Genomic DNA, 230,686 nt, shown 5'->3' with positions numbered 1-230,686 from the left:
GACACCTTTACATGAACAAACTGGCCAGGCGACATGTCCTGAACCAGTTGTCCTTGTAGTGTCAATTCGAAAATGTTTGTCGCAATTTGCTTTTGTGCTACAACTGTCATTTTCTCTTGACGAATCATTTTAGTGTACAACCTCCGCTTTCGGCATTTCTTCTGCTGTAAATGTCATTGACTCAATTACACGCAGCATTGCTTCTGCTGTATCCAGTGAAGTTAGGCATGGTACGCCGTTTTCAACTGATTCACGACGAATACGGAAGCCGTCGCGTGCAGGCTGTTTCCCTTTTGTTAATGTATTGACAACTAATTGGGCTTCACCGTTTTGAATCATGTCAATCAATGTTTTGCCTTTACCGCCGATTTTTTCAACAACGTCTGTCTTAATACCATTTGCTTCAAATGTTTTTGCTGTACCTTCTGTTGCAACGATACGGTAGCCGACCGTTGAGAAGCGTTTCGCCAGGCTGATCGCTTCCTGCTTATCTTTATCCGATACAGTGAACAGGATGGTACCATGTGTTTTAATTTCCATACCCGCTGCTACGAAGCCTTTATATAATGCTTTTTCGTATGTTGCATCTTTCCCCATTACTTCCCCTGTTGATTTCATTTCAGGTCCTAATGTGATGTCGACACGGCGTAATTTCGCGAATGAGAATACCGGTACTTTTACGAATACACCTTGCTGTTCTTTTGCAAGTCCAGTTGGGTAGCCTTGTTCAATGATCGATTGACCAAGAATCGCTTTTGTTGCGATATTTGCCATTGGAATGTTTGTAATTTTACTTAAAAACGGTACTGTACGGCTTGAGCGCGGATTTACTTCGATAACGTAAATTTCACCTTCGCTCATTACATATTGGATATTCATTAAACCGACAATGCCAAGACCTTTTGCAAGGCGAGTCGTATAGTCTACTAATGTTTCTTTCTGAGCATACGTTAACTTTTGTGGTGGATATACACTGATCGAGTCACCTGAGTGTACCCCAGCGCGTTCAATATGCTCCATGATTCCCGGAATCAACACATTCTCCCCGTCACAGATGGCATCGACTTCAATTTCCTGTCCTGTTAAATAACGGTCCACCAATACAGGGTGATCCGGTGATGCTTCTACCGCATTTTCCATATAGTGAGCAAGCTCTTCCATGTTATAAACAATTTCCATTGCACGTCCGCCTAGTACATATGATGGGCGAACTAATACAGGGAATCCTAAACCTTCTGCAATTTTCATCGCACCTTCAGCAGATGTGGCTGTATCGCCAGGAGGCTGCGGAATTTTCAGTTCTTGTAATGCCGCTTCAAATTTATTACGGTTTTCCGCACGGTCAATGTCTTCAAGAGTTGTTCCTAAAATTTTCACGCCGTTCGCTTCCAGCTTATCCGCTAGATTGATCGCTGTTTGCCCGCCGAACTGTACAACTACACCGATCGGCTGTTCCAGATCGATAATGTGCATTACATCTTCAATTGTTAATGGCTCGAAGTATAATTTATCCGAAATCGAGAAGTCAGTCGAAACCGTTTCTGGATTCGAGTTAATGATGATCGCTTCATAGCCCGCTTCTTGAATCGCCCATACAGAGTGAACTGTTGCGTAGTCGAACTCTACCCCTTGACCGATACGGATCGGACCTGAGCCAAGTACGACAACAGATGGTTTGTCAGTGCGGATGGACTCGTTTTCCTCCTCGTATGTTCCGTAGAAGTATGGTGTATTCGATTCGAATTCTGCAGCACATGTATCAACCATTTTATATACTGGAATAATACCATGCTCTTTACGGAATTCATAAACCGCCTGCTCTTTCATTTCCCAAAGCTGTGCAATTTTTTTATCCGCAAAGCCTAGACGTTTCGCTGTACGTAAAATCTCTTTATTGCCTTTGTTTTCTGCCAATGTCGTTTCCATATCCACAATCTTTTTCAGCTTTGTTAAGAAGAACAGATCAATTGCAGACCATTCATGGATTTTTTCTACTGTTACGCCTCGGCGCAATGCTTCACCGATAAAGAACAGACGCTCATCCCCTGCTTTTTTAATACGCTTTTCAATCCATGAATCGGTTAGATCTTCCGCATGTTTCATTTCAATATGCACATGGCCCGTTTCCAATGAACGAACTGCCTTTAAGATCGCTTCTTCAAATGTACGACCAAGTGCCATTACTTCCCCAGTCGCTTTCATTTGTGTACCTAGGTTACGTTTTGCCGATTCGAACTTATCAAATGGCCAGCGTGGAATTTTAGCGACAATGTAGTCCAGTGCCGGCTCGAAGCATGCGAATGTTGAACCTGTAACAGGGTTTTTAATTTCATCCAGTGTAAGACCTACTGCAATTTTTGCTGCTAGCTTCGCGATTGGATAGCCTGTCGCTTTTGATGCTAATGCAGATGAACGTGATACACGCGGGTTTACTTCAATTACATAGTACTGGAATGAGTAAGGATCTAATGCCAGCTGAACGTTACAGCCACCTTCGATTTTCAGTGCGCGAATAATATCGAGTGAAATGTTACGCAGCATTTGGTTTTCACGATCCGATAATGTTTGTGTTGGTGCTACAACGATCGAGTCACCTGTGTGAATTCCTACCGGGTCAAAGTTTTCCATATTACATACAACGATTGCATTATCCGCCGCATCACGCATTACTTCGTATTCAATCTCTTTAAAGCCTGCGATTGATTTTTCCAGTAAACATTGTGTTACAGGCGAGTATTTTAAACCAGATGTTACAATTTCCTGTAAGTCCTGATCGTTATAGCAAATTCCGCCGCCAGTTCCGCCAAGCGTAAATGCCGGACGGACGATTACCGGATAACCGATTTTTGCAACGAACGCTTTTGCTTCTTCCATATTATGAATAATATCTGATTCCGGAACCGGTGCTCCTAGTTCATACATTAAGTTACGGAACAAGTCACGGTCCTCGGCTTTATGAATCGCATCCAGTTTCGTACCTAAGATTTCGATTCCCAGTTCATCTAATATGCCGGATTCATCTAGTTCGATTGCCATATTTAATCCTGTTTGACCACCTAATGTAGAAAGAATGGCATCCGGACGCTCTTTACGTAAAATACGTGATACAAATTCAAGGCTGATTGGCTCGATGTATACTTTATCTGCGATTTCAGTATCCGTCATAATTGTTGCCGGGTTCGAGTTGATTAAAATAACTTTATAACCCTCTTCTTTTAATGATAGACAAGCTTGTGTCCCTGCATAGTCAAATTCCGCTGCTTGACCGATTACAATCGGACCTGAGCCGATTACTAAAATTGTATTTATATCTGTACGTTTAGGCATATTGGTTCTCCTTTGCTGCTTCGATTTCCATCATTTCGATAAATTCATCAAATAGGTAGTTTGAATCTTCAGGACCTGGTGATGCTTCCGGGTGATACTGCACAGTGAAGATCGGATATTTCTTATGACGTACCCCTTCACATGTTCCATCATTTAAAGCGACATGCGTTAACTCCAGATCCGTGTCTTTTAATGACTCGATATCAATTGCATAGCCATGGTTTTGGCTCGTTAAATCCGTACGACCCGTACGCAGATTTTTTACCGGGTGATTTCCGCCTCGGTGACCGAATGGCAATTTGAACGATTTCGCGCCACAAGCTAGTGAAAACAGCTGATGCCCTAGACAAATACCGAAGATTGGCACTTTTCCGATTAGTCCTTTAATCGTTTCAATTCCTTCTGTTACATCTTCCGGGTTCCCTGGACCATTTGAAAGCATGATACCATCCGGATGCATTGCTAAAATTTGTTCGGCAGTTGTATTGTAAGGTACGACAAGTACATCACAGTCACGTTTGTTCAGTTCGCGTAAAATGCCGTGTTTCATTCCAAAATCAATCAGCACAACACGTTTTCCGCGTCCTGGTGAAGGGTATGCCGCTTTTGGCGATACTTCGCGGACATGATGTGTAATATAAGGTGTTTCCTGTAATTGAGCGACGATTTGTGTGATATCCACTTCAGCGTCTGCTTCCGTTAAGATTGCGCGTACAGCCCCTTTTGTACGAATAATGCGCGTTAACTTTCTTGTATCGATTCCCTCAATGCCAGGGATATTTTGTGATGCCAAGTAATCCCCTAAAGACATATCCGAGCGCCAGTTTGATGGCTGCTCTGCCAATTCGCGTACGACAAAACCGCGGATTGCAGGAGTAATCGCTTCAAAGTCATCACGGTTGATGCCGTAATTTCCAACTAACGGGTATGTTAATGTAACAATTTGCCCGTAAAATGACGGATCTGAAATTGTTTCCTGATAGCCTGTCATCCCTGTTGTAAATACAACTTCTCCTTGACTTGCTTTGTCGCTTCCAAATGCAGTGCCTGTAAATACAGTGCCATCTTCTAAAATTAATAAACGCTTTTTCATTATTCTGCCTCCTGATATACAATATTGCCTTCAAACATCGTTACTACCGGCCATCCTTTTGCTGTCCATCCGTTAAATGGTGTATTGCGTCCTTTAGAAACAAAACCATCTGCATCGATTGCCTGTTCTTTATCCAAATCAATTAGTACAAGATCTGCTGATGCGCCTACTTCCAATGTTCCGTATGGAAGATCGAAAATTTGGGCTGCTTTTACACTCATCCAGTCGACTAATTGTTTTAATGTCCATTTTCCTGTCGCTACAAAATTTGTATACAACAATGGGAATGCTGTTTCAAAACCGACGATTCCAAATGGTGCCCCAACCATACCGCAGCATTTTTCCTCTTCTGTATGCGGTGCATGGTCTGTCGCGATACAGTCGATCGTACCGTCCAAAAGTGCTGCATGCAGTGAATCTTTATCGTCTGCAGCTCGTAATGGAGGATTCATCTTCCAGTTCGCATCATCTGATGGAATGTCCATTTCTTCTAATAATAAGTGGTGAGGACAAACTTCCGCAGTCACTTTAATACCTGCCGCTTTCGCATCTCTTACAGCACGTACGGATTCTTTCGTCGATACGTGGCAAACATGGTAGCGTGCACCGGCCGCTTCTGCGAGCAGTACATCACGAGCGATCTGTACTGATTCGCAAATTGAAGGAATTCCTGGTAATCCAAGTTCTTTATTTCGTTTACCTTCATGCATAACCCCATCGTAAATAAGTGAATTATCTTCACAGTGTGCAACAACTACCGCATCGATTTTTGCTGCCTGCTGCATTTGCTCATACATAGTCGACGCTAACTGAATTCCGATCCCGTCATCCGAGAAAGCGACTGCACCTTGTTCTTTTAACTCTTGCATATTTGTGCGAACTTCACCTGAAATGTCTTTCGTTAATGAACCGTATGGTAAAACCCGAATTACTGCGCTTTCTTTAATCAAACCGTTAATGAGCTGCATATTTTCCACCGAATCCGGTACCGGCTTCGTATTTGGCATCGCACATATTGTTGTAAAACCGCCTTTTGCTGCAGATGCTGAACCTGTTGCAATCGTTTCTTTATGTTCAAAGCCAGGCTCACGTAAATGTGTATGTACATCGACAAAACCTGGTGATGCGAAATAGCCTTTACCGTCAATCAGTTTAGCGCCAGTTGGAATGTCTCCATTAATCGAAGCGATTTTGCCGTTTTCTATTACAATAGTAGATACTACTAATTCGCCTTCCTTATTGAGTAGTTTCACATTTTGTATAACTGTTGTCATATTGATCTCTTCCTTTCAAAATCGTTTCTAAAATGGCCATTCGAGTAAATACACCGTTTCGCACTTGTTCAAAAATGCGGGAACGACTGCATTCAACAAGGGCATCCGCAATTTCCACATCACGGTTCACCGGTGCCGGGTGCATAATGATAGCTCGCTCTTTCATCCGCTGTTCACGTTCAATTGTTAAGCCGTATTCTGCATGGTAGCTTTCTTTTGAAAAGTTCTTGCTTACGGAATGACGTTCATGCTGGATGCGCAGCAGCATGATGACATCGCTGTCTTCAAGTACTTCATCCCAGCTATGTGCCGCTTCAAAATTTCCTGCCCATGCCGGCGGACAAAGGAATCGGACATTCGCCCCTAAACGAGTAAGTGCTGTCGCATTTGATTTTGCGACACGGCTATGTGAAATATCTCCGACGATTGTAATATTCAAATCTTCAAATCGCCCGAACTCTTTCTGGATCGTATATAAATCCAGCAATGACTGTGAAGGATGCTGGCCAGCGCCGTCTCCTGCATTGATGACTGCACACCCGATTCCTTCTAAAAGCTCGTTATAATATTCATCTTCCTTATCCCGAATTACGACCGCATCAATGCCGATCATTTCCAATGTTTTGACTGTGTCGTACAGTGTTTCTCCTTTTGTTGTGCTGGAGAATTCAGCATCAAACGGAATTACTGTACACCCTAGTCGACGCTCCGCCATTTCAAAGCTCGTTTTTGTACGTGTACTTGGCTCAAAGAAAAGGTTTGCTACATGAAAGTCACGTGGTAACACAGGTTTTTCTCCATCTTCGAAATGCTGTGCTCGATTTAAAATCATCATTATTTCTTCATTTGACAAATGTTCCATCGATAATAAGTTTTTCATGTGAGTACCTCCGCTTATGTCAATTACGCCCCGGCGCAAATGCTAGCTTGATATTATTTTATTACATTATGAATATTTAATCTACTTTTTGTTTAAATATACAATATCTCGTCATAAATAAGCCTCGCTATGATCATTAGCGAGGCTTGGAGGGTGTGACAAGGTAAGGCATCATCCTTTTCGGTGATCCTTTTATGCATGTCATACCCTTCCTTGCCTCTCTGGACAATCTTTAAAAGGTATTATTTTATTCTTCTGTTTCGTAAATATCTTTTTCTGTTACTTCACGGCCCGGCAATACAAGGTTCAAGATGACACCGATAATCGATGCTAATGCCATGCCTTCAATCGCAAAGCTTTCTGTAAAGCGCATTGCTGCTCCGCCGATTCCGACTACCAGTATGACAGATGCAATAACCATGTTCCGGTTATTTCCGAAGTCCACTTTACTTTCCACTAACATACGTAAACCGCTTGCTGCGATAATCCCGAATAACAGGATTGAAATACCGCCAAGTACCGCTGTCGGAATCGTTTCAATCAGTGCCATCAGCTGACCTGAAAACGATACGATGATGGCAACGACTGCTGCTCCCATGATTACATACACTGAATATACACGTGTGATTGCTAGAACCCCGATGTTTTCGCCATATGTAGTTTTTGGCGGACCACCGATCAGTGCTGAAGCAAATGTTCCAAGACCATCACCTAACAGCGAACGATGTAAGCCCGGATCTTTAATATAGTTGCGGTTTACAACTTTTCCTAACACTAGCTGGTGACCGATATGTTCTGAAATCGTCACAATGACGATCGGCACCATCCCGATAAAGATAGCTCCAGTAAGTTGGAACTCATAATCTACACCAGGGATTAAGAAGTCCGGCAAAGCGAAGAACTTCGCATTTTTTACTGCCGTGAAGTCAACGATTCCGACGATGACTGAATATATATAGCCGACTACAATTCCCATAAGAATCGGCATTGCACTTAAAATGTTTTTAAAGAATACAGTGAAAATAATCGCCGTCGCTAATGTTACTAATGCTGCCGAGAAATGAAGGCCGCTATATTCCCCGTTCACATTCATCGCCATATCTACTGCCGTGCCTGACAAGCCTAATCCGATTACGATGATTACCGGTGCAACAACGATTGGCGGTAAAATATTCATCAGCCATTTGTAGCCTGTTTTCCAAATTAATAATGCTACGATTGCGTATACAACCCCGACCATCATTGCCCCGATCATTGCATTTCCCGGGTTGATGGAAACTCCTGCTTCCGTCATTCCTGCTACTAAGATAATAGGAGAGATGAAGGCGAACGATGAACCTAAGTAAGCCGGTACTTTAAACTGTGTAATGAACAAAAAGATGATTGTGGCGATTCCGCTTGTTAAAAGTGCTATCGCTGGGCTCAGCCCGACTAATTTTGGTACTAAAATTGTTGATCCGAACATGGCAAACATATGCTGGAAACTAAATGTAATCAGCTGCCCTGCTGTAGGTTTTTCATGAATATCCAATACTGCTTTCGTCATGATGTTCTCTCCCTGTGTTCACTTATTCCTCAAATTTATGAATTGTTACGATATCTTCTTTGTCTGTTTCTACAAGATTGACGACAATACGTTCAGCACTTGATGTCGGAATATTTTTCCCTACATAATCTGCACGGATCGGCAATTCGCGGTGGCCCCGGTCAACGAGAACCCCAAGCTGAATTTGTGCCGGTCTGCCTAAGTCCATAATGGCATCGAGTGCTGCACGAACTGTTCTTCCTGTATAAAGAACGTCATCGATCAGCACGACTTTCTGATCCTTTACTTGGTGCTCAATATCGACTTGCTTTACTTGTGCCTGATCGTGCTTAGGAGATAAATCATCACGGTACAATGTAATGTCAAGCTCTCCTGTCCGAATCGCTTTCCCTTCAATCGTTTCGATTCTTTCTGCTAGGCGTCTTGCCAAATAGGCGCCGCGTGTTTTAATCCCGACTAAAATCACTTCGTCAATGCCTTTGTTGCGTTCAATAATTTCGTGTGCGATTCTTGTAATCGCGCGGTTCATCGATGGTCCATCAAGTAATACTGTAAAATTTTCCATGTTTTTTGCTCCTTTCGTTTTTTCCGTGTTCACAGGGTATGATCAATGTAAGTTTCAAACAAAAAACCCTCTAGAAAGTTCTAGAGGGTTTGAAAAGTCATGTTGAAAAACTGCACACGGGTATTTTTGCGCACAAAAATTCCGTTGCTTCACATTATCCCTTCTCAGCCTCTCTGGACTGCCATTAAAGGTGAACAATATTCAGATTGATTTGTTTTGCTGTGACTACCTGCTTGCTCTCGTCAAGTTCTGTAGCTCACTGTTGTCAGTATAGGCTTGATTATTTTATAAGTCAACTGACTTAGTGAAGGTCAGACAACTGAAAATTGATGTTTGAATAGTTTGAATTTTATTTCGATTGTGAGCATGGTGGGAATTTTCTAATAAGTGTGCTGAATGTTCTAATATATTCCGAAATCTTCTAACAAAAGTTTGATCTTCTAATATAATGGCCGATTGTTCAAATAAGTATTCGTGATCTTCTAATAAAGCTTCCCAATGTGCTAATATCCCCGCAACTTTTTCTAATATCCCACTCAAATGTTCTAATAAAATTATTGTCAAGCTGTCAGAACACCTCTCCAGTCAGAAAATTCATCACTAACCGAAACCATTTCCACCCGTTTTCTAATAAAAGCTCCAAAACTTCTAATATCCCCGCAACTTCTTCTAATATCCCCTTCAAATGTTCTAATAAAATCACTCCAAGTAACCTGAATGCCCTAAACTCCTGAAACAAAAAACCGCCCCCAAAAAGGTGACGGCCATTCGCGATTACCCGCGTAATTCTTCTAATAACTGTTTGAAATCTTCCGGTAGTGGTGATTCAAACTCTAAATATTTTTTCGTTACAGGGTGGATAAAGCCTAAAACACCTGCATGTAAAACTTGTCCGCCGAAATCGATTGTTTTTCTTGGACCATATTTCGGATCGCCTGCCAATGGGAAACCAATATAGTTCATGTGCACACGAATTTGGTGGGTACGGCCTGTTTCAAGACGGCACTCCACTAAAGTAAAGTCACCAAAACGCTCGATTACTTGGAAATGTGTAACCGCATGCTTGCCTTTATCGACAACGGCCTGCTTTTGACGGTCTTTCTGGTCACGGCCGATCGGTGCATCAATTGTGCCTTTTTCATGCGCAATATGACCATGTACTAAAGCCGTATACTTACGTGTTACCGACTTCTCAACAAGCTGATTAACAAGACTTTCATGGGCAACATCATTTTTTGCTACCATTAATAAACCGGACGTATCTTTATCAATACGGTGTACAATCCCTGGACGTGCTACACCGTTAATGCCTGATAAGTCTTTGCAGTGATGCATTAAACCATTTACTAATGTGCCTGAAGTATGGCCTGGAGCCGGGTGAACGACCATTCCACGCGGTTTATTCACGACTAATACGTCGGCATCTTCATAAACGATTTCCAAATTTAAATCTTCTGGAACGATTTCCAAATCTTCCACTTCAGGAACCGTTACTTCAATAACGTCCCCTTGTTTTACTTTATATTTTGCTTTTACGGCTGCACCGTTCACTAAAATACGCTCTTCATCCAGCCAGTTACCAATTTGCGAACGTGACCAAGATTCTTCCATTTGTGAAAGTGCCTTATCGATACGTTCTCCTGCAAATTCTTCTATTGTTAATGTGACTACTGTCATTATTTCACCTTTTTCTTATCCTTTTTTTCTTCTAGTATGATCGTAATGAAAAGCATTACAACAGCAATTGTTAAAGCTGCGTCTGCAATATTAAAGATCGGGAAATGATAGTTGATTACCGGTATAAAAACATCGACAAAATCAACTACTTCTCCTCGGAATAAACGGTCAATAAAGTTACCGACCGCACCACCTAATAACAACATTAAACTTACATGAAATAGTGGCTTACCCTTTGCTTCTGTATGATTAAAATAAATAATTGCGATAATGACAGCAACTGTTACGAGTGAGAACAACCACATTTGTCCTTCCAGCATGCCCCATGCCGCACCACGATTACGATGCGATAAGATGCCAAACCAAGGATCCCAAACACTGATGCGTTCCCCTAATTCCATATTTTTAACAATGAGCCACTTTGTCCATTGATCCAAAATGACTGCAATTATTGCGATTCCGTAATATTTATACACAGCAGATCCTCCGTTTACGATATATCTTACCTATTTTAACATAAATATCAGACCATCTGATATTTTTAATACGCGAAAAGTGACAAGAAAGGAAAATAAAACACTCTTCATTACTCGAAAAGTTCTACAAAAAAAGCTTGTTTAGTCACATTCAACTAAACAAGCCTTAAACCTTCAACCGAATAATAACCGCAGTCCCGCCATTGTCACGACACCGGCAACTACGGTTTTTGATAAACTTTTTGTAAGTAAAGCAATAAATAGTGTTGGAATAAACGCAATTACATTCAGCCACTGAACCGTAACGAATGCTTCTTCTTTCTCGAAGAAACCTTCAATTACGAGAGCGGACAATATACAAACCGGTATGTAGGCAAGCCATCGCAGGACGATTTTCGGCATTTTCATATTCTTCACTAATATAAACGGCATTACTCTAGGTATCCATGTCACTAAGGCACATCCTAAAATTAATAATACCATCGCTAACGAGGTTGTCATTTTTCCAATACCACCCCAATCGTCGCAACGACCATTGTTGATAACAGAACAGCTAAATGCCCCGGCATGAAGTAAAGCATCCCGTACATGCTGATCACCATAATGGCAATCAGTTTTATGTAATGCATTAATTTTTCTTTTGGAATGCTCGCAAGCGTCAGGACAAGCAGCGCAACAAACATTGCCACTAAAGCATAATCCAGGCCCCATTTTTCCGGATCCGGCAGCCATTGCCCGATAATGCCCCCAACTGTACACGCGGCAATCCAGCTTGTATAGGCCGTTATGTTTAAACCATCCATCCACCTTCCGCCAAGACGCCCTTCTTTTCCGGCAGCAACGACAGAGACACCGAATGTTTCATCTGTCAGCAATGTCCCGAACCCGATATTACGCAGTGTCGAATACTTGGTGAAGTACGGTGCAATTGTCAAAGACATGAGCAAGTGCCGTAAATTGACGATAAAGATTGTGACAATGACCGCTGTTACAGGAGCTCCTGCTAAATACAATCCACAAAAGATAAACTGGGCGGACCCGGCATATACAAGCACCGACAGTAAAAATACTTCCAATACCGATATGCCTGATGCAATTCCGACCACACCAAATGCAAGACCGATGCTAATATACCCGAGTAATGTTGGTACGCAATCTTTTATCCCCTGCATAAACGTATCAGGAGTCAATGGCTTTTGTTCGATTTGTTCCAAAATGTACAACTCCTAAATATTTTATTTTTTCGGAAAAATAAAAAAGGTATAAAGGAACGCCATTGCCAAATTGGCAACAGCGTTCAAAGTTTTTATACGTAATAGTTTTCTACAACATCCGCACAACGTTTACATAGTGTTGGGTGGTTTTCGCTTGCGCCGACTGTTTCTGAAATTGTCCAGCAACGCTCACATTTTTCACCATCTGCTTTTTCAACAACTAACGCTGTTTTATCAAGTGCTAATGCTTCTACAGGTGCATTTTCCTTACTTCCTGCGATGAAGAATTGAGATACGATTGAAAGCTGTGCAAAATCGATGTTTGCATCATTTAAAAGCTCAATTGTTTCACTGTCTGCATAAACCGAGATTTTCGCTTCCAGTGATTTACCGATTGTTTTAGCATTACGCGCTTCTTCCAATGCTTTTAACACTTCGTTGCGTACTGCAATTACTTTTACCCATTTCGCACGTAGATCCGCAAAGTTTGCTTGTTCCACTACTTCTGGGAAATCTGTTAATTGTACAGATTGTGGCTTGCCATCAAATTCGATGTAGCTCCATAACTCTTCTGTCGTATGTGGAATAATTGGCGTTAATAATTTCACTAATGCCATTAATGTATCATACATAACCGTTTGCATTGCACGGCGGTTTTTGTTGTCCGTTCCTTCGATATACACAACATCTTTTGCAATATCCAAGTAGAATGAAGAAAGCTCGATTGCTACGAAGTTATTTACAGTTGTGTAAACTGTTGAGAAGTCATAACGGTCATATGCTTCACGGATTGTTTTTACAACATCCTGTAAGCGCATGTACATATACTGATCCATTTCGCGTAACTCTTCATAAGCGACACGATCAGTCGTTTCGTTAAAGTCTGTCACATTTCCGTGCAGGAAGCGTAATGTGTTACGCACTTTACGGTATGTTTCAGAAACTTGCTTCAACATATCCATTGAAATACGAACATCCCCTGTATAGTCAACAGATGCTACCCACATACGGATAATGTCGGCACCGTATTGGTTCATCACTTTGATCGGATCAATCGTGTTACCAAGAGATTTGGACATTTTGCGTCCTTCGCCGTCCAATACGAAACCATGTGTTAATAAACCTTTGTATGGTGCATGCCCATTAATTGCTACAGATGTAATTAATGATGAGTTGAACCAGCCACGGTGTTGGTCAGAACCTTCAAGATAAAGGTCAGCAGGGTATTTCAGTCCGCGTTCTGCCAATACACCTTGGTGAGATGATCCAGAGTCGAACCATACGTCCATAATATCGTTTTCTTTTGTAAACTTGCCGTTCGGGCTGCCTTCATGAGTGAAGCCTTCCGGAAGCAAGTCTTTTGCTTCACGCTGGAACCAAATATTCGAACCGTGTTCACGGAATAATTTTGAAATATGCGCGATTGTTTCTGATGTGATGATCGGTGTTTCATCTTCCGCATAGAAAATCGGAATTGGTACACCCCATGCACGCTGACGGGAAATTACCCAGTCACCACGGTCACGAATCATATTGTAAAGACGTGTTTCGCCCCAGCTTGGTGTAAATTCTGTCGCTGTTACTGCATCTAATAATTCACTACGGAACATTTCAACAGATGCGAACCATTGCGGTGTTGCACGGTAAATTACCGGTTTTTTCGTACGCCAGTCATGCGGGTATGAGTGTGTAAATTTAGAAACATTCAATAAAGCATTTTCTTCTTTTAATTTTTCAATGACAACCGGATTTGCTTTTTCATAGAATAATCCTTCAAAACCAGGTGCTTCATTTGTGTAGCAGCCACCGTTATCAACAGGTGATAAAATGTCCAGACCATAGCGTTTACCGATCTGATAGTCGTCCTCACCGTGACCAGGTGCTGTGTGTACACAACCAGTACCGGCATCAGCAGTTACATGGTCACCAACCATCACTAATGAATCACGTTTGTAGATTGGGTGTTCTGCAACGATCATATCAAGCTGTTCGCCTTGTACTTCCTGAACGATCTGAACATCTTCCCAGCCGAATGTCGCTGATAGTTTTTCCAGTAAATCTTTTGCAACAATATATTTGCTGCCGTTTGTTTCTACGACAACATATGTGAATTCAGGGTTAACCGAAATCCCTAAGTTTGCCGGAATTGTCCATGGCGTTGTTGTCCAGATGACAAATTTAGCATCGGCAGGTACTACGCCTTTGCTGTCTTTAATGCCGAATGCTACATAAATTGAATACGATTCAACATCTTTATATTCGATTTCCGCTTCTGCCAATGCAGATTCAGAAGATGGAGACCAATAAACCGGTTTTAAGCCTTTATAAATATAGCCTTTTTCCGCCATTTTCCCGAACACTTCAATTTGGCGTGCTTCGAATTCAGGTTTTAATGTGATATACGGATTTTCCCAGTCACCGCGTACACCTAGACGACGGAATTGGCTTTTTTGGTTTTCGATTTGTTCATAAGCGTATTTTTCGCAAAGCTCACGGAATTCTGCAACCGACATTTCTTTACGTTTAACACCTTTATTTGTTAATGCCTGCTCGATTGGTAAACCGTGTGTATCCCAGCCTGGAATATATGGCACGTGGAAACCTGACATCGATTTTTGGCGGTTAATCATGTCTTTGATAACTTTGTTCAATGCGTGACCGATATGGATGTCTCCGTTCGCATATGGAGGGCCATCATGCAGTAAATAGTGAGGACGGTCTTTCGTACGCTCCAGCACTAATTTGTTAATATCAATTTCATCCCATTGTGCCTGCACTTGTGGTTCTTTAGTTGGCAAACCGCCGCGCATAGGGAAGTCGGTTTTCGGCATTAATAATGTGTCTTTATACTCTACCATTGTAAATTCCTCCTAGTGTTCTTATCGATTGCTGATTATTGATTTCCATTCTGGGGGCAGGGCCAACACGATGTTGGTAACGAATGCATTGTCACAGGACGTGACGATTTTTGCATTCGTTCCATCCCCCCGTTTCTAATCAACAGCTTCAACAAATAATGCAGCTTCTAAAATAATCATGTTTTTAATGCTCTTAAGGATTTGGTAGCTTTTTAAACAACAAAAAAGCCCCTCCATCCCTATAAAAAAGGGACGAGGAGCATTAGTCTCGTGGTACCACCCTAAATTCGCTAAATACAATTAGCCTCATTAGACACTGTAACGTCGTGTGCTACGAAATAACTTACTCGAATTTCAGTTATTTAGCTCAGGAGTGATTTTCGATTTAACTTGCTTCGTTCGAGCTCTCACCGTCCTCGAATCGCTAAACCACAATGTTAAATTTACTGTCTCCGTCAAAGCCTGATGCAAATGCATCCTATTCATTATTTTTCAGTATATGAAAAGGCTGTATAAAATGTCAAGTACCGTTGACTAATACACGGCATTTTCGTCATTTTGGTTCTCTTCTTTGATTTCTTTACGATTGTTTTCCTGAATTTCCGTTAAATCTACATCATATTCCAGTAATTGATCCCAATCGCCTGTATTCAGTAAATCAAGCTGTGCTTCCACTAACATTTTGAATCTGTTGCGGAATACTTTCGACTGTTTTTTCAATTCGTCAATCTCAATCGTCACTTTTCTCGCTTTTGCCAATGCGTCATTGACAATACGATCCGCATTTTTTTCAGCTTCTTTAACGATGAGCTTTGCTTCTTTTTCGGAATTGCGACGAACTTCGCCAGCTGCCTCTTGAGCAACAACAATTGATTTTTGTAATGTGTCTTCCAATGAATTGTAATGATTCATTTGTTCCGACATCATTTTAATCTTTTCCTCGAGCTCTTTTTTCTCGCGTAAAACAATCTCATAATCTTTAATAATCTGATCTAAAAATTCATTTACTTCGTCTTCTGCATAACCACGGAAACCACGTGTAAACTCCTTATTATGTATATCAAGAGGTGATAATGGCATATCGTTCTACTCTCCTTTTTTACGTGCATTCTTACAAGTATTATAAACGTTTCTTTTCGGAATAACATCATGTTTTCCTAAAAAACAGTTGAAAATTATACTTTTTGCTCTAAACGACCTACTTGTAATCGAATCTTATCTTTTTTTGTCCGTCCTTCTGTCATGATGACTTTTAACCGTCCATATCCCCGTGCAGAAATAATGTCCCCTTCCTGCAATTCAAAGGCAACAGCTTCTCTGACAGTCCAGTTAACCTTTACTTTTCCTGCATTGATCAGGCTTTGCGATTTTTGACGGGAAATATTTACGATTGTCGCCAAAACCACATCAAGACGCATGGAAGAAACCGTGTGCGAGCTTTCGACCCATTGCTCCTCGTTTTGAATATACGGTGTTGTCGCATCCATTTCCTCAGCGCTTACTTTCACCTTGCCGATACCTGTTAAATGCAAACGCACATAATCCGCGATTTCCGAAGCAATAGCAAATTGGACCGTATTATCGGCAAGCCGGATATCGCCAAACTTACTGCGGTCAAGTCCGATCGATAATAAGGCACCTAATACATCAGGATGGCGCAGCTGGACAAATTTTGTCGGGTAATTCAGTGAGTATACAGCAATCTGAAAATCGGTTTCAGCCGGCTCGTAATAGGAAGGAGCGATCAGCATACGTTTCCGTTCCGCTTCTTCAAATACCCCTTCCGTGAAAACACGGAGATCATCGGATTGCTGAACAATGGACTCAACGATAAAACGCTGTCTAGGGTCTAAAAAATCCGTCAATTTTGGAGCATAGCGGTCTTCTACTTCACGCTGCCATCCAATAACTTGCTCAATGAAAGGTTGTTCATCTTTACGAAAATGCTGGATTAAATGCTCCATCATAATTCCTACTTTCTTTTAAACTGTGTTACTAATTTTTCCACTTTCCAATTAAATTAAACTTCTATTTTATGTATAGGTGTTCGGCTCATTCCGGAATCTTTCCCGATTGAAGGCTGGCCAGCTACAATCCGATAACACCGAAAACAGCCGGAAATAAAGAAAACTCCTACAATGGCAGGAGTTCAATTAGATTATAGGAAAAATGCTAGGACGCTATAGACGCCTCGCTCAATAAATACTAACGCGAATAAACCGACAATTGGTGAAATATCAATCATGCCAATCGGTGGAATAAATTTGCGGAAGAATCCTAAATACGGTTCACATACTGTTTCAAGGAAACGACCAACAGCCGATTCTTGCAGTGCCGGAACCCAAGACATTAATATGTATCCAATCAGCATAAAACGGTAAACAAGAAATGCTGTTGATACAATCGAAAATATGATCATGTTTTTACCTCACAAAATTTAATTACTCGAACGTTAAATTAGAAATTTCTCCAGTTACTTCAACATTTTCTGGTGTACATAGGAAAATATCATTTCCAATACGTTGAATATCTCCACCTAAAGCATACACTGTTCCACTAAGAAAATCGATTATTCGCTTCCCTTGATCTCGGTCGATGCGCTGTAAATTGACAACGGTAGCACGTTTATTTTTTAAATGTTCCGCTATGTCCTGCGCCTCTGCATATACACGTGGTTCTAATAATACTAACTTTGAATTCTTCGATGAAGACGCAGCTTGAAGGCTCACAACATTGTTATGATTTTGCATCACGACTTCATTGCGCGGTGGTTGCTGTTGCATTTTACGCTCCTTCTTCATTCGGTTTTGAATGAGTTGTGGTTGCTGCTTTTGTCCATAATCCTGATAAAATTGCTGTGGTTCATTTTGAACTGCTTTTGGTGCTTGTTTTTGCACTGTTTGATTCTTGGCAGGAGCATAATCTTCTTCTATTTCTTCTAAATAAAAGAACTTGTCAAAAATATTTTTAATGCTCATATTAATCCTCCTTAGCCAACAAGAGCTGTTCCAATTCTAACAAATGTTGCCCCTTCTTCAACTGCAATTTCGTAGTCATTTGACATGCCCATCGATAATTCAGTACAAGGTACATTTGGAATGTTCAATTGTGACACTTCTTGTTGCAATTGTTTTAACTGTTTAAACACTTGTCTAATCATCGTTTCATCTTCAGTAAAAGGAGCCATTGTCATTAAACCTACTACTTCAATTTTTGAAAATTGCTCAAGCTGCTTTACAAAATCCAGCGCTTGTTCTTTCGTTAAGCCATGTTTCGATTCTTCACCGGAAACATTGACTTGCAAGAAACATTTCACTCGTTTTGTTGCTCTTTTTTCAATCTCTTCTGCCAGGCTTAATCGATCAAGAGAATGTAGATAGTCAATTTGATCAATTACCTGCTTTACTTTTCTCGTCTGTAATGAACCAATATAATGCCATGAAACATCTGATTTAATCGAATCCAGCTTATTTAATAAGCCTTCAGGACGATTTTCTCCCATATGGACAAGACCTGCTTCGATTGCCTCTTCTGTCCGATTGACATCTACTTCTTTCGTCACAGCAATAATCTGGACTGCCTGTTTGGCATTGACACGTTGTTTTGCAATTTCTATTTGATGTTCAATCTGTTTTAAGTTTTCTATGATTTCCGTCACTTTTTTCCCAACTTTACAACAATAGTTTCTCTTATTGTATCAATTGATAGTTTAATTTTCAATGAATAGCGTGAACTATTCATCCGGTGATTTCACTAAAATGACATCTTTACCGACTGTGAGTATATTACTGAAAAGGATTTTCTTAACTAACTCTTCCCCTTGAAATAAATGGTAAAACTTTTTTGGCGGGGAAATTATAAATGCAATAATGGCGCCTTCTTTTTCGTCCACTTCCGCATCTACAATATAACCGATAAATTTCCCGCTGGATGCCTCAATGATTTCCTTCTCCTGAACGGATGAAAATCGCATTCCTCCATCCTCTCTGTATCATTAATTTATTTTTACCCCAATATAAGTATTCAAACATTGTGTAACTATGATGAAAGGGACAGCCCTACGTGTTGGACAGTCCCTCAGAATTTCTATCTATTTAACGGAAATCCCGCTTCATCAATTCTACCGCACTCTTTTCCAATCTCGATATTTGCGCTTGTGAAATACCTAAAGATTGTGCGATTTCCGTTTGAGTTTCTCCTAGGAAAAATCGCTTTTCTATAATCATTTTTTGTCTGCTATTCAGCTTTTTCATACTCTCTTGCAATGAAATCGAACCGACCCAATGCTCTTCTGTAACTTTATCTTTAATTTGGTCAATCATGAAGATTGCATCGCCACCATCGGAATAGATCGGTTCCTGCAGTGACATCGGGTCTTGAATTGCATCAAGAGCAAATAAAACATCTTCTTTTTTCATCTCGATTGCCTGTGCCAACTGTTCGATAGTGGGTTCTGTTAAATGTTCCGCAATAAACTGTTCTTTTGCTTTCATCGCTTTATATGCAATATCGCGCAATGAACGAGATACACGCAGTGCATGATGATCGCGCAGATGTCTGCGGATTTCTCCCATTATCATCGGTACAGCATATGTTGAAAATCGAACATTATGCTTCAAATCAAAATTATCAATCGCTTTTAATAAACCAATACATCCTACTTGGAATAAATCATCTGCCTGTTCGCCACGATAGGCATAACGGCCGACAATACTGAGCACTAACCGTAAATTACAGAAAACTAGCTGCTCACGAACAATCCATTCTCCTTGCTGTAATCGTATAAATAAATCTTTCATTTCATCTGGCTTCAGTACTGGTAATGTAGATGTATCCACACCACATAATTCCACTTTTGTACGCATCCAACTTCACCTTCCGAACTAGATTGTCTTTTGTCTTTTCAATCATTTTGTCCGAATTGGTCGTCGCTATGCGCGCCAAATTTAACCATCTTATGCAATTGGTTCGTTCAGGAATTCACGTAAATCCATAATAATTTTTTTCTCCAACCTTGAAATATAAGATTGTGAAATACCTAAATGATCCGCTACTTCTTTTTGCGTCATTTCTTCTTTTCCGTTTAGGCCAAAACGGCATTCCATAATATATTTTTCACGAGGTGTCAGCTGATTAATGGCATTAAACATATGCTGACGCTCAATTTTACGTTCTACATCAAGTGTTATGATATGTTCTTCTGTCCCTAATATGTCTGAAAGCAATAGCTCATTTCCGTCTGCATCCGCATTTAACGGTTCATCAAAGGATACTTCGCCCTTCATGCGGCTCGTCTTTCGTAAATGCATCAAGATTTCATTTTCGATGCAGCGCGATGCATACGTCGCTAATTTAATATTTTTATCCAAATTAAATGTTTCAATCGCTTTAATAAGGCCAATGGAACCGATGCTGATTAAATCCTCAATCGGCGTGCTCGTATTATCAAAACGTCTTGCAATATAAACAACTAAACGTAAATTTCTCTCAATTAACATATCTCTGGCATGCAAGTCACCATTCATAAATGCTTCGACTACGACAACTTCTTCTTCTCTAGTTAATGGAATAGGCAATGAATCATGTCCCCCTATATAGTATGTCCCTTTTTTTCTTCTAAAGTAGCTTAGTATGTTTAAAATTATCGATTGAATTTTTTTAAGCAATATCGATCCTCCCTTATGAATTCGTTAGGACAAACACATGTGCAATCATTTGTGCATTTTGCGGAAAGCGCGCATCATTTTTCGTAAATACAACATAGTGATTTGGATACGTCTTGTTCTGAATGACAATTGTGGCACGAAAGGCCGGTACGAGTAATGTGCCTTTTTGAACCGTTGTAATAGGAACAATACGTATTCTTTTCTGTATTTCCTTTGAAAACATTGTCAGTGAGTAAGGCTCCTGTTCATCCCATTTGAGCAGGCATTCACTAAATTCATCCGGTAACATCGATTGAACTGCTTTAAATGAAATAAAATGGACCGGCGCCTGACTTAAAGGTTCCGTGCATTCATTTCCGGTATCAATATATGTTACAAGCTCCATTTGTTGTTCGAACAGTTCCACTTTGCTTGTCGTGACATACCGACTTTGTGCAACATTCTGCAGTTTTTGAAACCAGCCTTGTTTCATCACTGTCAAACTAATACATACTATGCCGAAACATAAAAAAATATAAACGAAAAACGGAGATGCAAGCAAAAATGGTTGTAATGCTGTTATTAATCCACCTGCGAGCAAAGTAGCGACAACAATCCACTTCCCTTGCTCGTAAAATATTTTCCATTTAAATGAAAAGGCTATGCCCAATAGTACGATGAAACTTACAAGCAACATGAATATGTTTCCCATAAATAACACAGCGATCAGCGCACTACAAAAGGCTCCTAATAGTAATCTCCAAATTGGAATGATGGTATATGTTATGGTTGCGGTAAATTTTAGTAGTACGAGATTCATTAAAAAATTCATTAAAAGAATCCACTCTGCATACATGTATTGTCCTCCTGTAAATAAGATTATCAAACCCCCTCAGTGTATTTTGTCTAACTGTTGCATAAATCTGGAAGAATCGTATGACATATTGTTACGCTATTCAAATTCAATCGACAAAAAGTTGGCAGAGGGAAAGTTATAGAAACATAGGTAGAGAGGGGGACCTTTTTTGTAACGGGGAATCTGTTTTTCTACTTTTTCTTTGGAGCACATTGTATAGCAAGCTACTTTCCACAGCCTCTCTTAAACTAAAAAAAAACGATTATTCACATGTACATGTAAATAATCGTTTTTCATATTATGAAAATCTATAAGACTAGCGATTGCGACGATTGCGTAAAAATGTCGGAATATCCAATGCATCGTCCTGCTGATAGTTTGTTTGTTGTGTTTGACGCGGCGATTCTTGCTGCACCTGTTCTTGCTGGCGTACAGGCTGCTGCTGTTGCGGCTGAGTTGTACTAGTTGCAGCTTGTTGACGAGCACCGATTGATGGACGTACAGGCTGTGGCTTTTGAATAATAAAGTCATCAGAGAAACCTGTTGCAATTACCGTTACGATAATTTCATCATTTAAGTTATCGTTAATTACAGAACCGAAGATCATATTTACTTCTTCGTCCGAAGCAAGCTGTACAATATCGGCAGCTTCCTGAACTTCGAATAAACTTAAGTTCGTTCCGCCTGTAATATTCATAATAACACCTTTTGCTCCATCGATTGATGTTTCAAGTAATGGAGAAGAAATTGCTTTTTTAGCGGCTTCTACTGCACGGTTTTCACCAGCAGCGATCCCGATACCCATTAATGCAGAACCTTTATCGGACATGATTGTTTTTACATCGGCAAAGTCCAGGTTAATTAAACCAGGTGTTGCGATCAAGTCTGAAATACCTTGTACACCTTGACGTAATACATTGTCCGCTTCACGGAACGCTTCCAGCATTGGTGTTGATTTATCAACAATTTGCAGTAGCTTATCGTTTGGAATTACGATTAATGTATCAACTGCTTCCTTCATTGAAGTAATACCGCCGATTGCCTGTGTTTGGCGTTTACGGCCTTCAAATGTAAATGGACGTGTTACAACACCTACTGTCAATGCACCTAAATCACGTGCGATTGATGCGATTACTGGTGCTGCACCAGTACCAGTACCACCGCCCATACCGGCAGTTACGAATACCATATCGGCACCGCGTAATACTTCTTCCAACTGTTCGCGACTTTCTTCAGCAGCTTTTTTACCTACTTCTGGGTTTGCCCCTGCTCCAAGTCCACGTGTTAATTTACCGCCAATTTGTAGTTTATATTCAGCTTTTGACAGATTTAAAGCTTGCGCATCTGTATTTACAGCGATAAAGTCTACACCTTGTACACCATGTTCAATCATGCGGTTTACGGCATTGTTACCGCCTCCGCCAACGCCGATTACTTTAATAACGGCTAATTGTTCAACATCCGTTTCAAATTCTAACATACTCTTCTCCTCCTAATTGTTCACGTCATTCATTTTCGTATTAATCGAAAAATTTGTTTAATAAGTTTTTCGCGCGATCAATCACACTTACTTTACTTGCGCTTTCTACTCTCTCCGGCACATTTGATTGTTTTTTAGAAGGAGTTGGTTGAGTAGGATAAGGTGCTGCATATGAAGAAGCTGGTACCGGCTCGCTTCTTCCGTAAAATTCGTCTTCTGCATGTGCATATCGAATTAAACCTACTGACGTCGTAAAGGCCGGTTCACGTACACCGATGTAATCCGGTGTATAAATACGAACTCGAGTTAACATTACTTGTCGCGCCAGCTGAGCAATTCCTTCCAGCTGAGCTACCCCGCCGGAAATCACAACACCACCCGGTAAATCCTGTACCCCCATACGTGCTAATTCATCCAATACTAATTCAAATAACTCTTCTAAACGCACTCCGATAATTTCTGATATAAAGCGTTGACTGTATTGATCTGTTGTATCTGTACCAACAACAGGAACGTCAAACGTCTGTTCATCTGAAGCATCATCGTAAAAGGCATGTCCATACTGCTTTTTGATTTTTTCGGCTTGTTCAGTAGGAGTTTTCAATACAATCGATAAATCTTTCGTAATATGATCCCCGCCTACCGGGATAACAGCTGTATTTGTCAGCAGTCCATCCTGGAATACCGCAACAGTTGTTGAGCCGCCGCCTAAATCAATATAGGCAGTTCCTTGGTTTTTCTCATCTTCCGTCAGCGCAAAATACCCTGCTGCTAATGGCTGTAGATAGATTTCGCGAATTTGCAAGCCTGCACGTTCTACACATCTTAAAACATTATGTACAAGCGTCTTGGATGTCGTAATCATTGTCGCATCCATCTCTAAACGAATGCCAATCATACCACGCGGGTCTTTAATCTCATCTAGGTTGTCCACGATAAATTGTTTAGGAATCAAATTTACTAACTCTCGCTCTGGTGGAATCGACATTACCTGTGCAGAGTCTATTACTCTAGCTAAATCATCGTCCGTGATTTCCCGGTCTTCACCGTTTACCGCTACAACCCCTTTTACAGGCTGTAGAACTGTCTGGTTTGCAGGAACTCCAAGCACCACTTCCTCTATATTAATACCAGTCATTCGCTCTGCTTGGTCTACAGCTTTTTTAATGGACTGTACAGTTGCATCTATATCAACTATTGCACCTTTTCTTATTCCTGTTGATTTCACATGACCTACACCAATTACGTGCAATTGATCACCGTTCATCTCACCGATTAGGACCTTTATTGAAGATGATCCAATATCGAGTGAGACATAAATTTCTTGATGATTCAACTTTCTGCACCTCCTTCGATTACTCCTATAGTTCATTCTATTGTAATTTTCGTTGATTGTCTAAGTAAAACGATAATTTGTAATGATATTTTAACGTGATTGTTAAGAGTTTTCCTCCTTTTTCAACCTTCTGTTTTCATATTTTGTCAATAATAACCGACGAATGACTGCGATGTTCTGAAATAGTCGAACACCGAATGCAAAAATTGCGGCTAAATAAAGATCGACACCTATATGAACTCCGAGAAAAGCCAATCCTGCTGCTAAAATTATATTAAAGAAAAACCCGGAAATAAATACTTTGTCGTCGTATACTTGCTGCAATAATGCACGGATACCGCCGACCATAGTATCGAGAGCCGCCAGTACAGCAATGGATAAATAGTTTTCATAAACAGATGGAATTTGAATATCTGTTAAAATCCCTAATACCACACCTAATACAAGACCTAAAAGTGGTAACCACATATTCGCATCCCCTTCTACTTTTCTGATAAATACTTACTTTTTTGTACAGGCACAACTGAGTCGATTTGTAGATTCTGCTCTGCTTCATGAATCGTCAATACTAGATTATCAATATAAAACTCATCCTGGAACGTAGATGCAAGCAAATGGTTTTTCATTTTTTCGGCCTGCTCATACGTAAATGTAATAATGTTTATTTCAATATCCGTATTTTGAATCGGCTCACTATTGATCGTCGTTTTTCCATTAATATCGCGAATGGCCGAGTTGTAGCTTAAACGTTTGTCATCCACTTCAATGGCCCGGGCATTATAGCGGTTTAAATCATTGATAAGGCGGATTAACAGTTCAGGGGATACAGGCTTTATTTCATAGCCTAAAGCCATTAATTCCGGTGAGGCGCCAACCGTTAATGTTAACCCCGGTCCTTCAACCGGCAGGATCCCTGCACGTTCTTTAAGCTGATCAACCGTTTGCTGCAAGAGTACTTCCGGATTATCAAACTCTGCATCCTCATATTTATTTACCGTTTCGGTCAATTCGCTTATTCCGGTCAGCAATTCTGAATGCCGCTCCTGCTCCGCAAATAATTGCTGACGAATTTCCCAAATATCGACCGTAGTTCTTTCTGCCGGTTTTTGAACAGTGTTGTATTGCACTGCAAGCATAAAGCCGATGATGAACGAGATGATTGTAATATTACGGTACATTTTTTTCGTCATCATCTTCCCTCCGATCTTATGCTTTACTCATCGCTGACTGTTTTCATCTCGATTAGGTCGTCTGTTTCCAAAGTAACGACAATTTGTTCATTTAATAATTGGTCAAATACTCCTCCTGCCAGTTCCAACGAAGAAATAAGTACATCCTGATTACCTACCGCCTCGATTACAAATGGTGCAGGGTATTGTTGTCCATCAATTGTAATGACAGGACCATTGCAGGCAATGTAGGAATTGGGTTTTAAACGTTGTCCGTTTATGGATATCGCTTCGGCACCTGCAATTTTTAATTCATTTAATACTTTAAATATGTGACTTTCGTGCACAATATACTCGTTCGGGTTGGTAGTATTCGGATTATAATCACCATCTTGCAATGTAATTCTAATCCCTTGTCCCATCCCATCAGTTAGGCCTAATAACAGCCGCAATTGCTCAGCATCCTGGCGATTCTGTTCATATTGCGATTCATTTGAAGAAAACTGCTTTTCATAAGTACGAATTTTTTCCTCTAATTGGGCCAACTCATCTGCAAGCTCTTTGTTTCTTTCCTGCTTTTCAATCAAATCTTCCAAGTACTGATTTTCCTGCTCAAACTGGGGAGAGGCAGAACTTAATGTACGCTTGTCCTTTGATAAATTATAGGAAAAACCGATAATAAATCCTGTAATCACGCATACAATTAGTATGGCGCCATACTTTCCTGAAAATATGGTAGGTTTTTTCTTCGGCTGGCTGCTGCTATTATTCCGGCTCTTCTTCATTTTGTTCTTCCAGTTGCCCCCCTTCATCAGTTTCCGCATTTTCTGTTTCATCGGCTGTTTCTTCTGCTGATTCTTCAGTTTTTTCAGTGTCTTCTTTTATCAATGAATATTCACCTGAAAAAGGTCGGTAATATGACCCGACTTCAATATCTACAATCCCTTTTTCAGAAACGTCCTCGCTTTCAATTTGCGCGATGATCGATGGATAGTAATTTAACTTTTCTGCTAAAGTATTCGCATCAGCGCGTACTTCATAGCCATCATTCATAAAAAGCGTAATTGAATACGGGTCCGCTTCTGTAGGATTTGCATTAATTTGGGAAATGAGCGACAATACTTCCGGCTTTAAATTTGCAAGTTCCTTCAACAGCTTTTTTCGAAGATTCTCATTTTCAAAGTCCCGGAAAATCGGGGCATCGATTGGAACAATTTCATTGGATTCTTCAAAAACAATGCCGTTATCAAGCATAGGGTAAAATTCCCCGTTTTGTGTGATGTAAGCTACTTTTTGCCATTCCTCAATCGTAATTTGAACTTCATTCAGGAATTTTCTTTCGACATTAACGGATTTTACCCATTCATGCTGAGTAATTGCCTGCTCCACTTCTGAAATTTTAAACCCCCATAACGAATCATCAATTTTTAGGTTTGACTGTTCGATATAGTACGTATCTTCCTTAAGGGATGCCCCTTTAATATCAATTTTTTTTATATCACTATAAGGTAATTGAAAATAAAGAAGGATGATAATGATAAAAAGAAAAATCGTCACGAGTGCTAAAAATTTTAGATTTGTGCGACGTCTTCTGCGTTTTTTCATAGCGGGTACCCGCTCTGTAATATCGATTACTTTTTCCATTATCTCTACTCCTTCCTTCTTTCATAAGAGAAATTTAAGATAAGCGCTACTGTTACCCATACAACAACGAGCGATGTTCCGCCATAACTTATAAATGGCAATGTTACACCTGTTACAGGAAGTAAATTAATAACTACCCCTATGTTCAGCGCTGCCTGTACAGCAATCATCGTTGTCAGTCCGCAAATAGCATAAAAATGAAATACATGTTTACATTGTAATGCCAAGCGATATCCTAAAATTAAAAAGCACGCAAAAATAAGCAGCAGTCCCATTCCACCGACAAGTCCAATTTCCTCTAAAATGATTGCAAATATAAAATCGTTCTGCGGTTCCGGTAAGTATAAATACTTTTGTCTACTTTTTAATAATCCATGTCCAAACAAGCCAGCAGGACCTATCGCAAATAATGACTGAACCGCCTGGAAGCCGCTTCCTAACGGGTCTGCCCAAGGGTTGATAAATGCTTCAATCCGTTTAAGTCGATACGGGGCCGCGATAATTAACCCTGCAAGGCCACCTATACCTAATGTGATAAGAACAACATATAAACGCAACGGATATTGGGCAATAAAAAATATAATTAAAACAACCACTACTAAAATAAAGACAGCACCGAAATCAGGCTGAAGCATAATTAAGGCTGCGGGAAGAATCAGTATGAGAAAATGCTTCAGTTGTACAATTCGCTCATACGATTTCCGCTGTGTCAATAATGCACTAATATAAATAATTGTCGTTACTTTCGCAATCTCAGCCGGCTGTATCGTTAAAGGACCGATCCCAATCCAGCTTTGCGAACCATTTCGGACGATCCCGATACCCGGGATAAGAACAGCAACTAGTAAGCCAAGTGAGATGATATAAAAAGTCTTCCACACTTTCGGTTGCTGCAAAAACTCCCAGTTCATAATCGCTGCACAAATGATAAGTGCAACGATGAAATAAATTGCCTGTTTCAGGTAAAACGGGGTTTGTCCATTATAGTGAACATTCCCCCAATATGTACCTGCAGAAAAAATAAAGAGAATGCCAATAAGCGACAATGCAATCGCACTGATCATAAAATACTGTTGATTTTTTTGCGACAGTGTAACTATCCTTTCTTATGAAAGTTTCATAACACGATCAATAAATAAGTCGCCTCGAATTTCAAAGCTCGCATGTTGATCCCAGCTTGCACATGCAGGCGACAGTAAAATGATGTCACCTTGTTCAGACATTTTTGCTCCATAACCGACTGCATCTTCTACATCTATTGCACGCACAATATTCGTAATGCCACATGATTTTGCAAATTCGATAAAGCGAAGTGCAGTCTCGCCAAACGTGACTACTGCTTTTACACGTGTCATTTCTTTACGAAGCTCTTCAAATGAATGCCCGCGATCTAATCCGCCGGCCAATAATACAATCGGTTGCTCAAATGCAGCCAAGGCACTTTTCGTTGCCAGTACATTTGTTGCTTTTGAATCATTGTAAATTTTGCGTCCTTGCCATTCTCTGACAAACTGCGTACGGTGACGTACCCCTGCAAATGTTGATAAAACTTCTTCAATTGCTTCAATAGGACATTGCTGCAGTAGTGCTGCTGCTACAGCACATAAGATGTTTTCTAAATTATGCTCACCCGGCAATACAATAGTATCACGTTTTAAGACCGCATCGCCTTGCCAATAAATGTTTTCTTTATCGGCACTGATCCCTTGTTTTGCATGGCCTTTTGTCGTAAATGGAACGAGTTGGGCATTTGATTTTTGAGCATATTTCGCCACAACTTCCTGATCTGCATTATAAATAAAATAATCTTCGGCTGTCTGGTTGCGTGTGACCCCAAATTTAGCCTCTGCATATTCTTCAAACGTCCCATGGTAATCTAAATGGGCTTCATACAGATTTGTCAAAATTGCAATATGTGGTCTGAATTCACGTGTCCCCATTAACTGGAACGATGATAACTCGGTAACGATGACCTCATCTGCTTTTGCTTCTGCTGCAACACCACAAGCAACGGTTCCAATATTCCCGGCGATCAATGGTTTTAAACGGCCTGCTTTTAGCATTTCGTAAAGTAAAGTTGTCGTAGTTGTTTTACCATTCGAACCAGTAATACCGATAAATGGCGCTTCACTTACTAAATAAGCAAGTTCCATTTCTGTAATGACAGGAAGACCTTTGGCAATCGCATCGGCAACAATCGGATTTGTGTATGGAATCCCAGGGTTTTTTACGACTATCTCAAAACCTTCATCAAGCAAATCTTCCGGATGTCGGCCACAAATTACGGTAATTCCTTTAGATAAAAGCTCCTGCGCTTCAGGATTTGCATCAAATGGCTTTGCATCATTGACTGTTACAAATGCACCTAACTGATGCAAAAGCTCTGCAGCCGCAACACCACTTTTAGCCAATCCTAAAACGAGTACTTTTTTAGCTTGTAATCCTTCATATTCCATCATAATAACGCCTCCGCTAATACTGCTATAAGTGCTACGATACAACCTGTTGACCAAAATACTAGTACGACTTTCCATTCTGACCACCCAGATAATTCAAAATGGTGGTGAATCGGACTCATTTTGAATATACGCTTTTTACGCAGTTTATAGCTTCCTACTTGTAAAATAACGGATAATGTTTCAATAACAAATACGAGACCGATCAATAGTAACAGCAATTCTTGTTTTACGAGGACCGAAATCATCGCCAATGCACCGCCTAGTGCAAGGGAACCTGTATCTCCCATAAACACTTTAGCCGGGTTTGCATTAAAGATAAGGAAACCAAGTAATGCACCAGTTACAGCAAATGCAAATAATGCGATATCGGCCTGCTCATTGAATAATGCGATGACACCGAATGCAGCAAATGCGATTGAAGCCGTTCCGGATACGAGTCCATCCAAACCATCTGTTAAATTGACCGCATTTGAAAAACCTACGAGCCAGAAAATTAAAAACCCAACATACAGAATTCCTAAATCAATCGATAAATCCGTATACGGAATTCCTACAGATGTATCAAATGAACCTAAACGTAATAGTAAAAATGCGGCAATTGCAATTGCGATTTGCCCAATCAATTTTTGTAGGGAAGTCAATCCTAAGTTACGTTTGAAAATAACTTTAAGCCCATCATCTAAAAAGCCAATTACGCCAAATCCAACTAAAACAAGTAATAATACAATCGTTTGTGTTGTAAACAAGTCGAAAATCATTGCGACGATAATTGTCGAAATAATAATGGCTAACAAGAAAATTAAACCACCCATTGTAGGTGTGCCCGCTTTTTTCATATGAGATTGAGGGCCTTCTTCACGTATGCTTTGCCCGAATTTCAATCGGCGTAAAAGAGGGATTCCTACTGGTGCTAAAATGACCGTTACTAAAAATGATGAAAAGAGTATGGTCAATGTTGTTGATAATGTCATAATATATCTCCTTTAAAACTTCTGTCTGAATATGGTGGAACGTTTGATTTTCAACGGTTACAACGCCTAGTTATTATTGTGAAAAACGTCCTTCACTATAATAGTTGTTTTAGTTGCATTTTGAAAGATGGAAATTCAAATTAATCTCCTAAATATAAATGAACACTACCACTTTGGAGAATAAGGCTGTCAGCTGACGGTACTTGCTGAATTACCTTTTCGCCTTCTCCGTGCCATTCAATCTTATAAGGATATAAATGTGGAATTACTTCGTCTTTAGTCATTCCAATAAAGTTTGGTGTACGCTCAGTCAATTCATCGCCCCACACGTAATCCCGTTCTATCTGATCTTTTTGCTTTTCGATATTGTACAGCGGTGCTGCATCTTCAATAATACGTCCTACAATCGGTGCTGCAATAACACTTCCGAATTGCAGAGAGCTTTTCGGATTATCAATCGCAACATAAACGATAATTTCCGGGTCATTGGCCGGCGCAAACCCGATGAACGATACAATATAGTCGCCGTCTTTATAGCGGCCATTTTCTACCTTTTGCGCAGTCCCTGTTTTACCCCCGATGCGTAAGCCATCACGAAATGCCTGACGACCGGAACCTTTTGCAACGACAAGCTCCAATGCATGACGCACTTTTTCAGATGTTTCCTCACTGACGACCTGCGCTTTCGCTTCCGGATTTTGCTCCATGATGACTTCGTTTGTTTTAGAGTCCAATATTTTTGAAACTGTATACGGTGTATATAATGTACCGCCATTAATAGCTGCTGAGACCGCCTGCATCTGCTGGATCGGTGTTACAGAAACACCTTGACCGAAAGAGGTCGTTGCATGCTCTACAGGACCAAATGCTTCTTTAGAAAACAATATCCCTGTCGATTCTCCGGCAATGTTCGAGCCTGTTTTTTTCCCGAATCCGAATTTGTGAATATACTCAAGCAGCTTTGTTGAACCAACTCGTTGCCCCAGCTCTACAAATCCAGGGTTACAGGAATTTTGTACAACTTCGTAAAACGTCTGGTCTTTATGTCCTTCCCGTTTCCAGCAGCGCAATCGTGCTCCCTCGACCATTGTATAGCCATGGTCATGAAAGTGTTCTTCCTCCATGTTGACTACACCTTCTTCAATTGCGGCACTGAGCGTAATGATTTTGAATGTGGAACCCGGCTCATACGACATAAATACAGGAAGGTTCCGGTTGTAGATACTTGGCTCTACTTCCGAAAATTTCGTCGGATCATATGTCGGGAATGATGCAAGCGCCAATATTTCACCACTGTTTGGATTCATGGCAATGGCCAATGCCTGATCTGCATCATACTCCAGCATAGCCTGTGATAATTCTCGTTCAACGATTTTCTGAAGCTTTAAATCAATTGTTAACTGAATGGTCGCTCCGTCTTTTCCGTCTTTCCATTCATCATCTACATGTTCCAATGCATTCCCTTTCGCATCCGTAAATAGCCGAATGGCTGCGTCCGAACTTTTTAATAATTCATCATACTCGTATTCGATTCCTGCCAAGCCTTGGTTATCTGCACCTGTAAACCCTAAAAAGCGTGCGAGCAAATTACCGTGCGGATAAGACCTTACATAATCGACACCACTGTACAATCCCGGAATTTGGAGCTGCTGAATTTTTTCCGCTTGCTCATACGTAATATTTTTCGCTTCAGGAGCAATTTTTACTAGGGATACGCGCTGCTGCAGTCTTTCCAATATTTTGGCACGATCTTTATTGAGTACATTTGCAATGGCGTCTGCTGCTTGTTCTTTATCTTCGTTTTGTGAAGGCATGAAGTACAAAGTCGGGGCTAGTTTATTCGTTACAATTACTTCATTGTTCCGGTCAGTAATTTCGCCTCGCTGTGTATGGAACGGAATTTCCCTGTCCCAGTTTTCTTTTGCCTTTGTCGAAAGCTCATCATACTGAATAATCTGAACGGATACTAATTTAACAAAAATCGCCACGCCGTATAGTCCAAGTGCGATGGCGATCCATGTTAAACGTTTTTTCGATTTTGTAGTTACCCATTTCATAATATGACACCTCACCTAAAACAACGTATGTTAAAGATGAAGTTTGTATTCAAATCTCTCTAATCTTGTGGAAGTTCTTCAAGAAATTCTTCGTCTTCCTCTTCTTCAAGCTCCATATCCTCTGCCGGAGGGGTCAAATGCTTTTCCTCAGGAGTTTTGAGCTTGACGACGATCGGTGAAGCATCTGTTATCGGCGTCCCTTCGGAAACACTCTGGCTTTCAACATAGCCTTCCCCAACAATTTCAATCGGGAGTTTGGATAAGGACTTATAAACAAGTAAATTACGTAATGACCAATCACTAAACGAAGGTAATGTAATTTCTCCATCTGTTTTTAAGAAAACGATGCTCCCGCTTGTTAATGATGCATCTGCTGCAGGGAACTGTTCTGTAATCTCTCCGCCTTGACCAATTATTACCGGTACCAGTCCCTCTGCTTCCAGTTGAGTCATAACTGTATCTGTCTGGTTCCCTACATAATCCTCAACTTTTGTCGTTTCGACTTCCGCTACGTCCGACGGATTGATATTCATATACTTTAAACTGTTCAGTACAACTGAATTGAAAACTTGTGAAACCGGGTCAGAACCTATTTCGGTTGCCCCTAGTTTTGGTTTTGCAACGCCAATAAATACAGCGAGCTGCGGATCTTCTGCTGGAGCCATTCCTAAAAATGAATAAAGGAACTCATTTTTCCCCCAGTCATAACCAACCCCATTTGCTTTCGGCATTTGGGCAGTTCCCGTTTTACCGGCCACTTTATAGCCGTCAATTTGGAATCGTTTCGCATTCCCAGCTTCCCCGTAAATAGTTGAAGCTAGCACTTCACGTGTTTTCTCGGCTGTCTCTGCCGAAATCGGCTCACCTTTTATAGTAGGTTTTGAATCTACTAAAACCTCACCTGTATTCGGATTGACAATTTTATCAATTACGTACGGCTGCATCATTTTCCCGTCATTTGCAACTGCCGTCACACCTTGAATTAACTGAATCGGTGTAACAGTCGATCCTTGGCCGAATGTTGTCGTATATTTTTCTAAAGGATAGCGCGAGTTAATAATGCCGCTCGCTTCATTTGGTAAGTCAATGCCTGTTTTTTGGCCGAACCCAAAATCCTTTACATAGCTTTCAAACGTTTCCCATCCCATCACATCAAGCAAATTTGTCATTGCTGTATTGGAAGAGCGCTGGACACCTTCTAAATAGGAAATTGTACCCCATCCGTATCTATTGTGGTCCCGTATTGTATCGTTATAAACTTTATACTGCCCCGACTGGTACATGGCATTCGGATACCAATTCCCCGAATCGATCGCAGCTGCAACCGTAAATGTTTTAAATGTGGAACCCGGTTCAATCGTATTTTCAACAACATCATTTAGCCAGTTACCATCTAATCCTGCACGCGTGTCAGGATTGAATGTCGGTCGTTGTGACATCGCCAAAATTTCTCCCGTTTTCGGATTTGCCACGACAGCAACCATAGACTGTGGATTATATTGATCATTGACCCGTGACATTGCTTCTTCCAGGAAGTTTTGGATTGTTTTATCGATTGTCAAATAAATATCGTTCCCGTCCTGCGCTTCCTGAACCACTTTATCGCTGCTAGGCAATAAATAGTTACGGGCGTCGCGCTGGTAGGTTAACTTTCCGTCAGTTCCGGTCAATTGCTTATCATAAATGTATTCAAGCCCCATTTTACCGACAACCGACGAATTCCCGTCATCATCGGTTTCACGCAGTGCAAAACCTATAAGATGAGAGGCAAAAGCGCCGTTCGGATAATATCGTTTTTTGTCGCTATATAATAGAATGCCAGGCAATTTCAGCTCTTCAATCTTCTTTTTCACTTCATGACTGATGCCGCGCCCTGCCAATCCAAACTCGACTTGATACAAATCTTTCGAAGGGTTTAGCCGTTCATAAATTTTTTCTTCTTCCATCGGAATGTATTGCGCCAATAATTTAGCTGTTTCTGCTTTATCGACGACATGCCTTGGGTTTTTTTTGCTTTCTGTTGCCGACTCTTTAATTACCGCTACAAGACGGTAGCTTAATGTATCTTCGGCAATTACATTTTCATTGCGGTCCAGAATCTTCCCACGGTCTGCTGATAACACATATCCAGTTTCGTACCTTGATAATGCTTCTTCTTCCAATTCATGCCCTTTTACCATTCCTGTCGCCTGAATCGATGCAAAACGCCAATATAATAGTAAAAAGAGCCCTCCAAAGAAAATAAACATTAGAAAGGCTCCTATCTGGTAACGAAATCTTCTCTTTTTCATTCTCCCGGCACTACTTTCACATTTTTCTCATTTAGTGTTAATCCGAGTTCTTTCGCTTTTTCCCAAATACGTTGGTGAGTGGAGCGTTCACTTACTTGTACTTTTAAATCTGTATTATTGTTATTGACTTCAGTTATGTCGCGTTCGATTTTTTGGATTTCCATACTGAGCGTTTGGATTTCTCCTTGAGTATGTAATATGGAAATAGCGAAAGATGCTACTACGATTGCAAATACTAGGAACAAAAACTTTTCCTGTGCCGAAAAATACTTTGCTTTGCGTTTTTTAGGCTGGACCGGCAGTCTTTGTTCCTGCTGCTGATGTTGAGGTAGTTCTGGCTGCTGTTGTATATAAGTTTGTCTTGCTCTTACTGCCATTTTTTACCCACGTCCTTTATCGTTAATTTTTTCAGCGATGCGCAATTTTGCTGAACGTGAACGATTATTCGCAGCTAACTCCTCGTCTGATGGTAAAATCGGTTTTCTTGACACTAACTTAAGGATTGGTTTCATATGCTCTGGAATTACCGGTAAACCTGGAGGTAAATCAGGCAATGATGAAGCCTCTTTAAATAGTGTTTTCGTCAAGCGGTCTTCTAATGAGTGGAATGTAATCACACTTATACGACCACCAATTTTCAATAAATCGATTGCATCTACTAAAGAATCTTCCGCTGCGCCTAATTCATCATTTACAGCAATCCGAATAGCCTGGAAAATTCGTTTGGCAGGATGTCCACCTTTGCGACGTGCTGGGGCTGGAATACCATCTTTTATAAGCTCTACTAATTGACCTGTCGTTTCAACAGGAGCAATTTCACGGGCTTGTTCAATTTTGCGCGCAACTTGTTTTGAAAATTTTTCTTCGCCATAACGGAAGAAAATACGTACTAGATTTTCGTATGACCATTCATTCACAACATGATAGGCGCTAAGTTCTGCAGTCTGATCCATCCGCATATCGAGCGGTGCATCGTGATGATAACTAAATCCTCGTTCAGGTGTATCAAGTTGTGGTGATGAAACACCTAAATCGTATAAAATTCCATCTATTTGATGAATGTTCAGTTTGTATAATTCTTCTTTTAAATAGCGGAAATTTGAGTGTACGAAAATAACGCGATCCAAATAATCGGCTAATCGTACTTTTGCGTTTTCAATAGCCGTTGTATCCTGGTCAAAGCAAATTAAACGGCCTTTTTCTGACAATTGTTTTACAAGGTATTCACTGTGGCCTGCACCACCTAATGTACAGTCTACATAAATACCATCCGGATTGATGTTCAACCCATCAACAGTTTCTTTCAATAATACGGTTGTATGATCGAACATAGTTTAAAGCACCTCTTAAATATTAATTCAATTTCATTTCGGTACTATTACACCCGGATTAAAAGTTCGTGTCGGCTCTGTAATAGTGACCATTGCTTTAAATTTCCCCAACTTCTACTGAAAAAATTTAAAAATCAAAGCCAATCAGATTTTCTGCGATTTCATCAAATGATTCTGCCGATTGCTCGAAGTATTGCTGCCAAGATTCTTTCGCCCAAATTTCAATTTTACTCGATACACCTAATATCACACATTCTTTTTCAAGATTAGCGTATCCAATCAGTGTAGATGGAATATTGATTCGGCCTTGCTTGTCCACTTCTACTTCTGTAGCCCCAGAAAAGAAAAATCGCGCAAATGCACGTGCATCTTTTTTGGTCATCGGTAAATCCTTTAATTTATCTTCGAGTTTTCGCCATTCATCCATAGGATATCCAAAAATGCATTGATCTAGCCCGCGAGTTATTACAAAGTGTTCTCCAAGTGATTCTCGAAACTTTGCAGGGACAATCATACGGCCTTTTGCATCGATAGAATGTTGATATTCTCCCATGAACATGCTACTCACCCCACTTTAATAAATAATGTACCACATCCCCCCACTTTCTACCACCAAATTCATTGCTTCTCATAACAATAAATTGAAATTACGTAAATGAGCATATTCTCACACATACGTTCGGTGCCAAAAGACACAAAAAAGAGCTATCTCTATACGAGATAACTCTTATTTTTTATAAGGTAACAAGTTGGTGTTTCATGGAAATACTCATAGGTAACGCCAATAAATCATCAATCAGCTTTTCCCCATAGGTATTTAGAAATAGATAAGGGTTATACAGGCGCTCCTGATAACTATTATTCGGATATAATAGTGACTGGATCGTTTTGTATTGGCGAATTGCAACTTCATGCTTTTCTATATTTTGCTGTTCCAATTTTGAGCGTAAATAATGGAATTGGCGTTCATGGTAATTTTTATTCTTCTCCAATAAATCTTCCACATGATAGTTACCATGCTGAAGATAGCTCGTCAGCTGTTCGTATTGTTCTTCCATCTGTTTTTGCATCTGCTCAATTGCGCGGGTTACTTGCTCGTCTCTCACACTTTCTACAAATTGTGCTAAATGCTCATCGATCTTGCCTGTGAGCACATCAGTTACAGATAGTTCTTTTTGTTCCAATAACGCATCTACTTGACGGGTAACAAGCGTAATGCTGAGTCTTGGCGCAAATATCGGCATTTGCAGCTGCAGTGTATCAAAAGCAGGCTTTAACGTAGCCCAATAAGCAAGCTCACCAGGACCGCCGACAAAAGCGAGTACCGGCAGTGCCATTTCCTGCATTAATGGTCGGGTTACAACATTATTGCTTAAACTTTCAGGAGACTCATTCGCTATAGCCAATAGTTCCTCTTTTGAAAAATTCGCATGTGCCGTTCCATTTTTAAAATGGCCGCCACTTCGTTCCAGCAGAAAACGCTCGCCTTCTTTAATGTAAAATAAATTCGCATTTTGCTCCGTAGCTTCGATTGGCATTGCATAGCCATTCTCCTCAAGCTTTCTTTCCTGCGCTACAACACCCGTTGCAATTGATTCGTTCTTTTCAATCAATTGGACAAAATAGTTTTTTTCATATTGTCTGAACGGTCCATATGTTGCATCCAACATTAATAAACCATGTTTTTTAAATAAATCATTCATCAGTAGCGTAAAGAAATCCGTAAATGTTTCACTATTTTCTGCATGGCTCAAAACATTTTTCAGCAAGTCTGCTGTATGTTCTGTTTCTCCGAAATCTTTAAATACATTTAAAATAAACTGTTGTAGTGCTTCTTTATTCAATTCTGTAGTTGAAGCCATTTTCTTCAGCTTAGAACGTTCACTGTAACCACGTTTTTTCACTTCGCCGTTCGCCATTGTATACGTATGATTGATCTCTTCAATATCGTGATCTTCACCCGCAATCCAAAACATTGGTACGACTGGTGCATTTAGTTTTTCTCTTTGTTGTTCCGCCAGCAGAATAACCGTAATCGCTTTATGAACAGAATAGAGAGGACCTGTCAGCAATCCAGCCTGCTGACCACCCACTACCACTACCGCACCTTGTTCAAGCTCATCTAAGTGATGCGCCGTTTTTTCCGAGATGCCGTACTGCTCCATATAACTGCGAATAATTTGAGCCAGCTCTTTCGAACGATATGCACGATTTTTCAAATATGCAAATCGTTGATCAAAAGCTCCCTCATTATATTTATATTCAAAAAACGAATGGATATCGGCATTCTCCGACCAATAGTCTCCTAATAGCTTATTCGTTACTGGTGAATTTATTTGTTCTAGCTCCATGAAAAATTCTCCTCTACTTCTCTTTACTCAATTTTAAAATTACCTTTATCATTGTTTTGCCTCTTGTTTTCCGGATACTAGTTTATAGTAAAAGAAAAGTCCAGCCACCTAATCAACCATCATAAACATCATAACTGAATGGGTAATTCCAACAATCCAAATTATAAAATAAGTGATGCTGAACAATAAAAAGTAAAAACGCCATATTTTTTTCATTAATGGCTTTACTTCAAGTTCTTTTTTCGTTCGCCAATCAACATATGTAAAAACAATCGCAATTACAAGTACAACAATTAGCATCGGCATTAATATACCAATATTCCATACTGCTTGTAACGCAATTGGTATCGAAAATAACAAAAGAAATGTTGTAATATCCGCTGCCAAGCCAATCGCTTTATATTTATTCATCCGAAGCTTACGGCATATGAGCAGCATAGTGATAAAAACAATAATCGGGCACACAATAATTGTCGCCACTAAATATTGAAAAAATAATATCACAGTTGTTCACCGCTCTCTTCAAATGCTTTCACTAGTTGATAAAGTGTTTGTAACACAGGTAATTCTTTCCCGTTTTGCTCCGCTTTTTTCAAAATTGCTCCCGCTATCGTATCAATTTCGGTTTTGCGATTTGCGAGACGATCTGCCAGCATAGACGATGTATTTTCTGCCGTCTTTTCACAAAGCGCAACCACTTGTTCAAATTGGAACGTTTCTTTAAAATGCGGAAATGCCGTCATGAGTTCGTTATATAATTCGTTTAATAATTGTAATGTATAGCTCTGTGAAATCAGCTGTCCATTTTTCACTTGCAATATCGCGGTTAATGGATTGATAAAACAATTCAGCAGTGCTTTCTCCATCAGCATCATTTCGGCATCCTGTTCAAATACGATCGGCAAATTTGACGATGAAAGTTCAAGCAGGAAATCAAACTTGCTGTGATCCCCTTTTGCAACAGCAATCTTCATCACGCCTTCCCCTTTATGGGCGACATGATACTGCGACAGTTTTAGAGCCCCGAATTGGATCGAGCTAAATGCAATATGGGCTTTACTTAATGCAAGTGCTTCCTCATAATGCGCTAAACCATTTTGCAAAAATAATAACGGAATAGATTCTTTTACCTGCTCCATACTTGCATACACTTCATGAAGTTGTCCATATTTTACTGCTATGATGATTAAATCCGCTTCATTTGAAAGTGCCGAAATATATTTAACATTGACGGTCACGACAGATTGATTCAAATTCGTCCTAGCAATCTGAATATCCCTACATTCAGTTTTTTCAACAGGTTTTCCGACAATATATATGTCCATATTCTTTTCAGCAAAATAGCTTGCTACTAATAAACCAACTGCACCTGCCCCAATGATTTCAATTCGCATTATATTATACCTCAAATTTATTTCGAATTAAAAAGGTCTGCCTTCAAGACAGACCTTTAGGTAAATTTATTATACTGGATATACCGGATGTTTTCGATAAGGTAAGACAATTTGTTTTGAATTATAGTAATTAAAGCGTTGAATTAATGTATGTCGAAGTTGATTTGGTGCGACAATATCATCAATCACCATTTCGGAAGCCAATTTGTATAAATCAATTTCTTCCTTGTATTCTTCGATTTTTTGTTTCACAAACTGTATCCGCTCTTTCGGATCTTCAATCGCCTCGATTTTATTTGAATAAACAGCATTCACAGCCGCTTCAGGACCCATAACCGCGATTTGGGCTGTCGGCAATGCAATGACTGCATCCGGCTCAAATGCCGGTCCGCACATTGCATATAGGCCAGCTCCATAAGCTTTACGAACGATAACCGAAATTTTCGGTACTGTTGCGGAACTCATTGCTGATATAAATTTCGCCCCATGTCGAATAATGCCTGCCTTTTCTACTTTTGTACCGATCATAAAGCCCGGTACATCCGCTAAAAATAGCAGCGGAATGGAGAAGGCATCACATAGCGTTATAAACTTCGCCGCTTTGTCAGCAGAATCGATAAACAATACGCCGCCTTTTACTTTTGGCTGATTGGCGATAATCCCTACAACTTGCCCATCGATGCGGGCTAGCCCTGTGATTAGTTCAGAAGCGAAAAGCTTTTTAATTTCAAAGAAGCTGTCTTCATCAATGAGCTGTTCAATGCATTCATACATATCAAACGGTGCATTCTGATTTTCCGGAATAATCTCTTCCAGTGTTCTCCCGCTTTTCGGTGCCTTTGTTTCATCAATCGGCGGGAATTCTGCGAAGTTCTCAGGGAAATAACTGATATAACGTCTCGCTTCACGGATTGCCTCTTCTTCGTTTGCAGCCAATACATCCCCACAGCCGCTAACGGTACAGTGCATACGCGCTCCACCCATTTCTTCCAGCGAAACTTTTTCACCGATAACTTTTTCAGCCATTCTCGGTGACCCTAAGTACATTGAAGCATTTCCGTCCACCATTATTACAATGTCACAAAAGGCCGGAATATAGGCTCCTCCTGCAGCAGATGGACCGAATAAAATACATATTTGAGGAATCATTCCGCTCATACGTACTTGATTATGGAAAATACGACCTGCTCCGCGTCGACCAGGGAACATTTCCAGCTGATCTGTAATGCGCGCTCCTGCAGAATCGACTAGGTAAAGCATTGGCACTTGCAACTTTTCCGCAGTTTCTTGAATACGGATTATTTTTTCAACTGTTCGCGATCCCCATGATCCAGCTTTGACAGTAGAGTCATTCGCCATAACGCATACCGTTTGCCCGTCAATTTGCCCAACAGCTGTTACAACACCATCTGCAGGCAAATCACCGGCCTCAACGTTAGCGAAACGGGCATCTTCCTCATAAATTCCATCATCAAATAGTTGTTTCAAGCGATCCCGGACAAAAAGTTTATTTGTTTCTTTTAACTTTTCATGATATTTTGGTTGCCCGCCTGCATATATTTCTTCTATTTTTTGCTGTAAGTGTTCGTTATAAGTAGGCTGTGTCATTATCTTTCCTCCATCACTTAAGCTAATTCTACTAAAATATCATTCTCTTCAACGAAATCTCCTTCAGCAACAGTAATTTTTGCTACTGTCCCATCCGCTTCTGCTTCATGCGGGATTTCCATTTTCATTGATTCCAAAATGATGAGTGTTTGCCCTTTTGTCACACTGTCCCCTTCTTTAACACTTACTTCGAATACTGTTCCTGCCATCTGTGCTTTTACTTCTGCCATGCAAAAGGCCCCCTTGTTAGAAGATATTTGCGCTACTTGCGCTATGTTTCTACTTCTATTGTAAGTAGCCTTAAAATTAATTACAATTATTTTCTCGAAAAATTATTTTATTTCTATTTATAACTCATTTTTCTTCAACTAGGTTTCCCCTTAGTTAAGGCTACACCTTGCTGTAACCACTTCGTAATTTTGTCGTACTCTGATTGCAGTTCCGAATATTTCATTTCTAGTTCGTTATATGCTTCTGTCAATTCTTCAAAACTAGATAACGCCAGCTTTAAGTGACTGCGCATCAACTGCTTCGGGCGCTTTCTGACACTGTTCAACACCTGTCCATACTGCGCTCGCAATGTTTTATTCCAGCGAAAGCCGCAAGCTTGCTTTGTCCGGTTTAATTCCTGTGCTGCCTGTTCAAAAGCTTCTAGTTGTGTACGTCCATTTTGAACTGTCTGAATCACAATTTCCGCTAACTTTTCATCGTCTGCAATTGTCCATTGATCTTTCCTTCTTTTTTGCTCCACAGTTGCACCACCTCATATTTTTTACTACTATATGCCATGATGAACAAAATAGACTTAAAAACAAAAAAAGTTACGAGAAAAATAGTTTTCATCGTAACTAGGGATCGTTAAGCAATTTGTTAACGGATTATTTTTTCTTTTCAAGGAAGTTCTGCACTGCTTTATGATGAGCTTCAGACTCCCACAGCTTTGCACATAGTCGGATTTCTTCCATCACCCGCTCATACATATTGCGTTCGCGCCATTTTCTTAATTCAATTTCTTTATATGCCTGGTGCACGGAAGGGTGAACCTTCACCATATGCTCAATGAAATCGGCAAGCGCCTGCTCTTTTGTTCCTTCGATATAGACGCGCATTGCCCAGCCAATCTCATATAATGTTTGCGCGTCATACGGTTTTGCATCTACGAGCATTTTTAATGCACGATCATGGCGAAGGCCACGCTCAAATAAATAAGTTCCTCCACCCCATCCGGACGTAATCGCCAATGTCCCTTGAATAAAACCGGCTTTGGCATGTGAGGAAATCAGGCGGAAATCACAAGCTGTCGCAATTTCACATCCGCCGCCGACAGCCGTCCCATTAATCAAAGCAATGGTCGGTACAGGCAATGTCGCTAAGTCATATAAAATATGGCCCATTTTACTCAGCATGCCAAATGCTTCTTCTTCTGTTTCCAAACTATGAAACTCCGACAGGTCCCCGCCTGAGCAAAACGACTTCTCACCAGCACCTGTAATAACTAAAAAGCGCACATCATTATGTTCTTTTATGTAAGCAATAACTTCTTTTAAACCATCCATCACCGCATAGTTTATCGCATTTCTTTTTTCTTCTCGGTTAATCGTAAATGTTAAAATCCCATCTTCATTCTGAATTAAATAATCCACTTTCCCATCCCCTTTAGTAATTATTTCGATATATCAAACTATTCTAATAATAGTAGAGCGCTATTGTTTTGACAATGCTTCTATCGAAAAACAGAAAAAAGACTAGTTAAGAGCCATGGTCTCTTAACTAGTCTTTATATAGCGTAAATACTGAATTATTTCGCTACTACTTCTTTACCTTTGTATTGTCCGCAAGCTTTGCAAACGCGGTGAGATAGTTTAGCTTCTCCACAGTTTGGGCAAGCTACCATACCAGGTACAGATAGTTTGAAATGCGTACGACGCTTTCTTTTTGCAGTTTTAGAAGTTCTTCTAAATGGTACAGCCATTGATGGCACCTCCTTACAGATATTTATTCATCTGTTTGATCAAAATACTTAGCTAAAGCAGCCAGTCTTGGATCCAATTTTGGTTCGTCAACTTCCTTAGCTTTTTCTACATCTTCATCCGTTGAATAGTCCCAGCCTTTACCGCCATGCACTTGTCCTTCGGTATTCTCTTTGAATACTTGCATCGGTACTTCCAGAAGAATTAATTCCTCCAGGACTGGTTTCATATCAACAACGTCACCATCAACATAATGGATATCGTCCTCAACATCCCCGCGATTTCTCTCATCGGTCCAGCTGAAAACCTCTACCGTTTCAATGTTCACAGGATATTCAACATCTTCCCACGTGCGTGCACATGGAAGCGTCAACGTAGTGCTAATCGTTAATTGACAAGTCATTTGCGATGCACCAAAAGTACAAAGCCCTTTTACATGAACGGGTGAAACGTTTCGAATATCGGGGTTACGAGTTTTTACTTCATCCAACTGAACAACTGTATCAATCGGCATTCCGTCTTTTCGAAACTTTGATAATTGATGAATTGACCATTTCATTCGTTAATCACCTCGAGACAACACTGTTTATTATATAGCCCATAAAAAAAGATGTCAAGATAATTTCTTGTCACTATTACAAAACGTGCTTATAATCAAATTAATTCTAACATATTGCATACATACATTCATTTCGAATGTATTGATGCGAACAAAAAACTATTTTAGCGTAAGGGGGAAGTTTATGCAAGCCGTCGGTATAGTTGTTGAATATAATCCGTTTCACAATGGCCATCTGCATCACGTAAACGAAGCAAAACGTACAACGAACAGTGATATTGCGGTTGCTGTTATGAGCGGTCAGTTTTTACAGCGAGGAGAGCCAGCACTCGTCGACAAATGGCATCGGACAAAAATGGCACTCGCAAGCGGGGTCGACGTCGTAATCGAGCTTCCCTATATTTTCAGTACCGCTCAGGCAACTGATTTTGCTTCAGGTGCCGTACAGCTACTGGAAGCAATGCAATGTACAACATTAGCATTTGGGAGCGAACAAGGAAGCATCACGCCCTTTCTGAACACCTATCACTTAATCGAAAGCAATCGTACACTTTATAATTCCATCATTAAAGAAACAATCCAGCAAGGCAAAAGCTACCCGCAAGCTCTTTTTACGGCATATGAACAGCTTAAACAACTTTCCCCGGATGCATACATTGATTTAGGGCAACCAAATAATATATTAGGCTTCCATTACGTCGAAGCAATCGAGAAGAATCAGACTGTTATGCGGCCCGCTACTATTCAGCGAATTGCTGCAGGTTATCATGATGCGATTGATACAGACAGTGAAATTGCCAGTGCAACCGGGATTCGACAGGCATTGTTCAGCGGTAAGTCTCTAAAACAGGTTACACAATATTTACCTGAGTCAAGTATCGATCAACTTGTTCACTGGCAGGAAAATCATGGTCTCTTTGCCAGCTGGCATGGTTTCTGGCCACTTTTACAATATGCTATTTTAAGACATACCCCTCAGCAGTTAAAACAGTATGCAGACGTATCAGAAGGGCTTGAAAACTCACTTATTAAATATGCAAGAACAAGTTCGGATTTTGAGGAGTTTATGAATGCGTTGAAATCGAAGCGTTATACATGGACAAGACTGCAGCGAATGCTGACACATATTTATACAGGAATCACAAAAGAACAGTTACATGCCTATTCAAGCCCTACTTATATTCGGATATTGGGCATGACAGCAGCAGGACAGCAATATATTTCAAAAATTAAAAAGTCCCTTTCACTGCCGCTCATCAGCCGGGTTGCAGCTGTCAACGATCCAATCCTGGCAATCGATCTGCACGCGACCCAGATGTATCAATTAGGCATTCAGCAGTTTTCAAATAAAAAAATAGACGAAGATTATAAAACTCCGCCTATTCGCTATTAATTTTTCGGTTTTAGTTGTTTTAAATAATTCAGGGCATCATCGATTGTTTTTACAGGAACGACTTTCATATCGGAATCAATGTCCTTAGCTGTTTCGGCTGCCACCTCATAATTTGAAGTAATGCTTGGGTTATACTCAAGCATTTCTTTTGTTATTTCATCATCAGGCGCAAAGAAAATATCGACGCCTTCTTTATCCGCAGAAACAACTTTTTTCTCAATACCGCCGATTCGGCCTACTGTTCCATCCTCCAGCATTTCACCGGTACCTGCAATTTCATAGCCTCTTGTTAAATCTTCATCGATCAGCTGATTTAACAGCTCTAAAGTAAACATTAAACCGGCAGACGGTCCGCCGATATCCTCTGTTTTGACGGTCACTTTCGGGTCTGTTTTGATTGACTTACTTTCTGAATAGGTAATACCGATCCCGATACGCCCTTCAGTACCTGGAATTTCTTTAATCTCCAATGTTTCATCAATCAGTTTTCCATCACGTTTTACAACTAGGTTAATCTTATCCCCTTTTACTTTCGGTGTAATCAGCGTCAAAAACGTATCCAAACTGTCAATACGCTCATTATCCACTTCAACAATTTCGTCTCCCGGTTTTAAATGCCCGTCTGCAGCACCATCTGCAAGGACATTCAACACATAAAGCCCTTTGTATGTCACCTGATAATCAAGCCCTGCGCGATTGAACGCTACATACGTGGCATTAAATTGGGAGTCCGTCATATATTTCAACTGACGAACATTATACTCTTCGTCATCTTCTTCCTCTTGTCGCACATCTGATAATTTTACAATATCATAATAATCCGCGACGGCTGCCAGTGCATACGTTAGCGGAGTTGCCTGCCCCATTGCAACGGTCGTCATATAAAATGAACCTTCATCGTCCTGGTCCCCATTTTGAATAGCCAAAAATTCGCTTACATTATATGTACCACCCGGTTTTGTAATATAGTAATCCAACCGATAAAATGACAAACCCATTAATATAATTAAAAACAGGCCAAATGCTATTTTCCCTTTATTCCCCATTTATTTGAACTCCTCTATAATTAATCACTTTCACATCATCGTAATTGTATCCGGACCAATATTTGTAAGCTGTTAACAAATAGTAAGACGATTCCTCAACAAAAATCGTTCCTTGAAAATTACGTTCTGACTACTTGAAATACTAATTTAATCTTCAATTGCATACAATTAGTGTAGCATTTGAACGAGCGAATGACAAAATATTGAAAAGGATGAAAAATATTTGGACAATCCTTTTATGTATTACATTAATTAGTTTATTATTGTTCTTCCCGGAAATGACACATGTTGGCGCAGACATTGGTGTTTCACTTTTTATGGAAGCTTTATTTCCATACTTACTGCCGTATTTAGTGTTAACAACTTGGCTTTTAAAATTGACCCATTCCTATAATAACTCACCGTTTTTCGTTTTTTTGCAAACCTACGGAATTAGTGCAATCGGGGGGTACCCTACAGGTGCTGCTACAATTACGCAACTCGTGAAACGTAATTCGATCACAAAGCAGCAAGCTGCCTATTTACTAGGTATTTGCCATTGTCCAAGCCCGCTATTTTTATTCGGCTTTGTCGGAAGTGATTTATTAAATTCCACATCATTCAGCTGGCAATATTTAATTTTATTACATAGCTTCTCACTCATTTTACTCATTGCCGTATATAAATTATCTCCTCCGCTTTCGAAGGAAGTGCATAGAGCACCAAAAGACCCGACACCGTTTACGTCAAGTATCAAGGAAAGTGCCCCGACGATATTAATTGTGGCAACAACGATCATCTTCTTTACGACGATTTATCAAGTGTTTCTACATAGTGTCGAAATGGTTTTCAAATCAATTCCTACCTATTTAGAAATTGGAATTGCCAGCTTTCTCGAAGTTACGAACGGGTTACATTTACTGCACCAGCAACTATATGGCGACATGCTCATATTTTTCACTGTTGTATTTTTGACAACTCAAAGTCTAAGTATTCATCTTCAGGTAATCGTAATTGCCCGATCGGCAAACATTGCGATTCGACCATATATTTTCACACGTCTGATTTACAGCATTGTCATTCCGATCTTATTTTTCCTGCTGTTTTTATAAGAAGTTTTTTTTATGGAGTCTATTGATTACCGTTGCGGCGGACGCTTTTTTGCGGGTACAGCCAGCTCCATTGTGAAAACAAAAGAACTTCTGTGTAAGGGATTATCCTTCACAGAAGTTCTTTTTTATTTGGAGAATTTTTCGTTTAATGCGTGTTCAACATGTGCTGGAACAAGTTCACTTACATTCCCGCCATATTTGGCTACTTCTTTTACAATGCTTGAACTTAAAAATGAATACTGATTTTTTGACATGATGAAAAATGTTTCAATATTTTCATCAAGCACTCGGTTCATCGAAGTAATCTGCATTTCATATTCAAAGTCGGAAACTGCACGTAAACCACGGACAATGGCTTTCGCTTTCTTTTCACGGGCATAATCGATCAGTAATCCCGAAGAGGTTTCGATTCGAATATTCGGCAAATCTTTTGTCACTTCTTTAATTAAGGCTGTACGTTCTTCTATTGAGAACAATGGTTTTTTTGCTGAGTTATTTAATACTGCGACATATACTGTGTCAAAAACATCGGCTGCCCGACGAATGATATCTATATGACCATTCGTAATCGGATCAAAACTTCCAGGTACTACTGCGATTTTTTCTGTCAAACGATTTCTCCCTCTTCCTCTTCATGACGATAAATAGAAATGATCGTACTGCCGTATTCTTCTTGTCTTACAAGGTTAAAGCTGCCGTAGTTTTCCGGCAGCGTGACTTCTGTTGAATGCTCGCACATAATGATTGCATCATGCGCCAATTTCCCGCCCTCAACAAGTGTTTCGACTAAATCATAATATTCCTTTTTGTGATATGGCGGATCCAAAAATAAGTAGTCAATGACAATATCTCTTTTTAATAAAGCCTTCACCGCACGCGTCGCATCTGTCCGGAAAAGTTCAGATACATTCTCATAACGGCATGTTTTTATATTTTCCTGGAGTACTTGGAAAGCACGTGCATCTTTCTCAATAAACAGCGCATGGTCTGCCCCCCGACTAAGTGTCTCGATACCAAGTCCGCCACTTCCGGCAAATAGGTCTACTGCCAAACCACCATTAAAGAATGGTCCAATCATATTAAAAATGGATTCCTTTACTTTATCTGTTGTCGGTCGTGTTGTATTTCCTGTAATCGCCTTTAAAGGCATTCCTTTTCTGTCTCCTGCAACAACGCGCATGTTTTCCACCAAACTTTCTTACTAAATCGTTTTTAAGGAGCCGTAATATCAATCCGGTCTTCCGTTTTTTTAATGTCAACTAAAAACAGGCGCTGCAACCACGATTCCTCAATGAAATATTGACCCGCAACCTGTTTTACAGGTAACGATGCCGTATTATAGCGTCGCTGATTAAATACATAAAAACCCGGTTCGTGCGGGAATCGGAATTCACGTGTTTCACTTACGGCATAATAACCGTGTTCACCTATACTTACATCATACCCGATTGATTCAAGCAGTAAATCCGCTCCGTACAATACTTCGCCATCTTTTAGTACGACTTGTACGGCAGGTTGCTTTTCCGAATTGACATATAGATGCCGTGGGTCATTATATAAAAACGGATAGGACTTTTCTGATTGGGCGTTCATCGAAATATATTTCGTAGAAGCTCCCAATATTTCAGACAGTTCCTTGTCGAGTAGTTCTCCACTGACTTTTTTGCCTTCCAATGCGCGTAAACGTTCCCGCCAATCTGTCAATTGCCCGTCCGTTAATTGGCCGGTAATTGTTGCAGCGACTTCTTTTGTTTTTTCAGTACCAAATACTGTACCCGTTAAAAAGGAGGCCATTAATTCTTTCAGCCAATACGGACTGTCACCAAACTCATAAGTTGCTTCAAGTTGGGTAATCAGTATATTTCGCTGCACCTTCGCAACGGTTGCATCTGGTACAAAAAGCATACGGAATCCGTCTATACCATCAACATTCGTGCCATTAATGACTGCAAGATACTCGTCGTTTATAAAATTGACTTTTTCCAGCTTTTCATAAAATGCAGCTTTTAATGGGGTTCTTGAATAAATGGAAACAGCACCGACTTCATTTTGCAGCGCAAAGTCCCCATCTTGCCAAAACAGATCTTTTACAGGACCTTCCCCGCTAAACATCGAATAGTTGACTAGTGACAAGTTTTGTTCACCGATTAGCGGCAAACCTGTTACCCATTGTCCTTTCACTTCTTTTCCAGTGGAAATATGGACAGTAGTGAATTGGACGTCACCTTTTTTTAATGTAGCAAAAACATTTTTCATCAGCTTACGGGACTGTAAGCCGTCTGTTAATGGAATGACATAGGAAATCGATTGTGCCCGTGTTTCTCCTGCATTAAACTTTGTGGAGTCTTCACTTAAACGTGCACAGCTATGTTCATTTTCTATAAAACAATCCGGATTAATGGAAGTTTTCGGCCATTCAATCATAAGTTCTTCGTTCGGCAAATTTTTAAAGTGCTGACGAATATCCAGGCTTTCGCCACGGTACACTATTTCAATTTCCTGAGAATAACGATAGCCTTTCTCTGTCGAATCCAAATTATCCGAATAAACTTGGAACTGCATAAAAAGTATAGTTCCGATTAGTATCGTTAAAAATGAAAAAATACTAACGGCAATTTTCAAGTGCCTGACCTCCTGCGTCATGTTACTATTATAAAGAAAGGATGTGCTAAAAATGATTCAACAATTTATCGAACTCGGTCAAGGCTATGGCGATATATACGAGCTTTGCGAACTGGTCAAAACAAATGAGCATCGATTCCATAACGCATTTATTTTCACCGCAACTCATGATGGCAATTCAGTCGCTTCGTTAGCCGTGGCTTTTAAACCATCAGGTGAAAGCAAATTCATGCCAATATATATTTGCCGCGAAGGGATTCCATATAGCGAGGAAAAACTGTCAAAGCGAATTGAGATATTTAAACAAACGATTCAAGATGCTAAGCAGCAAGAAAACATTCTTGAAATTAAACACTCATCTGTTTTTTCGGAAAAAAATCAGTTTTATCAATACTTAATTGGTATTTTAAGATTAAATCGTTACATACCACCGATGCAGTAAGTAAAAATTATAAGCCAATTTTATAATCGTACTCTTTTGCCTTATCCGGCTTTGCATTTTCAAATTCATTTTTAACAAATGGACGGTATGATTCAACAACGTCTTTCACAAATGGAAGGCGTTGTATTTTATTTTTCAATGTTTCGATTTCGTCTCGATTACAATAAATCACAACATATTTTAATCTTCTGGAGATGAAATTTACGTGACCATACTTCCTTAACGACTTCGCATGTTTTAATTGATGAACGTATATAATTAAACCTTGTCTTTCATTCATGGAAAACTCCTCGTTTCTTCATAAAAAAATTTATATTCAGCTTAATCACGCAACAAATTCCTGTAAATTTCTTCAGTTTCAAGCCGTCTTTTTCACTAAAAGCATACCAAATGTGCAAATTGTTAGCAACAGAGTTTAGACAGTTCCACTTCTTTTCCGTTATAATGGAAAATAGTAGAGTGAGATATACACTTCATACTATTTTAAGCTTTAAAAACACATTTATTGCACATAGCTTTCAACGAAACAATGTACGGTTAGAGGAGGACGAATTTAATGGGTAAGAAAACTAAAGTTGCTTTAGCAATCGCGGCGGCTAGTGCGGCGGTATGGGCAGGAACAAAAGCGATTTCAAAGCCGCAAAAACGTGAATCAAAAGAAGCATTACAATTTGAACGTCCAATTATTATCGCACAACATGGAGGCGCTGGTCTGGCACCTGAACATTCGTTACTTGCTTTTGAACGAGCAGCGGAAATCGGTGTGGATGGCTTTACAGTAAGTGTACGCCTTTCAAAAGATGAAGAAATTGTCGCTTTTCATGATGCAACGGTAGACCGCACAACAAATGGCTCTGGCTTTATTAAAGATTTTACACTTGAACAATTAAAAGAACTCAATATCGGCTACAACTTTGAAGATTTAGAAGGTGCTTTCCCATACAGAGAACAGCATGTACTTGCCGTGACATTACGCCAATTAATCGAAACTTATCCAGATAAACTATTTATCGTAAACATTCAAGATAGTCCAGACACATATGAAGGTAGTTTAATGCCTTCTAAACTATGGCGCTTAATTGAAGAATTGAATATTCAATACCAGGTAATCGTGACAAGTCCGTATAGCGAACAAATCGACCGCTTCAACTTATATGCGCAAAACCGTATCGCTCTTGGTGCCGGTGAAGGCGATATTAAGAAGGCAATGACGTCATTTACAAGCCAATTCGGTCATCTGTATCACCCAAAAGTGGACTTGTTCATCGTTCCACTGAAACAGGGTGTTTTCAATTATGACTCACCGCGCTTTATTAAGTTTTTATCGGAACTTAATGTACCGACAATTTACAGTGATATCGATGATCTTGTAACAATGAACCGTGTCATCCGACAAGGGGCAATGGGGATTGTGACAAACCGTCCGGATATCGCAGAAGTACTCATCCAAAAAGTATCGCAATAACAAACAAAAGCTCCCGAAAATTTTCGGGAGCTTTTTTATTACATTAAGCTGAACACGAACAACCGCCGCCTGTGCCGCATCCGCTGCCGCAGGAAGAACTGCTCGCAAAAAACGGATTGCTTACCGGAACTTTGACAGCTTCCGAAACGGAATGGCCGACAAGAAGGCTGATTTCATCAAGTAAATCCTGAAAATCATTTTCCGCCACTTTGAGTGCCGCAATTTGTTCATTCATATCGATCAGACGCTTTTCTGTTCGAATTTTTTTCATAATTATATTGTAATCAGGATGGTATTTGCCAAAGCGTTGTACATCCTCATATTGGTCTTTTAATCGTTGAAAGGCCATAATTTGTGCGCTTAATTCCGCATCCTCGTAAACTGCCTTTTTCGCAAGACGAAGGTTTTCGGCTTGCTCAGAGGAAAGGATCATCGCATTTAATTCATCGACCTCATCTAAAATAAAAACCCAATCAGAAGTCATGAGCATTGTTTATTCCTCCAATCTCACTTTATCATAACAGAATTGAAGGGAAAATCAATGATTGTTCAACCGACGCTTTTCCAATTGTCTTACCATTTCCCGAACAAATACTAAATCGGAAAAGTATTTTTGTTTGTCACCGATTTGCTGTGTTTTTTCATGACCTTTTCCTAACAGTACGATTGTATCGCCTTCTTCCGCATAATTAAGTGCGTGCTCAATCGCTTCTTTCCGGTTAAGGCATTCAATATACTCCTGGGTAGAAGAAAAGCCTTCACGGATTTGCTTATTGATCTGCTGCGGACTTTCATTGCGTGCATTATCTGTTGTTAAAATAATATAATCCGCATAAATGGAAGCAATCATTCCCATTTTCGGGCGTTTTGCCTTATCTCGGTTACCACCACAGCTAAACATGACAATTAACCGGCGCTTTGTATGTTTTTTCAAAGTTTGCAGAATCATTTTCATCGCATCCGGTGTATGGGCATAATCGACGACGATCGATAAGCCTAACTGGTTTTTCACATGCTCAAACCGACCTTCAGGCAATACTAGATTTCCGATAGTATTGCATATATCACTTAACGGAAAACCGAGCTGTGCAACACAGCTTACTGCCGCAAGTACGTTACTGCACTGATAGTCACCTACTAACGGGATGTTCACTATATGCTTCTCTTTCTTATGCTGAATACAACAAGTCGTTGATGCTGGTCCGTCAACTAGCGTTTGGAAAAAGTAGTCGACATGGCTTCCCTTGCCGAAAAAAATACGTTTGCCTTTTGTCGCTAAACCAATGGAACGACAAACACTGTCATCACTGTTGATAATATTTTTTTTCGCCAAGGTCGATAAAATCTGCTTGGATAGTTTGTAGCGTTCAAAACTACCATGGTCCTCAATGTGATCTTCTGTCACATTCAAGAAAATACCGATATCAATATCACAATGATCCAGACGATGTTTTTCCAGACCAACGGATGAAGCTTCCAGAACAACGTAAGGTACATCGAGACGAATCGCCTCTTTAAACAAAAACTGAATATTTTTCGCCTGCAATGTTGTCAGTGCTTCCATTTCCGGATAACATTTTTCCTGGTCGATAAAAACACCGTTCGTACCGATTACCATAGCCCGCTTATCCAACTGATTTAAAATTTGTCCGATAAAATGTGTAACAGTTGTTTTACCGTTTGTGCCTGTTACCCCAATCACGGTTAGTGCTTCTGCGGGGAAATTATAAATTTTTGCACTCGCATAGGCGATAAAACTCAAACAATTCGGTACCCAAATAATCGGTACAGGTAAATCGGCTTCATTAAAGTAATTTTCATCATCTACTACAATTGCTGCAGCACCCTTTTCCAAAGCGCTGTCAATATACGAAATACCACTCGACTTATTTCCCTTCCTTGCAATAAAAGCATCTCCGGGCGCAATAAGATTCGCATCGTCTTCCACTCGTTTTATTTCCACTCTAATGGAGCCCTTCATAGTGCACGGCCAATCTTTAATCAATTCTCCAATTTGCACGGTTTCACTCCTTACCATACTTTATGAAGACAAAAAAAAAACGCTACATATCGCAGCGTTTAATTTTTAATTTTTATTTTTGTTTCACATACAGCTGTGTATAGTAATTCATAAAAGCCCCGGATCCGATATGCGTAAACTCCTCATCCGTAAGCAATGTCCGGTGTTCCTTCGAGTTCATCCAGCCATGTATCACCTCAATGGCATCTTTATAATTTGATGCCACATTAACACCGTGGCGTTCATAATTCTGGTGTACTTCATTCAACTGGTCTTCAATCTTATATTCATCATTTGTTACTTGGGAATCCATCATTCCTAAAAGCATATGTTCACTATGATAATCCGCCACTGAAGCGAGCGAGTCTGAAGGGAGTAATGCTGGCAATTCGTATTGCAACCGCAAGGAATTTGCCAATTCCGTCAATTGTCTTCTGTGGGCCAAATTAATATCGATTTGCTGATAGCTTGACGGTGTGCTTGCTTCAAAAAGCTCTCCTATAAACTGCATCTCATACGGCTTATGTAATACGAGTGTTTCCCCATCTAGAAAACGGACACTGTATAATTGATTCGTTTCTTGATCTATGTATAATTGAGCGTAAAGATCCTCATATTTTACTAAAATACGATTATGTAAATCTTGTTCATTCATTGCAAACATATAAATATTATCATCGAGCTCAACGGTTATTTCCTGTCCCAATACTGTCGTACGATAAATATCGTCCAATAGCTCTCCGACTTGGAACGGTGCAATATCGAATTGACTATTATTTGTATAAATCTGATTTACACGGTCTTCCTTTATACTGACCATTAACAGTCCATTATCCGTATCATAAATCCACCATTCATACCCATATTCCGACGGATCGATTCGCTTCGGGATACTATAGGCTTCCAATACATCCTTCGAAGTTTTACCTATTAATGTAGAAATACCTGTAACCGGCCGCGGAAGAAACTGTTCAGTAGGCATGGAAGGTTCCAGTTCGACTACCGGTTTCGTAATGCTCGGCGGGCCTTCCAATAATTCGGTTTGCGAGGACTCCCCATTTGTATAATAAACGATAATCCCGATACAAGTTGCAATAATTAATATGCGAAATAAAACTTTCATTAAAATCCTCCACCATTATTTTAGGTAGTATAATTATACCAATTTTGGACACTATGACACAATGTTGTCATTGCATCAATTACCATTTTGTTCTATTATTAGAATTGACCGTAAACTTATGTACGATAGGCAAAGGGAGGATATAGAAATGTATTTTGAAAACACACAACTCGAACATGTTAAAGTTGACCAAGAAGTTTTAACGACAGTAATGGGCAAATTCGGCTTAGAATGCCACGGTGCATGGGACTATGACCGAATGACATTTGACCGCTGCTATGATGTACGTGAAGGTCGTTTTTATTTACGTGTTTTTTGTAATGCAGTATCAGGTGATGTAGGCGCACATAATGCAACTTTAAATATCAACAAACCTGCAATTGGAAAATACTATTATCCACACGGTGTTGAATACACAGATGAAGTATTCCCGGGACATCTTGTAAAAGAATGTGAAAAAGTACTGGCAGATGTTCGCAGAGAGCTATCAGCATACGGTATTTAATCCCTTTAAAAGCTGGCAATCCAACCCAGCTTTTTTTATTTGCAAAAAAGGCTCCCTATATCAAGAATAGGAAGCCTTCAATTTAAAATCCTAAAATTGCTTTAAAGACTGACGTCGTTTCGCCGCCTTCATAAATTACATAAAGCAGTGAATATACAATAACCCCGGTAATCGCTACGAAAAACCAAATAATACTTGTAATCGCACCAATTTTGCGGTGTAATTTCAGATTGGATTTAAGGCCTGAAATTATGCTTGTCAGACCGAATACTGCCCCAACTGTCGCTAATGTAATATGGAAAACTAAAAAGATTGTGTAATATATTTTCAGTTCATCCGGTCCACCGAAGGCCGTATTCCCAATAAATAGCGTACGTGATACATAAATGATAAAGAATGCCAAAGCTGAAACACCAGCTGCCAACATTACTTTTCTATGTGCTTCTACATTCCGCTTTGCGATCAATACCCATCCAATCGCTACAAGCACTGCACTAATAACAATAAATGACGTGCTTATTGTGGGTAATATAGGTAAATTCATTTGCAAATCTCCATTCTTTCTTAATAATCAATATGAACAACATCCTTATGTTGATTGCTCCAATTGTAACCAGTCTATCATTTCATTAGTACTGTGTTCTATTTTGAAACTCTTTTAAAGCATTATCTGTAATTTCCTGCTGATTCGAGCGCTCGGTATTCCACCACTTACGGAAAATTTTAAACAAAATAACCCCAAATATGATTTCCTGAATAATTTTCATCAATACGCCGCCGACTTGCTGATCACTTAATAAATCCATACTCGAGAACAGCTCAGGACCTGATAATGTAAGTCCTGATAATGTAGAGGAAGGAACACATAATTCCATTGCCTTCAGCCACATGTCACTATCACTGTATGTACCGTACATCGGGCTCGAAGCAAATATAATAAGCGCACAGGCTGGTGTGATTAATACTGCATTCGAAGCAATATACGCCAATTTATTCATATTCTTCATTTCATGCTGTCCATCAACATTATTCAATAATGGCCAGTACATAAAAATAGCTGAAATAAACAGAATCGCTGTGTAAGCAAGATGGTATACTTCATTTAATTTAATCGTGTCAAATACAGATGGTAAATGATAGACCGAAAATAAGCCAATAAAAACGATGATAGATACGAGCGGTTTAGTGAAAATTTTAAAAATCGTTCGCATTACCGGGGCTTCCACAACCACTTTCCAAACCCACCAAGGAATTCCTTTTATAAAGAAGATCGGCACCAATAATAGTAAAAAGGCCATTTGCGTCATATGCATTGTAAACATAATATGACCAAGCAAATCAATTGGAGATCCTTTAATTATATAAAAAGAAATGATTCCTGCTATAAAATAAGCTGCTTCACTTTTCTTTAATGGTTCACTTACTTTAAATTTTTCTCGCCATGTAACAGTCAGTAAAAAATAGAACGCCGTTACAATTAGTAAACACCCGAATAAATATGGGCTCCATAATGCTTGAAAACCGAATATACTTATTGGCATATGACCATGCTCCTTTAAATATCAGTAATTTAATCCCGCATTAACGGGTAGTAAAAGCCAGACTGGTTCGGGTCAACACGATGTTGGTCGCACAAGCTTTGTCACAGGACAAGACGTTTTCAGCTTATGTCCCTACTAAATAGTGGAAAATAAAGAAAACCCCACTAATAATACTTTCACTTTATTATAGATGGCAATTTCACCAACATCAATGAAAGAACTATGACAATTACTTGAATCAAACATGTATTTTCTATATAGGTTAGACATTACTATAAATAAAAGCAGTTTTACGTTATTTCCCTCTTACATATTGTCCTTTGGGTTCCGCTGTGGAAGTTCGCTTTCCAAAGAAGTCTGGCATCCCTGTTACAAACAGCTCCTGTTTGGCTACCAACATACCTGCTAAACAAAAAACGCCCCTAGCATTTGCTAAGGACGTCAATTGTTATGCGATTAGTTCCCCCACCAAATAATAGTTGTAAACGCCACGAAGAACGTAAACGCGATGAAGGCAGCACTCCAGATGAAGAATTCAATGACACCAACCATATGGGTAGTGCGGTCTTCCAAGTGCATAAAAGCATAAAGTTGCAGTACTACTTGTACTCCAGCCAATAATAAAATAATCGGAATGATAAATGTTGGAGCAAAATCAGCCAGTACAGCGGCAAATGCGATAAAAGTCAGGAAAATCATGATCGCAAAGTTTACTACTTGTTTACGCATATGCGCTTTGGCATGTTCTCTGTCATATTCGAATTGTGCCTGAGTACGTACTTCTACATGAGTTTCGTGTCCCATTTTATCCAACCACTCCCATCAGATAGACTACTGTGAAAATGAATACCCATACAACGTCAATGAAGTGCCAGTAAAGTGAAGCTGCAAAGAACTTCGGTGCGTTGTATAAGTTCAATCCACGGCTACTATTGCGGATGATTAATCCCGTAATCCAAACTAAACCGATAATAACGTGCAAACCGTGCATTCCTACGAGCGTAAAGAACGCAGAAGAGAACGCCGATTGTGTATAACCAAACCCAATGTGTATATAGTGCTGGAATTCATAGATTTCCAGTGCAAGGAAGCCTAAGCCTAATAATACTGTAATCCCCATCCAAGTACGGACACCGGAGTAGTTAAAGTTTCTCATATGGTACATCGCATATACAGATGTTAATGAAGATGTTAATAATAACATTGTCATCACAAACGCCAACGGTAACTCATAAAGTTCTTTTGCCGAGAATTCCATCCCTGCCGGACCGCTATCTTTAAGCGCGATATATGTAGCAAATACACTCGCGAATAGTACTGTATCCGATGCCAGGAAAATCCAAAGTCCAACTAACTTGTTTTTCCCTTCCATAGTAGCTTGTTCAGGGTGTTTCGGCCAAGTTTGTGGAGTAAATTTTTGATTAATATCCATTACTTGATGCCCCCTTTATTACCTGTTGCACGGTAGTGAGCTAAATCCGCTTCCACTTGTTCAATTTCAGCAACTGTTACATGGAATCCTAAATCGTCTTTGAACGAACGAATAATCATACATGCGATTGTTAATCCAAGACCACCAATCATCAATGCTAAAGAAACGGCAGGTGTTGTACCTGTAGCTGTACCAGCCTGTACTTGATCTCCCCATGGGCTGTAAAGAGCACCAAATGCGGCAATCATCATTCCGATTGACATAATAAATGGCAGAATTGAATTGTTTGGCATATGAATTTCACCTAATGGCTCAGCATAAACCATACCTTCTTTATTACCTTCTTCTTTTTCAATCCAATAAGGATCATAACCACGAATAAGTGGTGTTTGTTTAAAGTTATAGAATGGCAGCGGTGTTTCAAGCGCCCACTCAAGTGAACGACCATCGCCCCAGTAATCACGACGGTTAACCGGTTCAGATTTGATCGATAATATTGCGTCGATTACTAATAATATTACCCCGATTCCCATCATAATAGCACCGATTGACGAGATAAAGTTGAATAAATCCCAACCTTGCCCTTCCATGTAAGTGAATACACGACGCGGCATACCCATTAATCCTAAGAAATGCTGGATGAAGAACGTTAAGTGGAACCCGATGAAGAACATCCAGAAAGTAATCATTCCCAGTTTAGGATTTAATGCACGGTTAAACATAATTGGCCAGTAGAAATGTGCTGAACCGAATAAACCTGTTACGATACCACCTACGATTACGTAGTGGAAATGCGCAACGATAAAGTAAGAGTCATGCAGCTGATAGTCAAGTGGTGCAGTTGCCTGCATTACCCCTGTAACCCCACCAGCAACGAATGATGGAATAAATCCAAGTGCATAAAGCATTGGCACTGTTACTTTAATCGAACCGCCCCAAATTGTAAGGATCCAGTTGAATACTTTCATCCCAGTCGGAACAGCGATCGCCATTGTAGCAACAGCGAAAATTGCGTTCGCAGTAGCACCTAAACCAACTGTGAACATGTGGTGGGCCCATACCATGAACCCTAAGAAACCGATTAGAATTGTAGCGAATACCATTGATGAGTATCCGAATAAACGTTTACGAGCGAAAACCGGAATAATTTCCGAGAATAAACCGAATGCCGGCAATACTAAGATGTATACTTCAGGGTGACCGAAAATCCAGAATAAGTGCTCCCAAATAATTGTATTACCACCCATTGTATGATCGAAGAAGTTTGCCCCAAACATACGGTCAACTAACATTAAGAACAATCCACCAGTAAGTGGAGGGAATGCGAATAAAATTAAAGAACTTGCTACTAAAGTCGTCCAAGTAAATAAAGGCATACGCATGAACGTCATACCTGGTGCACGCATCGTAATGATTGTTACGATGAAGTTAATACCTGAAATTAACGTACCTGCACCCGAGATTTGCAGACCAAGAATATAGAAGTCGATACCATGGCCCGGTGAATATAAAGATAATGATGCATAAGAAGTCCAACCTGCATCAGGTGCTCCACCTAAAAAGAATGATAGGTGAAGGAATACTGCACCAATAAAGAACAGCCAAAATCCTAATGAGTTCAGGAATGGGAATGCAACGTCACGTGCTCCAATTTGAAGTGGCACGACCGCATTCATAAAGGCAAATATTATTGGTGTTGCTGCTAAGAATAGCATCGTTGTGCCGTGCATTGTTAATAGTTCGTTAAACAGGCCTGCAGAAATGAACGTACTTTCAGGGAACATTAATTGAATACGCATCAGTAACGCTTCAAATCCTGCAATTGCGAAGAACAATGTACCGGCTGCTAAATACATGATTGCGATCTTTTTATGATCGACCGTTGTTAAATAGTCCCATACATGTGCTCCAAAGCCCTTTTTCTGTGTAACAGAGCTCACACCTTTAACCTCCTTCAATGTTTCTCTCTAATGTAGAATTACTTTTCAACTGATAATGTCATTAAATATTCAGCAATTGCTTGCGCTTCTTCCCTAGTAACATCGTATTTACCAGTCATTGTGTTACCTGGTTTAAACGGTTCAGGATCAACAATCCATTCAGTCGTATTTTCAACTGTATGCTCCAAGTAACCAGCCACACGGTTACGGTCACCGAAAGTTGTTAAGTTAGGACCTAATCCATTGCCTGCAACACCGGATACTGCGTGACATCCTAAGCAAGAGTTAGCAAATGTCGCTTCACCTAAATTAGAAGACTCTTTATCTGCTGTAGCTCCTTCAGTTGCCTGCATTGCTGCAACCCATGCGTCAAACGCTTCGGGTTCAAGTGCTTTTACTTTGAAGTCCATTAAAGCGTGTGAAGGACCACATAACTCCGCACATTTACCGTAGAATACGCCTTCACCATCGTTTAATCCGGCTGATTCTTTATCAAACTTTAAATAGAATTTGTTAATACCATCAACGTTCGTATCCATTTTTCCGCCAATTGCCGGAATCCAGAATGAGTGCTTTACATCAGATGCGATTAAGTTGAAGTATACTTTTTCATCAGTAGGAACAACCAGTTCCTGTGCTGTAATAATTCCTTGGTTTGGATATTCAAACTCCCACCAGTATAACTTTGCCGTAACATTTACAGTAAGTGCAGTATTGTTACCGCTTTCGTCTACTTCGTCCATTGCCGCAACGTTCGAGAATTTATACGTATAGTGCAGCGTTGGAACAGCTAAGACTAATAATAAAATAATTGGAATAACTGTCCATATTACCTCTAAAGTATGGCTGCCTTCCACTTGCTTCGGCATATGGTCTTCGCCAACTTTTGAACGGCGGAATTTAAAGAAAGCAACTAAATAAATTGTCGATACAACAATAACGACTAACGCCATAATAGCTATGGATAGATATAAGATGTTTAATTGCTCTTTACCGACTTCACCAGATGGACGAAGCGTCGAGATATACTCTTCACCACATGCTGAAAGGAATACTGTCATTACTGTTAATAACGAGAATAAACGCCATTTTTTAAGCCCTTTCATCATAGCTTAATAAACCCCTCTTTCTTTGTTGTATTTTCATGTGTAACCATGACTGCGGTTATGTCTATGTGAATTCTTGTACAGTGTAATACTGTACTGGAAAGAATCCCGATTTTTTAGCCGCCCATTACTTGCTGCTTCCCTTTATTTTCAAATATTGATTAGTCTCCTATTCTTCTAACCGACTTGATTCAAAAGCAGACGATTAGCAAAATTCTAATATATTTGAGTAAAGTTTCACTGAAATGATTTGGCTCAGAAAATGATAAGCCCTCACATGCTGACAGCAGTCACTGCTATCGGTTACAAAAGTCCGCTTACGCATAAGTAGGATTTTGAAATTACTGAGACATTTTTACTTACATCCCATTTCACTGCCAACTTCTAGTTTATACTATTTCGCTAGAAAAATAAGCAAAAAATCTAGAAAACTTCAATTCTTCTTTAAGTCTTCATTAAAGTGATGACCAATTTCTATCTTATAAGTGCAAGAAAACTTAAAGAATAATTGTGATAAAATAATCTATAGTTCGACGGGATTTTGGTAAAAGGGTCCAATAACTTACTTCTCCTTTCAAATTTGTAAGCATATTCCGTTACCATAACTATATCTAAATTTGGATAGGATTTCTAGACGTTTCATGAAATTTCAAACTACTTCGCGACAAACTTGACGAAACGTGAAGAAATCTATATCAACATCTATATAGTAATGTATTTTTTGCCAATATTTGTGAATGCAAGGAGACGAATTTATGAACAATTTGTGAAAAAATGGTTGCGTTTACAATCCAATCCTTAATACGGTTGTATTTTTCAAATATTTTCGCTATTATCTACAATTAGAGACGCTCTTTGTAGCGAAGCGAAAATTAAAGTAGGTGAGCTCATTTTATGCATCAAAAATATTACAAATTTCTAAAATGGTTTGCTGTTTTGTCTACCCTCGGCATGTTGCTCATCCTTCAAGGTGGAGCACTAGTTACAAAGACTGATAGCGGTTTGGGCTGTGGAAGAAACTGGCCGGACTGCAACGGTTCATTAATACCGAAAGAAATTACGACAGAAGTATTAATTGAATTTTCTCACCGCCTTGTAACGGGTTCAGTATCCATTTTTATTCTTATTCTCGTTATTTGGACATGGCGTGCGCTGGGCCATATACGGGAAGTTAAACTATTAGGGTTTTTGGCGCTATTCTTCCTTGCTCTTCAGGCACTCATTGGGGCTGCCCAAGTATTATGGGGACAAGGTGACTTTATTTTAGCGTTACATTTCGGGATTTCATTGATCTCATTTGCGGCTGTACTGCTGCTTACCTTGATTGTATTTGAAGTCGACAAAAAGTTTGATGCCGATCGATTGTACATGAGCAGGAAATTAAAAATACATACTATTTGCGTTACTTTATATTCATATATAGTTGTTTATACAGGGGCTCTTGTACGTCATACCGATGCTAGTCTTGTTTGTCCGGACTGGCCGTTCTGCCGTAATGATCAGCCGATGACGATACCATACAATATGTATGAGTGGGTTCAGATGGGGCACCGTTTTGCAGTGTTAATTTTCGTAATTTGGATTGCCTATATTGCCATCCATGTTATCAGAAATTACAAGAGTCAGCGAATCATTTTCTGGGGCTGGACAATTGCTCTATCACTTGTCATCTTCCAAGTGATTGCCGGCATGCTCGTAGTCTTGTTGAAACTTCACTTATTCGTTTCATTAATGCACTCGTTACTAATTACACTTCTATTCGGTTTATTATGTTATTTGATTATGCTCGTTTCAAGGTCTAAATAAATTGAATAGATTTGATAGTTACTAGAAAAGGGAGATTGCTAAGTGCCGTCTTCCTTTTCTTTTGTTGATTTTAGCGAAATAACCAAATTGGAAGGGCGCCAATATTTATATTCAAAGCCTCATGTCCCATGGGAAGCGTCCGCAGCAGAGAACAATGGTTTTCAACAATAAACAAAATAAAGCGCCGCAAATTTTTAATCCAAATTTGCGGCGCTTTACATTTTAATCCAGCCTGATGAGTTCTATTCTAATTCAATCAGCAGATCGCCTGTAGAAATGGCGTCTCCTGCTTTTGCATAGATTTCTTTTACAATGCCGTCTTTTGGCGCTTGAACGGTTGTTTCCATTTTCATCGCTTCAGTAATTAATAAATGTTCGCCACGTTTGACTGTGCTTCCTTTATTAACTACAACTTTTAACACAGTACCTGGCATTGTTGCACCAATCTGGTTCGGATTTGAAGGATCGGCTTTCAATGCGATGCTGCCATCTACTTCAACTGTTAAGTCTTGAATTACCAGTTCACGTGATTGACCATTCAGTTCAAAGTAAATTATACGTGTGCCGTCATGCTGCGGTTCACCAATCGATACAAGCTTCACAATCAGTGTCTTTCCTTTTTCGATTTCCACTTCAATTTCTTCGCCAAGTTTCAAACCATAGAAGAATGTTGGTGTATCGAGTACAGAAACATCACCGAATGCATTTACTGCATCAATATATTGCTCAAATACTTTCGGGTAAAGCGCATAGGCCAATACGTCTTGTTTAGACGGAGCCCGTCCACATTTTTCGGTTAATTCTGCTGTCAGCTGATCAAAATCAACCGGCGGCAATAATTCTCCCGGACGAACTGTAATCGGTGTACGATCCTTCAATACAACTTTCTGGATTTCTACCGGGAATCCGCCATGCGGCTGTCCTAAATAGCCTTGGAAGAATTCAATCACGGATTCAGGGAAATCAATCGTTTGTCCTCGCTCAACAATATTGTCTTCCGTTAAATCATTTTGCACCATAAATAATGCCATATCCCCTACTACCTTTGATGACGGTGTTACTTTTACAATATCACCGAACATTAGATTTACACGGGAATACATCTTCTTCACTTCATCCCAACGGTCGCCTAAACCGACTGCTTTTGCTTGTTGCTGCAGGTTACTGTATTGACCGCCAGGCATTTCATGTACATAAATTTCAGAATGTGGTGCATTCATGCCACTTTCGAAATCTGTATAATATTTACGAACATCTTCCCAGTAGTACGATAATTTTTCCAGGCTTTCAATATCTCCACGTACATTACGTTCAGAACCCTTCATTGCATAGTACAATGAGTTGGCGCTTGGCTGAGATGTTAAACCAGCCATTGAACCTAATGCTGTATCAATAATATCAACACCCGCTTCAATTGCTTTCGCATATAAGTAAATACCATTTCCGCTCGTATCATGTGTATGCAAGTGGATTGGCAGACTAGTCGCATCTTTCAGCTCGGAAATAAGTCGGTATGCTGCCTGTGGTTTCAGTAATCCCGCCATATCTTTAATTGCCAGAATATGCGCACCTGTTGCCTCTAGCTCACGTGCCATATCTTTGTAGTATTGAACCGTATATTTCGCACGGCTGTCATCTAAAATATCGCCTGTGTAACAGATGGCCGCTTCCGCTACTTTTCCGCTATTACGTACTTCATCAATCGCTACTTCCATTCCTTTAATCCAGTTCAGCGAGTCGAAAATACGGAAAACATCCACACCTGAAGAAGCGGATTCCTGAATAAACTCACGAATCAGATTATCAGGATAGTTCGTATAACCTACCGCATTCGCTCCGCGTAACAGCATTTGAAACAGAACATTCGGAATTTTCTTTCTAAGTTTTTCCAATCGGTCCCATGGATTTTCACTTAGGAATCGGTATGCAACATCAAACGTTGCCCCACCCCACATTTCAAGTGAGAAATAATCATGCATCAGACGAGATGTTTCGTCTGCAATTTCAAGCATATCCTGTGTACGCACACGCGTTGCAAGCAACGACTGATGGGCATCACGGAATGTCGTGTCTGTCAGTAAAACATCTTCTTGCTCTTTAATCCATTTCACAAGCCCGTCTGCACCCTGCGCATCAAGAATTTGCTTTGTGCCTGCTGGAGTAGGAATAAGAATGTCTACTTTTGGCTTATCAGGCTGTACAAAAATCGGCTTTGTACGTTTTTCAACACCTGGGAATCCATTTAATGTGACATTTCCGATATAGTTTAATAGTTTCGTACCACGGTCTTTACGTTCAGGGAATTCAAATAATTCCGGTGTCGTATCGATAAAGCTCGTGTCAAACTCGCCTTTTATGAATTTTTCATGTACTACAACATTCCCTAAAAATGGAATATTTGTTTTCACACCTCGAATACGGAATTCGCGTAAGTTACGGTCCATTTTCGCTGCTGCTTCTTCAAACGTCATTCCCCAAGTCGAAATTTTTACAAGCAAGGAATCATAGTATGGTGTGACAACAGCACCCTGGAAGCCATTTCCTGCGTCCAGACGAACACCAAAACCGCCACTAGAACGGTATACCATCAGTTTCCCTGTATCCGGCATAAAGTCATTTGCAGGGTCTTCCGTTGTTACTCGAGACTGAATCGCATAACCGAACAGCGGAATTTTGTCCTGTGCAGGAATTCCTACTTCTTTCGAATGAAGGTCAAGCCCTTCTGCAACTTTAATTTGTGCATGCACAATATCAAGACCGGTAATCATTTCTGTAATCGTATGTTCAACTTGAATACGCGGATTTACTTCAATGAAATAAAATTGATTGTCTGCAACTAAAAACTCGACAGTCCCTGCATTAATATAGCCGACTTTTTTCATTAACTTAACAGCCGCATCACAAATATCATTGCGGAGCTGTTCGGAAATGGAATTTGATGGTGCAATTTCCACAACCTTTTGATGACGTCGTTGAATCGAACAGTCACGTTCATATAGATGCACAATATTGCCGTGTGTATCCCCGATGATTTGTACTTCAATATGCTTCGGCTTAATTATCGCCTTCTCCACATATACTTCGTCCGATCCAAATGCTGCTTTTGCTTCAGATTTTGCACGCTCATAAGCTGATTGCAGTTCTTCTTTGGAATTGACTAAACGCATCCCACGTCCACCGCCGCCAAGAGCCGCCTTAATCATGATCGGGAAGCCATATGCTTCACTAAACTGTTCTACTTCCTCTAAGTTTGCTACAGGACCGTCTGTACCAGGTATAACCGGGATTTCCGCAGAAACTGCCTGTTCACGTGCTTTTACTTTGTCACCAAACATATCAAGATGCTTTGAAGTCGGTCCAATAAACTGAATACCTTCCTCTTCACAACGTCGTGCGAAATCAACATTCTCCGATAAAAAGCCGTAACCAGGATGAATCGCATCCACATTGGCCTCTTTTGCAATTTTGATGATGCCTTCAATATCCAAATAAGCATCTATCGGTTTTTTACCTACGCCGATGATATATGCTTCGTCTGCTTTATAGCGGTGATATGATCCGCTATCTTCACGGGAATAAATTGCCACTGTTTTAATATGTAACTCATTACAGGCGCGTAAAATACGGATTGCGATTTCGCCTCGGTTTGCAACTAAAATCTTTTGAATCGACTTCATTTCTCCTTAACCCCCAATTACTTTCTTTTTTCCAATTTGTGATGTGTGGATACATTAATAAGTATCCCCATTGCTACTGAGAGCAATAATATAGAAGTACCGCCATAGCTAATAAAAGGTAACGTTACTCCGGTTAACGGGATAAGTCCCGATAATCCACCTAAATTAATAAAAGTCTGTAATCCAATCCATGTAGAAATGCCCGCCGCTAACATTCGTGCAAGCGGATCTTTTGTTGACATCGCGATATAATAACCGCGCATCACAATAAAGCCTAAACCAAGAATAACAATTGATACACCAAAAATCCCTAACTCTTCGGCAATAATCGCCATAATGAAATCGGTTTGCGGTTCAGGTACATATCCAAGCTTTTGAATCGACTGCCCGAGCCCGCGCCCTTCCAAGCCCCCCGCTCCGATTGCATAATAGCCGTTGACAACATGATACCCGGAATTAAGCGGATCGCTGAAAGGGTCCAAAAAGGAAGTAATACGGCCTCTTCGACTCGCATTAAAAACCGTATCCCATTTAAAGATTAAAATCCCGATCATTCCGACAACACCCAAAGCCGAAAGCAGGCCAAAAATTCGCCCGAGCGTTTTACCTCTAAGTCCGCTCGTAATAACAACAACAAGTGCAATGGCTACAATGATGACAAGTGCACCGAGATCGGTCTCAAAACCGACAACAAGTACGATAAACAGCCACATGCCCAGCGGATACGACACATCATCAAATGTTAACAGCTGCATCGAACCACGGTTCACACTTTTACGGTAAAAAGTTCCCGCAAAGAAAATAATAATAAAGAGTTTGGCAAATTCGGATGGCTGGAAATTCATGAGGCCAAATAGGCTAATCCAACTTCTTGAACCGTTAACACTATTGCCGGCTATTAAAAGCCATAACTCTAGTATAAACATAATTGCCAGTAAAAGACCTAATATAGATTTACTGGATAATCTTTTATAGGGTGTGATAACAGCGACCGTAAACAAAATCAGTGCCAAAATGATATTGACGAGCTGACGATTGTAATAAAAATTAGGATTTGCATCATATTGCATAATAGAAACCCAAATACTCGAGCTGTAAATCATGACAAGTCCAAATAACATCAATAAAATATAAACGAATAACAAACCATAATCAAAATTGCGGAAATAATTTTTAAAATATTGTTTCATGTAATAAACCTCATCTTTGAAAAAAAAACTCAAACCGCAATGTAGCGTTTGAGTTTTCTTTTATTTGTCTGTATACGCATCATGTAATAAAGAAAGCTCTTTCTCCAAGGAATCGAGAATTTGCTTACCTTGTTCACGTTCGATCAGCCCTAGTTTCGCGGCAAATTCAATTTCACGCGATAAACCAAACATTTGTGTATCTAAAACTTCTTCATATAACGGACAAGATGGCATTGTCAGATTATCCATTTGTACGCGAATTAATCGAGCAATTTTATCTGCATCCGCAGTTAACAGCTCTAACGCTTTTTCCTGAAAGGAAGCTTGTGCTTTCGTATCCATGAGGACGCCCCCATCTATGATATTTCTTCGATTCTATCTTAGTAAAGTGTATCTTTTTACATTCAAAAATGCAAGTGTCTTTGTATGTTTTGCGTTCAATTCAATTATATTTCTTTCTATGAAGAATCGCGTTATAATTATGAAGGAACTTAGTGAAGGGGGACTTACAAATGACCGAAACAATCATTCCAATTAAAGGTGCGGTTAAATTTGAACTAACATTAGATCCTACTGTATGGATTTTTGATGATCGTAAACTGGATCTGAATACATATTTTGTATCAGAAAAAGTTGAAGAAAATAACGAAAAATATTTACGTGATATGGGCGCACACTGGTCGCGTGAAATTATGGAAGGTGCAGTATTTCCGCCTACATTAAAAACTGAACGTAAATTTGACCGTAAAGGCATGATGACAGGCACATTCGGTATGGAAATCAAACCATTCCTGAAAAATGCAGAACTTGCTGATGGTGCAAATGAAGTTGTTTTTGAATGTACGACAGGCGAGGAATTTGCATTTCCGTTAGAGCAGGCTGAAAGTTTCATTTTCAAGTTCAGCCAAGATGGCAAACCGCTATTAGAAGATGGACCAGTACATGTATTATTTGCTGATGGTTCTAATGTTGAAAATCCAATAAAAAATGTGCGTGCGATTCGTATTCAATAGGAGGATTTCGTCATGCGTGTAAAATGTGTCATTTGCGATACACTACATGAACTACCAAACGATTTACCTTTAGCGAAAAAATTACGCAATCGTCCCATCCATACGTTTATGTGTCCAGAATGTTCGAATCGTATTTCCGAAAACACACATAAACGAATCGCCACAGGAAAATTCCGCTTTTTCCGAACATCTTCAAAATTTGATGAAGAGTTTTAAACTACGATTTGGAAAACTAAAAACCCATTTTTCTCATTGAGAAAAATGGGTTTTTGCGTATAAAATTTCCGAATCTTTATAAGGATTTTACTTATTAATATTTAAAAGACTGTTCGTGGAATTTGAAATCGACGAAGCTTTCTCCGTTAATTTTGCTAAGCTGGAAAAAGTTCAAAACCTCTGTTTTTACCCCTTCTAAAACACGTTCTTCATCAACAACATACGCTTCTATCGCAACTGGAATTTCACCGAACTGTGATTTTAAAGTATCTGCAATTTGCTGTGCTGTCGCTTCCGAAACCTCGTCATCCACTAATAAATGGACAGTCGCTTTTTCCGCTTTCACATTATCAAGTGCTGTCTCTTCTTCCAAACCTTCCTGGAATACATTCGACATCACTAAAATCTCTTCTCCAACAATTGGTTGAATCAGTTCATTTACTTGCATGTTTACATTTTCACCATAATATTCGCCAAAATATTGACCGTCTTTTACTTCAAAATCATACACTATTTTTGATGTTTCCGATTGGACAGTTATTTCAAAATCATCACCGAATGCAGGTGCCGTAGATTTTGTGACAACAAATTGTTCGTTATAAATTTCACTTAGTTCCGCAGCTGCATTATCTTCATTTTTCGCAGACAATACTGCAGGTATAAAAATAACGCAAGATATAATAATTATCGCTAAACCAACAATGATAAAGACTTGTTTTTTTGTAAGATTCATTTTACTCTACTCCATTTTTGTTATTATCCCCAGTTATGAATTATAACGCTCCGAATAAAGCGTTTTCAAACAAACCGCCTTAAAAAAAGAAGGGAATGTGTCCAAATTAACACATCCCCCCTCTTTATTAACTTAGTTGTTTCGCTTCTTCACGTTTCTCACGCCACAAACGTGATTTATAAATGATCAGAATTAGCGCAGCTACAATTAAACCTTCAATCATCGGTAAAAATAACGCTAAAAATGTTAACACGATACATCCTATAAACAGGAATGCATAGATGATGACATTTCTGCCGAATGAAAGTTTTTTTGCAAAACCAAGTTTGTATACAATTGCCGACATAAGGAATACAAGAACGAATGTTGCATAGCCAGCTATTTCGTAGCTCGGTAAATTTTCGTATAAATATCTTGTAATTCCGGACATACGATTAAATACGTATTCACTTTCATTTGTAGATACAGTTGCCAGTAATACTAAATTAAAATAGCTACCAAACACAGCCATAATATTCAACATCATTCAACCTTTCCTTAATGACGCCAATTAAGCTTCTAACTCAGCGTTCTTTTTCTTTTTAGCAACACGCTCACGTTCACCTTTATCAAGGATCTGTTTACGTAAACGGATTGATTCTGGAGTTACTTCCAGGTACTCATCATCGCCTAAATATTCCAATGCTTCTTCAAGCGTTAAAATACGAGGCTTTTTAATAACATTCGTTTGGTCTTTATTCGCTGAACGGATGTTTGTTTTTTGTTTTTGTTTCGTAATGTTTACAGTAATATCGCCATCACGGTTGTTTTCACCAACAACCATTCCTTCGTATACTTCCGTACCCGGCTCAATGAATAATGTACCACGGTCTTCAATACCCATCATACCATAAGTTGTTGATTTACCATTTTCCATAGAAACAAGTACGCCTTGGTGACGTCCGCCTACTTTACCAGGTACTACTGGTGCATAGTGATCAAATGTATGGTTGATGATACCGAAACCTTTAGTAATCGACATGAATTCAGTTGTATAACCGATTAAACCACGTGCTGGAACGTTAAAGATTAAACGTACTTGTCCAGAACCGTTGTTTACCATATCAAGCATTTCACCTTTACGAGTACCGATTGATTCAATGATAGATCCTACTGAATCTTCAGGAACGTCGATTTGAACGCGCTCGATCGGCTCAGATTTTACGCCGTCGATATCACGGATGATAACTTGTGGTTTAGAAACTTGTAGCTCATAACCTTCACGACGCATGTTTTCGATTAAGATCGATAAGTGAAGCTCACCACGACCAGAAACTGTCCAAGCATCCGGAGAATCTGTATCTTCTACACGTAGAGATACGTCAGTTTGTAATTGTGCACGTAAACGCTCTTCAATTTTACGAGAAGTTACCCATTTCCCTTCGCGTCCTGCGAATGGTGAGTTGTTTACTAAGAATGTCATTTGTAATGTTGGCTCATCAATGCGTAATGGTGTCAATGCTTCTTGATGCTCGGTTGGACAAACTGTTTCACCAACGTTAATATCTTCCATTCCCGAAACTGCGATTAAATCACCAGCAATTGCTGTTTCAATTTCTTCACGTTTTAAACCGAAGAAACCGAAGATTTTTGTTACACGGAAGTTTTTCACTGTGCCATCTAATTTCATAAGAGAAACTTGTTGACCTACAGAAATTTTACCGCGGAATACACGACCGATACCGATACGACCAACGAAGTCATTATAATCAAGTAATGCTACTTGGAATTGTAATGGCTCGTCCGAGTTATCTACTGGAGCTGGGATCGCTTCAATGATTTTCTCGAATAGGCATTTCATGTCTTCTTCTTGGTTAGCTGGGTCTGGATCTAATGATGCAGTCCCGTTTACACCTGAAGCATAAACAACCGGGAAGTCTAATTGATCATCATCTGCACCTAGTTCGATTAATAATTCCAATACTTCATCTACTACTTCTAGTGGACGAGCTGAATCTTTATCTACTTTGTTAACTACAACGATTGGTGTTAAACGTTGCTCCAACGCTTTCTTTAGAACGAAGCGCGTTTGCGGCATACAACCCTCATACGCATCGACAACTAAACAAACGCCATCTACCATTTTTAAGATACGTTCTACTTCTCCACCGAAGTCTGCGTGTCCAGGCGTATCAAGGATGTTGATACGAGTTCCATTGTAATTTACTGCAGTATTTTTAGCTAAAATCGTAATTCCACGTTCACGCTCTATATCACCAGAGTCCATTGCACGTTCTTCAACACGTTCGTTTGAACGGAAAGTCCCTGATTGTTTTAATAATTGGTCTACTAACGTTGTTTTACCATGGTCAACGTGAGCAATAATTGCGATATTACGAATATCTTGACGTAAATTTGTCATTATTCCACTCCATATTCTTTTTTCAATTGTTTAACTGTGATATTATAGCACATGAAAGATTAAATGTCTTTTCACAATAATTAATTACATTTATTGTCACATATAAAAAGTATATGGAGGTATAAACGATGAATAAAGCAAAATTTGTGATGTTTATCTACGCATTAGCTGCGATTCTTTCAATGATTAGCATTGGATTTGCATTTTCTCTTGTTTTCATGACAGGACCAAAATATGAAACAACTGGCTGGATCGGTGTTATTTTAGGTGTTATCGTAATGTGCGGAATTTTCGGTATGGCATTTAAGACAAAACGTAAATTCAGAGATCAAGGTTTACTATAGAAATAAAAACTTCGGTGTTGTAATCCAAAACCCCTATTTTTCTCTACGAGAAAAATAGGGGTTTTTTGTTTGAAAATTGTTTTCCATTCCGGGTCGGACGCTTTCCGCGGGCGTGGCCTGAGCCTGTAGTCTCAGGCGTCACGCTATTCCCGCAGGAGTCGCCTCCCCTCCATTCCAATCAATTTTATAAAATATCCGTTTCATATAGTGAGTTTTTATATTCTCTAATTAATTTCTACATCTGCCATACTTTATTTTTATTTTTTCACTTCAATATATTTCTCCAAAATTAACTGATGAATTGAAGGGTTGGCGATTAGGAATGTATCTTTCGATAAATAATCGAAATCTTTGCCTTTTAGGTTAGTAGCAATTGCCCCTACTTCTTTCGCTATAATGACGCCACCGCCAATATCCCACGGTGCCAGACGCATGGACATATAGGCATCCAGCTTGCCGCTTACAACAAAGGCGATTTCCATTGCAGCAGATCCGTAAGAACGGGTTCCGCGTACCGTACGGACTAGTTCAATAATTTTTTCATGATTGATGCGATTATTCGGCGTAACCCAGTTCGCATTGATACCGATTACCGCCTCTTCGATTTTCACCGGCTGCAGCTTGCGCAACGGTGAATCATTATACCATGCACCTACACCTGCAATTGCATTAAATAGATCTTCTCGCATTACATCAAATATGTAGCCCAATACTCCGACACCATCTACATATATACCGATTGTAATCATGAAATGACGGTGCTGCTTAACAAAATTCATCGTGCCGTCAATCGGATCGATAATCCATACAACCCCTTCAAGGCTATCGACCTTTTCACCCATTCCTTCTTCACCTAAAATACGATGGTCCGGATTAAATGCTTTTATTTTTTCAATAAAAAATAATTCCGTTTCCCGATCTATATTCGTTACTAAATCATTGGGATTCGACTTTGTTTCGATTTCAATATTATAGGAAAATGCTGCTCGAATATTTTTTCCCGCTTCAAAAATAATTTCTTTTGCAAATTCATCCAGTTTTTTTATATCCATCGTTCATCCACCTTCCGACAACAATCGCTAGTTTATATATGTAAAAATGTTGAGCGTTTTTGAAGTATTCTCATTATAACAAAAAATCACTTGCTTTCTTACGTCGGCAAGTGATTTTTTATTTTGGAAAGGTTTTTTTGTTACGCATATGCATGTAGACCTTTTAATTCCTCTTGAATTTCTGTTAATCGTTTTTTAGATTTATCAATTTCAGATTGATTTTTATCATTCATCGCCGCATAGAGTGTAGCTAGTTCATAATCCATTTCCAACATTAAAATCTCTTCATATTGCTTTTCAATATCAACTTTGCGTATAATCTTAATCATCTGTTTCATAATAAATCACTTCCTTATCATAATTTTTCAGACTTTATCCACACTGGATAATATAAGTAATTCCTTAAGACATATAGCCTCACCTTTGATATTTTCCGTTGGTATAAAGTTTCTATTACAAGATTTTTTCCCAAAAAATTAATAAAATAAACATAAAACGAAAGGAATTATAAAAATATGAGTATTGTTAAATGGACTAAAGAAGACTTCCAAGTATTTGATATCGACGGTCTGGATGAGCGTATGGAAGCTTTAACTACAATTATCCGCCCGAAGTTCAATGAACTATCCGATACGTTTACAGGGTATTTCAGTGCACAAACAGGAGAAGAGTTTTTCGGTCATGTAGCCAAACATGCCCGCCGTACTGTAAACCCGCCAAAAGATTCATGGGTTGCTTTTGCTCCTTATAAACGAGGTTATAAAGCTTTGCCGCATTTCCAGATTGGGTTATGGGGTACGCACCTTTTCATCGTTGTTGCAGTGATTTATGAAGCGCCGCAAAAAGAGGAAATGGCACAGCGCCTACTGAAAAATATGCAAGTCATCAAAAATTTATCCGATGATTACGTACTTTCAGGCGATCATATGCAGCCAGATACGATCTCTTTAAAAGAAGCGCGCACCGAAAAGCTTGAACAGCTCCTTATACGCCTGCGTGATGTAAAAAAAGGAGAATTTCTTGTTGGGCGTCGTATACCTGCAGATGAGGCAATTAAAATGTCTGCAGAACAGTTTTTACAATTGGCTGAACAAACTTTCGATGAGCTTCTCCCTGTTTATGAAGTCATCAAAGGTTAATTGCAACCATTTATTATTAATATGTACAAAAGACTGCTAAACATTCCAACAATTTAAAAATAATTTTAAAAATTCTTAATATTAAAATTAAAAGCAGCATTTTCCCCGAATGAGAAAATGCTGCTTTTTGCTGTAATGAAAATCCGTAGCTTTCATCCGATTCTCGCCTTACTTAACCGATGAACTTCACTCCAACAGCGTTTTCATTACATTCTTACAATTTGCCCGTCCGCTAATTCTTTTGCAAGCTTTACAACACGGTACGGTACATAAGAGCTCGCCTGTTCAAATTCACGGCAAATTGTTTTTTCTTCCGCCTGGGAAGGGACAATCTCTTTAAAGCGTTTATAGCGTGCCATGACTAGTTCACGCTTTGCACCTTTTTCGTAAGCCATTTCCACAACTTCAAAAAAGCGTACGACATCCACCATTTCATCTGTCGTCCAGTCCGTTGATAATGGGTATGAATATTCCATAGTTATAACCTGCCTTTAATCATTACTGTCCCCATTTTAAACGGATTTTTTCCGCTTGTACAACCATACGCTGAATTAATTCTTCCACTGACGGTACATCTTGAATTAATCCTGTTACTTGGCCAGCCCAGCCATATCCCTTTGTCGCATCGCCGCCATAAATGAAATTTTTGTTAGCTTCACCGCTTATATATGATTTCAGCGCTTCATATGTAGGCGTTTTATCTTCTACTTCTAAAATTTCATCCGTAAATGCATTGCGGATCACTCGGGCAGGTGCACCGATCGAGCGTTTAATAACCGTCGTATCTGTTTCTTCACTTTCAATCAGGGCGTTTTTATATGCCATAGAAGCATGGACGCATTCTTTCGTCGCAATGAAGCGTGTACCCATTTCAATTCCCTCTGCCCCTAATGCGTGCGCTGCCATCCAACCACGTCCGTCTCCGATTCCACCTGAAGCGATAACCGGGATCGAAACACTGTCGACAACTTGCGGCACAAGCACCATTGTTCCGACATCGTCTCGCCCTAAATGACCGCCGCCTTCTTGCCCGACAACCATTACTGCATCCGCGCCAAGCTGTTCTGCTTTTTGAGCCTGTCGTTTCGCAGCGACGAGTACAAGTTTTTTACATGATGCATCTTTTAATATGTCGAATATCGGTGCAGGATTTCCTCCAGTAATCGTCACTACAGGTACATCCATTTCACCGGCTACTTCGATCATCTTTTCGTAACCTTTTCCATGCATTCCTATTGCAAAGTTTACTCCAAACGGTTGATCTGTCATTTCTCTCACTTTTTTTATTTCTTCTTTTAACGCTTCCGGTGATGGTAAGCTCATAGCGGTAATCTGTCCTAATGCTCCTGCATTGGAAACTGCCGCAGCAAGCTCTGAATAGGCCAAGTATGCCAATCCGCCTTGAATAATAGGATATTGAATTTGCAATAAATCAGTAATTTTTGTTTGCCATTTCATTGTTATTCCTCCTAAAATAATAGCTGTTAATTCATTTGATTGAAATATTTATATAGTCAGCAACTTTAATAGGTGCTATAATTCACTTGTTTTTAAAAAATACTAAATAGTGAGGTGGTACCTGCGTTGTCACAGTTAGAGACTCCTTTGTTTGATGCATTACTTAAGCATCGCAACAGACACCCTATCCAGTTCCATATCCCAGGCCATAAAAAAGGGCAAGGCATGGATCCAGCTTACAGAGAATTTGTAGGCGACAACGTTTTATCAATTGATTTAATTAATATTGCTCCACTAGATGATTTACACGCTCCTAAAGGTGTGATTATGCAAGCACAAAACCTTGCTGCTGAAGCCTTTGGTGCTGACCATACATTTTTTTCCGTTCAAGGTACTAGTGGCGCCATTATGACGATGATTATGACTGTCGTCGGTCCAGGCGATAAAATTATAGTACCTCGGAATGTACATAAATCGATTATGTCAGCGATTGTTTTTGCAGGTGCTATCCCTATTTTTATTCATCCGGAAGTTGACAGTGAGCTCGGCATTTCTCATGGTATTTCACCTGAGTCTGTGGAGCGTGCATTGACGACGTATCCAGATGCGAAAGCCGTACTTGTCATCAACCCGACATATTTCGGTTTTGTTGCAGATTTAAAACGCATTGTCGAAATAGTACATGCACGTAATATTCCAGTAATTGTGGATGAGGCTCATGGTGTTCATATTAAATTCCATGATGAGCTGCCGTTATCAGCAATGCAAGCAGGTGCAGATATGGCTGCTACAAGCACACATAAACTTGGTGGCTCCATGACGGGCAGTTCTGTCTTAAATGTGAGAGAAGGCCTTGTAACAGCTAAAAAAGTACAGGCAGTATTCTCTATGCTGACAACGACATCGACTTCCTATCCATTACTGGCGTCTTTAGACACGGCACGTCGCCAGCTTGCTGTCCATGGACATGACTTGTTGGATGAAGCAATCCGTTTGGCTAAAGATGCCCGCAAACGCATTAATGCAATACCGCATTTACATTGCGTAGGGCGTGAAAAACTCGGGACTTCCGCTACTTTTGATATGGATCCGTTAAAGCTGTTAATTTGCGTTAAAGATTTAGGCATTACCGGACATGTGGCAGAAGAATGGTTGCGTCAGAACGCTAACTTGGAAGTAGAGTTGTCCGATTTATATAATATACTATGCTTAGTAACTATCGGAGATTCGAAAAAAGAGATTAATTTACTTGTGAATGCTTTGACACGTATGTCGAAAAACTTCGAATCGGAAGCATCGATTACTGAAACAAATGTTCAAATCCCTGAAATTCCTGCTCTTGCCATGACACCGCGCGATGCATTTTATGCTCAAACAGAAAGTATCCCCCTTGCACAGGCAGAAGGGTATATTTGCGCGGAGTTTATAATGGTGTACCCACCGGGCATTCCAATATTTATTCCCGGGGAAATAATTACGCAGAGCAATATTGATTTTATTAAAATGAATATTGAAGCTGGTCTCCCTGTACAGGGACCTGAGGACAGCACATTACAAAATATCCGTGTAATTAAAGAGCGAAAAGCGATTTATTAATATTTCGACAGACAGCTAAATGCTGTCTGTCTTTTTTTAAAATAAATAAATCGAAATAAGCGGAATAATGAAAGCCCCTACAACCGCACTAAGCCCCATTGACAGCGACCCGATCGATAGATCTTCTTCACTATACTCCTTTAATTTTGTCAATCCGACACCATGTGAAGCACTTCCCATAGCTACCCCCCGACTGATAGCCGTATCAATTTTAAATAATTTAAATATAACTTGGCCCAAAATGGCACCAGTAAACCCTGCCACCATAACCATTACAGCAGTCAGAGGCGGTATCCCGCCAACAATATCACTTACTTGCATTGCTACAGGTGTTGTTAACGATTTTGGTAATGAAGTAAGGATAAATTCCTTGCTTGATCCGAAAAGTAAAAGCAATGCTACAACACTGATGAGACCTGCAATCATTGCGACAATGATGCTCGTAATAATGGAGTATTTATATTTAAATATAAGCTCACGCTGGTTGTACAAAGGAAATGCCAATGCTACAACTGCCGGACCGAGCATTTTCGATATCCACTGTCCCCCTTCCATGTATGTTTCGTAAGGAATATTAAAAACTAGTAAAATAACAACTGTAATACAAGTCGCCGTTAAAATAGGCAATAAAAGTGGATGACCCACTTTCAAGTACAGTCTGTTCAGCAAAACAAAAAGAAAAACAGTGCTACTTATGATGAACAGAATTAGCAGTAGATGCAGCAATCTTCTCTTCCTCCTTCATTTTACGTTCCTTTCTTTCTATTAATTTACTGACCTTACCGGTAATCACCAGTGCAAAAATTGTACTGATAATAACAGCCAAAACAAAAAGCCCTCCCGAGATCGTTAGCAATTCAGGATAATTGATGACACCCACTGTTGAAGGAATAAAAAATAATGTTAAAAATGCCAGCATAAAACTTGCACCGTTTTGTATGTATTTCACATTTAATATTTTAAAGTAGAGAGCTAGCCACAATATAAGCAACCCGATAATACTCCCAGGTATAATAATACCGGTAATTGAAACGATAAATTCACCTGCCAGGTAAAATAAAATGATAATGCCAATTTGAGCAATAGTACGAATAATCTCCACCTGTTAATCCCCTTTCCATAAAATTTCCTCATTATTCATTGGGAGCCCCTACTTATAGAAGTTTCACTTTATTGTACGTCTATTAAAAATATCTGTCTATTTTATTTTCCTGCTATAATTTGAACCATTCCTTGATGTTTAAAGTAACAGGAAAAGCTACCTTGTTTAACTAATACAAGGTAGCCTCCGTAAATATTTACTAGTTAAAGTTATTTAATTTTCACCTGTTTTGAATCATTGAAAGGCCGTTATCATTAATTTTTCACTTCACTTGTTGTCTTTAGCTGGACATTTATCAGTGATCCTAAAACACGTCTTAAAACCAAAGTCAGTTCAGGTACCGTTGTATTCTCAGAAATTACTTCTTTAGCAAATTGGATTGTCTTACTTATTTGATCGACAGATTGCTCTGTCAGTTCATTGTACGGAATTTGATTGATGTTGAATAGAATCGCCTTCATTGTATTGCGTAAAACGAATTCTGCATTTTGGGTCGAAATTTTTCCATTGCTATAATTATAATGTGATTCCATTATTAAAGGGCATGTTTGAAGGTTCCCTGCGGCCGTAATTAGCCCGTCATAAGCTTGCGCTATATCAGTATACTTTTTGTTAATAGCATTGACTATGGCGTGCTGTAACAGCTCATAAGAATCTATTGTAAAATCATCTTTTTGCACTTCAAGCAGCTTTCTTACTAATACATCAAGTGCAATTGTGGCAAATCGATCTGTTTCACCGACGAACTTTTCTTCTTTTGGCTCCATTAATAGTACAACTGCCGATGATGCCCAATCACTTTGCAGTTTCTTTTTTTCACCTGAATTATTCATACCGCGACAACTCCCTTAATCAATGAAATCCTGCAAGCAGTTTGACTCTTGTAATTAGCGCTTCTTTCCCAATTCATTCGATTGCCATTAGATTGTTTGTTCTATCTTTTCGACTTTTCAAATGTATGTTTCAGTTATATATAACCATATTTCACAATTTAGAAACCTTTTTATTATATAGGAAAATTATTTTTTCGTTGTGTGCTTATTTCCGATTCATAGCCATAAAAAAACACTGCCCATTTAAAATGGACAGTGTAAATTTCATAAATTATTTAGTTACAATGTGGATTGGGTTGCCTAGTAAAACTTCAGCAGCTTCCATTGTAATCTCACCTAAAGTTGGGTGTGCATGGATTGTTAATGCGATATCTTCTGCAGTCATACCGCCTTCAATAGCAGTTGCCATTTCAGCGATCATATCAGAAGCACCAACACCAACGATTTGAGCACCAACTAATAAGCCGTCTTCTTTACGTGCTACTAGTTTCACGAAACCTTCTGTTTCGTTTAATGCTAATGCACGGCCGTTTGCAGCGAATGGGAATTTAGCAGCTTTCACTTCTAAACCTTCCGCTTTTGCTTGCTCTTCAGAGTAGCCTACAGTTGCCATTTCTGGATCTGTGAAGCATACTGCTGGAATTGCTAAGTAGTCAACTACTGATGGTTCACCAGCGATTGCTTCTGCAGCAACTTTACCTTCATAAGAAGCTTTATGAGCAAGTTGTGGACCTGCAACGATATCACCGATTGCATAGATGTTCGATACTGAAGTACGACCTTGTTTGTCTACTTCCAATAATCCGCGTTCTGCGAATTTAATACCTACTTCTTCTAAGCCCATTTCATCCGTATTCGGACGACGACCAACAGTTACTAATACGTAATCTGCTTCAACAGTTTTTTCTTCGCCGCCTACTTCATAAGTAACGACTACGCCGTTTTCGCTTTCTTCTACGCCTTTAGCAGATGCGTTTACTACAACTTCAACGCCTTTTTTCTTAAGACCTTTTTTAACGATTTGCGTCATTTGTTTTTCGAAACCAGCTAAAATATCTTTACCGCCTTCGATAATTGTTACTTGAGAACCTAAGTTAGCATAAGCTGAACCTAACTCTGTACCGATGTAACCGCCACCGATAACTACTAATTTACCTGGTACTTCAGGGAATGATAACGCACCAGTTGAGCTTACTACACGCTTTGTAAATTTAAATGTCGGGATTTCGATAGGACGAGATCCTGTTGCTAAAATAGCGTTTTTGAAAGTATAAGTTTGAGCATTATCACCGTCTATAACACGTACAGTGTTTGCATCCACGAAGTAAGCTTCACCTTTTACGATATCTACTTTATTACCTTTTAATAAGCCTTCAACGCCGCCAACTAATTTTTTAACAACGCTGTCTTTAAATGCTTGTGCTTTAGACCAGTCTAATTTCACTTCAGATGCTGTAACACCCATATCATCTGAATGTTGAGCATTTTCAAAGCGGTGACCTACTGAAATTAAAGCTTTTGAAGGGATACAACCTACGTTTAAACATACCCCGCCTAATGCTCCACGTTCAACGATTGTTACCTTTTGACCTGTTTGTGCTGCACGGATTGCTGCTACATAGCCACCAGGGCCAGAACCTACTACAAGAGTATCTAGTTCGATTGGAAAATCTCCTACTACCATTTTTTTACGCCTCCATTAATAATAGTTGCGGCTCACTTAATAAACGTTTTAAATGATTTAAAGCGTTTTGTGCAGTCGCACCATCGATCATTCGATGATCAAAGCTCAATGATAATGCTAACACATGTGCTGCTACAATTTCACCATTTTTTATTACTGGTTTCTCTGAAATACGACCAATTCCTAAGATCGCCACTTCAGGGTGGTTAATTACCGGTGTGAACCATTGCCCACCAGCTGAACCGATGTTTGTAATTGACATTGACGCGCCTTTCATTTCGTGCGTCGCTAGCTTACCATCACGTGCTTTTACAGCCAATTCATTAATCTCTTGAGATAAGCTGAACACTGACTTACGATCAGCATGCTTAATTACAGGAACTAATAAACCTTTTTCTGTATCAGCCGCAATACCAATATTATAGTAATGTTTTTGAATAATTTCTTGTGTCGCATCATCAAGCGAACGGTTGAAATCAGGATATTTACGTAAAGTCGAGATTAAAGCTTTCACAACGTACGGTAAATACGTTAATTTAATACCTTGCTCTGCTGCAATATCCTTGAATTGCTTACGGTGTGCAACAAGTTCTGTTACATCCACTTCATCCATTAACGTTACGTGCGGAGCCGTATGTTTTGAATGTACCATTGCTTTGGCAATCGCTTTGCGGATACCGCTCATTTTTTCGCGTGTTTCCGGGAACTCGCCTTCAAGCACAACAGGAGCAGCTTGTTTTGTATCTGTTTGTTTCTCTTCTGCTTGCGACTGTTGTGTCTCATTTACTTCTTCTGTTTCAGAAGCTGACTGTTGACCTCCGTTTAAGAAGCTCTCAATATCTTCTTTTAACACACGGCCATTTTTGCCTGTACCTGAAACTTGCTGAATGTCGACACCTTTTTCACGTGCATACTTACGAACAGAAGGCATTGCGATAATGCGTTTACCTGAAGATTCTGTTTCAGATGTTGATGCAGCTTTTTCTGTTTCAGCAGGAGCTTCCGGCTGAGCAGTATCTGCACTCTTATCCGCTTTCGTTTCTTCTTTTTTCACATCTTGGCCAGCCTCAGCAGTAGACTGTACTTGTGCTTCTGTTTTGTTTGATTCATTTGATTCGTGGTGGTCATCACCTTTTAGTTTTAAATCTTCATAGCCTGGTGCATCAAAGCGGATTAAGGCATCCCCGACAATCGCAACCGTTCCTTCTTCTACAAAGATTTCTTCTACTGTACCATCAACTGGTGACGGAATTTCAACGACTGCTTTATCATTTTGAACTTCTGCTAAAATATCGTCTTCTTTTACTTGATCGCCAGGTTTAACGAACCATTTGACGATTTCACCTTCATGAATACCTTCTCCGATATCTGGTAAACGAAACGTAAATGCCATTTATCTCACCCTCAATTCTTAGAATGTTAAGACTTTCTTTGCAGTTTCCATTACATCTTTATACGTAGGTAACCATACACCTTCCGCTTGTGGGAATGAATAGATTGTATCCGGTGCTGCTACACGTAATACTGGTGCTTCTAATGATAGAATCGCACGCTCTGTAATTTCTGCGACTACATTTGCCGCAATACCTGCTTGCTTTTGCGCTTCCTGAACAACAATTGCGCGACCTGTTTTTTCAACAGATGCAATAATCGTTTCGATATCTAACGGCTGAATTGTACGCAAATCGATTACTTCTACTGAGTAGCCTTCTTTTTCCAATTCTTCTGCCGCTTTTAGACTTTCGTGAACCATTAAGCCGTAAGCAATGATCGAAAGGTCCTTCCCTTCACGTTTCACATCTGCTTTACCCAATTCTATTGTATATGACTCTTCCGGAACTTCTTCACGGAATGAACGGTATAGTTTTAAATGCTCTAGGAAAATAACCGGATTATCATCACGGATCGAAGCAATTAGTAAACCTTTTGCATCATATGGTGTTGATGGAATAACTACTTTCAATCCTGGTGATTGAGCCATCAATCCTTCTAATGAATCCGAGTGCATTTCAGGCGTATGAACACCACCGCCGAATGGAGAACGGATTGTTACAGGTGCATTATACGTACCGCCTGAACGGTATCTCATACGAGCCAATTGTCCGCTGATCGAATCCATTACCTCGAATACGAAGCCGAAAAATTGAATTTCAGGTACTGGACGGTATCCAGTTAACCCTAAACCAACTGCTAAACCACCGATTCCTGATTCTGCAAGAGGCGTATCAAATACACGGTCAACGCCGAATTCTTTTTGAAGACCTTCTGTTGCACGGAATACCCCGCCGTTTACACCAACGTCTTCACCGAATACTAAAACGTTCTCGTCATTTTTTAATTCGCAGCGTAATGCATCTGTAATTGCTTGAATCATTGTCATTTGTGCCATGGCTTATTTCGACTCCTTCTCTTTATAAATCGCATACTGTTCTTTTAAGTTCGCCGGCATTTCTCCAGCGTACATATTTTCGATTAATTCCGTAACTTTTTGTTTTGGTGCTTGGTCTGCTTGTTTAATAGCATCTTTAATCTCTTCTTTAGCACGTTCAATTACTGCTTCCTCTTTTTGCTCATCCCATAAACCTTTAGCTTCAAGGAATGTACGGAAGCGTACTAATGGATCTTTTGCAGCCCATTCATTGTCGATATCCGTTGTACGGTAACGTGTCGGGTCATCCCCTGCCATCGTATGTGGTCCGTAACGGTAACACATAGTTTCGATTAATGTTGGTCCTTCACCACGAACAGCACGGTCACGCGCATCCTTTGTCGCTGCATATACTGCTAATGGATCCATTCCGTCTACTAAAATACATGGAATACCTGCCGCTACACCTTTTTGTGCAATCGTTTTAGCAGATGTCTGTAATTCACGTGGTGTCGAAATTGCATATTGGTTGTTTTGTACGATGAAAATCGCCGGTGATTTGAATGCACCCGCAAAGTTAATTCCTTCGTAGAAATCACCTTGTGATGAACCGCCGTCACCTGTATAAGTAATCGCAACTGTTTTTGAACCACGTTTTTGTAAACCAAGTGCTACACCCGCAGTTTGGATATATTGTGCACCGATAATAATTTGTGGTGCCAATACGTTTACGCCTTCAGGTACTTGGTTACCAACGAAGTGACCGCGGCTGAATAAAAATGCTTTCCATAATGGTAAACCGTGCATAACGATTTGCGGAACATCACGGTAACCTGGCAAAATCCAGTCTTCTTTTTCCAAAGCATAATGTGATGCAAGTTGCGAAGCTTCCTGACCCGCAGTCGGTGCATAGAAACCAAGACGTCCTTGACGGTTTAACGAAATCGAACGTTGATCTAATATACGTACGTAAACCATACGTTCCATCAATTCAACTAATTGCTCGTCCGTTAAGTCCGGCATAGCCGCTTCATTTACTATTTCACCCTGCTCGTTTAAAATCTGGAACATTTCAAACTTACTTTCAATTTCCTGTAACGTTCCAGCTGGGTCCAATTGATTCTTCATTTTTTCTGCCATTGTTTACATCCCCTTTGAACTGTATTAAAAAAATTTCGTTTTTTACTAGTACAACGTTTCTATAACCCGAGTATAAAGAATAAAATTCTATCGGTCAATCATTGTTTATCATCTTAATTAAAGATTTTTCCTCGCATTTACCGAAACTGATACAGTTACATTACCTGTATCATATATTAATCACCTCTGTACTATAATAGAAAAAACACCCAATAAATTTTATTATTTAATTAATAACACCACACCATTTATTCATTCCCTTATATTGAATTGTTAAATCTGAAATTATGATATTTTTCTTTTGGAGAATGTTTTTTCTTACTTCGATTCCGGAGAGTCGTGTATACTTACACATATAAGTTTGAACTGAAAGGAAGTTTCACATGATTTTAATGGAACATATTATCCGTGAAGGACACCCTACATTACGCACCCGCGCGGAGGAAGTTACTTTTCCGTTATCTGCAGAAGATCGACAACTCGCAGATGATATGCTGCAATATTTAATTAATAGCCAAGATCCTGAAATTGCTGAAAAATATAATTTACGTGGCGGTATCGGCTTAGCTGCAAACCAGGTAAACAGTTTAAAACGTATGTTTGCACTGCATTTGGAAGACGAAAACGGCGAACTGCTCAGCTTTGTCGCAGTTAACCCTAAAATTGTCAGCCATTCTGTCGAACAGACTTATATAACAAGTGGTGAAGGCTGCCTGTCAGTAGACCGTGCCGTTCCCGGTTATGTCTATCGTTATGCACGCATCACTGTGAAGTTTATGGCAGTGGACGGCGAAGAAAAGAAGATGCGTTTATCAGGACTTCCTGCAATCGCGTTCCAACATGAACTTGATCATTTAAACGGCGTTATGTTCTATGATCGCATCGATGAAAAAGACCCGTTCATCCAGTTAGAAAACAGCATTCCATTCGGAAGAGACTAAATCTATAGAACCCATTTTCGTTAGAAGCGAGAATGGGTTCTTTTTTGATAAGTTACTATAGAAGAAAGTCGTTTTAATTTTGAAACTTCTAATAAAATTGAAAATGTTCCAATATCCGTGTAAATGTTCTAATAAAAATGAGATCTTCTAATATAATTTTCAATTGTTCTAAAATGTCAGTCCGATGTTCTAAAATCCTTTCCATTCTTTCTAATATCGTTAACCGATTATCAAATAACCGCTTACATTGTTCTAATAAAACCTTGCGCCCTACTCCCACAACAAAAAAACGCTGTGTAAAATTTTCCACAACGTTTCTTCTATTGTTCTACTATATTAACTTTAATTTCTTCATCGCGTCAGCCAAGCCGCCATTGTCCACATGTCCTGTAATCATTGAAGCTGCTTCCTTTGCCCTCTCATGACCATTTTCCATCGCGACACTATACCCAAACTCTGACAGCATTTCAATGTCATTCAATCCATCGCCAAATGTAATAACATCTTCAACCGGGAAATTAATTTTTTCCAGCAGTTTTCGGATGCCGTTTGCTTTTGAACCACCGGCTGGCAGTACATCACATGAGAAAGGATGCCAACGGATAAATTGAACTTGCGGGAACTGCTGTTCATAAATTGGCTGTTCCTCTTCTTCTATAAATACAAGTGTTTGATACACCGGTGTGTGCAAATAGTATTGCGGATCGATTTGCGGATATGGATATTGAAGTGTTGCTAAACTGCTTTCCACACTTTCATAATCGCTTTCAGTCGCGATCATTTCCTTTTCATTCAGGAATACTAACGGATGATTGCGCTGTGCACCAAATTCCAGGATTTCCGTTAAAGTTTCATTGTCAATCTGATCGGTATACACGACTTTCCCCTGATAGACAACATATTGCCCGTTAAATGTCACATATGTATCGATTTCAAGCTCTTCCAGTATATCTTTTATCATAAATGGTGCACGTCCTGTTGCAATCGCAATTTCATGACCGTTTTCACGTGCCTTGAATATCGCTTCCTTTGCAGAAGCAGGCAATTTTTTATCTGAATTGTATAAAGTGCCGTCTACATCAAAAAATAATATTTTCTTCAATTTATAACGCTCCTTTAATTTTAATAGACCCTTTACAAAAGTCTGAATATTTAGTATAATGAGTGTGAGGAGTGATGACCTATGTTAAAACGTCTCAAAAAGAAATGGCGAAAACGATTAAATGGCATCCTCGGAAAAAAATTAATTGCCTAACACTTCATTTAGAGTGGCACGCCCGATTACAGGACGTGCCATTTTTTTCATTCGTGACCACTTTGATGTTCACGAAATTTGAAGGGCTTTTCTTTATTTTAAAGGAGTCCCGTGATAATATAAAGGAAATGCATTTTTCTACAAATTAGAAGTGCAGTAATAATGTTCGTACTTAAAGGAGAGTAACTATGATTTACAAAGTCTATTATCAAGAAAACATTTCTGAGATTCCAGTTCGCGAAAACACAAAAACACTTTATTTAGAGGCGTCATCTGAACGTGAAGTACGTCACTATTTAAAAGACCGTAACTACAATATCGAACTTGTTCAACTTCTAGAAGGCAACTATTTAGAATATGAACAAAACAGCCCGAATTTCCGTCTGGAGAACGCTTAATTGTTATGAAATTCGTTAAGAATGATCAAGCGGCTGTATTCGCACTCGGCGGACTGGGCGAAATCGGCAAAAACACATATGCAGTACAATTCCAAGATGAAATCATCCTAATAGATGCAGGTATTAAATTCCCTGAAGACGATTTGCTTGGCATTGACTATGTAATTCCAGACTATACGTATTTAGTTCGAAACGTAGACAAAATTAAAGGCTTATTTATAACACATGGTCACGAAGATCATATCGGTGGTATTCCTTATTTATTACGTCAAGTTAATATTCCTGTATATGGCGGAAAACTTGCACTAGGTCTACTTCGCAACAAATTAGAAGAGCACGGTTTATTACGTACAACAAAACTGATTGAATTTAAAGAGAATGATGTCATTAAATTCCGTAAAACAGCTGTTAGCTTCTTCCGTACAACACATAGTATTCCAGATGCATATGGTATTGTCATCAAGACACCACCGGGTAATATTGTGCATACTGGTGACTTTAAGTTTGACTTTACTCCAGTAGGCGAGCCTGCTAACTTGACGAAAATGGCGGAAATCGGCCGTGATGGCGTTCTTTGTTTACTATCAGATAGTACAAACGCTGAAAAGCCTGATTTTACAATGTCTGAGCGTACAGTCGGGAAAAGCATTGACGAAATTTTCCGTAAAGTTGACGGACGTATTATTTTCGCAACATTCGCTTCAAATATCCACCGTTTACAACAGGCAACAGATGCAGCTGTGAAATACGGCCGTAAAGTGGCTGTGTTCGGTCGATCAATGGATAATGCGATTACAATCGGCCGTGAATTAGGCTATATTACAGCACCTAAAGAAACATTTGTCGATATACAAAGTTTAAACCGTTTACCTGCAAATGAAGTGATGATTTTATGTACCGGTTCTCAAGGGGAACCGATGGCTGCATTATCACGAATTGCAAACGGCACACACCGTCAAATTCAAATCCAGCCTGGTGATACAGTTGTATTCTCATCTTCTCCGGTTCCTGGTAACACGATGAGTGTAAACAAAATTATCAACTTATTATTCCGTGCCGGTGCAGAAGTTATCCATGGCGCATTAAATAATATCCATACTTCAGGTCACGGTTCTCAGCAAGAACAAAAGCTGATGCTGCGTTTAATGAAACCGAAATTCTTTATGCCGATTCATGGTGAATACCGCATGTTGAAAATTCATACTGAATTAGCTGAAGCTTGTGAAGTTCCATTGGAAAACTCGTTCGTTATGGAAAATGGTGATGTACTTGCATTAAGTGCAAATGAAGCACATGTTGCAGGACGTATTCCTTCAGGCGATGTGTATATCGATGGGAATGGAATCGGGGATATCGGCAATATCGTATTACGCGACCGCCGAATTCTTTCAGAAGAAGGTTTGGTCATCGTTGTCGTAAGTGTCGATATGGCCAAAAACAAAATTGTTTCCGGTCCGGATATTATTTCTCGCGGATTTGTATATATGCGTGAATCTGGCATGATGATTAATGAAGCACAAAAAATGCTGAACCATCATTTAAACAGCACGATTCAGGAAAAAGATACACAATGGAATGATTTGAAAAATGAAATTACTGATGTATTAGGTCCATATTTATATGAAAAGACAAAACGTCGCCCAATGATTTTACCGATCATTATGGAAGTATAAAAGGGACTAGTTCCCAATATAAAAAATCCATCATTTTGCTTTCGCGAAATGATGGATTTTTATTTATGTCCGAAGTTTAGTCAAAACAGCGCTAACCTACCGCTGAATAACCTTCTTTACAAATCGGTTAATATCGACATCCGCACCGATAATGAGTAACACGTCCCCCACTTGAATACGCTCTGTTGCATTCGGGGAAATCATGATCTCATCACCGCGAGTAATGCCGACGATGTTCAATCCGTATTTAGCACGTACATCCAGCTCGATTAATGACTGACCGGCAATACTTTCGTTCGCTTTAACTTCCATAATGGAATGCTCATTGGAAATTTCCAAATAATCAAGAACACTGTTTGACATCATATTATTGGCAATCCGGATCCCCATATCACGTTCAGGATGCACAACAAAATCCGCACCGATTTTCAGCAATACTTTTTCGTGGTAGTCATTCTGCGCTTTCACTGTAATTTGCGGAACACCAAGCTCTTTCAAAATAAGCGTCGTTAAAATACTCGACTGGATATCTTCACCAATCGCTACAATGACATGTTCGAAATTCCACAATCCGAGTGATTTGATTGTTTCCTCTTCTGTCGTATCCGCTACTACAGCCTGTGTTGCAATACGGGCAAATTCATCGACACGTTCACTGTCTGTATCGATTGCCATTACATTGGCCCCTTGTTTAACGAGTTCACGTACGATACTTCCTCCAAAACGTCCCAGCCCTATTACTACGAATTCTTTTTTCATTCTTTTCTCCTCCGAACATCCAGTTGCCACTAGTTTACCGTATCAAAACAGCTATTGTCATTAAATTATGCGTTCTATTTTCTGCTGCAGTAATTTCAATGCAAAATAGCCCGCTTTAAAAAAGCGCAATTGCTGCTGTTGATCAAATATATAGTAAGCAGGTACGAACTTGTTTCCAAACCTGTCGCTTATTTTTAGTTCGTTATCAAGGTAAACAGGGTATATTAAACCGAGTTGCTTTATTTTCTCTTTCACAAGTTCTTCTGAATAATCCGATTCTTCTCTTGGCATATGAATCGCATGAACCGTTAACCGATCCCCAAATATACGTTCCAGTTCCTTCAGATTTTTGATGGAATGGGCACATTCCGAACAGCTCATTGACCAGAAATAAACCAATGTTGCTTTCGCATTTTCTTCGTAAGTATTCTCCCGATTCAATATTTTCGTCGCGCCACTCAACGATGGCATCATTGTTCGAATCCTCATTTATATTCACCTCGTTGTAACATATGTAATGACGGTTTTTTCGGTACCATTCAAATGCCCCAAGACATATATCAATATATATTTGGACAAGACCCTTGAAAATACATATGAATTATGTATAATTATTAGTGCTTTCGTAAACTTAAAGTAATGTAAAAGTAAACTTCCTTACTCAAGGTTTATAAACAGTAAACTATTGAGCGAAAAATATAAGGGGTGTGACTATATGCAAATTGGTTCAAAAATTAAAGCCCTTCGCATAAAAAAAGGGCTTACCCAGGAAGAGCTCGGGGAACGTACCGATTTAACGAAAGGCTATATTTCCCAATTAGAACGCGACTTAAATTCCCCTTCCATAGAAACATTGTTTAACTTGCTGGAAGTTCTCGGGTGTACGCCACGAGATTTTTTTGATGACACGCAACAGAACGAAAAAATTGTCTTCACGAAAAATGAACAAACATGTTTTATTGATCAGGATAAAAAATATGAAATCGAATGGCTTATTCCTACCTCAAATGAAAAGGAAATGGAGCCGGTTTTCATTACATTGCAAAAAGATGCAGAATTTAAAGCATTTGAGCCATCCCTGGCAGAAACGTTCATCTATGTTCAAAACGGACGAATCCGTGTCGTTCTTGGCAATGAAGAATATATCGCCAGTGAAGGTGATGCCGTATATTACGAAGCATCTTCCAACCATCAAATTTTCAATGCGCACAGTGGCATAACAAAATTGCTCCTTGTCGCGACACAATCATATTTATAAATTAGGAGGATGCATAATGGATAACACGATTATTCGCTTTGAGAATGTCACAAAATCATATGATGACGGAACAGTAGTTTTAAAAAATATTAACTTTGAATTGGAACGAGGGAAATTCTACACATTACTCGGACCATCCGGATGCGGGAAAACAACGATTTTACGTATAATCGCCGGGTTTACCGACGCCTCTACAGGAGATGTTTTCTTCAACGGAAAACGAATTAACGATGTTCCTGCAAATGAACGTCAAGTAAATACAGTATTCCAGGATTATGCACTCTTCCCTCACTTGAATGTTTTTGAAAACGTGGCATTCGGCTTACGAATCAAAAAAGTAAAAGAAGCAGAAGTAAAAGAACGTGTACAGGAAGCATTGAAGTTCGTTAACTTGGCAGGCTACGGCAGCCGGGAAATTTCGGAAATGTCTGGTGGTCAGCGTCAGCGTGTTGCGATTGCCCGTGCCATAGTCAATGATCCGGACGTGATTTTACTTGATGAGCCTTTATCTGCGCTTGATTTAAAATTACGTACAGAAATGCAGTACGAACTTCGGGAACTGCAGCAGCGTCTTGGTAAAACATTTATATTTGTTACTCATGACCAGGAAGAAGCACTTGCAATGAGTGATGAAATCTTTGTCCTTTCCCAAGGTGAAATTAAGCAATCGGGTACACCTGTTGATATTTACGATGAGCCGATTAACCGTTTTGTTGCAGACTTTATCGGTGAATCGAATATTGTGGACGGTATTATGATTGAAGACTACCGTGTAAAATTTGCAGGAAAAGAGTTTGAATGTGTCGATGCCGGAATGAAGCGAAACGAAAAAATTGATATTGTCATTCGTCCGGAAGACCTGGAAATTACAACACCTGAAAAAGGCAAACTGATCGTAACAGTCGATACACAGCTGTTCCGCGGTGTGCACTACGAACTATCGACATATGATAAAGACGGCAATGAATGGCTTGTCCACTCATTGAAGAAAGCGGAAGTTGGCGCTGAAATCGGATTGGACTTTGATCCGGAAGCAATTCACGTAATGCGTTTAAACGAAACGGAAGAAGATTTCGATAAACGTTTAGAAGCGTATGGGGATGAAGAGCATGAATAAAACAGCTAAAGGACCGTTAATCCCCTACGTTTTTTGGATAATCTTATTCGTTATCGCACCAATTGCGTTAATCGTCTATTATTCAGTTCTTGATCTAAACGGGAACTTTACATTGGCCAACTATGCGAAGTTCTTTACACCGGTTTATTTGAAAATGACGTTGAGCAGTTTCTGGTATGCATTTTTAATTACATTATTTACTTTAATATTTGCCTACCCTACTGCTTACTTACTGACTAAAACGAAGCATAAACAGTTATGGCTTATGCTGATCATTATTCCTTCTTGGATTAACCTGCTGCTAAAAACATATGCATTCATTGGTATTTTCGGTTTGTACGGCCCGATCAATGCAATGATTGAAGTATTCGGTTTTGATCCAAAACAAATTTTATTTACAGACTTTAGTTTCGTATTTGTATCGGTTTATATTTTCATTCCGTTTATGATTATTCCGATTTTCAACTCATTGGACAAAATGAATCCTTCACTTATTTACGCATCTCGCGATTTAGGGGCAAATGCATGGACAACTTTCCGCCGTGTTATTTTCCCGCTGACAATCGACGGCGTAAAAGCAGGTATTCAAGTAACGTTCATTCCGGCATTATCATTGTTTATGATCACACGTTTAATCGCCGGAAACCAGGTCATTACTTTAGGTACGGCGATCGAGCAGCAATTCCTTGTTTCGCAAAACTGGGGTATGGGTTCGACAATTGCCGTGTTCTTAATTTTATTCATGGTGCTCACAATGCTGTTCACGAGACAAAAATCTAAAGGAGGACGTGTCTGATGAAAAAGTTGTCCGCTATGTCGAAAGTATATTTACTTTTCGTATTCGCGATCCTTTACGCACCAATATTTTATTTAATTTTCTACTCCTTTAACAGTGGCGGCAGCATGAATAATTTCGAGTCATTCACACTTGAGCACTATGCGGCTGTATTTGAAGATTCAAGATTAATTATCATTTTGCTGAATACCGTACTCGTTGCCCTATTATCAGGTTTAATCGCAACGATTATCGGAACGCTTGGGGCTATCGGTATTGTTTCATTGAAAGATAAAAAGATGCGCAATACATTGCTTTCGTTAAATAATGTTTTGATTGTTTCTCCAGATGTCGTAATCGGTGCAAGCTTTTTGATTTTATTCACAATGATTGGTGTAAAGCTGGGATTTGCTTCAGTACTTGTATCGCATGTTGCGTTCAGTGTACCGATCGTTGTGCTTATGGTTTTACCAAAATTGCTTGAAATGAATACTTCTCTGATCGATGCTGCACGAGACTTAGGTGCAACGAAACGCGATGTTTTGACACGTGTTATTTTACCGTACATTTCACCAGGGATTTTCGCCGGTTTCTTTATGGCATTGACGTATTCACTGGATGACTTTGCAGTTACATTTTTCGTAACCGGAAATGGTTTCAGTACACTATCCGTAGAAATTTACTCAATGGCCCGTGCCGGTATTTCATTAACAATCAATGCTATTTCAGGATTAGTATTTGCTGTAACGGTATTAATCGTTATCGGATACTACTTTATTAACAAACGTTCAAAATCAGTAGCAACGGGGGGACAACGATGAGAGAATTAGTTCAAGCAACGGCTGCCATTGTCATTGTATGTGCCCTGTTGTTTTTTACAGTTGACCGTATGCAATCAGCCGGCTCTGCAGGAAGTAAAGATACATTAACGGTTTATAACTGGGGTGAATATATCGACCCGGAATTAATCGATAAGTTCGAAGAAGAAACAGGAATTAAAGTAACGTATGAAACATTCGATTCAAATGAAGCGATGTTGACGAAAGTACAGCAAGGTGGCTCTGCCTATGATATTGCGGTCCCTTCCGAATACACGATTGAATCAATGAAAGATGATAATCTGCTTATTCCGATCGATCATAACTTAGTGCCAAATCTGCAAAATATTAATGAAGACTTTTTGGATTTACCGTTCGATCCTGACAATGAATACTCAATCCCTTATTTCTGGGGAACAGTTGGCATTGTCTATAATCCGAATTTAATCGATGACCATCTAACGTTTGAATCTTGGGATGACTTATGGGATCCTTCATTGAAACGAAAAGTATTTCTAGTCGATGGCTCCCGTGAAGTAGTAGGAATGGGGCTGAACTCTATCGGCGAGTCACTTAATGTGAAAAATGAGGACTTATTGCGTAAAGCGACAGATCACTTAATTGAACTTTCACCAAATATTAAAGCGATTATCGGTGATGAAATTACACCGCTTATGATTAATAATGAAGCATCAGTAGCATTAACGTTCTCCGGTCAGGCCGCAGATATGATGTGGGAAAATGAAGAACTGGAATTTGCCGTACCGCAAGAAGGCTCTAACTTATGGTTCGATAATATGGTTATTCCAAAAACTTCACAAAATATCGAAGGTGCCCATAAATTTATCAACTTCATGCTTGATCCTGAAAATGCTGCGCAAAATGCTGACTATGTCGGCTATTCAACACCAAATGAAGCGGCTTGGGAACTGATGGACGAGGAAGTTATTAACGATGAGCGTTTCTACCCGCCACATGACCAGCGTGAAAAATTGGAAGTTTACGAAAACCTTGGCCTTGAATGGCTGGGCAAATACAACGAATACTTCCTTGAATTTAAAATGAGCTTGAAATAAGAACAAAAGTGCTAAAGCGCCCGTTCAGCCCCGACAGGCATTGGAAAGCCCGACTAGAAAGTAAACGTTTCACCACTTTCGACGGCGGGATTGAAATGACCGAGGGGCTGGCGCTTTAGCCTGGACGCAAATAACATTTTATTTAAAAGCTATCCATAATGCCAGAATCTATAATTTCCTTAACTTTACGAAAGCGTGGCCAACAAATTTGGTCACGCTTTTTTTATAGCTTATGTATAATACGCTTGTCGATTTTATTATTTTGTTCATCCCACATTGTATGGATTTCAAATGTCCCCGGCTCGAAGAATAAATCAAAACGTACTTGAATGTCCTCCTGCATCGGGTAATATTTGGTCTCGCTTATTTTCACCCATTCCAGCTCCCCTTCTGTACAGGAGTCTAAAACTTCCCCCGTAAAATCATCCGTCCAATAATTATAAATAATAAAGTGATCGAGCCGTTCCGGGTTCGTGTAATGGGAAATTCCCTTAAACACTAAAGACTGTATTTCCAGCCCTGTCTCTTCTTTTACTTCCCTTATTGCACCTTCAGCAAAGCCTTCGGGAAAATCCACTTTGCCACCCGGCGGAATATATCCTTTGAAATGATCATGCTGCCGGTTGAGCAATAATACTTTATCCTCTTTTTGTATCATGACGACAGTCCAAAACTTATAATTCATCCTTATCTCCCCTTTCACCAAAAGCTACAGTTTACTGGATTCTCTATATAAGCATATTTAACAATTCAATTATCGCATAGAAATGCTCCGGACTAATAAATTCTTTACTAAGATTTGACATGAATAAATGCAATTTTAAAATTTTTAGAGTATGATATTTAATATAAATTTATATTTCTATTGTCGAAATATCTAAACAGGAAGGCTGGCATTGTATGACAGAAAAATCCAATAAGTTAGCGCTTTATTTATTAATGTTTAACATGTTCATTACAATGGGCGGTATCGGGATTATTGTTCCTGTTATGCCTGCCTATTTGCAAGTATTTGGTGTCGGTGGACAAGTCCTCGGTTTTTTAATTGCCGGCTTCGCACTCGCACAGTTTCTGTTCTCTCCGGTTGCCGGTGATTTGTCGGACCGCCATGGCCGGAAAATGTTCATTATCGGCGGGCTGATCGTGTATGGATCTTCCCAAATTTTATTCGGTCTCGCTACGGAAGTATGGGTATTATTTTTAGCACGTTTTTTAAGCGGAACAGGCGCTGCATTTATTATGGCACCAATTATGGCTTTTGTAGCCGATATTACAACGTATGAAGAGCGCGGCAAAGGAATGGGCATGATCGGTGCAGCAATGTCATTAGGCTTTATGATTGGACCGGGTGTTGGCGGATTCTTATCTGAAGTAAATTTGACATTCCCTTTCTTTTTAGCTGGAGCTGTAGCATATATGGCCGCAATTCTGTCCGCTATTTATTTACCTAATATTAAAAACATTCGGGAAACAATTGCACCGCGTGAAAAACTGTTCAGGCAAATGGTCAAATCTGTGAAGACCTCCTATTTTATCTTTTTAATCATCGTCTTCACATTCAGTTTTGGTATTGCCAATTTCCAGGCAACTTTAACACTTTATTTGGATCATAAATTTGGCTATACCCCATCAGAAATTGCCATTATTTTAACAGTCGGCGGGTTTGCGGGGGTAGTGCTGCAAATGTTTGTCGTGAATAAATTGTTTAAACGTTTCGGGGAAATGAAGGTTATTTTAGTGAACTTATTATTGGCGGCTGCTATGATGCTGCTCGTTATTTACATTAGTGGCTTCTTCATCATTTTAGTTGTCGCTACACTGTTCTCGATTGCCACAACATTTATTCGTCCAGCGGTAAATACACTTATTTCAAAGCTTGCTGGCAATGAACAAGGGTTCGCTGCCGGTATGAACAATGCTTATATGAGTCTTGGTAATATGTTCGGTCCTGCACTTGCGGGTGTCCTATTCGACTGGAATCCGAACTCTCCTTATATTTTAGGTACATGTGTCCTCGTCAGCTGTTTCACGCTTGCGTATTTATGGACAGTCAAAAAAGCACCTCATTTAATGAAAGCCACTTCATAAATCAAAAAAGCTATCCAAAATTAAAATTGGATAGCTTTTTGTATGTTTAGACAAGCTGACGGATAAATTGTTCGACGAAGCGGCAATTTAGAGGAATGAGCGACTCGTCCGGTGCCATTTTAGCATGGTGGAGTCCGTAATCTGAATTGGCTCCCGTCCAGAACATCGCCCCTGGCAAATCCTTGATGAAATAACCGAAGTCTTCACCTGTCATTGCAGCAGGACATTCATAAGCGGTTGTCCCTTCGAACTGTTCGGCATACTCCAGAAGCGCATTCGCACAATCCGCATCATTATTAACCTCATAATACATTGAGCCGTAATCAATAGCGATGGCGCATTCGAATGAGGCTTCAATTCCTTTGCATATTGCTTCGATACGACGTTTTACTTCAGCCATCGCCTCTGCATTCAACGTACGAATCGTTCCTTCAAGTCGCGCATTTTCCGCGATGACATTTTGAACTGTACCAGAAGTCATTTTCCCGATTGTAATAACAGCACTATCCATTGGATCGACATTACGGCTAATAATAGTTTGCAGCTGCATCACTAGATTGGCCGCAGCAACTGTCATATCCCTTGTTTTGTGCGGATAGGCTGCATGACCGCCAATTCCTTTCAAATCAATAAACAGCTCGGAAGTATTGGCAAACAGAAGCCCTGGTCTTGTTGCAATCGTACCAACCGGATATTCCGGCGCGATGTGTAATGCATAGAGTTCATCTGCAACAAGATGTGGCTGCTCTGCTTTTAACCATTCGAGCATTGGCTCTGCCCCGCCTGGACCTTCCTCAGCAGGCTGGAAATAAACAACGACATTTTGAACTGGCGGCTGGATGGAAAATGCCTCGACAAGTCCAAGTGCAATCGACATATGGCAATCATGACCGCAAGCATGCATAAAACCGGCATACTCCGATTCGAACGGCAATCCCGTCTCTTCTTGTACAGGAAGTGCATCTATATCAGCACGCCAGCCAATCAGCTTGGACGGGTTCGTACCTTTTATAAATACAACAATTCCTGTTTTCCAAGTTGTTATTTGCAAATGCTGCTGATCGAGATTTGAAATAAATTGGAGTAAATAGCTCTGTGTTTTAAATTCATTAAAGCCTACTTCAGGAATCTTATGTAGGTCTCGTCTTACTTCAATAAGATGCCTCATGTCGTTCCCGCCTTTTTATAAATTACGCAGTGAATCGATAATTTCTGTTTTCGATTTTGTTTTTTCATCCAATACTTTGATTTGACGAGCTGGTACACCTGCAACGACTGTGTATGGCTCAACGTCTTTAATAACGATCGCTCCGGCTGCTACTACTGCACCTTTACCGATGCGAACACCTTCCAGTACAACCGCATTTGCACCAATAACTACATCATCTTCTACTACAACCGGTAATGCACTCGGTGGTTCTACTACCCCTGCAAGAACAGTTCCTGCACCAATATGGCAGTTATCCCCTACTGTTGCACGACCACCTAATACCGCGCCCATATCAATCATTGTTTTTGCGCCGATTTCTGCACCAATATTAATAATGGCACCCATCATAATGACTGCATTGTCGCCGATTGTAACTTGATCACGGATAATTGCGCCCGGCTCAATTCGTGCATTGATTTTTTTCATATCTAAAAGCGGTACGCCTGAATTACGACGATCACTTTCTACTACATAGTCTTCAATAAGATCTTCGTATTTTTTTAATGATGCTTCAATTTCAGTCCATTCACCAAATACTACAGCATGATTACCTTCACCAAACACTTTGCTTTCGGCACCAAATGATAAATCCGCAACACCAATTCCTTTTACATAAACTTTTACTGGTGTTACCTTTTTTGCTTCTGAAATAAAATCAATGATTTGTTGTGCATTTAATTTTTCCATATGACACCTCGCTGCGTGTTAGATTTTTTAACAGGAATAATTGTACTAAATTTTCAGTAATATTAAAACTATTTTTTTAGTTGGTTTCACTTGAATAATCATACAGACAGCGTGCATGATCTTGCACTAAATCGACAAAAGCCTCCACTTGGCGTAATTCGAATGTCGATTCATAGCCGATCAGCCAAGTATCCCGTGTTAACCCGTCATCATTTTCATTGTTGGCCAAAGGAATTTTATGAACATTTTCTTCGCCGTTCAACGTAATTGAAGGTAAAATAGCATAGCCGATTCCATTTACAGCCATTTGCTTGCATGTTTCAATCTGATCTACGATGATCTGATGTTTCGGATTGTAGTTGAAATGACGTTGCCACCATTGCTGAATCTCCTGATAATAATTCGAATCGCTTTTAAATTGGATAAACGGGCGGTCGGATGTCAAGATATCTTCCATATCCTGGATTTCTTTATCTACTAAATACATCGTATCTCGGAACAAATGAATTTTTTTCCCTTTCCATTCTGCCTGTCCACGAACAATGCCGATGTGTGCTTCCCCGTCATAAAGCGCTTTTATGATTTCTGAGCTCCATCCAGTAATTAACGAAATTTTCGTATCCGGATATTTCGTTACATAGTCTTTTAACACTTTCGGCAGCCAATTTTGTCCGACAATCGATGCACAGGCAATTTTTAAAGTACCGTGCACTTTTGTATTCAACGAGTGAATCGTTTCAAAAATTTCTTCCCGCTTAACGATCAGATCATTCGAGTATTGAATAACCAGCTCTCCCGCGGGCGTTGGTGTTAACCCTTTTTGGGAACGAATAAATAATTGTACGCCCCATTCTTTTTCAATTGATTGAAGTCGCTGTGACAGTGCTGGCTGTGTTAAAAAAAGGCGCTCTGCCGCTTTTCGCATATTTCTCTCTTCTGCCAACACTTTAATAATCTCTGCTTCTGTTGCTGTCACTGACAACCCTTCCTTTCCGAACAAACGGTTAAAAAAACGACAAAATCCCATTAGGACTTTGTCGATATATTTTAAGCGTTGTGCTGGTAAATATATTTCTTTAATTGTTTTAAAATAATTCTTCGCGTCATAATACCGACAAATGTACCTTCTTCATCGACTACACATAAAAAGGCGTGGTTAATTACTAGATCGAGTGCACGTTGGAATGTATCCGTAATTTTTAAATACACAACTTCCTGATTCATGACCTCATCCACACGAATGTCTGCTAATCTATCATATTCAATTCGCTCTAAGCCTAAAATAGACTCCGTTATCATTTTGGTACTTAACAAACCTTTTAACCGATACTTTACATCCAGAACCGGAATAGAAGAATACCCCGTTTTTGTTAAAACTAATAATGCATGTTCAGCGTTATTGCCACTTTGTACATGGGCAACCTTCTCAGATGAAATAATAAAATCCTTTATCGGCATATCTAGTAAAGCTCTGTTGTTCGTTGAAATCATGACATTCTACTCCTTTATCCCGCTAATAACGGGCAGCACCATACTAGGATAAACTGAAAACTTACTGCCGTTATTCTTTGCCCTGTCTTTCGACAAAACAGTTTCTCTAATCTCTATCATACCATATCGTTCATTTTTATGACTATGAAAGGCGCCTATGATTGCAAAAGAAAAAGCATAATAAGACGAGAAGATTCGTCCCATTATGCATTAATTTCAGTAACCCCTTGCCCAGTAATAGAAAATAATGATACCTGTAAATGTGCCAAAAACCACATACGATAAAATAATCGGGTTGAGCAGGAATGGATGCTCCTGAATTTCTTCAGGCACTTCCGAATCACGTTCCTGACCGCTGCCTTCAATATTATGTCCGACACGTACCGTCAAATAATAGCCTATAAAACTTAATAGGATGACAACGAAAATTGTTGGATATAGCCATATTCCGATTGTGATCGCCTCCTTTTTACAGTTAGCGATAGTATGCAGCAATCATCTGGAATTTATTCTTTTATGATATCATTTAAAAAAGTTAAAACGGGTGCTGATTCAGCCATTGTCCGCCATCTAAAGTAATGCATTCCCCGTTTAAATAATTTGCTTTATCCGATAACATAAATACCGCTAGATCTGCTATTTCCTCAGGTGTGCCAAGACGTTTTAACGGTACAGAATCCAATGTACGCTTCGCTTGCTCTTCAGATTCCCACAGTTTGTCTGCCCCGCCTGTGCGCTCAATCGGACCCGGTGCTATGGCATTTACACGGATTCCATATTGGCCTCCCCATTCAACCGCAAGCGAACGTGTCAGCGAGAGCACCCCGGCTTTTGCGGCAGCTGAATGAATCACGCCAGCTCCTGCACCCCAGGCATATGTAGCAACCATGTTAATAATCGAACCTTTCATACCATTTTCAATCCAATAACGACCAATGGCAGAAGTACAATAAAATGTACCGTTCAACACAATATCAATAACAGCTTTCCATCCATTCGGCGAAAGCTTTTCTGCATGCACTAAAAAATTCCCTGCAGCATTGTTCACTAAGCCGTCTACTTGACCAAACTTTTCTGCCGCAAATGCCACCATTGCTTCTGCATGTTCCGGTTCCCGAACATCCATCTGAAATGTTTCAATTGATGAGCCGAACACCTCTATTTCCTTCTTTGCACCAGCTAAACGTTCCAAATCACGTCCTGTGATTACAACATTTGCCCCTTCTTTCACGAACTGCTTAGCCATACCGAGCCCCATCCCGCTAGAGCCACCTGTAATGATAATCGTTTTGCCTTGTAACATTTTATTCATCCCCTTTGTCTATAAAATGAACAGTCATTCATAAATAGAGTTTACTATAATAGAGGTGAAATAAATACTAATATATTATTTTTTCTGTTTTATACGGATATTTCTTTTATTAATATCGCATTTCCTTACTTTCAGTGGAGCGGTCAGTTCAGATTTTCTAATAAAACGAAAAATTATCTAATATAAATTTATTTGTTCTAATAAAATTGCGATGTTCTAATATATCTTTAACATGTGCTAAAATGTTGGTACTTTGTTCTAATATCAGCTTCATATTTTCTAAAAACCCTCTCCTTTGTTCTAATATCCTGCTGAATTGTTCTAATAAATCTCCTCCCCCGCCACACCACTAAAAAAAGCTACGAACATTTTGTCCATAGCTTTCTAAATCACTATTCTTCGATAATCGGGCCGAGTGATTCGGCCAAAAAAATCTCCTGGCTGTTAATCCGTTCATCATGGTGGGAGCCTTCTTTATAGTGGTATTTCCCATTGGAGTCCTGGATACGTACTTTTTGATTATCTTTAATTTGAAGCAGCATAATACGCTGGATCCGGTATTTTATTTCCGGGGAATAAATCGGAAACAGTATTTCCACACGTTTAATCATATTTCGTGTCATCATATCTGCAGAAGATAAGTAGAGATTATCCTCACCGTTATGATGGAACCAGAAAATCCGCGAGTGTTCCAGGAAACGGCCCACAATGCTCAAAACGGTTATATTTTCGGAGATTCCCGGGATGCCGGGACGCAGACAGCAAATCCCACGAATAATCAGCTCGATTTTTACGCCGGCAATCGACGCCTCATAAAGTTTCATCATCAAATCCTTGTCGGTTAAGGAATTCATTTTTGCCCGGATAAACCCGTTTCCATATTTTTTATGTAGCGCTATTTCCTTATCGATTAACTCGAGGAATTCATCCCGAATATCAAAAGGCGCGACGACAATATGATGGAATTCAGGTTTGTCAGTATAACCGCTTAAATAATTAAAGAAGTTTGTCGCATCTATACCAAACTCCTTATGCGATGTAATAATCCCCATATCCGTATAGATTTTTGCGGTAGCATCATTGTAGTTGCCGGTCCCTAAATGTACAAAGCGTTCAATTTTTCCATTCCGTCGACGGACAACAAGTGTAATCTTTGAGTGCGTTTTTAAATTATTCATGCCATAAATGACAAGGCACCCTGCTTGTTCAAGCTCTTTTGCCCAATGCACATTATTTTCCTCGTCAAAACGCGCTTTCAACTCCACTAAAACCGTCACCTGTTTACCGTTTTCTGCCGCCTGCTTCAACGCCTGGATAATCGGCGAATTTCCGCTTACCCGGTATAGCGTTTGCTTAATCGCCAATACACTTGGATCTTCTGCTGCTTCTGCGATAAAATCGACAATCGGTCCGAATGATTCGTACGGATGATGGAAAAATATATCCTGGATTAATGCTTTTTCAAAAATATTTTCGTTCGATTGTAAATCTTGGGGAGGCTGCGGTATAAAACTTTCATACTCCAGATGTTCCCGTCCTACTGAAATCTCTTTTACAAAACTGAACATTGCCGTTAAGTCGAGCGGGCCGTCAATTTTGAAAACATCGGACTCCCCAAGTTCAAATTCGTCCAGTAAATAATCCAGTACATCATCATTCATCTCGCCGTCACGTACTTCCAGGCGTGAACCCGCACCCCATTTACGTTTTTTCAGTTCTTTTTCGATTTCCACTAACAGGTCTTGTGCGCCTTCCTCATGGATGGTCAAATCCGCATTTCGCGTTAACCGGAATGCTTGTGTCGATTTTACTTTATAGCCTAAAAATAAACGGTCAATATTACTTGAAATGACATCCTCCAGCAATACAAATAACGTCTTTTTGTCTTTTGACGGTATTTTAATAAAGCGGTTCAATACGGACGGTACTTGAACAATCGCTACTTTATCCATACAATTTTCCGTGTCCTCACAGTTGTTTTCCAGCATGACAAACAAGTTGAGTGTACGTCCCAATAATGTAGGAAACGGACGGTAGGCATCTACCGCAACTGGTGTAAGTACAGGAAAGATTGTTTCTTCAAACAATTCATTGATATAACTTTTTTCTTGCTCATTCAGCATTTTCAAATCAACGATATGCACATGTTCTTTCGGTAGCAGTTCATGCACTAAATGGCGGTAAACTTCTGTTTGGCGTCTGACCAATGCCTGTGTACGCTCGGCGATTTTCGCCAGCTGTTCTTTTGGAGTTAAACCTGATTTATTTTCCGGCTTATGATAGCCTGCACGAATTTGGTCCTGTAAACCCGCAACCCGTACCATGAAAAATTCATCCAGATTGGAACTGAATATTGCCAAAAACTTCATCCGTTCCAACAACGGGTTGTTTGTATCTTCCGCTTCTTCCAATACTCGTTCATTAAATGCGAGCCAGCTTAGTTCACGGTTATTGTAATACTGGGGTTTCGCAATTTCCACAAGCAGCTCGTTGCAAAAATCAGGATTATTTTCAATGTCCACATGCTCCGGATCAAAAATCGGATCCTTTTCCATATTCATTGTCATATCAACCCTGCCTTTCTTCCTTGAACTTAAGTTTTACCTCACCTTTGAAAACACGCTCGATATGCTTTTTCTGTTTTTCTGCCTGGGCCATTTCAGCTATTGCCCGTTCAGAAGCGTGTACTTCTATGTGAAATTGGTTGTTTACTTTTTCGATTGCAATATTTTTGACGACATTGCGCTTCGTCATATTCAAGGCATAAACAAATTTTAATATCGCCCCAAAGTCGCGCAGCTTTTTAAATTCCTCTTTTGAAATCCAGGAATCGAACGGACGTGCAAAACGCAAAAAGTAATCACGGTTTTTATATGATGCCAGCAATGCCAGTTTAATCCGGTTGAGATGGGACAAGCCTGGTATGGACTGGTTGGAAATCAAATAAAAAGTGTGCTGACTGGAGGAATCCAGCTCGATATATTCTCCGATTCCATACACTTTTGCTGCTTTCTTTAATAGTTCTAGATCTACTTCACTATATTCAAATAGCTTTAAATTAATACAGCCCTTATATAATTGCTCTGTCAGCGATTCCAGTGTACGTACTTCCTCTTCCGTACGTCCATAGGCTAATGCAAGCTGCCGACCGCTTTCTTCAAAAACATTGTACTTATCATAGGCATGTGGATTATCTTGTAAAACACGGCTAATAATGAGCCCTTCCCGCAATCCCTTTTTACTGATAAGGAAAGAATTCGATTTTACAGTAGACAGGAGCGCCATAAAGACTTCCATTGCCGGAACGATAATATCTGCCCGGTCTGATGAAAGACCATCCAGTTGCCTCAAATTATCGTACGAAAATTCTGTCAAATAGTCGCGCAGTTGTTGTAAATCACTCAACGTCATTTCATATTGATGAACACCAGATAGTGGGTAGCCAATTTTTTGCTGGTGAACTTGGGCGATATTTCGTGCACTTCCCCCAATCGCAATCACCGGTAATCCTACATCGACGATCCATTTCAACGAAGCAAATTGTTCTTTCACAAATGAACGCAGCTTCTCACGCTCGCTTTTATTTATAACCGTTCCGCTTACAAATTTTTGTTTTAAGGAAACAGTACCGAATGGAAAACTGATCGTTTTTTGGAGCTTTTTATTGATGAATAATGTAATCTCAGTTGAACCGCCCCCGATATCGATTGTCACTGCAGACGGGGTATCCATCGAATGGGCTACTGCAATAAATCCGTAATATGCTTCTTCTTCCTCGGTTAATATATCAATCAGAATGCCTGTTTCGTCTTTCATACGGGTAATTATCTGATCGTTATTGATCGCTTGACGTACTGCGGCAGTTGCAGCCGCTTTTACGTCCGTTACATCGTAATCCGCCAATATTAAGCGGAATGATTTTAACGTCTCAGCCAATAGCTGAATACCTTCTTCGGACATTTCACCATTTGGCAATAAATATGTGCGCAGTCGGGCAACGGTTTTAATATTACCGAATTCTTTTAACCCTTCGTTTTTATTATAGGAGTATAGTACAAGTCGAATCGTGTTAGAACCAATATCAATGATGGCTGTCTTATTTTTTTTCATCATCCGCTTCACTTCCTTCTAAATACCTTTGTATTCTTTTGCCCTCTTTATTGCCCTTCAAGAAAAGTTGCTGCATTAGTTCAATATTCTTTAAGTCTCTTCTTTTTTTGTACAAAAAAGCCGGAATAACTTTTTCAAGGTATCCGGCTTTCTCATTATTTTATACATTTTAAAACAATGCTTCAATTATTAGGCTAGTCTTTTATAGAATTAACTTATCCATACGTAAAATCAGTTCTGCAATTTCAGGTTTTGAAATTTGTTCTTCCGCTCCTACCTGTTCACCTTTATGACGCAAATCATCGGTAATCAGACTTGAGAAAATAATGACTGGAAGCTTTTTAAGATCCGGATGTGACTTAATTTTCTTTGTTAAATGATGTCCATCCATTTGAGGCATTTCAATATCTGTAACAACTAGCTGTACATGCTTTTCGATTTGTTTATCTGCTTTCGCCATCGCTTCCAGATATTCATATGCATCACGACCGTTTTCAAAAAACTCCGTGTTCACATAACCTGCTTCATTCATCGTATCAAACAGCAGTTTACGCAGTAACGGTGAATCTTCCGCGATAATAACTTTCTTTTCAGTACGTTCACGCTTGCCGAGCTTTTTCACAGCATCTACACTTATGCTAGATTCAGGATTAATGTCAACCATGATTCGTTCAAAGTCCAGTAGCAAAATCATTTCTTCTTGAGACTTGATAACGCCAATCACTTGAGATGCCCCACCTTGGTACATGTCCGAAGGTTTTTCAATCTGATCCCAAGAAATACGGTGAATTTGTGTAACATTGTCCACATGGAATACAACACGCTGCTTATTAAATTCCGCCACAATATATTTTTGCTGTGGGTTTCGGTTTTCTGTCGGTATGCCTAATACTTTCAACATATCTACAACCGGCAATACTTCCCCACGCAATTGAATAATGCCTTCAACATGTGGATGCACATGCGGAATAAATGTCACTGGTATAGGCTGAATAATCTCTTTTACTTTAATGACATTTATACCGAACTTATTGTTCGCCACCTCAAATTCAACGATCTCAAGCTCATTTGTTCCACTTTCTAGTAAAATCCCTTTCTGATTTTCCACTACATGTCTCTCCTTCCAAACTGCCACGCTTACAATAATCCTATTGTATCATAAGAACTATTTAACTACTATATATTATTATGCCCTTTGTACTCACTCATAATACTTGATTAATGCTTGTGTCCCATTGTCACCATAACCTTCTGCAAGTAACTGATCGTACATAAATTTCGCTAAAGTTAAGCCTGGTAATTGGAGATTCATGCGTTCCGCTTCATCAAGCGCTATCTTCATATCTTTAATGATATGTTTAATATAAAAGCCTGGTTCCATATTCCCCTTCAACATACGTGGGGCAAGATTGGAAAGCGACCATGACCCTGCTGCCCCTGCTGTAATCGAACGAAGAACTTCTTCCATTGTGAGTCCCGCTTTTAAACCGTAAGCCATCGATTCACAAACACCAATCATGCCGGAAGCAATCGCAATCTGATTGCACATTTTCGTATGCTGCCCGCTGCCTGCAACACCTTGGTAAATAATATTTTGTCCAAACAGTTCGAAAATCGGCTGCATTTTTTCGAATATATCTTTGTCGCCGCCAACCATAAGCGATAACGTTCCATTTTTGGCACCGATATCTCCACCTGATACGGGTGCGTCAAGGCTATGTAATCCGCGTTCACTTGCCTCTTGATAAAGTTTTTTCGCAAGAGTCGGTTCGGATGTCGTCATATCAACAATAATCGCTCCTTGTTTCGCTGCAGAGAAAATACCGTTCTCTCCAGTATAAACTTCCTCGACATCTTTTGGATAACCGACCATCGTAAAGACAATATCCTGTTCTTTACTTGCTTGTGCCGGTGTTTCTGCCCATTTTGCGCCTGCTGTAATAAGATCTTCCGCTTTGCTTTTTGTTCTTGTATAAATTGTTACATCATGCCCGGCATTCAGCAAATGCACAACAATGCTTGCCCCCATAACGCCTGTGCCGATAAAACCTATTTTTTTGGATTCCATATGTATGCCCCTTTAGTATTTTCTTTTATTTTAACAAAACCAGCCAGAACTTCAATGTCAGTGTATTTTAATAATTCAAAATAAAATAGCACCGCTTCACTATAAGATAAATTTCTATACCATATTACTTTTAAATCGGAAAATTTTGTTAGGGTTCTTTAGAGGAATTGGATGAATAAATTGAAATTTCGAGCATATATAAAAAAAGAGAGCAGTAGCGTTGGTCCGCTTCTACTCTAAAGGGGGAAATGAGAATGTTGCTGTGTTCAAAATTACTCTTCCCTTCTCAGTACTGTTTTAAACATAAAATTTATAATTTTTTTTATTATTTAATGTTTAAAAACAGATGTGCACTTCTTGATTGATTAAAAGCATTCATCAGATTGTCTACTTGGATACTTAGCTCAAGTGTTTTGTGACTACGTAAACCATTTTCCAGACCCGATTGAATCATTTGTTCGCGCTTTTTTTCAATTTCCAGTAGTAGTGCCTCATTCGAGATAGGTCTACCCAATTTATTTCCTCCTTTTTTAGTCAATTACCATTATTATACCCATTTTGTAATCTTCTTACAAAAGAATCATTATTCAAAATTCGACAATTATTATGCCCTTGAGTTTTCCGAAAATGTATAAACAACATCCCCGCCTTGTTTTGCTTCACCACGGAAGTTTTTAAATTGTTCATCTTTCACAAGGTATTCCCGGAACTGTAAAAATTCTTCTTTTTTTATAATCACAGATTGCAATTCACCGTTACGCAACTGATCGAGAATATTTTTATAGTCTGTCATCTGGATCTCTCTTTCCATTTTTTATGTGCATAAATCCAATATATCAAACTCTTAATCGAAAATATATTTCAAATAAACCCTAGTAAATTAATAAAATTATTCAAACTAATTGAATTTTGTAGTATAATTTCAAGCAAACTGTTAATTAGTAGTCGATGAAGGGACTGACTGTGTATGAAAATTGCGGAAGTTGGAAATATAATCGAGTTTAAAGACGGCTTAAAAGGAGTCGTTGAAAAAGTGAATGAGAATTCCGTTATCGTTGATATAACGATTATGGATAATTTCCATGATTTAGAAATGGAAGAGAAAACAGTTGTTAATCATAAACGGTATAAAATATTAGCTAATAACGAATAATTTAATGCAAATTACCCTTTTTAACATTGATATGATGATAAAAAGGGTAATTTTTGTTACGATACGTAAGGGGAGGTTAAGCTATTGAAAAACAGAAAACAAATCATTACACTCCTTCTGGCATTAGTTTTTATTTTCAGCATGATGTTTTTTACATTTTATGAAAAAACGATTTTCTGGTATTTATATGCCTTTACATTACTAGTTGGAATTGCAATCAGCTTAATGGCAGGTAAATTTGAAGATCGCATTCCAACTTGGCAGTATTTGATTTACGGTATTGGATACGGGACAATTACGTATGGTATTGTAAAACTCGGTTACAAGATAATGCCTTATCTCGATAAAAATGCAGCAAAAGATATTACGAAATTTTTGGATGTATATGGTCCTCAAAATATTTTCCATTACTTAATGCTCATTTTTATTGTAGCAGTGGGAGAAGAAATATTTTGGCGGGGCTATGTTCAGCAGCAGTTAAAACAATTCACAACGCCTTTCTGGGCTGTCTTGATCACATCTTTACTATTTTCGCTGTCTCTAGCCATTAGCGGGTTCCTGCCGGGTGCTCTTGCAGCAATTATCGCCGGTATACTTTGGGGAGCTTTATATGAATGGAAAAAAAGTTTACCATTAATAATCGTTACCCATATTGTCTTTGTTTTACTATTATTTTTAGTTTTACCATTATTCTGATACAATTAAAGCAGAAACTTATCTTTCTAATTTCCGTCTATACAAGTAAAAGGGGGATCCATATGAAGAAATCAATTTATCAAGTCGGTGCCGTAGTAATTTTATCTGCATTTTTGGCAGCATGTAATACGGATACAGACGAGCCTACAACATCAAATGCAGCAAATGAAGAACCTGCCGAAACAGAAGAAGTGCAAAATGAAGAACAGCCGGAAACTACCGAGACGAACGAGACAGACGAATCGGATGACGCTTCTTCAGACCAGCAAGAAGAAGCTACTGAGACATCATCAGAAGAAACAAAAGCTGAACAAGAAGATAAAGCCGATAATACTACATTGACATACATTTCAAATGGTCAGCCGTTTGAAGAAAAAGTAGTAACTTCTACAAGTGATGAAATGAATTACACGATTCAGCATTTTGAAAACTATACACTTACTTCAGAAGAACCAGGTGTTGACAGTTTATTAAATAATGCTGATGAAGCTACTTCAATGCAGATTGAAGTTGTACAAAAAGAAGATGTAACTTTTGATCAGTTAAAAGAATCTGCAAAAGAAACTATTTCTGCCATTGCACCTGATAGCACAAAAGATCTGGATTTGGCATCTACTTTGGAAGAACGTAAGGAAATTTCAAATATTGTTGGATATGAAGCTTTATTAGAGGATGAAAAGGTTGTAAAAGTTGTAATTGAACGTGAAAACCTATTTGTTACACTAACAATTTACGATAATGTCCAAGCTGACTTAACAGACGCCTTTTTACAAATGGGCTTAACAATTCAATAACCACTAAAAAGGACACCCGTAAATTCCGGGTGTCCTTTTATTGCTTAATAGGATAAATCTTTAATAGATAATCCTAATTTTTTTAATAACTCTATTGCTGTCTGTTTTTCTTCAGCTGTTAATACCCCTAAAAGTTCATGAATATTCTGTTCATGTTCAGGAAACAGTTTGTCCATAAACTCGGAACCAAGATCGGTAATTTCCGCGTATGTGACACGACGATCGGTTGGACACGAAACACGCGCTAAAAAATTGCGTTTTTCCAGCTTGTCCACTACGTAAGTAATCGACCCGCTCGCCAATAAAATTTTATTCCCGATCTGCTGCAGGGGCTGGCGACCTTTATGATATAAAAGTTCTAAAACTGCGAATTCTGTAGGATTCAAACCATTTGCTTGTATAAATTGATTCGTAGCTTCACTTATCGCTTTATGAGCTCTTGATAATACGATAAATAATTTTAACGATTGCTTTACTTCCTCTGAAGCCATAAAAACCATCCTCTATTTTAAATAATCAATTACACTGTATGCAATTGCGCAGGATTTAAGGAGACCCTCATTGCCGGGACCGTCAGCTGTTGCCGGTAATATGACGTTCAGGCTAACTTACTCTTTAAATTCCCTTCAATAACCTGTGATTCCTGCAAGAAGCTTGTCCACCACGAAATTGATACGCTTTCATTTCCGAGTGGAAGCAATGTTCTTACACTGAATTCTCCAGATTCCAGCTAGTATTTACTAAAACTGCTTAATGAAGATGTACATATTATAGCGATGGATTGGAAGTTTTGTCAAAATCACTTCGAAATTGCCGCCATTCTAGCCACTTTCATTGAAAAAGAAGGAGAAGAATTTAAATATTCAATTTCATTTCGTAAATCAAAATCAATTAAAAACTTAGATCCTGCACCTTGCTCACTCTCAATGTGAAGAGCCCCATTATGTTCTTTAACGACAGATTGTACAAGCATTAATCCCAGCCCGGATCCTGTTTCCTTTGTTGTATAAAAAGGATTTAATGCATTTTCTATATCAACCGCATTCATCCCTTTACCACTATCCTCAACTGAAAGCTGCAGCGTATTTTTACCTCGGTAAACTAAACGTACGACAATGTAATTATTCGTATCCATAGCTTCGATCGCATTTTTCAGCAAGTTAATAATCATTTGCATCAGGCGATTAAAGTCACCATTAATTTTGTATTCTACTTTTTCGTCAAATTCAAATAAAATCATAGCATTTGTTTTCATTGCAAGAGGTTGCATACGCTGAATTGCCTCGTCTACAACTTCCTTCATATCAAGCATTTGGAATGCTTGTTTCTTTGGTTTTGAAATGTTGAGAAGATCCCCAAGTAAATCATCCATGCGCTTCAATTCCGATTCAAGAATTTTGAAGTAAGGATATTCCTGCTCATTTAAACTGCTCTTAATCATTTGGATAAAACCTTGAATCGATGTCATTGGATTTCGTATCTCATGGGCAATCGAAGCAATATTTTGACCAATAAATGATAACGATTGCTGATGCTCGATTCTTTTCAACAGCATCATCTCTTCTGTTTGATCAATAATTGTTGTGACCAAGATCCCTAAATTTTCATCTACTTTACTAATAAAATTTAAATAGACCGTATTTCCATCTTCTGTTTTTCTCATAACAAAAATACTGGCCATTTCCCTGTTGGAAATCTTTTTATAATATTGAGTGATGACCTGGGAATCATATTGGCAGTCTTCAAATAGATAATCATAGCTTCTATTTTCTATTTGAGATGCTTTGCGATCAAGTAAATGTAATGCCATAGCATTGCCGGATATAATCTTTCCATTCAGCATTGTTAATATTACACCTTGCGCCATTCCATCTATTAAATTCTGAAACATCACGGTTTTACTTTTTTCTTCAAATGAGATGACATTGGAAGGGTTTACCTGAATCCTAGTAAAGATTAGTTGTTTATGTTCCAGATAATGACCCCAAACTTGAACCGGTATTTTTTGGTGATATTTATTTATTAATATAAACGTTGCAGTAGATGTTGAATTTTCAATTACAGAACCGGTAAATCTCTCCCACTCACCACTAATTTTATCCGCACTTTCCCAAAAGCACTTCGGTAAGTGGACTGATTGCAATATTTCTTCTGCCTTACTATTCATAAATTCAATTTTACCTTGGCGGTTCAATATAATGATTTGTTCATTGGATTGCTGAAAAAGCTCTTCTAACATATAATTCAATTGGCCTTCCACTACACCTATTACCCCCAATTTCAAATATTATAGAATTTTCAGAATTGTATACTTACCGTATATTATTTCATATTACTATTTGGAATAAAATGGGTATATTCTCCCATGTTGTTTGTATCTGTTTACACTGCTACAATAGACTTTATGAAGAGGAGAATAAAATTATGAAAATTATATTAAGTACACTCAACGCAAAATATATTCATACTAATTTAGCGATTCGCTATTTAAAAGCAGCAGCACAGCCTGAATTCGACTGTGAGCTTGCTGAATATACAATTAAAGACCCCGCTTTCAACATCGTATCCGACCTTTTCCAAAAGAAACCGGATGTTGTCGGATTCAGCTGTTATATTTGGAATATTAATGAGACGATTGCGGTAATTCGCATGCTAAAAACAGTATTGCCGAAAGTTAAAATTATATTAGGTGGTCCGGAAGTTTCCTATGATGTCCATGAATGGATTCGCAAACATGAAGAAATCGACTTCATTATAATGGGCGAAGGGGAAGTTTCATTTAAAGAAATGCTTCGTCATTTCAATGGTGAGATTCCTCTCGAAAAAGTACCGGGTATCTGCTATTTAGAAGAAGGAAAATTAAAAATCCATGCACAGCCACCTAAAATCGATTTACGGGAAATTGCTACCCCTTTCCGATTTGAGGAAGATTTACCTCACCTGGGTAAACGAATTCAATATATTGAAACAAGCCGTGGCTGTCCGTTCAGCTGTCAATTCTGCTTATCTTCCATTGAAGTAGGTGTTCGTTATTTCAACCGTGAGAAGATTAAAGAGGATATTCGCTACTTAATGAATAACGGGGCAAGAACGATTAAATTCGTTGACCGTACCTTTAATATTAGTCGTAGTTATGCGATGGAAATGTTCCAGTTTTTAATTGATGAACATCAGCCAGGTGTCGTATTCCAGTTCGAGATTACGGCAGACATTATGCGTCCTGAAGTCATCCAATTTTTAAATGACAATGCTCCGAAAGGGCTGTTCCGTTTTGAAATTGGTGTACAGTCAACGAATGACTTAACGAACGATCTTGTAAAACGTCGACAAAACTTCGAAAAGCTTACACGTACTGTTACGATGGTAAAAGAAGGCGGCAAAATCGACCAGCATCTTGATTTAATTGCCGGATTGCCGGAAGAGGATTATTCGTCATTCCGTAAAACATTCAATGATGTCTTTGCGATGCGCCCGGAAGAGCTTCAGCTTGGCTTTTTGAAACTGCTGCGCGGGACAGGATTACGCCTGGAAGCCGAAAAGTACGGCTACACATATGTTGATATTTCGCCATATGAAATTTTCTCAAATAATGTATTAACATTTGATGATATTGTCCGTATTAAACATGCGGAAGATGTACTGGAAAAGTATTGGAACGCACACCGTATGGACAATACAATTGAATATTTAGTAACAGAAGTATTTGAAACGCCTTTCGACTTCTTCCAAAGCTTCGGCACATATTGGGAAACAAAAGGCTGGTCACGTATCGGACATCAGCTAGAAGATTTATTCCGCCGTTTACTTGAGTTCCTTCAAACGGTCGAGCATGCCGACTTAGAAGTCATTACAAGCCTAATGAAATATGACTTCCTTCAAGGTCAGCAATTCCAGCCGCGTAAACTTTGGTGGGATGACCGTCTTTCTGAAATTGAGATGAAAGATGCCTATGCACGTATTAAAGAAAATCCTGCTCTTGTAGGTGAGGAATTTGAAGCAATGCAAATTACGGAACGCGAATTATTCAAGCATTCCTTAATTATTCCGTTCCACATCGATTTACAAAATTATGAAGTCGGTGCACCACAAAAGAAAACGGGCTATTTATTCACATACTTCCGCAATGGACAACAGCCTTACTTCAGCACATTCAATTAATCAAAAGTGGCTGGAATCTAACCCCAAAAAGCTATTTTTCTCTCAGAGAAAAATAGCTTTTTTACTGAACGTTATAATGGACCCGCAGGAAGCTTGCTTGTTGTCCCTACATCTTTTTATGAACTATAAACTTACTTTTTATTCGAGTGAGAATCCGTTTGCTTTTTTTGTGGGCTATTTTTCGATTGTTCTTCCGTTAAATCATTGTCTTCGCGAAGATCCAAATCATCAGGGTTTAATTCTGGTCCAACTTCCTCTTTCATGTTTTGTCGGTCATTCCCTTTCTTTTTCTCCATATATATCACCTCCATTTAATAAATTAACCATTCGGCTATTATCTATTCCGCCGATATGATTAAACAGAGCTGCAATCAGCCTACTCGTTTTATACCCCAAAAAAGAGGGCATAATTCAAATAAGAAGAAAGGAGTGCTATTTTTGAAAATATTTTTAGTTATTTCTAGCATTGTTGTTCCGCTTATTATGGTTCTTATACGAAAGAAAATCAGCAAGTCCGCACTTGTCTTCAATATACTCGCTGTTATTTTTGTCATCATTTTCGGCAGTATTGCATCCACTTCGATTTATCAAATCATTATTGATGACGCAGTATTTATGACAAAAATTCACGGCTTATTTTTAAATGAGCTCTTTTTGATTTCCGGTGCATATATTGGAGTCTTTACTATTTACAGGCTGATGATTCTCACATTGCAGGAAAAATAACTGTCCTTAAAAAAGAACGCCCATTCCCTTAAAGGAAATGGACGTTTTTACGCATTCTATCATACTATTTACCCAATAATAATTCTTTCCTTCGGGTAATGATACTTCTTCTTCTGGGCAGACCCGCCGATTGAATAAAGGAAAGAAATGAGCCCTACACGCCCGACAAACATGAGCACCATAATGACCATTTTTCCGAATGCCGTCAAGTTCTCTGTTATACCGAGCGACATCCCGCACGTTCCGAATGCTGAAGTAATTTCAAATATGACTTCCATCATCGTTGCACGTGATTCTGTAATAAACAAAACCATCGCAGCACCGAGCACCATAATAATCGCAAAAATCAGCACCGCAAATGAACGGAATACATCGATTACATGAATTTCCCGGTTAAAGATTTGAATTTCCGACTGCCCGCGGGAAAATGCGATTAAAAATAATAAAACAATGGCAAATGTCGTTGTGCGAATCCCGCCTCCTACAGAACTTGGTGACGCCCCGATAAACATGAGCGCACTCATAAAGAGCTGTGTCGCCTCATTAAAAGATGTTACGTCAAAGGTCGTCAAACCGGCCGACCTGGTGGAAACCGATTGGAACATGGCCGTAAACACCGCCTCATGCCATCGCATCCCTTTAAATGACTGGAAAGATTCAATAATAAAAATAACAACTGAACCGAAAATAAATAAGCCGACATACGTGAAGGTCGTAACCTTTGTAAATAAGCTAAAGCGAAAAGCCGGATCCTTTTTCGTTAAATAAGCCTTCACTTCAATTAATACCGGAAAACCGATTGCACCTAGAAAAATTAAAATCATACAGACAAATTGGATGAAATAATCATGGTGGAATGGTTCCAGACTCATTCCCGTAATATCAAAGCCTCCGTTTGTTGTCGATGAAATGGCAGCAAACAACCCATTAATCGCCGACTCTTCCCATGTCGCAAAATAACGCTTAAAGTGAACCGTTAATATAAAGGCACCGGTAAATTCAATCATAAACAGCAGTTTGGCAATTTGACGAATTAATGCTACAACACCTGATAAATTATACTGATTATGGTCAATCATAATCAGCTGCCGTTCCCGCATACCGATTTTCTTTCCAAACAACAGCCATAAAAACGTACCGATGGACATAATCCCGATCGCGCCAAATTGCAGAATGAGCAAAATCATTGCAAGCCCAAAGCTACTGTAGGTCTCTGCAACAGTCACAGTCGTTAAACCCGTTACACTAACGGCACTAACCGCCGTAAATAAACTGTCCAGAAACGATACGTGGACGCCTTCCAGATGTACTCCCGGGAGACGCAGCAAAAAAAATGAAATTAAAATAGCTACTGAATAATAAGTGATTAAAATTTGGAAAGGCGTAACTTTCCGTTTTTCGAATTTTTTAAAAGGCATATGGTGGCCTCCGATATTTTATTACATTTTTTCTAGTATAATGAATAACGTGAAAAATGAAAAGAAGACACTTCTAATAGTAGAAGTATCTCCTAAATTATTTATTATTCTGCTTTTGCTTTTTTGTTTTTGTACACACTTACTAAATAGCCGCCCACAGCAAGTCCAAGCAGCACGACCCAGAAGATCGCTTTCCATGTTGTAGAATGTGGGAAATGCGGATCAATAATAGCCAAGTTCTCATGTCCTAAAGCAAGTACAGCCAATTTGACACCTACCCAGCCTACAATTAAAAAGGCTGCAGTTTCCAATGTCGGATAATCGTTCAACAGCTTAACAAACATTTGTGCCGCGAAACGCATAATGACAAGCCCGATAAAACCACCAAGGAACATAACAGCAAATGGACCTGCATTAATTCCGCCAATATGGTAGTCACTAATATGCGGTAACGTCATAGCAATCGCTACTGCTGCAAGCATTGAGTCAATTGCAAACGCAATATCCGCAAGCTCTACTTTTAATACAGTCATCCAGAAACCAGAACCTTTACCTTCTTTAATTTCCGACTCTTCATCCTGCTTTTTAAAGTGATTATCGTATAGATGTTTTATGGATATGAATAATAGATAAGCCGCACCAAGCGCTTGAATTTCCCAGTATTTCGCTAAGAACGTAATAAGGAACAGTGCGATGAAACGAAACACGAACGCACCGAATAATCCATAAAATAATGCCTTTTTCTGTTGTTCTTTTGGTAAATGTTTAACCATTACTGCCATTACAACTGCATTATCTGCAGCTAATAGCCCTTCAAGGAATACTAATACAAGTAAGACCCATGCATATTCTAATAAAATTGCTTCCATGAAATTTCTCCTCCTTATTATTTACTTGTACCCAATAAATTAGGCGTTAATAATATAAACTTGAAAAAATATCCTTTTTGGCCAAAAAAGAAAAGACCTCTGCCTATGTAATATAGGCAAAGGTCTTGCTAAGCACATAATGCTATCACACCCGATGGCTCCTAACCATGTAATGACGAATGTGAAGTAAGTACATTTAAATATAGCGCTTATCTATAAAGACAAGCTGCTATTTAAATTTCTTATAGCTACTCCCCTTTGACAAATGTCAATGGATATTCAATTCAATTATTATATTGTTATTTTACCGATAACATCTGAAAAAATCAAACGATTCTTTCATATTTCATCAACATTTTACAATAACCGTCTACACATACTTTTTCTGAGCTAATGTTTTGCTTCCTTTTCAATCAAGCTGTAGATGATCGGTACGATAAATAAAGTTAGAATTGTTGAACTGATGAGTCCTCCAATAACAACAACCGCCATTGGCTGATTGATTTCAGTTCCTTCACCAATACCCAATGCTAAAGGAACCAACCCTAAAATCGTCGTTAGAGCCGTCATTAATATCGGTCTCATCCGATCCTGCGCCCCGGTAATAATCGCATCGGTTTTATTTAATCCGAGCTGCCGTTTTTGATTGATATAGTCAATAAGCACAATACCATTGTTCACTACAATCCCTACTAATATAAGGATTCCGATAATGGCTGTGACACCAAGCAATGTATTTGTTACAAACAATGAAATCGCGACACCGATGATCATTAGCGGTACACTGAATATCATGACAAACGGCAGCTTAAATGATTCAAATTGAGCGCCCATTACTAAATAAATAAGAATGACCGCAAGTAGAATAGCCAAAATCATATCTTGTTTTGCACTGTCAAATAATTCACGGTCCCCGCCAAAGACAATTCTCGATGTTGCGGGAATTCCACCTTCTTCAATCGCATCATCCACTTTTCGGGAAATGCCGCTAAGCGATTCGGACGTATCGTATTTTACAAATACAGCAACGGCCGATGCCTGATCCGATCTCCGGATAGCCGTTTGGGTTTCTTTTATTTCAACCGATGCAAGCTCCTGCAGCTCCACAAACACCCCGGCATTTGTTCGAAGCTTCATCGCTTTAAGTGCTTCCACATCCTCACGGTACGCTTTTCCGAAACCAGTGTATACTCCCAGTACTTCCCCATCTTCGGCAATAATCTGCGTTGTAAATGCACCTCGTGTCATCATATTGACGGTTTGTGCGATTTGTGCAGGCATTAGCCCATATTGAAGTGCATCTTCACGGTTTACTTCAATTTGAATTTCCTCTTGCACTTCATCCAAATCAGTCGTTACTTCTATGACCGAATCGATATTTGCTACACGTTCCTGGATGGAAGCGACCGTTTTTTGCAGCTGAGGCTCATTGCTGTCCGTCACACGGAATGTTAAGGAGTTCGGTGTTGATCCGGAAGAAGACGACAATGAAAACGTCACTTCAGCACGCTCTCCGATTTCCTGCTGTACTTGTTTTTCAAACTGTTCTACAAACTCGAAAATGGAACGATCTCGTTCCCCTAATTCAACGAGCTTGACTGAAATCTCTCCTTCATTTTGTTCACTAGTACCTCGAGATAAAGATTGCTGATTACCTCCAATTAGACTGACCACTACATCCACTTCATCATAATCCTTCGCCATTTCTTCAATTTCCGATACAATTTGTTCTGTTTTCTCAACCGTTGCACTGTTCGGAAGCTCGACTGACAGCGATACAAATCCTTCATCTGTAGGCGGTAAAAACTCTGTACCTGTTTTATATATTGTAAAACCGGAGATACCCACCAAGACAATTGTGATAATTAAAATGAGGGCACGTCTCTTTAATCCCCATTTCAGCGCTTTCGTATAATTCCGGTACAGCCAAGATTCCTCCCGTTTCTTTATTATCGTCGCAGGTTTTGTACGTAAGAGACGGCTGGCCAACATTGGAACAACTGTTAATGCCACAAAAAGTGAAGCGATTAAACTGAAAGAAATCGTTAATGCAAACTCGACAAATATTTGTCCAATTAACCCACTTATAAAAATAACTGGTACAAATACCGCAATCGTCGTGACAGTAGACGCGGTAATTGCTAAAGCCACTTCCTTTGTACCATTCACTGCTGCTTCTTTCGGATTCTCTCCAAGCTCTAAATGACGCTCAATATTTTCTATTACAACAATGGCATTATCCACAAGCATCCCGATACCAAGTGCAAGTGCACCGAGTGTCATAATATTTAAAGAGAAGTCCGCAAAAAACATAAGTACAAACGTTACGATGACCGAATAAGGAATCGCAATCCCGATAATAAGCGGACTTTTTATTCCGGACAAAAAGAAGAAAAGGACAAGCATCGCAAACAGTCCGCCAAAAATAAGCGAAGAGCTGATATTGCTGATTGCCAATCGTACATAGTCCCCCTGATCAAATAAAATAGTCGCCTCAATGCCATCATATTGGGGCTCATCTAATAATTGGCCAAGCTCCTTTTGAAAAGTTTCGGATACATTTGCGGTATTTGCTCCAGACTCCTGCAAAACCGAGATAAGTACAGCCTGCTGGTCATTGGCCCTTGTAATCGTGTTCGTTTCCTGTTCTTTTCGTTCTACGTTTGCTATATCCTGAACTTTAATTGACTCACCTGTTAACGGATTGACCGAAAGCACAACATTCGCTATTTCTTCCGGACTTGTAAACAAGCTGACCACCCTTGTAGTTAACAGCTGATTATCTTTTGTACTTAGCTCTGCACCCGGCATGGAAATATTGCTCGCCTGGATAATTTGCATTACATCATCTTGCGTTAAATTATTTTGCTCAAGCTTTTCGGCATCCAGCTCAATCTGAACTTCTTCAACAATTTCACCGGAAACGGTTACACTGGCCACCCCTTCAGTCCGCTGTAATTCCTGCTCAAGCGATTCGGCGATTTGCCGGATATCGACTTCTTCCCTATCTGCTGACAGTGCCAATTGAATAATCGGAAACTGTGATGGATCAAACTTTAAAAAGTTTGGTGTTCCCGCATCTTCAGGAAGCGGAACAAGGTCAATACGCTGCAAGATGTCCATTTGAACATCATCCATATTCGTTGACCAATCAAACTCCAAAATTATGAGATTCGAGCTTTCCAGCGATGTCGACTGCACTCGTTTTATCCCCGGCAATGTGGCCAGAGATGCTTCAAGCGGCTTTGTCACTTTTTCATTTACTTCTATCGGACTTGCACCCGGATAGTTTGTTACAACAACCCCTATCGGCGGATTTAAATCGGGTATTAACGTAACAGGTATTTTAAATAATGAAACGGCACCGAGTATTAGCACGAAAATCATTGAAACAATTGTAAATACCGGGCGTTTTATAGAAAACTTGCTTATATTCATCGGTGGAAAGTCCTTTCAATTTGTCTTTATATTCATTAAAATTCGGGTAGAGCTATCTTTTTCCCTTTTATCATCCGACAAAACTTACATTTTTACAGCAAAATGTTACAAAAAATCATACAAAGTAGGCATGGTTTTATTAGTCTGGATTTTCAGCTCCAGTGAATTCCTTGCTGGAATGCATTGCCTACACTACAAGCTACGGGGGTCCATTTATGTGTTTAATTGCATTTTCCTATAAAGTTCATCCATCTTATCCGCTCATCGTCGTTGCGAACCGTGACGAATTTTACGACCGGCCGACAGCAGCTGCCCATTTTTGGGAAGATGAACCTGAAATATTAGCCGGACGAGATTTACGTCAGCAGGGCAGCTGGATGGGGCTGTCAAAAAATGGCCGTTTTGCTGCCATTACAAATTACCGTGATCCGCGCCTTCCTGAAACCGGCCAATTGTCACGTGGAGAAATTGTACGGTTGTTTCTAACTGCTACAGAATCGACAGACGCTTTTATCCAGTCACTGCGTTCAAAAAGAGATTTGTACGGAGGTTTCAATGTTTTGCTTTATGACGGTGAAGACATGCATCATTACAATAATATTTACGATGAACACAGTATGATAGAAAGCGGAATTCACGGTGTGAGTAACGCTACTTTCAATACACCATGGCCAAAAGTAACTGCTGCTAAAACTGTATTGGAAAATACAGTCGAAGAAGATGCAGTCGAAATGAATACACTCATCTCGCTTTTGGCAAATGCTGAAATCGCACAAGATGAAGTATTGCCAAATACTGGTGTAGGTATCCATCTGGAAAGATCCTTATCCGCCCAATTTGTAAAACTTCCTAATTACGGTACGCGCTGCTCCACAGCTATTGTTTTCAAAAATAATAGAGAGATTGATTTTCTAGAACGGACATATGAAAACGGGAAATTTAAATTTGACCGTTCTTACCGTATTAATGCAGGAGAATAAGTGATTGGCAAATAACGGAGACCGGGAAGGAGTTCTGCTTTCTATCGTAACTATTCTAATATCCGGACCCGGTTCTCTTTTTTCACACTTTTGTTCTACTTTCCGGATGAATAGTTCCAATTTCCCCTAAAAACATTCTACTTTTCTCTCTTTACTTTCTACATTTAATTCGTAAACTTATAATAAATTTTCGGGTTCCACTTCTCTCTATTTCGTTCCACATTTCGGTCAAAACATTCTACTTTGACACCGGGGAGTTCTACTTTTCGCTTTTTCTTTTCTATATTTCAGTCTAAAACTTCTAATAAATGCCCTGCTCACGACACCCTCATTCCCTCAAAATGCAAAAAACCCCGGCAATTCTCTTACAAAGAAAATTGCCGGGGCTTATTAATTATTCAATTATAGTAAGCTGTATAATTGAATGTTTTCGTTTTTCTCAGAGAACCAGCGCATCGCAAATTCGTTTTCAAATAAAAATACTTTATTATCGAAACGGTCTTTCACAAGCATTGAACGCTGAGAATGCATTGAATCTTTCACATCTTCTTCGTTTTCAATCCAACGTGCAATTTTGCTGCCAATCGGCTGCATAATTACTTCTACATTGTATTCATTAATCATTCGGTGCTGGAATACTTCAAACTGTAATTGACCAACCGCACCAAGAATTACTTCTTCAGTATGCATTGTTTTGAAATACTGAATTGCGCCTTCTTGTACTAATTGCAGCACACCTTTTTGGAATTGCTTCCCTTTCATTACGTTTTTCGCCGAAACTTTCATGAAAATTTCAGGTGTGAATTGAGGTAATTTTTCAAAGTTGAATGTTTTCTTGCCGCCGACTACCGTATCTCCAATTTGATACGTACCTGTATCATAAAGACCGATAATGTCACCAGCAACAGCTTCATTTACTGTTTCACGATCATCTGCAAGGAACTGTGTTGACTGTGTCACTTTGAACGATTTACCTGTACGTGAAAGTGTCATGTTCATACCGCGCTCAAATTTACCTGATACGATACGCACGAATGCAATACGGTCACGGTGTGCCGGGTTCATATTCGCTTGAATTTTGAAAATGAATCCAGAAAATTCGCCATGATCAACAGGATCGATAAATTGCTCATCTTCCGTAATACGAGGCTGAGGAATCGGTGCAAATTTTAAATACGTATCAAGGAATGTCTGTACACCGAAATTCGTTAATGCCGATCCGAAAAATACCGGTGTCAATTCACCACGAGCAATTTTATCTTCTGAATATTCATTTCCAGCTTCATTCAGAAGTTCGATATCGTCGATTGCCTGTGAATAATACGATGTTTTTTTCATATCGTTATCAACAGCTAAATGTCCTTCTTCATCAAGTGGCAAGTAGCGGTCACCTTCTTCTACTCGGAACTGCTCGATACGCTTGTTGTAACGGTCGTAAATGCCCAGGAACTCTTTCCCCATACCAATCGGCCAGTTCATCGGGTATGCGTTAATACCAAGAACCTCTTCCAATTCTTCAATAAGTTCCAACGGCTCTTTCCCTTGACGGTCCAATTTATTGATAAATGTAAAAATCGGAATACCGCGCATTTTACAAACTTTGAATAGCTTTAATGTTTGGGCCTCGATCCCTTTAGCCGCATCGACTACCATGACAGCCGAGTCTACAGCCATTAACGTACGGTACGTATCTTCCGAGAAGTCTTGGTGTCCAGGTGTATCCAGAATGTTTACACGGCAGCCTGAGTAATCGAACTGCATAACAGAAGAAGTAACCGAGATCCCACGTTGTTTCTCGATCTCCATCCAGTCAGATGTCGCAAACTTACCTGACTTCTTTCCTTTTACTGTTCCTGCGTCACGAATCGCACCACCGAATAATAGTAGTTTTTCTGTAATCGTCGTTTTACCAGCATCCGGGTGACTGATGATGGCGAATGTACGACGCGCTAATATATCTTGTTCTAAAGTCATTAATTTCGTCTCCTTTTTTCATACTTTCTTATTTTAAAAGACAACAGTCATTTGTTACAACCTTTTTTACTTTGCTAGGCTCATTTTCCGTAATCTCCGCAAAACTTTGAAAAGCATAAAACCGATTACAATGGCGATTGCATTTAATAATACATCATCGACATCTATACTACGACCAATAAAATATTGAGTCCCTTCAATAAATAACGGAATCGTAAACGCGACGACATGCATAATACGCCATCCTCTGAATTTTCCCCATAATAGCGGAATAAAGAAACCAAAAGGTATAAACAGGACAATATTGCCTGCCAAATTATAAAATGCAATATTAGCCAATGGTCCATTCAATTGGTCATAATACAGCATAATTGTTTGTAATGGGGTAAAATTGCTGCGCACATATGCGGTGGAAGTATCAAAAATGATCTGTCCATTCGACATTTGGAAATCTGGAATAATCGTTTGGGAAAAGATACTGACACTGTAAAAGAAAAATAAAAGCATTGTCAATTCGCGCCACGCGTATCTAGTTTTATTTTTCATATAAAACACGCGCAATATGCAATAAATCGGGAAGCTTACAGTGCAGTACGCAATCATACTAAGTAAAAATGAATAGATCATTTTTGTCACCTCCAAAAAAATCCACCGCTAACGCTATTACGTTAACACGGTGGATTTGAAAAAATTATAGCATAATCTATACAAATTTTAACTTTCCAGCTTCAATCGCAATTTTCGCATCACTATGCGGATATTTTGTATTTTCGATAATTTGGTAATCCTCATGACCTTTACCAGCGAAAATAATGATATCACCAGGATTTGCAACACTTACCGCATGTCTAACGGCTTCGGCACGGTCACCGATACAGGCATAATTTTTATGTTTCATACCTTTTGCCAAATCACCTGTAATACTGTCAAATTCCTCATAGCGTGGATCATCCGTTGTCAAGACTACATAATCTGCAACCGATGCTTTTTCTGCCATTGTCGGACGTTTTGTTTTATCCCGTCCGCCACCAGTGCCAACAAGGAAAATTAATTTATTTTCCGGTTTTTTATATGGCATTGCCGCATTGATCGCTTTTTCAATCGCATCCGGTGTATGAGCATAGTCGATGAACATTTGAATCGGTAAATCCGATTCTACTTTCTCCATACGCCCTTTGACTGGCGGCAGCATTTCAATTTGTTCAATAATAACATCAATCGGGAAACCGCGGGCATAGAACACGGCTGTTGCTGCAAGGACATTGTAAATATTAAACTCGCCCAGTAAATGCATTGATACCGGGAATGTACCCTCCGGTGTTTCCATATCGAATCGCGTCATTCCATTTTCATAATTGCAGTTTACTGCACGGAAAATCGCATTATTATGCAATCCGTACGTCCAAATTGGGAACGGTGTCATTTCCGCATAGCGCTCAGACCAAGGATCATCAGCATTTAATACGACATGCTTGTTCTTCTCCAAGTCTTGTCCTAGCTGAGAAAACAGCAAACCTTTTGTGTTCCCGTAGTTTTCCATCGTACCGTGGAAATCTAAATGATCATGCGTTAAATTCGTAAATACCGCCACATCGTAGTCAACACCGGCTAAACGGCCCAATGCTAAACCGTGTGATGAAACTTCCATCACCATTGCACGGCAGCCTTCACTTTTTGCACGAAAAATCATCTGTTGTGTATTTAATGAATCACTTGTCGTGTTTGCCGATTCGTACAGTACACCATTTAAATTAAAACCGATTGTTCCTGACAATGCCGATTTTTCGCCAAGTCCGATTAATATATTGTGGATAATTCCAGATACGCTAGTTTTCCCATTTGTACCTGTAACTCCGATCATCATAATATCCTTCGATGGATAATCAAAAAACTTTGCCGCTAAAATGCCAAGTGTACGTGTCGTATTTTTTACGATTACTTGTGCAATTTCTCCATCCAACTGTAATAGACGTTCTGTAACAATTACAGTTGCACCTGCATCAACTGCCTTTTGAGCATAATCATGCCCGTCCACTGTAAAACCTTTTATACATATAAATAAACTGTTTGGCTGTACACTGCGCGAGTCAATTGCAATATCTTTAATCAGTTTCGGTAGTTGACCTACAACTTTCTTTTGCATCAGTGTACTTAAAAGTTCTTCTGCATACATAATTCTTTCCCCCACAATTGCAATATAATTGCGAATGATAATTTTCTTCTATGTACTAATCATCATACTGTGCATAGATTGAAATTTCCACGCTTTTCAACATCTGTAATGTTTCCGTATAAAATAAACATGTTTGCAATATAAGGACTATGGACATATAATACATAAGTTCATTTTCGTATTATTGACTCAAAATACTGAAATTAGGACCTAAAATTATATTTAAAATTAAAAACTCCAATTCGTTCTTATTTAATTTATTTATACGATATATCTATCATATCAAAATTCGTCATTTATCGACATCATGAATTACTGTATCATTATAGTTAATATTACTTATCCGAGGTGTTTTATGCAGCAACAAGAGATTTTAAATAAGCGAAATCTGCTTATGGTAATTACTTATTTTTTCTCGACGCTTATTTTTATTACTGTCATTGCTACACAGCTGTTCAAGCATCCTTATTCGTTTTTAGGTATTAGTATCGGTAGTTGCATTATGCTCATCGCTTTATATTATTTAAAAACGCCCCCCAAAGTGCTGCAAATTATTTTGATATGTACATGGCATATCACTGTTTTCCTATTTAACTATCAAAATGTGAGTATACTTTCGTTTTATACTTTTATCTGGGTAATCGCGACTTTAACCATTTACCGTTCTTATATAATTTCTTTCATCAACATTATTTTAGTATTCATCGAAATCTATATTTTAAATACGTTATCGATGATTCCCTACCATAGTTTTAACTCAGATGATCAACTTTTACTTTTCAGCTTTTTGATGGCGATTTGCATTATGAGTATTGGACAAAGTTTTTTAATAAAACAGATTTGGTTAAAGCTAGAAAAAAATGCAATTGACCGTGAATATTATTTAAATTCCAAACATGCCTATTTGCATTTGTTTTTCGAACAGGCTAATGATGCAATTGCTGTATTTGATTTGGAAGACCGTGTTATTGCGGTCAATCCTGCATTCGAGAAATTGTATGGCTGGTCTAAGGAGGAGGCATTAGGGCGTGTTTTACCGCTGATTCCCCCGGAAAATGAGGAAGAATCGAAGCAAAGGAAAGATGATTTGATGCTCGGAAAAAAGTATCGGCTCCACGAAACGACCGATATGAGAAAAGACGGCACTTTTTTTGATGCACAAATTTCATTGTCACCTATTTTGAGTCCGCATGGTGAGATTATCGGATCATCTGTCATTTCACGGGACATTTCCTACATTAAAGAAAATGAAAATCTGATTTTGCAGTCGGAAAAATTACGGCTTGTCGGAGAGCTTGCCGCGGGTGTTGCTCATGAAATCCGCAATCCAATGACGGTAATTTCCGGCTATGTTCAAATGATGAACGAAGATCCGGATTCGCCTTACTATGAGTATACAAAGCTCATTCAAAATGAAACCGAGCGAATTGAATTAATTTTATCGGAGTTCCTTGTATTATCAAAACCTCAGGCTAATCAGTATGCGCCGATTAATTTGGCGGAAGCTTTATCCGAGGTCGTCCAGTTTCTTCAATACGAGTTCCAGTCAAAAGCGATTTCTTTAAAAATTATTAATGAATTTTTGAACATTACAATTTTAGGAAATAAAAATCAACTCAAGCAAGTGTTTATAAATTTATTCAAAAATGCGATCGAAGCGATCAATGAAGATGGTTCCATTACATTGCAAGTATGCAAAAGTAAAGACGAAAAAGAGATCCGTATTCAAATTATTGATACGGGATGTGGTATTCCACAACATGTGCTGGACCGGATGTTCGAACCTTTCTATACGACGAAAACTAATGGAACAGGGCTTGGCATGATGATTATCAATAAAATTGTACAAGATCATCAAGGGTCCATCCAAATTAAAAGCAAGCAGCATGTCGGTACTGAAATATTATTAACGTTTCCGATTATGACAGAATAATAGATGAAGGCTTTCCTGGAATTAACGGGAAAGCCTTCTTTTCATTATTTCATAATTGTACGGACAAGCTTTACTTTTTGCTTGTATGGTGGATATAGCAGACTATTTGCCAGTTTATTAGAACGGTGCAAAATGGATTTCGGATGTGTGAAGTTTTCAAAACTTGCTTTTCCGTGGTATGCTTTCACACCTGAAGGCCCTACTCCGCCAAACGGTAAATACGTATTGCCGACATGCGTAATGACATCATTTATACAGCCTCCGCCAAACGGAAGCTCTTCTAAAAAGTAATCGATCGCTTTTTCATTTTCCGAGAACAAATAAGCACTTAACGGTTTCGGCAATTGACGAATTTCATGAATCGCTTTTGGTAAATTTTCATACGTCATCACCGGTAAAATTGGTCCAAACAATTCATCTTCCATCGAAGGTCGATCCCACGTAATATTTTCGAGCACGGTCGGTTCCATATATAAATCTTCTCGGTCTGTACGGCCACCATATACGACCGTATCTCGTTCCCTATCTAAAATAGTCTGCAGACGGTCGAATTGGCGTTCATTAATAATACGCCCGTAGTCCTTACTTTGCTGTGGATCATCACCGTAAAATTCTTTGATCGCTTTTTTTACGAGACGCGAAAACTTTTTCGCAACGCTTGTATGGACAAGAACATAATCAGGCGCTACACATGTTTGTCCTGTATTATTGAATTTCCCCCATACAATCCGTTTAGCCGCTACATCCAGATTTGCCGTCTGATCGACAATTGCCGGACTCTTTCCGCCCAATTCCAATGCAATCGGCGTAAGGCGTTCTGCAGCTGCTTTTGCCACAACCTTCCCTACCGCTACACTTCCCGTAAAGAAAATATAATCAAAAGATGCGTGGATCAATGCCGTTACTTCATCCTTTTCCCCTTCTACAACACGTACATATTCGGAAGGGAATACTTCTTCCAGAATTTTTTTCACAATAAAGGCTGTATTTTCGGCAGATTCCGATGGTTTAACAATCGCCGTATTTCCTCCGATAATCGCTCCGATCAACGGCTCCATAATCAATTGGAATGGATAGTTGAATGGCCCGATGATTAATGTCACTCCATATGGTTCACGTACAACATAGCTTTTTGCAGGCTGGAAGTGAAGCGGTGTTTTGACAGGCTGCGGTTCCATCCAGCTATTTATATTTTTTAAAAAATAGGAAATACTATCATAAACAATACCGATTTCAGTTGTGAATGCTTCAAACTCGCTTTTTCTTAAATCGAGAGCTAAAGCTTCAATTACTTGATCTTCATATTTTTTTATTGTTTCCTTTAATTTTACGAGCTGTTCTTTACGAAATTCTACATCTTTTGTAGCGCCCGTAAAATAAAAAGCACGTTGATTTTCGATCATTTGTTCAACATCATTTGCAGTAAAATTCATTTTTTTCATCCTTCCCAAAATTAATATCCGTGACTTATACAGAGATCCGGCTTCATTCATCAACTGTTAATAGAAAATAATCATTTTTTTGAATGAAGATAAATGTATGCATAAATTATAGCTGTTCACACATATTAACTATAGTAATAACTACTACAAAGTTTTAAAAATATCCTGCAAAAAAAAGGAGGCTTCATGATTAAATTGTCTTAATTTTTAAAGAAATGTTTATAAATAAAGACATATGGGAATTTCATAACTAAATTAATAATCGAACATAATAAGCAATGTAAAACAATCGTACAAGGAGGCTATATAAAATGATTATTACTGAAACTTGGTGGGGCGAGATTTTTTCCGGGCCATTATCTATTGGATTAAACGAACAGAAAGTTAAACAACTTGAGGATGAATCATTTTTATACTTTGACGAATTTGTTGCTACTATTCCTAATGAAGAACAAAATACTTAACTTTTAAAAGGACTGTCACAATTGACAGTCCTTTTTAGTATTTTTTTGTGGCATAATAACTATATAATAGTGATTATTACGCTAAGTTCATAGGAGGTTATCCTTATTTTAAATAAATTACTGAAATCTATGTTAATCGCCTTACTTATTTTTGTTTGCGCCGTTTCAGTTCAATATATTATAAAAATGAAGAATTCCGATCAGGAAGAAACCATCATAGAAGCAAAGGCATCGATGACACAGGAGCAACTAAAGACTCACACGATGCTGATGTTGAGTGAAATCGTGCTGAAACAGTTTATTGAAAATATAATGCTGAATATCGAAATTACACAGGTTGACGATAAACAAAATGTCATCGTCTCCCTAAGGGCATCAGAATTTCTTAGTGAAATTACATTGCTGAAAGACAGCTATAACTTACTAAATGAAATCCAGCACGTGGAAGCAATCAATAATATTACGTTAAAATGGTTCATGCCTGTAAAAAACAAAAATACAGAAATACTAACGATTACATTTGATGAAGAGACATTAGTTGCTTTTGATGAAATTTCGTATAAAGACATTCCCCAGGCATCCACTCACTATATAAAGCATGCACATCTGGATTAATATATCTTTCCAATATAAAAAGCAGTTCAAAAATTACGGATCGTAAAATTTGAACTGCTTTATTTTTATGCCTGTTTATTCCGTTATTTAATCGAATCATTCATTTGCTGTAGTGCCTTTTGGACATTTGTCACCGCTGTAATGAGTTCCTGTTCTTGTTTTGCCGTAAAGAGATTATAGTTTACGTAATCCTCTTTACCCACTTCGTAGTACGCTACAATTTCGTTTAATGCTGTAATTTCTTTTGTTGCAGTATCCGCACTTTCAGTAGAAACACGTGGTACAAACACTTCCATTAAATCTTCGGCTGCTTCTGTTTGTGCTTTCACTGCATATACTTCATTTCCAGATACGCTCGGTTCAGTAAGTCGGGGATTTGCCATTTCCTTAAACATTGTCACAGCTGAAGCAAGCACATTATTTTCTGTCACATCAATTGTCGCAAAATTGGCTTGAAGTTTCTTCACATCGGCAACAAGTTCCTCGGCAATTTCTTCGTACCCTGCTGTCTTCTTCTCATCGAACAATCCGTAGGCTATACGTTGAAAACCAGTCGTTTCCGTTTCTTCCCCTTTCACAAGGTTACCGTTTATCTTTTCGTCAAGCTCCGGGAAACTCGGTGTCAGCGGCTGTAGTCTTTCATAATACATTGTTACTAGCGGATACAGCTTCTGTGCGTCCTCCAGCTTCCCTTTTTTAATAGCAGTCGCTAAAAGCTCGGTATCAATTACAAAGCTATCCATTTGCCCAGCTAAAAGCGATTTAAACTGCTCTGCTTCTGCACTGATATCTATCGATGTTTCCTGCTGTTCCACAGGCTCTGCTACTTTTTCTTCTTCTTTTTGCCCACATGCTGCCAATACAGAAACAGCAAGTAAAGCAGTCATTAACTTTTTACTTTTTTTCATCATAGTTCACCTCTTATTTTCTAGTTCGACTACTTTTGCATGAACGACGAAACGCTCTTTGTCATTTTGTGATGTCGTGCAAGTCGACAATGTCACAATTTTATCGTTAGGCGTTACTTGAACCGGCAGTTTTATATCGGAACGTCGATGAATTTCCGCTAAATACTGCGTATAGGTATAGTCTGTAAATTGTGTTTCGATATAATAAAAGTCGGTCGTTGTTTCATAGGCGGCAAACACATGCAGTGCATACCGTTTGTCATTAGTTTCATAGTAGAAAACGGGATGGGCTTCTGCATATGCCTGATCGCTAAATTTAGGCAAATCTCCGAACATCGTACCATTGCGCAAAACATGCCCGTAAAAAATCGTATGACGGTCTTCCATTACTTCATTGCGAAAATCGGCAAATATGCTTCCTCCGCGACTTTTCTCATCCAAATAATTATGCGTTAAGTAATACTCGTTATCATCCCTTTGTAAAACCGGATTATTAAGACGGGTATTCTCCAGTGTGAGCCAGCCGATTATATGATCGTTTTGCTGTTGAAGTGAGGCAAGCTCACTTTGATCGACAATTTGCCGGGCATTCTCAAGCTCTTTTTCCACTTTCTCATAGCTGAAAAAATAACGGATAATAATCCCGGCGCAAATTATCATGACGATGCCGCTGACGATTCGAAAGATCCTACGCATATTAAATACTTAACGGCATCATATATAATCCGAGCTGCTCATCTTCATGAAACACGGAATTGACCCCGTATACTTCCTTAATTACTTCTTTTGTAATCACATCGCGCGGTTCACCTTCAGCGATAATTTTACCGGCTTTCATTAAAATAATATGGTCACTGTAACGGATCGCCTGATTAATGTCGTGCAGCACCATTACAATCGTCAAACCGTACTGTTCATTTAACTGCTTTACGAGTTCCAGCAGCTCAAGCTGATAGTATATATCCAAATATGTTGTCGGCTCGTCCAGGCACAGTATTTCCGACTTTTGTGCAAGCGCCATGGCGATCCAAACTCGCTGCCGTTCCCCGCCGGATAGTGCCGATAGTTCATTATGCCGTTTTTCAAGCAGATTCGTACAAGTAAGCGCCCATGTAACAGCCTCTTCATCCTCTTCCGCTCTCTTTTTGAACAATGAAGTATGCGGCATCCGACCATACATCACAAGCTTCTCCACCGTCAAATCTGCCGGAATGTCGTTTTGCTGATAAACAATCGCCAGTTTCTTGGCAAATTCTTTCGGCTTATATTCCACCAAGTCCCGGTTTTCGAGCGTTGCATGGCCTTCAAGCGGTTTATTATTTCGTGACATGACACTTAGCAATGTGGATTTCCCGCAGCCATTCGGTCCTATAATTGTCGTCACTTTCCCTTTTGGAATAGCGGTCGATACTGCATTTAAATGACGGGTCGTTCCGTCATGGGAAACGACTACTTGTTTAATTTCCATATTGGTTGTCACTCTTTTCTAAGTAGGAATATGAGGAATGGTCCTCCGATTATCGCCATAATCGTCGATGCCGGTACTTCCATCGGGCTGAACAGTGTACGTCCAAGTGTATCGGCCAATAATATAATAAATGCGCCCAGCAGTGCCGTAAACGGAATTAACACTTTATGATCATAACCGACAAGCCGGCGTGCAATATGCGGCACTAAAATTCCGACAAATGAAATGACCCCTGCCACCACTACAGATGAAGCAGCTAGCAGCACGGCAACCGTCGCTATGAATATACGTGCACCTGTCACATTAAAACCGACACTTTTTGCCGTTTTATCGGATAATACGAGCACATTGCACGAAGCATATAAAATAAATGCAAGAAGTAAACCAATCGAGCCATATGTAACAATTAACGACACATCCTCCCAAGTTTTCAAAGAAAGGTTTGACGTAATCGAACCGGTTGCCGATGCACCGAAACTGATCATCGCTTCTGTAAGTCCAGAGAACATAGCATTAATCGCAATCCCGACTAAAATCAACTTTAAAGGATTCAGCCCTGATTTCCAGGAAAGCAGGAAAACGAAGAAACATGCAAGTGCCCCTCCGATAAATGCTGCTAGTGGGGTGAAGAAAAATAATGTCGGTACGAAGCTTACGATAAATAATTTTGTAAATGCTGCTCCCGCGGATATCCCGATGAATCCGGCATCTGCTAATGGATTTCGCATTATTGCCTGCAATAATACACCGGCAACCGATAAAGCTGCTCCGGCGAATATCGCTACAATGATTCTTGGAAAACGCAAATCTTTAATCGCTGCCATATCCGCATTATCACTATTAAAGAAATTCATTATAAAATCGGTAAATGACATCTGTATACTGCCAGTAGTCGCTGCGTAAATGCTCGTTAGTACAAGTAATACCGTGACAGCGATAAAGCTGAAAATTTTTTTGGTCACAGAAAACATCCTTTATATGATGAAAAGCAAAACCTCGCTCAAGACTTTGCTTTTTCAACATTGTTATTAATAAGGTGAACGGGGAACCCCGCATATCCTCCCCCCTGCGTAAACCTGGGAGGCAGGGGTTTTATGGATAAAATATTTCTACTAACTCATTGAGTGCTTCCGGTACATTCAATGCTGCTGTTGTACCAAATAGCTCTTCTTCCAAATCATATACTTGTCCGTTTTTCACAGCATTAAAATGTTTCCATACATCATTTTTGGTAAATTCCTCGTCAAACATTTTAATCACTTCATCCGGCATACCGTGCGATAATCGTAAAATAATGTCAGGATTTGATGAATATAAATACTCTGTATTCGATGGCAAGTATTCTGCATCCTGGCCAGCCATGACGTTTTCACCGCCAGCAAGACGGACAAGATCTCCCGCATAGGAATTTTCCGTTGCTACTAAGTAACTGCCAGGCACTCCAAGTAAAATGAGTACACGCGGCTTCTCTTCATTACTTGCTGCCACCTCTACCGCATCAATTTCCGCCTGTAGTTCATCATTCAAAGCTTTCGCTTCGTCCACGCGGTTGTAGCGTTCTCCAAGTGCTGTAATTTCGTCCATCATTGATTCAATACTTGTTAAATCAACAAAATCTACCGGAATTTTCAACTGCTCAAATTTATCCTTTAAGTCGTATTCCAATGTGGAAACGGAAAGTACCTCCGTAGGATTAAGCGATTTAATGATTTCCGCATCCGGATCCATCGCATTTCCGATATTCGGCAGATCATCGAATCGTGCCGGCAAACCCTTTACCGTATCCGGAATAGCAACCGCATCAAGATTCAACCGGTCCAATATTTGTGCGATGACAACTGTTCCGGCGATAATTCTGTGCTCATCTTCAACTGCCGCTGCCTGTTCAGATGCAGTATTATCTTCACCGGTGTTGGTTGACGCTGCTTGCTGTTCACTATTTCCGCATCCCGCAAGTACCGCCATGCTCAGTGCGAGACCGATTAACCACTTTTTCATTTGCTTTTCCTCCTAGCTGTTTAAACTGAAGTAAAATTTCATCCCGTATTAGATGGAAGTTTAGTTCAATTTAAGCGTAGCGTCTTAACTATCCTTACCTTAAAAATAGGATTGGGGCTGTATTAAAAGCCTCAGCTTTTAACACAACCCTACCTAAACTAGTATTAGCAATGGCTGTTTGTAATACGCCATTTACGATTCATTGAATTATTTCTTTAAACCGTCAACAACTGTTAATGTGTTGTTTAAGATTTTTGCCATTTGAGAGCGTGTTAATTTATTTTCCGGATTGAATTTCCCTTCAAAACCAGAAATAATGCCTAATTTATTTAATTCAGAAATTGCTTTCGAAGCTTCCACTTCTTTCGGCATATCAGAGAATTTTGCTACTTCGCCAGATGCTTTATAGCCATTTTTCTCTAATAGACGGTAAATCATTAAAGCAGCTTGTTTACGCGTTACATCTTGTCCAGGTGCAAATGTAGTAGCAGTTTTACCGTTAATAATACCGTAACCGTTTAATGCATTGATTGCTGCTTTTGTTTCAGCATCGTATTTTACGATGTCAGTGAAGTTCGCTTTTGCCGGTACATCCAGTTTTAATGCACGGTTTAACATTAATGCAAATTGAGAACGCTTTAAGTTGTTGCCTGGATTGAATTTTTCTGCCGCAATGAAAATCCCTTTATTGTATAGGTTAATGATTGCATCTTTATTTCCGTTGTTTGCGATATCTTTAAATGGAACAGTTGTTGTGTTCTTTTCAGTAAACTTCATTTGGAAGTCATGTGCAGTTTCATATAATACAGTGCCGTTAAGAACTACTTTTAAATCTGCTGTAGCAGTATAGATTTTTTCTAAATCTTTGACTGATAACGTATAGATTTTTACTGTGTTATTGCCAACTTTTTCTTCTGATTTTAATGCAACTGTTGCGCCTTCAACATCGAAGCCTAATAAATGTTGACCTTCAGGGAATGTTAACTCTACATCATAGCCCCCTTCAGTTGCTGTCACTGTTACTTCATCGTCCAAATATTTATTGTGCATAATAGACAATTCCTGAGTTCCGTTCTTTAATGCTGTAACATCCATTTTTACAGACTCAACCGGTGCAGGTTTTGTTTCAGCATTTGGTAGTTCCAGGTCAGCTGTTTCGATAGCGAAATTAAAGTCATATTGTTTGTCCATATTCATAGCAGGTACTACTACATGTACTGATGCTTCATGCAGATCACTGATTGATGGAATATCGATTGTTACCTTACCGTCTTTTGCCTCTACTTTATTGCCAGCAATCGTTACATCCGGAACCATTGCTTTTGAAGCTTCTGTAACTGTTAACTCTACAGAATATTTACCATCTTTCACGATTAATTTTGCATCAGGAGAAAAATGATTCGTAATTGCTGTGTAGTTTCCTACTTTTTCTTTATAAGCATCCCATTTGATAGCGTATGTACCATCTGCCACAGACTCAAACGTTTTACCAGGTGTATAAATCTTCTCTTCTTTCACTTCTTCAACTGGCTTTGTCGTTTCCGTTACTTCTTTGATTGATTTTGCATCAGGTGTTAACGTCACTTTATAATCAACCGGATCTTTTCCGACGAATGTAATTGTCATATTTAAAGTAGCTTCAACTGGAGCATAATCTGCAGTTACTGGAATGTTGATATGTTTTTTACCGTTATATTCAGCCATTGCAGGTTGTCCTGCCACTGTTACGCTGTTTACCATTGCTAATACCGCATCTGATAATTCAATATTGATAAATTGCTGACCATTACGCTCAACTAATGTACCTGTAGTTGGAATAAAACGTTTTAGTGCATCATCCGCTTCAACTTTGAAGTCAATTGTTTTTGAAGCTGTTGGTGTTGCCGCTTCTGTTGCTTTCGTTTCTGTAGTTGTGTCAGCAGATACTGCCATTGCAGGTACGATTGCTGATGTAGCTAATAATGAGGCTAAAACCGCTTTAGTTGCTTTTGATTTGTTTATCATTTTTTTATTTCCCCTATCTGTCTATGTAGTTTTTGTTTTCTTAGTGCGAATGAATACAACGGCTGCTATCAAAAATAAAACAATCGCCATTAATGGTAATTCATCGCTCGTCTCCGGATTTTCTACGACTTCAGAATCCTCAGCCTGCTTTGTTTCAGACACAACTTCTTCTTCGGATTTTGTTGAATCATCTGTCTTTGTTGTTTCTGTTGTCACTTGCTGTTCGGATGATTCTTGTTTCTGCTTTTCAGTTGTTGATGATGCTGGTGTATTTGAAGAAGTATTACTTCCTGACGACTTTTTCGGTGTTTCCTTTTCCTTAGGTGCCGGAGCTGTTTTAGCAGGTTCCTGCTTTACCGTTTCTTTAGGTTCCTCGGCTTTTGCTTCAGGTAACCCCCCGCTGTTAAATACAAAATCAACACTATAGCTATGATGGTAATCAATATCATCAATGTCGATTTTCATCGGGATTGTCACTAAATTTGCATTGGAAACAGTAAACTGCACTGTACGCTGGTCTGCTGATTCATTTGAGCTGATTACTTTCGCTCCGCCTGGAGGATTAAACTGTGTAACCCAGCTGCTGTTTTTAATCGTAAGCTGCATTGTCATTTTTCCATTGTTGACAATTAATTTGGCGGGCTTTAAAAAATAGTCATTCGCCATGGATGCGGAATTGCTCCCGGGTTTATTAACTTGATAACTGACATCATATGTACCATCAGCAATCGCTGCAGAGGAATTATTCGGTAAAGTAAACGCTACCAAAAAAAGAGCAGCAAAAAATATGAAGAAACCTCTTCTCACACTATTTCTCCTCCTTATCTATATAATTATAATTTCCTAACAGAGAATATTTCTCAATACCACTATATAGCATGCCATAAATCGGCTATTTTCTCAATTGATGATATTCTCATTTAACACTTATTCTTCACTTCCTTTGTAAACTTCACATATTTGTCGCAAATCAATATGAATCTTACCCTACTCAAAATGAGACTGGGATATAACCCCAAAAACGCTATTTTTCTCTGAGAAAAATAGCGTTTTTTTGCTGAGCGTTAAAATTGATTTCCATTCCGGGACGCTTTCCGCGGGCGTGAGGCCAACAGGATGTTGGTCAAAAAAGCGTTGCCTCAGGACGTGGCGTTCTTAGCTTTTGTTCCTAGTCTCAGGCGTCACGCTTTTCCCGCAGGAAGCTTTGCTTGTAGCGAAAGGCGTAAGCCGTCAGCTACACTCGCCCTCCATTCCAATCAATTTTGCAATATATCCTTTTCTTAATAAAAGCTTTCCTCTTATTTAACAATAATTCTACTTATGTCCCTGCCTCAATAAATTATTCTATTTAACCATCTAGCATTTACAAACAAATTTTGATGTATGTGTAAATCATTATTTTCCAATCGCTTGGACTGCAGCTCGGATTCCGAGTAAGTAACTTTCTTCCCCAAAACCGGAAATTTGTCCTGTTACAATATCAGCGAATACCGATTTTTCACGGAAACTTTCACGTGCATGAATATTGGACATATGCATTTCAACAATTGGTCCTGTGAAAATAGCCAATGCGTCCCGAATTGCATAGCTATAATGAGTCCACGCACCTGCATTTAGAACAATTGCGTCTACCCCTGATAGGAACGCTTCATGAATTTTTTCTACGAATTCACCTTCGTGGTTCGTCTGGAAAGTTTCTACTTCAACATTTAATTCTTTGGCTAATTCTTGAATATTGCTGTTAATCTGATCCAAAGTAATCGTACCGTAATGTTCCGGATCACGTTTTCCGAACATATTGTGATTAACACCATGTAACATTAAAATTTTTGTCATCCGTCTTACCCCTTAATTAGTATTTAGCTAATGATTACATATTCCATTATTTTTGCTTACCGGTGAATATTTTAAAGATTAAATCTCTTTGCCATTACATCATACCAAGACTGTTGAATACAGGACAACCTCGTTATTCAGCTTGTACGAAATATCAGTCTTTACGAGCGAAAATTGAAAATTCATGAATTTACGAAAGACCGTTACGTCCCGGCTTTTTCCTTTTCTATTGATCGGCGAGGTTTTTTAAACTATCGGAAAAACGTTGTAGCATATATTTTAAAACAATGCTATGTTATTGAAAGAAATACCATATTTATCATCCATATGAGCGGGTTATTCGAAAGCATTTACTAAAAGGGGAATAAAAATGAATAAAATATATTCAAAAACAGCCATTCATCCGGTCTTACAAAACTATTTAGAAGTCTTACCTTTATTCCACTTGATGTTACCTGACATCGCTTTTGGGGTAACAGATACAGAAGAATGGCTCACTTACCGTCCGGGCCGAAAAATAGATATTGGTGCAAGAGCGGGCACTAAAATAAATCCACTGGAACCTCTGGCAGAGGTTATTAAAAACAATGTAATAATAAATGATGAAGTTCCATCTGAGTTCTTTGGACTTCCTTTCACCGGCATAGCTGCACCAATTTTAGATAATGGTCAGGTAATTGGAGCACTAGCCATCCAACTACAAAAACAAAATGAAAAACAACTTAGAGCTATTTCAGATCAGATTTTACAATCACTTGAAAAAGCTAATAACAATGTTATATCGATCACAGATAGCTCGGAAGGTCTTTCAAAAATAAGTGATAAATTATTAGAACAGTCCAATCATGCTATGGAAGAAGTAAAAAATACCGATGAAGTATTAAATTTCATTAAGAGAGTGGCTGATCAAACAAACCTTTTAGGGTTAAATGCCGCGATTGAAGCAGCTAGGGCCGGAGATAAAGGTCTTGGCTTCACAGTAGTTGCTAATGAAATCAGAAAGCTTTCTTTTGAAACAGTTTCTTCCACAGAAAAAATAAGACAGACATTAACGAATATCCAAAAATCAGTGAATGATATTACAGCCACGATCCAAGAGGTTGTAGTTGTAGGACGTGAACAAGCATCTTCTACTGAAGAAATTTCTGAGATCATTACGAAAATTGAAGCGATGAGTAAAGAGTTAAACAAGTATGCTTCCGAATTATAAAATTAAAGAACGCATATAAAAAGGACCTCCAGACATGAATCATTTAGATTTAGTCTGGAGGTCCTTTGCTTTACTTGACCTTACATAGGTAACGGTCCACTTTATCTGGATGCCGGAATAAATCCTGCCTCTTCAGCCTCTTTCACTGAACAGAACATCTCTTCGGCTACTGTATTTTCATAGTCAAGTTGGCCGGGCATATGATAAATTTTATTACCTTTTCTATTAATATTGCCTTTAATATCGCAACTATTATCGTCCGCTGTCGTTTTATCTTCTTGTTGTTCCGCATTGCGCATTCCTGCTGCAGCATTAAATGCTTCTTTATCATAACCGCGGTTTGTTACATAATCCTCAACAGACCATATTCCGATCGCTGACTGCTGTGCTGTTTCTTGTATCGATTTGAACCGGTCCACATATTTCGTATTCGGATCATATATATAGGCAACTCTTGCCAAACCGTTTTCCAGTAACTGCTCTTGTACACTAATCCCATCCTGGGTATATATATACGCTAGCAGTCTTTGATATTTGTCGCGATAAGAAACATCGAATTCCAAATACACTTTGTCTTGTCCAGCCAATAGCTGCTTCGTAAATTCTTTTGCTTCAGGCCCATATGGTTGCTCTCCCAAAGTCTCATGGTTTGTTTCTGGAGTGTCGATCAGCAAAAACCGTACTTTCTCAGAATTTCCGTTATAAATAATTCTTATCGTATCGCCGTCTATTACACTGTCCAGCTTATATTCTTCAAACTTGCTTATATCATATTTATCCGCATTTTCCTTCACGCTGGAAACGAGACTATTTATATTCTCGATGTCATTAACATCCGTATTGAAATCTGTTTGTTCCGTACAAGCACTTAATATTAATACCGGCAAGAACAACCATAAAATTCTTTTCATTTAAAAAACCGCCTTTAATTACCCAACTTTTTACGTTCATAACAATAGCTATAAATTCAAAAATCCTCAGTTAAACTGCCTAACTGAAGATTCAAGTCTTAACTGAATATTAAATATAGAACAACTGCTAAAATAATTGTTCCGCTAGTGATTAATGTTTTTATATCCTTGTCACTCATTGTATACTCCTCTTTTCCAGCTTACTTTAACATATTTTATTTAAGTCTATTATCTATCCTCGGATAGCACAATAATTTTGATTTTTTGGTATTATTTTTTCAACTGGATCAATAATATCTTCACAAAAAAAATCTTCAGTATTGAAACCGAAGATAATACTTTAAGGTTCTTTTCAGGTCCATCTTGATAGCTCATTTTAAAATTTTCTAAATATCCGTATTTGGCTTAGGATTTGGTCCTAAGTCTACCGGTGGAATATCTGCAAATGTACCGCCCTCTTCTTCTAAATCTCGCATACGGTGTGCCAGACGTGAAGCTGCACAGGCTGCGATGCTTCCTACTAAATCATCTAAAAATGTATTTACCGATTCGCCAGCTTTTGTATCAAGCTTTTCGATAATCCCGATTTTTTGCTTATCCAAATGACCGAAAGTTGTAACGGCAATACTACCATACGTAAATACTGAGCCTAATGCCAGTGTTTCGTCAACGCCAAACAGCCCTTCATCTGCCTCGATAATTGCTTGAAGCGGTGCTGACAGCAATCTTTTTTCCGCCAGTTCATCAAGTTCAATTCCGACTAGTACAGCATGCTGCACTTCACGTTTATTTAATACACGAACAACCGATTGAATACAGTGTTCAATAGTTAAACCTTCATTATATGGTGATTGCATCGTAAACACGATTTCCGCAATATCCTCAATTTTCACATGACGGCGTTCCAACGCGTCATATGTAGCTTTTGTTACTTCGTCTGAGTGTACACGAATATTTTTATTATGCATAAGAAATCCTCACTTCTGTTTATTTTAGGCACTCATTTTTTCCGCATTAACGGATAGTCATTATTCCGCCTCGAAAGTTCAGCTTCAGAGGCAAGATTTATAGCTTTTTTTATATATTACACCTTTATTTTACTATATGATACAATTTTAGATACATCAAAAAACAGGGGTGACAACATTGGAGAGAGGCACAGTAAAAGATGTTACTTTTTTTAGCAATGCATTAAACGAAGAGTTAGAATTACTAATTTATATTCCAGCAAATTATTCTCCACTATACGAATATAACATTTTAATCGCATCCGATGGTAAAGATTACTTTCAATTAGGGGGAATTCCACGTCTCGCTGATGAACTGATCGATGGCTATGAAATTGAAAATACCATCATTGTTGGTGTGCCATACAAAAATTATGAAGATCGAAAGAGAAAATATATACCGGCAGGAGATCAATTTGAAGCGTATATGCGGTTTTTGGCACATGAGCTCGTGCCTTATTTAGATGATGAATTTTCAACTACACAAGTTGGCGGTGGGCGTGCATTAATAGGTGATTCTATGGCTGCAACCATTTCATTAATGACTGCCATCCATTACCCTAATATTTTCGGTAAAGCAGTATTACAATCACCTTATGTAGATGAGCTTGTATTGCAGGCTGTTAAAGATGCGAAAAATATCAATATTCTTTCGTTGTACCATATCATCGGTCTTCAGGAAGATCAAGTGGCCTTAAAGGATGGCACTGTCAAAGATCTGCTAACACCGAACCGTGAGCTGCACCAATTGTTCGTCCAACATGGTATTGATACATTCTATGAAGAATTCAATGGAAATCATACATGGACTTACTGGAAACCTGATTTAAAACGTGCACTAATTGAAATTTTCGGATAATACAGTGAGTTGTAAATGTTTATTCACAAATTTTTCTGTTATAATGAAAACAATTACGCCTTGGTGTGGCTGTATCTAGATTATCAATCATGAATAGTTGTATAAATCTATGCCATTTACAGGACGTCTCACATTCATATAGAACAGTGCTATATGAAATTATTCATAAAATTTTTAGGGGGTAATGAATTTGAAATACGGTATTGTTGCTTTTCCATCTAAAAAATTACAAGATTTAGCGAACACTTATCGCAAACGCTATGACCCGCATTATGCATTAATCACACCTCACGTTACATTAAAAGATGCGTTTGACGCGGATGAAGCTGAAATCGGAGAAATCTCCAAGCACTTACAGGAAGTGGCTTCAAGGTTTGCACCTTTACAAATTCACGCCTCTCGAATCAGTTCATTTTATCCGACGACGAATGCCATATACTTCCGAATCGAACCGACACCACAATTAGAAAATATTCATAATTCTATTCAGGAAAAAATCACTTTTGGTGCGCCAAAGCATGTGTTTGCGCCACATATTACTATCGCGCAAAAAATGAGCGCTTCCGAGCATGATGATATTTACGGTCAGTTGCGTATGGTTGGAGTAGATGAAAAAGATTCAATCGATCGTTTCCACTTGCTTTACCAATTGGAAGACGGCTCATGGACAACTTACGAAACCTACAAATTGACTGGAGCTGAGTAATACGTGTTTGATGTAAAATTAGTTACAACCGACGAAGACCGCGAACGTGCATTTGCACTACGCAAAGAAGTGTTCGTCAAAGAGCAAGGGGTTCCATTAAGTTTGGAATTAGATGAATACGATGAGACAGCCATTCATTTTTTAGTAAATGAAGGTGAAAATTCCATTGCTACAGCACGGCTTCGCGAAGTCGAACCGAAAGTCGGAAAAGTTGAACGCGTTTGCGTTTTGAACAACTACCGCGGTAAACGACTTGGTGCATTAATTATGGAAGCTGTTGAACAATATGCAAAAGATGAATCATTTGAAAAGCTTAAGTTGAATGCACAAAGCTATGCGATTCCTTTCTATGAGAAACTGGACTATACTGTCACTTCTCCGGAATTTATGGATGCCGGCATTCCGCACCGTGCTATGGAAAAGAAAATTTAATCTTTTCAATCACATAAAAGTTAAAAAACATCCATTTCTCTTCGGAGAAAATGGATGTTTTTCGTTTTGTTACGCCACTTTTTAAGTTCCGAATTATCTCATCATTTTCTCGATTTTCGAAAAATCCAAAGACTTACCGTCTTGAATGATTGATTGGACAATTTTATCTTCAAGCTCACTTGTAATCGGTTTATTTGCAAGACGGCTAACCTTTTTCACGATTTTTCGAACTTGCTTTTCATCCGAGAAATCTGCATACGTCAATGCATTTGCAAGCGTCATAATTTCATCGAAATCAACGCCGGTTTTGCGCTCCACTTTTTTAAAAAACGAACGATCCATACTGTTTACTTCCCTCCCTTAAATAAATACGCTACCAACGATAATAAGTAAAATAAATAGTACAACGATCAATACGAATGTCATACTGTTATTACCGCCATAGCCTGGGGAACAGCCATAATCACAACCACCATGTTGCCAACCTTGTTGCTGCCAACCATATCCAGACATACTTATACCCCCCTTTCTATTTTGTAGTGTATGCAAACACTCAAAAAAAAGGAGGGTATTCGTCTAATCTACTTTTCCTTTAGGCTTAAATATTAATGCCGCGATAAAACCAAACAATATTGCAGCACTAATTCCAGAACTTGTTACCTCAAACATACCTGTCAAAAGACCAATCCAGCCGTGCTTTTCAGCTTCAGCCATCGCCCCATGTGTCAATGAGTTGCCAAATGAAGTGATTGGAATCGTTGCACCTGCACCGGCGAAGTTTATTAAGGCTTCATATAAATTAAGTCCATCCAAAATTGCTCCTACTACTACTAAAATGGATAAAGTATGACCAGGTGTCAGCTTTCCTACATCCATTAATAACTGACCAATCACACAAATTAATCCACCAACGACAAATGCCACTAAAAATGTAAAGCCGATTGTACTCACCCCATCCCGATTTCAATTGCATGTGCTGTACACGGAATTGATTCGCCTTGTTGAAATGATAGCGGTGATAAAAGCGCTCCTGTTGCCACTAGTAATACACGCTTGTAACGCCCGCTTTTAAATTGTTCCATCATATAGCCACTGTAGACGGCAGCAGAACAACCTGCACCACTCGCCCCGGCCAAAAATGCAGTATCTTCACCGTAAAATTCTGCACCGGCATCACGGAATCTTGATAAATCTTCTTTTTTCACACCGCTTTGTGCAAACATCGCAATTAAAATTTTCAAACCGATTTTTCCTAAATCACCGGTCATAATGACGTCGTAATCCTTTATTGTTTGTGAACGCTTTTTCAAATGGGCCTGAATCGTATCAAATGCTGCCGGTGCCATTGCCCCCCCCATATGAAATGGATCTGTTGCTCCGTAATCAATTACCTTTCCAATTGTTGCGGCTTCTACATACGGAAGCTTCGGCTGATGCTTACCAACTAATACAAAGCCTGCTGCCGTTACAGTCCACTGAGCAGTTGCAGGCTTTTGACCTCCATAATCAACCGGGTAGCGGAATTGGCGTTCTACCGAGTTATGCTGGCTTGATGCACCTGCAATAGAAAAGTCACTGGCACCCAGCTCTGTCAATAATGAAGCAATAACTATAGAAGAGACAGATGTTGCACAGGCAGAAAAAAGACCGATAAACGAAACCGCCAGTTCCCGCGCTGCAAAGTTTGTAGGTGTCATTTGATTGACCAAATCGCCACCTAGCAAATAATCAATATCCAAATTTTTTAAGTTCGATTTTTTTAAAATGATCTGACATGCTTCAGAAATCAGCACGGCATTCCCTTTCTCATTCGAATCTTTTTGCAACCGTTCATCGGTTGATATTTTGTCAAAATATGTTTGAAAGACACTCCGCTTCTCCAAAGGCCCTACTACAACACCTGAGGAAAGAATGGATGGCTTTGACTGAAAGACAATTACCACGCCGCGACACCTACCGATACTAGTATTAATTTAATCAAGGTTACAAAAAAGGCCGATACGACCCCAAATAAAATAACAGAGCCGGCAAGCTTGAACATGTTACTCCCTACACCTAATACAAGTCCTTCCGTTTTTCCTTCAATTGCGGAAGACACAACAGCATTACCAAAACCCGTTACCGGAACTGCACTTCCAGCTCCTGCAAATTGACCTAGTTTACGATATTGTCCAAAGCCTGTAAGAAGCATGGCGATAAACACCATTGTTGCCACTGTTGGGTTACCTACCGTTTTTTCCGTAAAATCAAAAAACATCATATAAAAAAAGGAAATTGCTTGTCCCACACAACAAATTACACCGCCAACTGCAAAAGCTTTTAAACAATTGATGGCAATAGGCGATTTCGGTGTAATCTGATCTTTTAATGTATTGTATTGTTGTTCTTTCAAGTTACGTTTCCTCCTTAGCAAGCTTTTTTAATGCATGCAGTTCTTTCAGCATTTTTTTCTGGTCTTTTTCTTCCATCAATTTAGTCGATTCCCAAAACATTTTAAAATCCGCGGAAACATTGACTTTGCTATCGGAAAATTTATCTTCCAACTTCTTTTTCCAATCCTCTTCAATTTTTTTGCGGTTCCATTTTTCAAACGGTTTTAATTGCATTGCCACAAATAATTCATCTTCAATTACTAAAAGATTCGCTTGTTCAATTGCATCATCTTCCTTTAAAAGCTTTTCTATTTCCTGCTGATTCTGTTCATTGTCTGTCAGCGCATACGTCACAACTTTCTCCCGGTCATTGCAGCCTGCAAGAATTAAAAGCAAACTCAATGTCAAAATTGCCCTCCACATAGCAGTCCCCCCTTTTGTCCATTTTTCTCCAAGTATAACCGGTCGTATTTTGAATTATTCATCGCCCAAAGAAGTTTGGGAAAACCTGTTCATTCGCCCGATTCTTTTAGAAACCGGGTCATATTATTAGTAAGAGTTAAGTATACCGGAGGTGAAAAATTTATGGGTTGTGGAAGAGGTAATAATGATGTAGGTGGAACTGGTGGACATCACCAATCACGTGGCTGTGTTTGTGAGGTTGTCCGTGCGATTTTAGAAATTCAAAATGCGGCAGTACAGGATGAATGCAGTCGCTGTACAACAAACTGTTTCTTAGAGCCACTTGGTGGAATTGTTAACCCATCACGTTCAAATGTCGACACACGTGTATTTACTTTATTAAACAAGGATGGCTCTCCATTCTTTGCTACATTCACTACAGCAGAAGGCAATGCTTGTCCTTGTGTATCAATGTATTTCCGTGTTGAAGACGTATTCGATGGCTGCTGTGCAACATTACGTGTTCTTGTACCACAAGATGACAAAGAACATGCAGTTGATTTACTAAACGATCACGGAACAGCTATTGATTTCCGTCAAGTATGTAAAGTGACACAATTTGAGGCTTCAGATAGCTGTATCACAGTTGATTTAGATTGCTTCTGTGCTGTTCAATGTATCGATGATGTGTACCTTGGTATTTGTGAATAATTCATATTAATAACACATCTCGCGCTCTATGTGCGAGATGCTGTATTTTCTTTTTTGAAGGAACTAAAAAAGAGGAGCCATTAACTTGGCTCCTCCTTTTTATAAAGTATTGTGAATTAACACGATCTCATTAGCTTTTATCCAGCGTTTTGTATCATTGCAATTCAGCAAAACTTGACTACCACTTATTTTATCGATGGATCCGTGAATTTTTTCACCTGATTGCATAATAAATACCAATACCCTCGGCTCTTTCGTCGGTTTCGAAAAATAATGGAGCTGTCTGGCAATAAGGGCATTTTCAATTTTTTCAGTGGCAGGTCGTACATAAATTGATGTACTTTCTTCCTCTATTTCGACTCGTTTTTCTTGTATATAAATCGGACTTGCAATAAAAAGTAATGGGTGAATTTCCACATTCCACATCCTTTTTCATACAATATGCAAAGTCTTTTCAAATCGTTCCTTACAGAATCCGGCTAATAAACGACGTTGCAAGCCCAAGATAAATAATAATACTTGTGACGTCATTCAACGTTGTAATAAAAGGTCCTGATGCAACGGCAGGGTCAACACCCATCTTATGCATTAAAATGGGAATAAACGAGCCGGCAAGTGTCGCAACGATAATCGAGCAGCAAATCGCTGCTCCGACAAGCAGACCGATCATTAATGTTCCCTTCCAAAAGAAAATGATGCCGACAACTATTGCACCACTCACTACCCCCATAATAAGTCCTGTACTTAATTCCCGCATGATCAGTTTTAATTTACTTTTTCCGCCAATGTCCCCGGTTGCAATCCCTCTTATCGCAACAGCCAATGCCTGGGTTCCACTATTACCGGATGTACCGGAAATAAGCGGGATAAATGTTGCAAGCAAAGCGACTTTATCGAGTGTGGCTTCAAATATTCCCATAAGTCCCGATGTCAGCATTCCTAAAAACAGTAAAATAATAAGCCATGGCAAGCGCTTGCCTGCCGCGCGCAAAGGACCTGCATCATTATCATCCATGTCCGCAATACCTGCCAGCTTGGAATAGTCGTCCTCTGCTTCTTCTTCAATGACATCGATAATATCATCGACCGTAATAATCCCTTGAAGCTCTCGGTTTTCGTTGACAACCGGAATGGCCAGTAAGTCATAGTCCTTAATCAGATTCGCGACATTTTCCTGGTCATCCGTTACTTTTACGGATAGGACACGTTCGCTCATGATATCCCGGACATATAAATCACCTTCCGCGACAATTAGTTGCCTTAACGACATGACACCAAGTAATCGATGTTCCTGATCCACTACAAAAATATAGTAAATCGTTTCGGCCGTTTGGGCTTCCTGCCGCAGCACGCGCATTGCCTCGCGAACTGTTGCACTTTCAACGACCGATACATATTCTGTCGTCATAATAGCTCCGGCTGTATATTCTTCATAGCCTAAAAGCTCATTAATTTCATCGACGGTTTCTTCATCCATCATGTCCAAATAATTTTCACGTTGCTCGGTATCCAATTCATTGAGAATATCTACCGCATTATCGGTATACATGAAGCCAAACATGGCCGCACCGTATGATGGATCCATCTCGTCTAAATATGTTTTATATTCATCGTCCTCGATTTCAGTTGTTTCAAAAATGGTTGCCATTTCTTGAGGAGACAAGTAACGATAAATAATTTGCCGTATGTCAGGGCCCACCTCTTCGTAAAACTGTGCCTGATCATATGGATGAAGTACAAGGAAATGTTCGCGGAATGCTTCAATATTTTCTTCATCAAGCAGCATTCGCAAAAACGCTTCATCGTACTGGATTTCATCATTTTTTTCCTCTATCATGCTTGCCCCCTCCTTTCAACTATTCATAACGAGTTATTTTATGATGCATTACTGTCCCTCGTCAAGCTAATTACGTATTATCATTACTTTTTTCGTATGTTCCCATAATCGACTGACGACTTACGTAATTTTCTTCTCAACAGTATATTCCCAATTTCACCAAAAATAAAAGATGCCAATTAAATCTTGGCATCTTGCATTAGTTAATCAATGTAGCAATCTCGTCCGGGAGCTTGCTTTCAAAGTGTACTCTTTCTTTCGTTAACGGGTGTTCAAATTCAATGTAGCGGCAATGGAGTGCCTGACGGTCAATGAATGTATGATTGCCCCCGTATAATTCATCCCCCACTAATGGATGGCCAATATAAGCCATGTGAACACGTATTTGATGGGTTCTTCCTGTATGAAGCTTCAGGCGAATATAGGTCATATTATTTTTACGAGCCAGCACCGTTACATCCGTATGGGCAAATTGTCCATCCGGCCGTACTTCACGTTCAATAATACTCGTATCCTTCCGCCCGATCGGTGCGATAATGGATTGCTGAGTTTGTTCTATGATTCCTTCTGCTACTGCTTCATATTCACGGTGAATTTGTCCCTTTTTTTGCTGTTCACTCATTAAATGATGGATATGACGATGCTTCGCTATAAGCATCAGCCCGGATGTATCACGGTCAAGTCTTGTCACGATATGAACAGTCGACGCTAGCTGCTGCTGTTCAAAATAGCCGTATACAAGGTTGGCAAGCGAATTATTCGGGTGTTCCCTAGAAGGAATCGAGCTCATAAAGGCCGGTTTGTTGACAAGGAGCACTGCCTCGTCCTCATACACTACAGACAATTTTCCTTGTACCGGTATCAGCCCTTCGCTTGCTTCTTCTACCGGGAAAATAATTGTCACAACATCGCCTTCTGCCAGACGATGCCGCACATTTCTTTCTTCTCCGTTAACTAAAAGTGCCCCACCATCAAATTTAATGGCAGTCAATGCACGCTTTGAAATGCCCCAGTGAGCAATTGCATCACGCAAAAGCTCCTGATTGACCTTATTGGTAAATTGTAATTGAAATCGTTTATCCATAGTTCCTCATTCTATTCATTCGAGATAAATGAATCATGCACACGTTCCCAAAACGGGAATGGTCTGAAACGTGCAAAACGCACTTTTTCATTTGCCACATTAAATGTAATGGACTTTACATCTGTTTCCGTCATGCTAATATGATCGACCGTCATATTAAATTGCTGTTCATGTACGGGTTTAAGTACACAGTTATGATGTGCCGGCAATACTAGGGAAGACCCTACTGTCCGGAACACACGGTTGTTGATCGATGCCATTTCCGTTATTTGCAAAGCCTGCAATGTCGGGTGAATAATCGCTCCGCCCAGCGCTTTGTTGTAAGCTGTACTGCCCGAAGGTGTCGAAATACATAAACCGTCCCCACGGAAGCGTTCAAAATGCTCGCCGTTCAGTTCCACATCCATCACAAGCGTTACGTCCGGCGATTTAATCGTCGCTTCATTCAACGCCAGAAACGTACTGGATTCGGAATGCAGGCGGTGTACCTGTACTTCCAGCAACGGGTATTCCACGACATTGTATTCCTTTTTGGCAATCGACAATACTAACTTTTCCAGCTCTGAAGGTTTCCAATCGGCATAAAAACCTAAATGTCCTGTATGGATTCCGACAAAAGCTGTTTTATCCAGACGGTGCAAATAGCGGTGGAAAGCATGGAGTAATGTTCCATCGCCGCCAATCGAAAGAACAATTTCAGGCTCTTGTTCATCAAATTGTAAACCGAAATCAATTAAATAAGATTTTGCGAGCTCCATCAATTCATTTGATTGGTCATCTCTGCGTGATTGTATTGAAAACTTCATTAATTGTCACGCTCCTCTTTGTCAGTCGACTTATGGATAGCTGTATTCGTTGCTTCTTTTATTTCACTGAAATATGCCTGTGCCTCTTGAATTTCACTTCTAATGGAGGACATTTCTTCATCTAACCGGAATGCTGCCTCGGCTGCGCTTTGCAGTCGATTTTTTATTTCTTCAGGGAAAATCCCTTTATACTTATAGTTCATAGAATGCTCAATGGATGCCCAGAAGTTCATTGCCAATGTTCGAATTTGAATTTCCGCCACGACAACGATGCACCCTTGAATCGTTTCAACCGGATACTCAATAATCATATGGTGTGAACGATAGCCACTCGGTTTACTATGTGTAATATAATCCTTTTCCTCGATAACTCTCATATCATTACGCTGGCGTATTAGCTCCGTTACAGTAGCAATATCATCAACGAACTGACACATAATCCGTAATCCAGCAATATCTTGCAATTCATTTCCTAAACGCGCAGTCGGTTCGAATGGTATCCCTTTATCAAGCGATTTGTCATATATACTGGCAAGTGGTTTTACACGGCCTGTAACAAATTCGATTGGCGAATTGGCACTCATAATACCAAATTGCGAACGCATCCCTTTTAATTTAATTTTAAGTTCATCCACAGCTTGTCGATATGGACTCAAAAATACTTCCCACTGCCCCAATTAAAAAACCCCCCAACTAGAAATAGTTCATACCTGTCACACTATTTCATCAACACGTTGTTTCAAACAATTATACTTCTTGTAGACGAGAAATACACATTTCACACTTAAATCACGTAAAATGGCTATTTTTCTTGTGATAATTAAGTTTAATGCTATTTATTAAAGAATTCGGCAAATGCCTTTTCAATATTTTCAACAAATTGATCTCCATAGTTGCTGTTGCCTTCAATATTATAAAGCAATCCTTGTAATTCATCAGCAAATTGTTGAAGCGGCAGCAGACCGTCCTCCACTTTCAAGTATGCTTTTTGTTCTGCCACTAACATTTGTAATAGCTGCGACCATACATTTTTCCCAAAGCTTAAATAACTGTATGCCTCATTTTCTTCTATGATATAAAGAAACGCCTCATTATCCGAATCGACAATCACTTGTCCTGTCGATTGCAATTGGCTAAGTTGTTTCTTTTCATTTAAAATAAAATAGATTTCATTATGTACTACTTCAACATGATCGATTATGTATACGTTTCGCAATAAATTAATCTCCTTTTTCTTTTCATCACCGAAAATTTTCCGATAATAAAATTGATGATTCATCTACCCTTCACATTTTACCATAGGACACTCGGTTGGTGCAGAAACGTTTGACTTCTTTCAATCATCGGAATTTAATTCAATACTATTAATAAAAAGGACGTTGACAATGACACAGCAAATTGAAATAGAATTTAAAAATATGCTAACAAAATCGCAGTATGAACAGCTTCTTGAAACGTTCTCCATAAAGAACGAGCAAATTATCCGCCAAGCTAATCATTACTTTGATACAAAGGAAAGCCATTTACAACAACTTCACAGTGCTCTTCGAATTCGTGTTACAGAAGATTCGATTGAATTAACGTTAAAAGAAAAAACTTCCAAGCATCAGCATTTAGAAACGACTGACTATTTAACACGTGAGGAAGCAGACCGTATGCTGGCCGGTAAAGGAGTACCCGCGTATTCTGTAAACGAAAGGCTTGCGCTATTTAAAATTCCCGTTGCCGATTTACATTGTTACGGAACATTGACGACCGACCGGGTGGAAATCCCATACAAAGGCGGTTTGCTCGTATTTGACCATTCTTTCTATTTGCACTGCGACGATTATGAGGTAGAATATGAGACACATGATGAAGCAGTCGGAAAACAAATTTTCTCCGAATTTTTGGCACATCATGAAATTGAGCCACAGCCTGCGCAAAAGAAAATCGTGCGCTTTATGACGGCTTTAAACAATCAGAAAGGCTAGGTGCTGTGATGGATATTTCATCAATGAAAACATTGCTCGAACTTCAGGCAATTCAAAATTTAAATACATCCAATCAGTCAAGCTCAAGTGTATTATCATCATCATCTACGTCGACTTTATTTTCCGACTTAATGAGCGACATTTTAGACGGACAATCTTTATCAAGTTCACTGAATGGACTCGGTGATGTGAGCACTTTCCAGCAGTTAACGGATTCATCACAAACTTCTAATTCGCAGCAAAACTCGGCTGCTCAAAACTATATCGCATCATTTTTGTTGAATAATTCATCGAACTTGACGAATTTACCAGGGACATTCAGCAGTCTCTCAGCAAGTAATGATACATCAACAATTGAACAGTATATGACGGATTTCACAAGAAAGACCGATGTTGCAAATTTCTTTGCCGGTGCTGAGACTTATCAAGCTGAAATAACTGCAGCTGCCAAGAAATATAATATACCTGAAAAACTGATCACTTCCGTTATTAAACAGGAGTCTAATTTTAATGCTTCTGCGACAAGTGCTGCAGGAGCATCCGGTTTAATGCAGCTTATGCCTGCAACAGCACGCTATTTAGGTGTGTCTGACCGTTTTGACCCTGCACAAAATATTATGGGCGGCGCAAAATATTTACGCCAAATGCTTGATCAGTTCGATAATAATGTGGAAACAGCGCTTGCTGCCTACAATGCGGGTCCCGGAAATGTAAAAAAATATGGGGGGATTCCTCCATTCCAAGAAACTCAAAATTATGTCAAAAAAATAATGAACTATATGAATGTGTGATGTTATTAAAAATGCAGTGAAAATTTGAAGACGAAAGCCAAAAGGGATGTTTGGGATTTAATTGTAAGTACTCCTGATATGTTCTAATTTGGATTAAATGGAAAATTGGTGTGAACACCTATTAAATCAACTATTCCACCGTGGTGTTAATAGATGTGAAATGCCCTTCAAATTTTTTGGCAGGGCACTTTATTTGTTAAAACGGCCTTACGTTGCTAGAATGATTGTATCGCCTAAATGAAATTTACATTACTTACATGACATTCATATTTCATATACTGGCAAAGAAAGACACAAAGGAGTATAACTAATGAATCGAAAATATACGATTCCTTATGAGGAACTCGGTGCTGAAAAGCTTTCTGAATTAATTAACGCGTTCTACTCTCGAGTGGCGAAGCATCCTTTATTAATTCCTATTTTTCCTGAAGATCTGACGGAAACAATTCGTAAACAAATACAATTCCAAACGCAGTATCTCGGGGGCCCTAACCTTTTCTCAGAAGAACACGGCCATCCGATGATGCGTGCTCGACATATGCATTTTAAAATTACACCCGATCGTGCCCAGGCATGGCTTGAATGTATGGCAGAGGCGATGGACGAAGTGGGCTTGGACGGAAAATTCCGTGAAGTTTACTATAAGCGTCTCGTTATGACTGCTCACCATATGGTCAACGCCCCAAATGATGAGGAGGGATTTGAGTGAATAATATCCAACTTTTACAGCAACCTGTAGCACCCTCTACATGTAATAAACCGATTGAGCTTTATATTTTTATTGACCCTCTTTGCGAGAAAGCATTATCCCTACAAACAACAATGCGAAAACTGCAAGTAGAATACGGTCATTACTTTACATGTCGATATGTCCTTAGTACGGAACTCGCTGCCCTTAACAGCATGACGAGCCGGATGAAAGGCTGTGTTTCCGGAGCGGAATTGGATATTACACATCCAGCATTACCTTCAATCGCTATTAAAGCGGCCGAACTTCAAGGAAAGCGGGCAGGTTTCCGCTATTTAAACAAAGTCCAGGAAGTTGCAACACTTAATACACGCAATATCAATTCCCATGCGACATTAATTGAAATTGCACAGCAAGTCAGCCTGGATATGGATGAGTTCGTGTCCGACTTTGGTTCAAAAGAAGCAGCTCGTGCCTTCCAATGCGATTTATACTTAACTCGCGAAATGGAAGTTGAAGAAATACCAAGCATCGTATTTTTCAATGAGTGCATTGAGGATGAAGGCCTGAAAGTAAGCGGTTCTTATAATTATGAAGTTTACGAGCATATTTTAGCAGAGTTGCTTGGGGAAGAATTAATTCGCCAACCGGTTCCTGCATTAGACGAGTTATTCGATCGATTCAGCACCCTTACAACAGCTGAAGTTGCCGAAATCTACTCGATCAATGAGCAGCTGGCAGAACGCGAATTAAAGAAACGTATGCTTCAGCAAAAAGTAGAACGTATTATGACCGACGAAATTACACTTTGGCGTGCAAAAGAACGCACGACCTATTAAATTATTTTTAAAACGAACTTATATGATATTTTCACCAGCTGTGCATTTGTGCAGGCTGGTTTTTTTAATTTCCGGGGTTATTTGAAGTTCCGAAAAAGAGCTATGAATCGTTTTATAGTCGTGAGGATAGACATAGGTATATTTGCTCCTCTATACAGTCGTAAAGGCCTTAATCGGGCACTCACTGGCATTTATCCTAGTGAAATTTTAAAAGCTGTTTTAAGGGGTTTAGGACTGTTTAAAATAACATACCCTTTATTCGACAATTAAACCGGAAAAATAGAAGTTAATGGGATGGAAGTAGAACATTTGCCAGGGAATAGAGAACGTTCTTCTTCTTTATTCCAGGCATCAAAACGTAAACAAAACAAAAGAGGCGTCTTATTCTCGAGAAATAAGACGCCTCTTTTTCACAAAGGGGATGGGAGAAATGTTCACGTTCAAACAAAGGGGTGTATGTTTGTTATGTGATTTATTTCACGAGTATTACTCTATCATGGAATAATATTTCTTGCAATGTATCTTTCACAATTTCACAAATTCGTCATATAGTAAGCGTTTCCATATGAATAAATGAGGTTTAAAAAAAATTGTCATAAATTCGTATTTAATTCTCCCCCTCGAACACCGATATATCAACATTCTTTAACCTTTTCCCATTCATTGTTTCCCAGAATGAAATTTTACCATTCTCTATATTCCCTAAGTAAAATTCCATTTTTTCAAGCAAAAAACGCACCTGAAACAGATGCGTTTTCACAAACTATTAATTATTCAATAATAATTTTTCAAGCTCTTCTAACTTCTCTTCAAATACTTGGCATGCCAATGCGATCGGTTCCGGAGACTCCATATCTACACCTGCAGCTTTTAATACTTCGATCGGGAAGTCCGAGCAGCCAGCTTTTAGGAAGTTGTTAATATAGCGCTCAACTGCCGGTTCGCCTTCTTCTAAAATTTGTTTTGATAATGCCGTTGCCGCAGATTGACCTGTTGCGTATTGATATACGTAATAATTGTAGTAGAAGTGCGGAATTCTTGCCCATTCCAGACCGATTTCCTCATCTACAGTCATTGCATCACCAAAGTATTGTTTGTTTAAATCATAATAAATGGATGTTAATTTTTCTGATGTAATCGATTCGCCTTTTGCATCTAATTCATGAATCATATGCTCAAACTCAGCGAACATCGTTTGACGGAATACTGTACCGCGGAAACCGTCCAACCATTGATTTAGTAAGTAGATTTTTTGCTTATCATCATCCAATGTTTTCATTAAATGATCGAATAATAGTTCTTCGTTACATGTTGAAGCAACTTCCGCAACGAAAATCGAGTAATCCGCATATTGATAAGGCTGGTTAGCACGTGAATAATAACTGTGCATTGAGTGGCCGAATTCATGTGCCAATGTATAAAGGTTATTCACGTTATTTTGCCAGTTCATTAATACATACGGATTTGTGCCGAACGTTCCTGAAGAATATGCACCGCTGCGTTTTCCTTTGTTTTCAAGCACGTCTACCCAACGGCTATCCAGACCTTTTTGAACGATTTCCTGATATTCTTTACCAAGTGGCGCAAAGCTTTCTACCATCGTCTTCTTCGCTTCGTCATATGTTACTTCCATTTTCACTTCTTTAACAAGTGGTGTAAACAGATCGTACATATGCAGTTCATCTAAACCAAGCACTTTTTTACGAAGCTCTACATAACGGTGTAATGCCGGTAAATAGTCATGGATTGTCGAAACAAGCTGATCATACACTTTTTCAGGAATGAAGTTATTGCTTAATGCCGCATGGCGAGCCGAATTGTAATTACGAACTTTTGCATTGGCATTATGTGCTTTTACATTCCCTGCTAAAGTTGTCGCAAATGTATTTTTGTATTGACCATACGTTTTGTAAACAGCTTTAAATGCTGCCTCACGCACTTCACGGTTATCGCTCTCAAGCATTGTAATATAGTTACCGTGCGTAATTTGTACTTCTTCCCCATCTTCCCCTTTAATTTTCGGGAATTCTAGATCTGCATTGTTTAAAGCACTGAATGTTTTGCCGGATGTTGATGTCACTTCAGAAAATTGTGCCAGCAATTCTTCTTTTTCCGCAGATAAAATATGAGGGCGGCCCAAATTCAGTTCTTTTAGGCTTTGTTCATATAGTGAAAGTGGTTCATAGCTTTCCACATAGCTGTTCAATGTTGCTTCATCCAATGCTAAAATTTCAGGCGTAATAAATGACCACGCTGCTCCTGCATTTGTTAGTACAGAGCGAATACGACCATCAAGATCCTGGTATTTACTATTCGTCGTATCCTGATCATGCTTTAAATGAGAATACACATATAGCTTGCTCAGACGCTCGTATAATGCATCGCTGAACTGCAATGTATTGTATAAGCTTTCCGCACTTTCCGCTACTTTCCCTTTATATTCCGGAGCTTTTTTTGATAATTGTTCTACTTCTTTCAGCTCAGCTTCCCAAGCTTCATCGGATTCAAAAATTGTTGTTAAATCCCAAGTTAATTGCTCAGGTACTTCTTCACGCGTTAAAATTTGCTTTGCCATTTATTTGCCTCCTACTATTCCGATATTCGAAATTATAAATCTATTTAAACAATTTCAACATCCAAATGCAACCAATTCGTCGTACAGAACATTAAAAAGTTGTTCTTCGGGTATATTTTCATCCAGTTGCTCTACTTTGAGATGTTTTAAAATTGTTAAATAATGTTCCACCGCTGCTTTCCGCTCATCCGTCAGCTCCATTTGATACCATTTGAAAAAATAAGGAATTGCCTGTACATTCATCGTTTCAGGTGTGAGCGCATGGCAGTTCATAAAATGAAAAAGCCCTACTTGCCATTCTATACAAAATCGATTAAAAGCATTCGTATTATAGACAGGAATTCCTAAAATAGACGGCAAATCCGACATCAATAGCCTTAACTCATAAATAGAACGGAAAAATCGGTCATTCACTCCTTTTTTGCTTAGTAATAGACGAGGACGGATATATCGCTCCCGGTACTTCCTGTAGTTATTTAGCAACAGATGGAATTGTGATTTCGTTATTTTTTCAGGGACTAAGAACGGGAAACGTTGTTGACTGAGGGGGAGTGGTTTAACAACAGCAAAATACTGCAATTTATGAAGATGGATCAAATTACTAATATAGTAGAAAGTTTTGCTTTTTACATCATAGGTGATGAGAAAATTCTGCTTTTTATACTGTTGCATAAATTGAACGTTCGTATGATTGATGGAAACTTTTACAATACCGGGACTTTTAAACTTCTCAGGAGTGTGCAAAATCCATATCGGTGTTATACCAGCATTCAAATAGCCGCTTGTACGCTGTTGAAAAGATGGATGTGCGATTGGACTGCACTGAAATTCAATGGCATATTGATGGTCTTTAAATATAATAAGAAGATCGGGTCGCTGTTGAAGCTGTGGTAAATATGGTTCAAGGACAGGACTTAGCTGAAGGCCCGTAAAAAGTTGAAAAAGCTGTTGTTTCCCGAGCAGATGGACAGCAGACTCCCCTTCCGAAAATAAAGAATCGCAATCGCTATTTTTTTGATGGGCAAAATGGGGAATTTTTATTTGACCGGCCTTTAATAAAAGGCGTTCTCTGCATAAAGGACAAAAAAAGGATTGCTGTTCTTTTAATTTTTGCAGTTCATCCGGCGGAAGTTTTGACGTTAAATGAAATAATTGCTGTTGTTCGTTCATGGCGACGAGCATTTGCCTCGACTCCTTTTTATCCATCTTATTGAAATGCATAGTCTTTTTCAACTTATGAATAGTAACTATTGGAAACTTGCTTTTTCAAAGTATTCCTTCTCAAAGACCAATACAAAAAAGCCACCTAAACTCAGGTGGCTTTCGTAAACTGCTCTTCCTACTCAAAATACGTAATGATTGTTTCGAAGCAGTCTTCAGCAATGATTGTTTCCCCATACTCTTCAAGGCGATGCGCTGTAATTTTGGAAGCCTGTAAATATTCAGTACATAAAGCGATGATATTTCTCGCTTCCTGGCTTTCCAAATCTTTTAAATCTACATATAAATAGTAGTAGTCCTCCCATTTATACAACACAGACTCTATTCCTAAAGGTGCTGCGCGTTTTGCAAGAGGTATTAGTTCGTCAATATCTTTAAATCGGAATCGTGCGTTTTCAAGCGATTGTTCTTCCTCTTTTGCCGCTTTGCCAATCGCATTGAAGATCGATTCTTCCATTTCATTTAATTGATCTGATATATGAAGGTCATCTTCAAAGCTGCCGGGCATTGAAGAAGTTTCGGAGTCATTACCTACAGACGCGCGTGTAACAACGACTTCCAATCCACTTTCTGAAGCGTTAATATGAATCCAAATTGGACCATCTAAATCGAAATAATCATCTGTATTTATTTCACCAATGATATCCCAGAAAAGCTCTTCACCTTTTGCGCGATTGTACCAGATTTCTTCGCGTGTATAACCGCGGTCCTCGATATCACTATACGTAATAAATAATTTTAGCGTATTTTCATTAATGCGTTCGATGTCCATTAGACCTCAACTCCCTTCACAGTCATTGTATAGAACGTCGCTTTATTTCCAAGTGGCATACAATATGGCGTTCTATTGCATCGGAACCCAGATACTTTTAATATTAGAAGTATCTATAACTCTATTGTATGATGGATTGGATTAAAATGAAAAGGAAAAACATTATTCATCGTAAATTATTTGAATAATTGAAATTGTATTGCACGAAACACTTTAAATCAAGTCCTTAAGGTCTCTTTCTAATATGTTCTAAAATAAAAAAAAGATGCTACAATTGCACAATATGCATCCGTAACATCATGAGCGATCTATTTAATTAACCATGCGTTGGGCTTCTTGCAACTGGTACGCTCGTACTTTACGAGGCAGGAATCGACGAATTTCGTCTTCGTTATAACCGACTTGCAGACGTTTTTCATCTAAAATAATCGGACGACGTAATAGTCCCGGATATTCCTGAATAAGCTCATATAATCGTTGTAATGGCAATGTTTCAACATCGACATTCAACTTCTGGAAAATTTTCGAACGTGTTGAGATAATTTCATCGGTACCATCTTCTGTCATTCGTAAAATCTCTTTGATTTCACTAATTGTAAGTGGCTCGGAAAAAATGTTGCGTTCTGTATATGGGATATCATGTTCCTCTAACCATGCTTTTGCTTTTCGACATGAAGTACAACTTGGTGAAGTAAATAATGTTACTAACATTGGCTCACTCCCTCTCTAATTGATTTCAATTCAATTGCTAGATGCTGCTTCTGTTAATATAGAAGCATAAATGTATAAGTAAAACTTAATTTAGAATTAATTTAATTTAAGATTCTGTACCCATTATACATGAATAACCCATGTTTGAATATACATTGTCAATAAATAATTCAAGTTACGTAATAAATTTTATTACGTATTTCTCTCTAATAAGCACCTTTTTTATAATTTTGTGCCATAACAAATTTTACCCATAAAATAGTAAAATAAAACGTATAGATTTCCGAAGTTTTTTCTCAATTATCAAATCTTAATTGAGAAAAAAATCAGATAATATGGCGCGATAATTAACTATTTACTACTATTTCCATTTCCAATTCATTTTATTCCTTTTTCTTTAAATAAAACAATTGCTTTCTTTTCATGAGTTACGTTATAATCCTTTCAAGATTATGAAAAACGATGACGAAGAGTAGTACATTTAATAAGAATGCCTAGAGAGTCTGTGGTTGGTGCAAACAGATCATTCGTTAAATGGAATGGACTTCCGAGTTAGCTTGATGAACGTTTCTATTAGTAGTCCAGCTCGTCGCCTTCACGTTACGAAGCAAAGTGGCCAATTAAGGCAAGCTGGGTGGTACCGCGGATTTTAACATCATTCGTCCCTTCTATTTTCGAATAGAGGACGCATGATGTTTTTTTATTTTCATTTGATTTGAAGGAGGAACACCCAATGAAAACAATCTTTTCAGGTGTACAACCAACAGGAACTATTACATTAGGGAACTATATCGGAGCCATCAAACAATTCCCAGCGCTACAGGAAGACAATAACGCCATTTATTGCATCGTGGATCAGCATGCCATTACTGTGCCACAGGATCGCCTGGAGCTTCGTAAAAACATTCGCTCATTGGCTGCAATGTATATTGCATGTGGCATTGACCCGAAAAAATCGGTCTTATTTATACAGTCAGAAGTCCCTGCCCACGCACAAGCCGGCTGGATGCTGCAATGTGTCGCATCAATCGGCGAATTGGAACGTATGACACAATTCAAAGACAAATCAACAGGTAAAGAATCCGTTTCTGCCGCACTTTTAACATACCCGCCGTTAATGGCTGCCGATATTCTTCTGTACAATACAGATATCGTACCGGTTGGCGAAGACCAAAAGCAGCATATTGAATTAACGCGCGATTTGGCTGAGCGATTTAATAAGCGCTACAATGATGTTTTAACGATTCCTGATATTCAATTGCCGAAAGAAGGCGCCCGGATCAAATCATTGCAGGAACCAACGAAAAAAATGTCAAAATCGGATACAAACTCTAAAGCGACGATCCGCCTGCTTGATACAGCTAAAGAAATCGAAAAGAAAATCAAATCGGCTGTAACGGATTCTGAGGGAATCGTTAAATTCGATATTGAAAACAAACCGGGTGTATCAAACTTGCTTATCATTGAATCTGCCTTATCCGGAACAGCAATTGCAGATTTGGAAGCGAAGTATGAAGGCAAAGGCTATGGTGATTTTAAAGCTGGAGTAGCACAGGCTGTTATCGACCACTTAACACCAATTCAGGAACGCTATTATGCACTGATTGACTCACCGGAACTTGATAAAATTTTGGATGAGGGTGCAGTAAAAGCGAATGCCATTGCCTCTAAAACTCTCAAGAAAATGGAGAACGCGATGGGCTTAGGCCGTAAACGACGCTAATCATACCACCTATCGCAACAAGCAGCATATACAACTCTGCTCCATGTACAATGTACATTAATACAGCATGCCATGAATAACCGAGCGTGCGGTAATTCAAGTACAAAATCATATTACTGATCGACATGACACTGAGCCCATAAAAAAATAAAAAAAGTACGAAACGTGTCAAAACACCATCCTTCGTACAACTATACGAAAAACGAACGTGCGATAGAAGAAGCACGTTCGTTTTTTATTATTATTAATCTGTAAATTTTTTGAATAGTAAACAAGCATTATGTCCGCCGAAACCAAGTGAGTTGCTTAACGCATATTCTACTTCTGCTTTTCTTGCGGCATTTGGTACATAGTCCAGATCACATTCCGGATCCGGTTCATGTAAATTCATAGTTGGCGGCAAAATACCTTCCTTCAATGCTAGTACCGTGAAGATCGCTTCAATACCACCCGCTGCCCCTAATAAATGGCCAGTCATACTTTTCGTTGAGCTCATCGCCAACTTATAGGCATGGTCACCAAACACAGTTTTAACTGCCTGTGTTTCAAATAAGTCATTATATGGTGTACTCGTACCGTGTGCATTAATATAACCCACTCGGTCAGGTGATACTTGTGCATCATCGATTGCCATTTGCATTGCACGTGCTGCACCTTCACCGTTTGGAGCCGGTGCTGTAATATGGTGGGCATCCCCTGTCGAACCATACCCAACAACCTCGCCGTAAATTTTTGCACCGCGCGCTTTTGCATGTTCATACTCTTCCAGAATTAAAATCCCAGCACCTTCGCCAATAACGAAGCCGTCACGGTTTTTATCGAATGGACGTGATGCAGTTGCAGTATCCGAATTCAGCGATAACGCTGTGTTTGCACAAAAGCCTGCTACCGCCATTGTGACGATTGGTGCCTCTGCTCCACCTGTAATCATGACATCCGCGTCGCCACGCTCAATTACTTTAAATGCGTCACCAATAGAGTTTGTTCCCGATGCACATGCTGTTACGGAACAAGAGTTTACCCCTTTTGCACCAAGATAAATCGAAACTTGTCCAGAAGCCATATCCGGAATCATCATCGGTACGAAAAATGGACTTACACGGCGTACACCGCGTTCCTGGAAAGTTAAAAACTGCTGTTCATGTGTTTCCATTCCGCCGATACCTGAACCGATCCATACACCTACACGCGGCGCCATTTCTTCAGTAATCGTCAAGTTGGCATCTTTTGCGGCCATCATAGAAGCAGCGATCGCATAATGTGTAAAGCGGTCCATTTTGCGTGCTTCTTTCTTCTCGATATAATCTTCTATATTAAAATCTCTTACTTCTGCAGCTACAGAAACTGGAAATTTACTCACATCCACACGTGTTAATGGTCCAATACCAGACTTGCCTGCAATTACATTTTCCCATGCTTGCTCTGCACTGTTTCCTACTGGCGATACTGCACCGATTCCTGTAACAACAACTCTTCTTTTCTCCATTATTTAACACCCTTTTCTAAGTTAAGTTCTTTCCTATTTAAAGGTTTATTTTCAATTCCGGTCGGGGGGCAGGACACGAATTCATTGCCACAGGACGTGACGATTTTAGTATTCGTTCTTTCCCCCACATTCACGTTCTTATTTACCCCACTTTAACGCAAGTGCGCCCCATGTAAGGCCTCCGCCGAAACCTACCAAAACAACGATATCATCATCTTTGATTTTCCCTGATTCCAAATCTTCTACGATTGAAATACCGATTGAAGCGGCAGATGTATTCCCGTATTTCTGGATTGTTTTCGACATTTTTTCCTCTGGTAATTCTAGACGTTCTCTTGCGGCTTCCATAATGCGGATGTTCGCCTGATGCGGTACTAAATAATCGACATCTTCCTTCGTCAGGCCAGCCTTTTCGAGTACATTTACGGCAGATTCGCCCATTTGACGAACAGCAAATTTAAATACTTCACGACCGTTCATTGTAATATGATTTTCAGGATTTAAATAAAGATGCTTTCCACCTGTTCCGTCAGCTCCAAGTTCGAACGATAAAATTCCGCGCCCTTCCGAAACTTTGCCGAGAATCGCCGCACTTGCGCCATCTCCAAATAGAACAGCTGTGTTGCGGTCATCCCAATCCACAATTTTCGACAGTTTTTCAACACCTACTACTAATATATATTCATAGCTATTACTCTCAATAAATTGTTTTGCAATGGCCGTTCCATAAATAAATCCTGAGCACGCAGCGGACACGTCCATCGCACCACATCCCGAAATTCCAAGTCGCTCTTGAATTTGGCACGCCACACCCGGGAAATTCTGATCCTGTGTAACTGTTGCAACGATGATAAGGCCGATTTGATCCGGTGTAATCCCTGCATTTTCGATCGCTTGCACTGCTGCTTTATATGCTAAATCCGATGTTTCTTCATTCTCGGCGATAAAACGGTTTTCAATTCCTGTACGAGAACGAATCCACTCATCTGATGTATCCAATACTTTTTCAAAATCTTTATTTGCTATAGCTTTTTCCGGAACATATTTCCCCATCCCTATAATACCGGCATTCATATAATAGCCCCCTTGTTTTTCATCACTCAAAAAATATAACTAATTATTAGTAGTTGGTACTAATTATAGAGCATAATTATTTTGAACACAATTAAAATTTCTGGAAAACGAGGGATTAGGGATTTATACATGTTTTTTGTTCGAATAAAATGGCTATACTATTTGTTAACACATCTTCATGAAATTAAATGGCTGATGAAGTTTTTTCGGTTCGTTTCTTACATTTAATGTTAAAGAACAAATGGACAAAATCGTTCAAATATTAGACATACAGCTTCCAGCTAATTTTCCCATTTCCCTTGTTAATTCCTACTTAAAAAAGCAATAAAAACAAGCATTTATGACAACTTCAAGAATAATTTGATTCGCCCTTTTAATTTGATGAATGCTTGTGGTATGATATTGAAGATGTAATTTCACAATAACGTTATAAATAAGTTCAATGAGGTGAATTTGATGCAATATATCATTACGTTCTTTTGGTCATTCTTATTAGTTTCAATGCTAAACTATGTAGTAAGTTCTGTATTAAGTGTAGATTTTAACTTCATGAATGGCGTAATCGTATCATTAGTATTCAGCGTATTAGTTATTATTATCGCTGCAATCATTCCAAACGAATCAACTCCAGAAACAGAAGCAGAGCATCACTAATAGATAACAAGGGGCTGTCCGGTAAAACTAATGGACAGCCCCTTGTTATTTTCGCCTATTTTGAAGGTGCGCGAATTTTAATAGAAGACTTTTAACTTATTTTAGAAGGTTTGTATATCTTTTTAGACAAATCGACCCGTTTATTTGAACAGTTGCACTGCTTATTAGAATAAAGGGCATTTATATTAGAACTTCCGTCTTTTATTGGAACTTTTTCATTTTTATTAGAACATCATTCAGCTTTATTAGAACATCCCACGCAAAAAAGCTTGTACGCATTCACGTACAAGCTTTCATCACACTTAATTTGTTTTTATGACTAACTCTTCATTTTCCAGTTTAATCGATAAGCTTCCGCCCGCTGTAACTTCACCTTTTAACAGCTCACGGGCAACAATTGTTTCCAAATGGCGTTGGACGAAGCGTTTAAGCGGACGTGCACCAAACTGCGGATCAATTCCGTGCTTCACAATCCAGTCTACCACTTCCCCATCAACAGACAATGTAATTTCCTGTTCTGCGACCCGATCTTGAAGCTGTTTTACATATTTCCAGGCAATTTTATGGAAGTGCTCATTCGATAATGCATGGAACATAATAATATCATCCATCCGGTTTAACAACTCCGGCTTAAAGTGCTGGCGCAATGCCGCTTGGACAAGCTGTTCCACTTCTTCTGACGCTTCCAGTAAAAACTGTGAGCCGATATTGGATGTCAAGATGATAACGGTATTCGTAAAGTTGACGATCCGTCCTTGGCTATCGGTAATACGGCCATCATCAAGTACTTGCAGTAAAATATTCGCAACATCCGGATGCGCCTTTTCGATTTCATCCAGCAGAACAACAGAATATGGATTACGGCGAACCGCTTCTGTCAGCTGACCGCCTTCTTCATAGCCAATATAGCCTGGAGGAGCTCCGACTAGCCGTGATACAGAATGTTTCTCCATATACTCGCTCATATCAATGCGGATAAAATGGTCTTCTGAATCGAACAGTTGTGCCGCCAATGCTTTTGCCAGTTCCGTTTTCCCGACACCTGTTGGACCGAGGAACAGGAAGCTTCCGATCGGCTTATTCGGGTCTTTAATACCGGAACGCGCACGCCAAACGGCTTCCGTCACATAAGTTACCGCATCGTCCTGACCAACTACCCGTTCATGCAGCGTATCTTTTAAACGGAGCAGTTTTTCACGTTCACCTTCAACAAGTTTCGTTACCGGAATACCTGTCCAGCGTGAAATTATTTTAGCGATTTCTTCTTCGGTTACCTCTTCACGCAGCATCCGGTTCCCTTCCGACTGTTTCAGCTGCAGTTCCAGTTCGGCGATTTCCTTTTCAAGCTGTGGTATTTTACTGTATTGAAGCTCACTTGCCCGCGCTAAATTACTGCCGGAAATAAATAAGTCATCGCGCTCGGCTTCCATTTTTTTCAGTTCATCTTTTTTGTCACGAACGATTTGCAGGCCGTTTTTCTCGAGTTCCCACTGTTCCTTCATTGACTTAATCGATACTTCCAATGTATCTATTTCATCTGTAATCATTTCCAGACGTTTTTTACTCGCATCGTCTTTTTCTTTTTTCAGTGCCTGCTGCTCAATTTTAAGCTGTGTCAGGCGGCGTGTTAACTGATCCAGTTCCTGCGGCATTGAATCGATTTCAATGCGGATCATTGCACATGCTTCATCGACAAGATCAATTGCTTTATCCGGTAAAAAGCGGTCGGTAATGTAACGGTTTGCCAGTTGAGCCGCTGCAATAATCGCACGGTCATGTATGCGAACACCACGGTGATGTTCTTCAAAACGGTCTTTTATTCCGCGTAAAATAGAAACCGTATCTTCAATAGAAGGTTCTCGCACCATTACTTGCTGGAAGCGGCGTTCCAATGCAGGATCTTTCTCAATATACATACGGTATTCATCCAATGTTGTTGCTCCAATACAATGCAGTTCACCACGTGCAAGCATTGGTTTCAGCATATTTCCCGCATCCATTGCTCCGTCCGTTTTCCCTGCACCGACAATTGTATGGATTTCATCGATGAATAAAATGATTCGCCCATCGGATTCCTTCACTTGCTTCAAAACAGATTTCAGCCGCTCTTCAAACTGCCCGCGATACGATGCCCCTGCAATCAGTGCGCTCATATCCAGTTCATAAAGCTCCGCATCCTTCAATCCTTCCGGAACGTCCTGTCTAACAATTCGTTGTGCCAGCCCTTCGACGATTGCTGTTTTACCAACACCCGGCTCACCGATGAGGACAGGGTTGTTTTTTGTTTTACGTGACAGAATACGAATGACGTTCCGGATTTCCTCATCTCGTCCAATAACCGGATCCATCTTACCGTTTTTTACTTGTTCAATTAAGTTGCGTCCAAATTGTTCTAATGGCGGACGATTATCTTGTGTTTGGTTAAATTGCATTGAGTGCACCCTTTCCTTTAGTTTGACCTTTTTTGATTAATTTAATTATAAGTCAAAGATGGTCAAACAACAAATAATTACGCCCTGTTTTCTTCGTAAAAGTTCTAAAAAAAATCGATCACTTTGCCTATATGCAAAATGACCGAATTTCAATTTATTTATTCACTTCTTATTAACGAATGCCTAATGCCATTTTTGCATAACGGGACATATTGTCTTTAGACCATGCCGGTTGCCATACGATATCAACTTTTACTTCTTTAATTTCCGGTAATTCGCTAAGTGCCGTTGTTACTTGGTCAACGATAACCGGTGCAAGCGGACAGCCCATTGATGTTAATGTCATTGTAACAGTTGCTAAGCCCTCGTCTGTTAAATCCACTTCATATACTAAACCTAAGTTGACGATATCAATGCCTAACTCAGGGTCAATTACGTTTTCCAATGCACCTAACATACTTTCTTTCATATCGTGATCAATTGCCATTTTTAAATTTCCCCTTTCGCCTTGGTGTTATTGTTTATCATAGCAGAACGTATGCTTTATGCCAAACAATGCGCCATAAAATGCGTGACTTGCAAAATCCCGTTTCTTGATACCGCATGCCCAGCTTTTCGTTCTGCCAAATAAGTAATATGTTCTGCTTTTTTTTCTTTTTCCAGTTGTTCAATATAATCTCGGCTCATATGATAAGGAACGACCGTATCACGCTCCCCATGCCAGAAAATAATCGGTTTGTTCGCCCATAATTCCTCATGCTGCTCCATATCGAATTTTTGCAGCATTTGAATCAGGCCAGATTGCTGTTCTTCGGATAGCGGGAATGTTACGCCTTTTTGCTTTAAATCCTCTACTTGATGGAGTGCCAGTTTCGTGTAGCTTGTCGTTCCCATGCAAATACCTGCTGTTTCAATCCATGGATAGATTGCTAAACAACCCGATGTTACGATGCCGCCCATTGAAGTTCCGGCAATGCCAACCTTATTTCCTGCCAAGTTTTTCAGCTTCAATTCTTCATAAATAGTATGTACTTCTTCCACTGACTTTAATACAATTTTCCAGAAGTTAAAGTTCATCTGGTCTTCCGTCAATTCATTTGAACGCTCACCATGCATTAATGCATCCGGCAGTATAACACGTACACCTCGTTGCACAAACTGATAAGCGTAATGTAAATTATGTTCCTTTGCGCTCATAAAACCATGAAGAAAAATAACGACCGGTGTTTGCTCATCCATCGTTTCATCATATACATGCAGTAATGGAATGGACTTCCATTGTTCTTGATCTACTATCAAATTTCTCACCTCTTTGTTTACATTAGCAAAAATTGGTCGATGTTTCAAAACTTTGACGAATGCTATTTTTGCACGTTACAATTATACCCAGGCTAAAGGAGGCTTACTCTTATGAACGAACATTTAATTGTATTAGATTTAGACGGCACTTTATTGACGGACGAGAAAAAGATTTCTGCGCTGACAAAGGAAACTTTGTTTAAAGCAAAAGAAGCTGGTCATCAGGTGATGATTGCGACAGGACGTCCGTATCGTGCGAGTCAGCTTTATTATCAGGAGCTGAGTTTAACAACTCCGATTGTCAATTTCAACGGAGCCCTCATTCACCATCCTAAAAATCCCATGTGGAAACCCATTCATACAACAGTGGATTTGAGTGTAGTCCACGATGTTGTAGAATCCGTTCATAAATATGAATATGACAACTTAATCGCCGAAGTGATGGATGACGTATATCTCCATCGTGAAGATGAAGGTGTGCTTCAGTTGCTGCATATGGGCAACCCGAATATTTTAACCGGCGATCTAAAAGATATATTAAAGGAAGACCCGACAAGTTTGCTTATTCAAGCCGATGATGTAAATACACCGATCATCCGCCAACATTTACAGGATGTTCATGCTGAACTGATTGAGCATCGCCGTTGGGGAGCGCCATTCCCGATTATTGAAATTGTTCATAAAGGGTTAAGTAAAGCAGTAGGCATCGACTATATTGCAAAAGAAATGGGCATTCCGCGCGATCGTATCATTGCATTTGGCGATGAGGACAACGACATGGAAATGATTGAATATGCCGGCGTTGGCGTTGCGATGAGTAACGGTATCGACGATTTGAAATCTATCGCCAATGAAATTACGCTATCGAACAATGAAGACGGCATCGGGAAATTCCTGCAGGACCGCTTAAAACTATAATAAACTAGAAAAAGCCTGGAAAAGCATAGTGTCTGCTTCTCCAGGCTTTTTTACTATTGTGCTGAACTTTCGGCACGGCGTTTTTTTCCGCGCTTCATAATCGCTATCATAAATGCTGTGTACAGCACAACGACTAATCCAAGTGCCACAATGTAAGATGTGTTAATACCACGCGCTTCAATCACCTGGTACACTTCCACCATCTCACGGTCTAAAATAATGGTATAATTGCCATCCTTATTTTCACGGATGATTTCACTGTTGAACATGCCGCGAACTTCTTTTCCTTCACCTAGCTCAGCGACCGGAATATGCACACGTTTTGTTTTACTACTATTATTAATGACAACAATCCATGTTTCCTTATCGGATTTGCGTTCAAATACAACATAGCCGTCTTCATTTTCAAGCCATTTAAATTCCCCGTTACGCAAAGTATCGGAATCATTTCGCAATGACTGAAGCTTTCCGACATAATCGGCTAATTCCGAATCCGTTTTAAAATTGTAGTACTGGTGCGCTTCAACACCGGCTTTCCCGTTCATTGCAATTTCAGATCCATATTGTACGACGGGCACACCAGGAAGTAATAGCGTGCTCGCAATGGAAATTTTGCTGCGTGTCGGAGGATACATGCCTTCCTCTGTTGCCGCTAATGTAAAGCGGTCCGACCAGATTGTATCGGTCATCGATAAAACCGGCGTTCCCGATAGCATTTCCTCGATATGAGGCTCCAGTACCGTTGTATTTAAATCAACATTTTTAAATGCATTCGTGAAGTTAGCAGCTGTATCACTATAAAATTTCGCGTCAAAATCAGCGTCACTTTCTGCATTCGCAATTACATAGGCACCTGCTGCTTTTAACTGCTCGATAAAGCGATTTAAAAAAGCAGTATCTGCTTGTTCAATATTCGTCAATCGAACCCCGTCTAGTTTATATGTATCTACAAATTGTACAGCACTGTTGATCAGCTCATTCTGTACTTCTTCATTCGTTAAGTCCCATTGGATTTTCCCATCGTTTTCAGATGCCACAAATCCTTGTTTTTCTGCAAGTTCATGGTTTGGACTCACATTGGAAATCGGGAAATCCACCATCATTTTAACATTGCGTTTTTGATAAGCCTCGACCATTTTTTTAAATTCATCGGCTGTACCAAAACGGTGGTCAAACATTGTATAGCTCGTCGGCATCGAGCCATCATATTTTTCAGTCTCAAATACAGAGCCAATTGACAGCATTGTATAGCCCATATTTGCTACATAATCGATTTTCTTCAGCAATCCATTGAAATCCCCGCCCGCAAACATCGTCGGGTCTTGCGCATTTACTGTATCATCATCATTTTTACCGGTACCGTTAAAGAAACGGTCCACTAAAACATCATATATACTTTCATCTGCAATCGTACGCTCTTCCGCATTTGCAACAGCAGCAACTGACAATGAAGTCGAAAGCAGCACACCCGCAGCTAATGTACGAAACCATTTATTAAATCCCATTCATTTCCCTCTCTTTCATATACAGTCCATCGTCATTTTACCAAAAAAGATATAAACGTAGCTACCTTAAATAGTTATTTATAGGAAATTCGACAAATACGTGTCAGAAATGTGTATGGAGGGATTGCTCTAGCTAAAAATTGAAGGCGCGTTGTTTTTGAATAGAGGGTTGTATGTAAAACGTGGAGCCGAAAAAGTGGAACTTCCTTGAAATAATGTGGAACGATTCTCCTCATAGGTAGAACAAATCGCGGGGAATGTAGAACTTTATAGGTGAAATGTGGAACGTTGGGCCAGCAAAGTAGAATACTCACGACCTAATGTAGAACGAATACATCTGAATGTAGAACACCCGGAGCTATTAGAACTTTCAGGATAAAATGTGGAAAGAGGAAACGGAAAGGTAGAACCTTTCCTCTATAAAGTAGAACGTCTCTCCCCTAAAGTAGAACAAAACACTACATAAGTAGAACGTTTCCCCGTAAAAGTAGAATCCACCCTTCTCCATACAAAAAAGCGTGTAAAAAGCCACTTCAACTTTTAACACGCTTCAATCTTTATTAGAAGTTTACACCGATACCCATGCTTAAGCCTAAGTATAATGTAATTAATAGAACGATACCGAATAGTACCCAGAACATATTGACAGATTTGCCTTTGCTTTTGCGTACTAATACCATTTCCATAAAGCCGATTACTAAGATACCAAATAATACTTTCATATCATAGTTCATGCCGCTTTCAGGAATTTTATCGCGCCACTCAAGGAATAAAGACAATCCTGTAACGATTACTAAAATATACATTAAACGTAAGATCATGTGTACTGCTTTCAACTTTTTACCGGATAATGCAGCAATAAAGAATAATATTAATGCGATTGCCCAAGTCGTAATGTGCAAATGTGTCGTACTAGTTAAAAAATCCACGAATTTTCCACCTCTTCTATTTTTCTCTACAGGCATATCCTACCATGTAAAGCCCTCTAAATTCAATTGAATCTTCCAAGTTCAATGAGTTGTCATAAAAAAGCTAAATTTCTATGCAAAAAAGGCAGCAGATTTTCTTAACAATGAAAATCTACTGCCTATTAATATCGGAAACTAGTAATCCGTCATTATAAAACTATTAAGCAAATCGGTTTGCTAAAGTCCCGATTCCTTCAATTGCAATTTTCACTTCATCGCCTGCTTTTAAGAATTGAGGCGGGTTCATCCCTTTTCCAACCCCAGCCGGCGTACCTGTTAAAATAACATCGCCCGGCTCAAGCGTTACATATTTTGAAACGATCTCGATAATTTCCGAAACTGAGAACAGCATATCTTTCGTCGATCCATTTTGGCGTACTTCACCATTAACTTTCGTCACAATGGATAATGCATGCGGATCAGGAATTTCATCTTTCGTTACTAAATACGGCCCCATCGGACAGCTGCCTTCCAAACTTTTACCTAAGAAGAATTGTTTATGTTTCTCCTGTGCATCACGCGCTGTAATGTCATTGGCAATTGTATAACCGAACACATAGTCAAATGCCATTGCTTTCGGAACATTTTTTCCGCGCTTGCCGATTACGACAGCTAACTCCCCTTCATAATCCAGGGAATCCGTCACATCTGCATGCACAGGTAACGTCGATTCATCCGGCGCAATTGCAGTTGGCGACTTCGTAAAGACAACGATATGTTCTGGTGCCTTTTCTGCACCCATTTCACGGGCATGATCACTGTAATTTTTACCAACACATAAAATATTTTTCGGTGTACGAGGAACTGGCGACAGCCATTCAATATCAGAATAAGCCAGTTTAAATTGAGCGCCATCTTCATGATTTTGAGCTGCCTCTACTAATTTACGAACTTGCTCAACAAATTCGTAGCCATGTGCAATCCCGTCAATAATTGTTTTCGGAAAGTCTTTTAGTACATTAAGTTGGTTTTGGATTTCGATTACATCCCAAACTGCCTCTTCTTTTTTCACTTTTGGGCCAAACTTTACTTGTTCGTTTACTTTAAATGATAACAATTTCATAACGTGGAGCACTCCTTCTGTTTTTTTACATCATACATTAAAACATAAACAATTACCTTACTTTTCTGACAAAAAGGGACTTAATTCGTAAAACTAAGTGTTCGGTGCATAAAATTTTGTACAGTACCGCATTCTTTGTTCACGATTCACGTTTCGCAGGTTTACCGTAAGTAAATCTTTTCAGCAATGCTTCAATCGGCCCTTGTTTATATTTCGAGAAGTAGATTTCCGCAATTAATACTTGGATGACGAAAATTCCAACCGCCATATAAATGCCCATTTGCACATCCACTTTCCCGTATAAACCAAAGCCCCAATTGTAGAAAAGCACCGTACAAATAACGGACTGCATCAGATAGAGCGTAAGAGACATACGGCCAGCCTTTGCAATCGGCGACAGCAGTTTTACAATGAACGGCAATTGTGTCAGCAATGTAATCACCGCCATATAACCAATCGCCAATAACGGACCGCCAATATAAACTTGCAAGTATTCATTGCCTAGTGTTTGATCACCGGCTATCGGCAAGCTCTTCATATAAATTCCGCCGCCAATACCAGCAACAGCTAAAATCACCCATATGATGATTTTTTCTTTTGCCCGCTCGATCAGACGCCATTTGGCAAGTGCCGCACCAAACAGCATATAGGGTAATATCGTAAATAGAGACGACATCCACATCATGACACTCATCTGAATCGATAAGTCATCAAGACGCTGCATGAATGCATCCGTCCAGTTTCCGATACCGTATGCTGTTAAAGCACTTTGAATTGCTTCAATATCGACAGAGAAGCTATCTGTTGATGCGTTAAAAAAACCTGCCGCGACATATAAACTTAGGTTAAAACCATGATACAAAGCATTCACCGCAACTGCCACAAGCAGGAGCCATTTTGCCTTCATACGAATTAGTGCAATTAAAAACACTCCACAAAATGCGTATGTTGCCAAAATATCGCCCCACCAAATAACAATCGCATGGAACATCCCGATGCAAAATAACAAAATTAAACGTTTCGGCGCAAACCGGTAAAAATCTGCCCCCGTATTATTTGCTTTTATATATTGCATCGCTAATCCATACCCGAACAGCATAGAAAATAACGGATAGAAGCTGCTTTGCACATAAATATCCAAAAGCTGCTGGAGTACTATATCCTGAACTTCATTAAACCAGCTGCTCAAATCCGCAATATGCGGCATCGGTAAATAAAATCCGAACATATTCACTAATAAGATGCCGAGTAAACTTACCCCGCGCAATATATCAAGTGTTGCAACACGTTCGTTCGTACCTACTGGGCGAAAATCCACCGTCAATCCCCCTAATCTATTTTCACTTCTTGTCCAATACTGTATAAATATAAAATGCGTTCATTTATTTCAATGCGCTTAATTGATTGGACAGCATGCTGATAATAGTTTAATTGAATTTGGTACGACTTTGTCATTTTTTGTTTAATTTTCTCAAAATCGCCTAATAAATACTGTTCGATATAATCCGTCTTATAATCAAGAAGCACCCAGTTACCGTGTTCATCTTCAAAAATGCAGTCGATGACACCCTGTACAATTTGGGCATCTCCTTCCTCATCTTTCAAACTAAGTGTAAACGGCTCTTCTCTTAATACTTGCTTCGCTTTTTTAAAACGCTCACCGACCTCTGTTTGGAAAAAGGCAAATACTTTTTCCGCTGAAACGGCATCTGCTTCAATTTGCTGCAACAGCTTACGTTCTACAAGCGACTGGATATAACTTTCCGTCTCTTCAATTGATGCAAACCCTTGCTGCGGGATATGCTGCATAGCGGCATGTACAGCTGTACCGACTTCGGTTGCCGAAAGCTTCCGTTCTTTTTTCCCTTTCAGCATAAAGCTTGGTACATCGGTTTTTACATAACGCTTCGCTTCCATATTGTAAAGTTGCTCTTCTTCCATACGCTGCAAACTTTCAAGACGTTTTTGCTCCGATACCGATGTCTTTGATTTCTTCGTTACTGCATTTGCATAGGGATACGGTGTTGTGAAGCGTTTCGCCAAGAGCTGAACCAGATCTTCATTCACGGTCTGTTCAACCACTTCGTGTTCCACCGTTTCCGCTTCATTGGCAAGCAAGTAATCATAGTTCGGAATGATACGTACTGTCCATTTTTCTGTTGTTGCCGCTTCATTCGAATAACCGTAATTGGCAAACAGGAAATCGTTATGGCGTGCAACAGCCGGACCGACCCAGCTTAAATAGCTGTTCGCTTTTGAACGAATATAAGCCGGGAGCACTGTCTCCTCCAATTCCTGATAAAATGCCCATTCTTCCTTCTGCTTTTCCCAGTCTTTAATCGAGCCGACTAAAATGAGGCGCTCTTTCGCACGGGTCATCGCTACGTATAAGACGCGCATTTCCTCTGCCTTCATTTTCGCGAGCTTTTTTTCCTTCACATATAAGTGCGGTAACGATGTCGAAATGATATTTAAATCCGGATTCACCGATTTTATCGCCAAACCGAAATCCTGATCGAAAATATAACGGCTGCCTAAATCTTTTGTATTGAATGTACGGCTCATCCCCGCTACAAATACGACTGGATATTCCAATCCTTTTGATTTGTGGATTGTAAGTAATGTGACGACATCATCGGCTTCACTTGTTGATTTGGCAATTCCTAAATCATCTCCGCGTGAACTCATGCGGTCGATAAATCGCAGGAAGCGGAATAATCCGCGGAATGAGGATTTTTCATAGCTTAATGCACGATCATGCAATGCCCGCAAGTTCGCCTGACGCTGCTTGCCGTTCGCCATCGCCCCAACCATTTCGTAATAATTCGTATCTAAATATACTTGCCATACTAAATCGGCCAATGCCCCATGACGGGAGAACTGGCGCCATTTCTGATGCATCATAAAGAACTTATCAAGCTTTGCCTCTGTTTCGATCGGCATGTCACCTGCTGCTTCTTCTTTATACTGCTTTAATGCCTCATAAAAAGGGACTTTCCCGTTAATTAGGCGGATTTTCGCCAGTTCATTTTCCGTTAACCCGATAAACGGTGCACGCAGTACGGAAGCGAGCGGAATATCCTGATACGGATTGTCGATAACTTTTAATGTGTTGATCATAATCATTACTTCAAGCGATTCAAAATAACCGCCATCCGTTTCAGCATAGAGCGGCAGGCCCGCCAGTTTAAATTCCTCTGCGAATGTCGTATACCAAGTACGGGAACGCATCAATACGACGATATCGCGGTAGCTGACCGGACGCATTGATTTCGTTTTCGGATTGTATACTTGTCCGCCATGATCGACTAAATCACGGATGCGCTGAATAATGTAGCGTGCTTCCTGTTGTGCCGCGCTGATGCTTTCTTCCTCAGAACCGTCTTCACTTCCCGGAATAATTTGCGCTTTTGAATCACCTTCCAGTAAAACTAATTCAATCGGCACTTGCTGCTCATCATAGCTCGCTCCGAACTTAAGTTTTGCCTGTTCATCGTATGCAATCTCGCCGACTTCTTCATCCATGATTTGCTCAAATACATAGTTCGTACCTTCCAGCACTTCCGAACGACTGCGGAAATTGGCATTTAAGTCAATTTTCATTCCTGTGCCGGACGGGTCCTCTTCAAATCGCTTATATTTATCAAGGAAAAGGCGCGGTTCTGCAAGACGGAATGCGTATATACTTTGTTTCACATCGCCGACCATGAACATATTCCCATCCTGTTCGCCGCCGTTTTTCACAAGCTGCAAAATTGTTTCCTGTAAGAAATTGACATCCTGATATTCATCGACAAGCACTTCTTTGAAACGCTTCTGGAAATTCAATGCCACATCGGACGGCTGGGGTGGATTTGACGTGCTTTCTTCATCTGTCAAAATCTCCAGCGCATAATGCTCCAAATCCGAAAAATCAAGCAGGCCGCGCTCTTGCTTCGCTTTTTTAAACGCTTCACTGTATTCAATCGTCAGTTTCACGAGTGTTTCCAAAATCGGCTTTGTCGCCGCCATTTCCTGAACATACAACTTAGGATGACGCGCAAAAAATGTTTCCTTTAAATCCGTAAGCATTTCTTTTGCCGTATCACGATGATTTTTCGCTACCGCATAAGTTTGCTTATCTTCCTCTGTATCCTTTTTCGTCAAAGGCTTGATCCGACCGAACTCAACTGCAGGGATCAGCTCATATGCCTGTTCCCATGAACCTTCCTCCATCGCTTCAAGTACATGCTTAACCCCTGTATATTCCGCTTCAAACAATGGCTTGTTTTTCTCTAAAGCAGGTGTAACGGTCACGATTTGCAATCCTTTTTCAAGCCGTGTGGCAATTTCTTTCAGACTCCCGATTATAAACGGACGCACTTCCTTCGCAATACCCAACTCATCAATCGGACTTTCCGGATCGATATCGTATTTCTCCGGCAATGCGCGCAGCCATTCATACGGGTTTGGCTGAACACGCGACACTTTATACATTTCCTGCAGCAACAGTTCAATTGCCTGGTCACTGCGGTCAGAGGCAAAGCTGTCGACTAATGTGTAAAGCTCCTCTTTCGTGAACAATGTTCCCATATCACCCCGGTATGCCTTTTCAAGCACATCCATCAGTACGTCATCTTGCAATAACGAAGCTTCTTCTGTACTTGCCAAACGGAAACCCGGGTCCAGATCAATCGTGTATGCATATTCACGGCAAATTGATAAGCAGAAAGAATGCAGTGTTGAGATTTGCGCTTTGTTCAATAAACTTAACTGACGGCGCAGAAAATGGTTGCTCGGATTTTGGGCAAGTTCCTTTTCAAGCGCTTCCGCCATCCGGTTGCGCATTTCCGCAGCCGATGCATTTGTAAACGTTACAACGAGCAGCTCATCCACATCAATCCGCTTATCTTCAGGCGCCAATATCTTTTGGATCAGTCGCTCGATCAATACCGCTGTTTTCCCTGAACCGGCCGCTGCCGATACTAATATGTCATGGCCGGATGCGTAGATGGCTTTCCACTGCACATCTGTCCATTGAACATCACTCGGCTTCGCTGGAATTGTCATCTGCACATACCACCTTTTTAATGTTTTCAAATACTTCCTGTTCCGGCTGTTTCTTAATTTCATTGAAACTGTTGCCTGTTTCCGACTGGTCGAACTGGCAAACTGATTTAAAACTGCAATACGTACAAGCCTTTTGATTACCTAAGCTGTATGGCTTAATTTCCGTATTTCCTCGGTAAATTTCATTGCCCGCCTGACGGAATTTATAGTGTACAAATTCCTGCAAGTTTTCCATCTGTTCCTGTTCAATCACTTTTGAGGAACGGCTGTTGAATTCCGGATTCTCTCCGCTTTTAAACGCCGCTGGTACGATAATGGATGTTTTACTCGGCTCAAGTGACTTGTCCATCAGTTGCGCCACTTCCACATCTTTCACCATATAGCCGCTTAACTTGAACTTCTCCTGACGCATACTTTCCACACGATCATACTGCTCATAGTCCTCTGTCGGAATTAGCGGATTGTGCACATGCAGATAGAACATCCCGGCAGCCTGGACAATAATATTCTCCAGTTCCGATAAATCCTGAATGAACTTCCCTTCACGTGCGATTATCGGGATATTTTTCATTGCTACATCTAAATACGTCAGCAGCTGCAGCGAGATCCCGTTATATACTTCGGTAAAATCAAGTTTGCGGCCGCTTGATTTATAATCAATAACACGCAAATACAGATTTTCCGCATCTTTATATGCATCGATCCGGTCAATCTGCCCGCGCACATACATTTTCCTGTTATGTTCCAGATCGATTTTCAGTGCTTCCAGCGGATTGCGGTCATCCTGTTCCGTATTTTTGTCGTCGCGTTTCCCAAACGGCTTTTCATGGGCAATCGCTTTGAACTTCGACAGCTCACTTTGATTAATAAGCGCATAAATTGTACGTGCCACGATTTTCACAAGTTTCGTTTTAATATATTCAAAGCGGTGACTGCTTTTTAAAATACTGTACGAGAAGTAATCCGCCAGTTTAGAAATCGTTTCATCCGCCTTTTTATAGCATGCTACATATGTCGTAAGCGGAATCGAGGACTCTTTCTCGGATAAAATCGTCCGGATTGCCTCATGGAACAGATCCCCCATCGCAAATGTTTCCAGCTTGAATTCCGTCCGTTCCTGCAGTTTCAGCCCATAGGACACAAAATGTGAATACGGACAGCTGTAAAAGCGTTCAATACGCGATACACTTGCCAAAAAGTCTTCCCCATACAATGCTGTCGCTATGTCTTCCGTTAGCGGTTCTGCTTCATTCGTCGTGTATAAAGGTTTTTCCACGACATTCAGCACATCTTTCCAGCGCTGTTCCCGTTCGTAAAATGCTTTTAACGCCGCCCATTCTTCCGTAAGCGGACGTCGCTCGTGCTGCGCCTGCTTCAGCTGGGTCATTAAGAAGCCGATTGCCGGTGACGGATGCTGTAAATAATTGAGCACATGATCTTTTTGGAGTTCATCAAGCGGGTCCATCGCAATTTGACGATGCGGCAGTGTGCGAACTGTTTTTTCCTCGGGTGTGCCCCGGTTTTCGGTAATCTCGAACATGCCGTGCAGGCGGTTAATATAAAGCGATGGAAGCTTACTTTTACTTTCCTCGTCTGCATTTGCATACGTAATATATAAATATTGTGTCGATGAAGAAATTGCACGGTAAAACAGGAAACTTTCCTGAAGAAGTCTGCTTTTTATACCTGGTGCCAATTCCACATCGATTTTCTCAAATGTTTCACGCTCGTCATCAGACAGCAATCCTCCCGCTTCCATACGCATCGGGTATACCCCATCATTAACACCGATGACGAAAATCGCCTTTTTATTGTCAAAACGGGCAAACTCGACAGTCGAAACGGTCACTTCATCCAATGTCGGCGGCACACTTGCAAACTCAAGCGTTTCAAAGCCTTCATCCAAAATTTGTGCTGCTTCTTCCAACGGCATAATTTTATCGCCGAACATCAGGTCAAACTGCTCCAAAATATGAATCCAGCCATTCCAAGCCTGTTCATGCTCCAATGACTGATGGAGTGAATCGGCCTGCTCTTCCTGCTCCTGCATTTTCAGCAGTTTCTTATAAATATCAAGCTGCTCCATAAACTCATACAGTGCCACTACAATTTCACGGCCTGTTTTTTTACCTTTCAACCGGTTCTGCAATGCCATTACCGGCTCCCGGATTAGGTCACGCACCGATTTTAAAAGTTGCTCATGCTCCAGCTCGTCTTCTGTCTGAACCGCATTTACTTTTTCCAGTGATTTAAAACGGCGATAATGCCATACTTCATCTTTCATCCAGCGGTCATGGACAATTCCTTTTGCGATGACGAAGTTTTCCAAAATATCCGCTCTGTCGCGCATTGCAACTAAATTGGCTCCGTAAGGGAAAAACAGATCGGTCTTAATGCTTCTGAAAACCGGCTCGTATTTCCAGTTTGTCGTAATAATCTCCAGTACGGATCGACTGAATTCGATCAGCGGATGATAAAGCATCGCCCGCTTCTCGTTTGAGAAAAACGGGATTTCGTATTGGGTAAAGGTCGTGCCGATAATCGCATCATATACATCCGCCTGGCGGTACATTATCCCGATATCTTTATAGCGCAGCCCCTTCTCCAAAACGAGCTGTTTAATTTCCTGGGCAATACCTTGCACTTCTGCGCGCGGGTTTACACCTTCCAATATTTTCGCATGTCCCGATGATTCGACTGGTGTATCCGTAATTTTGTCGAAGCAATGTTCAATATGCAGCAAGTCCCGATTTGTCGCACGGTAGTTTACTTCTAAATGAACGCGCGGCTCCTCTTCAATATCAATTCCTCGTTCGAATCGTAATTTTTGCAGCTCATTCTTTAGTTTATCGTACGTCATCGCAGCTCTGTAAAATACCGAGCCTTCCAGTAAATCCATTTGCGGTTCTTCCATCGGGAGAACCATTGTGACACGTTTTGCATAAATAAGAAGCTCTTTTAAAATGGCAAATTCCTGTCCATTAAATGAAACAAACCCATCCAAATAGATGTGGGTATCGCGCAAGCTTTCCATTTTCGGAATACGCTCAATTAACAGCGGGAAATAGCCGTCGCCATCAATATATTCCGTCCCGATGCGCTCATGCAGCTGCTTTAAAATAATGTTCAGATCATGCAATTTATGAAGCAGTACTTCACTTGCACCGTTTAATTTTAATGATTCAATCAGCGGGTCGATTGTTTCCACATCGATATGATATTGACTGAATTCCTTTAAAATCTGCTCGACTTCTTTCGTAAAACCGGGTTTACCTGCCGCTCGTTTAAATAGTAGGAACTCTTCCTGATGTTCTTCCAAAATACGTCGTAACAGCATGCGGTACCCTGTGCCGTCAATGCGTTCGTGGGCGATACCGCCTTCATTTTGCAGCACAAACCAGGCCAGCCGTTTGAATGTCATAACCTGCGCACGCATCATTCCTTCAATGTCATAATTCGTTGTCAGCTCATATTCCGTTGTAAACGACATTTGGTCAGGAACTAATATAAAAATCGGATGTCCAAATATATTTGTTTTTAAATCATCGACAATTTCACGGTGAATCAAAGTTGTTTTTCCCGTACCTGCCCGTCCTGTTATAACTCGTAACGTCACAATTCCCACCTCACTTCTATTTCTTTCTTCTATTATAATATAAGAATACATGTTCGCGCATTAATTGCAATCATACAAAAAAGCCCTGCCTTTTCACTATTTGTAAAAAGCCAAGACTTATAGTTTTCCATTAATGTTTACGAGACTTACCTATCTCTCGCAAATCTCTTTCCACACGCTTATTTAAAATATTTTCAATCAATTTGCCGATTCCCCAAATGATTAAAATAATGACAGCTGAAATAACAAGTTTTACAGGAGAGGTTAAAATATCACGCAGATCACTGCCTAAATAACTAATTAAAAAGATTAAAATGGGTTTTGAAATAAGAAGTGTCAAAAAATAATATTTCTTTTTTATATGAGATAGACCCGCAACCGTATTGACAACGACTACAGGTGTAAACGGCAGGCACAGCAGAACAAACAGTGGTGTAAATCCTCTAATATCCACCCAGTTAATCAATTTTTTTACTTGTTTCTGTTCTTTAATCCGACGGAAGAGCCGGTACTTTCCGAACATGCGAATCATAAGAAAGAACATATAGGAACCTGCTACTGTTCCAAGCCAGGACAGTAAAAATCCCCAAAATAACCCGTATGCGGCTGCATTGGCAATGATGATTACGAACAGCGGCAATATCGGTATAAATGATTCCAAAAACGTTAATAAAACTCCGAAAAACGGGCCTAGTAACTTATATTTTTCTACAACTGTTTCTATATTATCGATTGTCAGCCAATCTAACATAACCACTCACCCCTACCAAAAACGATAAAAATTCCTGAAGTTACACAATGCTGTCTAGTACAATTTAATCTTAACATAATTTGTTTATACCCGTTTTAGCCAAAAAAAAGAACCTCGTATTATCGAGATTCTTTTGAAATTAACTGACAACTAATAATCCAATTTTATGATTATCATCACGATGGACAACATGCTGGGCAAGGCGCAACTCACCAGAATGATCCAGCACTTCCAAACGGCAATGGGCAGCATTGATCTGCAATGCTTTATACAAATCTTCTTCTGTAAAAACATCTTGTCCATTTACACGCTTGATAATTTCACCTGCGACAAGCCCCATTTTCTCAGCAGGGGAATCCGGTAAAATACCGGCAATCATCACACCTTTATCACTGCGTACAACGGCATAGCTGTTACGGTCCTCTGAACGACTATAATGAATACCGATAATTGTACGAGAAATTGCTCCTAACGCTAATGCTGCTGCCCCAAGTATCGGCAGGAGATAAGCGGCCAATCCGACAACGAGCACAAATTGGCCTATCATTATAATTGAACGTCCCATTTGAGGATAAACATTCATCGGCAGCTTCTGACGCACCATCTGCTGGAAGCCGATAATAAATGGGAAAACAATGATTGAAAACTGTTCTGCTCCGATCGTAAACTGTGGCCAATAAGGCGCAAAATTTTGAATCCCTTCACCCGGAATAACAGTAAAGACCGGCAAAATCCAAAGCTGTTTACTAAAATAACCGATCCCGTTTAATCCACGCTTTGTTTTCTCAACAATCGGTGAAGCAAACCGGGCACCATAACGGCGGATTAAAATTCCTTCTGCCATCAGCAAAAGCCCTGTCATTATCGGAACGGTCATAACAAGCTCGTCTGTAACATTTCTTCCTGCTAACTCAATAGTTCCGATTGTATATGACCAATCTTGCCATTGCATCCAAACGATTCCGCAAAAAGCAACTGCCATCACAATCGCTGGCGATAATAATTGATACAGATAAATAATCATACCTGCGAGACTTACAATAAATACAATTGTCAATAATTCGAGTGATACTGTTAAGCCTATTACAAGACTAAATAAGGAAATAATAACGGACAGCATAAAGCCCATCGCAAGCATATTTTTCAGCTCGGACCAGCCACCTAGTATCCGTCGGTTAAAATACCTTCGTTCGCGCTTCACTCGGCGATATCCTAAATAAACTGCGGAAATGATGGCGACATAAAACAAAGGATTTATAAAAAATCGGCCAATCCCTTTTAAAATTTCAATCAAAACTGTTCCATCCATATTCTCACCTACCGTACGAATAATTGTACCAAATCCTTTACGGAATGCGTAGTCCCATTTGTACCGTAAATAAAATAAAGGCGCTGTCGAACTTTGATAATTCGACAACGCCTACTATTTATTAATATTGCTTTATAATGGATTTAATATTCCATCACTCAAACTGATGCATAATATAACTAATCGCCATCTGCAGCTGCATGTCGTTTACTTTTGACTGTTTGAATGTTTGCAGTTCCTTTGTTAATTCATGGAAAAACACTTCATCCATATAGTCTCCTTCTGCAATATCATGCTTGTGTCTGAAGTTTTCTACTTCCTGTGCTGTATCCTTATCAAAGAATCCGTCTGTCCGGCTGATAGCGTAGCCCAGTTCACTTAAAATACGTTGGCTATAGGCAACTTCTTCACTGTATTCGCCCTCTTCATAACGCCCTTTCAGTATTTTGGTTTCCATACTGTAAAGAGGATGCTGTGTCACTTCGACATCCGGCTCGATTCCGACATCATGGATCCATTTTTTAGAAGGTGTGAGCCATTTATTCGTCGATAACTTTACTTCTCCCCCATTTTGAAGATCCCATGTTTGTTGGACCGTTCCTTTACCGAAGCTCGTCACCCCAATAATGACCGATCGTTTCCAATCCTGCAGGGCACCTGCAAACACTTCACTCGCTGATGCACTTCCTTCATTTTGGATAAGTGTTAAAGGTGTTTCACGCAACCAATTTACGTAAGGCTGGAATTGTTCCACTTTCTGCGTTTTCAGTGGCTCTGTTACACCATCATGATTTTGCATATACGCAAAGATTTTTTCTTTTTGCTCGAACATGCTCATCATTTGGGCAACACTATGTAAATAGCCACCTGGATTGTCCCTCACATCAATGATTAACCCTTCCACTTCCTCCTTAATGACCCCATCAAGGGCCTCTTTCCATTCTTCTGCTGTTTTTTCACCGAAAAGGTTGATCGTTATATAGCCTAGTTTTTTCCCTTCTACTTCGAGAACTTCAGCTTCCACCGTGTCATTTTTCAAACGTTCCCTTTTCATGACCAACTTCAAATGCTGGTCCATTTCCGGGCGATAAACGACTAGCTCAACCGCTTCTCCTTCCTTACCATACATCAGCTTACGAACTTCTCCCATTGATTTCCCGTCAAGTCGTACTTCATTAATTTGTATAAGCTCATCCAATGGGCGAATACCCGCTTTTTCTGCTGGTGATGCTTTAATAGGGGCCACGACAATAATTTTGCCATTTGCTTCTGCCAACTCAACACCAATGCCGATTCGTTCACTTGCGAGCGTCTGTTTATGTAATGCTGCTTCTTGCTCCGAATAATAAGTACTGTAGGGGTCATTGATTGCATTTGCCATCCCTCGCAGTGCACCTTCCACCAATTTCTCCGATTCGATATCATAAACTGATTCGTTCGTGATTAACTCATGCAGTTCATTGACTACCGCAAAATCTGCCTGTTCCTCCTGTGGCTGTGGCTTGATTTTCAACACACCATAAACAATTACGCCAATACTAACCATTACAACAATTAATAAAAAAATCCGACTTTTCCGCACGAATTCTCCTCCGTTCCATAAAATTTATGAAGCGAATGAAAGATTCATACTTACAAAGTCGAATTTAGCGTCACAAAATGAAGTTAATTTAAGTGCTAATCTATAAATTACCCGTATTTAATCTAGTTGGAGTACATTTTCACGCAATGCATCCAAATCCAGCGGGCCAATGATTTGCTTTTGTATTTTCCCTGCTGAATCAATCATGTACGTTGTCGGCATTGTCAAAATTTCATATTGAAAGGCGACTGCTTCCGTTTGTTCCAGTACGATTGGGAAGGTAATATCATAGCTTTTCAAAAACTGCTCGACACGCTCCAGCTTTTCGTTTGCATATGTCATATTGACACCGACAATTTCCACATTGTCTTCTTCACGGTATTTTTCGTAGTACTTTTGCATATGCGGCATTTCAGCTTCACATGGCGGACACCATGTTGCCCAGAAATTCAGTACGACCCGCTTCCCTCTCAGCTCCGAAAGCGTCAGTGGCTCGCCTTGCAAATTATATAATGTAAAATCCGGTGCAAACTGACCTTTTTCAAGGCCCACTTCTTCGTCCGGTTCCACTTCTTTTCCTAAAGCATATTCGTTGATTGCAGTACTCTGATCGATTTCAGCTTTTATGTAAGTGCCAAGCATTGTGATTACAAGCACTAAAATAATACCGATTCCAATATTTTTCTTCATCAACATCACCCCACCATTTCTTCCTACTAGTACATTATCATAACTTTCAGGTAATTATTCAAACGGGAAAAACTTTTTTTGAATCGTCGTTGATTTAATGAACCAGTGAATCATTAAGAAATTCTCAAATTTCATTTAATAAAAAACGATATAAATAAATACAAATTTAATTTTATAAAATGTGATTATTTATTTTAAAAAACGGGTATTTAAAATATGCATACTTTGTTCTAAATACATAGTCTCAATACAATAGTCCTATTACATTTAAAGAAAAACATATTAAACAATTGAATTTTGAATCTTTTATATGCTTATACTTAACAAATAAAAGGCATATTAACACTGAATTTATCTATGAAGATGCCCATACTTACTTCAGAAGAAATAAATTTTAGTCCAGTTAAAATAAGGGGAACTTTTATGGAGAAATTTTATAAAGAAGTTTTAATGAACGGTATTAAAGATATGGTCTTTATTCTTGAAGTTGTAAACGATGATTTTCGATTTCAGTTTATTAATACCGCTGCGATGGATCGTTTAAATTTGACTGACCGGTTTATCGGTTCAAGCCTTATGGAGATTAAGCCAAAGGAAAAAGCAAAATTTTTATATAAGCAATACAGCAAAGTTGTTGAAAGTCAAAAAAGCTATACTTACGAAGATGTTTACGAAGAGAATGGCACAAAGTATTATGCTGAAACCGTTTTAAGCCCATTTTTTGATGAAAAAGGCGCTGTTGATCGAATCATAGCGGTTGTACGAGATATTACACAGGAAAAAAATGCGCTTTCAAATGCTATGGAAATGATAAGTGGTCTGGCTGAAAGTAATGAGCGTTATCATTCTTTATTTTTCCATAATACAGACGGCATTTTTGTATTGAATAAAATGGGTTATATTACCGATGGAAACGAAGCAAGTGAACATATTACCGGGTATAAAATAAAAGAGTTATTCGGAAAATCACTTAAAGAGCTGGTAGACAAAGAAGATACAGGCAACTTTGATCATCTGATAAACGAAGCGGTTAAAGGAACTAATCAAAGTGGAGATTTAATCTTTAAAAATAAAAATGGCGAGCAAGTTAACATCATTTTTAAAATCATTCCACTTCTCATTGATGAGAAAATCATTGGTTTATACGGAATTTTGAAAGATGTCACTGAACAGTTACAAAGCATGAACAAGCTGGAAGAAAGTGAAAAAAGTTTTCGAATTATCGCAGAGAACGCCCATGACCTAATTACTCTTATTAATAAAGACGGAGAAATCACCTATGTTTCCCCATCTTATAAAAATATATTAGGTTACTACCATCAGGAATATCTTAAGAAAAGTTTCCTTCATAATATCCATGCAGAGGATCAAGAGCGTTTAGTGGAAATTGTCCGCAATTCGATTCATACAGGTGAACCTTTTACTATTCAATTTAGACAAAAAAATGCTGAAGGAGATATGATTTGGTGTGAATCCATCGGAAATCCGGTGTTCAATCATAATAATAGCTTTCAGCATCTGGTTGTACTTACTAGAGACATAACCTTGAGAAGAGAATATGAATCCAAATTGAAATATTTTGCTTATCACGATAGTTTAACCGATCTTCCGAATCGACTTTATTTTAAAGAACAATTTGCCTTTGCAAAAGAGCAGTTTCTAACAAATAATACACCTCTTGCTCTAATACTTTTAGATATTGACCATTTTAAACTGATCAACGATACTTATGGCCATGATACAGGCGATGCGGTTATTAAAGAATTTGGTTCCCGTATTAAAGCGACTATCCGTGAACAGGACATGGTGGCAAGATTAGGCGGAGATGAATTTGTTATTCTACTCTCAAATATTCAAAGCTCTAACAATGCGACAGAAATTGCAGAAAGAATTAACCACACTATCCGGCAGCCATGGAAACTGAACGGTCATACATTATCGGTTACAACAAGCATGGGAATTGCAACGGCATCCAGTCAACTGAATTTTACTGAATCCAGTTTAATGAAAAAAGCGGATATTGCCCTATACGAGGCTAAAGAAAGCGGGAAAAATTGCTATAAATTATATAACGTTAACTCTCCCAGCCTTTCTTCATACACACATAAAAAGACCAAACTTTAAATTAAAGTTTGGTCTTTTCTCTATGTTACAGTGAAATATAATTTAACGGGTTTACGGCGTTTGAACGACTGCCGTTCCATTCACCGACATGGATTTCAAAGTGTAAATGAGGTCCTGTTGAGTTCCCTGTATTCCCAAGTCGTGCAATTTGCTGACCTTTTGAAACAGATGCCCCAACACTCGTATTAAATCCGCTTAAATGTGCATACGTTGTTGTGAATAACTTGCCTTCAATCGAGTGCGTAACCATGACAACGTTACCGTAGCCATTCATCGAACCAACATACGAAACAACACCATCCGCTGCTGCAACAACCGGTGTTCCGATCGAGTTGGCAATGTCAATTCCTAAGTGATTTTTACTTCCGATTGGTCCAATATCACGTCGGCCGAACCCTGATGTAAAACGGCCCGCTGCAGGTCTTGTCCAATTTCCTGCCGAAACAACCGGCAAGTTTCCGGAACTTACAGCACTATTGCTGCTGCTTTGTTTTTTCTTTTTAGCAGCCGCAGCTTCCAATGCCTTTTGACGGGCTACTTCCGCTAATCGGCGCTGTTCTTTAAGAAACTTCTCTTCCAGCTCTTTACTTAATTCTACTTTATCATCGTATTCAGCTTTAAGTTCTGTTTTCTCAGATCGCAGTTTCGCTTCTTCTTTTTCAAGCTCTGCTACTAACTGTTTCTTTTCTTTCTTTTGCTGATTTAATGAAGCCATCAAGCTTTTCAATTTTGCTTTATTCGCTTCAAGGTCTTCTTTTTTCTTCAACAGCTCCAGCTTTTGAACTTCAAGCTTTTCCTGATCTTCCTTTTGCTCACGCATAATTTGACGGTCAGCGTCCATAAGTGTGCTTACAGCAGAAAAACGGTCGATAAAGTCTACGAAACTATTTGCTCCAAGCAGGACGTCAAGGTAGCTTACTGTACCCGATGACTGGATTGCGCGAGCACGTTCACGCAATAGTTCATTACGCTGTTCGATCTTCTCTTTTAATTCTGCAATTTCATCTTCTAAAATCGAAATTTCTTCGTTTGCAATTTCAATATCCAATTCGACAACCGCAATATTATGATTCGTTTCATTAATTTTTGCACCAAGTTGCTCTAATTGTGAAATGATTTTTTGCTGTCTGTTTTGATTTGTTTGAATCTCATTTGTTTTTTGTTCAAGCGATTTATTTATTGATTTCTTTTCTGCTTCGAGTTGACTGCGCTCTTTTTTCAGTTCACTTAATGATGCTGCAGATGCTGCCGGTATTTGAACAAATAGCACTAGCGCAAGTATTGCTGCAATGGTTTTAAATGAACGCGTCGTTAGCTTCTTCAAAAACTTTTCCCCCTAAATGCATGGGTAATAGTGGCTCTTTTTGTCTCAAAAAACGAGCCACTTCCCACTATTTTCGTCATTGTCAATTTTGCCTTGGCAATGTGTGACAGTCGCTGAAAGAAGTTATACTTTTAAAAACTTACGAACTGACATGAAACTTCCCCATATACCGATGAACATCCCGATGAAAATGATTAATGCGTTCACCTGGTACATAAGTGGTGTTACCTCTAACAATTGGAACAATTCCCCTTTTAATCGAGGTGCCAATAAGTCATAAATATTGTAATAAGCAATTGTAACGGCTGCGACTGGAATAATTGAACCAATCAAACCAAGCCACATTCCTTCCAATACAAATGGAATGCGGACGAACGAATTTGTAGCCCCTACAAGCTTCATAATTTCAATTTCATCTTTACGTGCAATAATCGTAATGCGAATTGTATTAGAGATTAAGAACATCGCTGTAAACAGCAGTCCTAAAATTAATACGAGTCCAACATTACGAGCGATTTCCAAGAAGTTAAATAGTTTTTCTACTTTACCCTCGCCATATTTTACTTCAAAAGTATTGTCCAAGCTATCAATCTGCTTTGCGACTTCAGCTGTTTTCAAAGGATCGACTGCTTTGACGTACAGCACATTGTATAACGGATTGTTCTGTTCGAATAAACTTAATTCATCACCAAAATCTTTGATTAACTTACTCAATTCCTGTTCTTTTGAAGAATATGTAACTTCCTCGACATCCGGCATATTATGAATCTCGTCAAGAAGCTGTTCTTCTGCCAGTTTTGCTTCTTCCGCTTCCGGAATAATATCGATCATGACACGAATTTCAACATCGTTTTCCAAATCGGAAGCGACCTTGTTTAAATTCATCATGATCGCAGCAAATACACCGACCAATAATAAAGTGACCGTTACAGCACTGATAGAAGCGAGCGTCATCCAGCTGTTACGGCCCAATGATTTAAAACTCTCACGGAAATGACGGGCAAGTGTTCTAGTTTTCATAGCCGTAGTCACCTCCGTACTCGTCACGGACGATCATTCCGCCTTCAATGGCAATAACTCTTTTACGCACAGTATTTACGATTTCACGGTTATGTGTTGCCATCAAAATCGTTGTACCTTGGCGATTGATTTCCTCGAAAATATTCATAATTTCCCACGAAGTTTCCGGGTCTAAATTTCCTGTAGGCTCGTCCGCAATCATCACTTTCGGACGGTTCACAATCGAGCGGGCAATTGCAACGCGTTGCTGTTCTCCACCTGACAGCTCATTCGGCAGCATCCGCACTTTATGCTTTAAGCCCACCAGTTCGAGTACTTCCATTACCCGTTTACGGATGACACTTGGCTGTTCTTCAATTACTTCCATCGCGAACGCTACATTCTCATACACTGTTAAGCGCGGCAATAATTTAAAGTCCTGGAAGACAACACCAAGATGACGGCGTAAATGAGGTACGCGATTATTTTTTAGCGTTCTCAAATTAATGCCATTAATGATGACATCACCGGAAGTCGGTTTTTCTTCACGGTACATCAACTTAATGAATGTCGATTTACCTGCTCCACTCGGGCCAACTATATACACAAATTCACCCTTTTTTATATGAACCGTAATCCCGTTTGCGGCGACGACCCCATTAGGATACTTCTTCACAACATTATTCATTTCAATCATTCACGAAACCACCTAAGCTCAATATCTAGTATTTTAAATTTTAGTCTTACCCATTATAGCATTTTCAGGCTCAAATTTTATTACATTTTCTTTTCAATGTAAGCCCCGCCTCGTTTTCGAGCTCTCTGGACCGTCATGACAACATTACAAAAATTCAATTGTTGCTAAATTTTCATGGAAATACACTTATTTTTTGGTTTTCGTAATGTATTTGTTAAAGTATGAAATGTTCTTAATATAATAAAATACTCTACACTATTTTTAATTATTCGACGTTTTCAGTGAAAACCCTTCTCAGTATTTGGATTATTATGGTATTTTTAGGGAGTTTTTTAGAAAGAGCATTTTTCCTTGTAGGAATGCGGCAGTTTGTGACTTTTGATTGGAGATTTGACGGAAAACAAAATAAAAGGCATCCAAATTCTTTGCGGGAAGATGGATGCCTGATTTTATAAATGTGCTGTTACTTTGTATAAATCGAACCCCTGGTAACTGTAACTAAAACACTACGCCTATTGCAGTGTATAACGTACGAGCACTGTACCTGTACGAGATTCTCCTACTAATTTCAGAAGTTTCGCACCTTCCAGTTCTTTTGAGAAGCGAACCGATTTTGACAGGAATTGCTCCTCTTCTTCTGTAATAAGCGCATCACTTAAACCGATATCTGCTTTACCGAAGTTTGAGAAAACCTGGCCGTCCAGCGCAACGGTTTTCGGAACATAAATTTCAACTGAACCTGCCAATGCGCGTGCCTTGATTTTGTGCGCTTCTGCACTCGTTGTTGTAATGACAACATGTCCATTCATTGATTCTGCTTCGATTTCGTTTAATTCGCCGTCCACATAAATACGTCCATTCGCTGTGCCGATTTCCAAATCATCACCTTTAATTTGACGGGCTTCTACTGCACCATTGCTCGTTTGCAGTTCCGCATGATCGAATGTTGCATTTTCCAGACGGATGACACCGTTATGTGTACGCGCTTTTACTAGCTTTGCATCAACCTTTTCGATTGAAACACTACCTGTTAATAATTTTGCAATGACGACATCATAATGTTTTTCTGGAATAGCTACTTGTACTTTCACTTGCGCAAATTTATTTGTTGACTGAATAAATAATTTGTCATTTGTCAGCTTCGACATGTTTTCCGTTGCCTGAGTAATCGTTTCTTCCTCAGTACCTTTTAACGGTGTTTTCCCTGTCACATTGACAGTAACTAAATCATCCGTAGCACGTACGATATCAACTTTACCGTTAGCTATTTCCAGCTCTACCCCTTTCACATCAGCTACTGGGTATGCGTACGTTTTCGTGAATTCCACTTTTTCTCCAAATGGTGTATCAATATCAAGCTCTTTGAACTTCGATAATGCCGCACCGACCAATCCTGTCATACGTGTGCTGAATTGCGATAAATCCTGCTTAATATCGCCCATAAACTCGTCCATTTTTTTATTGAATTCTTTATCGTTAAATGACTTGCCGAAAATATCTTCAAATCCTGTTGTTTTACGTTTTTCTTTTTGCTCTTCAAAAACCGGTTCTGCCTTATGCGGCTCTTCCTCAAACGTTTCTTCAAAAACCGGTTGCTCGATTGGTGCTGCTTGTGCTGGAGTGGATTCCTTTTCCGACGACAATTTTTCCAGTAATACAATTGCCTCTTCTGCCGTAATTGTACCGCTTTCAACTAATTTTAAAATGCGTTTACGTTCTTCTTGCATAAAAAAATTCCTCCCTCTGCTTCGTATATAGTTATTATACGAGGAGGGAGGACGAAAAGTTTCGTTTGCGCTCTCAGTTTTTGAATCTATTTATTTTTCGCTTCTTTAATTCTTGATTCCATACGCTCACGGTCACGTTCGAGAATCGGTTTTAGATAACGTCCTGTATAGCTTTCCTCTACTTCAGCAATTTTCTCCGGCGTACCTGTCGCTAAAATGGTACCCCCACCTTCGCCGCCTTCAGGACCTAAATCGATAATATGGTCGGCTGTTTTGATGACATCGAGATTATGCTCAATAACAAGGACCGTCTCACCGTTTTCAACTAAGCGCTGCAGTACAAGCAGTAGACGGGAAATATCATCCGCATGCAAACCGGTCGTCGGCTCATCCAAAATATAAAATGATTTGCCGGTTGAACGGCGATGCAACTCAGACGCCAATTTTACACGTTGTGCTTCCCCGCCGGATAATGTTGTCGCAGGCTGGCCAAGCTTCACATAACCAAGCCCGACATCGACAATCGTTTGCAGTTTACGCTGGATTTTCGGCAAGTTTCCGAAAAACTCCAACGCATCCTCTACTGTCATTTCTAAAATATCGGAAATATTTTTATCCTTATATTTTACTTCCAGCGTTTCGCGGTTATAACGCTTGCCGTGACAAACTTCACATGGGACATATACATCCGGCAAGAAGTGCATTTCGATTTTAATAATGCCGTCCCCACGGCATGCTTCACAGCGTCCGCCTTTTACGTTGAACGAAAAACGCCCTTTTTTATAGCCGCGCACTTTCGCTTCATTCGTCATCGCAAAAACATCACGAATATCATCGAATACACCGATATAAGTAGCAGGATTTGAACGTGGTGTACGGCCGATTGGCGATTGGTCCACGTCGATTACTTTCTCCAGCTGTTCCAAACCTTCTATTGTTTTGTGTTTGCCAGGCTTCACTTTTGCCCGGTTCAGCTTGGATGCGAGTGACTTATATAAAATTTCATTTATCAATGTTGATTTACCGGAACCTGACACACCCGTAACGGCGATGAACTGCCCTAATGGGATATCGACGCTGACATTTTTCAAGTTATTTTCGGAAGCGCCTTTGATCTTTATTTTTCGGCCATCTGATTTACGGCGTTCAAGCGGAAGCGGAATAAATTTCTTCCCGCTTAAATATTGGCCGGTAATCGATTCTTTGTTTTTCATTACTTGCTTTGGTGTCCCTTGTGCAATGACTTGCCCACCATGCACACCGGCACCAGGACCAATATCGATTAAGTGGTCTGCTGCCATCATCGTATCTTCGTCATGTTCGACGATAATTAATGTATTGCCAAGATCACGCATATTTACAAGTGTATTGATTAACCGGTCATTATCACGCTGATGGAGCCCGATTGACGGCTCGTCCAAAATATAAAGAACACCTGTTAGGCGGGAACCGATCTGTGTCGCCAGTCGAATACGCTGCGCTTCCCCACCGGATAAAGTTCCGGCAGATCGTGCAAGTGTTAAATAATTTAAACCGACATCCAATAAGAATTTCAGTCGTTCAATTACTTCACGAATAATTAAATTTGCAATTTGGCGTTCTTTATCCGTTAATTCTAGTGAACTAAAGAACTCATACATTTCCTGAATGGAGTGGCGTGTCGCTTCCGAAATGTTCTGGTCTTTAATTTTTACTGCCAGTGTTTCCTTTTTCAGACGGTGCCCTTTACAAGTAGCACAAGGCTGTTCCGTCATGTACTTTTGCATTGATTCGCGTACATAGTCCGAAGAGGAATCTTTAAATCGGCGCTCGATATTCGCGATGACGCCTTCAAATTCAATATTTTTCTTATGCATGCTGCCGTAATCATTCGTATATTCGAATAGAATCTTTTCTTTTCCTGAACCGTATAAAATTTTATCCATTTTCTCTTTAGGAATATCTTTTACCGGTACATCCATCGGAATATTATAATGCTTACATACGGAAGCCAACAGCTGCGGGTAATAGTTGGACGATACGGATTCCCATGGTGCAATCGCATTTTCAAGGAGTGTTAAATCCCAGTTGTGGATGACCAGATCGATATCTGCCTTTGCCTTACTTCCAAGGCCGTCACACGTAGGACAAGCCCCGAATGGACTGTTGAATGAGAACATGCGCGGCTCAAGTTCACCGATCGAAAAACCGCAAAGCGGGCATGCATGATGCTCACTGAATAACAGCTCCTCATGATCGATAACATCGACAAGAACACGGCCATCCGCAATTCTGAGCGCTGCTTCAAGCGAATCACTTAATCGTGTTTCATTGCCCTCTTTTATGACAACGCGGTCCACGACTACTTCAATTGTATGTTTTTTATTTTTATCCAGCTCGATATTGTCATCGAGATCACGCAGTTCCCCGTTTACTCGGATACGTACAAAGCCTTGTTTTTTCAAGTCTTCTATCAGCTTTACATGTGTCCCTTTTTTCCCTTCGATAACAGGAGCAAGGAGCTGCATTTTCGTGCGCTCCGGATATTCCATCAGGCGGTCGACCATTTGTTCAACCGTCTGTGACGTAATTTCAATCCCATGGTTCGGGCAGTACGGTTTTCCGATACGTGCAAAAAGCAACCGCAAATAATCGTAAATTTCCGTTACTGTACCGACAGTCGAGCGCGGATTACGGCTCGTTGTCTTCTGGTCAATCGAAATGGCCGGTGATAGCCCTTCAATTGTATCGACATCCGGCTTGTCCATCTGTCCTAAAAATTGTCGTGCATATGCAGACAATGATTCGACATAGCGTCGCTGCCCCTCCGCATAAATCGTATCGAATGCCAGTGACGATTTACCCGAACCTGAAAGCCCTGTCACAACAACAATTTTATCGCGAGGAATTGTGACATCAATATTTTTTAAATTATGCGCTCGTGCACCTTGTACGACAATTTCTGTATTTTTCACATTGTTCACCCTTCTGCTTTCAATTCAAATATCATGTCACGCAATTCAGCCGCGCGTTCAAAGTCCAGCGCTTTTGCGGCTTCTTTCATTTCACCTTGCAATGTCTCAACAAGCTTCTCCAGCTCTTTTTTCGTCAGCTTTTTGCCGCCTGTTACTTTTGTAATATATGTTTCTTCCCCTTCCGCAGCTTGTGTAGCACGGATAATCTCAGGAATCTTTTTAATAATAGTTTTCGGTGTAATCCCATGTTTTTCATTGTAGGCCATTTGAGTTTCACGACGGCGTTTCGTTTCACCGATCGCCTTTGTCATTGAATCCGTCATATTGTTGGCATACATAATGACATGACCGTTCGAGTTACGTGCAGCCCGTCCAATCGTTTGAATAAGTGAACGTTCCGAACGCAGGAACCCTTCCTTGTCCGCATCCAAAATCGCGACAAGGGAGACTTCGGGAATATCAAGACCTTCCCTTAATAAGTTAATGCCGATCAGCACATCATAAGTTCCTTTACGAAGCTCACGGATAATTTCGATCCGCTCCAAAGTTTTAATTTCGGAATGCAGGTATTCTACTTTCAAGCCCATTTCTTTTAAATAGCTTGATAAATCTTCAGACATTTTCTTCGTCAATGTCGTAACGAGTGTCCGTTCATTACGACGGATACGCTCATGGATTTCATCGATAAGATCATCAATCTGCCCTTCAATCGGACGGATATCAATTGTCGGATCAAGCAGCCCTGTCGGACGAATAATCTGCTCCACCATTTCCGGTGTATGCTCCAATTCGTATGGACCTGGTGTTGCTGACACATAGATTGCCTGGCTTACCTTTGACTGGAACTCATCAAACATTAGCGGGCGGTTATCGAGTGCGGACGGCAAACGGAAACCATGTTCCACCAGTACCCCTTTCCGAGCCTGGTCTCCATTATACATACCACGTACTTGCGGTAATGTAACATGGCTTTCATCAACGACTAGCAAAAAGTCTTCCGGGAAGTAATCGAGTAATGTATAAGGTGTCGCACCTGCTTCACGCAATGTTAAATGGCGCGAATAGTTTTCGATACCTGAGCAAAAGCCCATCTCTTTCATCATTTCCAGATCATAGTTTGTCCGTTGCTCCAGACGCTGTGCTTCCAGTAATCGGTCTTCCGAACGCAATACTGCCAGACGCTCTTCCAGTTCTTTTTCGATATTTGCAATGGCCACTTTCATCTTTTCTTCACGGGTAACGAAGTGGGATGCCGGGAAAATCGCTACGTGCTGACGGTCCCCTAAAATTTCGCCCGTCAATGCATCCACTTCACGGATCCGGTCTACTTCATCTCCGAAAAATTCGATACGGATACAGTGTTCATCGCGTGATGCCGGGAAAATTTCGACAACATCCCCGCGTACTCGGAACGTACCGCGTGTAAAGTTAATATCATTCCGTTCATATTGAATGTCTACCAGTTTTCTTAATAACTGGTTGCGCTCGATTTCCATTCCTGTACGAATGGAAACGACCATTTCACGATATTCTTCCGGATTACCGAGACCGTAAATACACGAAACGGACGCGATAATAATAACGTCTTTCCGTTCAAATAGAGCAGTCGTTGCCGAGTGGCGCAATTTATCGATTTCTTCATTAATACTTGAATCCTTTTCAATGTACGTATCGGTTTGCGGCACATACGCTTCCGGCTGGAAGTAGTCATAATAGCTGACAAAATACTCAACCGCATTGTCCGGGAAAAATTCTTTAAACTCACTATATAATTGGCCGGCCAGTGTTTTATTGTGTGCCATCACGAGCGTCGGCTTATTCACTTCTTTAATTACATTGGAAATCGTAAATGTTTTACCTGTCCCTGTCGCCCCAAGCAATGTCTGGTGACGCTTGCCTTCTTTAACCCCTTGTACGAGCTGTTTAATCGCTTCCGGCTGATCCCCGGCAGGCTGATAGGCGGACTTTATTGTAAAAGTTTCTGTCATATTCAGATTGTCCTTTCTGTCGCTTATGTTATGTTCTATTTTAACATACCCGTTTTTAATTTACGATAAAATTGCGAACGTACATTCGAATTTTGTGCGGTTGGGTCTTTTTAGGTAGGCTGGATTTATTAGAACTTTGGTGACGGATATTAGAAAATTTCGGTGACTTATTTGAAGATTGGGAACGGTTATTCGAAAATCTCGTGCACTTATTAGAAGAATTATCCTTTTTATTAGAAAATAACCAATTTATTAGAACTATTTTAATTTTATTAGAAACTTTCAACAACTTATTAGAAAATAACCAGAACCTGCTGCTTGCCCATAAAAAAAAGCCACCTGAATAGGGCGGCTCTTAAGAAACGGTTTCCAATAACTCTTTTAACTCTGTAGTATAGCTGTGAAATGCTTGTTCGTTCTTTTGATCTAACGATGTATCGATAAGTAGCTTTAATTGTTCAATACGTTGCATCCGCTGCAACCGACTAATAAATAAATCTAAATAAATCTCATTCAATAGCTTCTCTGCATGATGTTCAGTGGACTGCTGACTAACCGCTTTTAAAAAGTCTGTATACGAATAATATTTATCCATCGATATCACCTCGACCTCTTTTAATCATTATAAGTTAAAAGTCATTTAATTTGCAATATATTCTGAAAAATTATCATATGACAGAATTTTCTAAATATAATGTTGATTTTTAGCAAATTATGCAGTAGTTTAGATGTATAGTGAAAATTTAAGCGATTAAAAAAGTAGGAAAGATAGGGGATACAAAATGATTAGTAATTTAACACAAAAAACCAATTACATTATTTCTAACTCTACCTTCTGTTTACAGTCCTATCAGCAACGAGATAAAATTCACACTGCCATTTTGGACAAGTACGGCCAATCCACATCTCCGTATAAACCTTTAAAAATCATTCGGGATACGTGTCGTCTGCATGGAAGTTCCTATGACGCCAGCAAATATCAGGCACGACGATTTTTCGGAGAGAATAAACATAAATTGCCGATCATGGTGGCCTATGATTTCGGTGATCCGTGCATTTTATTTCCACTATTTTCGCCGTTTTCACCTCAAAATATATGGTTATCCTTGAATCCTATTATTAATATTTGTGAAGACGGAGATAAAACGCTCGTAACTTTTGTGGATAATACTGAGATTAGTCTGGATATCAATATGAAATCATTCAACCAGCAATATGTACGCGCTGCGATGTACTATAAATATCTGCTTTTACAGCGCAATGCCATCTTATAAGAGCATCAACTTTTTTTAAAATATTCAGCAAGAAGTAACTCACTTTGATTACGAAGGCGAATATTCGAATATCTTCTGCACTCCATGATTCCCCCAAAGTAAAAATGATACTCGGTAAACAAATCATCCGTTTTGCCTCTCACTAAGCGCATCTGATGAAGTTTAAAATAGTCCTTCGTTTCTTTTAAGTCATGCTCTATTTTGATACGTACAGCATCGATTAATTGCAAATAGGGATTTTTAAATTTGAACGGACTTTGCTCCACTATTGTGTAATCTTTCCCAAGAATAATTAACAGCAACGGCAAATAAATCCCAGCCTCATAATACGGAATCGTTTTAGAAGGAATTTGCAGCATACGAATACCTCCAATTAATAAGAACATTTGTTCGCATATGTATTTTCACATATTTTTTTAAATCTGACAAGTGGAAAATTATTACTTAGCTTAAATTTCACTAAAAAAACCGTGCCTTAGCTTTTTACTAAGGCACGGTTTTCACTTTCTTGAGCGGATAACCGCTGAAGATGTTAGTATGAGATTTTTGATCGTAAATAGGCAGTAATGAAAATATCGAGGTCGCCGTCCATTACAGCGCCTACATTTCCTGTTTCGGCACTTGTACGGTGATCTTTTACCATTGAATACGGATGGAATACATATGAACGAATTTGTGAGCCCCAGCCGATTTCCTTCTGCTCTCCTCGAATTTCATCCAGCTGTGCCTGCTGCTTTTCGATTTCCAGCTGATACAGCTTCGATTTCAGCATTTTCATTGCTGCATCACGGTTTTTAATTTGTGAACGTTCTGACTGACATTGTACAACGACACCTGTTGGAAGATGGGTAATACGTACAGCCGAGTCGGTCGTGTTAATATGCTGACCACCGGCACCAGTTGCGCGGTACGTATCGACCTTCAAATCTTCTGTTCGAACGTCGATTTCGATTTCGTCATTGAACTCCGGCATAACATCACATGAAACGAACGATGTATGACGGCGGCCTGAAGAATCGAACGGTGAAATACGTACTAGACGGTGTACGCCTTTTTCCGCTTTTAAATAGCCGTATGCATTATGGCCTGAAATTTGAAGTGTAACCGATTTAATGCCGGCTTCATCGCCAGGCAAATAGTCGATTGTCGTTACTTTAAAGCCGCGCTTCTCTGCCCAGCGTGTGTACATACGTAATAGCATCGAGCCCCAGTCCTGCGACTCGGTACCACCTGCACCTGGATGCAGTTCTAAAATGGCATTGTTTTTATCGTATGGTTCTGATAACAGCATTTGCAGTTCGAACTCTTCCATTTTTGTCTGGAATTCAGTAAGTTCTTTGCCTAGTTCTTCCTGCAGTTCTGCGTCTGGTTCTTCGCGTAATAGCTCGAGCGTCATTTCGAGATTTTCCTGTGTGTCGACTAAGTCATTGAATTCGTTGACAACTGCTTTAATGCCGTTGCTTTCGTTAATGATTGCCTGTGCACCGTTCTGGTCGTTCCAGAATTCGGGTTCAAGCATCAATTCATCTAGTTCCTGGATGCGTGCCTCTTTGTTTTCTAAGTCAAAGAGACCCCCTGAAGTCCGCTAGTTTTGTAGCTGTATTTTCGAGTGCATTCCGCACATCTGCTAATTCCATCATATATTTTCCTCCGTAGTTGAGTGTTAAAGTTTTCGTTTTCTATCATCGTTGATTTCCGCTGCGGCGGACGCTTTCCGGGGGCGTGAGGCCAACACGATGTTGGTCACAAAAGCGTTGCCACAGGACGTGGCGTTGTTAGCTTTTGTTCCTTGTCTCAGGCGTCACGCTATTCCCCCAGGAGTCGCCGCCTTCGCTCCAATCAACTTAGTGCCATTTATTTTTAAATTTAAGCACCTTATATTATTGAGGCACTTAAGTTTTACCAAAGCTAGAGGGTGAGTGAGTAATCAATCGGAAAAGTCCCATATTCCCCACCAAATGTTAGCACTTCCTCATTTCAACCTTTATGAAAAAACAAACCGGGTCATTGAGCATAGTTTCAATGACCTCGGTTTACTTGCTTTTATTGGCCTACGCCGTGGCATGATTTGTATTTCTTGCCGCTGCCGCATGGGCATGGGTCGTTGCGTCCGATGTTTTCGGCTTTACGTGTCGGTAGTTTTTTGGGTTTTGCTGCGCCTTCTTCTTTCGGGTTGACAGCTTGTCCTTTTGCTACTTCTTCACGTTGCAGATTACTGCGGATTTCCGCTTTTAATGCGTACTTCGCTACATCTTCACGTACCGCTGCGACCATGTCTTCGAACATTGCGAAACCTTCTTGCTGGTATTCGCGTAATGGATCGTTTTGACCGTAAGCTCGCAGGTGAATCCCTTGACGTAACTGATCCATAGCATCGATATGGTCAATCCATTTCGAGTCGATTGAACGCAATAAAATAACCTTTTCGAATTCGCGCATACGCTCTGGTGTCATCGCTTCTTCTTTTTCATCATAGCGCGCTGTCACTTTTTCAGAGATGAACGCGATCATTTCTTCTGGTGATTTATTTTCAAGCTGCTCTTTCGTAATATCGCCTTCATCTAAAAGATTCGCTGCGATATAGTCTTCCAGTGCATCCAGTGTCCAGTTTTCCTTCTCGCCTTGTGTATGAAGGGCTACTTGATTTTCGATTGCCTGAGATATCATAGACTCTACTAATGCACGCATATTTTCCGAATCCAATACTTCTTCACGCTCTTTATAAATCACTTCACGTTGCTGACGAAGTACATCATCGTATTGTAATAGACGTTTACGGGCATCGAAGTTATTCCCTTCAACACGTTTTTGTGCTGATTCTACCGCTTTTGAAACCATGCCTGATTGGATCGGCTGTGTATCGTCCATACCAAGTCTTGTCATCATCGTCTTCATTTTATCTGAACCGAAGCGTCGCATTAATTCATCTTCCAAAGAAAGATAGAATTGCGTTACCCCCGGGTTCCCTTGACGACCAGAACGACCACGAAGCTGATTATCGATACGGCGTGATTCATGACGCTCTGTACCGATTACCGCTAGACCGCCAATTTCAAGCACACCTTCACCCGGTTTAATGTCGGTACCACGACCTGCCATGTTTGTTGCAATTGTAACTGCACCTTTTTGGCCGGCATTTAAAATGATTTCCGCTTCACGCTCATGGTTTTTCGCGTTTAACACGTTATGCGGAATTTTAAATTTCGTTAAATATTTTGAAATGATTTCCGATGTTTCGATCGCAACCGTACCAACCAGTACCGGCTGACCATTACGGTGACGCTCTGCGATATCTTCCGCAACTGCTTTGAACTTGCCTTCCATCGTTGCAAAGATAAGGTCAGGACGGTCATCACGCGCAATCGGTTTGTTCGTAGGAATCGCTACAACCTGCATATTGTAGATGTTGCGGAATTCCTCTTCCTCTGTTTTCGCTGTACCTGTCATACCAGACAGTTTCTCGTACATACGGAAATAGTTTTGGAATGTAACGGTCGCCATTGTCATCGATTCATTTTGAATCTCAAGACCTTCTTTCGCTTCAATCGCCTGGTGTAAACCATCTGAATAGCGTCGGCCTTTCATTAAACGACCAGTAAAGCCGTCAACGATTACAACTTCCCCGTCCTGTACAACATAGTCGACATCCTTATGCATCGATGCATGTGCTTTTAAGCTTTGGTTGATCGCATGGTTTAAACGAACATGTGTTAAATCGAATAAGTTATCGATGCCAAACGCACGCTCCGCCTTTTCGATCCCTTGCTCTGTCAACGTTACGCCTTTTGTTGATTCTTCATAGTTGTAGTCTTCATCCTGTTTTAACATACGGGCAAATGCATTTGACTGTACGTATAGCTGTGCAGATTTCCCTGCTTGTCCGGAAATGATTAACGGTGTACGCGCTTCATCGATTAAAATCGAGTCAACTTCATCGATTACCGCATAATAAAGCGGACGCTGTACACGGTCTTCTTTGTAAAGCACCATGTTGTCACGTAAATAGTCGAAACCAAGCTCATTGTTCGTCGAATATGTAATATCCGCCGCATATGCTTCACGCTTTTCGTCTTTTGAAAGACTGTTCAGGTTCAGACCGACCGTTAAGCCTAACCAATTATATAACTCTCCCATTTCAGTCGCGTCACGGCTTGCTAAATATTCATTGACCGTTACGACATGAACACCTTTTCCAGTAAGCGCATTTAAATAAACGGACATTGTCGACGTTAAAGTTTTACCTTCACCGGTTTTCATCTCCGCGATATTACCTTCATTTAATGCAGCCGCCCCCATAATCTGCACACGGAAAGGGAACATGCCAAGAACACGGCGAGACGCTTCACGAATTGTTGCAAATGCTTCAGGCAACAAAGCATCCACTGTTTCGCCATTTTGATAACGATTTTTAAATTCTTCTGTTTTCGCTTTTAATGCATCGTCAGATAGGTTTTCAAACTGCCCTGCCAATGCTTCAACTTTATCTGCAATCTTTTCTAAACGCTTTACTTCTTTTTTATTGAAATCAAATAATTTATTTAATATGTTTGCCATCGAATTGGTCACTTCCCAATAAATAGTCTCAAAGTATATTTTAGCATTATATATGCCGGTGGTGCAAATGGGCGGTAAGAATTGTAATTTAAAGCAACGCGATTTTTTGCTAAGGAGAAACTCAGAGGAGTAGGATGTTTTAGACACTTTTTTCAGATATTAGCCACTTAAAGCCACTTTGAGAGAGAATGCAAAGACGTGTATGAGAGAATGGATATTTTATTGGCCATTTTTTACGGATTTTAGCCAACTCAAAGTATTTAATAGCCAGTTCACTTACGATTATCGCCATTTGACCATACTTAATAGCCACTTTGTACTGGATAATAGTCAATTCAGTTTATAATATCCAATTTATATTTTTATTAGACACTACAAGAACCTTAATTAGATACTTTACAACAAAGCAAAAAACGGATTGCCTATTTCAGGCAATCCGCTTGGAAGTCAATCATTTAGTTCGTTTCAATTAAACCGTATTTTCCGTCTTTACGTTTGTAAACGATGTTCGTGCCGTCTGTTTCTGCATCCGTGAAGATATAGAAATCATGGCCTAACATGTTCATTTGTAAAACGGCTTCTTCCTGATCCATCGGTTTCAGATCAAATTGCTTCGTACGAACGATTGTATATTCATCCTCTGAAGATTCAGCGTTCGCTTCCATTTGGGATGTCACATTGGCGAAGTAGACACCTGTCCCTTCACGATCACGGAATTTACGGTTTACTTTTGTTTTATGTTTTCGGATTTGGCGCTCAAGCTTGTCGACAATTAAGTCAACTGCAGCATACATGTCGTTATGACGCTCTTCGGCACGCAGCGTTAAATTTTTCATCGGAATCGTCACTTCTACTTTTGTTTGTTTATCATTATAAACCTTCAAATTGACGTTAGCGTTCGCGTTAAGATCTTCATTGAAATAGCGTTCTACCTTTTCAATTTTGTTCTCAACGTAATCTCGAATCGCTGGAGTTACCTCAATATTTTCACCACGAATGTTAAACTTTAGCATGTGAACTCCTCCTTCATTACTGCTCTTAATTATCTATTCTACATTCATCAATAAAATCCTGTTACGACTTGAAACTTTTTTCATTTTTCGACAAGTTGTCCTACAGATTGATAAGAAAGACACCGTATCGTTATATGGAATCAATGGTAACCAACCAAATTACTTACGTCCGACTTCTTTTTTCCGCCGAACTTTTAATTCACTGACGATTAATTCTTCAATACCTGGCTGATTTTCGAAGATTAAACCATATTGAAACTTATCGCCGTACTTCTTCTTCCATACGATGTCTCCAATGGCCTTAATCAATACTTCGTCTAAAATGAATTCCAGTTCCAACTGCACCAGGTTATTATTATTTTCACCAATTTCCCGAGAAGAAAACATTTTCATTCCGTGCGGGCTCACATCGATGATTTCACAAGGGTATTTTATCACCTCTAATTGTTCCTGTTTTCCATTGATTAATTCGGTAAAATTTGCTTCGATTGGGACACCAAAAGTAAAGCGAAATCCTTCTGTGCGTTTAAACGCCATAACCGTTCCCCCTAGCCATTCATTACTACAATTTATATACCCACATTATGATGTAATATACGATTAAATGTCTATGTGCTTAATTGCTATTTTAAGGAGAATTTGTGACTTCAAACTCATGACCAACGAACCAGAATTTTTCTCGTTTTCATTAAAGGATTGTGCTATTGATAAAAAATTGAGAAACAAAAAGAGTTTCACACATTGGGATGCTCCGTTGCGTAAAACTCTATGCTTATTAATTGATTACATATGGTTCATTTAGTTCTGCACATTTTAACATTATTTGTTGCTCGGCTTTGGAATATAAAGGATCCTTGTAAAATTGTTTTAATAAGGCAGTCGATAAGTAATCTTTCGCCTTACTCCATTGTTTTTTCAGTTTACTATGCGGTACAGGAACTATTATTTCTTCGTAATTCATTAAAACGGCAATAGAATGATTTTCCGTATACGGTTTAACATCTTCGACATGATGCAATGCAAAGTACATACAATTCTCACTATTGCGCATCGCCTCTGTCGGAAACCAAATATGAACAAGCGGAGTCCTCGGAATCATAATCGGGTTGACCGAATTGGACTTAAGGACCGCTTTTGCCGCTTCCTTCGCCCCTTTTAAGCTTGAACCATATTGTTTCAGCTCCATATCCAGGAATTGCATCGGAGTGAACGGGACTTTTTTATAACTATTCGGAGTAATCATTAGCGTATAAAGATTATTAAGCTGATCAAATTCAGGCTTTAATACACAGGCATCATACAAGGAATTTCTATACATTTTCCATACTCCTTCCAATTTATAGTTATCATTTTCAGTAAAAAGGAGTATACTTATAATATGTCGGTATACTCCGGCGTCCAAACCTCAGGTGATGTCTATGCAGGATCTTCACTTGGGGTTTTTTATTTTGCCATTTCACATACTCACTCACCCCCTTTACGGTTAGCTTAATTTGGTAACCGCTTTCTTCGATGAATAAAAGTAATAGAATTTTCCAGCCAAAAACAATACCGCAACGGAACAAAGTTGAATAGATGACTAAACGAATTATTATGTATTAGGAAAACGGATGAAAGTTTTGGAATCTTGGAGTATAGTGGCATCTAGGGGTTTAATATTACCGTTTTCTATTTAGCAAAAGGCGAATATTAATTTATTGATGCTGAAGTTCGTAGGATGTTTTTAGATTTATGTAGGTCCATTGGTTATGTATGGTTAAACTAAACCAAATGGTATCAAGCAAAATTTGCTAATTATTTACATTATACAAAATAGTACAATATAATCAATACTATTTTGACTATTTTAAATTTTATAAATTAAGAAGTGGAAATTTGAGAGAAAAGTTATAATTAAAAAAGCCGATGTAGGAAGATTAAAAACTCCTCACATCGGCTTCTGTATTTATATTTTATACTTGTCCAGCTGTACCGTATTGCTGCTGGCGAGTAATTTTGATAACTTCTTTCCATGTGTCACGGAATTCTGTTACTAGGCCTTCGACTTCTGTGATGATTGAAGGGTCGTTTTTGATGTTTGCTTCCGTAAGACGACGATTCATATATCCATATAGCGGTAACATTTGTTTTGAAATTTCGATGTCCATATTAAGTGTAGACATTAATTCTCCAATAATTGCTTGTGATCTCTGGATATAATGGTTGCGCTCTTCTATATTTTTATCGGTAATAGACTGCTTCGCTTTATTCAAAAACTTTAAGCACCCGTTATATAACATTAGCGTTAGTTCCCCAGGGGAAGCAGTTGTCACACTGTTTTGTTTGTATGCGTTGAAAGCATTTGTTTGTGTTGTCAATGTTGACACTCCTTTTATTGCTGTTAGTATTACTTCTTTTTATCATAATAGCGACCGTCCATGACTTGAACATTTGCATACGGATTCATATATTGTTGCTCATTTTTTTTCGAATATTGCAGATCTTTTAAATCGTTCTTAATTACTTTCATATTACTATTTAAACGCTCGCGAATTCCTTTATCTAACTCAACTAGCATGGCATGGGATTTCTGTTGCATATCAACTTGAAAACCATCACGTTGCATCTTTTCAATGATAATACCCCGCTCATCTAATAAGTCATTCGTTTTATCGATATAAGCATCTCTCTGTTCCCCCTCCGGAAGGACTACCAAATGTTGGTAAAGTTTTGCTGAGATTTGCAGTAACTGCTGTATATTTTCCATAAACTCATCTCCAACTATTATCCTTGCATGAACATAGAAGACTGTTGATTCGCTTTATTGATTGCTGTCTCCATAGCTGTAAATTGTTTCCAGTATCTGGCTTCAATATTTTTCAATTTACTTTGCCATGTATCAATTCGCTTTTCGTTATCAATCAAGCTTTTACCAATTGCATATTGTGCATCTGTCATTGTAGAACGACCAGCTTTTTTATCTATATTAACTTCTAATGATTTCATAGATTCACGTAGTTTTTCAAGATAGCCACGAGTATCTGAACCACCATAAGCAGGATCCGACTTTTGCCCACCACTATTTTTAAATAATCGCTCTACTGCATCTGGATCTTCCTCTATTGCTTTTCTTAACTTCGCTTCATCAATTTCTAGTGTTCCGCCATCATTATAGCTTTTAGATGTCGTAATCCCCACATTAAATAGAGTGTTATATTTAGAACCCTCTAATCCAGGATTCGATTGATAAATTAGCGAGCGCATATTCGATAAGCCATTACGCACTAACGAATCATTTCGAAGTAAACCACTTTTCGCTTTTTCTTCCCAAAGCTTAATTTCACTTTCTTCCATATCGTTTTTCTGCTCAGCAGTTAGTGGTGCATAATCACGATATTTAGTTTCTTTTGTTTGATCATTTAAATCTTTAATAAGACCGTTATATGTCGTTACAAATTCTTTAATTTTATTCATCATTTCGTCTACGTTTGTAGTGGATGACAAGGATACCGACTGAGCTGATGGCGCTGCATTCACTAAATCATCTTTAACCGTACCGTCCCCATTAAGTACTCCTTCGTTTTGAGCATCTGCCTTTGCCGTGTTTAAAGAATTTTCTGCATTTGCCAATCGTTCATCCGCCGCAACATCTTCAGCTTTGGCAGTATTATAAGCAGAACGTAATTGGTTTTGGTCTGCAAGATTTTTAAATGCTGTTTGCTCAGTTCCAGATAAGCCATTCCAAATTGCTTGTTGTTCATCTGTTAATGAAGAAACTTTTGAAGGATCTGCAAACACTTCTAAAATTTTTGCATCCCCTAATTTACTGTAGTTAGACTTTAATTCATCAGACTGCGCTTTTTCAGCATATTCATTCAAAGTTGTCGCATCTAAGTTTTGTAAGGACGTTAGCGTTTCTTTATCCAATGACTTTAAAGCTGACTTTAGTTCATCAGAGAAATATCCATTTTCATCTATAGATGTACGAATTGCACTTAATTCGGTTGTTTCATCTATTGTTAAACCTTTTAAAGCAGTAATAGCATCACCCGATAAATCCTTTAATTTTGAGCCGCCATATGAAACATAATCTGCCTGTACTTTAAAATGACTAAATTCATTTTCTGAAGTATTGTAGACTGTTGACATTTTTTCTGCAGATAACGCTTTTAATTTTGTTTTCGATTCATCTGATAAGCTACTTGCATCTATTACTGCTATTACATCTTCTTTACTATTGGAGCTTGCCAATTTGATTGTTTCAAATTCTTCAGCCGTAAGGTTTTTCCAGTCTGAAGTAGTTAGTTTACGATATTCTGCTTGTTCTGTTAATGATAAAGTATTTCCAAATGCTGCATTGTATATATTGTTATGCGTGCTCGTATAGTTTGGTGTATCACTTGTACCATTTCCATAATAGGCAGAAAGCGCATTTGCGAGAGCTACAGCTTTGTTTGCTTCATTTTCTGTCGCCAATTGCATTTCCTTTTGTGCCGATTTATATTTGTCAGCAATTGTTTGAGTGGTATTGAACGTCTCTTTTAATGTAACGTTATATCCTGAAAGACTGAATGTATTTGAAGAGCGTTCTGTCGCAATACCGTTTACTTGGAAAATCGCATTTTTTCCAGCTGTTGTTTGAAATTTATCGATTACATTACCTAATTCATCCTTTTGCTGGAAAAAACCTAAACTCGTGAAAATATCTTTCCCACTCATAACTTCAATTTCTTCTCCGGCTTTGTTATCCCCGGAATTTTTGGCTGTAAATGAGAAACGACCATTTTCAAATACAGCCGATACTCCCGCATTACTCGCATTTACCTTACTTACAAATTGATTAACCGTCATTCCATCAGTGATTTCAATTTTCGTTGCTTCAGAAGGCATTGTCCCATCAGCTTTAATTGCTTTCAATTCGATTGTTTTAGTTCCACCACCAATTAAGTCGCTCATTTTTGTAGACCCAGCTGCACTTACTTGATTTCCTACAGCCCGTGCTGAAGTTGCTAATTGTGAAACCCCTTCAATCGAAAGTGAACCTGTTGCTGAACCTGTTGCTGTCGCACTAACAAGATTAGAATTTGAAGTCGAAGCCGTTTTGGAATTTAAGGATTTTAATACTAAATTATCTGCAATATACGTATCAAAAGTTTTTAATTTTGTATTTACACCACGATAAGCATCGCGTTGCCATTCATATGTTTGTTTCTTTTGTGTCAATTTATTTAAAGGTGCCCGTTCGGCATTCATTAATTTTTCTACCAAAGCATCGATATCCATACCTGATGCTAATCCACCAACTCGCATTACCATATATATTTCCTCCCTGGTTACTACTTAAATTTTTTCGTCTACAACCATACCTAACATTTTTTGCATTTCATAAAAAGCATCTAGTAATTTTTTAGGAGGTATTTCTTTAACTACTTCCTCCGTATCACGATTTACCACTGTAACATAGTAGCGTTCAAGACCTTCGTGGAACATAAATTTAGATGTACTGTTATTTACATCGAGCATCTCGTTCATCTTATTAACAGCCTCTTGGACTTTTGCCTTCGTTTCATCGCCATTTTTTAGTTGAAACATCGGCTCAATCGTTGCCGTTTCTTTTCTGGTAGTAGTGTCGCTTCCTGACTTTTCTACTGATTCCTTTGTTGTAATATTTGATAAGGTTATCTGATTCGTCACTTCTAAATTTGAACTTCCTGAAATACGCATGTTGTTCATCCTCCTTCAATTCAATGCAACCGTTATTATTGTTATTTATATCGGACAATAATAAGGGAATTTCAGTTTTTTATAGATTGGTATGGATTTTAATAAGGAACGTTTAGTTTTACCTCACCAGCCAATACGCATTTATTATTTTTCACCTTTGAGTAATGGCTAATTACGTACAACTTTCTCTGCTAATTATATTGTTCATGAATATGTAAATGCCGATTGTTAAAATTACTTTGAAAGGATAGACTCTTCATAATATCGAAAAAACTTATGGGTTTTATGCACATCATAAAATAATAAATATTCTTTCGATATATTGCCAATTTTCATTTGGGTTTATTTGTATATTTAATATCGTCAAAAAAGAGAGGACTTCAGTATTTTATACTGAAGTCCCCCTGATTATTTCTTTAAAATACTTTTTAATGTATCTACAATATAATTGATTTGCTCGTCCGTTAAACTAGGGTGAATAGGAAGCGTTAACGCTTTTTCATACCAAGCTTCTGCAACTGGACATAAACCTTTTTCATAACCGATGTTTCGATAATAGGGATGCCAGTAAACAGGAATATAATGGACATGTACCCCTATATTTGCCGCACGCATTAAATCAAAAACTTCTTTTCTATTTAAATCGTTTAATTGAAGTATATATAGATGCCAGCCAGAGTTTGTTTCAACTAATAGCTTTGGTGTAGTTACACGTGAATGTTTTTGAAATTCTAAATTATATTTTTTTGCAATTTCTTGACGGCGTTCTATGAATGAATCCAGCTTCTTAATTTGTGATAAGCCTAAAGCAGCTTGCATGTCTGTCATGCGATAGTTATAACCTAAATCTGTCATTTCATAATACCAAGCTCCTTGTTCTGAGGCATACTGTGTCGCTTCAATACCATGGCTTCTAAATTGCATTAATTTTTTGTAGAACTCCTCATTATTTGTAACAATTATTCCCCCCTCAGCAGTTGTTACTGGCTTTACAGGATGAAAACTAAACATTGTCATGTCAGCTGTTTGACCAACTTTTCGCTCTTTATATGTAGCTCCTAAAGAGTGAGCACCGTCTTCAATTACTACTAAATTATGTTCTTTAGCAATTTGCATAATTTCATCGATATCAACTGGTTGACCTGTGAAATCTACAGGAATAATTGCTTTCGTTTCAGAAGTTATTTTTTTTCGTATTTCTTTCGGATTAATGTTATACGTATATTTATCGATATCAGCAAAAACAACCGATCCTCCTACGTATCGTACACAGTTTGCACTCGCTGCAAAAGTTATAGGGGAAGTAATTACTTCATCACCTACTCCAATTCCTGCTGCATAGCACGCCCCATGCAGTGCTGCCGTGCCGTTTGTAAAAGCAACCGCATATTTTGTACCAACATATTCTGCAATAGCACTTTCAAATTCTGCGATTTTAGGCCCCTGTGTTAAATAAGGTGAACGAAGGGTTTCAATTACTGCTTGGATGTCTTCCTCATCTATATTCTGTTTACCATACGAGATGAAATTTTGGATAGTCATTTAATTCGCTCCAAACTATGATGTAAATATAATCTATTCTCAGATATCCAATCCAAAATAATTTGTTTTTCTTTTTCAATTTTGCTTGATTGAATTATTGTTTCTAAAGAATATTCAGTAGATATGCTTTATTTAGGATATTAAGTTCAATTATTGTATAAGATCTGCCTTCACCCCAAAGTCTTTTAAAGTATTTTCCTTCTACTTGACTTTTTCAAGGTTAGAGTAAATCTAAATATGTCGATATAGACTTCATTACCCATTAATTCATTAATTTCTGTAGAATTTAATTCGCCGCCACAATTAGCTTAAATACATTTATATTAAAAGGTCCCAACTGAGGGGAGTCCCTTTTTTCACATTATGTTTAATCTCCTTACCTAACACTAGATCATAATATTTTGTGGGTAAACCTAATCCAGGCCGAACATTTCGTAAATTATCCTTTGTTAAAATGTCACCTGCTTTTAAATCTTCCCCAATATATAATGAACGACGGAACTTAGTAGAATCTTTTTCTGCATCTGTCGGTCCATATTGAATATGTCCTAAACTTTGCCAAGCTCGCTCTGTTTCCTCTACAAGCATTTTTAGTTCATGTGGTTCCATTGAGAATGCTGAGTCTACCCCACCATCCGCACGTGCTGTAGTAAAGTGCTTTTCTATTACTGTAGCGCCTAGTGTAACAGCTGCGACAGAAACACCAACGCCCATTGTATGATCTGATAAACCAATTTCCGTACCAAATAATTCACGCATATGTGGGATAGTTGCTAAGTTAGAGTTTAAAGGTGTAGCTGGATAAGTACTTGTACATTTTAAAAGAATGAGCTGGTTATTACCTTCTTTCCGGAAAGTTTTAACTGCTTCATCAAGTTCGGCTGCAGTTGCCATTCCAGTTGAAATAATTGTAGGTTTACCAGTTCGTGCCACTTTCCGAATAAGTGGTAAATCAACATTTTCAAAAGAGGCAATTTTATATGCAGGAACATTTAATGTTTCTAAAAAATCTACAGCTGTTTCATCAAAAGGAGAACTAAATGCTAGTAATCCTAGTTCTGCAGCTTTATCAAAAATAGCTTTATGCCATTCCCATGGAGTGTGAGCTTCTTTATATAAATTATAAAGAGAATTACCTTTCCAAAGATTTTGATCATCTTCGATATAAAATTCACCTGAGTGAACATCTAATGTAATTGTATCTGGTGTATAAGTTTGTAATTTTAAAGCATCGACGCCTGCTTCGGCAGCTAACTCTACTAATCGTAGTGCACGATCAAGCGATTGATTGTGATTTCCTGACATTTCCGCAATAATAAACGGCTTAGTATGACTACCTATTTCTTTATGTCCAATTTTAATCATGTTTTCAACTCCAATATTTCATATATCCATGCATTCGACCTTTTAGTAGCGGTTAATTCAATCCCTCTTTTACTCATATTATCAATGAGTAAATTTCCTAATAATTGTTTATATGTATCTACCGTTACTTGCTCATGCCATCCTATATTTTTTACAACACCTAGGCTCGCAGCATAAGCGGTCGTCTCTCTTTGATTATCGGCTACAATTGTCGCACTTGAAGGGAGACCTACATAACAACGTTCCCAAGTTGTTCCTCCACCGGCACCGACAGCAAAATCTGCCAATTGCATAAGTTTTGCCATATAATCTATTTGACAATGATACGAATATCCACGTTCCCAGCAAATTTTACGTATAGTATCTTTCATAGGATTACTGTTTCCTACTATTACATCAATTCTTTCGAATTGAATTGTTCGCAATGCTTCTAATACTTTTAATGTTTCATTTGTCGGATCAGATCCTCCCATAAATATAAGTAATCGTCTTACATCACTTGAACGTGTTCGTAATTTTGCCCGGGCCTCAATAAATTCATCTCTCATAATTAAATATTTTGGACCTAATAGCTTTACACAATGGGAAGGAACTTTACCGTCGTAACGTGTTTCGTAATTAGGCACGATATTTTGATCAAGTAATAAATCGCAATCATGTGTTCTGGCTAAATCGTCAATAACAATTATTTTTTTTGTAAATGGTCGTATATTTTGCTCCCATTCTATCCCTAACTCATAATGGTCTATAATATACATATCAGCTAACGTTGCTTCCTCCAAGTTCTCAAAACCTTCTTGCATAACATAATCAATTAAGTTACCTACTAATGGTTTCATCCAGAACTTTACACGACATCCTTTTTCACGTAATTTTTTTGCGATTGTCAAACAACGCATTACATGTCCACTACCAATTTCAATTGAAGCATCTGTTCGAATAATAATATTCATCATTATACCACCGGCTTTTGCTCTATATGGGCATTGATACTAGCCACTTTTGGTGTATTTTTTAAAAAATAGATTACTTCAGCACTTGAAATGAGTGGGTCATTAAAATGGTTCGCTACTTCAACTAGCAAGTCATAATCTTCTTCTGTATCAAGCGTTATACGAAGCTCCGGAGAACGGCGATTTAAAGGTGTTTTATAAATTGCTGTTTCAAATTGCTCTTTAAATTCATATGCATAATAAGTAACATGTTCTCTATGCCTCGATTCTTTACCTTGCTCGTTTATTCGAAGTAGCGCTTCATATGAAATAAGTTCAACCGCCAATCCTCGAGGTAATTCACCTTCAAGAATTACTACATCTTTACGTTCACGTTCCATCAATTCAACAATTTCACTAGCCACCTCGTAATCAACAAATGGACAGTCAGATGTAACTCGCATAATATAATCCGGGTTATATACTTGTGCACACTGCACATAGCGTTCTAAAACGTCATCTTCCGAACCTCTAAAGTATTTTACTCCGTTTTTTTCACACCACCCTGCTATCTCATCATCTTGTAATAGACAACTTGTAGCAACTATAACTTCACTCACTCCTTTAATCGCTCGACAACGTGCAACGTTATAGCTTAGTACATCGACATCACCAAGAGGTTTTAAAATTTTTCCAGGCAAACGTGTCGAGCCCATTCTCGCCTGGATAATCGTAATAGTTTCCATTAAGACCCCTCCTTAATTAAAATATTTCTCTAGCTGAGCTTTTGATTTATTCCAGTCTTTTTTAAAGTAACTAAATAAATGTATATTACAGTAGCAATTGTTTAGATATATATGTTCTCTTAATATGCCCTCTTTTTGAAAACCAACTTTTTCATGGAATCTTATACTTTTCTCATTAAATTCAAGTACTTCAGCACATAATTTCCGAATATTTAAATCTTCAAAAATATATTCTAACATTTTGTAAGCTAAAGCTGTTCCCATTCCCTTAGGGGCATTTTGTTCTCCAATATAAAAGCCCCACTCACCGATCTCGTTTTTTTTATTTTTAAGGCTGAAATTGCCCACTCCATACGGTACTTGATCATAGATAAATATTTTTACATATTTCATATCATTTTTTAAAATGGAGTTAAACCAAGCTACATGCTTATCCCAATTTATAGGTTCGCTATCGTACATAACCGAACGGATGTTAGGTTGGTTTCTCCAATTATAAATTAACTCTATATGTTCTTCAGTTACATCTATAAGCTTCATTAGATTTTTTTTCATATGTATGCCTTCTTTCATTTAAAAAAAATGTAGTCAAAAGACTACATTTCACCAACTAATTCCTTTAATTCATCAACTTTTAGCCATTCCGTATTATTATCACTAGTATATGCAAAGCCTTCTGGTAATGATTTACCTTCACCATTATTTTCTTCTTCCCACCAAGACAACTCAGGTAAAATTGCATAATACGTATCATATTCAACCGTATGACGCGCATCATCTTCCATAATCATTGCCTCATGTAATTTTTCACCCGGACGAATACCAATAAAGTCAATATCACATTCAGGCGCAATAGCTTTTGCTAAATCCATAATATTCATACTTGGAATTTTAGGGACGAAAATTTCGCCGCCCTTCATACGTTCTAAATTATCGAACACAAACTGAACTCCTTGATCTAGCGTAATCCAGAAGCGAGTCATACGCTCATCAGTTATTGGCACTCGACCAGTATGCTTAATTTTTTGGAAGAATGGTACTACACTACCTCTACTCCCCACCACGTTACCATACCTAACTACCGAGAACTGTGTTTTCTTTTCCCCAACATACGCGTTGGCAGCTACGAATAACTTATCCGATGCTAATTTTGTTGCACCATACAAGTTTACAGGCGAACATGCTTTATCAGTAGATAATGCAATTACCTTCTCTACTCCACGATCAATTGCTGCTTCTACAATATTTTGTGCACCATGTATATTAGTTTTAATTGCTTCAAATGGATTATATTCACATGCATCTACGTGCTTCATTGCAGCAGCATGGATAACAATATCTACTCCATCAAATGCACGGTATAAACGCTCTTTATCACGAACGTCACCAATGAAGAATCGAATTCTATCATCTTGGAACTCCTGTTTCATTTCATATTGTTTTAACTCATCTCGACTAAAAATAATTAATTTCTTTACACCTAGCTCCAAAGCTTTTTTAGTAAACTTTTTCCCGAAAGAACCTGTGCCACCTGTAACTAATACAACTTTATCTTTCATGTCTATACCTCTTTTAATTTTTTACTGTTACAACTGGTATGTCTGCAAAATACTGCGCTATTTCATATTCAAATAAATCCGCAACTAAAAAGTAATCTTGCATAGTTAAACCTTCATTAATTTCTTCAAAAAAGCCTACAATTTTTTGTTCATTAAACATTGAAATCACATTTTGTGTTTTGAAATAATTATTTGCCGTAATTAACCAATTCATTCCTTCAACAAAATTTGTTACTTCTTTCAATGCAATTTCAACTTGTTTATTTCTAAAGCTCTCAGCTATCGTTATAGAGCCTGTTGCAACCAGTTTAATATATTGATTAAAATCTTCAATTAGTTCATCGATTTCAATGTTTTCCGTCATATTGTTTTATTCTCCTTTGACATGAGCTGTTCTATAAAATACTCAATTTGTTGATAACAAGATGTATATAAATCTAGTGCATAGTTTTTGGCTCTAAGATTTGACTCTACGCTCGTTTCATTGACTTTTGGTAAATATTCATGACTACAACGATCAAAAATTGGTTCAAGTAACGTCTCTAAACTATATTTCTTATATAGGTTATTTAGTTCTTTTTCTATTTTACCAATTTTATTTACCTCATTACTTGTTAGCTTTAATCCTATAGAATTATTGATTACTTGACTACCTTCTTTTAATAATTTTAATATTTTATTATAATTATTAATTTCTGTATTAAAAAACTCTTCTTCTATATGTGTAGATTGATCTAGAACTTCTCCAACAATTTTAGGAGCCTCTTCATTCGTAAATTTCTCTAAAAATTCTTCAAAAGTTAATTGATCAATGCTATGAATTTTTGCTCCACCTTCAGTACAATTCCAAACATTTTTTCTTTCAGTATCTAATAGAGGGGGCTCATTGAATGAGTTCATCATGATTTTCAAAGTTTGGGTAGTAGTTACCATTTCTCCATAATACCCTTCTACTAGAACCTTTTTACTTGTAGGCAAATCCTTCGCACTTTTATTGCATTTCACTCCTGTTGCATGGGATTGATCATTCGTTAATGCTAAATCTTGCCCAATTAAAGCAATAGGGCCTGTAGTTATATATTTTGCAATTGACAAAGCATAATGAGCAACAGAACCACCACCGTGTATTAAAGGTAACTTTTTAGAAAAACGATTTTCGAAATAATCCTTATACTTCGGTTTTACGGAAGGAATGAAAGCATAACCCTTTCCTTCAAAAGATTCTCTTACTTTATAATGATTTGTTGGACCATATATTAAACTTACTTCTTTTTTAAATGATAAGCTTTCAAAATGTCTTGCATTCGGTTCACCACCATCAACGGAAACGATATAATCAGGCATAATATTATTGGCTATTAACGCATTAATTGTCGAGCCCGCACAAATTAAGATTATTTTATTTCGATATTCTTTTAATAAACTTAACTGCTTTGTTAAAGAAGGGCCTCCTGCAGCAATTACTACTGGAGCTGTATATACTTTTTCTAACTTTCCTAAAGTATAATCGCTTAAAATATTATTAGTATTAAGCAACAAGTTTTTTTGCCATGCTACTGCGAAATGTTTAGCTGTGGCAATATTTGAACCTTGTTTATAATGGTTATTTTTCACAATTTCTAGCACATTTTTTAATTCTAGAGGAAATAATTTATCGTAATTTATCGAAGTAATGATATGGACATTTGTCGAATAAGAAGATAATTTATCTACCATATCAACGATTTTTGCTATATCATTCGCTTTTGCTGAATAAAATCTATTATAAGTAGGATTAAAAACATCTATATAATTATGCTCCATTAAGGGATCGATTAATAAAATCGGTTCATTAAAATGAAATTCTTTTATTAGTGCATCCACTATATAACCTAAGCCATAACCAAAAACAATATGTAAATGATGTGGTTTATATTCTTGTTTTGCTATTTGTTCTGCTTCTCTTAAAGGGTTATATTTGCTATGTAAGTAAAATCCATTCACTTTTACAGTTTCAGTTCCAACTTTCGAAACTTCTTTCTCAATTGCCAAAGTCATGTTGCCACCTCTTTCATATATAGTATCGACAAAATGAATAGTAAATTAACTGTTATTAAAAGGATATCAAACTATACTGGTTTTAGTTTTAAAATATGGAGGATGTGTGAATACCATATGGTTCTTTTTGTATATCCATTGCTTATTATAAGCAAAAGAAAAACGGCCTCCAAAAAGGAGGCCGTTTCAGATTGTCGACAAAAGGCATCGAGAGCTCGTCTCTCGATGCCTTTTGTCATTTCTTTTATCAAATTAGGTCCCGAAGTTTTGTAAAAGTTCTCCTCTTCGAGGGAATATACCCTCTATTAAGCCCCTTGCCAAGTCCATGTGGCAAGTTTCTTTAAATTCATGGCAGCAAAAGTAAGCATCGCCTGCATGGACAATTTTTTAATGCCTCTTAGCGTTGTCCATCGCATACCATGCTTCTCTTTCGCATCCGCAAAGACACGTTCAACCGTCTCTTTTCGTTTTGCATAAATGGATTTAATTTCATGATGATGACGAAGATGTTCGGCTTTTTCTAGATAATCTGCCCAAATATGTCGCTGAATCATTTTCGTATGATTTTTACTTTCCGTACATTGTGCTAGAAATGGGCAATCCGCACAAACCGCTGGATTCGATTTGTATTGGCGATAGCCTTCTTTCGTCGTCGTTGTATAGCGCAACATCTCGTCATTCGGGCAAATATAGCAATCATAATGTTCATCATAGACATACTCATGTTTACGGAAGAAGCCATCTTTCGTTTTCGGTCTTGTATAAGGAAGAACAGGCAACATTTGATTTTCTAGTAAAAAGTTCGTAATCGCAGGTGTTTTATAAGCCGCATCCGCAGCAACAGCCAGAGGCTTTTTCACACGATGAATGACCTTTTCAACAAGCGGTTGCAGCATATGACTATCATGGATATTGCCCGGTGTCACAATCGTTCCTAATACAAAGCCACGTTCATCTGTCGCTGCATGAAATGAATAGGCAAATTGTTTTGTCCGTTCGTCCTTCACATAGTAACCACTTTCAGGGTCCGTTGTGCTCTCTTTGATTTCTTTCCATTCTTCCTTTTCAAACTTCTCCGGTGGAAACGGCTTTTTCCCGTTCTTTTCACGGTCTATGTTTAACTCTTCTTGTAGCTTTTCTTCATAAGCACGTGTCTCTTTTCGAACCATCTTCTTATCAAATTTTCGTTTATTCGCACTTGCCTTCACATGCGTGGAATCAATAAAGATATGGTCAGCTGATAATAAACCCGCATCCACAATTTCTTTCAAGATGCGATAGAAAATCTGTTCAAATACATCTGTATCCTCAAAACGCCGTGTATAATTTTTGCCAAACGTTGAGAAGTGAGGCACTTCTGTATGAAACCCGAAGCCTAAAAACCAGCGGTACGCTACATTCGTTTCAATTTCCTTAATCGTTTGACGCATCGAACGAATACCAAAAACGTATTGAATCATTGTCATTTTAAATAAGACAACAGGATCAATACTTGGTCTACCGAAAGGTGAATATAAGTTTTCAACTAATGGATATACAAACGAAAAGTCAATGGCTGCCTCTAATTTACGTACGAGATGATTTTCTGGGACAAGTTGTTCAATCGTCAACATTTCTAATTGATTACGTTCATTCATTTGGTTTTTAGTCATCATATCGGGACACCTCTTTGATTTAGATAAACTATATTAGAAAGAATAGATCAAGTTGATTGGAATGGAAGGGGCGACTTCTGCGGGAAAAGCGGGACTGCCGATACACCGCAGGAGCATAGCGACGAGGAGGATTGGCACCCGCCCGCGAAACGCGTCCCCTGGAATGGAAATCAACGGTTTTCATCAGTTAACTTTATTTTAAAACAAAAAAGACTGTAGGCAAACTCGAATTTCTTCGAGTTTGTCTACAGTCTGAAACGGCCTCCAAAAAGGAGGCCGTTTAACGGTATTAAAATTAACCTAATAATTGTAATACGCCTTGTGGTTGTTGGTTAGCTTGAGCTAACATAGATTGAGCTGCTTGCATTAAGATGTTGTTTTTAGTGAAGCCCATCATTTCTTTAGCCATATCTGTGTCACGGATACGAGACTCAGCAGCTGTTAAGTTTTCAGATGTAGCACCTAAGTTGTTGATAGTGTGCTCTAAACGGTTTTGAACAGCACCTAGTGCAGAACGTTGAGTTGAAACTGTAGATAATGCATTATTAACCGTTGTAATCGCAGTGTTAGCACCAGCTTGAGTTGCAATATCAACACCATCAATGCCTAAGTCAGCAGCTTTCATGCTCTCAATGCTTAATTCAATCGATTGATCAGCATTAGCACCGATGTGGAATACTTTATCCGTGAATGCACCTGCTAATAATGTTTGAGTATTGAACTCTGTATCTTCTGCGATACGAGTAACTTCACTTAAAAGTGCTGTTACTTCTTTTTGTAATGCGCCACGGTCAGCATCAACGTTTGTATCGTTTGCAGATTGTACCGCTAATTCACGCATACGTTGTAAGATTGAGTGAGTTTCGTTTAACGCACCCTCAGCAGTTTGGATTAAAGAGATTGAATCTTGAGCGTTTTTAGTCGCCATATCAAGACCGCGAATTTGTCCACGCATTTTTTCAGAGATTGAAAGACCTGCAGCGTCATCGCCAGCACGGTTGATTTTGTAACCTGAAGATAACTTCTCTAAGTTTTTAGAAGCCTCTGTGTTGTTGAAAGAAAGGTTACGGTGTGTGTTTAAAGCTGAAATGTTATGTTGAATTCTCATTTGGAATTCCTCCTTGAATTGTTTTTATATGACCCACATCCTTGTGGGAAAGCTTGGCATTGGCTAGTACCTCTGCCTTACATTATATATATCGTAACTAGTTTGAAATGTTTAATAGTTTTTAAATAAATTATTTAATATTTTTTTAAAATGACCATTCGGACAAAACTATAAATGGAAAAAATATAAATTAAAAAAGCCTCATCGTAGAAAAATATCATTTTCCACCATAAGACTTCTACATTTATTTTTTTATTTTAAATTGCTTCAACATATCAATTGAACTAGCCATAGCCTCTTTATTTTGCTGCTGAATCGCTTCAAATACTTCAGAACGATGAACCTTAACAGACTTTGGAGCCACAATCCCCAACTTTACTTGGTCTCCATCAACAGAAATAACTTTCACTTCAATTTGGTCGCCAATCATAATTGTTTCGCCTTTTTTTCGTGTTAAGACTAGCATTTATTTTTCACTTCCTTCAGAAATGGCGATTTGATAACGTAATGGGTATTTCTCGCTATCCTGTAGGACAATTTGTTTGCCTAGCTTTTGTTTCGTATTGATGATAATTGGCGCAAGTAAGTTAATTGTAGAATCCGTGAAATTTTCTTTTAATGTGATGACCGTATATGTTGCGACTTCACTTTCTTCCATTAGCTGTAACTGTTCTTTGTCTTCCTCGCTTAAATCAAAGGTATAATCGGATTTAAAGGCAAATGGATACCCTACAACAAAACCAATTTGCTCATCTTCAGTCGATTGTAATAAGGCAATAGGTAAATCAGCATCTAACCCTAAAAGGATGTATTTCGTATATTGTTGAAACCCAGGTAAGCCTTGTTCGAATGTAAGTATTTCTGATTGCTCTATTTCTACTTCGCCTAAAAATTTTGTTTGAATGTTCATTGGTTCCGCTCCTTTTAGCCGATAACGTCAATTTCGACATCCGGCCTTACCATCATTTTTCCATTAACTTTACCATAAGTGAAGTCCAGCTTCGGCTTGTTCACTTGTACGTCAATTTCCGGTGCATTTTTAGTAATATTTATATCCGTTGTCCCCGGTATAATATTCACTTTAACAGCCCCAAAGGAAGGTATAAATTTAATATTATACGGACCTGGACGTTGCGGGCCATGATTTTGCTTGGCTATATTCTGAATCGTTGCGCGCCCTTGATTTTTACCGGCACTCTGCATCAGTTGTTCCCCTTCGCGAACCCGTTTTGAAATGCCTTTCAACATTTCCTGATTTCCTTTTTGTGCATACTCTTTAATCAGCTCATGATTAGGCTTTAACCCTAAATCACGCCACAATTGATCCATATTAATATCCAGCTTCGCATTTGTCGTATTAATTTCGACTGTAGCCGCAGGTTGTGAAATCTGTAAATTGGCTTTGGGTTGCTTAATTTGTTGGAACGGCTTTGTAATTGTATAATCCATCTGTATATCTGTTGTCGAGATTTGAATTTGTGGGATTCGCATTTTAAATATCTCCCTTCTGTTCAATAAAAGCGCTTGGAACATGTCCAAACGCTTTATAGTATATTCACTAACGGATGAAATCTTTTTAAAATCGTTTGCACCTGTCGCTTCGCTTTCGGTGCAGAACACTAGTAGATTTCATCTAACGGATGAAATCTTTTTTAATCCGTTTGCACCTGTCGCTTCGCTTTCGGTGCAGAACACTAGTAGATTTCATCTAACGGATGAAATCTTTTTAAAATCGTTTGCACCTGTCGCTTCGCTTTCGGTGCAGAACACTAGTAGATTTCATCTAACGGATGAAATCTTTTTAAAATCGTTTGCACCTGTCGCTTCGCTTTCGGTGCAGAACACTAGTAGATTTCATCTAACGGATGAAATCTTTTTAAAATCGTTTGCACCTGTCGCTTCGCTTTCGGTGCAGAACACTAGTAGATTTCATCTAACGGATGAAATCTTTTTAAAATCGTTTGCACCTGTCGCTTCGCTTTCGGTGCAGAACACTAGTAGATTTCATCTAACGGATGAAATCTTTTTAAAATCGTTTGCACCTGTCGCTTCGCTTTCGGTGCAGAACACTAGTAGATTTCATCTAACGGATGAAGTCTTTTTAAAATCGTTTGCACCTGTCGCTTCGCTTTCGGTGCAGAACACTAGTAGATTTCATCTAACGGATGAAATCTTTTTAAAATCGTTTGCACCTGTCGCTTCGCTTTCGGTGCAGAACACTAGTAGATTTCATCTAACGGATGAAATCTACTAGTGTTTGCTGAATAATCTTTGCCCCTACTGATAGTGATGCTTGGTGAATTGATTCGGCAGTTGTCATTTCTGTAATAGCTTTTGCATAATCTGTATCTTCATTTTGGGATAATTGTTTTGTGATATTTACTTCACTTATTGACAATCGATTTTCCATCAGTTCCGCTCGGTTTTGTCTTGCACCGATGATAGCCCGTTGTTCAAGAACGACATTTGTTTGTCCTTGAATATCCCCCAATAAATCGCCAATTTCTTGACCTGTTGAGGCTGGGTTATTTAATGCATCTGATACACTTTGCATCATATCATCTATACCTTTGAATAAACCTACTCCCGGTGTATTGACTTGCATTGTAATTCCATCGAATACATTGATTTCTACTGATTTATTTAAACCCGTTCCAGCAGACATAACATTTGATGTAGAGTCCGGAAAGAGGGGAGAACTTGTATTAGTCCCTGAAAAAATATAATTCTCACCAATTTTTGTATTCGCTAAATCACGCATTTGCTGTTGAATTTGTTCGATTTCCACTTGGATTTTTTGACGTTCATCTGCAGTATTCGAATCATTTGCAGCCTGTGTTACTAGTTCCTGTACACGGTGTAAAGCATTCCCCACCTGATCTAATGCTTCATCTGATGAATCCAGCCAATTATGCGCTGTATTCATATTACGTTGAAATTGCTCAATTTTATCTATATCTACACGATAACCCATTCCTTTTACCGCTATTACCGGGTCATCAGATGGACGATTTATAACTTTTCCAGAATTTATTTGCTCTTGCAATTTACTCATTTTGCCATAGCTTGTATTTAGGTTACGAAGCATATTGCTGGACAACATTGATTGTGTAACACGCATTTATATTGCCTTCTTCCTAATTGTTTAATTTAGAATGTATATTATAAACCTACGCGGCCCATGCCATTAATTATTTTATCTAATGTTTCATCAATTACGGTAATCATACGTGCGTTCGCATTGTATGCTTGCTGGAATGTAATCATATTTGTCATTTCTTCATCCAATGATACAGAATTATGGGACGCACGGTTATTTTCAATTTGTAGACGTAATGTCGTCGAATTATATTCCATCGTTATTGCTTGTTGACCTTTTACCCCTAATTCACCAATTAATGATTTGTAGAACGATTGGAATGTACCGCCCTGCAGATTCCCTTGTACTGCAGATTGTAATTTAGACAAGGCCAACATGTTTTTATTGTTCCCTTCCTCGGATTTAAACAATAATAAACCTGTAACCGGGTCAGTTGCTTGAGTATTTGTAGCCGGATCAATTATTGGTTCCAAATCACCCGCTGCTGCAATTTTTTTAGGGTCTGTTATAGCTACTGTTATATCTCTTGCATTTGTACCACTGAAAAAGTTCTCTCCTTGCAGACCATTTAGATCTACACCTTTTCCGTGAATTGAATTGAACTCAGTTATAAACTCTTTAGCCAAACTATCAATTTTATTTAACATGTCCGGATAAATACCAACTACTTCACCAGCTGGATTTTCATAACCATAGGCATCAATCAGCGCTGCTAATTTACCTTTGCTTGATTCAAGTCCGTTATGGTTTATATTGTTAGTTACTGTAATCAGTTTTGGGACATAGGCCGGATCATTTGGATCATCAGAAATGGCCGGATCATTTTTATCGTAAGCCGGGTTAGGGATTAGTGCACTGGTCATAGTAATATGGCTAAATGCTGAAAACTCTCCTGTTTGAGTGTTGTCTACATCACCATCAATTTTTTTATATATTTGGTTACCATTTGCATCTAGCATAGGCGTACCATCAGCATTCAATTCTTTACCAACAGCAGACAAGTTCCCTGCTTCTTTGCCACGAACTAAATCAATTGAATTACCATTTGTATCTTTAAAAGTAATCGTCATGCTTCCTTCAGCGATTTCCAATGCATTACCGCCGGACTTTTCAAAAGAAATTGAGACAGGAATAATATCATTTAACTGATCTACTAAAACGTCACGCGCATCATATAAATCATTTGGCATATATCCATTAGGTTCAACCGCTTGGATTTGCTTGTTCAGGTCAGCAATTTGTTTCAATAAACTGTTTACTTTATCTGTAATAACGTTAACTTCATTACCAATATTGCCTTGGATTTGCTTCAGTTGTGTATCCATATAATTAAAGGATTCAGCAAGGGACTGCCCTTTTGAAATCATTACTTGGCGTGCTGCCGTGTCTTTTGGATCAGCTACAACATCTTCCATTGACTTCCAAAATTCAGTGAACGCCTGGTTAATCCCAAACTCTGATGGTTCTGACATCACATCTTCCATCTGTGAAATCGATTTAGTTGTCGATTGCCAGTATCCTAACTTATTTGTTTCTTGGCGGTATTGACGGTCTACGAATTCATCGCGGATACGTTGCACTGAATGTGCCTGTACCCCAGTTCCGATATGCCCCGCCGATTTACCTGTATTTAAACCCGGACTCGGAAATCCTGGTGTTGTTTCCATATTAACTCGTTGACGTGAATAGCCATCTGTATTGGCATTTGAAATATTATGTCCTGTTGTATAAAGAGCCGATTGCTGCGTGAACAGACCGCGCTTGCTTGCTTCAAGTCCCATAAATGTTGAACGCATTGTAGGACCTCCCTTTTAGTTTGTTATTTCTGTTTAGTATTAAAAAAAATCGCATGTATCGCCCCCGCAGCATGCGGAAGCTTACATGCGATTAGGCTTTAAATTCATTGAATGAACGTTTCGTTACTTCTGCATTCCCGCGTATTTGCGCACCGGAATAATTGAACTGCTCTGTTTGCTGCGGGCGCATTGCATCCAGTGTAATGTTAATAAACTGCAGTGAGTTCATAACCAGCTTCTGATTCAAATCATTTTGCATCTTTAATTGGTTGAGCAACTCAACTAAACGTTCCCGTACATTAACCAGGCTTTGAGTAGATTCGCTGTTTTCAGCGGCCGTTATCACATCGGCAACAGACGGAGTGCCAGTGAGAGCAATTCCTTTTGCTCGGAGGTAATCCGTTACCATCGCCTGACGCTGTTGCTCAATTGTGTTAATCGCCGCTACATGTGACTGCTCATTTTTGATGAGCTGATCAAGCTTTTCCATATCACCTTGCTTAATATATTCCGTTTTGGCAAGCGCTAGTTCCAGTAGACTTTTATGCATTTTCTCTAGCTTTTCCAGCGTGACGACAATATTGGCAATTGACATGTATTAAGCGCTCCCTTGCTCATAAATTTTCTGTGATTAACCTTTGTAGAATTTCAGCATGTCTTCAGCAACCTGCTTTGCATGTACTTTATAATTTCCTGAATCAATGTCTTCTTTGATTTTTTTCACACGTTCTGCACGTTCAGTTGCATAAGTCGAATTTGCCTGCATTTCTTTTGCTTTTGTTGAAATTTCGATCTGGTCTGCAAATGTTTTTTGAGTTTCTTCTGTTTTTACAGGTCGTGCTTGCTTATTGTAATTATTGATCGCTTGTAAACCTATTGGATTAATCTTCATATTTATAGACCTCCTCTTAAAATCATTTTTGCCTCGATTCGGCTTTACGTCCACACGATGTGAATCAGTTAACCGTTGTCGCACGACGCGGCGATTTTAGGTTAACTTCAAATAACCGAACCTTCGACTTACGCGCGGGGCTTAAACTTCTTTCAGCTAATAAAGTTAAAAGCTTCGTCTACATTTTATTTCGACTGCTTTTACCAATTGTTTATGCTTCAGTACAAAAAACTGGACTTATGTAGTATATTATTATGTTCATTTTACTGAAAATAAAAACGAAGTCCTATTTAAACGACTCCGTTTTAGACAATTATTTTTTCTCAGAAAGATATGTTCCACGTTCACGACGTTCAATATCATCACGAAACTCTTTTGCGGCATCAAAAGTTCGCAACTCTGATTTTAATTCATTTTGACACTTTTCACATAACTTACCTGAATTTGTAATCCTTCCACAGTTATCGCATGGATATCCGAGGTTTGGAAACATCGCCGGGTGTAAACGACCTTTTCGTACCCATTTATAAAGCAAATCACGCTCAACTCCTGTCGCCTCTACAATACGGTCAACATTTGCTGCACGGTTTTCACGCTTACGAAGGAAACGATATACTTCCTGATACAAATCCTCTTCTTTTTGTGCACAGTTATGGCAAACTTCCCTCAAGCCAGTGTAGTTAAAAAAAGCATTACATTCCGGGCAATTTCTTAATTCAGCCATTTTGAGCCCTCCTTCTTCGTACAATCTACTTTACATTCATTATACAAAATGCTTCGATAATTTAAATTGACAACTTCCCAACATCTTAATAGGTTCGGATTTTACCCATGAATTAATGTGAATCCTTTCACTGTTTTCGCTCCCGCTTCCAGAAGCGCCTTCTTCGCATGGTTTAAAGTCGTCCCTGTAGTATAAATATCGTCCACTACAAGTAAATTTTTATTTTTTATTGCAGTCGGGTTGATAACTTTAAATAGTTGCGGGGTTTTTAGGCGTTCTTCTCTTGTTTTAAGTGATTGCTGTTCCTTCGAAAGCTTTATTAATTGGTGGGCAAATGGGATTTTCGCCGCTTTTAGCAATTCATCGATATGCGCAAATGTTCTAAGTTTCAAGTTTTCAGGGTGCATTGGAATCGGGATAATAAGGCGGGTTTCGTCTTTAAGCTGTTCGTGGAGGGTTTTGCTGAATACTTTCGCAAGGAGTATATCGTGCAGAAACTTATAACGGTGCAGATAATCTTTCATCGCTTCATTATAGGTAAATAAAGATACGACGCTTTCTTCCTGTTGGTGCTCAATTCGTTGAAAGCGCTGTTCACAGCGGGGACAAATAGTTTGAGGCAGTGTATTTAGAAGCAGTTCCTTCCATCCGATATTTTGTTGAAGCTCACGATCACATAAGAGACAATTCCGGATCGGCTTATTCATGGCGATTCATCTCCAAGATTTTTTTGCGTGCACGGTCCATTTCCATCGTGATGCCATGATGGAAAAATACGATATCACCTTTAGGGTACTGTACATTCCGTCCAACTCTTCCGCTAATTTGAATAAGCGCACTGGAGGTGAAGATAGGATTTTCTGCACCGACTACAGCAACCTGAACATTCTTAATTGTTATTCCGCGTTCCAATATAGTCGTAGTTAATAGACCTTTTCGTTGTTCATTGCGCAATTGCAGAACTTTTTCTTTCCGGTCGGGGTCTTCGGAATGGACACTTTCAATAGTAGATTCTATTTTTTGAATCAGCGGTTTTGCTTGTTCCATTAATTCGATTGTCGGGAAGAAAATAAGAAAGGGTTCGTTTTTTTGAAGTCTTTGGTACAGCCAGGCTTGGAGCTTTTGTGGAATTTTATTTTTCTGAAGTGTCTTTTCATAATTCCAGAGGGCCTGGAATCGAGGTATCGGTAAAGGATGGCCATGGAACCTTCTTGCAATAAACGAGTAGCCCCAGTTTTCTATTTTTGGCTGCAGG

At 39.2% G+C, this 230,686-nt stretch carries 224 protein-coding genes and 2 other annotated features (2 of these 226 only partly in view); of the genes, 44 read left to right on the top strand and 180 right to left on the bottom strand.

The features are described from left to right. The 45 genes from MKY27_RS04405 to MKY27_RS04185 form a co-directional block, all read right to left on the bottom strand. A protein-coding gene (locus MKY27_RS04405; protein ID WP_339175481.1) for a dihydroorotate dehydrogenase electron transfer subunit crosses the window boundary here: on the bottom strand, nt 1-128 show its 5' portion. It extends 646 nt beyond the left edge of the window; the window shows 128 of its 774 coding nt (coding positions 1-128); the start codon lies at nt 126-128; its stop codon lies beyond the left edge, outside the window. A gap of 1 nt (nt 129) precedes the next feature. Continuing rightward, nucleotides 130-3,327, bottom strand: coding sequence for a carbamoyl-phosphate synthase large subunit (gene carB, locus MKY27_RS04400; protein WP_339198054.1), 3,198 nt, complete (start codon nt 3,325-3,327; stop codon nt 130-132). Continuing rightward, nucleotides 3,320-4,420: a carbamoyl phosphate synthase small subunit gene (locus MKY27_RS04395; RefSeq protein WP_339175479.1), complete on the bottom strand. Its 1,101-nt coding sequence runs from the start codon at nt 4,418-4,420 to the stop codon at nt 3,320-3,322. The genes carB and MKY27_RS04395 overlap by 8 nt, the downstream gene beginning before the upstream one ends. Next, the gene (locus MKY27_RS04390; RefSeq protein WP_339198051.1) at nt 4,420-5,694 is read right to left on the bottom strand and encodes a dihydroorotase; all 1,275 of its coding nucleotides are present in this window, start codon (nt 5,692-5,694) and stop codon (nt 4,420-4,422) included. The genes MKY27_RS04395 and MKY27_RS04390 overlap by 1 nt, the downstream gene beginning before the upstream one ends. Next, nucleotides 5,657-6,574, bottom strand: a complete 918-nt coding sequence (locus MKY27_RS04385) for an aspartate carbamoyltransferase catalytic subunit (RefSeq protein WP_339198049.1) — start codon at nt 6,572-6,574, stop codon at nt 5,657-5,659. The genes MKY27_RS04390 and MKY27_RS04385 overlap by 38 nt, the downstream gene beginning before the upstream one ends. Nucleotides 6,575-6,821: 247 nt before the next feature. Continuing rightward, the gene (locus tag MKY27_RS04380; protein ID WP_339198046.1) at nt 6,822-8,120 is read right to left on the bottom strand and encodes a solute carrier family 23 protein; all 1,299 of its coding nucleotides are present in this window, start codon (nt 8,118-8,120) and stop codon (nt 6,822-6,824) included. Between the two features lie 22 nt (nt 8,121-8,142). Next, nucleotides 8,143-8,685: a bifunctional pyr operon transcriptional regulator/uracil phosphoribosyltransferase PyrR gene (gene pyrR / locus MKY27_RS04375; RefSeq protein ID WP_339198044.1), complete on the bottom strand. Its 543-nt coding sequence runs from the start codon at nt 8,683-8,685 to the stop codon at nt 8,143-8,145. A 285-nt stretch (nt 8,686-8,970) separates the two neighbouring features. Then, nucleotides 8,971-9,249: a hypothetical protein gene (locus MKY27_RS04370; RefSeq protein ID WP_339198040.1), complete on the bottom strand. Its 279-nt coding sequence runs from the start codon at nt 9,247-9,249 to the stop codon at nt 8,971-8,973. A 210-nt stretch (nt 9,250-9,459) separates the two neighbouring features. After that, a complete protein-coding gene (locus MKY27_RS04365; RefSeq protein WP_339198037.1) occupies nt 9,460-10,362 on the bottom strand; it encodes an RluA family pseudouridine synthase in 903 nt (300 codons plus the stop codon). Then, nucleotides 10,362-10,838: a signal peptidase II gene (gene lspA, locus MKY27_RS04360; protein ID WP_079525056.1), complete on the bottom strand. Its 477-nt coding sequence runs from the start codon at nt 10,836-10,838 to the stop codon at nt 10,362-10,364. The genes MKY27_RS04365 and lspA overlap by 1 nt, the downstream gene beginning before the upstream one ends. Nucleotides 10,839-11,012: 174 nt before the next feature. Then, entirely contained in the window at nt 11,013-11,339 is a 327-nt protein-coding gene (locus MKY27_RS04355) for an AzlD domain-containing protein (protein WP_339198034.1), read from the bottom strand. Beyond that, a complete protein-coding gene (locus tag MKY27_RS04350) occupies nt 11,336-12,010 on the bottom strand; it encodes an AzlC family ABC transporter permease (protein ID WP_339176575.1) in 675 nt (224 codons plus the stop codon). The genes MKY27_RS04355 and MKY27_RS04350 overlap by 4 nt, the downstream gene beginning before the upstream one ends. A gap of 134 nt (nt 12,011-12,144) precedes the next feature. Continuing rightward, on the bottom strand, nt 12,145-14,910 hold the full coding sequence (gene ileS / locus MKY27_RS04345; protein WP_339198031.1) for an isoleucine--tRNA ligase: 2,766 nt from the start codon (nt 14,908-14,910) through the stop codon (nt 12,145-12,147). Between the two features lie 245 nt (nt 14,911-15,155). Beyond that, nucleotides 15,156-15,378, bottom strand: a binding site (T-box leader). A 66-nt stretch (nt 15,379-15,444) separates the two neighbouring features. Beyond that, nucleotides 15,445-15,990: a DivIVA domain-containing protein gene (locus tag MKY27_RS04340; protein WP_251689476.1), complete on the bottom strand. Its 546-nt coding sequence runs from the start codon at nt 15,988-15,990 to the stop codon at nt 15,445-15,447. Nucleotides 15,991-16,085: 95 nt separating this feature from the next. Beyond that, complete coding sequence (locus MKY27_RS04335; RefSeq protein WP_339198028.1) at nt 16,086-16,874, bottom strand: RNA-binding protein; 789 nt, start codon at nt 16,872-16,874, stop codon at nt 16,086-16,088. A 194-nt stretch (nt 16,875-17,068) separates the two neighbouring features. Further along, nucleotides 17,069-17,329 carry a YggT family protein gene (locus tag MKY27_RS04330; protein ID WP_339175467.1) on the bottom strand — a complete coding sequence of 87 codons (261 nt, stop codon included), beginning with the start codon at nt 17,327-17,329 and terminating at the stop codon, nt 17,069-17,071. Between the two features lie 22 nt (nt 17,330-17,351). After that, the gene (locus MKY27_RS04325; RefSeq protein ID WP_339175466.1) at nt 17,352-17,888 is read right to left on the bottom strand and encodes a cell division protein SepF; all 537 of its coding nucleotides are present in this window, start codon (nt 17,886-17,888) and stop codon (nt 17,352-17,354) included. Between the two features lie 11 nt (nt 17,889-17,899). Continuing rightward, the gene (locus tag MKY27_RS04320) at nt 17,900-18,568 is read right to left on the bottom strand and encodes a YggS family pyridoxal phosphate-dependent enzyme (RefSeq protein WP_339198025.1); all 669 of its coding nucleotides are present in this window, start codon (nt 18,566-18,568) and stop codon (nt 17,900-17,902) included. Between the two features lie 75 nt (nt 18,569-18,643). Continuing rightward, on the bottom strand, nt 18,644-18,883 hold the full coding sequence (locus MKY27_RS04315) for a YlmC/YmxH family sporulation protein (protein ID WP_339175464.1): 240 nt from the start codon (nt 18,881-18,883) through the stop codon (nt 18,644-18,646). A gap of 121 nt (nt 18,884-19,004) precedes the next feature. Further along, nucleotides 19,005-19,775 carry an RNA polymerase sporulation sigma factor SigG gene (gene sigG, locus MKY27_RS04310; RefSeq protein ID WP_008403388.1) on the bottom strand — a complete coding sequence of 257 codons (771 nt, stop codon included), beginning with the start codon at nt 19,773-19,775 and terminating at the stop codon, nt 19,005-19,007. A 90-nt stretch (nt 19,776-19,865) separates the two neighbouring features. Continuing rightward, complete coding sequence (sigE, locus tag MKY27_RS04305) at nt 19,866-20,576, bottom strand: RNA polymerase sporulation sigma factor SigE (protein ID WP_079525036.1); 711 nt, start codon at nt 20,574-20,576, stop codon at nt 19,866-19,868. A 13-nt stretch (nt 20,577-20,589) separates the two neighbouring features. Further along, nucleotides 20,590-21,411, bottom strand: coding sequence for a sigma-E processing peptidase SpoIIGA (locus tag MKY27_RS04300; RefSeq protein WP_339175463.1), 822 nt, complete (start codon nt 21,409-21,411; stop codon nt 20,590-20,592). Between the two features lie 316 nt (nt 21,412-21,727). Further along, a complete protein-coding gene (gene ftsZ / locus MKY27_RS04295; protein WP_339175462.1) occupies nt 21,728-22,891 on the bottom strand; it encodes a cell division protein FtsZ in 1,164 nt (387 codons plus the stop codon). A gap of 40 nt (nt 22,892-22,931) precedes the next feature. Next, the gene (gene ftsA, locus MKY27_RS04290; RefSeq protein ID WP_339175461.1) at nt 22,932-24,227 is read right to left on the bottom strand and encodes a cell division protein FtsA; all 1,296 of its coding nucleotides are present in this window, start codon (nt 24,225-24,227) and stop codon (nt 22,932-22,934) included. 102 nt (nt 24,228-24,329) lie between these two features. After that, complete coding sequence (locus MKY27_RS04285) at nt 24,330-24,695, bottom strand: small basic family protein (protein WP_339175460.1); 366 nt, start codon at nt 24,693-24,695, stop codon at nt 24,330-24,332. 14 nt (nt 24,696-24,709) lie between these two features. Beyond that, a complete protein-coding gene (locus tag MKY27_RS04280) occupies nt 24,710-25,417 on the bottom strand; it encodes a DUF881 domain-containing protein (RefSeq protein WP_339175458.1) in 708 nt (235 codons plus the stop codon). A gap of 23 nt (nt 25,418-25,440) precedes the next feature. Next, entirely contained in the window at nt 25,441-26,181 is a 741-nt protein-coding gene (locus tag MKY27_RS04275; RefSeq protein ID WP_339199632.1) for a DUF881 domain-containing protein, read from the bottom strand. Next, a complete protein-coding gene (locus tag MKY27_RS04270; RefSeq protein ID WP_339198021.1) occupies nt 26,162-27,040 on the bottom strand; it encodes a cell division protein FtsQ/DivIB in 879 nt (292 codons plus the stop codon). The genes MKY27_RS04275 and MKY27_RS04270 overlap by 20 nt, the downstream gene beginning before the upstream one ends. Before the next feature lie 5 nt (nt 27,041-27,045). Continuing rightward, nucleotides 27,046-28,104 carry a putative peptidoglycan glycosyltransferase FtsW gene (locus MKY27_RS04265; RefSeq protein ID WP_339175455.1) on the bottom strand — a complete coding sequence of 353 codons (1,059 nt, stop codon included), beginning with the start codon at nt 28,102-28,104 and terminating at the stop codon, nt 27,046-27,048. 42 nt (nt 28,105-28,146) lie between these two features. After that, nucleotides 28,147-29,499 carry a UDP-N-acetylmuramoyl-L-alanine--D-glutamate ligase gene (murD, locus tag MKY27_RS04260; RefSeq protein ID WP_339198019.1) on the bottom strand — a complete coding sequence of 451 codons (1,353 nt, stop codon included), beginning with the start codon at nt 29,497-29,499 and terminating at the stop codon, nt 28,147-28,149. After that, on the bottom strand, nt 29,496-30,470 hold the full coding sequence (mraY, locus tag MKY27_RS04255; RefSeq protein ID WP_339175453.1) for a phospho-N-acetylmuramoyl-pentapeptide-transferase: 975 nt from the start codon (nt 30,468-30,470) through the stop codon (nt 29,496-29,498). Before mraY ends, murD begins: the two co-directional genes overlap by 4 nt. Before the next feature lie 140 nt (nt 30,471-30,610). Beyond that, complete coding sequence (locus tag MKY27_RS04250) at nt 30,611-32,527, bottom strand: penicillin-binding transpeptidase domain-containing protein (RefSeq protein WP_339198018.1); 1,917 nt, start codon at nt 32,525-32,527, stop codon at nt 30,611-30,613. Nucleotides 32,528-32,586: 59 nt separating this feature from the next. Next, complete coding sequence (locus MKY27_RS04245) at nt 32,587-34,776, bottom strand: penicillin-binding protein (RefSeq protein ID WP_339198015.1); 2,190 nt, start codon at nt 34,774-34,776, stop codon at nt 32,587-32,589. Between the two features lie 38 nt (nt 34,777-34,814). Next, nucleotides 34,815-35,195, bottom strand: coding sequence for a cell division protein FtsL (gene ftsL, locus MKY27_RS04240; protein WP_008403403.1), 381 nt, complete (start codon nt 35,193-35,195; stop codon nt 34,815-34,817). A 3-nt stretch (nt 35,196-35,198) separates the two neighbouring features. Next, nucleotides 35,199-36,149, bottom strand: coding sequence for a 16S rRNA (cytosine(1402)-N(4))-methyltransferase RsmH (gene rsmH / locus MKY27_RS04235; RefSeq protein WP_339175449.1), 951 nt, complete (start codon nt 36,147-36,149; stop codon nt 35,199-35,201). Between the two features lie 127 nt (nt 36,150-36,276). Beyond that, on the bottom strand, nt 36,277-36,708 hold the full coding sequence (gene mraZ / locus MKY27_RS04230) for a division/cell wall cluster transcriptional repressor MraZ (RefSeq protein WP_014824545.1): 432 nt from the start codon (nt 36,706-36,708) through the stop codon (nt 36,277-36,279). Between the two features lie 175 nt (nt 36,709-36,883). Beyond that, nucleotides 36,884-38,500, bottom strand: a complete 1,617-nt coding sequence (gene bshC / locus MKY27_RS04225) for a bacillithiol biosynthesis cysteine-adding enzyme BshC (RefSeq protein WP_339198014.1) — start codon at nt 38,498-38,500, stop codon at nt 36,884-36,886. A gap of 108 nt (nt 38,501-38,608) precedes the next feature. After that, on the bottom strand, nt 38,609-39,004 hold the full coding sequence (locus MKY27_RS04220; protein WP_339198012.1) for a DUF3397 domain-containing protein: 396 nt from the start codon (nt 39,002-39,004) through the stop codon (nt 38,609-38,611). Continuing rightward, a complete protein-coding gene (locus tag MKY27_RS04215; RefSeq protein ID WP_339198009.1) occupies nt 39,001-39,894 on the bottom strand; it encodes a 2-dehydropantoate 2-reductase in 894 nt (297 codons plus the stop codon). The genes MKY27_RS04220 and MKY27_RS04215 overlap by 4 nt, the downstream gene beginning before the upstream one ends. A gap of 69 nt (nt 39,895-39,963) precedes the next feature. Next, on the bottom strand, nt 39,964-41,502 hold the full coding sequence (locus MKY27_RS04210) for an acyl-CoA carboxylase subunit beta (RefSeq protein ID WP_339198007.1): 1,539 nt from the start codon (nt 41,500-41,502) through the stop codon (nt 39,964-39,966). 17 nt (nt 41,503-41,519) lie between these two features. After that, nucleotides 41,520-41,732, bottom strand: coding sequence for an acetyl-CoA carboxylase biotin carboxyl carrier protein subunit (locus MKY27_RS04205; RefSeq protein WP_079524997.1), 213 nt, complete (start codon nt 41,730-41,732; stop codon nt 41,520-41,522). Between the two features lie 134 nt (nt 41,733-41,866). Beyond that, nucleotides 41,867-42,253, bottom strand: a complete 387-nt coding sequence (locus MKY27_RS04200; protein ID WP_339175443.1) for a transcriptional regulator — start codon at nt 42,251-42,253, stop codon at nt 41,867-41,869. Nucleotides 42,254-42,380: 127 nt separating this feature from the next. Further along, complete coding sequence (locus MKY27_RS04195) at nt 42,381-43,145, bottom strand: enoyl-CoA hydratase/isomerase family protein (protein WP_339175442.1); 765 nt, start codon at nt 43,143-43,145, stop codon at nt 42,381-42,383. 155 nt (nt 43,146-43,300) lie between these two features. Continuing rightward, nucleotides 43,301-43,474, bottom strand: coding sequence for a 50S ribosomal protein L32 (gene rpmF / locus MKY27_RS04190; RefSeq protein WP_008403415.1), 174 nt, complete (start codon nt 43,472-43,474; stop codon nt 43,301-43,303). Nucleotides 43,475-43,497: 23 nt separating this feature from the next. Continuing rightward, nucleotides 43,498-44,031: a YceD family protein gene (locus MKY27_RS04185; RefSeq protein WP_339175441.1), complete on the bottom strand. Its 534-nt coding sequence runs from the start codon at nt 44,029-44,031 to the stop codon at nt 43,498-43,500. A 184-nt stretch (nt 44,032-44,215) separates the two neighbouring features. Between MKY27_RS04185 and MKY27_RS04180 the strand changes: the two genes are divergently transcribed. Then, nucleotides 44,216-45,424, top strand: a complete 1,209-nt coding sequence (locus MKY27_RS04180) for a nucleotidyltransferase (protein ID WP_339198006.1) — start codon at nt 44,216-44,218, stop codon at nt 45,422-45,424. Here MKY27_RS04180 and MKY27_RS04175 read toward each other — a convergent pair. Then, the gene (locus MKY27_RS04175; protein WP_339198004.1) at nt 45,421-46,470 is read right to left on the bottom strand and encodes a SepM family pheromone-processing serine protease; all 1,050 of its coding nucleotides are present in this window, start codon (nt 46,468-46,470) and stop codon (nt 45,421-45,423) included. The genes MKY27_RS04180 and MKY27_RS04175 overlap by 4 nt on opposite strands. 212 nt (nt 46,471-46,682) lie before the next feature. Between MKY27_RS04175 and MKY27_RS04170 the strand changes: the two genes are divergently transcribed. Further along, entirely contained in the window at nt 46,683-47,561 is an 879-nt protein-coding gene (locus MKY27_RS04170) for a hypothetical protein (protein WP_339176573.1), read from the top strand. Between the two features lie 125 nt (nt 47,562-47,686). Here the strand turns inward: MKY27_RS04170 and coaD are convergent, their stop codons facing one another. Genes coaD through MKY27_RS04155 form a run of 3 tightly spaced genes read right to left on the bottom strand, consistent with a single transcriptional unit; the run spans nt 47,687 to nt 50,183 of the window. After that, complete coding sequence (coaD, locus tag MKY27_RS04165) at nt 47,687-48,172, bottom strand: pantetheine-phosphate adenylyltransferase (protein ID WP_339198003.1); 486 nt, start codon at nt 48,170-48,172, stop codon at nt 47,687-47,689. Continuing rightward, entirely contained in the window at nt 48,169-48,741 is a 573-nt protein-coding gene (rsmD, locus tag MKY27_RS04160; RefSeq protein ID WP_339198001.1) for a 16S rRNA (guanine(966)-N(2))-methyltransferase RsmD, read from the bottom strand. Before rsmD ends, coaD begins: the two co-directional genes overlap by 4 nt. Nucleotides 48,742-48,773: 32 nt before the next feature. Continuing rightward, nucleotides 48,774-50,183: an RNA polymerase II gene (locus MKY27_RS04155; protein WP_339197999.1), complete on the bottom strand. Its 1,410-nt coding sequence runs from the start codon at nt 50,181-50,183 to the stop codon at nt 48,774-48,776. A 52-nt stretch (nt 50,184-50,235) separates the two neighbouring features. Between MKY27_RS04155 and MKY27_RS04150 the strand changes: the two genes are divergently transcribed. After that, nucleotides 50,236-50,625 (top strand): methylthioribose kinase, encoded by a 390-nt coding sequence (locus MKY27_RS04150; RefSeq protein WP_339175430.1) that lies wholly within the window; start codon nt 50,236-50,238, stop codon nt 50,623-50,625. A 7-nt stretch (nt 50,626-50,632) separates the two neighbouring features. On the opposite strand, the gene MKY27_RS04145 is transcribed toward MKY27_RS04150, so the two are convergent. Then, nucleotides 50,633-50,905, bottom strand: coding sequence for a YlbG family protein (locus tag MKY27_RS04145; protein ID WP_008403430.1), 273 nt, complete (start codon nt 50,903-50,905; stop codon nt 50,633-50,635). Nucleotides 50,906-51,181: 276 nt separating this feature from the next. Between MKY27_RS04145 and MKY27_RS04140 the strand changes: the two genes are divergently transcribed. Then, entirely contained in the window at nt 51,182-52,090 is a 909-nt protein-coding gene (locus tag MKY27_RS04140) for a glycerophosphodiester phosphodiesterase family protein (RefSeq protein WP_339197997.1), read from the top strand. A gap of 43 nt (nt 52,091-52,133) precedes the next feature. On the opposite strand, the gene MKY27_RS04135 is transcribed toward MKY27_RS04140, so the two are convergent. The 3 genes from MKY27_RS04135 to MKY27_RS04125 are packed head-to-tail and all read right to left on the bottom strand — an operon-like array spanning nt 52,134 to nt 55,233. Further along, nucleotides 52,134-52,580, bottom strand: coding sequence for a YlbF family regulator (locus MKY27_RS04135; RefSeq protein WP_339197995.1), 447 nt, complete (start codon nt 52,578-52,580; stop codon nt 52,134-52,136). Nucleotides 52,581-52,628: 48 nt separating this feature from the next. Next, nucleotides 52,629-54,128 (bottom strand): UDP-N-acetylmuramoyl-L-alanyl-D-glutamate--2,6-diaminopimelate ligase, encoded by a 1,500-nt coding sequence (locus MKY27_RS04130; protein WP_339197993.1) that lies wholly within the window; start codon nt 54,126-54,128, stop codon nt 52,629-52,631. Between the two features lie 55 nt (nt 54,129-54,183). Continuing rightward, entirely contained in the window at nt 54,184-55,233 is a 1,050-nt protein-coding gene (locus tag MKY27_RS04125; protein ID WP_339197991.1) for a CAP-associated domain-containing protein, read from the bottom strand. Nucleotides 55,234-55,381: 148 nt separating this feature from the next. Here MKY27_RS04125 and MKY27_RS04120 point away from each other — a divergent pair, with 148 nt between their 5' ends. Further along, entirely contained in the window at nt 55,382-55,738 is a 357-nt protein-coding gene (locus MKY27_RS04120; RefSeq protein ID WP_008403436.1) for a YugN family protein, read from the top strand. An 82-nt stretch (nt 55,739-55,820) separates the two neighbouring features. Here the strand turns inward: MKY27_RS04120 and MKY27_RS04115 are convergent, their stop codons facing one another. The 6 genes from MKY27_RS04115 to coxB all read right to left on the bottom strand — a co-directional run bounded on the left by MKY27_RS04115 (nt 55,821) and on the right by coxB (nt 61,760). Then, a complete protein-coding gene (locus MKY27_RS04115; protein WP_339175422.1) occupies nt 55,821-56,282 on the bottom strand; it encodes a DUF420 domain-containing protein in 462 nt (153 codons plus the stop codon). Nucleotides 56,283-56,367: 85 nt separating this feature from the next. Next, complete coding sequence (gene ctaG / locus MKY27_RS04110; protein WP_339175421.1) at nt 56,368-57,279, bottom strand: cytochrome c oxidase assembly factor CtaG; 912 nt, start codon at nt 57,277-57,279, stop codon at nt 56,368-56,370. A 456-nt stretch (nt 57,280-57,735) separates the two neighbouring features. After that, nucleotides 57,736-58,083, bottom strand: coding sequence for a cytochrome C oxidase subunit IV family protein (locus tag MKY27_RS04105; protein WP_339175420.1), 348 nt, complete (start codon nt 58,081-58,083; stop codon nt 57,736-57,738). A gap of 1 nt (nt 58,084) precedes the next feature. Further along, a complete protein-coding gene (locus MKY27_RS04100; RefSeq protein ID WP_339175419.1) occupies nt 58,085-58,711 on the bottom strand; it encodes a cytochrome (ubi)quinol oxidase subunit III in 627 nt (208 codons plus the stop codon). Continuing rightward, nucleotides 58,711-60,651: a cytochrome c oxidase subunit I gene (locus MKY27_RS04095; protein WP_339175418.1), complete on the bottom strand. Its 1,941-nt coding sequence runs from the start codon at nt 60,649-60,651 to the stop codon at nt 58,711-58,713. Before MKY27_RS04095 ends, MKY27_RS04100 begins: the two co-directional genes overlap by 1 nt. Before the next feature lie 38 nt (nt 60,652-60,689). After that, a complete protein-coding gene (gene coxB, locus MKY27_RS04090) occupies nt 60,690-61,760 on the bottom strand; it encodes a cytochrome c oxidase subunit II (protein ID WP_339197990.1) in 1,071 nt (356 codons plus the stop codon). Nucleotides 61,761-62,651: 891 nt separating this feature from the next. Between coxB and MKY27_RS04085 the strand changes: the two genes are divergently transcribed. Continuing rightward, a complete protein-coding gene (locus tag MKY27_RS04085; RefSeq protein ID WP_339175416.1) occupies nt 62,652-63,563 on the top strand; it encodes a heme A synthase in 912 nt (303 codons plus the stop codon). 242 nt (nt 63,564-63,805) lie between these two features. Here MKY27_RS04085 and pyc read toward each other — a convergent pair whose 3' ends face one another. From pyc to MKY27_RS04070, 3 genes are read right to left on the bottom strand one after another with little or no spacing between them, the layout of a single operon-like run. Continuing rightward, entirely contained in the window at nt 63,806-67,240 is a 3,435-nt protein-coding gene (pyc, locus tag MKY27_RS04080; protein WP_339197987.1) for a pyruvate carboxylase, read from the bottom strand. 17 nt (nt 67,241-67,257) lie between these two features. Beyond that, on the bottom strand, nt 67,258-68,430 hold the full coding sequence (locus MKY27_RS04075; RefSeq protein WP_339197986.1) for an FtsW/RodA/SpoVE family cell cycle protein: 1,173 nt from the start codon (nt 68,428-68,430) through the stop codon (nt 67,258-67,260). A gap of 60 nt (nt 68,431-68,490) precedes the next feature. Further along, nucleotides 68,491-68,772: a YlaN family protein gene (locus MKY27_RS04070; RefSeq protein WP_008403446.1), complete on the bottom strand. Its 282-nt coding sequence runs from the start codon at nt 68,770-68,772 to the stop codon at nt 68,491-68,493. Between the two features lie 170 nt (nt 68,773-68,942). On the opposite strand from MKY27_RS04070, the gene MKY27_RS04065 reads away from it, so the two are divergent. Beyond that, nucleotides 68,943-69,443, top strand: a complete 501-nt coding sequence (locus MKY27_RS04065; protein WP_339197984.1) for a peptidyl-prolyl cis-trans isomerase — start codon at nt 68,943-68,945, stop codon at nt 69,441-69,443. 12 nt (nt 69,444-69,455) lie between these two features. Beyond that, nucleotides 69,456-69,659, top strand: a complete 204-nt coding sequence (locus MKY27_RS04060) for a YlaI family protein (protein ID WP_339197982.1) — start codon at nt 69,456-69,458, stop codon at nt 69,657-69,659. A gap of 94 nt (nt 69,660-69,753) precedes the next feature. On the opposite strand, the gene MKY27_RS04055 is transcribed toward MKY27_RS04060, so the two are convergent. The 3 genes from MKY27_RS04055 to typA all read right to left on the bottom strand — a co-directional run bounded on the left by MKY27_RS04055 (nt 69,754) and on the right by typA (nt 72,793). Continuing rightward, nucleotides 69,754-70,392, bottom strand: coding sequence for a fucose permease (locus MKY27_RS04055; protein WP_339197980.1), 639 nt, complete (start codon nt 70,390-70,392; stop codon nt 69,754-69,756). 127 nt (nt 70,393-70,519) lie between these two features. Next, complete coding sequence (locus tag MKY27_RS04050; protein WP_339175410.1) at nt 70,520-70,918, bottom strand: YlaH-like family protein; 399 nt, start codon at nt 70,916-70,918, stop codon at nt 70,520-70,522. Between the two features lie 24 nt (nt 70,919-70,942). Next, nucleotides 70,943-72,793, bottom strand: coding sequence for a translational GTPase TypA (gene typA / locus MKY27_RS04045; RefSeq protein ID WP_339175409.1), 1,851 nt, complete (start codon nt 72,791-72,793; stop codon nt 70,943-70,945). A 128-nt stretch (nt 72,794-72,921) separates the two neighbouring features. Between typA and MKY27_RS04040 the strand changes: the two genes are divergently transcribed. Continuing rightward, a complete protein-coding gene (locus tag MKY27_RS04040) occupies nt 72,922-73,137 on the top strand; it encodes a DUF5325 family protein (RefSeq protein WP_008403452.1) in 216 nt (71 codons plus the stop codon). Nucleotides 73,138-73,394: 257 nt separating this feature from the next. Here MKY27_RS04040 and MKY27_RS04035 read toward each other — a convergent pair whose 3' ends face one another. Continuing rightward, nucleotides 73,395-74,189, bottom strand: a complete 795-nt coding sequence (locus MKY27_RS04035) for an inositol monophosphatase family protein (protein WP_339197977.1) — start codon at nt 74,187-74,189, stop codon at nt 73,395-73,397. Between the two features lie 140 nt (nt 74,190-74,329). Further along, nucleotides 74,330-74,527 carry a hypothetical protein gene (locus MKY27_RS04030; RefSeq protein WP_008403454.1) on the bottom strand — a complete coding sequence of 66 codons (198 nt, stop codon included), beginning with the start codon at nt 74,525-74,527 and terminating at the stop codon, nt 74,330-74,332. Nucleotides 74,528-74,704: 177 nt separating this feature from the next. Here MKY27_RS04030 and MKY27_RS04025 point away from each other — a divergent pair, with 177 nt between their 5' ends. After that, entirely contained in the window at nt 74,705-75,328 is a 624-nt protein-coding gene (locus tag MKY27_RS04025; RefSeq protein ID WP_339197974.1) for a DUF1054 domain-containing protein, read from the top strand. A gap of 206 nt (nt 75,329-75,534) precedes the next feature. On the opposite strand, the gene MKY27_RS04020 is transcribed toward MKY27_RS04025, so the two are convergent. Beyond that, nucleotides 75,535-75,804 carry a UPF0223 family protein gene (locus tag MKY27_RS04020; protein ID WP_079524933.1) on the bottom strand — a complete coding sequence of 90 codons (270 nt, stop codon included), beginning with the start codon at nt 75,802-75,804 and terminating at the stop codon, nt 75,535-75,537. A 22-nt stretch (nt 75,805-75,826) separates the two neighbouring features. Beyond that, nucleotides 75,827-76,786, bottom strand: coding sequence for a nitronate monooxygenase family protein (locus MKY27_RS04015; RefSeq protein ID WP_339197971.1), 960 nt, complete (start codon nt 76,784-76,786; stop codon nt 75,827-75,829). A gap of 126 nt (nt 76,787-76,912) precedes the next feature. Here MKY27_RS04015 and MKY27_RS04010 point away from each other — a divergent pair, with 126 nt between their 5' ends. Further along, nucleotides 76,913-78,382: an aminotransferase class I/II-fold pyridoxal phosphate-dependent enzyme gene (locus MKY27_RS04010; protein ID WP_339197968.1), complete on the top strand. Its 1,470-nt coding sequence runs from the start codon at nt 76,913-76,915 to the stop codon at nt 78,380-78,382. Between the two features lie 36 nt (nt 78,383-78,418). On the opposite strand, the gene MKY27_RS04005 is transcribed toward MKY27_RS04010, so the two are convergent. The 7 genes from MKY27_RS04005 to pdhA form a co-directional block, all read right to left on the bottom strand. Beyond that, nucleotides 78,419-79,108 (bottom strand): LrgB family protein, encoded by a 690-nt coding sequence (locus MKY27_RS04005; protein WP_339197965.1) that lies wholly within the window; start codon nt 79,106-79,108, stop codon nt 78,419-78,421. After that, nucleotides 79,071-79,484 (bottom strand): CidA/LrgA family protein, encoded by a 414-nt coding sequence (locus tag MKY27_RS04000; RefSeq protein ID WP_339175404.1) that lies wholly within the window; start codon nt 79,482-79,484, stop codon nt 79,071-79,073. Before MKY27_RS04000 ends, MKY27_RS04005 begins: the two co-directional genes overlap by 38 nt. A gap of 254 nt (nt 79,485-79,738) precedes the next feature. After that, nucleotides 79,739-80,317, bottom strand: coding sequence for a hypothetical protein (locus tag MKY27_RS03995; RefSeq protein WP_339197963.1), 579 nt, complete (start codon nt 80,315-80,317; stop codon nt 79,739-79,741). A 271-nt stretch (nt 80,318-80,588) separates the two neighbouring features. After that, nucleotides 80,589-82,001, bottom strand: a complete 1,413-nt coding sequence (gene lpdA, locus MKY27_RS03990) for a dihydrolipoyl dehydrogenase (RefSeq protein WP_339197961.1) — start codon at nt 81,999-82,001, stop codon at nt 80,589-80,591. Nucleotides 82,002-82,005: 4 nt separating this feature from the next. Next, nucleotides 82,006-83,394, bottom strand: coding sequence for a dihydrolipoamide acetyltransferase family protein (locus MKY27_RS03985; protein WP_339197958.1), 1,389 nt, complete (start codon nt 83,392-83,394; stop codon nt 82,006-82,008). Between the two features lie 18 nt (nt 83,395-83,412). Further along, complete coding sequence (locus MKY27_RS03980) at nt 83,413-84,390, bottom strand: alpha-ketoacid dehydrogenase subunit beta (RefSeq protein WP_339175400.1); 978 nt, start codon at nt 84,388-84,390, stop codon at nt 83,413-83,415. A 3-nt stretch (nt 84,391-84,393) separates the two neighbouring features. Then, the gene (gene pdhA, locus MKY27_RS03975) at nt 84,394-85,509 is read right to left on the bottom strand and encodes a pyruvate dehydrogenase (acetyl-transferring) E1 component subunit alpha (RefSeq protein ID WP_339175399.1); all 1,116 of its coding nucleotides are present in this window, start codon (nt 85,507-85,509) and stop codon (nt 84,394-84,396) included. 383 nt (nt 85,510-85,892) lie between these two features. Here pdhA and def point away from each other — a divergent pair, with 383 nt between their 5' ends. Continuing rightward, nucleotides 85,893-86,450 (top strand): peptide deformylase, encoded by a 558-nt coding sequence (gene def / locus MKY27_RS03970; RefSeq protein WP_339197956.1) that lies wholly within the window; start codon nt 85,893-85,895, stop codon nt 86,448-86,450. A 331-nt stretch (nt 86,451-86,781) separates the two neighbouring features. Here def and MKY27_RS03965 read toward each other — a convergent pair whose 3' ends face one another. Further along, nucleotides 86,782-87,552: a Cof-type HAD-IIB family hydrolase gene (locus tag MKY27_RS03965; protein ID WP_339197954.1), complete on the bottom strand. Its 771-nt coding sequence runs from the start codon at nt 87,550-87,552 to the stop codon at nt 86,782-86,784. Nucleotides 87,553-87,893: 341 nt separating this feature from the next. Between MKY27_RS03965 and MKY27_RS03960 the strand changes: the two genes are divergently transcribed. Next, complete coding sequence (locus tag MKY27_RS03960; RefSeq protein WP_008403475.1) at nt 87,894-88,103, top strand: DNA-directed RNA polymerase subunit epsilon; 210 nt, start codon at nt 87,894-87,896, stop codon at nt 88,101-88,103. Between the two features lie 5 nt (nt 88,104-88,108). Further along, on the top strand, nt 88,109-89,776 hold the full coding sequence (gene rnjA / locus MKY27_RS03955; RefSeq protein WP_008403476.1) for a ribonuclease J1: 1,668 nt from the start codon (nt 88,109-88,111) through the stop codon (nt 89,774-89,776). 96 nt (nt 89,777-89,872) lie between these two features. Here the strand turns inward: rnjA and MKY27_RS03950 are convergent, their stop codons facing one another. After that, nucleotides 89,873-90,535 (bottom strand): TrkA family potassium uptake protein, encoded by a 663-nt coding sequence (locus MKY27_RS03950; RefSeq protein ID WP_339175395.1) that lies wholly within the window; start codon nt 90,533-90,535, stop codon nt 89,873-89,875. A 60-nt stretch (nt 90,536-90,595) separates the two neighbouring features. Further along, entirely contained in the window at nt 90,596-91,024 is a 429-nt protein-coding gene (locus MKY27_RS03945; protein WP_339197952.1) for a redoxin domain-containing protein, read from the bottom strand. 226 nt (nt 91,025-91,250) lie between these two features. Between MKY27_RS03945 and MKY27_RS03940 the strand changes: the two genes are divergently transcribed. Genes MKY27_RS03940 through MKY27_RS03920 form a run of 5 tightly spaced genes read left to right on the top strand, consistent with a single transcriptional unit; the run spans nt 91,251 to nt 95,579 of the window. Beyond that, nucleotides 91,251-91,793: an XRE family transcriptional regulator gene (locus MKY27_RS03940; RefSeq protein WP_339175392.1), complete on the top strand. Its 543-nt coding sequence runs from the start codon at nt 91,251-91,253 to the stop codon at nt 91,791-91,793. A gap of 13 nt (nt 91,794-91,806) precedes the next feature. After that, nucleotides 91,807-92,910, top strand: a complete 1,104-nt coding sequence (locus MKY27_RS03935) for an ABC transporter ATP-binding protein (protein WP_339176572.1) — start codon at nt 91,807-91,809, stop codon at nt 92,908-92,910. Continuing rightward, nucleotides 92,903-93,706: an ABC transporter permease gene (locus tag MKY27_RS03930; protein ID WP_339175391.1), complete on the top strand. Its 804-nt coding sequence runs from the start codon at nt 92,903-92,905 to the stop codon at nt 93,704-93,706. The genes MKY27_RS03935 and MKY27_RS03930 overlap by 8 nt, the downstream gene beginning before the upstream one ends. After that, nucleotides 93,706-94,506, top strand: a complete 801-nt coding sequence (locus tag MKY27_RS03925) for an ABC transporter permease (RefSeq protein ID WP_339197949.1) — start codon at nt 93,706-93,708, stop codon at nt 94,504-94,506. The genes MKY27_RS03930 and MKY27_RS03925 overlap by 1 nt, the downstream gene beginning before the upstream one ends. After that, a complete protein-coding gene (locus tag MKY27_RS03920) occupies nt 94,503-95,579 on the top strand; it encodes an ABC transporter substrate-binding protein (protein WP_339197946.1) in 1,077 nt (358 codons plus the stop codon). The genes MKY27_RS03925 and MKY27_RS03920 overlap by 4 nt, the downstream gene beginning before the upstream one ends. Before the next feature lie 223 nt (nt 95,580-95,802). Here MKY27_RS03920 and MKY27_RS03915 read toward each other — a convergent pair whose 3' ends face one another. Then, on the bottom strand, nt 95,803-96,264 hold the full coding sequence (locus MKY27_RS03915; protein WP_339197944.1) for an 8-oxo-dGTP diphosphatase: 462 nt from the start codon (nt 96,262-96,264) through the stop codon (nt 95,803-95,805). A gap of 215 nt (nt 96,265-96,479) precedes the next feature. Between MKY27_RS03915 and MKY27_RS03910 the strand changes: the two genes are divergently transcribed. Next, nucleotides 96,480-97,667 (top strand): MFS transporter, encoded by a 1,188-nt coding sequence (locus MKY27_RS03910; protein ID WP_339197942.1) that lies wholly within the window; start codon nt 96,480-96,482, stop codon nt 97,665-97,667. 46 nt (nt 97,668-97,713) lie between these two features. Here MKY27_RS03910 and MKY27_RS03905 read toward each other — a convergent pair whose 3' ends face one another. The 12 genes from MKY27_RS03905 to MKY27_RS03850 form a co-directional block, all read right to left on the bottom strand. Next, nucleotides 97,714-98,835: an N-acetyldiaminopimelate deacetylase gene (locus MKY27_RS03905; protein WP_339197940.1), complete on the bottom strand. Its 1,122-nt coding sequence runs from the start codon at nt 98,833-98,835 to the stop codon at nt 97,714-97,716. 15 nt (nt 98,836-98,850) lie between these two features. Further along, complete coding sequence (dapD, locus tag MKY27_RS03900; RefSeq protein ID WP_339175384.1) at nt 98,851-99,564, bottom strand: 2,3,4,5-tetrahydropyridine-2,6-dicarboxylate N-acetyltransferase; 714 nt, start codon at nt 99,562-99,564, stop codon at nt 98,851-98,853. Between the two features lie 76 nt (nt 99,565-99,640). Further along, nucleotides 99,641-100,540: a LysR family transcriptional regulator gene (locus MKY27_RS03895; protein WP_339197938.1), complete on the bottom strand. Its 900-nt coding sequence runs from the start codon at nt 100,538-100,540 to the stop codon at nt 99,641-99,643. Nucleotides 100,541-100,611: 71 nt separating this feature from the next. Next, the gene (gene cbpB, locus MKY27_RS03890; protein WP_008403498.1) at nt 100,612-101,055 is read right to left on the bottom strand and encodes a cyclic-di-AMP-binding protein CbpB; all 444 of its coding nucleotides are present in this window, start codon (nt 101,053-101,055) and stop codon (nt 100,612-100,614) included. Nucleotides 101,056-101,271: 216 nt separating this feature from the next. Beyond that, nucleotides 101,272-101,550, bottom strand: a complete 279-nt coding sequence (locus MKY27_RS03885; RefSeq protein WP_339175381.1) for a short-chain dehydrogenase — start codon at nt 101,548-101,550, stop codon at nt 101,272-101,274. A 40-nt stretch (nt 101,551-101,590) separates the two neighbouring features. After that, entirely contained in the window at nt 101,591-102,358 is a 768-nt protein-coding gene (gene fadH, locus MKY27_RS03880) for a 2,4-dienoyl-CoA reductase (RefSeq protein ID WP_339197936.1), read from the bottom strand. Between the two features lie 401 nt (nt 102,359-102,759). Next, on the bottom strand, nt 102,760-104,934 hold the full coding sequence (locus MKY27_RS03875; RefSeq protein WP_339197934.1) for an RNA degradosome polyphosphate kinase: 2,175 nt from the start codon (nt 104,932-104,934) through the stop codon (nt 102,760-102,762). A gap of 1 nt (nt 104,935) precedes the next feature. After that, nucleotides 104,936-106,477 carry a Ppx/GppA family phosphatase gene (locus tag MKY27_RS03870; protein WP_339199630.1) on the bottom strand — a complete coding sequence of 514 codons (1,542 nt, stop codon included), beginning with the start codon at nt 106,475-106,477 and terminating at the stop codon, nt 104,936-104,938. Between the two features lie 202 nt (nt 106,478-106,679). Beyond that, complete coding sequence (locus MKY27_RS03865; protein ID WP_339175378.1) at nt 106,680-107,585, bottom strand: chemotaxis protein; 906 nt, start codon at nt 107,583-107,585, stop codon at nt 106,680-106,682. Between the two features lie 93 nt (nt 107,586-107,678). Beyond that, nucleotides 107,679-108,545, bottom strand: coding sequence for an NAD(P)-dependent oxidoreductase (locus tag MKY27_RS03860; RefSeq protein ID WP_339197931.1), 867 nt, complete (start codon nt 108,543-108,545; stop codon nt 107,679-107,681). Nucleotides 108,546-108,870: 325 nt separating this feature from the next. Next, nucleotides 108,871-109,059, bottom strand: a complete 189-nt coding sequence (locus MKY27_RS03855) for an aspartyl-phosphate phosphatase Spo0E family protein (RefSeq protein ID WP_339197928.1) — start codon at nt 109,057-109,059, stop codon at nt 108,871-108,873. Nucleotides 109,060-109,149: 90 nt separating this feature from the next. Continuing rightward, entirely contained in the window at nt 109,150-109,338 is a 189-nt protein-coding gene (locus MKY27_RS03850) for a hypothetical protein (RefSeq protein ID WP_339197925.1), read from the bottom strand. Between the two features lie 174 nt (nt 109,339-109,512). On the opposite strand from MKY27_RS03850, the gene MKY27_RS03845 reads away from it, so the two are divergent. From MKY27_RS03845 to MKY27_RS03835, 3 genes are all read left to right on the top strand, one after another. Beyond that, a complete protein-coding gene (locus tag MKY27_RS03845) occupies nt 109,513-109,698 on the top strand; it encodes a DUF2187 family protein (RefSeq protein WP_008403508.1) in 186 nt (61 codons plus the stop codon). An 84-nt stretch (nt 109,699-109,782) separates the two neighbouring features. Further along, nucleotides 109,783-110,394, top strand: a complete 612-nt coding sequence (locus MKY27_RS03840) for a CPBP family intramembrane glutamic endopeptidase (RefSeq protein ID WP_339197922.1) — start codon at nt 109,783-109,785, stop codon at nt 110,392-110,394. 62 nt (nt 110,395-110,456) lie between these two features. Continuing rightward, nucleotides 110,457-111,188, top strand: a complete 732-nt coding sequence (locus MKY27_RS03835) for a chemotaxis protein (RefSeq protein WP_339197919.1) — start codon at nt 110,457-110,459, stop codon at nt 111,186-111,188. A gap of 44 nt (nt 111,189-111,232) precedes the next feature. On the opposite strand, the gene MKY27_RS03830 is transcribed toward MKY27_RS03835, so the two are convergent. Together MKY27_RS03830 and MKY27_RS03825 are read right to left on the bottom strand one after the other, a co-directional pair. Continuing rightward, the gene (locus MKY27_RS03830) at nt 111,233-111,679 is read right to left on the bottom strand and encodes a MarR family transcriptional regulator (protein WP_339197916.1); all 447 of its coding nucleotides are present in this window, start codon (nt 111,677-111,679) and stop codon (nt 111,233-111,235) included. A 308-nt stretch (nt 111,680-111,987) separates the two neighbouring features. Further along, on the bottom strand, nt 111,988-113,427 hold the full coding sequence (locus MKY27_RS03825) for an ATP-binding protein (protein WP_339199628.1): 1,440 nt from the start codon (nt 113,425-113,427) through the stop codon (nt 111,988-111,990). Between the two features lie 185 nt (nt 113,428-113,612). Between MKY27_RS03825 and MKY27_RS03820 the strand changes: the two genes are divergently transcribed. Beyond that, nucleotides 113,613-115,346, top strand: coding sequence for a B12-binding domain-containing radical SAM protein (locus tag MKY27_RS03820; protein ID WP_339197914.1), 1,734 nt, complete (start codon nt 113,613-113,615; stop codon nt 115,344-115,346). Nucleotides 115,347-115,477: 131 nt separating this feature from the next. Here the strand turns inward: MKY27_RS03820 and MKY27_RS03815 are convergent, their stop codons facing one another. Beyond that, the gene (locus tag MKY27_RS03815; protein WP_339175368.1) at nt 115,478-115,642 is read right to left on the bottom strand and encodes a hypothetical protein; all 165 of its coding nucleotides are present in this window, start codon (nt 115,640-115,642) and stop codon (nt 115,478-115,480) included. A 142-nt stretch (nt 115,643-115,784) separates the two neighbouring features. Between MKY27_RS03815 and MKY27_RS03810 the strand changes: the two genes are divergently transcribed. After that, nucleotides 115,785-116,072 (top strand): transposase, encoded by a 288-nt coding sequence (locus MKY27_RS03810; protein WP_339197911.1) that lies wholly within the window; start codon nt 115,785-115,787, stop codon nt 116,070-116,072. 68 nt (nt 116,073-116,140) lie between these two features. On the opposite strand, the gene MKY27_RS03805 is transcribed toward MKY27_RS03810, so the two are convergent. From MKY27_RS03805 to MKY27_RS03795, 3 genes are all read right to left on the bottom strand, one after another. Next, entirely contained in the window at nt 116,141-117,490 is a 1,350-nt protein-coding gene (locus MKY27_RS03805; RefSeq protein WP_339175366.1) for a TrkH family potassium uptake protein, read from the bottom strand. Between the two features lie 104 nt (nt 117,491-117,594). Next, on the bottom strand, nt 117,595-118,359 hold the full coding sequence (locus MKY27_RS03800; protein ID WP_339197909.1) for a TerC family protein: 765 nt from the start codon (nt 118,357-118,359) through the stop codon (nt 117,595-117,597). Between the two features lie 390 nt (nt 118,360-118,749). Then, nucleotides 118,750-121,797, bottom strand: a complete 3,048-nt coding sequence (locus tag MKY27_RS03795) for an efflux RND transporter permease subunit (protein WP_339197906.1) — start codon at nt 121,795-121,797, stop codon at nt 118,750-118,752. A 215-nt stretch (nt 121,798-122,012) separates the two neighbouring features. Here MKY27_RS03795 and MKY27_RS03790 point away from each other — a divergent pair, with 215 nt between their 5' ends. Next, a complete protein-coding gene (locus tag MKY27_RS03790; protein WP_339197903.1) occupies nt 122,013-122,777 on the top strand; it encodes an NRDE family protein in 765 nt (254 codons plus the stop codon). Between the two features lie 402 nt (nt 122,778-123,179). On the opposite strand, the gene MKY27_RS03785 is transcribed toward MKY27_RS03790, so the two are convergent. The 3 genes from MKY27_RS03785 to MKY27_RS03775 form a co-directional block, all read right to left on the bottom strand. Next, a complete protein-coding gene (locus MKY27_RS03785; RefSeq protein ID WP_339175362.1) occupies nt 123,180-124,751 on the bottom strand; it encodes a peptide chain release factor 3 in 1,572 nt (523 codons plus the stop codon). A gap of 66 nt (nt 124,752-124,817) precedes the next feature. Then, on the bottom strand, nt 124,818-125,378 hold the full coding sequence (locus tag MKY27_RS03780; RefSeq protein WP_339197900.1) for a VanZ family protein: 561 nt from the start codon (nt 125,376-125,378) through the stop codon (nt 124,818-124,820). Between the two features lie 76 nt (nt 125,379-125,454). Next, a complete protein-coding gene (locus MKY27_RS03775) occupies nt 125,455-126,924 on the bottom strand; it encodes a UDP-N-acetylmuramoyl-L-alanyl-D-glutamate--2,6-diaminopimelate ligase (RefSeq protein WP_339197897.1) in 1,470 nt (489 codons plus the stop codon). Between the two features lie 355 nt (nt 126,925-127,279). Between MKY27_RS03775 and MKY27_RS03770 the strand changes: the two genes are divergently transcribed. Then, nucleotides 127,280-128,857 carry an ATP-binding protein gene (locus MKY27_RS03770; RefSeq protein WP_339197894.1) on the top strand — a complete coding sequence of 526 codons (1,578 nt, stop codon included), beginning with the start codon at nt 127,280-127,282 and terminating at the stop codon, nt 128,855-128,857. Between the two features lie 44 nt (nt 128,858-128,901). Here MKY27_RS03770 and MKY27_RS03765 read toward each other — a convergent pair whose 3' ends face one another. Further along, a complete protein-coding gene (locus MKY27_RS03765) occupies nt 128,902-130,290 on the bottom strand; it encodes an aldehyde dehydrogenase (RefSeq protein WP_339197891.1) in 1,389 nt (462 codons plus the stop codon). A 320-nt stretch (nt 130,291-130,610) separates the two neighbouring features. Here MKY27_RS03765 and MKY27_RS03760 point away from each other — a divergent pair, with 320 nt between their 5' ends. Both MKY27_RS03760 and MKY27_RS03755 read left to right on the top strand, forming a co-directional pair. Beyond that, nucleotides 130,611-130,763: a hypothetical protein gene (locus MKY27_RS03760; protein WP_008403534.1), complete on the top strand. Its 153-nt coding sequence runs from the start codon at nt 130,611-130,613 to the stop codon at nt 130,761-130,763. 186 nt (nt 130,764-130,949) lie between these two features. Then, nucleotides 130,950-131,378: a hypothetical protein gene (locus MKY27_RS03755; RefSeq protein WP_339197886.1), complete on the top strand. Its 429-nt coding sequence runs from the start codon at nt 130,950-130,952 to the stop codon at nt 131,376-131,378. 83 nt (nt 131,379-131,461) lie between these two features. Here the strand turns inward: MKY27_RS03755 and MKY27_RS03750 are convergent, their stop codons facing one another. The 8 genes from MKY27_RS03750 to aroQ form a co-directional block, all read right to left on the bottom strand. Continuing rightward, a complete protein-coding gene (locus MKY27_RS03750) occupies nt 131,462-132,289 on the bottom strand; it encodes an imelysin family protein (RefSeq protein ID WP_339197884.1) in 828 nt (275 codons plus the stop codon). A 3-nt stretch (nt 132,290-132,292) separates the two neighbouring features. Further along, entirely contained in the window at nt 132,293-132,982 is a 690-nt protein-coding gene (gene srtB, locus MKY27_RS03745; protein ID WP_339197881.1) for a class B sortase, read from the bottom strand. Nucleotide 132,983: 1 nt separating this feature from the next. Continuing rightward, nucleotides 132,984-133,754, bottom strand: a complete 771-nt coding sequence (locus tag MKY27_RS03740; protein WP_339197879.1) for an ABC transporter ATP-binding protein — start codon at nt 133,752-133,754, stop codon at nt 132,984-132,986. Nucleotides 133,755-133,762: 8 nt separating this feature from the next. Next, nucleotides 133,763-134,716: an iron ABC transporter permease gene (locus tag MKY27_RS03735; protein ID WP_339175352.1), complete on the bottom strand. Its 954-nt coding sequence runs from the start codon at nt 134,714-134,716 to the stop codon at nt 133,763-133,765. A gap of 130 nt (nt 134,717-134,846) precedes the next feature. Next, on the bottom strand, nt 134,847-135,752 hold the full coding sequence (gene isdE / locus MKY27_RS03730) for a heme ABC transporter substrate-binding protein IsdE (RefSeq protein WP_339197876.1): 906 nt from the start codon (nt 135,750-135,752) through the stop codon (nt 134,847-134,849). 207 nt (nt 135,753-135,959) lie between these two features. Then, entirely contained in the window at nt 135,960-137,756 is a 1,797-nt protein-coding gene (locus MKY27_RS03725) for an S-layer homology domain-containing protein (protein ID WP_339197874.1), read from the bottom strand. A 21-nt stretch (nt 137,757-137,777) separates the two neighbouring features. Further along, on the bottom strand, nt 137,778-138,563 hold the full coding sequence (locus MKY27_RS03720) for an NEAT domain-containing protein (protein WP_339197870.1): 786 nt from the start codon (nt 138,561-138,563) through the stop codon (nt 137,778-137,780). Nucleotides 138,564-139,151: 588 nt separating this feature from the next. Next, nucleotides 139,152-139,592 (bottom strand): type II 3-dehydroquinate dehydratase, encoded by a 441-nt coding sequence (gene aroQ, locus MKY27_RS03715; RefSeq protein ID WP_339197867.1) that lies wholly within the window; start codon nt 139,590-139,592, stop codon nt 139,152-139,154. 370 nt (nt 139,593-139,962) lie between these two features. Between aroQ and MKY27_RS03710 the strand changes: the two genes are divergently transcribed. Continuing rightward, the gene (locus MKY27_RS03710) at nt 139,963-140,802 is read left to right on the top strand and encodes a methyl-accepting chemotaxis protein (RefSeq protein WP_339197864.1); all 840 of its coding nucleotides are present in this window, start codon (nt 139,963-139,965) and stop codon (nt 140,800-140,802) included. A 101-nt stretch (nt 140,803-140,903) separates the two neighbouring features. On the opposite strand, the gene MKY27_RS03705 is transcribed toward MKY27_RS03710, so the two are convergent. Next, nucleotides 140,904-141,713: a thermonuclease family protein gene (locus MKY27_RS03705; protein ID WP_339197861.1), complete on the bottom strand. Its 810-nt coding sequence runs from the start codon at nt 141,711-141,713 to the stop codon at nt 140,904-140,906. Between the two features lie 386 nt (nt 141,714-142,099). Beyond that, complete coding sequence (locus tag MKY27_RS03700; RefSeq protein WP_339175344.1) at nt 142,100-142,681, bottom strand: phosphatidylglycerophosphatase A; 582 nt, start codon at nt 142,679-142,681, stop codon at nt 142,100-142,102. Between the two features lie 178 nt (nt 142,682-142,859). On the opposite strand from MKY27_RS03700, the gene MKY27_RS03695 reads away from it, so the two are divergent. From MKY27_RS03695 to MKY27_RS03685, 3 genes are all read left to right on the top strand, one after another. Beyond that, complete coding sequence (locus MKY27_RS03695) at nt 142,860-143,579, top strand: alpha/beta hydrolase-fold protein (RefSeq protein WP_339175343.1); 720 nt, start codon at nt 142,860-142,862, stop codon at nt 143,577-143,579. 190 nt (nt 143,580-143,769) lie between these two features. Further along, nucleotides 143,770-144,285, top strand: a complete 516-nt coding sequence (locus tag MKY27_RS03690) for a YjcG family protein (RefSeq protein WP_339175342.1) — start codon at nt 143,770-143,772, stop codon at nt 144,283-144,285. A gap of 3 nt (nt 144,286-144,288) precedes the next feature. Next, entirely contained in the window at nt 144,289-144,717 is a 429-nt protein-coding gene (locus MKY27_RS03685) for a GNAT family N-acetyltransferase (RefSeq protein WP_339175340.1), read from the top strand. Between the two features lie 93 nt (nt 144,718-144,810). Here MKY27_RS03685 and MKY27_RS03680 read toward each other — a convergent pair whose 3' ends face one another. The 6 genes from MKY27_RS03680 to MKY27_RS03655 form a co-directional block, all read right to left on the bottom strand. After that, complete coding sequence (locus MKY27_RS03680; RefSeq protein ID WP_079524802.1) at nt 144,811-145,059, bottom strand: stage VI sporulation protein F; 249 nt, start codon at nt 145,057-145,059, stop codon at nt 144,811-144,813. Between the two features lie 18 nt (nt 145,060-145,077). Beyond that, complete coding sequence (locus MKY27_RS03675) at nt 145,078-145,230, bottom strand: YjcZ family sporulation protein (protein WP_339175339.1); 153 nt, start codon at nt 145,228-145,230, stop codon at nt 145,078-145,080. Between the two features lie 63 nt (nt 145,231-145,293). Continuing rightward, nucleotides 145,294-145,659 (bottom strand): stage V sporulation protein AE, encoded by a 366-nt coding sequence (gene spoVAE / locus MKY27_RS03670; protein ID WP_176142113.1) that lies wholly within the window; start codon nt 145,657-145,659, stop codon nt 145,294-145,296. Between the two features lie 5 nt (nt 145,660-145,664). Continuing rightward, a complete protein-coding gene (locus MKY27_RS03665; protein WP_339175338.1) occupies nt 145,665-146,660 on the bottom strand; it encodes a stage V sporulation protein AD in 996 nt (331 codons plus the stop codon). Beyond that, on the bottom strand, nt 146,654-147,109 hold the full coding sequence (spoVAC, locus tag MKY27_RS03660) for a stage V sporulation protein AC (protein WP_339175336.1): 456 nt from the start codon (nt 147,107-147,109) through the stop codon (nt 146,654-146,656). Before spoVAC ends, MKY27_RS03665 begins: the two co-directional genes overlap by 7 nt. A gap of 1 nt (nt 147,110) precedes the next feature. Then, entirely contained in the window at nt 147,111-147,512 is a 402-nt protein-coding gene (locus MKY27_RS03655) for a YhcN/YlaJ family sporulation lipoprotein (protein WP_339197858.1), read from the bottom strand. Nucleotides 147,513-147,674: 162 nt separating this feature from the next. Between MKY27_RS03655 and MKY27_RS03650 the strand changes: the two genes are divergently transcribed. After that, a complete protein-coding gene (locus tag MKY27_RS03650) occupies nt 147,675-148,202 on the top strand; it encodes a CotY/CotZ family spore coat protein (protein WP_339197855.1) in 528 nt (175 codons plus the stop codon). Nucleotides 148,203-148,301: 99 nt separating this feature from the next. Here MKY27_RS03650 and MKY27_RS03645 read toward each other — a convergent pair whose 3' ends face one another. The 6 genes from MKY27_RS03645 to MKY27_RS03620 all read right to left on the bottom strand — a co-directional run bounded on the left by MKY27_RS03645 (nt 148,302) and on the right by MKY27_RS03620 (nt 153,208). Further along, entirely contained in the window at nt 148,302-148,628 is a 327-nt protein-coding gene (locus tag MKY27_RS03645) for a 4-diphosphocytidyl-2C-methyl-D-erythritol kinase (RefSeq protein WP_339175332.1), read from the bottom strand. A gap of 40 nt (nt 148,629-148,668) precedes the next feature. Next, entirely contained in the window at nt 148,669-150,039 is a 1,371-nt protein-coding gene (mgtE, locus tag MKY27_RS03640) for a magnesium transporter (protein ID WP_339197852.1), read from the bottom strand. 199 nt (nt 150,040-150,238) lie between these two features. Further along, nucleotides 150,239-151,123: an RluA family pseudouridine synthase gene (locus MKY27_RS03635; protein ID WP_339197849.1), complete on the bottom strand. Its 885-nt coding sequence runs from the start codon at nt 151,121-151,123 to the stop codon at nt 150,239-150,241. An 11-nt stretch (nt 151,124-151,134) separates the two neighbouring features. After that, nucleotides 151,135-151,929, bottom strand: a complete 795-nt coding sequence (locus tag MKY27_RS03630; protein WP_339175327.1) for an NAD kinase — start codon at nt 151,927-151,929, stop codon at nt 151,135-151,137. Next, complete coding sequence (locus tag MKY27_RS03625; protein ID WP_339197846.1) at nt 151,929-152,606, bottom strand: GTP pyrophosphokinase family protein; 678 nt, start codon at nt 152,604-152,606, stop codon at nt 151,929-151,931. The genes MKY27_RS03630 and MKY27_RS03625 overlap by 1 nt, the downstream gene beginning before the upstream one ends. A gap of 155 nt (nt 152,607-152,761) precedes the next feature. After that, complete coding sequence (locus tag MKY27_RS03620) at nt 152,762-153,208, bottom strand: hypothetical protein (protein WP_339197843.1); 447 nt, start codon at nt 153,206-153,208, stop codon at nt 152,762-152,764. Nucleotides 153,209-153,314: 106 nt separating this feature from the next. On the opposite strand from MKY27_RS03620, the gene MKY27_RS03615 reads away from it, so the two are divergent. From MKY27_RS03615 to MKY27_RS03600, 4 genes are all read left to right on the top strand, one after another. Beyond that, entirely contained in the window at nt 153,315-153,902 is a 588-nt protein-coding gene (locus MKY27_RS03615; RefSeq protein WP_339197840.1) for a CYTH domain-containing protein, read from the top strand. Nucleotides 153,903-153,910: 8 nt separating this feature from the next. Beyond that, nucleotides 153,911-154,693: a lytic transglycosylase domain-containing protein gene (locus MKY27_RS03610; RefSeq protein ID WP_339197837.1), complete on the top strand. Its 783-nt coding sequence runs from the start codon at nt 153,911-153,913 to the stop codon at nt 154,691-154,693. 310 nt (nt 154,694-155,003) lie between these two features. Continuing rightward, a complete protein-coding gene (locus MKY27_RS03605; RefSeq protein WP_008403570.1) occupies nt 155,004-155,402 on the top strand; it encodes a hypothetical protein in 399 nt (132 codons plus the stop codon). Then, a complete protein-coding gene (locus tag MKY27_RS03600; protein ID WP_339175318.1) occupies nt 155,399-156,220 on the top strand; it encodes a DsbA family protein in 822 nt (273 codons plus the stop codon). Before MKY27_RS03605 ends, MKY27_RS03600 begins: the two co-directional genes overlap by 4 nt. 766 nt (nt 156,221-156,986) lie before the next feature. On the opposite strand, the gene pepF is transcribed toward MKY27_RS03600, so the two are convergent. The 4 genes from pepF to spxA form a co-directional block, all read right to left on the bottom strand. Continuing rightward, nucleotides 156,987-158,795, bottom strand: a complete 1,809-nt coding sequence (pepF, locus tag MKY27_RS03595; protein ID WP_339175316.1) for an oligoendopeptidase F — start codon at nt 158,793-158,795, stop codon at nt 156,987-156,989. Between the two features lie 54 nt (nt 158,796-158,849). Continuing rightward, entirely contained in the window at nt 158,850-159,977 is a 1,128-nt protein-coding gene (locus MKY27_RS03590) for a competence protein CoiA family protein (RefSeq protein ID WP_339197833.1), read from the bottom strand. 157 nt (nt 159,978-160,134) lie between these two features. Beyond that, entirely contained in the window at nt 160,135-160,788 is a 654-nt protein-coding gene (gene mecA, locus MKY27_RS03585) for an adaptor protein MecA (protein ID WP_339197830.1), read from the bottom strand. 312 nt (nt 160,789-161,100) lie between these two features. Then, nucleotides 161,101-161,499, bottom strand: a complete 399-nt coding sequence (gene spxA, locus MKY27_RS03580) for a transcriptional regulator SpxA (RefSeq protein WP_008403575.1) — start codon at nt 161,497-161,499, stop codon at nt 161,101-161,103. A 453-nt stretch (nt 161,500-161,952) separates the two neighbouring features. After that, nucleotides 161,953-162,169, top strand: a binding site (T-box leader). Nucleotides 162,170-162,232: 63 nt separating this feature from the next. On the opposite strand from spxA, the gene trpS reads away from it, so the two are divergent. Further along, nucleotides 162,233-163,222, top strand: a complete 990-nt coding sequence (gene trpS, locus MKY27_RS03575; protein WP_339197827.1) for a tryptophan--tRNA ligase — start codon at nt 162,233-162,235, stop codon at nt 163,220-163,222. 244 nt (nt 163,223-163,466) lie between these two features. Here trpS and fabF read toward each other — a convergent pair whose 3' ends face one another. After that, nucleotides 163,467-164,708 (bottom strand): beta-ketoacyl-ACP synthase II, encoded by a 1,242-nt coding sequence (fabF, locus tag MKY27_RS03570; RefSeq protein ID WP_339197825.1) that lies wholly within the window; start codon nt 164,706-164,708, stop codon nt 163,467-163,469. A 138-nt stretch (nt 164,709-164,846) separates the two neighbouring features. Further along, nucleotides 164,847-165,782 (bottom strand): beta-ketoacyl-ACP synthase III, encoded by a 936-nt coding sequence (locus MKY27_RS03565; protein WP_339197822.1) that lies wholly within the window; start codon nt 165,780-165,782, stop codon nt 164,847-164,849. A 456-nt stretch (nt 165,783-166,238) separates the two neighbouring features. On the opposite strand from MKY27_RS03565, the gene MKY27_RS03560 reads away from it, so the two are divergent. Next, nucleotides 166,239-166,436: a YjzD family protein gene (locus MKY27_RS03560; RefSeq protein ID WP_339175308.1), complete on the top strand. Its 198-nt coding sequence runs from the start codon at nt 166,239-166,241 to the stop codon at nt 166,434-166,436. Nucleotides 166,437-166,738: 302 nt separating this feature from the next. On the opposite strand, the gene MKY27_RS03555 is transcribed toward MKY27_RS03560, so the two are convergent. The 3 genes from MKY27_RS03555 to MKY27_RS03545 form a co-directional block, all read right to left on the bottom strand. Beyond that, on the bottom strand, nt 166,739-168,868 hold the full coding sequence (locus MKY27_RS03555) for an AAA family ATPase (RefSeq protein ID WP_339197819.1): 2,130 nt from the start codon (nt 168,866-168,868) through the stop codon (nt 166,739-166,741). A 172-nt stretch (nt 168,869-169,040) separates the two neighbouring features. After that, the gene (locus MKY27_RS03550) at nt 169,041-169,349 is read right to left on the bottom strand and encodes a metal-sulfur cluster assembly factor (RefSeq protein ID WP_339176569.1); all 309 of its coding nucleotides are present in this window, start codon (nt 169,347-169,349) and stop codon (nt 169,041-169,043) included. A 62-nt stretch (nt 169,350-169,411) separates the two neighbouring features. After that, on the bottom strand, nt 169,412-170,176 hold the full coding sequence (locus MKY27_RS03545; protein ID WP_339197815.1) for a prolyl oligopeptidase family serine peptidase: 765 nt from the start codon (nt 170,174-170,176) through the stop codon (nt 169,412-169,414). 102 nt (nt 170,177-170,278) lie between these two features. Between MKY27_RS03545 and MKY27_RS03540 the strand changes: the two genes are divergently transcribed. Further along, complete coding sequence (locus MKY27_RS03540) at nt 170,279-171,085, top strand: Cof-type HAD-IIB family hydrolase (protein ID WP_339197813.1); 807 nt, start codon at nt 170,279-170,281, stop codon at nt 171,083-171,085. Between the two features lie 53 nt (nt 171,086-171,138). On the opposite strand, the gene MKY27_RS03535 is transcribed toward MKY27_RS03540, so the two are convergent. The 10 genes from MKY27_RS03535 to MKY27_RS03490 all read right to left on the bottom strand — a co-directional run bounded on the left by MKY27_RS03535 (nt 171,139) and on the right by MKY27_RS03490 (nt 187,618). After that, nucleotides 171,139-172,590, bottom strand: a complete 1,452-nt coding sequence (locus MKY27_RS03535) for an alpha-amylase family glycosyl hydrolase (RefSeq protein WP_339197810.1) — start codon at nt 172,588-172,590, stop codon at nt 171,139-171,141. 560 nt (nt 172,591-173,150) lie between these two features. Continuing rightward, nucleotides 173,151-173,519, bottom strand: a complete 369-nt coding sequence (locus tag MKY27_RS03530; RefSeq protein WP_339197807.1) for a YisL family protein — start codon at nt 173,517-173,519, stop codon at nt 173,151-173,153. Nucleotides 173,520-173,718: 199 nt separating this feature from the next. Next, nucleotides 173,719-174,621 carry a fumarylacetoacetate hydrolase family protein gene (locus MKY27_RS03525; RefSeq protein ID WP_339197805.1) on the bottom strand — a complete coding sequence of 301 codons (903 nt, stop codon included), beginning with the start codon at nt 174,619-174,621 and terminating at the stop codon, nt 173,719-173,721. Between the two features lie 139 nt (nt 174,622-174,760). Continuing rightward, complete coding sequence (locus MKY27_RS03520) at nt 174,761-175,939, bottom strand: DUF418 domain-containing protein (RefSeq protein WP_339197802.1); 1,179 nt, start codon at nt 175,937-175,939, stop codon at nt 174,761-174,763. Nucleotides 175,940-175,950: 11 nt separating this feature from the next. Further along, nucleotides 175,951-179,670 carry a helicase-exonuclease AddAB subunit AddA gene (gene addA, locus MKY27_RS03515; protein WP_339197799.1) on the bottom strand — a complete coding sequence of 1,240 codons (3,720 nt, stop codon included), beginning with the start codon at nt 179,668-179,670 and terminating at the stop codon, nt 175,951-175,953. Beyond that, nucleotides 179,645-183,286, bottom strand: a complete 3,642-nt coding sequence (gene addB, locus MKY27_RS03510; protein WP_339197796.1) for a helicase-exonuclease AddAB subunit AddB — start codon at nt 183,284-183,286, stop codon at nt 179,645-179,647. The genes addA and addB overlap by 26 nt, the downstream gene beginning before the upstream one ends. A gap of 130 nt (nt 183,287-183,416) precedes the next feature. Further along, nucleotides 183,417-184,037: a TVP38/TMEM64 family protein gene (locus MKY27_RS03505; protein WP_339197794.1), complete on the bottom strand. Its 621-nt coding sequence runs from the start codon at nt 184,035-184,037 to the stop codon at nt 183,417-183,419. 139 nt (nt 184,038-184,176) lie between these two features. Continuing rightward, nucleotides 184,177-185,454 (bottom strand): PDZ domain-containing protein, encoded by a 1,278-nt coding sequence (locus tag MKY27_RS03500; protein WP_339197791.1) that lies wholly within the window; start codon nt 185,452-185,454, stop codon nt 184,177-184,179. Nucleotides 185,455-185,500: 46 nt separating this feature from the next. Then, nucleotides 185,501-186,928 (bottom strand): S41 family peptidase, encoded by a 1,428-nt coding sequence (locus MKY27_RS03495; RefSeq protein WP_339197789.1) that lies wholly within the window; start codon nt 186,926-186,928, stop codon nt 185,501-185,503. Between the two features lie 117 nt (nt 186,929-187,045). Further along, on the bottom strand, nt 187,046-187,618 hold the full coding sequence (locus MKY27_RS03490; RefSeq protein WP_339197786.1) for a TlpA disulfide reductase family protein: 573 nt from the start codon (nt 187,616-187,618) through the stop codon (nt 187,046-187,048). A gap of 423 nt (nt 187,619-188,041) precedes the next feature. Between MKY27_RS03490 and MKY27_RS03485 the strand changes: the two genes are divergently transcribed. After that, nucleotides 188,042-189,742 (top strand): sensor domain-containing diguanylate cyclase, encoded by a 1,701-nt coding sequence (locus tag MKY27_RS03485; protein WP_339197784.1) that lies wholly within the window; start codon nt 188,042-188,044, stop codon nt 189,740-189,742. 25 nt (nt 189,743-189,767) lie between these two features. Here the strand turns inward: MKY27_RS03485 and MKY27_RS03480 are convergent, their stop codons facing one another. The 7 genes from MKY27_RS03480 to MKY27_RS03450 all read right to left on the bottom strand — a co-directional run bounded on the left by MKY27_RS03480 (nt 189,768) and on the right by MKY27_RS03450 (nt 200,026). Beyond that, nucleotides 189,768-191,066 (bottom strand): peptidoglycan DD-metalloendopeptidase family protein, encoded by a 1,299-nt coding sequence (locus tag MKY27_RS03480; protein ID WP_339197782.1) that lies wholly within the window; start codon nt 191,064-191,066, stop codon nt 189,768-189,770. Nucleotides 191,067-191,189: 123 nt separating this feature from the next. Then, nucleotides 191,190-192,086, bottom strand: a complete 897-nt coding sequence (gene ftsX / locus MKY27_RS03475; protein ID WP_339197779.1) for a permease-like cell division protein FtsX — start codon at nt 192,084-192,086, stop codon at nt 191,190-191,192. Further along, a complete protein-coding gene (ftsE, locus tag MKY27_RS03470; RefSeq protein WP_008403596.1) occupies nt 192,076-192,762 on the bottom strand; it encodes a cell division ATP-binding protein FtsE in 687 nt (228 codons plus the stop codon). Before ftsE ends, ftsX begins: the two co-directional genes overlap by 11 nt. Nucleotides 192,763-193,274: 512 nt before the next feature. Further along, a complete protein-coding gene (locus MKY27_RS03465; RefSeq protein WP_339197776.1) occupies nt 193,275-194,489 on the bottom strand; it encodes a DUF4097 family beta strand repeat-containing protein in 1,215 nt (404 codons plus the stop codon). Between the two features lie 86 nt (nt 194,490-194,575). After that, on the bottom strand, nt 194,576-197,443 hold the full coding sequence (gene uvrA, locus MKY27_RS03460; protein WP_339197773.1) for an excinuclease ABC subunit UvrA: 2,868 nt from the start codon (nt 197,441-197,443) through the stop codon (nt 194,576-194,578). Between the two features lie 5 nt (nt 197,444-197,448). Beyond that, the gene (gene uvrB / locus MKY27_RS03455; RefSeq protein WP_339197771.1) at nt 197,449-199,431 is read right to left on the bottom strand and encodes an excinuclease ABC subunit UvrB; all 1,983 of its coding nucleotides are present in this window, start codon (nt 199,429-199,431) and stop codon (nt 197,449-197,451) included. 355 nt (nt 199,432-199,786) lie between these two features. Further along, a complete protein-coding gene (locus MKY27_RS03450) occupies nt 199,787-200,026 on the bottom strand; it encodes an IDEAL domain-containing protein (protein ID WP_079524745.1) in 240 nt (79 codons plus the stop codon). Between the two features lie 187 nt (nt 200,027-200,213). On the opposite strand from MKY27_RS03450, the gene MKY27_RS03445 reads away from it, so the two are divergent. Beyond that, nucleotides 200,214-200,705 carry a competence protein ComK gene (locus MKY27_RS03445; protein ID WP_339197767.1) on the top strand — a complete coding sequence of 164 codons (492 nt, stop codon included), beginning with the start codon at nt 200,214-200,216 and terminating at the stop codon, nt 200,703-200,705. Between the two features lie 5 nt (nt 200,706-200,710). Here the strand turns inward: MKY27_RS03445 and MKY27_RS03440 are convergent, their stop codons facing one another. The 23 genes from MKY27_RS03440 to MKY27_RS03330 form a co-directional block, all read right to left on the bottom strand. Next, on the bottom strand, nt 200,711-201,064 hold the full coding sequence (locus MKY27_RS03440) for a hypothetical protein (protein ID WP_079524743.1): 354 nt from the start codon (nt 201,062-201,064) through the stop codon (nt 200,711-200,713). Between the two features lie 173 nt (nt 201,065-201,237). After that, nucleotides 201,238-202,342 (bottom strand): peptide chain release factor 2 gene (prfB, locus tag MKY27_RS03435; protein WP_339199625.1). Its coding sequence is split into 2 segments (ribosomal slippage): nt 201,238-202,269 and nt 202,271-202,342, totalling 1,104 coding nucleotides; the frame shifts between segments, so codons are not numbered across the junction. Between the two features lie 406 nt (nt 202,343-202,748). Next, nucleotides 202,749-205,259: a preprotein translocase subunit SecA gene (gene secA, locus MKY27_RS03430; RefSeq protein ID WP_339197765.1), complete on the bottom strand. Its 2,511-nt coding sequence runs from the start codon at nt 205,257-205,259 to the stop codon at nt 202,749-202,751. 455 nt (nt 205,260-205,714) lie between these two features. Next, nucleotides 205,715-206,272: a ribosome-associated translation inhibitor RaiA gene (gene raiA, locus MKY27_RS03425; protein ID WP_008407321.1), complete on the bottom strand. Its 558-nt coding sequence runs from the start codon at nt 206,270-206,272 to the stop codon at nt 205,715-205,717. A 159-nt stretch (nt 206,273-206,431) separates the two neighbouring features. Beyond that, on the bottom strand, nt 206,432-206,809 hold the full coding sequence (locus MKY27_RS03420; protein WP_339175275.1) for a PilZ domain-containing protein: 378 nt from the start codon (nt 206,807-206,809) through the stop codon (nt 206,432-206,434). A 238-nt stretch (nt 206,810-207,047) separates the two neighbouring features. Further along, complete coding sequence (locus MKY27_RS03415; protein WP_339197762.1) at nt 207,048-207,590, bottom strand: competence protein ComK; 543 nt, start codon at nt 207,588-207,590, stop codon at nt 207,048-207,050. A gap of 634 nt (nt 207,591-208,224) precedes the next feature. Further along, complete coding sequence (gene fliS / locus MKY27_RS03410; RefSeq protein ID WP_339197760.1) at nt 208,225-208,629, bottom strand: flagellar export chaperone FliS; 405 nt, start codon at nt 208,627-208,629, stop codon at nt 208,225-208,227. Between the two features lie 29 nt (nt 208,630-208,658). Beyond that, nucleotides 208,659-209,018, bottom strand: coding sequence for a flagellar protein FliT (locus MKY27_RS03405; RefSeq protein WP_339197758.1), 360 nt, complete (start codon nt 209,016-209,018; stop codon nt 208,659-208,661). 17 nt (nt 209,019-209,035) lie between these two features. Further along, nucleotides 209,036-211,567 carry a flagellar filament capping protein FliD gene (gene fliD, locus MKY27_RS03400; protein WP_339197755.1) on the bottom strand — a complete coding sequence of 844 codons (2,532 nt, stop codon included), beginning with the start codon at nt 211,565-211,567 and terminating at the stop codon, nt 209,036-209,038. Nucleotides 211,568-211,591: 24 nt separating this feature from the next. Beyond that, a complete protein-coding gene (locus tag MKY27_RS03395; RefSeq protein ID WP_339197752.1) occupies nt 211,592-211,975 on the bottom strand; it encodes a flagellar protein FlaG in 384 nt (127 codons plus the stop codon). 408 nt (nt 211,976-212,383) lie between these two features. After that, nucleotides 212,384-213,517, bottom strand: coding sequence for a UDP-4-amino-4,6-dideoxy-N-acetyl-beta-L-altrosamine transaminase (gene pseC, locus MKY27_RS03390; protein WP_339197750.1), 1,134 nt, complete (start codon nt 213,515-213,517; stop codon nt 212,384-212,386). 318 nt (nt 213,518-213,835) lie between these two features. Beyond that, a complete protein-coding gene (pseI, locus tag MKY27_RS03385) occupies nt 213,836-214,882 on the bottom strand; it encodes a pseudaminic acid synthase (RefSeq protein WP_339197748.1) in 1,047 nt (348 codons plus the stop codon). Continuing rightward, nucleotides 214,879-215,838, bottom strand: a complete 960-nt coding sequence (gene pseG, locus MKY27_RS03380; RefSeq protein ID WP_339197746.1) for a UDP-2,4-diacetamido-2,4,6-trideoxy-beta-L-altropyranose hydrolase — start codon at nt 215,836-215,838, stop codon at nt 214,879-214,881. The genes pseI and pseG overlap by 4 nt, the downstream gene beginning before the upstream one ends. After that, a complete protein-coding gene (locus tag MKY27_RS03375) occupies nt 215,838-216,560 on the bottom strand; it encodes a glycosyltransferase family protein (RefSeq protein WP_339197744.1) in 723 nt (240 codons plus the stop codon). Before MKY27_RS03375 ends, pseG begins: the two co-directional genes overlap by 1 nt. Nucleotides 216,561-216,572: 12 nt before the next feature. Next, nucleotides 216,573-217,115 carry a UDP-4-amino-4,6-dideoxy-N-acetyl-beta-L-altrosamine N-acetyltransferase gene (gene pseH / locus MKY27_RS03370; RefSeq protein WP_339197741.1) on the bottom strand — a complete coding sequence of 181 codons (543 nt, stop codon included), beginning with the start codon at nt 217,113-217,115 and terminating at the stop codon, nt 216,573-216,575. A 41-nt stretch (nt 217,116-217,156) separates the two neighbouring features. Next, nucleotides 217,157-218,119, bottom strand: coding sequence for a UDP-N-acetylglucosamine 4,6-dehydratase (inverting) (pseB, locus tag MKY27_RS03365; protein ID WP_339197739.1), 963 nt, complete (start codon nt 218,117-218,119; stop codon nt 217,157-217,159). Nucleotides 218,120-218,132: 13 nt separating this feature from the next. Then, complete coding sequence (locus MKY27_RS03360) at nt 218,133-218,483, bottom strand: hypothetical protein (RefSeq protein WP_339197737.1); 351 nt, start codon at nt 218,481-218,483, stop codon at nt 218,133-218,135. Next, nucleotides 218,480-220,156: a 6-hydroxymethylpterin diphosphokinase MptE-like protein gene (locus tag MKY27_RS03355; RefSeq protein WP_339197734.1), complete on the bottom strand. Its 1,677-nt coding sequence runs from the start codon at nt 220,154-220,156 to the stop codon at nt 218,480-218,482. Before MKY27_RS03355 ends, MKY27_RS03360 begins: the two co-directional genes overlap by 4 nt. Nucleotides 220,157-220,461: 305 nt before the next feature. Next, on the bottom strand, nt 220,462-221,811 hold the full coding sequence (locus MKY27_RS03350; protein ID WP_339197731.1) for an IS1182 family transposase: 1,350 nt from the start codon (nt 221,809-221,811) through the stop codon (nt 220,462-220,464). Between the two features lie 295 nt (nt 221,812-222,106). Next, a complete protein-coding gene (locus tag MKY27_RS03345) occupies nt 222,107-222,919 on the bottom strand; it encodes a flagellin (protein WP_191702124.1) in 813 nt (270 codons plus the stop codon). 244 nt (nt 222,920-223,163) lie between these two features. Beyond that, nucleotides 223,164-223,385, bottom strand: coding sequence for a carbon storage regulator CsrA (csrA, locus tag MKY27_RS03340; protein ID WP_336046889.1), 222 nt, complete (start codon nt 223,383-223,385; stop codon nt 223,164-223,166). Next, nucleotides 223,386-223,829, bottom strand: a complete 444-nt coding sequence (gene fliW, locus MKY27_RS03335; RefSeq protein ID WP_191702122.1) for a flagellar assembly protein FliW — start codon at nt 223,827-223,829, stop codon at nt 223,386-223,388. Nucleotides 223,830-223,843: 14 nt separating this feature from the next. Continuing rightward, nucleotides 223,844-224,410, bottom strand: coding sequence for a DUF6470 family protein (locus tag MKY27_RS03330; RefSeq protein ID WP_339197726.1), 567 nt, complete (start codon nt 224,408-224,410; stop codon nt 223,844-223,846). 40 nt (nt 224,411-224,450) lie between these two features. Here MKY27_RS03330 and MKY27_RS03325 point away from each other — a divergent pair, with 40 nt between their 5' ends. Continuing rightward, nucleotides 224,451-225,173 carry a hypothetical protein gene (locus tag MKY27_RS03325; RefSeq protein ID WP_339197725.1) on the top strand — a complete coding sequence of 241 codons (723 nt, stop codon included), beginning with the start codon at nt 224,451-224,453 and terminating at the stop codon, nt 225,171-225,173. On the opposite strand, the gene flgL is transcribed toward MKY27_RS03325, so the two are convergent. The 7 genes from flgL to MKY27_RS03290 all read right to left on the bottom strand — a co-directional run. After that, nucleotides 225,153-226,040, bottom strand: a complete 888-nt coding sequence (flgL, locus tag MKY27_RS03320; protein ID WP_339197722.1) for a flagellar hook-associated protein FlgL — start codon at nt 226,038-226,040, stop codon at nt 225,153-225,155. The genes MKY27_RS03325 and flgL overlap by 21 nt on opposite strands. 41 nt (nt 226,041-226,081) lie before the next feature. After that, the gene (gene flgK / locus MKY27_RS03315; protein WP_339197719.1) at nt 226,082-227,815 is read right to left on the bottom strand and encodes a flagellar hook-associated protein FlgK; all 1,734 of its coding nucleotides are present in this window, start codon (nt 227,813-227,815) and stop codon (nt 226,082-226,084) included. A gap of 91 nt (nt 227,816-227,906) precedes the next feature. Then, nucleotides 227,907-228,410, bottom strand: coding sequence for a flagellar protein FlgN (locus MKY27_RS03310; protein WP_339197716.1), 504 nt, complete (start codon nt 228,408-228,410; stop codon nt 227,907-227,909). A gap of 36 nt (nt 228,411-228,446) precedes the next feature. Continuing rightward, nucleotides 228,447-228,707 carry a flagellar biosynthesis anti-sigma factor FlgM gene (flgM, locus tag MKY27_RS03305; protein WP_339197714.1) on the bottom strand — a complete coding sequence of 87 codons (261 nt, stop codon included), beginning with the start codon at nt 228,705-228,707 and terminating at the stop codon, nt 228,447-228,449. A gap of 313 nt (nt 228,708-229,020) precedes the next feature. Continuing rightward, nucleotides 229,021-229,431 (bottom strand): TIGR03826 family flagellar region protein, encoded by a 411-nt coding sequence (locus tag MKY27_RS03300; protein ID WP_339197712.1) that lies wholly within the window; start codon nt 229,429-229,431, stop codon nt 229,021-229,023. Between the two features lie 101 nt (nt 229,432-229,532). Then, nucleotides 229,533-230,138, bottom strand: coding sequence for a ComF family protein (locus tag MKY27_RS03295; RefSeq protein WP_339197710.1), 606 nt, complete (start codon nt 230,136-230,138; stop codon nt 229,533-229,535). Beyond that, nucleotides 230,131-230,686 carry the 3' portion of a DEAD/DEAH box helicase family protein gene (locus tag MKY27_RS03290; protein ID WP_339197708.1) on the bottom strand. The gene runs 542 nt beyond the window's last position, so the window shows 556 of its 1,098 coding nt (coding positions 543-1,098); its start codon lies off the right edge, out of view; it ends in the stop codon at nt 230,131-230,133. Before MKY27_RS03290 ends, MKY27_RS03295 begins: the two co-directional genes overlap by 8 nt.

Origin of the sequence: Solibacillus sp. FSL R5-0449, assembly GCF_037975215.1 — a bacterium.
Lineage (GTDB): Bacteria > Bacillota > Bacilli > Bacillales_A > Planococcaceae > Solibacillus.
This window is presented reverse-complemented; position numbering and strand designations above follow the sequence as displayed.

Bases quoted from the DNA above. Each gene is read 5' to 3' on its own strand.
- carB (WP_339198054.1), bottom strand. From the start codon at position 3,327: ATGCCTAAACGTACAGATATAAATACAATTTTAGTAATCGGCTCAGGT.
- MKY27_RS04395 (WP_339175479.1), bottom strand. From the start codon at position 4,420: ATGAAAAAGCGTTTATTAATTTTAGAAGATGGCACTGTATTTACAGGC.
- MKY27_RS04390 (WP_339198051.1), bottom strand. From the start codon at position 5,694: ATGACAACAGTTATACAAAATGTGAAACTACTCAATAAGGAAGGCGAA.
- MKY27_RS04385 (WP_339198049.1), bottom strand. From the start codon at position 6,574: ATGAAAAACTTATTATCGATGGAACATTTGTCAAATGAAGAAATAATG.
- MKY27_RS04380 (WP_339198046.1), bottom strand. From the start codon at position 8,120: ATGACGAAAGCAGTATTGGATATTCATGAAAAACCTACAGCAGGGCAG.
- pyrR (WP_339198044.1), bottom strand. From the start codon at position 8,685: ATGGAAAATTTTACAGTATTACTTGATGGACCATCGATGAACCGCGCG.
- MKY27_RS04365 (WP_339198037.1), bottom strand. From the start codon at position 10,362: ATGACAGTAGTCACATTAACAATAGAAGAATTTGCAGGAGAACGTATC.
- MKY27_RS04355 (WP_339198034.1), bottom strand. From the start codon at position 11,339: ATGACAACCTCGTTAGCGATGGTATTATTAATTTTAGGATGTGCCTTA.
- MKY27_RS04350 (WP_339176575.1), bottom strand. From the start codon at position 12,010: ATGCAGGGGATAAAAGATTGCGTACCAACATTACTCGGGTATATTAGC.
- ileS (WP_339198031.1), bottom strand. From the start codon at position 14,910: ATGGTAGAGTATAAAGACACATTATTAATGCCGAAAACCGACTTCCCT.
- MKY27_RS04340 (WP_251689476.1), bottom strand. From the start codon at position 15,990: ATGCCATTATCACCTCTTGATATACATAATAAGGAGTTTACACGTGGT.
- MKY27_RS04335 (WP_339198028.1), bottom strand. From the start codon at position 16,874: ATGGAGCATTTAATCCAGCATTTTCGTAAAGATGAACAACCTTTCATT.
- MKY27_RS04330 (WP_339175467.1), bottom strand. From the start codon at position 17,329: ATGATCATATTTTCGATTGTATCAACAGCATTTCTTGTTTACCGTTTT.
- MKY27_RS04325 (WP_339175466.1), bottom strand. From the start codon at position 17,888: ATGAGCATTAAAAATATTTTTGACAAGTTCTTTTATTTAGAAGAAATA.
- MKY27_RS04315 (WP_339175464.1), bottom strand. From the start codon at position 18,883: ATGCGATTTTCATCCGTTCAGGAGAAGGAAATCATTGAGGCATCCAGC.
- sigG (WP_008403388.1), bottom strand. From the start codon at position 19,775: ATGCGTACAAAAGTGGAATTATGTGGTGTGGATACATCTACATTACCA.
- MKY27_RS04300 (WP_339175463.1), bottom strand. From the start codon at position 21,411: ATGTATGCAGAGTGGATTCTTTTAATGAATTTTTTAATGAATCTCGTA.
- ftsZ (WP_339175462.1), bottom strand. From the start codon at position 22,891: ATGTTAGAATTTGAAACGGATGTTGAACAATTAGCCGTTATTAAAGTA.
- MKY27_RS04285 (WP_339175460.1), bottom strand. From the start codon at position 24,695: ATGTGGTTACCACTTTTAGGTCTTGTATTAGGTGTGGTATTAGGGATT.
- MKY27_RS04280 (WP_339175458.1), bottom strand. From the start codon at position 25,417: ATGACGAAAAAAATGTACCGTAATATTACAATCATCTCGTTCATCATC.
- MKY27_RS04275 (WP_339199632.1), bottom strand. From the start codon at position 26,181: ATGAAGAAGAGCCGGAATAATAGCAGCAGCCAGCCGAAGAAAAAACCT.
- MKY27_RS04270 (WP_339198021.1), bottom strand. From the start codon at position 27,040: ATGGAAAAAGTAATCGATATTACAGAGCGGGTACCCGCTATGAAAAAA.
- MKY27_RS04265 (WP_339175455.1), bottom strand. From the start codon at position 28,104: ATGATCAGTGCGATTGCATTGTCGCTTATTGGCATTCTCTTTATTTTT.
- murD (WP_339198019.1), bottom strand. From the start codon at position 29,499: ATGATGGAATATGAAGGATTACAAGCTAAAAAAGTACTCGTTTTAGGA.
- mraY (WP_339175453.1), bottom strand. From the start codon at position 30,470: ATGACATTATCAACAACATTGACCATACTCTTTTCATCATTTTTAGTA.
- MKY27_RS04250 (WP_339198018.1), bottom strand. From the start codon at position 32,527: ATGAAATGGGTAACTACAAAATCGAAAAAACGTTTAACATGGATCGCC.
- MKY27_RS04245 (WP_339198015.1), bottom strand. From the start codon at position 34,776: ATGTTTATTTTCTTTGGAGGGCTCTTTTTACTATTATATTGGCGTTTT.
- ftsL (WP_008403403.1), bottom strand. From the start codon at position 35,195: ATGGCAGTAAGAGCAAGACAAACTTATATACAACAGCAGCCAGAACTA.
- rsmH (WP_339175449.1), bottom strand. From the start codon at position 36,149: ATGTTCGATCATACAACCGTATTATTGAAAGAAACTGTTGATGGGTTG.
- mraZ (WP_014824545.1), bottom strand. From the start codon at position 36,708: ATGTTCATGGGAGAATATCAACATTCTATCGATGCAAAAGGCCGTATG.
- bshC (WP_339198014.1), bottom strand. From the start codon at position 38,500: ATGGAGCTAGAACAAATAAATTCACCAGTAACGAATAAGCTATTAGGA.
- MKY27_RS04215 (WP_339198009.1), bottom strand. From the start codon at position 39,894: ATGCGAATTGAAATCATTGGGGCAGGTGCAGTTGGTTTATTAGTAGCA.
- MKY27_RS04210 (WP_339198007.1), bottom strand. From the start codon at position 41,502: ATGACACAGCCTACTTATAACGAACACTTACAGCAAAAAATAGAAGAA.
- MKY27_RS04205 (WP_079524997.1), bottom strand. From the start codon at position 41,732: ATGGCAGAAGTAAAAGCACAGATGGCAGGAACAGTATTCGAAGTAAGT.
- rpmF (WP_008403415.1), bottom strand. From the start codon at position 43,474: ATGGCTGTACCATTTAGAAGAACTTCTAAAACTGCAAAAAGAAAGCGT.
- MKY27_RS04185 (WP_339175441.1), bottom strand. From the start codon at position 44,031: ATGAAATGGTCAATTCATCAATTATCAAAGTTTCGAAAAGACGGAATG.
- MKY27_RS04180 (WP_339198006.1), top strand. From the start codon at position 44,216: ATGCAAGCCGTCGGTATAGTTGTTGAATATAATCCGTTTCACAATGGC.
- MKY27_RS04175 (WP_339198004.1), bottom strand. From the start codon at position 46,470: ATGGGGAATAAAGGGAAAATAGCATTTGGCCTGTTTTTAATTATATTA.
- MKY27_RS04170 (WP_339176573.1), top strand. From the start codon at position 46,683: ATGAAAAATATTTGGACAATCCTTTTATGTATTACATTAATTAGTTTA.
- rsmD (WP_339198001.1), bottom strand. From the start codon at position 48,741: ATGCGCGTTGTTGCAGGAGACAGAAAAGGAATGCCTTTAAAGGCGATT.
- MKY27_RS04150 (WP_339175430.1), top strand. From the start codon at position 50,236: ATGATTCAACAATTTATCGAACTCGGTCAAGGCTATGGCGATATATAC.
- MKY27_RS04145 (WP_008403430.1), bottom strand. From the start codon at position 50,905: ATGAATGAAAGACAAGGTTTAATTATATACGTTCATCAATTAAAACAT.
- MKY27_RS04140 (WP_339197997.1), top strand. From the start codon at position 51,182: ATGGGTAAGAAAACTAAAGTTGCTTTAGCAATCGCGGCGGCTAGTGCG.
- MKY27_RS04135 (WP_339197995.1), bottom strand. From the start codon at position 52,580: ATGCTCATGACTTCTGATTGGGTTTTTATTTTAGATGAGGTCGATGAA.
- MKY27_RS04130 (WP_339197993.1), bottom strand. From the start codon at position 54,128: ATGGTAAGGAGTGAAACCGTGCAAATTGGAGAATTGATTAAAGATTGG.
- MKY27_RS04125 (WP_339197991.1), bottom strand. From the start codon at position 55,233: ATGAAAGTTTTATTTCGCATATTAATTATTGCAACTTGTATCGGGATT.
- MKY27_RS04120 (WP_008403436.1), top strand. From the start codon at position 55,382: ATGTATTTTGAAAACACACAACTCGAACATGTTAAAGTTGACCAAGAA.
- MKY27_RS04115 (WP_339175422.1), bottom strand. From the start codon at position 56,282: ATGAATTTACCTATATTACCCACAATAAGCACGTCATTTATTGTTATT.
- ctaG (WP_339175421.1), bottom strand. From the start codon at position 57,279: ATGCCAATAAGTATATTCGGTTTTCAAGCATTATGGAGCCCATATTTA.
- MKY27_RS04105 (WP_339175420.1), bottom strand. From the start codon at position 58,083: ATGGGACACGAAACTCATGTAGAAGTACGTACTCAGGCACAATTCGAA.
- MKY27_RS04100 (WP_339175419.1), bottom strand. From the start codon at position 58,711: ATGGATATTAATCAAAAATTTACTCCACAAACTTGGCCGAAACACCCT.
- coxB (WP_339197990.1), bottom strand. From the start codon at position 61,760: ATGATGAAAGGGCTTAAAAAATGGCGTTTATTCTCGTTATTAACAGTA.
- MKY27_RS04085 (WP_339175416.1), top strand. From the start codon at position 62,652: ATGCATCAAAAATATTACAAATTTCTAAAATGGTTTGCTGTTTTGTCT.
- pyc (WP_339197987.1), bottom strand. From the start codon at position 67,240: ATGAAGTCGATTCAAAAGATTTTAGTTGCAAACCGAGGCGAAATCGCA.
- MKY27_RS04075 (WP_339197986.1), bottom strand. From the start codon at position 68,430: ATGAAACAATATTTTAAAAATTATTTCCGCAATTTTGATTATGGTTTG.
- MKY27_RS04070 (WP_008403446.1), bottom strand. From the start codon at position 68,772: ATGGATACGAAAGCACAAGCTTCCTTTCAGGAAAAAGCGTTAGAGCTG.
- MKY27_RS04065 (WP_339197984.1), top strand. From the start codon at position 68,943: ATGACCGAAACAATCATTCCAATTAAAGGTGCGGTTAAATTTGAACTA.
- MKY27_RS04060 (WP_339197982.1), top strand. From the start codon at position 69,456: ATGCGTGTAAAATGTGTCATTTGCGATACACTACATGAACTACCAAAC.
- MKY27_RS04055 (WP_339197980.1), bottom strand. From the start codon at position 70,392: ATGAATCTTACAAAAAAACAAGTCTTTATCATTGTTGGTTTAGCGATA.
- MKY27_RS04050 (WP_339175410.1), bottom strand. From the start codon at position 70,918: ATGATGTTGAATATTATGGCTGTGTTTGGTAGCTATTTTAATTTAGTA.
- typA (WP_339175409.1), bottom strand. From the start codon at position 72,793: ATGACAAATTTACGTCAAGATATTCGTAATATCGCAATTATTGCTCAC.
- MKY27_RS04040 (WP_008403452.1), top strand. From the start codon at position 72,922: ATGAATAAAGCAAAATTTGTGATGTTTATCTACGCATTAGCTGCGATT.
- MKY27_RS04035 (WP_339197977.1), bottom strand. From the start codon at position 74,189: ATGGATATAAAAAAACTGGATGAATTTGCAAAAGAAATTATTTTTGAA.
- MKY27_RS04030 (WP_008403454.1), bottom strand. From the start codon at position 74,527: ATGAAACAGATGATTAAGATTATACGCAAAGTTGATATTGAAAAGCAA.
- MKY27_RS04025 (WP_339197974.1), top strand. From the start codon at position 74,705: ATGAGTATTGTTAAATGGACTAAAGAAGACTTCCAAGTATTTGATATC.
- MKY27_RS04020 (WP_079524933.1), bottom strand. From the start codon at position 75,804: ATGGAATATTCATACCCATTATCAACGGACTGGACGACAGATGAAATG.
- MKY27_RS04015 (WP_339197971.1), bottom strand. From the start codon at position 76,786: ATGAAATGGCAAACAAAAATTACTGATTTATTGCAAATTCAATATCCT.
- MKY27_RS03995 (WP_339197963.1), bottom strand. From the start codon at position 80,317: ATGAATAATTCAGGTGAAAAAAAGAAACTGCAAAGTGATTGGGCATCA.
- lpdA (WP_339197961.1), bottom strand. From the start codon at position 82,001: ATGGTAGTAGGAGATTTTCCAATCGAACTAGATACTCTTGTAGTAGGT.
- MKY27_RS03985 (WP_339197958.1), bottom strand. From the start codon at position 83,394: ATGGCATTTACGTTTCGTTTACCAGATATCGGAGAAGGTATTCATGAA.
- MKY27_RS03980 (WP_339175400.1), bottom strand. From the start codon at position 84,390: ATGGCACAAATGACAATGATTCAAGCAATTACAGATGCATTACGCTGC.
- pdhA (WP_339175399.1), bottom strand. From the start codon at position 85,509: ATGGCAGAAAAAATGAAGAATCAATTGGACCCAGCTGGAACGTTACAG.
- def (WP_339197956.1), top strand. From the start codon at position 85,893: ATGATTTTAATGGAACATATTATCCGTGAAGGACACCCTACATTACGC.
- MKY27_RS03960 (WP_008403475.1), top strand. From the start codon at position 87,894: ATGATTTACAAAGTCTATTATCAAGAAAACATTTCTGAGATTCCAGTT.
- rnjA (WP_008403476.1), top strand. From the start codon at position 88,109: ATGAAATTCGTTAAGAATGATCAAGCGGCTGTATTCGCACTCGGCGGA.
- MKY27_RS03950 (WP_339175395.1), bottom strand. From the start codon at position 90,535: ATGAAAAAAGAATTCGTAGTAATAGGGCTGGGACGTTTTGGAGGAAGT.
- MKY27_RS03945 (WP_339197952.1), bottom strand. From the start codon at position 91,024: ATGAGGATTCGAACAATGATGCCATCGTTGAGTGGCGCGACGAAAATA.
- MKY27_RS03940 (WP_339175392.1), top strand. From the start codon at position 91,251: ATGCAAATTGGTTCAAAAATTAAAGCCCTTCGCATAAAAAAAGGGCTT.
- MKY27_RS03930 (WP_339175391.1), top strand. From the start codon at position 92,903: ATGAATAAAACAGCTAAAGGACCGTTAATCCCCTACGTTTTTTGGATA.
- MKY27_RS03925 (WP_339197949.1), top strand. From the start codon at position 93,706: ATGAAAAAGTTGTCCGCTATGTCGAAAGTATATTTACTTTTCGTATTC.
- MKY27_RS03920 (WP_339197946.1), top strand. From the start codon at position 94,503: ATGAGAGAATTAGTTCAAGCAACGGCTGCCATTGTCATTGTATGTGCC.
- MKY27_RS03915 (WP_339197944.1), bottom strand. From the start codon at position 96,264: ATGAATTATAAGTTTTGGACTGTCGTCATGATACAAAAAGAGGATAAA.
- MKY27_RS03910 (WP_339197942.1), top strand. From the start codon at position 96,480: ATGACAGAAAAATCCAATAAGTTAGCGCTTTATTTATTAATGTTTAAC.
- MKY27_RS03905 (WP_339197940.1), bottom strand. From the start codon at position 98,835: ATGAGGCATCTTATTGAAGTAAGACGAGACCTACATAAGATTCCTGAA.
- dapD (WP_339175384.1), bottom strand. From the start codon at position 99,564: ATGGAAAAATTAAATGCACAACAAATCATTGATTTTATTTCAGAAGCA.
- cbpB (WP_008403498.1), bottom strand. From the start codon at position 101,055: ATGATTTCAACGAACAACAGAGCTTTACTAGATATGCCGATAAAGGAT.
- fadH (WP_339197936.1), bottom strand. From the start codon at position 102,358: ATGTTACAAGGCAAAACGATTATCATTACAGGTGGCTCTAGCGGGATG.
- MKY27_RS03875 (WP_339197934.1), bottom strand. From the start codon at position 104,934: ATGACAATGAATATGGAAAAGGATCCGATTTTTGATCCGGAGCATGTG.
- MKY27_RS03870 (WP_339199630.1), bottom strand. From the start codon at position 106,477: ATGAAAAAAAATAAGACAGCCATCATTGATATTGGTTCTAACACGATT.
- MKY27_RS03860 (WP_339197931.1), bottom strand. From the start codon at position 108,545: ATGGAATCCAAAAAAATAGGTTTTATCGGCACAGGCGTTATGGGGGCA.
- MKY27_RS03850 (WP_339197925.1), bottom strand. From the start codon at position 109,338: ATGACAGACTATAAAAATATTCTCGATCAGTTGCGTAACGGTGAATTG.
- MKY27_RS03845 (WP_008403508.1), top strand. From the start codon at position 109,513: ATGAAAATTGCGGAAGTTGGAAATATAATCGAGTTTAAAGACGGCTTA.
- MKY27_RS03835 (WP_339197919.1), top strand. From the start codon at position 110,457: ATGAAGAAATCAATTTATCAAGTCGGTGCCGTAGTAATTTTATCTGCA.
- MKY27_RS03830 (WP_339197916.1), bottom strand. From the start codon at position 111,679: ATGGCTTCAGAGGAAGTAAAGCAATCGTTAAAATTATTTATCGTATTA.
- MKY27_RS03825 (WP_339199628.1), bottom strand. From the start codon at position 113,427: ATGTTAGAAGAGCTTTTTCAGCAATCCAATGAACAAATCATTATATTG.
- MKY27_RS03820 (WP_339197914.1), top strand. From the start codon at position 113,613: ATGAAAATTATATTAAGTACACTCAACGCAAAATATATTCATACTAAT.
- MKY27_RS03815 (WP_339175368.1), bottom strand. From the start codon at position 115,642: ATGGAGAAAAAGAAAGGGAATGACCGACAAAACATGAAAGAGGAAGTT.
- MKY27_RS03805 (WP_339175366.1), bottom strand. From the start codon at position 117,490: ATGCCTTTTAAAAAATTCGAAAAACGGAAAGTTACGCCTTTCCAAATT.
- MKY27_RS03800 (WP_339197909.1), bottom strand. From the start codon at position 118,359: ATGGAAGCAATTTTATTAGAATATGCATGGGTCTTACTTGTATTAGTA.
- MKY27_RS03795 (WP_339197906.1), bottom strand. From the start codon at position 121,797: ATGAATATAAGCAAGTTTTCTATAAAACGCCCGGTATTTACAATTGTT.
- MKY27_RS03790 (WP_339197903.1), top strand. From the start codon at position 122,013: ATGTGTTTAATTGCATTTTCCTATAAAGTTCATCCATCTTATCCGCTC.
- MKY27_RS03785 (WP_339175362.1), bottom strand. From the start codon at position 124,751: ATGACTTTAGAACAAGATATATTAGCGCGTCGTACATTCGCCATCATC.
- MKY27_RS03780 (WP_339197900.1), bottom strand. From the start codon at position 125,378: ATGATCTATTCATTTTTACTTAGTATGATTGCGTACTGCACTGTAAGC.
- MKY27_RS03775 (WP_339197897.1), bottom strand. From the start codon at position 126,924: ATGTATGCAGAAGAACTTTTAAGTACACTGATGCAAAAGAAAGTTGTA.
- MKY27_RS03770 (WP_339197894.1), top strand. From the start codon at position 127,280: ATGCAGCAACAAGAGATTTTAAATAAGCGAAATCTGCTTATGGTAATT.
- MKY27_RS03765 (WP_339197891.1), bottom strand. From the start codon at position 130,290: ATGAATTTTACTGCAAATGATGTTGAACAAATGATCGAAAATCAACGT.
- MKY27_RS03760 (WP_008403534.1), top strand. From the start codon at position 130,611: ATGATTATTACTGAAACTTGGTGGGGCGAGATTTTTTCCGGGCCATTA.
- MKY27_RS03755 (WP_339197886.1), top strand. From the start codon at position 130,950: ATGAAGAATTCCGATCAGGAAGAAACCATCATAGAAGCAAAGGCATCG.
- MKY27_RS03750 (WP_339197884.1), bottom strand. From the start codon at position 132,289: ATGATGAAAAAAAGTAAAAAGTTAATGACTGCTTTACTTGCTGTTTCT.
- srtB (WP_339197881.1), bottom strand. From the start codon at position 132,982: ATGCGTAGGATCTTTCGAATCGTCAGCGGCATCGTCATGATAATTTGC.
- MKY27_RS03740 (WP_339197879.1), bottom strand. From the start codon at position 133,754: ATGGAAATTAAACAAGTAGTCGTTTCCCATGACGGAACGACCCGTCAT.
- isdE (WP_339197876.1), bottom strand. From the start codon at position 135,752: ATGAAAAAGTGGTTAATCGGTCTCGCACTGAGCATGGCGGTACTTGCG.
- MKY27_RS03725 (WP_339197874.1), bottom strand. From the start codon at position 137,756: ATGATAAACAAATCAAAAGCAACTAAAGCGGTTTTAGCCTCATTATTA.
- aroQ (WP_339197867.1), bottom strand. From the start codon at position 139,592: ATGACAAAAATTTTAATGTTACATGGTGTTAATCACAATATGTTCGGA.
- MKY27_RS03710 (WP_339197864.1), top strand. From the start codon at position 139,963: ATGAATAAAATATATTCAAAAACAGCCATTCATCCGGTCTTACAAAAC.
- MKY27_RS03705 (WP_339197861.1), bottom strand. From the start codon at position 141,713: ATGAAAAGAATTTTATGGTTGTTCTTGCCGGTATTAATATTAAGTGCT.
- MKY27_RS03700 (WP_339175344.1), bottom strand. From the start codon at position 142,681: ATGCATAATAAAAATATTCGTGTACACTCAGACGAAGTAACAAAAGCT.
- MKY27_RS03680 (WP_079524802.1), bottom strand. From the start codon at position 145,059: ATGGATCGTTCGTTTTTTAAAAAAGTGGAGCGCAAAACCGGCGTTGAT.
- MKY27_RS03675 (WP_339175339.1), bottom strand. From the start codon at position 145,230: ATGTCTGGATATGGTTGGCAGCAACAAGGTTGGCAACATGGTGGTTGT.
- MKY27_RS03655 (WP_339197858.1), bottom strand. From the start codon at position 147,512: ATGTGGAGGGCAATTTTGACATTGAGTTTGCTTTTAATTCTTGCAGGC.
- MKY27_RS03650 (WP_339197855.1), top strand. From the start codon at position 147,675: ATGGGTTGTGGAAGAGGTAATAATGATGTAGGTGGAACTGGTGGACAT.
- MKY27_RS03645 (WP_339175332.1), bottom strand. From the start codon at position 148,628: ATGTGGAATGTGGAAATTCACCCATTACTTTTTATTGCAAGTCCGATT.
- mgtE (WP_339197852.1), bottom strand. From the start codon at position 150,039: ATGATAGAGGAAAAAAATGATGAAATCCAGTACGATGAAGCGTTTTTG.
- MKY27_RS03635 (WP_339197849.1), bottom strand. From the start codon at position 151,123: ATGGATAAACGATTTCAATTACAATTTACCAATAAGGTCAATCAGGAG.
- MKY27_RS03630 (WP_339175327.1), bottom strand. From the start codon at position 151,929: ATGAAGTTTTCAATACAATCACGCAGAGATGACCAATCAAATGAATTG.
- MKY27_RS03620 (WP_339197843.1), bottom strand. From the start codon at position 153,208: ATGAATCATCAATTTTATTATCGGAAAATTTTCGGTGATGAAAAGAAA.
- MKY27_RS03615 (WP_339197840.1), top strand. From the start codon at position 153,315: ATGACACAGCAAATTGAAATAGAATTTAAAAATATGCTAACAAAATCG.
- MKY27_RS03610 (WP_339197837.1), top strand. From the start codon at position 153,911: ATGGATATTTCATCAATGAAAACATTGCTCGAACTTCAGGCAATTCAA.
- MKY27_RS03605 (WP_008403570.1), top strand. From the start codon at position 155,004: ATGAATCGAAAATATACGATTCCTTATGAGGAACTCGGTGCTGAAAAG.
- pepF (WP_339175316.1), bottom strand. From the start codon at position 158,795: ATGGCAAAGCAAATTTTAACGCGTGAAGAAGTACCTGAGCAATTAACT.
- MKY27_RS03590 (WP_339197833.1), bottom strand. From the start codon at position 159,977: ATGCTCGTCGCCATGAACGAACAACAGCAATTATTTCATTTAACGTCA.
- mecA (WP_339197830.1), bottom strand. From the start codon at position 160,788: ATGGACATCGAACGCATTAATGAAAATACGCTAAAATTATTTATTACG.
- spxA (WP_008403575.1), bottom strand. From the start codon at position 161,499: ATGTTAGTAACATTATTTACTTCACCAAGTTGTACTTCATGTCGAAAA.
- trpS (WP_339197827.1), top strand. From the start codon at position 162,233: ATGAAAACAATCTTTTCAGGTGTACAACCAACAGGAACTATTACATTA.
- fabF (WP_339197825.1), bottom strand. From the start codon at position 164,708: ATGGAGAAAAGAAGAGTTGTTGTTACAGGAATCGGTGCAGTATCGCCA.
- MKY27_RS03565 (WP_339197822.1), bottom strand. From the start codon at position 165,782: ATGAATGCCGGTATTATAGGGATGGGGAAATATGTTCCGGAAAAAGCT.
- MKY27_RS03560 (WP_339175308.1), top strand. From the start codon at position 166,239: ATGCAATATATCATTACGTTCTTTTGGTCATTCTTATTAGTTTCAATG.
- MKY27_RS03555 (WP_339197819.1), bottom strand. From the start codon at position 168,868: ATGCAATTTAACCAAACACAAGATAATCGTCCGCCATTAGAACAATTT.
- MKY27_RS03540 (WP_339197813.1), top strand. From the start codon at position 170,279: ATGAACGAACATTTAATTGTATTAGATTTAGACGGCACTTTATTGACG.
- MKY27_RS03535 (WP_339197810.1), bottom strand. From the start codon at position 172,590: ATGGGATTTAATAAATGGTTTCGTACATTAGCTGCGGGTGTGCTGCTT.
- MKY27_RS03525 (WP_339197805.1), bottom strand. From the start codon at position 174,621: ATGAAATTGTTATCATTTAAAGTAAACGAACAAGTAAAGTTTGGCCCA.
- addA (WP_339197799.1), bottom strand. From the start codon at position 179,670: ATGACAATTCCAGCGAAGCCGAGTGATGTTCAATGGACAGATGTGCAG.
- MKY27_RS03505 (WP_339197794.1), bottom strand. From the start codon at position 184,037: ATGTTAGATTGGCTGACAATCGATAATATAGAAACAGTTGTAGAAAAA.
- MKY27_RS03490 (WP_339197786.1), bottom strand. From the start codon at position 187,618: ATGAAGAAAAATATTGGAATCGGTATTATTTTAGTGCTTGTAATCACA.
- MKY27_RS03485 (WP_339197784.1), top strand. From the start codon at position 188,042: ATGGAGAAATTTTATAAAGAAGTTTTAATGAACGGTATTAAAGATATG.
- ftsX (WP_339197779.1), bottom strand. From the start codon at position 192,086: ATGAAAACTAGAACACTTGCCCGTCATTTCCGTGAGAGTTTTAAATCA.
- ftsE (WP_008403596.1), bottom strand. From the start codon at position 192,762: ATGATTGAAATGAATAATGTTGTGAAGAAGTATCCTAATGGGGTCGTC.
- MKY27_RS03465 (WP_339197776.1), bottom strand. From the start codon at position 194,489: ATGCAAGAAGAACGTAAACGCATTTTAAAATTAGTTGAAAGCGGTACA.
- uvrB (WP_339197771.1), bottom strand. From the start codon at position 199,431: ATGACAGAAACTTTTACAATAAAGTCCGCCTATCAGCCTGCCGGGGAT.
- MKY27_RS03450 (WP_079524745.1), bottom strand. From the start codon at position 200,026: ATGGATAAATATTATTCGTATACAGACTTTTTAAAAGCGGTTAGTCAG.
- MKY27_RS03445 (WP_339197767.1), top strand. From the start codon at position 200,214: ATGATTAGTAATTTAACACAAAAAACCAATTACATTATTTCTAACTCT.
- MKY27_RS03440 (WP_079524743.1), bottom strand. From the start codon at position 201,064: ATGCTGCAAATTCCTTCTAAAACGATTCCGTATTATGAGGCTGGGATT.
- secA (WP_339197765.1), bottom strand. From the start codon at position 205,259: ATGGCAAACATATTAAATAAATTATTTGATTTCAATAAAAAAGAAGTA.
- raiA (WP_008407321.1), bottom strand. From the start codon at position 206,272: ATGCTAAAGTTTAACATTCGTGGTGAAAATATTGAGGTAACTCCAGCG.
- MKY27_RS03420 (WP_339175275.1), bottom strand. From the start codon at position 206,809: ATGGCGTTTAAACGCACAGAAGGATTTCGCTTTACTTTTGGTGTCCCA.
- MKY27_RS03415 (WP_339197762.1), bottom strand. From the start codon at position 207,590: ATGTATAGAAATTCCTTGTATGATGCCTGTGTATTAAAGCCTGAATTT.
- MKY27_RS03405 (WP_339197758.1), bottom strand. From the start codon at position 209,018: ATGGAAAATATACAGCAGTTACTGCAAATCTCAGCAAAACTTTACCAA.
- fliD (WP_339197755.1), bottom strand. From the start codon at position 211,567: ATGGTAATGCGAGTTGGTGGATTAGCATCAGGTATGGATATCGATGCT.
- MKY27_RS03395 (WP_339197752.1), bottom strand. From the start codon at position 211,975: ATGCGTATTTCAGGAAGTTCAAATTTAGAAGTGACGAATCAGATAACC.
- pseC (WP_339197750.1), bottom strand. From the start codon at position 213,517: ATGACTATCCAAAATTTCATCTCGTATGGTAAACAGAATATAGATGAG.
- pseI (WP_339197748.1), bottom strand. From the start codon at position 214,882: ATGATTAAAATTGGACATAAAGAAATAGGTAGTCATACTAAGCCGTTT.
- pseG (WP_339197746.1), bottom strand. From the start codon at position 215,838: ATGATGAATATTATTATTCGAACAGATGCTTCAATTGAAATTGGTAGT.
- MKY27_RS03375 (WP_339197744.1), bottom strand. From the start codon at position 216,560: ATGGAAACTATTACGATTATCCAGGCGAGAATGGGCTCGACACGTTTG.
- pseH (WP_339197741.1), bottom strand. From the start codon at position 217,115: ATGAAAAAAAATCTAATGAAGCTTATAGATGTAACTGAAGAACATATA.
- pseB (WP_339197739.1), bottom strand. From the start codon at position 218,119: ATGAAAGATAAAGTTGTATTAGTTACAGGTGGCACAGGTTCTTTCGGG.
- MKY27_RS03360 (WP_339197737.1), bottom strand. From the start codon at position 218,483: ATGACGGAAAACATTGAAATCGATGAACTAATTGAAGATTTTAATCAA.
- MKY27_RS03355 (WP_339197734.1), bottom strand. From the start codon at position 220,156: ATGACTTTGGCAATTGAGAAAGAAGTTTCGAAAGTTGGAACTGAAACT.
- MKY27_RS03350 (WP_339197731.1), bottom strand. From the start codon at position 221,811: ATGATGACTAAAAACCAAATGAATGAACGTAATCAATTAGAAATGTTG.
- MKY27_RS03345 (WP_191702124.1), bottom strand. From the start codon at position 222,919: ATGAGAATTCAACATAACATTTCAGCTTTAAACACACACCGTAACCTT.
- csrA (WP_336046889.1), bottom strand. From the start codon at position 223,385: ATGCTAGTCTTAACACGAAAAAAAGGCGAAACAATTATGATTGGCGAC.
- fliW (WP_191702122.1), bottom strand. From the start codon at position 223,829: ATGAACATTCAAACAAAATTTTTAGGCGAAGTAGAAATAGAGCAATCA.
- MKY27_RS03330 (WP_339197726.1), bottom strand. From the start codon at position 224,410: ATGCGAATCCCACAAATTCAAATCTCGACAACAGATATACAGATGGAT.
- MKY27_RS03325 (WP_339197725.1), top strand. From the start codon at position 224,451: ATGTCCAAACGCTTTATAGTATATTCACTAACGGATGAAATCTTTTTA.
- flgL (WP_339197722.1), bottom strand. From the start codon at position 226,040: ATGCGTGTTACACAATCAATGTTGTCCAGCAATATGCTTCGTAACCTA.
- flgK (WP_339197719.1), bottom strand. From the start codon at position 227,815: ATGCGTTCAACATTTATGGGACTTGAAGCAAGCAAGCGCGGTCTGTTC.
- MKY27_RS03310 (WP_339197716.1), bottom strand. From the start codon at position 228,410: ATGTCAATTGCCAATATTGTCGTCACGCTGGAAAAGCTAGAGAAAATG.
- flgM (WP_339197714.1), bottom strand. From the start codon at position 228,707: ATGAAGATTAATCCAATAGGTTTACAAGCGATCAATAATTACAATAAG.
- MKY27_RS03300 (WP_339197712.1), bottom strand. From the start codon at position 229,431: ATGGCTGAATTAAGAAATTGCCCGGAATGTAATGCTTTTTTTAACTAC.
- MKY27_RS03295 (WP_339197710.1), bottom strand. From the start codon at position 230,138: ATGAATAAGCCGATCCGGAATTGTCTCTTATGTGATCGTGAGCTTCAA.